General features: G+C 69.4%; 209 protein-coding genes, 1 tRNA gene and 1 riboswitch (2 of these 211 only partly in view). Of the genes, 77 read left to right on the top strand and 133 right to left on the bottom strand.

Features of this window, described 5'->3' with window-relative positions; all coding sequences use genetic code 11:
• The 5 genes from AC07O4_RS21425 to AC07O4_RS21445 all read right to left on the bottom strand — a co-directional run.
• Positions 1 to 1485: the 5' portion of a methyl-accepting chemotaxis protein gene (locus AC07O4_RS21425; RefSeq protein ID WP_495305596.1), read on the bottom strand. It extends 840 nt beyond the left edge of the window; 1485 of the gene's 2325 nt are visible here — the first part of the coding sequence; its start codon is at positions 1483 to 1485; its stop codon lies off the left edge, out of view.
• 42 nt (positions 1486 to 1527) lie between these two features.
• Positions 1528 to 2061, bottom strand: a complete 534-nt coding sequence (locus tag AC07O4_RS21430; protein WP_062479111.1) for a chemotaxis protein CheW — start codon at positions 2059 to 2061, stop codon at positions 1528 to 1530.
• Between the two features lie 19 nt (positions 2062 to 2080).
• A complete protein-coding gene (locus AC07O4_RS21435; protein ID WP_062479114.1) occupies positions 2081 to 2446 on the bottom strand; it encodes a response regulator in 366 nt (121 codons plus the stop codon).
• Positions 2446 to 2844: a response regulator gene (locus AC07O4_RS21440; protein ID WP_021012487.1), complete on the bottom strand. Its 399-nt coding sequence runs from the start codon at positions 2842 to 2844 to the stop codon at positions 2446 to 2448. The genes AC07O4_RS21435 and AC07O4_RS21440 overlap by 1 nt, the downstream gene beginning before the upstream one ends.
• 81 nt (positions 2845 to 2925) lie before the next feature.
• A complete protein-coding gene (locus AC07O4_RS21445) occupies positions 2926 to 3096 on the bottom strand; it encodes a rubredoxin (RefSeq protein WP_007838397.1) in 171 nt (56 codons plus the stop codon).
• Between the two features lie 111 nt (positions 3097 to 3207).
• On the opposite strand from AC07O4_RS21445, the gene thiD reads away from it, so the two are divergent.
• Positions 3208 to 4173, top strand: a complete 966-nt coding sequence (thiD, locus tag AC07O4_RS21450) for a bifunctional hydroxymethylpyrimidine kinase/phosphomethylpyrimidine kinase (protein ID WP_390348600.1) — start codon at positions 3208 to 3210, stop codon at positions 4171 to 4173.
• A complete protein-coding gene (gene hemL / locus AC07O4_RS21455; protein WP_495305597.1) occupies positions 4173 to 5453 on the top strand; it encodes a glutamate-1-semialdehyde 2,1-aminomutase in 1281 nt (426 codons plus the stop codon). Before thiD ends, hemL begins: the two co-directional genes overlap by 1 nt.
• A gap of 16 nt (positions 5454 to 5469) precedes the next feature.
• Here hemL and AC07O4_RS21460 read toward each other — a convergent pair whose 3' ends face one another.
• Both AC07O4_RS21460 and AC07O4_RS21465 read right to left on the bottom strand, forming a co-directional pair.
• On the bottom strand, positions 5470 to 6867 hold the full coding sequence (locus AC07O4_RS21460; protein ID WP_495305598.1) for an amidase family protein: 1398 nt from the start codon (positions 6865 to 6867) through the stop codon (positions 5470 to 5472).
• A 43-nt stretch (positions 6868 to 6910) separates the two neighbouring features.
• Entirely contained in the window at positions 6911 to 7888 is a 978-nt protein-coding gene (locus tag AC07O4_RS21465; RefSeq protein WP_495305599.1) for a Bug family tripartite tricarboxylate transporter substrate binding protein, read from the bottom strand.
• 159 nt (positions 7889 to 8047) lie between these two features.
• Between AC07O4_RS21465 and AC07O4_RS21470 the strand changes: the two genes are divergently transcribed.
• Both AC07O4_RS21470 and AC07O4_RS21475 read left to right on the top strand, forming a co-directional pair.
• Positions 8048 to 8944 (top strand): LysR substrate-binding domain-containing protein, encoded by an 897-nt coding sequence (locus AC07O4_RS21470; protein ID WP_062479122.1) that lies wholly within the window; start codon positions 8048 to 8050, stop codon positions 8942 to 8944.
• A 144-nt stretch (positions 8945 to 9088) separates the two neighbouring features.
• Entirely contained in the window at positions 9089 to 9565 is a 477-nt protein-coding gene (locus AC07O4_RS21475) for a hypothetical protein (RefSeq protein WP_062479124.1), read from the top strand.
• A gap of 72 nt (positions 9566 to 9637) precedes the next feature.
• On the opposite strand, the gene purH is transcribed toward AC07O4_RS21475, so the two are convergent.
• From purH to dusB, 3 genes are read right to left on the bottom strand one after another with little or no spacing between them, the layout of a single operon-like run.
• The gene (gene purH / locus AC07O4_RS21480) at positions 9638 to 11245 is read right to left on the bottom strand and encodes a bifunctional phosphoribosylaminoimidazolecarboxamide formyltransferase/IMP cyclohydrolase (protein ID WP_495305600.1); all 1608 of its coding nucleotides are present in this window, start codon (positions 11243 to 11245) and stop codon (positions 9638 to 9640) included.
• A gap of 16 nt (positions 11246 to 11261) precedes the next feature.
• Positions 11262 to 11498 carry a Fis family transcriptional regulator gene (locus AC07O4_RS21485; protein WP_056577757.1) on the bottom strand — a complete coding sequence of 79 codons (237 nt, stop codon included), beginning with the start codon at positions 11496 to 11498 and terminating at the stop codon, positions 11262 to 11264.
• Positions 11499 to 11522: 24 nt separating this feature from the next.
• Complete coding sequence (dusB, locus tag AC07O4_RS21490) at positions 11523 to 12581, bottom strand: tRNA dihydrouridine synthase DusB (protein ID WP_495305601.1); 1059 nt, start codon at positions 12579 to 12581, stop codon at positions 11523 to 11525.
• A gap of 183 nt (positions 12582 to 12764) precedes the next feature.
• Here dusB and AC07O4_RS21495 point away from each other — a divergent pair, with 183 nt between their 5' ends.
• A complete protein-coding gene (locus AC07O4_RS21495) occupies positions 12765 to 13235 on the top strand; it encodes a YqaA family protein (RefSeq protein WP_062479132.1) in 471 nt (156 codons plus the stop codon).
• A gap of 19 nt (positions 13236 to 13254) precedes the next feature.
• Here the strand turns inward: AC07O4_RS21495 and AC07O4_RS21500 are convergent, their stop codons facing one another.
• Positions 13255 to 13929 (bottom strand): glutathione S-transferase, encoded by a 675-nt coding sequence (locus AC07O4_RS21500; protein ID WP_070062765.1) that lies wholly within the window; start codon positions 13927 to 13929, stop codon positions 13255 to 13257.
• Between the two features lie 134 nt (positions 13930 to 14063).
• Between AC07O4_RS21500 and AC07O4_RS21505 the strand changes: the two genes are divergently transcribed.
• Complete coding sequence (locus AC07O4_RS21505; RefSeq protein ID WP_495305602.1) at positions 14064 to 15053, top strand: trypsin-like peptidase domain-containing protein; 990 nt, start codon at positions 14064 to 14066, stop codon at positions 15051 to 15053.
• A 132-nt stretch (positions 15054 to 15185) separates the two neighbouring features.
• Here AC07O4_RS21505 and ychF read toward each other — a convergent pair whose 3' ends face one another.
• Positions 15186 to 16277, bottom strand: a complete 1092-nt coding sequence (ychF, locus tag AC07O4_RS21510) for a redox-regulated ATPase YchF (RefSeq protein ID WP_095948031.1) — start codon at positions 16275 to 16277, stop codon at positions 15186 to 15188.
• A gap of 262 nt (positions 16278 to 16539) precedes the next feature.
• Here ychF and AC07O4_RS21515 point away from each other — a divergent pair, with 262 nt between their 5' ends.
• The 6 genes from AC07O4_RS21515 to rbsD all read left to right on the top strand — a co-directional run bounded on the left by AC07O4_RS21515 (position 16540) and on the right by rbsD (position 22621).
• A complete protein-coding gene (locus AC07O4_RS21515; RefSeq protein WP_062479141.1) occupies positions 16540 to 17493 on the top strand; it encodes a sugar ABC transporter substrate-binding protein in 954 nt (317 codons plus the stop codon).
• A gap of 61 nt (positions 17494 to 17554) precedes the next feature.
• Positions 17555 to 19159: a sugar ABC transporter ATP-binding protein gene (locus AC07O4_RS21520; protein ID WP_495305728.1), complete on the top strand. Its 1605-nt coding sequence runs from the start codon at positions 17555 to 17557 to the stop codon at positions 19157 to 19159.
• Positions 19160 to 19164: 5 nt separating this feature from the next.
• Positions 19165 to 20169 carry an ABC transporter permease gene (locus AC07O4_RS21525; RefSeq protein WP_495305603.1) on the top strand — a complete coding sequence of 335 codons (1005 nt, stop codon included), beginning with the start codon at positions 19165 to 19167 and terminating at the stop codon, positions 20167 to 20169.
• Positions 20170 to 20193: 24 nt separating this feature from the next.
• Positions 20194 to 21273 carry a LacI family DNA-binding transcriptional regulator gene (locus AC07O4_RS21530; RefSeq protein ID WP_159272892.1) on the top strand — a complete coding sequence of 360 codons (1080 nt, stop codon included), beginning with the start codon at positions 20194 to 20196 and terminating at the stop codon, positions 21271 to 21273.
• Positions 21270 to 22229 (top strand): ribokinase, encoded by a 960-nt coding sequence (gene rbsK, locus AC07O4_RS21535; protein WP_495305604.1) that lies wholly within the window; start codon positions 21270 to 21272, stop codon positions 22227 to 22229. The genes AC07O4_RS21530 and rbsK overlap by 4 nt, the downstream gene beginning before the upstream one ends.
• On the top strand, positions 22226 to 22621 hold the full coding sequence (gene rbsD, locus AC07O4_RS21540) for a D-ribose pyranase (RefSeq protein WP_495305605.1): 396 nt from the start codon (positions 22226 to 22228) through the stop codon (positions 22619 to 22621). The genes rbsK and rbsD overlap by 4 nt, the downstream gene beginning before the upstream one ends.
• A gap of 341 nt (positions 22622 to 22962) precedes the next feature.
• Here the strand turns inward: rbsD and AC07O4_RS21545 are convergent, their stop codons facing one another.
• A complete protein-coding gene (locus AC07O4_RS21545) occupies positions 22963 to 23847 on the bottom strand; it encodes an MOSC domain-containing protein (protein WP_495305606.1) in 885 nt (294 codons plus the stop codon).
• Between the two features lie 87 nt (positions 23848 to 23934).
• Here AC07O4_RS21545 and AC07O4_RS21550 point away from each other — a divergent pair, with 87 nt between their 5' ends.
• Genes AC07O4_RS21550 through AC07O4_RS21560 form a run of 3 tightly spaced genes read left to right on the top strand, consistent with a single transcriptional unit; the run spans position 23935 to position 27689 of the window.
• A complete protein-coding gene (locus AC07O4_RS21550; RefSeq protein ID WP_495305607.1) occupies positions 23935 to 25062 on the top strand; it encodes an FAD-dependent monooxygenase in 1128 nt (375 codons plus the stop codon).
• A 46-nt stretch (positions 25063 to 25108) separates the two neighbouring features.
• The gene (locus AC07O4_RS21555; protein WP_070062774.1) at positions 25109 to 25828 is read left to right on the top strand and encodes a DsbC family protein; all 720 of its coding nucleotides are present in this window, start codon (positions 25109 to 25111) and stop codon (positions 25826 to 25828) included.
• A 4-nt stretch (positions 25829 to 25832) separates the two neighbouring features.
• Entirely contained in the window at positions 25833 to 27689 is a 1857-nt protein-coding gene (locus AC07O4_RS21560; protein ID WP_495305608.1) for a M61 family metallopeptidase, read from the top strand.
• 7 nt (positions 27690 to 27696) lie between these two features.
• On the opposite strand, the gene AC07O4_RS21565 is transcribed toward AC07O4_RS21560, so the two are convergent.
• On the bottom strand, positions 27697 to 28305 hold the full coding sequence (locus AC07O4_RS21565) for a DUF2325 domain-containing protein (RefSeq protein ID WP_495305609.1): 609 nt from the start codon (positions 28303 to 28305) through the stop codon (positions 27697 to 27699).
• A 133-nt stretch (positions 28306 to 28438) separates the two neighbouring features.
• Here AC07O4_RS21565 and AC07O4_RS21570 point away from each other — a divergent pair, with 133 nt between their 5' ends.
• A complete protein-coding gene (locus AC07O4_RS21570) occupies positions 28439 to 29218 on the top strand; it encodes an enoyl-CoA hydratase (protein ID WP_159272885.1) in 780 nt (259 codons plus the stop codon).
• Between the two features lie 45 nt (positions 29219 to 29263).
• Here the strand turns inward: AC07O4_RS21570 and AC07O4_RS21575 are convergent, their stop codons facing one another.
• Both AC07O4_RS21575 and AC07O4_RS21580 read right to left on the bottom strand, forming a co-directional pair.
• Complete coding sequence (locus AC07O4_RS21575; protein WP_495305610.1) at positions 29264 to 30538, bottom strand: hypothetical protein; 1275 nt, start codon at positions 30536 to 30538, stop codon at positions 29264 to 29266.
• Positions 30535 to 31209, bottom strand: a complete 675-nt coding sequence (locus AC07O4_RS21580) for a sigma-70 family RNA polymerase sigma factor (RefSeq protein WP_495305611.1) — start codon at positions 31207 to 31209, stop codon at positions 30535 to 30537. The genes AC07O4_RS21575 and AC07O4_RS21580 overlap by 4 nt, the downstream gene beginning before the upstream one ends.
• 167 nt (positions 31210 to 31376) lie before the next feature.
• On the opposite strand from AC07O4_RS21580, the gene AC07O4_RS21585 reads away from it, so the two are divergent.
• Positions 31377 to 31453, top strand: a tRNA-Met gene (locus AC07O4_RS21585).
• A 71-nt stretch (positions 31454 to 31524) separates the two neighbouring features.
• Here the strand turns inward: AC07O4_RS21585 and AC07O4_RS21590 are convergent.
• The 25 genes from AC07O4_RS21590 to AC07O4_RS21710 form a co-directional block, all read right to left on the bottom strand.
• Entirely contained in the window at positions 31525 to 32256 is a 732-nt protein-coding gene (locus AC07O4_RS21590) for a hypothetical protein (RefSeq protein WP_495305612.1), read from the bottom strand.
• Between the two features lie 282 nt (positions 32257 to 32538).
• Positions 32539 to 34035 (bottom strand): TolC family protein, encoded by a 1497-nt coding sequence (locus AC07O4_RS21595; protein ID WP_495305613.1) that lies wholly within the window; start codon positions 34033 to 34035, stop codon positions 32539 to 32541.
• An 18-nt stretch (positions 34036 to 34053) separates the two neighbouring features.
• Positions 34054 to 35370 carry an HlyD family type I secretion periplasmic adaptor subunit gene (locus AC07O4_RS21600; protein WP_492697719.1) on the bottom strand — a complete coding sequence of 439 codons (1317 nt, stop codon included), beginning with the start codon at positions 35368 to 35370 and terminating at the stop codon, positions 34054 to 34056.
• Between the two features lie 29 nt (positions 35371 to 35399).
• Positions 35400 to 37637: a type I secretion system permease/ATPase gene (locus AC07O4_RS21605; RefSeq protein WP_495305614.1), complete on the bottom strand. Its 2238-nt coding sequence runs from the start codon at positions 37635 to 37637 to the stop codon at positions 35400 to 35402.
• Between the two features lie 373 nt (positions 37638 to 38010).
• Entirely contained in the window at positions 38011 to 38982 is a 972-nt protein-coding gene (locus AC07O4_RS21610) for an OmpA family protein (RefSeq protein WP_495305615.1), read from the bottom strand.
• A gap of 97 nt (positions 38983 to 39079) precedes the next feature.
• On the bottom strand, positions 39080 to 39565 hold the full coding sequence (locus AC07O4_RS21615; RefSeq protein WP_495305616.1) for a hypothetical protein: 486 nt from the start codon (positions 39563 to 39565) through the stop codon (positions 39080 to 39082).
• A 264-nt stretch (positions 39566 to 39829) separates the two neighbouring features.
• A complete protein-coding gene (gene thmT, locus AC07O4_RS21620; RefSeq protein ID WP_062475127.1) occupies positions 39830 to 40021 on the bottom strand; it encodes a 2-hydroxymuconate tautomerase in 192 nt (63 codons plus the stop codon).
• A gap of 38 nt (positions 40022 to 40059) precedes the next feature.
• Positions 40060 to 40848, bottom strand: coding sequence for a 2-oxo-3-hexenedioate decarboxylase (gene dmpH, locus AC07O4_RS21625; RefSeq protein WP_095746803.1), 789 nt, complete (start codon positions 40846 to 40848; stop codon positions 40060 to 40062).
• A complete protein-coding gene (dmpG, locus tag AC07O4_RS21630) occupies positions 40845 to 41918 on the bottom strand; it encodes a 4-hydroxy-2-oxovalerate aldolase (RefSeq protein WP_495305617.1) in 1074 nt (357 codons plus the stop codon). The genes dmpH and dmpG overlap by 4 nt, the downstream gene beginning before the upstream one ends.
• Positions 41919 to 41928: 10 nt before the next feature.
• The gene (locus AC07O4_RS21635) at positions 41929 to 42858 is read right to left on the bottom strand and encodes an acetaldehyde dehydrogenase (acetylating) (RefSeq protein ID WP_159272878.1); all 930 of its coding nucleotides are present in this window, start codon (positions 42856 to 42858) and stop codon (positions 41929 to 41931) included.
• A gap of 13 nt (positions 42859 to 42871) precedes the next feature.
• Entirely contained in the window at positions 42872 to 43654 is a 783-nt protein-coding gene (gene dmpE, locus AC07O4_RS21640) for a 2-oxopent-4-enoate hydratase (protein ID WP_495305618.1), read from the bottom strand.
• A gap of 34 nt (positions 43655 to 43688) precedes the next feature.
• Entirely contained in the window at positions 43689 to 44525 is an 837-nt protein-coding gene (locus tag AC07O4_RS21645; protein WP_495305619.1) for an alpha/beta fold hydrolase, read from the bottom strand.
• Between the two features lie 10 nt (positions 44526 to 44535).
• Positions 44536 to 45990, bottom strand: coding sequence for a 2-hydroxymuconic semialdehyde dehydrogenase (locus AC07O4_RS21650; protein ID WP_495305620.1), 1455 nt, complete (start codon positions 45988 to 45990; stop codon positions 44536 to 44538).
• Positions 45991 to 46003: 13 nt separating this feature from the next.
• Complete coding sequence (locus AC07O4_RS21655) at positions 46004 to 46936, bottom strand: catechol 2,3-dioxygenase (protein WP_495305621.1); 933 nt, start codon at positions 46934 to 46936, stop codon at positions 46004 to 46006.
• A 31-nt stretch (positions 46937 to 46967) separates the two neighbouring features.
• Complete coding sequence (locus tag AC07O4_RS21660; RefSeq protein WP_495305622.1) at positions 46968 to 47312, bottom strand: 2Fe-2S iron-sulfur cluster binding domain-containing protein; 345 nt, start codon at positions 47310 to 47312, stop codon at positions 46968 to 46970.
• A gap of 13 nt (positions 47313 to 47325) precedes the next feature.
• Positions 47326 to 48384: an NADH:ubiquinone reductase (Na(+)-transporting) subunit F gene (locus tag AC07O4_RS21665; protein ID WP_495305623.1), complete on the bottom strand. Its 1059-nt coding sequence runs from the start codon at positions 48382 to 48384 to the stop codon at positions 47326 to 47328.
• Between the two features lie 18 nt (positions 48385 to 48402).
• Positions 48403 to 48765 carry a phenol hydroxylase subunit P4 gene (locus tag AC07O4_RS21670; RefSeq protein ID WP_354344627.1) on the bottom strand — a complete coding sequence of 121 codons (363 nt, stop codon included), beginning with the start codon at positions 48763 to 48765 and terminating at the stop codon, positions 48403 to 48405.
• 95 nt (positions 48766 to 48860) lie between these two features.
• The gene (locus tag AC07O4_RS21675) at positions 48861 to 50444 is read right to left on the bottom strand and encodes an aromatic/alkene/methane monooxygenase hydroxylase/oxygenase subunit alpha (protein WP_139706669.1); all 1584 of its coding nucleotides are present in this window, start codon (positions 50442 to 50444) and stop codon (positions 48861 to 48863) included.
• 37 nt (positions 50445 to 50481) lie between these two features.
• A complete protein-coding gene (locus AC07O4_RS21680; protein WP_174250302.1) occupies positions 50482 to 50778 on the bottom strand; it encodes an MmoB/DmpM family protein in 297 nt (98 codons plus the stop codon).
• A 33-nt stretch (positions 50779 to 50811) separates the two neighbouring features.
• On the bottom strand, positions 50812 to 51816 hold the full coding sequence (locus AC07O4_RS21685; RefSeq protein ID WP_495305624.1) for an aromatic/alkene monooxygenase hydroxylase subunit beta: 1005 nt from the start codon (positions 51814 to 51816) through the stop codon (positions 50812 to 50814).
• Positions 51817 to 51861: 45 nt separating this feature from the next.
• Positions 51862 to 52131 (bottom strand): phenol hydroxylase subunit, encoded by a 270-nt coding sequence (locus AC07O4_RS21690; protein WP_495305625.1) that lies wholly within the window; start codon positions 52129 to 52131, stop codon positions 51862 to 51864.
• A 222-nt stretch (positions 52132 to 52353) separates the two neighbouring features.
• Complete coding sequence (locus AC07O4_RS21695; protein WP_062475161.1) at positions 52354 to 54027, bottom strand: sigma-54-dependent Fis family transcriptional regulator; 1674 nt, start codon at positions 54025 to 54027, stop codon at positions 52354 to 52356.
• A gap of 172 nt (positions 54028 to 54199) precedes the next feature.
• Positions 54200 to 55840: a 3-(methylthio)propionyl-CoA ligase gene (locus tag AC07O4_RS21700; RefSeq protein ID WP_070062790.1), complete on the bottom strand. Its 1641-nt coding sequence runs from the start codon at positions 55838 to 55840 to the stop codon at positions 54200 to 54202.
• 44 nt (positions 55841 to 55884) lie between these two features.
• Complete coding sequence (locus AC07O4_RS21705) at positions 55885 to 57099, bottom strand: ABC transporter substrate-binding protein (protein ID WP_495267054.1); 1215 nt, start codon at positions 57097 to 57099, stop codon at positions 55885 to 55887.
• A 68-nt stretch (positions 57100 to 57167) separates the two neighbouring features.
• A complete protein-coding gene (locus tag AC07O4_RS21710) occupies positions 57168 to 58406 on the bottom strand; it encodes an ABC transporter substrate-binding protein (RefSeq protein ID WP_495305626.1) in 1239 nt (412 codons plus the stop codon).
• A gap of 174 nt (positions 58407 to 58580) precedes the next feature.
• Here AC07O4_RS21710 and AC07O4_RS21715 point away from each other — a divergent pair, with 174 nt between their 5' ends.
• The 9 genes from AC07O4_RS21715 (at position 58581) to AC07O4_RS21755 (ending at position 67361) form a co-directional block, all read left to right on the top strand.
• Complete coding sequence (locus tag AC07O4_RS21715; RefSeq protein ID WP_495305627.1) at positions 58581 to 59834, top strand: acyl-CoA dehydrogenase family protein; 1254 nt, start codon at positions 58581 to 58583, stop codon at positions 59832 to 59834.
• Between the two features lie 21 nt (positions 59835 to 59855).
• Entirely contained in the window at positions 59856 to 60950 is a 1095-nt protein-coding gene (locus AC07O4_RS21720; RefSeq protein ID WP_095746815.1) for an acyl-CoA dehydrogenase family protein, read from the top strand.
• An 11-nt stretch (positions 60951 to 60961) separates the two neighbouring features.
• A complete protein-coding gene (locus tag AC07O4_RS21725; protein ID WP_495305628.1) occupies positions 60962 to 62161 on the top strand; it encodes a CaiB/BaiF CoA transferase family protein in 1200 nt (399 codons plus the stop codon).
• A gap of 2 nt (positions 62162 to 62163) precedes the next feature.
• The gene (locus AC07O4_RS21730) at positions 62164 to 62835 is read left to right on the top strand and encodes a nitroreductase (protein ID WP_495305729.1); all 672 of its coding nucleotides are present in this window, start codon (positions 62164 to 62166) and stop codon (positions 62833 to 62835) included.
• A 14-nt stretch (positions 62836 to 62849) separates the two neighbouring features.
• Positions 62850 to 63380: a hypothetical protein gene (locus AC07O4_RS21735; protein ID WP_495305629.1), complete on the top strand. Its 531-nt coding sequence runs from the start codon at positions 62850 to 62852 to the stop codon at positions 63378 to 63380.
• A 302-nt stretch (positions 63381 to 63682) separates the two neighbouring features.
• Complete coding sequence (locus AC07O4_RS21740; protein ID WP_495305630.1) at positions 63683 to 64132, top strand: hotdog family protein; 450 nt, start codon at positions 63683 to 63685, stop codon at positions 64130 to 64132.
• Between the two features lie 41 nt (positions 64133 to 64173).
• Complete coding sequence (locus AC07O4_RS21745) at positions 64174 to 65154, top strand: Bug family tripartite tricarboxylate transporter substrate binding protein (protein WP_495305631.1); 981 nt, start codon at positions 64174 to 64176, stop codon at positions 65152 to 65154.
• Between the two features lie 11 nt (positions 65155 to 65165).
• The gene (locus tag AC07O4_RS21750) at positions 65166 to 66146 is read left to right on the top strand and encodes a Bug family tripartite tricarboxylate transporter substrate binding protein (RefSeq protein WP_495305632.1); all 981 of its coding nucleotides are present in this window, start codon (positions 65166 to 65168) and stop codon (positions 66144 to 66146) included.
• A gap of 3 nt (positions 66147 to 66149) precedes the next feature.
• The gene (locus AC07O4_RS21755; protein ID WP_070062798.1) at positions 66150 to 67361 is read left to right on the top strand and encodes a CaiB/BaiF CoA transferase family protein; all 1212 of its coding nucleotides are present in this window, start codon (positions 66150 to 66152) and stop codon (positions 67359 to 67361) included.
• A 3-nt stretch (positions 67362 to 67364) separates the two neighbouring features.
• Here AC07O4_RS21755 and AC07O4_RS21760 read toward each other — a convergent pair whose 3' ends face one another.
• From AC07O4_RS21760 to AC07O4_RS21770, 3 genes are read right to left on the bottom strand one after another with little or no spacing between them, the layout of a single operon-like run.
• A complete protein-coding gene (locus AC07O4_RS21760) occupies positions 67365 to 68351 on the bottom strand; it encodes a Bug family tripartite tricarboxylate transporter substrate binding protein (protein ID WP_139704328.1) in 987 nt (328 codons plus the stop codon).
• A gap of 40 nt (positions 68352 to 68391) precedes the next feature.
• Positions 68392 to 70512 carry an acetate--CoA ligase family protein gene (locus AC07O4_RS21765; protein ID WP_495305633.1) on the bottom strand — a complete coding sequence of 707 codons (2121 nt, stop codon included), beginning with the start codon at positions 70510 to 70512 and terminating at the stop codon, positions 68392 to 68394.
• Between the two features lie 20 nt (positions 70513 to 70532).
• Complete coding sequence (locus AC07O4_RS21770) at positions 70533 to 71525, bottom strand: tripartite tricarboxylate transporter substrate binding protein (RefSeq protein WP_495305634.1); 993 nt, start codon at positions 71523 to 71525, stop codon at positions 70533 to 70535.
• Between the two features lie 201 nt (positions 71526 to 71726).
• On the opposite strand from AC07O4_RS21770, the gene AC07O4_RS21775 reads away from it, so the two are divergent.
• From AC07O4_RS21775 to AC07O4_RS21790, 4 genes are all read left to right on the top strand, one after another.
• Positions 71727 to 73280 carry a long-chain-fatty-acid--CoA ligase gene (locus AC07O4_RS21775; protein WP_495305635.1) on the top strand — a complete coding sequence of 518 codons (1554 nt, stop codon included), beginning with the start codon at positions 71727 to 71729 and terminating at the stop codon, positions 73278 to 73280.
• 87 nt (positions 73281 to 73367) lie between these two features.
• On the top strand, positions 73368 to 73733 hold the full coding sequence (locus AC07O4_RS21780; protein ID WP_095746821.1) for a hypothetical protein: 366 nt from the start codon (positions 73368 to 73370) through the stop codon (positions 73731 to 73733).
• Positions 73734 to 73761: 28 nt separating this feature from the next.
• On the top strand, positions 73762 to 74583 hold the full coding sequence (locus AC07O4_RS21785; RefSeq protein ID WP_495305636.1) for a helix-turn-helix transcriptional regulator: 822 nt from the start codon (positions 73762 to 73764) through the stop codon (positions 74581 to 74583).
• A 35-nt stretch (positions 74584 to 74618) separates the two neighbouring features.
• Positions 74619 to 75572: a DMT family transporter gene (locus AC07O4_RS21790; RefSeq protein ID WP_495305637.1), complete on the top strand. Its 954-nt coding sequence runs from the start codon at positions 74619 to 74621 to the stop codon at positions 75570 to 75572.
• Positions 75573 to 75594: 22 nt separating this feature from the next.
• Here the strand turns inward: AC07O4_RS21790 and AC07O4_RS21795 are convergent, their stop codons facing one another.
• Positions 75595 to 75822, bottom strand: coding sequence for a hypothetical protein (locus tag AC07O4_RS21795; protein WP_062475204.1), 228 nt, complete (start codon positions 75820 to 75822; stop codon positions 75595 to 75597).
• 380 nt (positions 75823 to 76202) lie between these two features.
• Here AC07O4_RS21795 and AC07O4_RS21800 point away from each other — a divergent pair, with 380 nt between their 5' ends.
• From AC07O4_RS21800 to AC07O4_RS21810, 3 genes are all read left to right on the top strand, one after another.
• Positions 76203 to 76523, top strand: a complete 321-nt coding sequence (locus AC07O4_RS21800) for a hypothetical protein (RefSeq protein ID WP_495305638.1) — start codon at positions 76203 to 76205, stop codon at positions 76521 to 76523.
• Positions 76524 to 76808: 285 nt separating this feature from the next.
• Positions 76809 to 77468 (top strand): hypothetical protein, encoded by a 660-nt coding sequence (locus tag AC07O4_RS21805; RefSeq protein WP_495305639.1) that lies wholly within the window; start codon positions 76809 to 76811, stop codon positions 77466 to 77468.
• Positions 77469 to 77784: 316 nt separating this feature from the next.
• Positions 77785 to 78000 carry a hypothetical protein gene (locus AC07O4_RS21810; RefSeq protein ID WP_139140538.1) on the top strand — a complete coding sequence of 72 codons (216 nt, stop codon included), beginning with the start codon at positions 77785 to 77787 and terminating at the stop codon, positions 77998 to 78000.
• A 386-nt stretch (positions 78001 to 78386) separates the two neighbouring features.
• Here the strand turns inward: AC07O4_RS21810 and AC07O4_RS21815 are convergent, their stop codons facing one another.
• Entirely contained in the window at positions 78387 to 79328 is a 942-nt protein-coding gene (locus AC07O4_RS21815; protein WP_495305640.1) for a hypothetical protein, read from the bottom strand.
• A gap of 409 nt (positions 79329 to 79737) precedes the next feature.
• Between AC07O4_RS21815 and AC07O4_RS21820 the strand changes: the two genes are divergently transcribed.
• Together AC07O4_RS21820 and AC07O4_RS21825 are read left to right on the top strand one after the other, a co-directional pair.
• Positions 79738 to 80187 (top strand): helix-turn-helix domain-containing protein, encoded by a 450-nt coding sequence (locus AC07O4_RS21820; protein WP_070062806.1) that lies wholly within the window; start codon positions 79738 to 79740, stop codon positions 80185 to 80187.
• Between the two features lie 21 nt (positions 80188 to 80208).
• On the top strand, positions 80209 to 80601 hold the full coding sequence (locus AC07O4_RS21825) for a VOC family protein (RefSeq protein ID WP_495305641.1): 393 nt from the start codon (positions 80209 to 80211) through the stop codon (positions 80599 to 80601).
• A 34-nt stretch (positions 80602 to 80635) separates the two neighbouring features.
• Here the strand turns inward: AC07O4_RS21825 and AC07O4_RS21830 are convergent, their stop codons facing one another.
• The 17 genes from AC07O4_RS21830 to badH all read right to left on the bottom strand — a co-directional run bounded on the left by AC07O4_RS21830 (position 80636) and on the right by badH (position 97670).
• Positions 80636 to 81667: a phosphotransferase gene (locus tag AC07O4_RS21830; protein ID WP_495305642.1), complete on the bottom strand. Its 1032-nt coding sequence runs from the start codon at positions 81665 to 81667 to the stop codon at positions 80636 to 80638.
• Complete coding sequence (locus AC07O4_RS21835; protein WP_495305643.1) at positions 81664 to 82473, bottom strand: enoyl-CoA hydratase-related protein; 810 nt, start codon at positions 82471 to 82473, stop codon at positions 81664 to 81666. The genes AC07O4_RS21830 and AC07O4_RS21835 overlap by 4 nt, the downstream gene beginning before the upstream one ends.
• 37 nt (positions 82474 to 82510) lie before the next feature.
• Complete coding sequence (locus AC07O4_RS21840; protein WP_495305644.1) at positions 82511 to 83740, bottom strand: ABC transporter substrate-binding protein; 1230 nt, start codon at positions 83738 to 83740, stop codon at positions 82511 to 82513.
• Positions 83741 to 83810: 70 nt separating this feature from the next.
• The gene (locus tag AC07O4_RS21845; RefSeq protein WP_495305645.1) at positions 83811 to 85094 is read right to left on the bottom strand and encodes an acyl-CoA dehydrogenase family protein; all 1284 of its coding nucleotides are present in this window, start codon (positions 85092 to 85094) and stop codon (positions 83811 to 83813) included.
• Positions 85095 to 85097: 3 nt separating this feature from the next.
• On the bottom strand, positions 85098 to 85472 hold the full coding sequence (locus AC07O4_RS21850) for a DUF6285 domain-containing protein (protein WP_495305646.1): 375 nt from the start codon (positions 85470 to 85472) through the stop codon (positions 85098 to 85100).
• On the bottom strand, positions 85472 to 86488 hold the full coding sequence (locus AC07O4_RS21855; RefSeq protein ID WP_495305647.1) for a phosphotransferase family protein: 1017 nt from the start codon (positions 86486 to 86488) through the stop codon (positions 85472 to 85474). Before AC07O4_RS21855 ends, AC07O4_RS21850 begins: the two co-directional genes overlap by 1 nt.
• The gene (locus AC07O4_RS21860) at positions 86478 to 87470 is read right to left on the bottom strand and encodes a branched-chain amino acid ABC transporter permease (protein WP_495262414.1); all 993 of its coding nucleotides are present in this window, start codon (positions 87468 to 87470) and stop codon (positions 86478 to 86480) included. Before AC07O4_RS21860 ends, AC07O4_RS21855 begins: the two co-directional genes overlap by 11 nt.
• 40 nt (positions 87471 to 87510) lie before the next feature.
• Positions 87511 to 88383 carry a branched-chain amino acid ABC transporter permease gene (locus tag AC07O4_RS21865; RefSeq protein ID WP_056577629.1) on the bottom strand — a complete coding sequence of 291 codons (873 nt, stop codon included), beginning with the start codon at positions 88381 to 88383 and terminating at the stop codon, positions 87511 to 87513.
• A gap of 13 nt (positions 88384 to 88396) precedes the next feature.
• Positions 88397 to 89116, bottom strand: coding sequence for an ABC transporter ATP-binding protein (locus tag AC07O4_RS21870; RefSeq protein WP_495305648.1), 720 nt, complete (start codon positions 89114 to 89116; stop codon positions 88397 to 88399).
• Positions 89113 to 89931 carry an ABC transporter ATP-binding protein gene (locus tag AC07O4_RS21875; RefSeq protein WP_495305649.1) on the bottom strand — a complete coding sequence of 273 codons (819 nt, stop codon included), beginning with the start codon at positions 89929 to 89931 and terminating at the stop codon, positions 89113 to 89115. The genes AC07O4_RS21870 and AC07O4_RS21875 overlap by 4 nt, the downstream gene beginning before the upstream one ends.
• 92 nt (positions 89932 to 90023) lie before the next feature.
• The gene (locus AC07O4_RS21880; RefSeq protein ID WP_354344688.1) at positions 90024 to 91202 is read right to left on the bottom strand and encodes an acetyl-CoA C-acetyltransferase; all 1179 of its coding nucleotides are present in this window, start codon (positions 91200 to 91202) and stop codon (positions 90024 to 90026) included.
• Between the two features lie 120 nt (positions 91203 to 91322).
• Positions 91323 to 92105 carry an enoyl-CoA hydratase-related protein gene (locus AC07O4_RS21885; protein ID WP_495305650.1) on the bottom strand — a complete coding sequence of 261 codons (783 nt, stop codon included), beginning with the start codon at positions 92103 to 92105 and terminating at the stop codon, positions 91323 to 91325.
• Positions 92106 to 92109: 4 nt separating this feature from the next.
• Entirely contained in the window at positions 92110 to 93129 is a 1020-nt protein-coding gene (locus AC07O4_RS21890; protein ID WP_495305651.1) for a Bug family tripartite tricarboxylate transporter substrate binding protein, read from the bottom strand.
• Positions 93130 to 93171: 42 nt separating this feature from the next.
• Positions 93172 to 94848, bottom strand: a complete 1677-nt coding sequence (aliA, locus tag AC07O4_RS21895; protein WP_495305652.1) for a cyclohexanecarboxylate-CoA ligase — start codon at positions 94846 to 94848, stop codon at positions 93172 to 93174.
• Positions 94849 to 94899: 51 nt separating this feature from the next.
• The gene (aliB, locus tag AC07O4_RS21900) at positions 94900 to 96051 is read right to left on the bottom strand and encodes a cyclohexanecarboxyl-CoA dehydrogenase (RefSeq protein ID WP_495305653.1); all 1152 of its coding nucleotides are present in this window, start codon (positions 96049 to 96051) and stop codon (positions 94900 to 94902) included.
• Positions 96052 to 96070: 19 nt separating this feature from the next.
• Positions 96071 to 96862: a 2-ketocyclohexanecarboxyl-CoA hydrolase gene (gene badI / locus AC07O4_RS21905; RefSeq protein WP_095947987.1), complete on the bottom strand. Its 792-nt coding sequence runs from the start codon at positions 96860 to 96862 to the stop codon at positions 96071 to 96073.
• 40 nt (positions 96863 to 96902) lie between these two features.
• Positions 96903 to 97670: a 2-hydroxycyclohexanecarboxyl-CoA dehydrogenase gene (badH, locus tag AC07O4_RS21910; RefSeq protein ID WP_495305654.1), complete on the bottom strand. Its 768-nt coding sequence runs from the start codon at positions 97668 to 97670 to the stop codon at positions 96903 to 96905.
• A 171-nt stretch (positions 97671 to 97841) separates the two neighbouring features.
• On the opposite strand from badH, the gene AC07O4_RS21915 reads away from it, so the two are divergent.
• On the top strand, positions 97842 to 98315 hold the full coding sequence (locus tag AC07O4_RS21915; protein ID WP_495305655.1) for a MarR family winged helix-turn-helix transcriptional regulator: 474 nt from the start codon (positions 97842 to 97844) through the stop codon (positions 98313 to 98315).
• A 21-nt stretch (positions 98316 to 98336) separates the two neighbouring features.
• On the opposite strand, the gene AC07O4_RS21920 is transcribed toward AC07O4_RS21915, so the two are convergent.
• The gene (locus tag AC07O4_RS21920; protein ID WP_062478158.1) at positions 98337 to 99494 is read right to left on the bottom strand and encodes an acyl-CoA dehydrogenase family protein; all 1158 of its coding nucleotides are present in this window, start codon (positions 99492 to 99494) and stop codon (positions 98337 to 98339) included.
• A 168-nt stretch (positions 99495 to 99662) separates the two neighbouring features.
• Here AC07O4_RS21920 and AC07O4_RS21925 point away from each other — a divergent pair, with 168 nt between their 5' ends.
• On the top strand, positions 99663 to 100454 hold the full coding sequence (locus AC07O4_RS21925) for an enoyl-CoA hydratase (RefSeq protein ID WP_495305656.1): 792 nt from the start codon (positions 99663 to 99665) through the stop codon (positions 100452 to 100454).
• Between the two features lie 21 nt (positions 100455 to 100475).
• Here the strand turns inward: AC07O4_RS21925 and AC07O4_RS21930 are convergent, their stop codons facing one another.
• The 6 genes from AC07O4_RS21930 to AC07O4_RS21955 all read right to left on the bottom strand — a co-directional run bounded on the left by AC07O4_RS21930 (position 100476) and on the right by AC07O4_RS21955 (position 107445).
• Positions 100476 to 101258, bottom strand: coding sequence for an SDR family NAD(P)-dependent oxidoreductase (locus AC07O4_RS21930; RefSeq protein WP_495305657.1), 783 nt, complete (start codon positions 101256 to 101258; stop codon positions 100476 to 100478).
• Between the two features lie 59 nt (positions 101259 to 101317).
• Positions 101318 to 103468, bottom strand: coding sequence for a fatty acid oxidation complex subunit alpha FadB (gene fadB, locus AC07O4_RS21935; protein WP_495305658.1), 2151 nt, complete (start codon positions 103466 to 103468; stop codon positions 101318 to 101320).
• Positions 103469 to 103557: 89 nt separating this feature from the next.
• Complete coding sequence (locus AC07O4_RS21940; protein WP_487850234.1) at positions 103558 to 103974, bottom strand: EthD domain-containing protein; 417 nt, start codon at positions 103972 to 103974, stop codon at positions 103558 to 103560.
• Positions 103971 to 104798, bottom strand: a complete 828-nt coding sequence (locus tag AC07O4_RS21945; protein WP_495305659.1) for an acyl-CoA thioesterase — start codon at positions 104796 to 104798, stop codon at positions 103971 to 103973. Before AC07O4_RS21945 ends, AC07O4_RS21940 begins: the two co-directional genes overlap by 4 nt.
• The gene (locus tag AC07O4_RS21950; protein WP_495305660.1) at positions 104795 to 106207 is read right to left on the bottom strand and encodes an enoyl-CoA hydratase-related protein; all 1413 of its coding nucleotides are present in this window, start codon (positions 106205 to 106207) and stop codon (positions 104795 to 104797) included. Before AC07O4_RS21950 ends, AC07O4_RS21945 begins: the two co-directional genes overlap by 4 nt.
• Before the next feature lie 29 nt (positions 106208 to 106236).
• Positions 106237 to 107445: an acetyl-CoA C-acetyltransferase gene (locus AC07O4_RS21955; RefSeq protein ID WP_495305661.1), complete on the bottom strand. Its 1209-nt coding sequence runs from the start codon at positions 107443 to 107445 to the stop codon at positions 106237 to 106239.
• A 138-nt stretch (positions 107446 to 107583) separates the two neighbouring features.
• Here AC07O4_RS21955 and AC07O4_RS21960 point away from each other — a divergent pair, with 138 nt between their 5' ends.
• Complete coding sequence (locus tag AC07O4_RS21960) at positions 107584 to 110322, top strand: winged helix-turn-helix domain-containing protein (RefSeq protein ID WP_495305662.1); 2739 nt, start codon at positions 107584 to 107586, stop codon at positions 110320 to 110322.
• A gap of 60 nt (positions 110323 to 110382) precedes the next feature.
• Here AC07O4_RS21960 and AC07O4_RS21965 read toward each other — a convergent pair whose 3' ends face one another.
• From AC07O4_RS21965 to AC07O4_RS22025, 13 genes are all read right to left on the bottom strand, one after another.
• The gene (locus tag AC07O4_RS21965) at positions 110383 to 114216 is read right to left on the bottom strand and encodes an autotransporter domain-containing protein (protein WP_495305663.1); all 3834 of its coding nucleotides are present in this window, start codon (positions 114214 to 114216) and stop codon (positions 110383 to 110385) included.
• Positions 114217 to 114418: 202 nt separating this feature from the next.
• Complete coding sequence (locus tag AC07O4_RS21970) at positions 114419 to 115312, bottom strand: SDR family oxidoreductase (RefSeq protein ID WP_062478185.1); 894 nt, start codon at positions 115310 to 115312, stop codon at positions 114419 to 114421.
• Between the two features lie 42 nt (positions 115313 to 115354).
• Complete coding sequence (locus AC07O4_RS21975; protein ID WP_495305664.1) at positions 115355 to 116146, bottom strand: enoyl-CoA hydratase/isomerase family protein; 792 nt, start codon at positions 116144 to 116146, stop codon at positions 115355 to 115357.
• Between the two features lie 5 nt (positions 116147 to 116151).
• Positions 116152 to 117303, bottom strand: a complete 1152-nt coding sequence (locus AC07O4_RS21980; protein ID WP_307638055.1) for an acyl-CoA dehydrogenase family protein — start codon at positions 117301 to 117303, stop codon at positions 116152 to 116154.
• 38 nt (positions 117304 to 117341) lie between these two features.
• The gene (locus AC07O4_RS21985; protein WP_495305665.1) at positions 117342 to 118901 is read right to left on the bottom strand and encodes a long-chain-fatty-acid--CoA ligase; all 1560 of its coding nucleotides are present in this window, start codon (positions 118899 to 118901) and stop codon (positions 117342 to 117344) included.
• Positions 118902 to 118927: 26 nt separating this feature from the next.
• Positions 118928 to 120505 (bottom strand): acyl-CoA synthetase, encoded by a 1578-nt coding sequence (locus tag AC07O4_RS21990; RefSeq protein ID WP_495305666.1) that lies wholly within the window; start codon positions 120503 to 120505, stop codon positions 118928 to 118930.
• A gap of 73 nt (positions 120506 to 120578) precedes the next feature.
• Positions 120579 to 121682, bottom strand: coding sequence for a CaiB/BaiF CoA transferase family protein (locus AC07O4_RS21995; protein WP_369645254.1), 1104 nt, complete (start codon positions 121680 to 121682; stop codon positions 120579 to 120581).
• A gap of 106 nt (positions 121683 to 121788) precedes the next feature.
• On the bottom strand, positions 121789 to 122619 hold the full coding sequence (locus AC07O4_RS22000; protein ID WP_495305667.1) for an enoyl-CoA hydratase/isomerase family protein: 831 nt from the start codon (positions 122617 to 122619) through the stop codon (positions 121789 to 121791).
• 20 nt (positions 122620 to 122639) lie between these two features.
• Positions 122640 to 123419, bottom strand: a complete 780-nt coding sequence (locus AC07O4_RS22005; RefSeq protein WP_070062833.1) for an enoyl-CoA hydratase-related protein — start codon at positions 123417 to 123419, stop codon at positions 122640 to 122642.
• Positions 123416 to 124930, bottom strand: a complete 1515-nt coding sequence (locus tag AC07O4_RS22010) for an acetyl-CoA acetyltransferase (protein WP_495305668.1) — start codon at positions 124928 to 124930, stop codon at positions 123416 to 123418. The genes AC07O4_RS22005 and AC07O4_RS22010 overlap by 4 nt, the downstream gene beginning before the upstream one ends.
• 4 nt (positions 124931 to 124934) lie before the next feature.
• Complete coding sequence (locus AC07O4_RS22015; protein WP_495305669.1) at positions 124935 to 126089, bottom strand: acyl-CoA dehydrogenase family protein; 1155 nt, start codon at positions 126087 to 126089, stop codon at positions 124935 to 124937.
• 12 nt (positions 126090 to 126101) lie between these two features.
• The gene (locus AC07O4_RS22020; RefSeq protein ID WP_495305670.1) at positions 126102 to 127304 is read right to left on the bottom strand and encodes an acyl-CoA dehydrogenase family protein; all 1203 of its coding nucleotides are present in this window, start codon (positions 127302 to 127304) and stop codon (positions 126102 to 126104) included.
• 149 nt (positions 127305 to 127453) lie between these two features.
• Positions 127454 to 128323 carry a UDP-2,3-diacylglucosamine diphosphatase gene (locus AC07O4_RS22025; RefSeq protein ID WP_101490432.1) on the bottom strand — a complete coding sequence of 290 codons (870 nt, stop codon included), beginning with the start codon at positions 128321 to 128323 and terminating at the stop codon, positions 127454 to 127456.
• Positions 128324 to 128417: 94 nt separating this feature from the next.
• Between AC07O4_RS22025 and AC07O4_RS22030 the strand changes: the two genes are divergently transcribed.
• Positions 128418 to 130169, top strand: a complete 1752-nt coding sequence (locus AC07O4_RS22030) for a lysoplasmalogenase family protein (protein ID WP_495305671.1) — start codon at positions 128418 to 128420, stop codon at positions 130167 to 130169.
• Positions 130170 to 130184: 15 nt separating this feature from the next.
• On the opposite strand, the gene AC07O4_RS22035 is transcribed toward AC07O4_RS22030, so the two are convergent.
• The 3 genes from AC07O4_RS22035 to ruvB form a co-directional block, all read right to left on the bottom strand.
• Positions 130185 to 131252, bottom strand: coding sequence for a hypothetical protein (locus AC07O4_RS22035; RefSeq protein WP_495305672.1), 1068 nt, complete (start codon positions 131250 to 131252; stop codon positions 130185 to 130187).
• A gap of 119 nt (positions 131253 to 131371) precedes the next feature.
• Positions 131372 to 132325, bottom strand: coding sequence for a CDF family Co(II)/Ni(II) efflux transporter DmeF (gene dmeF, locus AC07O4_RS22040; RefSeq protein ID WP_495305673.1), 954 nt, complete (start codon positions 132323 to 132325; stop codon positions 131372 to 131374).
• Positions 132326 to 132335: 10 nt separating this feature from the next.
• A complete protein-coding gene (ruvB, locus tag AC07O4_RS22045) occupies positions 132336 to 133400 on the bottom strand; it encodes a Holliday junction branch migration DNA helicase RuvB (protein ID WP_062482092.1) in 1065 nt (354 codons plus the stop codon).
• Between the two features lie 86 nt (positions 133401 to 133486).
• On the opposite strand from ruvB, the gene AC07O4_RS22050 reads away from it, so the two are divergent.
• The 7 genes from AC07O4_RS22050 (at position 133487) to AC07O4_RS22080 (ending at position 139980) form a co-directional block, all read left to right on the top strand.
• Complete coding sequence (locus tag AC07O4_RS22050; protein ID WP_095947964.1) at positions 133487 to 134101, top strand: CDP-alcohol phosphatidyltransferase family protein; 615 nt, start codon at positions 133487 to 133489, stop codon at positions 134099 to 134101.
• A gap of 38 nt (positions 134102 to 134139) precedes the next feature.
• Positions 134140 to 135906, top strand: coding sequence for a bifunctional alpha/beta hydrolase/class I SAM-dependent methyltransferase (locus tag AC07O4_RS22055; protein ID WP_495305674.1), 1767 nt, complete (start codon positions 134140 to 134142; stop codon positions 135904 to 135906).
• Complete coding sequence (locus tag AC07O4_RS22060; RefSeq protein WP_495305675.1) at positions 135903 to 137243, top strand: phosphatase PAP2/dual specificity phosphatase family protein; 1341 nt, start codon at positions 135903 to 135905, stop codon at positions 137241 to 137243. The genes AC07O4_RS22055 and AC07O4_RS22060 overlap by 4 nt, the downstream gene beginning before the upstream one ends.
• Complete coding sequence (locus tag AC07O4_RS22065) at positions 137236 to 137676, top strand: hypothetical protein (protein WP_447747280.1); 441 nt, start codon at positions 137236 to 137238, stop codon at positions 137674 to 137676. Before AC07O4_RS22060 ends, AC07O4_RS22065 begins: the two co-directional genes overlap by 8 nt.
• A gap of 74 nt (positions 137677 to 137750) precedes the next feature.
• Entirely contained in the window at positions 137751 to 138416 is a 666-nt protein-coding gene (locus tag AC07O4_RS22070; RefSeq protein ID WP_487850299.1) for a lysophospholipid acyltransferase family protein, read from the top strand.
• Positions 138417 to 138421: 5 nt separating this feature from the next.
• Complete coding sequence (locus AC07O4_RS22075) at positions 138422 to 139369, top strand: phosphatidate cytidylyltransferase (RefSeq protein ID WP_489062625.1); 948 nt, start codon at positions 138422 to 138424, stop codon at positions 139367 to 139369.
• On the top strand, positions 139366 to 139980 hold the full coding sequence (locus AC07O4_RS22080) for a YdeI/OmpD-associated family protein (protein WP_495305676.1): 615 nt from the start codon (positions 139366 to 139368) through the stop codon (positions 139978 to 139980). The genes AC07O4_RS22075 and AC07O4_RS22080 overlap by 4 nt, the downstream gene beginning before the upstream one ends.
• A 25-nt stretch (positions 139981 to 140005) precedes the next feature.
• On the opposite strand, the gene AC07O4_RS22085 is transcribed toward AC07O4_RS22080, so the two are convergent.
• Complete coding sequence (locus tag AC07O4_RS22085; RefSeq protein ID WP_223301435.1) at positions 140006 to 140629, bottom strand: Crp/Fnr family transcriptional regulator; 624 nt, start codon at positions 140627 to 140629, stop codon at positions 140006 to 140008.
• 272 nt (positions 140630 to 140901) lie between these two features.
• Between AC07O4_RS22085 and AC07O4_RS22090 the strand changes: the two genes are divergently transcribed.
• The 10 genes from AC07O4_RS22090 to AC07O4_RS22135 all read left to right on the top strand — a co-directional run bounded on the left by AC07O4_RS22090 (position 140902) and on the right by AC07O4_RS22135 (position 154816).
• On the top strand, positions 140902 to 141963 hold the full coding sequence (locus tag AC07O4_RS22090; RefSeq protein ID WP_495305677.1) for a porin: 1062 nt from the start codon (positions 140902 to 140904) through the stop codon (positions 141961 to 141963).
• A 23-nt stretch (positions 141964 to 141986) separates the two neighbouring features.
• The gene (locus AC07O4_RS22095; RefSeq protein WP_495305678.1) at positions 141987 to 144098 is read left to right on the top strand and encodes an acetate--CoA ligase family protein; all 2112 of its coding nucleotides are present in this window, start codon (positions 141987 to 141989) and stop codon (positions 144096 to 144098) included.
• A 29-nt stretch (positions 144099 to 144127) separates the two neighbouring features.
• Positions 144128 to 145129, top strand: coding sequence for a Bug family tripartite tricarboxylate transporter substrate binding protein (locus AC07O4_RS22100; RefSeq protein ID WP_495305679.1), 1002 nt, complete (start codon positions 144128 to 144130; stop codon positions 145127 to 145129).
• Positions 145130 to 145173: 44 nt separating this feature from the next.
• A complete protein-coding gene (locus AC07O4_RS22105; protein WP_495305680.1) occupies positions 145174 to 146565 on the top strand; it encodes a DUF1254 domain-containing protein in 1392 nt (463 codons plus the stop codon).
• 5 nt (positions 146566 to 146570) lie between these two features.
• On the top strand, positions 146571 to 147905 hold the full coding sequence (locus AC07O4_RS22110) for a DUF1254 domain-containing protein (RefSeq protein ID WP_495305681.1): 1335 nt from the start codon (positions 146571 to 146573) through the stop codon (positions 147903 to 147905).
• Complete coding sequence (locus AC07O4_RS22115) at positions 147902 to 149176, top strand: alkyl sulfatase dimerization domain-containing protein (protein WP_495305682.1); 1275 nt, start codon at positions 147902 to 147904, stop codon at positions 149174 to 149176. The genes AC07O4_RS22110 and AC07O4_RS22115 overlap by 4 nt, the downstream gene beginning before the upstream one ends.
• Before the next feature lie 25 nt (positions 149177 to 149201).
• Complete coding sequence (locus AC07O4_RS22120; protein WP_495305683.1) at positions 149202 to 150200, top strand: Bug family tripartite tricarboxylate transporter substrate binding protein; 999 nt, start codon at positions 149202 to 149204, stop codon at positions 150198 to 150200.
• Positions 150201 to 150326: 126 nt separating this feature from the next.
• On the top strand, positions 150327 to 151289 hold the full coding sequence (locus AC07O4_RS22125; RefSeq protein WP_495267007.1) for a helix-turn-helix domain-containing protein: 963 nt from the start codon (positions 150327 to 150329) through the stop codon (positions 151287 to 151289).
• A gap of 69 nt (positions 151290 to 151358) precedes the next feature.
• Positions 151359 to 153668: a primary-amine oxidase gene (gene tynA, locus AC07O4_RS22130; RefSeq protein WP_495305684.1), complete on the top strand. Its 2310-nt coding sequence runs from the start codon at positions 151359 to 151361 to the stop codon at positions 153666 to 153668.
• Positions 153665 to 154816 (top strand): serine hydrolase domain-containing protein, encoded by a 1152-nt coding sequence (locus AC07O4_RS22135; RefSeq protein WP_495305685.1) that lies wholly within the window; start codon positions 153665 to 153667, stop codon positions 154814 to 154816. Before tynA ends, AC07O4_RS22135 begins: the two co-directional genes overlap by 4 nt.
• 34 nt (positions 154817 to 154850) lie before the next feature.
• On the opposite strand, the gene AC07O4_RS22140 is transcribed toward AC07O4_RS22135, so the two are convergent.
• The 4 genes from AC07O4_RS22140 to ruvA form a co-directional block, all read right to left on the bottom strand.
• Positions 154851 to 156257 (bottom strand): aldehyde dehydrogenase family protein, encoded by a 1407-nt coding sequence (locus tag AC07O4_RS22140; protein ID WP_495305686.1) that lies wholly within the window; start codon positions 156255 to 156257, stop codon positions 154851 to 154853.
• A gap of 120 nt (positions 156258 to 156377) precedes the next feature.
• On the bottom strand, positions 156378 to 157370 hold the full coding sequence (locus AC07O4_RS22145; RefSeq protein ID WP_095947951.1) for a helix-turn-helix domain-containing protein: 993 nt from the start codon (positions 157368 to 157370) through the stop codon (positions 156378 to 156380).
• A gap of 35 nt (positions 157371 to 157405) precedes the next feature.
• Positions 157406 to 158302, bottom strand: coding sequence for a hypothetical protein (locus AC07O4_RS22150; protein WP_495305687.1), 897 nt, complete (start codon positions 158300 to 158302; stop codon positions 157406 to 157408).
• Positions 158299 to 158871 carry a Holliday junction branch migration protein RuvA gene (gene ruvA, locus AC07O4_RS22155; RefSeq protein ID WP_056577514.1) on the bottom strand — a complete coding sequence of 191 codons (573 nt, stop codon included), beginning with the start codon at positions 158869 to 158871 and terminating at the stop codon, positions 158299 to 158301. Before ruvA ends, AC07O4_RS22150 begins: the two co-directional genes overlap by 4 nt.
• A gap of 168 nt (positions 158872 to 159039) precedes the next feature.
• Between ruvA and AC07O4_RS22160 the strand changes: the two genes are divergently transcribed.
• The 3 genes from AC07O4_RS22160 to AC07O4_RS22170 are packed head-to-tail and all read left to right on the top strand — an operon-like array spanning position 159040 to position 161080.
• The gene (locus AC07O4_RS22160; RefSeq protein WP_062479248.1) at positions 159040 to 159981 is read left to right on the top strand and encodes a PhoH family protein; all 942 of its coding nucleotides are present in this window, start codon (positions 159040 to 159042) and stop codon (positions 159979 to 159981) included.
• A 1-nt stretch (position 159982) separates the two neighbouring features.
• A complete protein-coding gene (gene ybeY, locus AC07O4_RS22165) occupies positions 159983 to 160450 on the top strand; it encodes an rRNA maturation RNase YbeY (protein ID WP_062479245.1) in 468 nt (155 codons plus the stop codon).
• Between the two features lie 12 nt (positions 160451 to 160462).
• The gene (locus tag AC07O4_RS22170; protein WP_495305688.1) at positions 160463 to 161080 is read left to right on the top strand and encodes a class I SAM-dependent methyltransferase; all 618 of its coding nucleotides are present in this window, start codon (positions 160463 to 160465) and stop codon (positions 161078 to 161080) included.
• Here the strand turns inward: AC07O4_RS22170 and dtd are convergent.
• On the bottom strand, positions 161052 to 161495 hold the full coding sequence (dtd, locus tag AC07O4_RS22175; protein WP_062479238.1) for a D-aminoacyl-tRNA deacylase: 444 nt from the start codon (positions 161493 to 161495) through the stop codon (positions 161052 to 161054). The genes AC07O4_RS22170 and dtd overlap by 29 nt on opposite strands.
• Positions 161492 to 162406: a cation diffusion facilitator family transporter gene (locus AC07O4_RS22180; RefSeq protein ID WP_062479235.1), complete on the bottom strand. Its 915-nt coding sequence runs from the start codon at positions 162404 to 162406 to the stop codon at positions 161492 to 161494. The genes dtd and AC07O4_RS22180 overlap by 4 nt, the downstream gene beginning before the upstream one ends.
• A 151-nt stretch (positions 162407 to 162557) precedes the next feature.
• On the opposite strand from AC07O4_RS22180, the gene AC07O4_RS22185 reads away from it, so the two are divergent.
• Positions 162558 to 163043, top strand: a complete 486-nt coding sequence (locus AC07O4_RS22185; RefSeq protein WP_369630225.1) for a FecR family protein — start codon at positions 162558 to 162560, stop codon at positions 163041 to 163043.
• Between the two features lie 4 nt (positions 163044 to 163047).
• A complete protein-coding gene (locus tag AC07O4_RS22190; RefSeq protein ID WP_492737632.1) occupies positions 163048 to 163662 on the top strand; it encodes an OmpA family protein in 615 nt (204 codons plus the stop codon).
• A gap of 52 nt (positions 163663 to 163714) precedes the next feature.
• On the opposite strand, the gene tyrS is transcribed toward AC07O4_RS22190, so the two are convergent.
• The gene (tyrS, locus tag AC07O4_RS22195; protein WP_495305689.1) at positions 163715 to 164947 is read right to left on the bottom strand and encodes a tyrosine--tRNA ligase; all 1233 of its coding nucleotides are present in this window, start codon (positions 164945 to 164947) and stop codon (positions 163715 to 163717) included.
• A gap of 161 nt (positions 164948 to 165108) precedes the next feature.
• Between tyrS and AC07O4_RS22200 the strand changes: the two genes are divergently transcribed.
• Both AC07O4_RS22200 and AC07O4_RS22205 read left to right on the top strand, forming a co-directional pair.
• The gene (locus AC07O4_RS22200; RefSeq protein WP_062479224.1) at positions 165109 to 166455 is read left to right on the top strand and encodes a M23 family metallopeptidase; all 1347 of its coding nucleotides are present in this window, start codon (positions 165109 to 165111) and stop codon (positions 166453 to 166455) included.
• A gap of 17 nt (positions 166456 to 166472) precedes the next feature.
• Positions 166473 to 167621, top strand: a complete 1149-nt coding sequence (locus AC07O4_RS22205; RefSeq protein WP_495305690.1) for an anhydro-N-acetylmuramic acid kinase — start codon at positions 166473 to 166475, stop codon at positions 167619 to 167621.
• A 6-nt stretch (positions 167622 to 167627) separates the two neighbouring features.
• On the opposite strand, the gene mdtD is transcribed toward AC07O4_RS22205, so the two are convergent.
• From mdtD to AC07O4_RS22235, 6 genes are all read right to left on the bottom strand, one after another.
• Positions 167628 to 169061, bottom strand: a complete 1434-nt coding sequence (gene mdtD / locus AC07O4_RS22210) for a multidrug transporter subunit MdtD (RefSeq protein ID WP_495305691.1) — start codon at positions 169059 to 169061, stop codon at positions 167628 to 167630.
• 90 nt (positions 169062 to 169151) lie between these two features.
• Entirely contained in the window at positions 169152 to 169517 is a 366-nt protein-coding gene (erpA, locus tag AC07O4_RS22215) for an iron-sulfur cluster insertion protein ErpA (RefSeq protein WP_056577477.1), read from the bottom strand.
• Between the two features lie 197 nt (positions 169518 to 169714).
• Complete coding sequence (gene rpsI, locus AC07O4_RS22220; RefSeq protein ID WP_062479216.1) at positions 169715 to 170107, bottom strand: 30S ribosomal protein S9; 393 nt, start codon at positions 170105 to 170107, stop codon at positions 169715 to 169717.
• Between the two features lie 12 nt (positions 170108 to 170119).
• Positions 170120 to 170551 carry a 50S ribosomal protein L13 gene (gene rplM / locus AC07O4_RS22225; RefSeq protein WP_062479213.1) on the bottom strand — a complete coding sequence of 144 codons (432 nt, stop codon included), beginning with the start codon at positions 170549 to 170551 and terminating at the stop codon, positions 170120 to 170122.
• 205 nt (positions 170552 to 170756) lie between these two features.
• Entirely contained in the window at positions 170757 to 172034 is a 1278-nt protein-coding gene (locus tag AC07O4_RS22230; RefSeq protein WP_495305692.1) for a S1C family serine protease, read from the bottom strand.
• Positions 172031 to 172633, bottom strand: coding sequence for a hypothetical protein (locus AC07O4_RS22235; RefSeq protein ID WP_495305693.1), 603 nt, complete (start codon positions 172631 to 172633; stop codon positions 172031 to 172033). Before AC07O4_RS22235 ends, AC07O4_RS22230 begins: the two co-directional genes overlap by 4 nt.
• A 162-nt stretch (positions 172634 to 172795) precedes the next feature.
• Here AC07O4_RS22235 and AC07O4_RS22240 point away from each other — a divergent pair, with 162 nt between their 5' ends.
• Entirely contained in the window at positions 172796 to 173755 is a 960-nt protein-coding gene (locus AC07O4_RS22240) for a 23S rRNA (adenine(2030)-N(6))-methyltransferase RlmJ (RefSeq protein ID WP_495305694.1), read from the top strand.
• A gap of 10 nt (positions 173756 to 173765) precedes the next feature.
• Here AC07O4_RS22240 and AC07O4_RS22245 read toward each other — a convergent pair whose 3' ends face one another.
• Genes AC07O4_RS22245 through ahcY form a run of 4 tightly spaced genes read right to left on the bottom strand, consistent with a single transcriptional unit; the run spans position 173766 to position 177568 of the window.
• A complete protein-coding gene (locus tag AC07O4_RS22245) occupies positions 173766 to 174404 on the bottom strand; it encodes a septal ring lytic transglycosylase RlpA family protein (RefSeq protein WP_495305695.1) in 639 nt (212 codons plus the stop codon).
• A gap of 53 nt (positions 174405 to 174457) precedes the next feature.
• Complete coding sequence (metF, locus tag AC07O4_RS22250; protein WP_495305696.1) at positions 174458 to 175282, bottom strand: methylenetetrahydrofolate reductase [NAD(P)H]; 825 nt, start codon at positions 175280 to 175282, stop codon at positions 174458 to 174460.
• Between the two features lie 10 nt (positions 175283 to 175292).
• Positions 175293 to 176123 (bottom strand): TlyA family RNA methyltransferase, encoded by an 831-nt coding sequence (locus AC07O4_RS22255; RefSeq protein WP_495305697.1) that lies wholly within the window; start codon positions 176121 to 176123, stop codon positions 175293 to 175295.
• 5 nt (positions 176124 to 176128) lie between these two features.
• Positions 176129 to 177568, bottom strand: a complete 1440-nt coding sequence (gene ahcY / locus AC07O4_RS22260) for an adenosylhomocysteinase (protein WP_070062885.1) — start codon at positions 177566 to 177568, stop codon at positions 176129 to 176131.
• Between the two features lie 65 nt (positions 177569 to 177633).
• Positions 177634 to 177702: riboswitch (S-adenosyl-L-homocysteine riboswitch) on the bottom strand.
• A 251-nt stretch (positions 177703 to 177953) separates the two neighbouring features.
• Between ahcY and phaP the strand changes: the two genes are divergently transcribed.
• From phaP to AC07O4_RS22290, 6 genes are all read left to right on the top strand, one after another.
• Positions 177954 to 178451, top strand: coding sequence for a TIGR01841 family phasin (gene phaP, locus AC07O4_RS22265; RefSeq protein ID WP_062482351.1), 498 nt, complete (start codon positions 177954 to 177956; stop codon positions 178449 to 178451).
• 22 nt (positions 178452 to 178473) lie between these two features.
• Positions 178474 to 179403 (top strand): alpha/beta fold hydrolase, encoded by a 930-nt coding sequence (locus tag AC07O4_RS22270; protein WP_492737625.1) that lies wholly within the window; start codon positions 178474 to 178476, stop codon positions 179401 to 179403.
• A 44-nt stretch (positions 179404 to 179447) separates the two neighbouring features.
• Positions 179448 to 179891, top strand: a complete 444-nt coding sequence (locus AC07O4_RS22275; RefSeq protein ID WP_495305698.1) for a hypothetical protein — start codon at positions 179448 to 179450, stop codon at positions 179889 to 179891.
• A complete protein-coding gene (locus AC07O4_RS22280) occupies positions 179888 to 180961 on the top strand; it encodes an alpha/beta fold hydrolase (protein ID WP_062482906.1) in 1074 nt (357 codons plus the stop codon). Before AC07O4_RS22275 ends, AC07O4_RS22280 begins: the two co-directional genes overlap by 4 nt.
• Positions 180962 to 180986: 25 nt before the next feature.
• Positions 180987 to 181580, top strand: coding sequence for a GNAT family N-acetyltransferase (locus AC07O4_RS22285; RefSeq protein WP_139706027.1), 594 nt, complete (start codon positions 180987 to 180989; stop codon positions 181578 to 181580).
• A 66-nt stretch (positions 181581 to 181646) separates the two neighbouring features.
• Entirely contained in the window at positions 181647 to 183275 is a 1629-nt protein-coding gene (locus AC07O4_RS22290; RefSeq protein ID WP_062482912.1) for a peptide chain release factor 3, read from the top strand.
• Here the strand turns inward: AC07O4_RS22290 and AC07O4_RS22295 are convergent, their stop codons facing one another.
• The 5 genes from AC07O4_RS22295 to AC07O4_RS22315 form a co-directional block, all read right to left on the bottom strand.
• A complete protein-coding gene (locus AC07O4_RS22295; protein ID WP_495305699.1) occupies positions 183276 to 184079 on the bottom strand; it encodes an ABC transporter permease in 804 nt (267 codons plus the stop codon).
• A gap of 184 nt (positions 184080 to 184263) precedes the next feature.
• Positions 184264 to 185304: a DNA methyltransferase gene (locus AC07O4_RS22300; protein ID WP_495305700.1), complete on the bottom strand. Its 1041-nt coding sequence runs from the start codon at positions 185302 to 185304 to the stop codon at positions 184264 to 184266.
• On the bottom strand, positions 185301 to 186491 hold the full coding sequence (locus AC07O4_RS22305; RefSeq protein WP_495305701.1) for a hypothetical protein: 1191 nt from the start codon (positions 186489 to 186491) through the stop codon (positions 185301 to 185303). The genes AC07O4_RS22300 and AC07O4_RS22305 overlap by 4 nt, the downstream gene beginning before the upstream one ends.
• An 85-nt stretch (positions 186492 to 186576) precedes the next feature.
• Positions 186577 to 187419 carry an ABC transporter permease gene (locus AC07O4_RS22310; protein WP_495305702.1) on the bottom strand — a complete coding sequence of 281 codons (843 nt, stop codon included), beginning with the start codon at positions 187417 to 187419 and terminating at the stop codon, positions 186577 to 186579.
• 8 nt (positions 187420 to 187427) lie between these two features.
• Positions 187428 to 188423: an ABC transporter ATP-binding protein gene (locus AC07O4_RS22315; RefSeq protein WP_492679890.1), complete on the bottom strand. Its 996-nt coding sequence runs from the start codon at positions 188421 to 188423 to the stop codon at positions 187428 to 187430.
• Between the two features lie 95 nt (positions 188424 to 188518).
• Between AC07O4_RS22315 and AC07O4_RS22320 the strand changes: the two genes are divergently transcribed.
• The gene (locus tag AC07O4_RS22320) at positions 188519 to 189343 is read left to right on the top strand and encodes an HAD-IIB family hydrolase (RefSeq protein WP_495305703.1); all 825 of its coding nucleotides are present in this window, start codon (positions 188519 to 188521) and stop codon (positions 189341 to 189343) included.
• 137 nt (positions 189344 to 189480) lie between these two features.
• Here the strand turns inward: AC07O4_RS22320 and AC07O4_RS22325 are convergent, their stop codons facing one another.
• From AC07O4_RS22325 to uvrA, 5 genes are all read right to left on the bottom strand, one after another.
• Entirely contained in the window at positions 189481 to 190677 is a 1197-nt protein-coding gene (locus tag AC07O4_RS22325; protein WP_095947929.1) for a porin, read from the bottom strand.
• Between the two features lie 226 nt (positions 190678 to 190903).
• Positions 190904 to 191872: a Bug family tripartite tricarboxylate transporter substrate binding protein gene (locus AC07O4_RS22330; protein WP_062477370.1), complete on the bottom strand. Its 969-nt coding sequence runs from the start codon at positions 191870 to 191872 to the stop codon at positions 190904 to 190906.
• Positions 191873 to 191977: 105 nt separating this feature from the next.
• Positions 191978 to 193024 (bottom strand): histone deacetylase family protein, encoded by a 1047-nt coding sequence (locus tag AC07O4_RS22335; RefSeq protein ID WP_495305704.1) that lies wholly within the window; start codon positions 193022 to 193024, stop codon positions 191978 to 191980.
• Positions 193025 to 193058: 34 nt separating this feature from the next.
• Positions 193059 to 194108 (bottom strand): ornithine cyclodeaminase, encoded by a 1050-nt coding sequence (gene ocd, locus AC07O4_RS22340; RefSeq protein WP_492686431.1) that lies wholly within the window; start codon positions 194106 to 194108, stop codon positions 193059 to 193061.
• A 117-nt stretch (positions 194109 to 194225) separates the two neighbouring features.
• Complete coding sequence (uvrA, locus tag AC07O4_RS22345) at positions 194226 to 199976, bottom strand: excinuclease ABC subunit UvrA (protein WP_493195625.1); 5751 nt, start codon at positions 199974 to 199976, stop codon at positions 194226 to 194228.
• Between the two features lie 185 nt (positions 199977 to 200161).
• Between uvrA and AC07O4_RS22350 the strand changes: the two genes are divergently transcribed.
• On the top strand, positions 200162 to 201292 hold the full coding sequence (locus AC07O4_RS22350; RefSeq protein WP_139701371.1) for an ABC transporter substrate-binding protein: 1131 nt from the start codon (positions 200162 to 200164) through the stop codon (positions 201290 to 201292).
• A 16-nt stretch (positions 201293 to 201308) separates the two neighbouring features.
• Here AC07O4_RS22350 and AC07O4_RS22355 read toward each other — a convergent pair whose 3' ends face one another.
• The 5 genes from AC07O4_RS22355 to AC07O4_RS22375 form a co-directional block, all read right to left on the bottom strand.
• On the bottom strand, positions 201309 to 201497 hold the full coding sequence (locus AC07O4_RS22355; RefSeq protein ID WP_056577413.1) for a hypothetical protein: 189 nt from the start codon (positions 201495 to 201497) through the stop codon (positions 201309 to 201311).
• Positions 201498 to 201628: 131 nt separating this feature from the next.
• Positions 201629 to 203323, bottom strand: coding sequence for an MFS transporter (locus tag AC07O4_RS22360; RefSeq protein WP_062477354.1), 1695 nt, complete (start codon positions 203321 to 203323; stop codon positions 201629 to 201631).
• 213 nt (positions 203324 to 203536) lie between these two features.
• Positions 203537 to 204175, bottom strand: coding sequence for a 2-hydroxychromene-2-carboxylate isomerase (locus tag AC07O4_RS22365; protein ID WP_495305705.1), 639 nt, complete (start codon positions 204173 to 204175; stop codon positions 203537 to 203539).
• Positions 204172 to 204441 carry a DUF1289 domain-containing protein gene (locus AC07O4_RS22370; protein ID WP_082818188.1) on the bottom strand — a complete coding sequence of 90 codons (270 nt, stop codon included), beginning with the start codon at positions 204439 to 204441 and terminating at the stop codon, positions 204172 to 204174. The genes AC07O4_RS22365 and AC07O4_RS22370 overlap by 4 nt, the downstream gene beginning before the upstream one ends.
• Positions 204438 to 204926 (bottom strand): YbaK/EbsC family protein, encoded by a 489-nt coding sequence (locus AC07O4_RS22375; RefSeq protein WP_062477348.1) that lies wholly within the window; start codon positions 204924 to 204926, stop codon positions 204438 to 204440. The genes AC07O4_RS22370 and AC07O4_RS22375 overlap by 4 nt, the downstream gene beginning before the upstream one ends.
• Positions 204927 to 205375: 449 nt before the next feature.
• Between AC07O4_RS22375 and nirB the strand changes: the two genes are divergently transcribed.
• Genes nirB through AC07O4_RS22395 form a run of 4 tightly spaced genes read left to right on the top strand, consistent with a single transcriptional unit; the run spans position 205376 to position 210896 of the window.
• Entirely contained in the window at positions 205376 to 207895 is a 2520-nt protein-coding gene (nirB, locus tag AC07O4_RS22380; protein ID WP_495305706.1) for a nitrite reductase large subunit NirB, read from the top strand.
• A 24-nt stretch (positions 207896 to 207919) separates the two neighbouring features.
• Positions 207920 to 208261 (top strand): nitrite reductase small subunit NirD, encoded by a 342-nt coding sequence (nirD, locus tag AC07O4_RS22385; protein ID WP_062477342.1) that lies wholly within the window; start codon positions 207920 to 207922, stop codon positions 208259 to 208261.
• 50 nt (positions 208262 to 208311) lie between these two features.
• Positions 208312 to 209124, top strand: a complete 813-nt coding sequence (locus AC07O4_RS22390) for a formate/nitrite transporter family protein (protein WP_369630246.1) — start codon at positions 208312 to 208314, stop codon at positions 209122 to 209124.
• Positions 209125 to 209144: 20 nt separating this feature from the next.
• Positions 209145 to 210896, top strand: coding sequence for a bifunctional protein-serine/threonine kinase/phosphatase (locus AC07O4_RS22395; protein WP_495305707.1), 1752 nt, complete (start codon positions 209145 to 209147; stop codon positions 210894 to 210896).
• Positions 210897 to 210909: 13 nt separating this feature from the next.
• Here AC07O4_RS22395 and AC07O4_RS22400 read toward each other — a convergent pair whose 3' ends face one another.
• The 8 genes from AC07O4_RS22400 to AC07O4_RS22435 all read right to left on the bottom strand — a co-directional run bounded on the left by AC07O4_RS22400 (position 210910) and on the right by AC07O4_RS22435 (position 217877).
• A complete protein-coding gene (locus AC07O4_RS22400; RefSeq protein WP_495305708.1) occupies positions 210910 to 211830 on the bottom strand; it encodes a hydroxymethylglutaryl-CoA lyase in 921 nt (306 codons plus the stop codon).
• Positions 211831 to 211994: 164 nt separating this feature from the next.
• Complete coding sequence (locus tag AC07O4_RS22405) at positions 211995 to 212291, bottom strand: acylphosphatase (RefSeq protein WP_095947921.1); 297 nt, start codon at positions 212289 to 212291, stop codon at positions 211995 to 211997.
• 10 nt (positions 212292 to 212301) lie between these two features.
• Complete coding sequence (locus AC07O4_RS22410; RefSeq protein WP_495305709.1) at positions 212302 to 213471, bottom strand: acyl-CoA dehydrogenase family protein; 1170 nt, start codon at positions 213469 to 213471, stop codon at positions 212302 to 212304.
• On the bottom strand, positions 213468 to 214694 hold the full coding sequence (locus AC07O4_RS22415) for a CaiB/BaiF CoA transferase family protein (RefSeq protein ID WP_495305710.1): 1227 nt from the start codon (positions 214692 to 214694) through the stop codon (positions 213468 to 213470). Before AC07O4_RS22415 ends, AC07O4_RS22410 begins: the two co-directional genes overlap by 4 nt.
• The gene (locus AC07O4_RS22420) at positions 214691 to 215704 is read right to left on the bottom strand and encodes a Bug family tripartite tricarboxylate transporter substrate binding protein (RefSeq protein WP_159272782.1); all 1014 of its coding nucleotides are present in this window, start codon (positions 215702 to 215704) and stop codon (positions 214691 to 214693) included. The genes AC07O4_RS22415 and AC07O4_RS22420 overlap by 4 nt, the downstream gene beginning before the upstream one ends.
• A gap of 23 nt (positions 215705 to 215727) precedes the next feature.
• Positions 215728 to 216117, bottom strand: a complete 390-nt coding sequence (locus AC07O4_RS22425; RefSeq protein ID WP_095746917.1) for a cupin domain-containing protein — start codon at positions 216115 to 216117, stop codon at positions 215728 to 215730.
• Positions 216114 to 216863, bottom strand: a complete 750-nt coding sequence (locus AC07O4_RS22430; protein WP_495305711.1) for an IclR family transcriptional regulator — start codon at positions 216861 to 216863, stop codon at positions 216114 to 216116. Before AC07O4_RS22430 ends, AC07O4_RS22425 begins: the two co-directional genes overlap by 4 nt.
• A gap of 93 nt (positions 216864 to 216956) precedes the next feature.
• On the bottom strand, positions 216957 to 217877 hold the full coding sequence (locus tag AC07O4_RS22435) for a 2-hydroxyacid dehydrogenase (RefSeq protein ID WP_159272781.1): 921 nt from the start codon (positions 217875 to 217877) through the stop codon (positions 216957 to 216959).
• Between the two features lie 87 nt (positions 217878 to 217964).
• On the opposite strand from AC07O4_RS22435, the gene AC07O4_RS22440 reads away from it, so the two are divergent.
• Positions 217965 to 218279, top strand: a complete 315-nt coding sequence (locus tag AC07O4_RS22440) for an EthD family reductase (RefSeq protein ID WP_119552476.1) — start codon at positions 217965 to 217967, stop codon at positions 218277 to 218279.
• On the opposite strand, the gene AC07O4_RS22445 is transcribed toward AC07O4_RS22440, so the two are convergent.
• The 6 genes from AC07O4_RS22445 to AC07O4_RS22470 form a co-directional block, all read right to left on the bottom strand.
• Positions 218257 to 219261: a hypothetical protein gene (locus AC07O4_RS22445; RefSeq protein WP_495305712.1), complete on the bottom strand. Its 1005-nt coding sequence runs from the start codon at positions 219259 to 219261 to the stop codon at positions 218257 to 218259. The two genes, AC07O4_RS22440 and AC07O4_RS22445, sit on opposite strands and share 23 nt — an antisense overlap.
• Positions 219262 to 219387: 126 nt before the next feature.
• A complete protein-coding gene (locus tag AC07O4_RS22450; RefSeq protein WP_495305713.1) occupies positions 219388 to 220350 on the bottom strand; it encodes a DUF4349 domain-containing protein in 963 nt (320 codons plus the stop codon).
• Positions 220351 to 220409: 59 nt separating this feature from the next.
• Positions 220410 to 222410 carry an acetyl/propionyl/methylcrotonyl-CoA carboxylase subunit alpha gene (locus tag AC07O4_RS22455; RefSeq protein WP_492737596.1) on the bottom strand — a complete coding sequence of 667 codons (2001 nt, stop codon included), beginning with the start codon at positions 222408 to 222410 and terminating at the stop codon, positions 220410 to 220412.
• Positions 222403 to 223074, bottom strand: coding sequence for a DUF4126 domain-containing protein (locus AC07O4_RS22460; protein ID WP_095947914.1), 672 nt, complete (start codon positions 223072 to 223074; stop codon positions 222403 to 222405). The genes AC07O4_RS22455 and AC07O4_RS22460 overlap by 8 nt, the downstream gene beginning before the upstream one ends.
• A 19-nt stretch (positions 223075 to 223093) precedes the next feature.
• A complete protein-coding gene (locus tag AC07O4_RS22465; RefSeq protein WP_495305714.1) occupies positions 223094 to 223888 on the bottom strand; it encodes an enoyl-CoA hydratase/isomerase family protein in 795 nt (264 codons plus the stop codon).
• A gap of 13 nt (positions 223889 to 223901) precedes the next feature.
• Positions 223902 to 224677: the 3' end of a carboxyl transferase domain-containing protein gene (locus tag AC07O4_RS22470; protein WP_495305715.1), read on the bottom strand. Its footprint extends 847 nt past the window's final position; 776 of the gene's 1623 nt are visible here — the last part of the coding sequence; the start codon falls outside the window, past its right edge; its stop codon occupies positions 223902 to 223904.

The following is a 224677-nucleotide window of genomic DNA, read 5'->3' on the forward strand; positions in this document are numbered from 1 at the left end:
CACCAGCAAACGCAGTTCTTCCACCGTGTAGTTCACCGAGTCGGCGATGGCGCCGGTGATGTCCTCGGTCACGGTCGCTTCCTGCGTCAGGTCGCCTTCGGCCACTGTCTGCAGTTCGTTCATCAGCCGAAGAATGGCGGCCTGGTTGGCGTTGTTCACGCGGCCGGCTTCTTCAGACGCCTGCTCGGCAGCCAGACGCTCGCGTTCGGCGACGGCGGCACGTTCGCGGCCTTCGCGCACCTGCACGAAACCGATGGCGCCGGCCAGAGCCAGGGCGGCCAGCGACAGCACGAAGAGCAGCACGATGGTGCCGGCGCCCAGGCCGGTACGGGCCGAGAGCTTCTCTTGCAGTTCGCCCAGCGACTTACGCAGCGGCTCGCTGTCGGTCAGGATGGACGCCTGCGCTTCGCGCGCGGCCACCAGACCTTGCAGGTTGCCCAGAATGGCGGAAGCCTGCGTGCGCATCTGCTCGTAGGTCTTCAGAATGGCTTCGAGCTGCTGGCGCGTTTGCGGGTCTTTCGAGCCGGGGAAGCGCTGCTGCGCGTTGCCGTCGAGCAGGCCGCGGGTGGTTTCCTGGAAGGTGTTCAGGTCCTTGCCCAGCAGGAACACGGCGTCGGGGTTCACGCCTTCGACCGTGAAGAACTCGTTGGTCGACTTGCCAATGCGCTGCGTCAGCATCACGAGCTGGCCGGCGGCCGAGATCTCAGGCAGCGTGGCGTTCTGCTGCATCTTCAGCGACGCGACGGTTTCCGTCATTTCGAGCAGCGTGGACGACTGCTGGTTGATGTCGCGCAAGGCGGCGCCCACCTGCGTCAGGATCTGGCGCTGGGCCAGCACGGCCTTGGCGCTCGCGTCGGCGCGGGTGACGAGAGGATTGATCTTGTTCATCTCCTCGTCGTACTGGCTGCCGACGGCTTCCAGGCGCAAGGCGTCGTCGCCGTTGGTCAGGCCCTGCACGCGGCGCGAGAGGTCGTCGGCGCTGTCCTTCACTTCGACGAACGCCGAGGCGCTGCCGACGAGGGCCTGCGAGATCGACTTGGCCAGGCGCTGCGACTGCATCAGCGACTGGCCGGTGGCCGCCACCTGCTGCGCCAGGCGTTCCGCGCGAAGGATGGCGGAGCCGGCCACCAGCAACAGCGCCAGCACCACGATGGCCAGCATGATGGCCAGCACGCGCTGCTGCTTGGCGGGGTTGGCGCCCATGCCGCCCGCGGCGGGGGCCAGCGGCACCGCTTCGAGCGTGGCCGCGTTGGCGGCCTCGACGGACGCCGGATCGCCCAGCGCGTCGATGCCGCCGAAGCCGGTGTCGGCTGTGGCGGCGGATGCCCCCTCGCCCTTCTTGGCGAGGCGGATCGTTTTTTCGTCCGGAACCTGAACCGTGTCGACATCGTCGAGCGATATCGAACCGGAGCCGTCGACGCGGGCCTTGTCGTTCCCGTTGGTCGCGGGGAGTAATTTCTTGAACTTGTCGGCGATCGAACTCACGGTCGGTCCTTCAGGTGGTTGCCAGTGCCATGTGCCGAAGCACTACGCACCAATACTCAAAAACTGGGGTTGCTGCGAAAGCGCCTGCAGGTTGACTTCCTGCCAGCGCTCTCCTGCTGCGTCGGTGTACAGATGCCCGTGCCAGGCCGGGGCCTCTGCGCCCGGAGCGTCGGCGGCCGTGAAGGCCTCCGCACCCCGCAACCCCGCCAGTCGATCGACCAGCAAAGCGCAGTTGACTTCGAGCAGCTCGTTGAATGCCACGAGCCGCGATTGGATGCGTGCCGCCTCGGTGGCGGCGGGGGCGCCCGGCGCACCGGACGCAAACGCCGACAGCTGCACGACGCCGTACAGGCCGCCGCGCAGGTTGGCGACGCCGAGGAACCAGGGCTCCGTGTAGGGCACGGGCTGGGGCGGCGTCCAGGGAAAGATTTCGCCGGCGTGCGCCAGCGGAAAGAGGTACTTGCCCTCACCCGCCTCGACCGCCAGCCAGCTCGCGGCCACGCCCGTGGTGCGCGCGGCCTGGAGGCGGCTCGCAAGCCGGGACTGGAAGGCGCGCAGCGCGTCGCGATTCGCCATGGAGTGCGCAGGTTCCCGCTCAGGCGAGCGCGCTGATCTTGGACATCAGATCGGCCGCGTTGACCGGCTTCACGATGTAGTCGCGTGCGCCCTGGCGCATGCCCCAGACACGATCGGTTTCCTGGTTCTTGCTGGTGCACAGGATGATCGGAATGGCGGCGTACTTCGGGTCACGGGCGATGGCGCGCGTGAGCTGGAAACCGTTCTGGCCGGGCATGACCACGTCCATGAGGATCAGGTCGGGGTGGTCTTCCTCGAGGCGGCGCATCGCGTCGTCGGCGTTTTCGGCCGTCTTCACGGAGAAACCGTTCTTCTGGAGGAGGTCGGTCAGGAACACCAGTTCCGTCTTGGAGTCGTCGACGACGAGGATTTTTCGAATGGGCATTACTGCACTTCCTGTTGAACAATGCCAAACTGCTGCACGGCCTGCAGCAGCTGGTCTTTGGTGAATGGCTTGGTGAGATAGTCCTGGGACCCGACCATGCGGCCGCGGGCCTTGTCGAATACGCCATCTTTCGAAGACAGCATGACGACCGGGACATTGGAGAAATGCGCGTTGCGCTTGATGATGGCGCAGGTCTGATAGCCGTCGAGGCGAGGCATCAGGATGTCGCAGAAAATCAGGTGAGGCTTGTGGTCGTTAACCTTGGAGAGCGCGTCGAAGCCGTCTTCCGCGAGAAGAACCTCGTGCCCACCCTGCTTCAGAAAAATCTCGGCACTGCGCCGGATGGTGTTGCTGTCATCGATGACCAGCACCTTGTAACCAGATCCATTCGGGCCCATTGCAAACGCTCCTGCTCATGAGACTTGGATGCCCGCCGCGCCGAACATCGACGCAGATCGCGTAGCCCTATGCCATGCTTGTCAGATCTCAACCATTTCGAAGTCTTCCTTGCGCGCACCGCACTCAGGACAGGTCCAGTTCATCGGCACATCGGCCCAGGCCGTGCCTGCCGCGATGCCGTCTTCCGGTACACCAACCGCTTCGTCATAGATCCACCCACAAATCAGGCACATCCAAGTTTTCGTGTTCATCGGAGCTTAAAGTCCTTGTTCATTAAATGCAACGAGTGTATCTATGCGTATCTCACTGGCAGACCGTAAACGTCGCGCCTATGCCACCATCCAGGGGATTTCGCTAGGCGTATGACCATCTACTTACATCCAGACGAGAACGCCCGTAACCCGGGCAATCTTAACGACCCCTCGCAGGACGACGAGGCGCTGAGCGAACGCGACCTGAATCCCCCCTGCGTGCTGGTGTTCAATGCCAGCGATCCGAGCGGCGCGGGCGGCCTGGGCGCCGACGCACTGGCCATGGGATCGGTGGGCGCTCACATCCTGCCAGTGGTGACGGGCGCCTACGCGCGCGACACGGCCGAGATCTTCGACCACTTCGCCTTCGAGGAAGAGGCCGTGGCCGAGCAGGCGCGCGCCATCCTGGAAGACGTCGAGGTCCAGCTGATCAAGGTGGGCTTTGCCGGCACGCCCGAGGCGCTGAGCACCATCGCCGAGACCGCCGCCGACTACCCGGACGTGCCCGTGGTGGCCTACATGCCCAACCTGTCGTGGTGGGACGAGAACCTGATCGAGGCCTATCTGGACGCTTTCCGCGACCTCGTGCTGCCCCAGACCACGGTGTTGGTTGGAAACCACAGCACCCTGTGGCGCTGGCTGCTGCCCGACTGGAGCGGCGAGCGCCCGCCCGGCGCGCGCGACATCGCCAAGGCCGCCGGCGAGTTCGGCGTGCCCTACACCCTGGTCACCGGCATGGTGCTGCCCGACCAGTTCATCGACAACGTGCTGGCCTCGCCGCAGTCGGTGCTGGCCAGCGAGAAGTACGAACGGCTCGAAGCCGTCTTCGCCGGTGCGGGCGACACGCTCTCGGCCGCGCTGGCGGCCCTGCTCGCCAGCGGCACCGACCTCGTCGCGGCCACGACCGAAGCGCTCGCTTACATGGACCGCTGCCTCGACGCGGGCTTCCGCCCCGGCATGGGCCACGTGCTGCCCGACCGCCTGTTCTGGGCCGAGCCCGAGGACGACGAAGACGATGACGACGCGCCCGACACCCCTCCCGATTTCGCTTTACCCCCGCACGACACGCGACACTGATGACTGACCAGAACGACCTTCTTTTCGAGCGCGCCCGCGCCGTGATCCCCGGCGGCGTGAACTCGCCCGTGCGCGCCTTCAAGGCCGTCGGCGGCACGCCCCGTTTCATCCAGCGCGCGCAAGGCGCCTATTTCTGGGACGCCAACGACAAGCGCTACATCGACTACATCGGCTCCTGGGGTCCGATGATCCTGGGCCACGGCCACCCCGCCGTGGTCGAGGCGGTGCAGAAGGCCGTGCTCGAAGGCTTCTCGTACGGCGCGCCGACCGAGCGCGAGATCGAGCTGGCCGAAGCCATCCTGGCCCTGGTGCCCTCGATGGAAATGGTGCGCCTCGTGAGCTCCGGCACCGAAGCCGCCATGAGCGCGCTGCGCCTGGCGCGCGGCGCCACCGGCCGCAAGACCATCCTCAAGTTCGAAGGCTGCTACCACGGCCATGCCGACGCGCTGCTGGTGAAGGCCGGCTCGGGCCTGGCCACCTTCGGCAACCCGACCTCGGCCGGCGTGCCGCCCGAGGTGGTGCAGCACACGCTGGTGCTCGAGTACAACAACCTGCAGCAGCTCGAAGAAGCCTTCGCGCTGCACGGCAAGGACATCGCCTGCCTGATGATCGAGGCGATCGCCGGCAACATGAACTTCGTGCGTGCCACGCCCGAATTCGCCAAGCGCTGTCGCGAGCTGTGCACGCAGCACGGCGCGCTGCTGATCTTCGACGAGGTGATGACGGGCTTCCGTGTCGGCCTGCACGGCGCGCAAGGCGTGCTGGGCATCACGCCCGACCTCACGGTGCTCGGCAAGGTGATCGGCGGCGGCATGCCGCTGGCGGCCTTCGGCGGCCCGCGCGCCATCATGGAGCAGCTCGCGCCGCTGGGCCCGGTCTACCAGGCCGGCACGCTGTCGGGCAACCCGGTGGCCACCGCCTGCGGCCTGGCCACGCTGAAGGAAATCTCGAAGCCCGGCTTCTACGAAGCGCTGGCCAAGAAGACCCGCACGCTGGTCGACGGCCTCAAGGCCGCCGCGGCCGCCGAGGGCCAGCCCTTCAACGCCGACAGCGAAGGCGGCATGTTCGGCTTCTTCCTGATGAACGATCTGCCACAGAACTACGCGACGGTGATGACCACCGACAACGCGCAGTTCAATGCGCTGTTCCACGGCCTGCTCGATCGCGGCGTGTACATCGCGCCGGCGCTCTATGAAGCAGGTTTCGTGAGCGCCGCGCACAGCGAGGACGACATCGCGGCCACCATCGCGGCGGCGCGCGACATCTTCAGTAAGCGCTGACGCGCGCCCTCCCCGCTCAGGCGGGGTCGACCGCCGCCACCGGCCCGGCCTCGGCTTCGAGCACCTCGGCCGCGGCCAGGCAGAGGTCTTCACGGAAGCGGTCGCTCACGAGCTGCACGCCCGTGGGCAGCCCGTGACGCAGCCCCATCGGCACCGACAACCCCGGCAAGCCCAGGATCGCGGTGGACAGCAGCGGGCTCTGCGCATCCAGAATCTCCCGCATCGCGGCGCTGCCGCGCTGGTCGGCATCGACCGGGAACGGATGGCGCCACGACACGGGCATCAGCAGCAGCGGATGTCGTTGAAGGAACAGCGCCCATTCACGCATCAGGCCCGTGCGCGCAGCCAGGGCGCGCATATAGCTTGCTGTGTCGAACTGCGGCGCGTGCGCATCCATGGCGCGGTAGGCCTGGCGGATGGTGTCGTCGCCGTCACGCATCAGTGCCTCTTCCACCAGCAGCCGGCTGTCGGCCATCGTCAACGACAACCAGAGGTCGGCCGTCTCGCGCAGACGCGGCGGCTGCGCGGGCTCGACGCGGTAGCCGGCGCGCTCCAGCCGGCGTGCGGCGCGCTGCAACGCATCGGCCACCTCGGGGTCGCAGGCGTAGCCGGGCAGCTCGGTGCACAGCGCGACGCTGACCGGCCCGGTCGACGCGGCCTCCAACGGCGCAGGCGCCCACCACGGGTCGCGCACATCGCGCTGCGCCATCGCGGCGAAGGCCAGCCGCAGGTCGCGCACGCTGCGCGCCAGCGGCCCTTGCACCGATGTGAGCTGGACCACCATCGGCCGCTCGCCCGCCCCTGAAGGGTTGAAGGCCGGCACGCGCCCGAAGCTCGGGCGCAGACCGTACACGCCGCAGGCATAGGCCGGGTAGCGGATCGATCCGCCCTGGTCGTTGCCGTGCGCGATGGCGCCGATGCCGACCGCGACCGCCGCCGCCGCGCCGCCGCTTGAACCGCCCGGCGTGACGTCGGCGTTGTACGGATTCAGCGTGCGCCCGTGGGCCGCGTTGTCGGTGAACCAGCGCATCGAGAACGCGGGCGTGTTGGTGCGGCCGACCACGATCGCGCCGGCGCGCTGCAGGTTCGCCACCACCGGGCTGTCGTCCTTCGCCACGACGCTGCGGTAGGCCTGCACCCCGTTGGTGGTGGCATGCCCGCGCTGGTCGACGTTGACCTTGATCGTGACCGGCACGCCGTGCAGCGGCCCGGTCGCCTCGCCCTTCGCGAGCACGGCATCGGCCTGCGCCGCCGCGCCGAGGGCCTCATCCGCGCAGCCGTCGACCACGGCGTTCACCCGCGGGTTGACGGCCTCCAGCCGCGCCAGGCTGCTGCGCACCGCCTCGACGCACGAGACCTCGCGCGCCTTGATGCGCTGCGCCAGGTCGGCGGCTTCCAGTTGCCAGAGTTGCATGCGTTGTCTCCTTGAGAAAAATGAAATCGATCGATCGGACGCGTCAGTCGCCCTTGACGCCCGCGCGCCGCACGGCGTCGGCCCAGCGCGGCTTCTCGCGCTTCATCAGCGCGCTGAGTTCCTCGGGGCTCGAGGGCAGCGCCTCGATCGATAGCGCGGCGTTGGCGCGCACCACGGCCGGGTCGGCCAGCGAGGCGCGCAGCGCGGTGTTGAGCCGGTCGACGGTCTTGCGCGGCGTGCCCGCCGGCGCCATCAGCGCGCCCCAGGCCACCACCTCGAAACCGGGCACGCCGCTCTCGGCCACCGTCGCCACCTCGGGCAGCACGCCGGCGCGCTTCGCGCTGGTCACGGCGATCGCCTTGACCCGGCCCTGCTGGATGAACGGCAGCACCGCCGAGATGTTCTCGATGGTCACGTCGAGCTGGCCGTTGACCATGTCGCCGACCGCCTGGGTGCCGGTCTTGTAGGGCACCTGCACCATCGTCAGTCCGGTCTCGGCCTTGAGCAGCTCGCCGGTCAGGTGGCCCGCGCTGCCGATGCCGGGCGAGCCGGCCGAGAGCTTGCCGGGGTGCTCGCGCCCGTAGGCAATGAGCTCCTGCAGGTTGCGCACGGGCAGGTCCTTGCGCACGATCAGCACGTAGGCGTTGCTCGAGATCAGGCCGACCGGCACCAGGTCTTTCTCGGGCGCGTAGGGCAGCTTCGAGAAGAAGGCCGGGTTGATGCTCAGCGTGACGAGGTTGCCGTAGCCGACCGTGTAGCCGTCCGGCGCGGAGGTGGCCAGCGCCTGCGTGCCGACGATGCCGCCGGCGCTGGGGCGGTTGTCCACCGCCAGGGCCTGGCCCAGCTCGCGGCCCATCGCATCGGCCACGGGCCGCACCGCCACGTCCACGCCCGACCCGGCGGCGTAGGGCACGATGAATTTCAACGGGCGCTCGGGAAACTGGGCCGAGGCGCCCAGGGCAACAGCGGCCAGTCCGGCCAGGACAGTGCGGCGGGTCCACGCGAATGACAGTGCAGGCACGAAGGTATCTCCTGTGAGAGTCCCGCCGCTCACCATGAGACGACCGGTGCGCAAAGTCTAGAAATCGGCCGCGCGCCGGAAAAGACAATCGCTTGTCGCGATGACAACCTGCGTTTGTCTGGGGATCACCCGGTGGCGCCGGGCGGCAGAATGCGCCGCATGAAGGACCACCAGCTCAAGGCCTGGCTGCGGCTGGCCGACACCGGCAGCATCCGCGCCGCCGCGCGCAGCCTGCACCTGAGCCAGGCGGCCGTGACCAAGGCGATCCGCGAACTCGAGGCCGAGGTCGACGCCCAACTGGTGCTGCGCAGCTCGCGCGGCATCGAGTTCACCGAGTGCGGCCGCCAGCTCACCGTGCGCGCGCGGCTGGCGCATCAGCAGCTCGAGCTCGCGCGCCAGGACATCCGCATCCTGCAGGGCAGCCAGCACGGGCGCGTGGCCGTCGCCGTGACGCCGATGGTGTTCCTGGGCGTGCTGCCCGAGGTGGTGCGCGCCTTTCGCAAGGCCATGCCGCATGCGCAGCTCAAGCTCTTCGACGGCCTGATTCCCCAGGTGCTGCCGCTGCTGCGCGAAGGCACGATCGACTTCGCGGTGGCGGGCCCGGTGGCCGCGGCGCTCGACGCCGACTTCGCGTTCGAGCGGCTCGACATGATCGAGATGGCGGTGCTCTGCCGGCGCGGCCATCCGCTGAACCGCGCCACCCGCTGGGAAGAAGTGGCGGGCGCCGAATGGCTGATGCACCTGGCGCCGGGCAGCCAGCACACCTTCCTGCTCGAGCAGTACGCCGCGCAGGGCCTGCCGCTGCCGGAGCACCGCATCGAGGTGGCGTCGTTCGGCGTGAGCTGGGGCCTGCTGACCCGCAGCGACGCGCTGATGGTCGGGCCGGCCGGCATGCTCACCATGCCGCCCTATGCCGATCTGGTGGAGCGCGTGCCGCTCGCGATGCCGGTGCCGCCGCTGGAGCTGGGCATCGTCTCGCCGCGCGGCAAGCCGCTGTCGCTGGCGGCGCTGCGGCTGGCCGAGCTGTTTCGCAAGTACCTGGCGCGGCCCGCCTGAGCGATGTCATCGTTTTCGCGATGGCCGCGTGTATATTGCGCCGGCGTTCGCGGGGCCGTGCCCACGCACGCAGACCCAAGGGAAGCCGTCATCGCAGCCACCATCGAAGCCGCGAGACAGACCAAATTTCAGGATGCCCCGCCCATGACCCCCTTGCGCATGCTGCCTCTGCTGAGTGCCCTTCTTTTGCCGGGCCTCGCGCTGGCGCAGTCCTTCGAGCCGAAGAACATCTGGGTCAACCCCGGCTTCTACTCGGCCCACTTCGACAGCGGCAAGGGCCTGGAAAACGCCAACCCGGGCCTGGGCTTCGAGTACCCGCTGAACGACACCTACCGCGTCACGGCCGGCACCTTCCACAACAGCAACCGGCGGCAGTCTCACTACGTCGGCCTGTACATCCTGCCCTTCGAGTTCTACGGCGTGAAGTTCGGCGCGGTGGTGGGCGGCTTCGACGGCTACCCCGACTACCGCAACGGCAACTGGTTTCCCGCCATCATTCCCACGGCCGCCATCGAGGGCAAGAACTGGGGCCTGAACATCGCCTACGTGCCGACGATCAGGAACCGCCTCTACGGCGCGATCAGCTTCCAGCTCAAGTACCGCTTCGGCACACACGAGTAGCGGCCATGAAAAAAGCCAGGGCCGCGCGAGCGACCCTGGCCTTGTTCGGGCAGGCCCCGCGGGGCCGCAGGCTCAGTGCCGGAAGTGGCGCACGCCCGAGAACACCATCACCACGCCGCGCTCGTCGGCCGCGTCGATCACTTCCTGGTCGCGCATCGAGCCGCCCGGCTGGATGACGCAGCCCGCGCCCGCGTCCACCACCACATCGAGGCCGTCGCGGAACGGGAAGAAGGCGTCGCTCGCCACCGCCGTGTCCTTGAGCGACAGGCCCGCATGCTCGGCCTTGATGCTGGCGATGCGCGCCGAATCGAGGCGGCTCATCTGGCCGGCGCCCACGCCCATGGTCATGCCGTCGGCACAGAACACGATCGCGTTGCTCTTGACGTACTTCGCGACCTTCCAGGCGAACAGCAGGTCTTGCAGCTGCTGCGGCGTGGGCTGCTTCTTGCTGACCACCTTGAGATCGGCCAGGGCCAGCTCGTGGTTGTCGGCAGTCTGGATCAGGAGGCCCGAGCCGACGCGCTTGACGTCCATCGCGTTGCGGCCGTTGTCCCAGTCGGTGGCACCGCCCTTGGGCAATGCGATCTCGAGCACGCGCACGTTGAGCTTGGCCTTGGTGGCCTGGAACACTTCCAGCGCCTCGGGCGTGTAGCCCGGTGCCATCAGCACTTCGACGAACTGCTTGTTGACGGCCTGCGCAGTGGCCAGGTCGACCGGGCGGTTGAAGGCAATGATGCCGCCGAAGGCCGAGGTCGGATCGGTCTTGAAGGCCTTGCTGTAGGCCTCGAGTGCATCGGCGCCCACGGCCACGCCGCAGGGGTTGGCGTGCTTCACGATCACGCAGGCGGGCACGTCGAAGCTCTTCACGCATTCCCACGCCGCATCGGCGTCGGCGATGTTGTTGTAGCTGAGCTCCTTGCCCTGCAGCTGCTTGGCCGACACGAGCGAACCGGGCGCCGGGTACAGGTCGCGGTAGAACGCGGCCTGCTGGTGCGGGTTCTCGCCGTAGCGCAGGTCCTGCACCTTCACGAAGCGGCCGTTGCTCTGCGCGGGGAAGAGCGAGCGCGTGGGCGCGGGCTGGCCGATGCTGGCGTCGAAATCGATGGCCGAGAGGTAGTCGCTGATCGCGCCGTCGTAGTCGGCGATGCGGTTGAACGCGGCCACCGAGAACGCGAACTTGGTCTTGTCGCTGAGCTTGCCGTCGGCCTTGAGTTCGGCCAGCGCCACGGCGTACTGCGAGGCGTCGGTGAGCACGCCCACGTCCTTCCAGTTCTTGGCTGCGCTGCGCACCATCGCCGGGCCGCCGATGTCGATGTTCTCGATGGCGTCCTCGAGCGTGCAACCGGGCTTGGCCACGGTGGCTTCGAACGGATACAGGTTGACCACCAGCAGGTCGATGGTGTCGATGCCGTGCTCTTTGATGGCGGCGACGTGCGCGGGCAGGTCGCGGCGCGCCAGCAGGCCGCCGTGGATCTTCGGGTGCAGCGTCTTCACGCGGCCGTCGAGCATTTCGGGAAAGCCGGTGTGGTCGGCGACTTCGGTCACCGGCAGGCCGGCGTCGGCCAGCAGCTTGGCGGTGCCGCCGGTGGACAGCAGCTTGACGCCCAGGCCATGCAGGGCCTGCGCGAATTCAAGGATGCCGGTCTTGTCGGAAACGGAAAGGAGTGCGGTCTGAGCCATGGGATATGCCGTGGAGTTATTTCAAAAGTTTGTGCTCGACCAATTTCTTGCGGAGCGTGTTGCGGTTCAGGCCCAGCCATTGGGCGGCCCGGGACTGGTTGCCTTCGGCGCGCGTCATGACGACGTCGAGCAGGGGTTTCTCGACCACGCGCACGAGCATCTCGTACATGCCGTCGGGTTCGGTGCCCCGCAGATCGCGAAAGTAGCTGTCCAGACTGCTGCGAACGCAGTCCTCGATGTGTTTCTTGCTCATTGCTTCTTCTCTTTTTGTCTTCGCTCAATCGACGGCGCAGGCCGTCTCCTCTTCTCCCGCCGGCTCCTCGTCTGCCGTCGGGGCGGGCATGCGGTCCATGCGGTCCGCAAGCCCCTGGAAATAGTCGTCGACCGCGCGCAGCTGGCCTGCGCAGTCTTCGATGGCGTTCATGCGTGCGCGGAACGCCTCGCCGTCGGGCAGCGCGCGCACATACCAGCCGATGTGCTTGCGCGCCGTGCGCACGCCGCTGAACTCGCCGTACAGCGCGTAGTGCTCCACCAGGTGGTCGAGCAGCAGCCGGCGCACCTCAGCCACCAGCGGCGGCGCCAGGTGGGTGCCGGTGTCCAGGAAATGCGCGATCTCCCGGAAGATCCACGGCCGGCCCTGCGCGGCGCGGCCGATCATCACGGCGTCGGCGCCCGTGGCCGCGAGCACGTCGCGTGCCTTCTCGGGCGAGCGGATGTCGCCGTTGGCCACCACCGGCACGCGCACCACGGCCTTCACGGCGGCGATGGTGTCGTACTCGGCGTGGCCCTTGTAGCCCTGCTCGCGCGTGCGCCCGTGCACGGTGAGCATCTGCACGCCGGCCGATTCGAAGTCGCGTGCGAGCTTCACCGCGTTGCGGTGGTCTTCGCTCCAGCCGGTGCGCATCTTGAGCGTGACCGGCACGTTGAAGGGTTGCGCCGCGTCGACCACGGCCTGCACGATTTCCAGGGCCAGCGGCTCGTCGCGCATCAGCGCCGAGCCGGCCCACTTGTTGCAGACCTTCTTGGCCGGGCAGCCCATGTTGATGTCGATGATCTGCGCGCCGCGCTCGATGTTGTAGACCGCGGCCTCGGCCATCATGGCCGCGTCGGTGCCGGCGATCTGCACCGCAATGGGGCCCGGCTCGCCGTCGTGGTTGGCGCGCCGCGAGGTCTTCAGCGTGTTCCAGAGTTCCTTGCGCGAGGTGACCATCTCGCTGACCGCATAGCCCGCGCCGAGTTCGCGGCACAGCATGCGGAAGGGCCGGTCCGTCACGCCGGCCATGGGCGCGACGAACAGCCGGTTTTCCAGCGTGTGGGTGCCGATCTGCAAGGTCATGGGAAGGAGTGCTGTGCGGGTCGGCTGCTGAAAAATGAGGCACGATTGTAGCCACGTGGCATTTCAGCGACTGAAACGATTTACGCCTTTTTGCGCTTGCGACACAGGCGTAAACACCAGTATTTCGCGGGGCCTTCTCCCACGCGCTTGCGACGTGAGCGCTGCCTATACTTCGCCGACCTTATGCAAGCCTGGCTCGACGCACTCCTGGCGCTCCTCGCGCTCCCCCAGTACGGACTTTCGACGCTGTTCATCGCGGCCTTCGTATCGGCCACGCTGCTGCCGGTGGGCTCCGAACCGATCCTGTTCGGCCTGCTGAAACTCAACCCCGAGATGTTCTGGCAGGCCATCGCCGTGGCCACCGTGGGCAACACGCTGGGCGGTGCGGTCGACTGGTGGATGGGCTACGGCGCGCACAAGGTGGCCGACAAGTACTCGCACTCGAAACACCACCTGCGCGTGCTTGGCTGGCTCGAGCGGCTGGGCCCGAAGGCCTGCCTGCTGAGCTGGCTGCCAATCGTGGGCGACCCGCTGTGCGCGGTCGCCGGCTGGCTCAAGCTGCCGTTCTGGCCCTGCGTGGGCTACATGGCGATCGGCAAGTTCCTGCGCTATGTGACGATGACCTACGCGCTTCTATACGTCTTTCCGTCATGAAGCGCGCGGTCGAAAAAACTCAGCTCAGCAGTTCGTAGGGGCCACCGCGTTCCAGCGCGCGCTTGTAGGCCGGGCGCGCATGGATGCGCTCCAGGTAGGCCATGAGCTTGGGCCGCCGCGCATCGAGCCCGCCGCGCGCCTGCGAGGCTTCGACCACGAAACTCATCTGGATGTCGGCGCCCGTGAATTCATTGCCCGCGAACCACTCGCTGCGGCCGAGTTCGGCCTCCATGAAATTCAGATGGCCCGTGATGTTCGGATGAATGAAGGCCGACTTCGCCTTGGCCGCGATGGCCTTGGCGATCGGCTTGGCGAAGAAGGGCATCTTGCTCGTCTCGATCCGGTCGAACACCAGCTTGAGCAGCAGCGGCGACATCGCCGTGCCTTCGGCGAAGTGCAGCCAGTAGCGGTAGCGCAAGGCCTCGGGCGAACCCGGCGCGGGCGCGAGCCGGCCCTGGCCGTAGCGTTCGATGAGCGACTCGATGATCGCGCCCGATTCCGCCAGCGTCGCGCCGTCGTCGGTCGTCACCACCGGCGACTTGCCCAGCGGATGCACGGCCTTCAGCGAAGCGGGCGCCAACATGGTCTTGGGGTCGCGCTGGTAATGGACGATCTCGTAGGGCAGCTCGAGTTCTTCGAGCAGCCAAAGCACACGTTGCGAGCGCGAGTTGTTCAGATGGTGGACAGTGAGCATGGCAAATGAAAGCCTTCCGGCGGAGGATGCAGCGGGCGCGCAGTCTAACCACAACACGTGCGGGCTTCAGGCGCCCGCTGCGACAGCGTCATCGCCTACGGCAAACCGTAGGGCCGCTTCCTACACTGACCCGGATGGCCCTTCACTCCACGCGGCGCCGCCGCACCTCGCTGTTCATCACCGGACTCTGGCTCGGCCTTGCGGCCTGCCAGGCCTGGGCACTCACGCCCGAGGAGGTGTTCCGCAAGGTCGCGCCCGCCGTCTGGACCGTGAAAGGCGAACGCGGCAACAACCAGACCGCCATCGGCAGCGCGGTGGCCGTGACCCCGGGCGCGCTGGCCACGGCCTGCCACGTGGTCGACGGCGCCGTCGCCGTCACCGTGGTGCAGGGCCCGACCACGCTGCGCATCGCCCGCATCGTGCGCGACCCCGATCCGTCGCGCGACCTGTGCGTGCTCACGAGCGAAACGCCGCTGCAGCTTCCCGCCGTGCAGATCGTGCCCGCCGCCGAGTTGCGCGTCGGCCAGCGCGTGTTCGCCGTCGGCAGCCCGCATGGCCTCGAACGCACGCTGAGCGAGGGCCTGATCTCGGCGCTGCGTCCGCGCGCGCCCGGGCAACTGCCGATCGTGCAAACGTCGGCGCCCGTATCTTCAGGCTCCAGCGGCGGCGGGCTGTTCGACACCGAGGGCCGGCTGGTCGGCGTGACCGACAGCGTGGCGCCCGGCGGCGCGAACCTCGGCTTTGCCTACCCGGCGCAATGGGTGATGGAACTGCCGCAGCGCGTGACCACGGAGCTGGCGACATGGCGCGATCTGCTGAAGACCACCGGCGTGGTGTTCGGCCCCAACGGGGAACCCGCGCCGTCCGGCCACGCCGAGCTGTCGGACCTGCAGGCCCTGCCGCCCATCGGCGCCGACCCGACCCCGGTGCGCAACGCCTACCGCCAGTTCCTGCTGCAGGCCCGGCCCCGGATCTTCCTGATCACCGGCGATCAGAAGTTCGGCACTGCCACCAGCTCGGCCGCGCTGACCGAGCATCTGAAAGGCTGCACTGAACGCAAGGTGACGTGTGCGGCCTATGCGGTAGACGACACGGTGGTGTGGGGCAAGCAGAAGACCGAGTGATCGACGAGGCAAGCGACAGCGAAGCCCCTTCGTGAAACACCGAGGAACCGGCTTCGCCGGGCCTCAGGTGTTGCCCCCGGTAGGGGGTTGGCGTAGCGACACGAAGTGCGCGCAGCCTGGGGGCGAGCTCAATTACGAGCTGAACAAGAAGTTCATCACGTCGCCATCCTTGACAACGTATTCCTTGCCTTCCGAACGCATCTTCCCCGCGTCCTTCGCGCCCTGCTCGCCCTTGAAGGCGATGTAGTCGTCGAACGCGATGGTCTGGGCGCGGATGTAGCCCTTCTCGAAGTCGCCGTGGATCACGCCGGCAGCTTGGGGGCCGGTGTCGCCGATGTGGATGGTCCAGGCGCGCACTTCCTTCACGCCGGCGGTGAAGTAGGTCTGCAGGCCCAGCAGCTTGAAGGCGGCGCGGATCAGGCGGTTCAGGCCCGGCTCTTCCTGGCCGATTTCGGCGAGGAACATCTTCTTGTCTTCGTCGTCCATCTCGGCCAGGTCGGCTTCGATCTTGGCGCAGATGGCGACCACGGGCGCGCCCTGCTTGGCGGCGTACTCGCGCAGGCGATCGAGGTACGGGTTGTTCTCGAAGCCGTCTTCCGACACGTTGCCCACGAACATGGCGGGCTTGGCGGTGATGAGCGTGAAGCTCTTCACCAGCGGCATCTCTTCCTTCGTGAACTCGAGCGCGCGCACGGGCGTGTTCTCGTTCAGCGCAGCCTGGCAGCGTTCGAGCAGGCCGACGAGCTTCTGCGCGTCCTTGTCGCCCGAGCGAGCGACCTTGGTGTGACGGTGCAGCGCCTTCTCGACCGTGGCCAGGTCGGCCAGGCACAACTCGGTCTGGATCACTTCGATGTCGGAGATCGGGTCGACCTTGCCGGCCACGTGGATCACGTTCTCGTCGTCGAAGCAGCGCACCACGTTCACGGTGGCGTCGGTCTCGCGGATGTGCGCCAGGAACTTGTTGCCCAGGCCTTCGCCGGTGCTGGCACCGGCCACCAGGCCGGCGATGTCGACGAACTCGACGATGGCGGGCACCACGCGCTCGGGCTTGACGATCTCGCTCAGCTGGTCGAGCCGCGGATCGGGCACTTCCACCACGCCCACGTTGGGCTCGATGGTGCAGAACGGATAGTTTTCCGCTGCGATGCCGGCCTTGGTCAACGCATTGAAAAGGGTGGATTTACCGACGTTGGGCAGGCCGACGATGCCGCATTGCAAACTCATGGGAGGTCCTCTTGGGTAACCCCCGATTTTAGGCTGACCGGGTTCTCCCCCGGGTCGGGCACCTTTCCCGCCACGCCGGCACGCCTTTTCCAAGGCGCCCGACCCTGCCCGAAAGCCCTCTGGCAGAGGCTTCGAGAGCTGAAAAGCTCAGGGTTTGACCCGACTGGCAAACGTTTGCGCAAACGTTTCCCTCGATTAACATCGGAGCCCCCGGCACAGACCGGCGTTCCGCTCTGACCCCTCATTTCAGGAGACATCCACCATGAAGTTCACCCGCCGTACCCTGCAAAGCGCTGCCGCACTGACCTTGCTGGGCGCCATCGCCGGAACGCCCGCCTTCGCGCAGGACAAACCCAAGGTCGCGCTGGTCATGAAGTCGCTGGCCAACGAGTTCTTCCGCACCATGGAAGACGGTGCCAAGGCGCACCAGAAGGCCAACGCCGCGCAGTACACGCTGGTGGCCAACGGCATCAAGGACGAGACCGACACCGCCGCCCAGATCAAGATGGTCGAGCAGATGGTGGCGCAGAAGATCAACGCGCTGGTCATCGCGCCGGCCGATTCGAAGGCGCTGGTGCCGGTGATCAAGGCGGCCATCGACAAGGGCATCCTGGTCGTGAACATCGACAACCGGCTGGACGCCGACGCCCTGAAGGAAAAGGGTATCCAGGTGCCCTTCGTCGGCCCCGACAACCGCGCCGGCGCCAAGCTGGTGGGCGACGCGCTGGCCAAGGAGCTGAAGTCGGGCGACAAGGTCGGCATCATCGAAGGCGTGTCGACCACCTTCAATGCGCAGCAGCGCACGCTGGGCTACCAGGACGCCATGAAGGCCGGCGGCATGACCGTGGTCGGCGTGCAGTCGGGCCAGTGGGAAATCGACAAGGGCAACACCGTGGCCGCCGGCATGATGCGCGAGCACCCCGACCTGAAGGCCCTGCTGGCCGGCAACGACAGCATGGCGCTGGGCGCCGTGGCCGCCGTCAAGGCCGCGGGCAAGACCGGCAAGGTGCTGGTGGTGGGCTACGACAACATCGGCGCCATCAAGCCGATGCTGAAGGACGGCCGCGTGCTCGCCACCGCCGACCAGTTCGCCGCCAAGCAGGCCGTGTTCGGCATCGAGACCGCGCTGAAGGCCATCGCCGACAAGAAGAAGCAATCGGAAATGCCGGCCGAAGTGAAGACCGACGTGGTGCTGGTCACCAAGTCGTCCAAGTAAGCCGCTCCGCTCCCCCTAAAAAGAAGAAGACCTCGTTTTGACCGCCGCACCCGACGCCGCCATGAATCCGCCCTTACCCACCGCCGTGCTCGCCCTGAGCACGGTCGGCAAGGACTACGCGGCGCCGGTGCTCGACGGCGTCTCGCTCGAGCTGCGCGCCGGCGAGGTGCTCGCGCTCACGGGCGAGAACGGCGCGGGCAAGAGCACGCTGTCGAAGATCGTCTGCGGGCTGGTGCAGCCCACGCGCGGCGGCATGCTGCTGGACGGCCAGCCCTTCGCGCCGGCCTCGCGCCGCGATGCCGAGCGGCTGGGCGTGCGCATGGTCATGCAGGAACTCGGCCTCGTCACCACGCTGTCGGTGGCCGAGAACCTGCTGCTCGACCGCCTGCCGCACAAGAGCGGCTGGATCCGCCGCGCCACGCTGCACGAGCTGGCCGAGCGCCAGCTCGCCAAGATCGGCCTGGACGGCATCGACCCGGCCACGCCGGTGGCGCGGCTGGGCATCGGCCAGCAGCAGATGGTGGAGATCGCGCGCAACCTGCAGGACGACACGCGCGTGCTGGTGCTCGACGAGCCCACCGCCATGCTCACGCCGCGCGAAACCGCCCACCTGTTCGAGCAGATCGAACTGCTCAAGCTGCGCGGCGTGGCGATCGTCTACGTGTCGCACCGCCTCGAAGAGCTGCAGCGCATCGCCGACCGCGTGGCGGTGCTGCGCGACGGCAAGCTGGTCGACGTGCGCGCCATGGCCGGCGTGCGCGAATCCGAACTGGTGCAGCGCATGGTCGGGCGCGCGGTGCACGAGCACGAAGGCCGCGCGCGCCGCGTGGCGGGCCCGGTGCTGCTGAGCGCGCGCGGCATCGGCCGGGCGCAGGTGGTGCGCGACGTCGATCTCGAACTGCGCGCGGGCGAAGTCATGGGCCTGGCCGGCCTGGTCGGCTCGGGCCGCACCGAGCTTGTGCGGCTGCTGTTCGGCGCCGACCGCGCCGACCGCGGCGAGGTCGTTCTGCACGACGGCACGCCGGCCGCGCAGCCCGTGCGGCATGCGCGCAAGGGCTGGCGCTCGCCGATGCAGGCCATTCGCGCGGGCATCGGCCTCGTGACCGAAGACCGCAAGTCGCAGGGCCTGCTGCTCACGCAGCCGATCCGCGTCAACGCCACGCTGAGCGACCTCGGCGCGATCTCGCACGCCGGCTGGCTGCGCCGTGCCAAGGAGCGCCAGATCGCGCGCCGGCTGGTCGAGCTGCTGCGCATCCGCTCGCGCAGCATCGAACAACCCGTGTCCACGCTCAGCGGCGGCAACCAGCAGAAGGTGGTCTTCGCACGCTGGCTGCACCGCGAATGCAAGGTGCTGCTGCTGGACGAACCCACGCGCGGCGTGGACGTGGGCGCGCGCGCCGACCTGTACGCCGAGCTCGACCGCATGACCGACGCCGGCAAGGCGCTCCTGATGGTGTCCAGCGACCTGCGCGAGCTGATGGCCATGTGCGACCGCATCGGCGTGATGAGCGCCGGCCGGCTGGTCGCGGTGTTCGAGCGCGGCGAGTGGAGCGAACAGTCGCTGCTCGCCGCCGCCTTCAGCGACGCCACGGGCCGCGTGCCCGGCTCCCCGGCGGATTCCGCCCCTTCTTCCGCAACCTCCGCCCCGACTTCCGCCGACGCCTGACGACCATGAACGCAGCCTCTCCCTCTTCTCCTGCTTCCGCCGCCGCCGGCAAGCCGCCCTCTGCACTCAAGGGCCAGCTCGGCACCTACCTGGGCCTGACGGTCGTGCTGCTGGGCATGATTGCGCTCTTCGGCTCGATGAGCGAATACTTCCTCACGCGCGAGACCTTCATCTCCATCGCCAACGAGATCCCGGCGCTGGCCGTGATGGCGGTGGGCATGACCTTCGTGCTGATCATCGCGGGCATCGACCTGTCGGTGGGCTCGGTGCTCGCGCTGAGCGCGGCCGTCACGGCCGCCGCCATCCTGGAATGGAAGCTCTCGGTGCCGCTGGCCGCCATGCTCGGCCTGGCCACCGGCCTGATCTGCGGCACGGTGACGGGCGCGGTGTCGGTCGCCTGGCGGCTGCCGAGCTTCATCGTCTCGCTGGGCATGCTCGAAGCCGTGCGCGGCGGCGCTTACCTGGTCACCGACTCGCGCACGCAGTACGTGGGCGACGCCATCTCGGGCCTGGCCGCGCCGTGGATCGGCGGCATCTCGGCCGCCTTCGTGCTCGCGGTGGTGCTGGTGGCCGTGGGGCAGCTGGTGCTCACGCGCTCCGTGTTCGGCCGCCACGTGGTGGGAATCGGCACCAATGAAGAAGCCATGCGCCTGGCGGGCATCGACCCGCGGCCGATCCGCATCATCGTCTTCGCCGTCACCGGCCTGCTGGCCGGGCTCGCGGGCCTGATGCAGTCGGCCCGCCTCGAAGCGGCCGACCCGAACGCGGGCGTGGGCATCGAGCTGCAAGTGATCGCGGCCGTGGTCATCGGCGGCACCAGCCTCATGGGCGGGCGCGGCTCGGTGGTCAACACCTTCTTCGGCGTGCTGATCATCGCGGTGCTCGAGGCCGGCCTGGCACAAGTGGGCGCGAGCGAACCGAGCAAGCGCATCATCACGGGCGCGGTGATCGTGGTGGCCGTCATCATCGACACCCTGCGCCAGCGCCGGGCCGATCGTCGACTGGCCTGAGCCTCAAGGAACCCAGAGAAAACCATGGCCACCATCAAGGACGTCGCACTCCAGGCGGGCGTTTCCGTCACCACCGTGTCGCACGTCGTCAACGACACGCGCCACGTGAGCGCCAAGGTGCGCGAGCGCGTCGAGCTGGCGATCCGCGAGCTGGGCTACGTGCCCAACGCGATGGCGCGCAGCCTCAAGAGCAACACCACCTCGACGCTGGGCATGCTGATTCCCAACAGCTCGAACCCCTACTTCGCCGAGATCGTGCGCATCGTGGAAGACCGCTGCTTCGGCGCCGGCTACACGCTGGTGCTGTGCAACACCGACGACGAGCCCCGGCGCCAGAGCGTGTACCTGCAGGTGCTGGCGGAGCGCCGCATCGACGGGCTCATCGTGGTGTCGACCGGCGCCGACGAAGACGACTCGCTCGCCACCCAGCTGCGCGGCCTGCGCATTCCCACCGTGCTGGTCGACCGCGAGATCGCCGACCCGGCCTGCGACCTGGTGGAAACCGCCCACATGCAGGGCGGCCTGCTCGCCGTGCGGCACCTGCTGTCGCTGGGCCACAAGCGCATCGCCTGCATCGGCGGTCCGCTGGGCGTCACATCGAGCGAGCAGCGCATCGAAGGCTGGCGCATGGCGCTGGCGGAGACCGGCTCGGCGCCGAACGCCGACGCGCTGCTGTGGCGCGGCGGCTTCACCAGCCAGGGCGGCTACGAGGCGATGCACGCCATCCTGCGCACCGAGCAGAAGCCTTCGGCCGTGTTCGTATGCAACGACCTGATGGCCATCGGCGCGCTGCGCGCCGCGCATGAAAGCGGCGTGCGCGTGCCCGACGAACTGTCCATCGTGGGCTTCGACGACATCGAACTGTCGGCCTACACCAGCCCGCCGCTCACCACCGTGGCCCAGCCCAAGGAGCGCATCGGCGCGCTGGCGGTCGACATGCTGCTGGAGCGCATGGGCGGCAAGCGCCGCGACGCGCGCAAGGTCGTGCTGCAGCCCGAGCTGCGCGTGCGCGCCTCGACCGCGCGCCACGCGGGCTTTCGCGAAACCGGCGTGACGCCCGCCGCCTCCCCCACCGCCACATCTTCCAAGTCCCGCACCTCGTGAGCCTTCAGCCTCTTTCTTCCTCCACGCCACCGCGCATCGTGGTGCTCGGCAGCCTGAACATGGACATCGTGCTGCGCGTGCCGCACGCGCCGGCCGCGGGCGAAACCCTGCTGGGCCGCTCGATCGACGCCATTCCCGGTGGCAAGGGCGCCAACCAGGCCGTGAGCTGCGCGCGCCAAGGCGCGCAGGTGCAGATGATCGGCTGCGTGGGCGACGACGCGCATGGCGCGGCACTGCGCGATGCGCTCGCGCGCGACGGCATCGACACCGCCGCGCTGCGCACCGTGCCGGGCGAGCCGACCGGCACGGCGCTGATCCTCGTGGAAGACAGCGGCCAGAACCGCATCGTGATGATCCCCGGCGCCAACGCGCGCGTCGCCATCGACGAGGCTTCGCTGACGCAGCAGGTGCAGGGCGCGGCCTTCCTCGTCGCGCAGTTCGAGACCCCGATGGACCAGGTGACACGCGCCATCAACGCCGCGCACGACGCGGGCTGCGCGGTGATGCTCAACCCCTCGCCGGTGCAAGCCATCGCCGAGGCGCTCTGGCCCCGCATCGACACGCTGGTGGTCAACGAGATCGAGGCGCAGACCCTGTCGGGCCAGAACGCCGACAGCCCCGAAGAGGCAGCGCAGGCCGGTCAGGCGCTGCGCGCGCGCGGCATCGCCCGCGTGGTCGTGACGCTGGGTTCGCGCGGCGCCGTGGCAGTCGACGCCGACGGCGCGCGCCACCATCCCGCGCCGAAGGTGCAGGCGGTCGACACCACCGCCGCCGGCGACACCTTCCTGGGCGCGCTCGCCGTGGCGCTGGGCGAAGGCCAATCGTTCGACGAGGCCGTGCGCCTGGGCATCCGCGCCGCCGCGCTGTGCATCCAGCAGCCCGGCGCCCAACCCTCCATTCCGCTGCGCGACGCCGTGCTGCGCAGCCCCCTGCCCCCCGACTGGATCACGCTGTGAAACGCTCTCCCCTGCTGCACGCCGAACTCTCCCACGTGATCGCCTCGCTGGGCCACGGCGACATGCTGGTGATCGGCGACGCCGGCCTACCCATTCCCGACGGCCCGCGCCGCATCGACCTGGCCGTGGCACGCGGCGTGCCGGGGATCACCGATGTGCTGAAAGCGGTGCTGTCCGAGATGCAGGTCGAGGCCATCGTCGTGGCCGACGAAGCGCTGCAAGGCGATGCGAAGGCGCTGCCAGGCTGGTACCCGCAGACGCTGGGCATCGCACCGCAGGCGGTGTCGCACGAAGAATTCAAGCGCCGCAGCGCGAAGGCCCGCGCCATCGTGCGCACGGGCGAATGCACGCCCTACGCGAACATCATCCTGATCGCCGGCGTGAAGTTCTGAGGCTCTGAGCGACTGCCCACGGTCTGTCTGGGGTGAGATCGGGCATTGTTCAGGGCGCGCTCCCGCCGACGGGGCACCTTGCTCCGCGAATGTCCTCCGGCCTGCGGCCTCCCCCTTGATTTCGCTGCGCAAGGCACCCCATCAGCGTGAGCGTTGTTCGCAGCAGTCGTTGATCGTCCGCAAACGCAGAGCGTGCCCTCGTGCGCAGGGCATCGGGTGCTCCCCGCAGCGAAATCAAGGAGGAGGCCGCAGGCCGGGGGACATTCGCGGAGGGGAGTACCCGGTGTCCTGTGCACGCCCCCCGAGTTGACCGCACACCACTCAGGCGTGCGGCATGCCCTTCACTCGAAGCGGTAGTTCGCGCCGACGGACTGCCCCACCTTGAGCATGTGCTCCACGCCCTGCACCACGATGCAGTTCATGCCGAAGGTGATGCCGCCGTCCACGCGCGCGTCGGCGCGGTAGGTGCGCAGCATGTCGCCGACCTCGGGGCTGCTGAGGGCGGTGGCCGGGTCGATGTCGGGAATGGGGCAGCGCGTGCAGGGCTTGACCGGGCGCAGCTCGGCCTCGCCTTCGCCGGTGGTGACGTGCAGCGCGTCGACCCGGTCTTCGTCGTGCGACTCGATGCCGGCCAGCACGATGTTCGGGCGGAAGCGCTCGATGCCGACCGGGCCGTGGCCCGCCGCCGCCAGGCGCTCGTTGAGCTCGGCGATCGAGCCTTCGCTGGCCACCAACAGCGGGAAGCCGTCGGCGAACTGGTTCAGCGCCTCGACGCCGTCGGTCCACTTCAGGCTCGACAGGCGCTGGTGCTCGGGGTCGAAGCGCACCAGGCGCAGCGCCTGCGGCTTGCCGGGCTCCGAAAGAAAGTCGCTGAACCACTGGGCGGCGATGTCGCCCATGTCGTAGGCCGCCACCTCGTCCTTCCACACGCGCACGCGCACCGGCTGCTCGACGCGGTCGAAGGCCAGGTGCAGCGCCAGCATGCCGGGCGCGCGCAGCACGACCTCGGTGTGCTTCATCTGCGGCTGGATGAGCGCCATGCGCGGCAGCTGCCGCTGGGTGACGAACTCGCCCTGCGCGTCGACCACCATCCAGGCGCGGTCGAACTCCAGGCCGGTTTCGGTGAGCAGCATCTCGTCGAGCTCGACGCCGGCACACGACTTGACGGGGTACACGAACAGGCGGGCGATGGTGGCCTGGAGATCGAAAGCGGGCGGCTGCGACACGGTGAGGGTTCCTTTGAAATCGCTGGCCATTCTCCCGCATGAACGGGTATCGGCGCCCGCGCGCGAGGCAACTCCTACAATCATCCGATGGCCCTTTCTCCCGAAGTTTGTATCCGCGGCGCCGGCATCGTCGGCCGCACGCTGGCGCTGCTGCTGGCGCGCGAACGCGTGCGTGTCGCGCTGGTGGTGCCGCCGGCCCCTGCGGGCAAGGAAGACATCCGGGCGTACGCGCTCAACGCGGCGTCCCGCACCATGCTCGAATCGCTGCGCGCCTGGCCCGACACGGCCCATGCCACGCCGGTGCACGAGATGCAGGTGCACGGCGACGACGGCGGCCGCGTGCAATTCAGCGCCGCGCGCCAGAAGGTCGAGGCGCTGGCCTGGATCGTCGACGTGCCCGCGCTCGAGCAGCAACTGGCCGACGCGGTGCGCTTCCAGCCCCTGATCGACGTGGTGACCGAGCCCGTGGCCGCGCCGCTGACGGTGGTGTGCGAAGGCAAGGCCAGCGCCTCGCGCGCCGCGCTGGGCGTGAGCTACGAGGTCACGCGCTACCCGCAGCACGCCATTGCCGCGCGGCTCGAGGCCGCGCACACGCACGACGGCATCGCGCGCCAGTGGTTCAACGACCGCGGCGAGGTGTTCGCCCTGCTGCCGCTGGGCGGCGTGCACGGCAAGACGCTGGCGCTGGTGTGGTCGGTCGACCAGCTGCGCGTGCCCGAGCTGGTCGCACAAAGCGTCGAAGAATTCAGCGCCGCCGTGAGCGAAGCCAGCCACGGCGAACTGGGCTCGCTGCGGCTCACGAGCGAACGCGCCGTGTGGCCGTTGTCGCGCGCCATCGCCGACCGCTGGTCGGGCGCGATGCCGGGCCAGCCCACCCAATCGTGGGTGCTCGCGGGCGACGCCGCGCACACGGTGCATCCGCTGGCGGGCCAGGGCCTGAACCTCGGCCTGGCCGACGCGGCCGCGCTGGCCGACGTGATCCGCACCCGCGACTACTGGCGCAGCGTGGGCGACGCCCGCCTGCTGCGCCGCTACGAACGCGCCCGCCGCGCCGACGTGCTGCAGATGAGCCTGGCCACCGACGGATTGCAGCAACTTTTCTCGCACAACCTGGGTCCACTGCCTGCGTTGCGCAACTGGGGCATGCGCGGTTTCGACCGCACGCGCTTCGTGAAGCACTGGATCACCGCGCAAGCCATGGGCCTGAAGGCCTGACGCCCCTCGCCCTCCAGCCCTCCACCTTTTTCCCGAAACCTTCCCGATGACCTTCGTCCGCCACCTTCTCGTCGCCGCCTGCGCGCTGCTCACGCTCTCCACCGCCGGCGCGGGCGAGGCCGAGATCCGCAAGAACCTGCCGACGCACATCCCGCAGCTGCCGCCCATCGAGGAAGTCACCAAGACGCCCGTGCCGGGCCTGTACGAAGTGCGCGTCAACGGCAGCCAGATCCTGTACACCGACGAGCAAGGCGGCTACCTGCTGCAGGGCAGCCTGATCGACGCCAAGACCCGGCGCAACCTCACCGAGGAGCGCGTCGAGAAGCTCACCGCCGTCGCCTTCGACAAGCTGCCGCTGAAAGACGCGATCAAGATCGTGCGCGGCAACGGCAAGCGCAAGGTCGCGGTCTTCGAAGACCCGAACTGCGGCTACTGCAAGCGCTTCGAGAAGGACATGAAGAAGGTCGACAACGTGACCGTCTACATGTTCCTGTACCCCGTGCTCGGCCCCGATTCGACCGCCAAGTCGCGCGACATCTGGTGCAGCAAGGACCCGGGCAAGGCCTGGGCCGACTGGATGGAAGGCAACGTCAAGCCCGCCGCCGCCGCCACCAGCTGCAACGTGACGGCGCTGGAGCGCAACGTGGAGTTCGGCCGCAAGTACAACATCACCGGCACGCCCACGCTGATCTTCACCGACGGCAGCCGCGTCCCGGGCGCGATTCCCGCCGAACAGGTCGAGAAGCAGCTCGCCGCTGCCAACTGATCCGATGGCGACGACCTCCGCTTCCCGGCGCGCAGCCGCGGCTGCAACCGCCACGCCCGCTGTGCATTGCCGCGTCGAGTGCGCCGACCTGCATGCGCGCCTGTTCGCCGTCACGCTGACCATCGCCGCGCCCGCCGCGCAGCAGCGCGTGGCGCTGCCGGTGTGGATTCCGGGCAGCTACCTCGTGCGCGAGTTCGCCAAGAACCTGCAGGGCCTGCGCGCCACGCAGGGCCGCCGCAAGCCGGTGCTGACGCAGCTCGACAAGTGCAGCTGGCAGATCGACTGCGTGCCGGGCCAGCCGCTGGTGCTGCACTACCAGGTCTGCGCCTACGACAACTCGGTGCGCACCGCCTGGCTCGACGCCACGCGCGGCTTCTTCAACGGCACCAGCGTCTGCCTGCGTGTCGAAGGCCAGACCGAGGCGCCGCACGCGCTGGAAATCGTGCCGCCCGCGCTGCCGGCCGACGCCGCGCGCTGGTCGTGCGCCACCGCGCTCGTGCCGACGAAGGCCGACAAGCACGGCTTCGGCAGCTACCGCGCCGCCGGCTACGACGAACTGGCCGACAGCCCGGTCGAGATGGGCGCCTTCTGGAGCGCCGAGTTCGACGCCTGCGGCGTGCCGCACCGCTTCGTGATCGCGGGCGCCGCGGCCTCGTTCGACGGCGATCGCCTCATTGCCGACACCAAGGCGATCTGCGAAGCCGAGATCCGCTTCTGGCACGGCGACAAGGCGGGAAAGCGCGGCGGCCCCAAGCTGCCGATCGACCGCTACGTGTTCATGCTCAATGCGGTGGACGACGGCTACGGCGGGCTCGAGCACCGCCATTCCACCGCGCTCATCTGCAACCGCCGCGACCTGCCGCTGCGCGGCGAAAAGAAGAAGCAGCCCGAGGGCTACACCACGCTGCTGGGCCTCATCAGCCACGAGTACTTCCACACCTGGAACGTCAAGCGCATGCGCCCGGCGGAGTTCGCCGGCTACGACTACAGCCGCGAGAACTACACGCAGCTGCTGTGGTTCTTCGAGGGCTTCACGAGCTACTACGACGACCTGCTGCTGCGCCGCGCCGGCCGCATCGACGACGCGGCGTACCTGCGCCTGCTCAACAAGACCATCAACCAGGTGCTGCAGACGCCCGGCCGGCTGGTGCAGCCGGTGGCCGACGCGAGCTTCGACGCCTGGGTCAAGTACTACCGCCAGGACGAGCAGACGCCCAACAGCACCGTCAGCTACTACACCAAGGGTGCGCTGGTGGCGCTGTGCTTCGACCTCACGCTGCGCCAGGAACGCAAGGGCACGCTCGACGACGTGATGCGCCACCTCTGGACGCACAGCAACGGCGGCCCGATCAGCGAGGCCCGCATCGCAACCGCACTCGAAGCCGTGGGCGGACGCTCGTACGCCCCGGAGCTTGCGCGCTGGGTGCATTCGACCGACGAACTCCCGCTGGCCGACCTGCTGCGCGCGCACGGCGTGGCCACGCTCGACGATCCCTCGCAACCGGCGCAGGCGCTCGGCCTGCGCGTGGCCGAAACCGGCGGCAGCGTGCAGATCAAGGTGGTGCTGCGCGGCGGCGCCGCCGAAAAGGCCGGTTTCTCGGCCAACGACGAATGGATCGGCATCGAGTTGCCGGCCGTCGGTGGTCGCAAGGGCGCGGCGCAACCCGCGCAGGCCTGGCGCCTCACGAAGCTCGACGACCTGGCGCTGTACCTTGGCGATGCCACCAAATGCACCGCCCTCGTCGCGCGCGACCGCCGGCTGCTGCGCCTGCCGCTCACGCTGCCGACGGGCTCGACCACGTGGCGGCTGTTCTCGCACGACGCGGCCAAGATCACGGCCTGGCTCGCAGCCAAGCCGTAACTCCTTTTCAGGCCGGGTGATCGACGGCCGCCGCCAGCGGCGGCCGCACGAACAGCATCGGCTGCGGCTCGCCCACCAGCACGCAGGGCTTGCCGGTGCGGCGGCAGTGGTCCTGCACGCGCCAGTAGGCGCCGTGGCTCACGCAGCCGGTCTGGCAGATCACGAGGTCGGCGGCGCGCAGGCCCGCCTCGAGCGCCGCGGGGTCGTCGGCCTCGTCGCCGCCGTCGTGGTGCAGGTAGTGGCCACCGGCAATCTCCACGAGCTGGCGCGCCAGCGAAGGCGCCTCGGGCGCCGCTTCCGAACGGCCCACGCACAGCACCGACTTGGCCCGCAGGTCGGCCGGCACCTGCGGCCCCGGCGGCAAGGCATGGTGACGCCGGCCGCCCGGCGCCAGCAGCGCATTCAGGCGTTGGGGCAAGGCGCTGCCCTTGGCGGCGCGCGCCGCCAGTTCCTCGCGCACGATGGCAATCGCCGAGTCGCGCGCCACCAGCGCACCGCGCAGCCGCACGATCTGCGCCTCGAGCCGCTCGACCCGGGCGGCCTGCTCCACCAGCAGGCGCGAGCAACGCTCCTGCACCCGGGCATAGGCCCGCAGCAACACGGCATGTTCTTGCATCGGGAAGTCCATGGCGGCCATTCTAGATGAGAACAATTCTCAAATGAAACACCCGCGCGTCAGCGGGCCCGAAGCCTGGCTGGGTATAGTGGGACGCGTTTTTTTCCCCACCTCCCCCGGAGACAGCGACACCATGAGCTACGAAAACATCGACGTGCGGACCGAAGCAGGCAAGGTCGGCATCATCACCCTCAACCGCCCCAAGGCCCTCAATGCGCTGAACGACGCGCTGATGACCGAGCTGGGCCAGGCGCTCAAGGCCTTCGACGCCGACGACGCCATCGGCTGCATCATCCTCACGGGCAGCGAGCGCGCCTTCGCGGCCGGCGCCGACATCGCGGCGATGGCCAAGTACAGCTTCATCGACACCTACAAGGGCGACTACATCACGCGCAACTGGGAAACCATCCGCTCGATCCGCAAGCCGGTGATCGCGGCCGTGAGCGGCTTCGCACTGGGCGGCGGCTGCGAGCTGGCGATGATGTGCGACTTCATCATCGCGGCCGACAACGCCAAGTTCGGCCAGCCAGAGATCAAGATCGGCGTGATCCCCGGCGCCGGCGGCACGCAGCGCCTGCCGCGCGCGGTGGGCAAGAGCAAGGCCATGGACATGGCGCTCACCGCCCGCATGATGGACGCCGCCGAAGCCGAGCGCGCGGGCCTCGTGAGCCGCGTGGTGCCCTATGAGAAGCTGGCCGACGAAGCGCTGGGCGCCGCGCTGATCATCGCGGGCTTCTCGCAGATCGCCGTGATGGCGGCCAAGGAATCGGTCAACCGCGCCTTCGAGAGCGGCCTGAGCGACGGCGTGATGTTCGAACGCCGCCTGTTCCACGCGCTGTTCGCGACGCAGGACCAGAAGGAAGGCATGGACGCGTTCCTGGCCAAGCGCCAGCCGGATTTCAAGAACGCCTGATCCGCCCGATCGTCGCGGGCCCGGCGACCGCAGCGGCGGTCGCCGTCAGCGGGCTCGCGACAGCGCCGTGCGCAGCGCCTCGAGTGCCTGCGCCGACGGCGTGCCGATGGAGGCGGGGCCGCCCGGCTGCGGCGTCCACCGCACCTGGTCGCCCGCGATCTCGAGCACGGCCAGCAACGCGCCGTCGCGCCGCAGTTCGATGCGCGCCTCGACCGGCGCACCCAACTCCCCGCCCGCCACGGCGGCCGCACGCGCCACGGTGTTCACCAGTGCCGCGAGGCCTTCGGTGTCGCCGCGCGCCTGGCGCGTGGTGGTGCCGGCGCGCGTGATGTCGAGCGCGGTCCAGCGGTCCAGTGCCGTGAAGCCACCGCTCGCCACAGCTTCGGTGGCTGCGCGCGGCGCCGCCTTGGCGGTCGCCGACGGAGCCGGCGCGGCTTGCACGGGAGCGGCCCGACGCTGCATGCCGGCGCCATTCGCGCTGGCTCCGCCTTGCGCGGCGAGCGACGGCGCCGTCTCTGCGGACTCGCGCTGCATCGGCGCTGGCGCTGCAGGTGCTACGGCCGGCGCCGGCGGTGCGGCTGCGTAGGGCATCGGACTCTGGCCGACATCGGCCATGGGTGGTGCAGCCGGCATGGGCGCAGATGCGATGGCCGGTGCGACAGGCGCAGGCACGGGCGCCGGGGCTTGCACCACCGGGGCCGCGGGCGCCGCCTTTTCCATCGCCCGTGCTTCGTCCTTCTGGACCGACGCCGCCGCCGCAGGGGCTTCGCGCCGCCGCGACGCTTCACGCGTGTCCTGCGTCTCGCGCTGCTTCAGGGTTTCTTTCGCATCGCGCGCCGCTTCGCTGCGCTGCGCAGCGGGCGGTGTCATGTCCGCCGTTGCGGCCGGTTCAGCGGCTGGCGCAGGCGGCACCGGTGCCGCGGCTACTGCCGGCGCCTCGGCCGTTTGCGCAGGCGCAGGTGGTGCCGACGCCGGCGCGGGCGCCCCGGCCACTTGCGCCTCGCCATCGAGCCGCGCGTCGGGCACTGGCTCGCGATGCCACAGCACGGTGACGAAGGTCGCCACGAGCACGGTCGCGAAGGCCGCATTCCACGGCATGCGCGAGCGGGGGCTGCCGCCATCGAACAGGCGTCGCCACCACGGCGCAGCCTCCACAGCAGGGCCGGCCGCCGGCGCGGAGGCCGCGGCGAGGTTGTGCGCCATCTTCAGGATCGCCTCGCGCGTGTGGGCCGCGGGCACGGCGTCGCGGTCGGGCGCGTGGTCCAGCGCGCGGCGCAGCCGGGCGTCGTGCAGGTCGTCGTCGTCCATGCCGGTGCTCATGCGCGCTGCTCCAGCACCGACAGGTAGCGTTCCATGCAGCCGCGCAGCTTCTGCAGCCCGTAGCGCAGACGGCTGCGCACGGTCTCGAAGCCGATCTCCAGCCGGGCCGCGAGCGCGTCGACGGTCAGGCCGTCTTCATGGTGCAAGAGAAAAGCCGCGCGTTGCTCGGCTGGCAGTTCGTCGAGACAGGCCAGCAGCCGACGCCCGGCAGCGCGCCAGAACGCCAGCTCTTCGGCCGACGGGTGCGCCGGCAAGTCGGTGGCCCCGTGCACGCCGCGGTCGAGCGCGGGCACGGCGTCGCCGTCGTCGTCGGTCGCGTGGCCATCGAGCGTCACCTCGCGCCCGCTCACGCGCAGGCGGTCCATCGCGAGGTTGTGCGCGATGGTGAAGGCCCAGGTGCGCCAGGTGGCGCCCTGCGGCGAGAAGCTGTCGCGCGCCGAGATGATCCGCACCCAGGTGTCCTGGAACACCTCGTCGGCCTGCGCGGCCAGCCGCGCGCCAAGCAGGCGCTTGACGAAGCGGAACAGGCCGCCTTCGTGGCGCGCATAGAGCACGTCGAAGGCGGCGGCATCGCCGTGGGCGTAGGCCAGCATCAACTGATCGTCGGGCATGGCGTCGCGCTCGGTGGCGGTGCGGGCAGCAGCAGAAGGGGCGCGTGGCAGCGCAGACATCGCAGGATTGTCACCCGAGCTTGTACGGCGCACGGCGGCGATCGGGGTTAAGTCGCGATGCGATCCGACGCATTCGATCGCAGAAAAATCGACCTGAAAACGCCGGGAGTTGAACTGGGCCCAAAGCCTGGGCTATAATTTTGGGCTCGGTGCTGAATTGCACTGACGGCTCTTTAGCTCAGTCGGTTAGAGCGATGGAATCATAATCCACAGGTCCGCGGTTCGAGTCCGTGAAGAGCCACCAACACAGCCTCCCCGCCCCGGCGGAATGGCTCAAAAAGCCCTAAGTTTTCAACGACTTAGGGCTTTTTTCGTTCAGGCCTGCAATGGGGTCTCACCCACCGGCACCCGGTCCAGCCGGAACGCCTCGGGCTCGCAGTGCACCAGGCGCCAGCCGTGCGCGCCGTGCAGCTGCAGTTCGTCCATCACGTCCGTCAGCGTGCCGATGAGTTCGTTGCCCCAGAACCTGCGCGCGCCGCGCACGGGGTTGAGCATCTGCCGCAGCCGCGGAATCGACAGCACGCGCTCGGCGTTGAAGAAGAACTCCAGCGCGAGGTCGAAGGTGACCGGGTCGACGCGCTGCGTGCGGCCCGGGAAGCTCACGCTGCGGTCCATTGGCTGGAAGCTGTAGGCGCCCCACACGAGCGGTGTTGGCATCGCGCACGCCAGGCCGCGCGTTCGGAGCGACAGCAGGATGGTGCGGTAGAAGTCGTCGAACGCCGGTGCCGCTACGGGCGGGCGCCCCCGCAGGTGCCGCGTGGGCGCGGGCGCCTCCTGCGCCAGTGGAACGATCTTCGTCCCCATCAACGACAGCACGTCCGGCGCCTCCTCGCTCGCCGCCTCGGGCACGTCGGCCAGGAACAGCAGGTTCAGGCGGTCGCCCAGCGTCGCCAGTTCGTCGACGCAGGTGAACACCAGCGGCGCCACGCCCAGCGCGCGCAGCACGCGCCGCGCGTACTCGCGCTCGCGCAGCGCATGGCCGAGCACGCCGATGCGGCGGGCGGGGCGTGCCAGGGGCTCCGAGGGTGCGGCGAAGAAGCGGCTCATGCGGGAGTCCCTTCACAGTCCGCTGCGGCAACAACATGCCCGAGGCAATGCGTTCGGGGGCTCGGGCCGCGGTTCGCGACCCCGGTGATCAGGACCGGCATGGGTGCTCGAAATTCTCAAAAGAATGAATGAAGCCGCGTCCGCTGCGCCCGCGCTTCATGCCGCATGCGATGCGGCACAAGGCAGCGGGCCCACTGAGGCAACCCGGCGCTCACCCATCCTAGGAAGGCCCGCACGGCCCGTACATAGGACTGTTCCGAAAAGCCGCGCCTTTCGCGCCCCTCAGAGCACCTTTGCGCCGCGCAGCCAGTCCAGCAGCATGGCCGAGTCGGCGCGCATGCGCAGGTCGGCCGCCTCGGCGTCGAAGCGCGTCGTCACCTGGGCCGACTGGTTGTTGTAGTGGTCGCTCTCGGCCGTGAGCACGTCGAGCAGCGTGCGCTTGCCCAGGTGGTACCACTGCTCGTAGAAGATCTTGCGCACGCGGTCGGTTTCCTGGATCAGCTCGGTGTACTCGCCGGCACGGCTGGCCGCCGCGTCGCGCTGCTCGGCCGAGGTGCGCAGCCGGTAGGCCAGGTCGCGCGCCGAGGCCTCGGCCTTTTCCTCGCCGGCCGCCGCGCGCTCGAAGGCCGCGCGTTCCGACGCGCGCCCCGAGCCCCCCTGGAACGCGTTCCACTGCAGCGACAGGCCCGTGGACCACGGCTGCTTGTTGCCCGCCGAATCTTCCTGCGTGCTCTTGCCGACCACCCAGTTCAGCTGCGGCAGGCGCCCGGCCTTCACCGACTCCGCGTACAGGCCCGCGGCCTTCGCCTCGGCCCGCGCCTGCTGCATGGCCGGATGCTCCGCGCCCGCAATCAGGGCGTCCTGCAGCGCGACCGGGCGGATCTCCCATGCCAGGTCGGCCGGCCACTGCACCTCTTCGCCGACCAGCTTCACGAGGTTGACCTGCACCTCGCGCAGCTTGGCCACGATGGCGTCGCGGCCGGTCACGGCCTGCAGGCGGCGTGCGCGCGCCTGCGTGAGTTCGCTGGCGCGGCCGCGGTCGCTCTGCACGATCTGGCTCAGCATGTCGACCAGCTCGTCCATGCGCTTGACGTAGCCCTGGCTGGCCTCGAGCGCCGCCTGGTGGCGCCGCTGTTCGAGCAGCGCCGACACGGTGTCGTAGGCGATCTTCTGGCGCACCTGCTGCGCCGCCTGGTAGGCCGCCTTCGAGGTCTCGGTGCGGCTGTCGATGGTGGCGCTCAGGCGCCCCCAGTCGTACACCGGCGTGGTGATCGCGAGGTTGCCCGCCGCGCTGCGCGTGCCGCTGTTGTTGGCGCCGCTGCCGCCGAAGGTCGCCGTGGGCGACGACACGCCCACCTGCACCTGCGGCCAACGCTGGCCCTTGGCCTGGTCGATGTCGTACTCGGCCGCCTTCCAGTTGGCTTGCGCCTCGCGCGCCTCGGCGCTGAGCTCGAGCGCCTTGCGCACGTTCTCGTCGAGGTAGGCGCGCAGGCGCTCGCCCGCGTCGGCGCTGAGGCCCATCGCGGAGGCGGATGCCGCCACCTTGCGCATCTGGAACGGCGGCGGCGATGCCGCCACGAACGGCGCCGGCATCGGCATGGCCACCGGCGCCACGGCAACAGCCACGGCTGGCGCTGCAGCCAACCGCCGCGCCACCTTCAGCGCGGGCGCTTCGTCCTGCGACGCATGCGCCACCGACGCACCGGCGCCGAACAGCATCGACACCGACAGCAGCGCGCACGCGCCCGACTGCATGGATTTGTTCTTCTTCGTTTTCATGAGGACCTCGACTCCTGCTCAACGTTCGCGAAAGGCTTCGCGCGCCTTGAGCACCGGCTTCAGCAGGTAGCTCAAAACTGATTTCTCGCCCGTGCGGATCTCGACCGTGGCGGTCATGCCGGGAATGATGGGGAACTCCTTGTCGCCCGCGCTCAAGGAGGCTTTGTCCGTGCGCACCAGCAGCCGGTAGTACGAGGTGTCGCCGCGCGCGCCCTGGCGCGCCTTCTCGTCGTCCTTCAGCGTGTCGGGGCTCAGGTGCTCCACCGTGCCGGTGAGGCCGCCGTAGATGCCGTAGTCGTAGGCCGAGATCTTCACGGTGGCCGGCAGCGTCGGGCGGATGAAGGCCACGTCCGACGGCTTGATCTTGGCTTCCACCAGCAGCTGGTCTTCCAGCGGCACGATCTCCATGATGTCCGCGCCCTGCTGGATCACGCCGCCGATGGTGTTCACGCGGATGTTCTTCACGGTGCCCTTCACGGGCGCCTTGATGGTGGTGCGCTTCATCACGTCCTCGCGCGCGCCCATGTTCTCCTTGGCCTGCGCCAGCTCGCCCTCGAAGCGCGTGAGCTCGGCGTTGGCCTCGGCCCGGTACTTGTTCTGGCGCTCGGCGATCTGCAGGCGGAACTCGTTGGCCTGGCGCTTCATGCGCAAGACTTCCACCTCCGACATCAGGCCGCGCGCCGACAGCGGCTCCGACAGCGAGATCTCGCGCTCGGCCAGCTGCAGGCTGCGCTGCAGCGCACCCACGCTCTCGTTGAGCGTCTGGCGGCGCGCGTTGTAGGCCTGCGTCTCGTCGCGCACGATCGAGTCCACGCCCTGCACGTCCGGCGGAAACGCCAGCGGCTGCGCATAGGCCTCGGCGCGCAGGCGGGCAATGGAGCCCTTCAGCGCCTGCACCTTCGACAGCCCTTCGCGGTACGACGCACCCGCGCGCGTCGGGTCGATCTCGAGCAGGATCTGCCCGCGCTCGACCACGTCGCCTTCGTGCACGTTCATCTCTTCCAGGATGCCGCCTTCCAGGCTCTGGATGATCTGCTCGCGGCTGGCCGGAATCACGCGGCCTTCGCCCTGCGTGATCTCTTCCACCTTGGCAAAGTGCGCCCACACGCCGCCGACCACGAGGATCGTCGCGATCAGGTACAGCACCGCCAGGCTGCCCGGCGTCTTCTGCACCAGCATCGCCTCGCGCAGGTCCTTCACGAAGGGAGAGTCTTCATGGCGTGCCTGGCCGCTCGGGCCCGGGCGCTTCGCGGGCAGCTTCGCCACGGGGGCCGGCACCTTTGCCGGCAAGGCCGCGCCGGGCATGGGCCCCGCGGTGGTTTCATTCGTGTTCATGGCATCGTTTCCTTGCATCGGGTGCGCGCTCACGCGGGCACCGGTTGTTCGTTCGGTTCATTGCCGGCCGCGCCGCGCAGGCGCGCCAGCACGGCGTCTTTCGGTCCGTCGAGGAACACCTTGCCGTCGCCGTCCATCACGACGATGCGATCGACCAGGTCGAGCACCGACAGCCGGTGCGTGGCCACCACCAGGGTCTGGCCCTGCGTGACGTGCGCCATGCGGCGCAAGAATTCATGTTCGGTCTGCAGGTCCATCGAGCTGGTGGGCTCGTCCATCAGCAGGATGCGCGGGCGCAGCAGCAGGCAGCGCGCGAGCGCCACCAGCTGGCGCTGCCCGCCCGAGAGGCCGTGGCCGCCCTCGCCGATGGGCATGTCGTAGCCGCGCGGATGGCGCGCCGCAATCGCGTCGATGCCGGTGATGCGCGCCACGTGCAGAAACTCTTCCGTGGTGGCCGACGGGTGGCCGATGGTCACGTTGTCGCGCAGCGTGCCGTGGAACAGGCGCGCGTCCTGGCTCAGCAGGCCCACGGCGGCGCGCACGTCGGCCGGGTCGATCTGGCCCACGTCGACGCCGTCGAGCAGCACCTGCCCGGCACCGGGCTGGTACATCGCAGCCATCACGCGCAGCAGCGTCGACTTGCCGCAACCGATGTTGCCCAGGATGGCGATGCGTTCGCCCGCCTTGATCGCGAGGCTCACGTCCTGCAGCACCGGCGGTGCCGGCTGCATCGGCGGCGCGGGGTACGCGAAGTTGATCTTCTTGAGCGTGACGTGGCCGTTGAACACCGGCTTGGCCAGGTAGCGTCGCTCCGCCACGCGGTCGGCCGGCTTGGCCATCACCTGGTTGAGCGAGGTCAGCGCCGTCTTGGCCTGCTGGTAGCGCACCGCCAGGCCCACCACCGCCGCCAGCGGCGAAGTCGAACGCCCGGCCAGAATGACCGTGCCGAACAGCGCACCCATCGTGAACTCGCCCGCATGAATGAGGTACACGCCCCACACCACCAGCACCACGGTCTGCACCTGCTGGATCAGCGTGACGAGGTTCACCGCCATGCTCGAGAGCTTGCGCGACTTCATCGAACTGGTGGCCGCGAGCGCGCTGAAGTTTTCCCACTTCTGCTGCATCACGCCCTCGCCGCGCGCGGCCTTGAGCGACTCGATGCCTTCGATCGATTCGATGAGCAGACCCTGCTTGAGCGAACCCTCGCGCAGGTTCTCCTGCATCACCTTGGCCAGCGGCCACTGGATGGCCACGCTGATGAGGATGATGAGCGGAATGGACAGCAGCGGCACCAGCGCCAGCGGCCCGCCGATCATGAAGATGATGCCCACGAACAGCAGGCAGAACGGCAGGTCCGACAGCGTCGAGATGGTGGCCGAGGTCACGAAGTCGCGCACCGATTCGAACTCGCGCAGCTGGTTGGCCGACGAGCCCGACGACTGCGGCTTGTGCTCCATGCGCGTGGACAGCAGCTTGCGAAACAGCATCGAGCCCAGGATCAGGTCGGCCTTCTTGCCCGCCATGTCCACCAGGTGCGAGCGCACGTGGCGCGCACTGAACTCGAACACCATCGCAAACACCACGCCGATGGCCAGCGACCACAGCGTGACATACGCCTGGTTGGGCACCACGCGGTCGTACACGTTCATCGTGAAGAAGGTGCTCGCCAGCGTGAGGATGTTGATGAGCAGCGCCGCCAACGCGGCGCTCGCGTAGTAGCGCCGGTAGCGCCACAGCGTGGAAAAGAGCCAGTGCCCTTCCGACTCCTCGGCCTCGGGCCCGGCGCGGTCGTCCAGCTGCGCATGCGGCTTGGCCAGCAGCGCGTGGCCGCCGTACAGCGCGGCCATCTCCTGCACGGTGAGCGTCACCGTGCCCGTGCCGGCTTCCGGCAGGATCACGTCGTAGGTGGCCTTGTCGCCCTGGCCGTTGCGGCCGGTGATGACACAGGCGCCGCCTTCCTTGCGCAGCGCCACCACGGGGAACAGGTACGAGAGCAGGTCACCCACCTCGCGCTTGACCCAGCCCGCGCCGATGCCCGCCTGCTCCAGGATGCGCACCGCCAGCGTGGGCGACAGGCGCATCTCGCGCGGCAGGCCCGCCTGCAGCGCGGCCTCGCTCAGCGTGCGGCCGTGGTGCGCGCACAGCCAGTGCACGGCGCGCAGCAGCGTGTCGCGCTCTTCCGCCACCATCGCCATCGGCGACGCCTCGTTGCCGGGGGCTCCCGGTACACCGGGTACGGCGTCATGCGCGATCACTGCAGCCATGTGGTTCTCTTTTCTCTTCGCCCGTTGGCAGGCCTGTGGCAGTGCGGCGGGGCCGTGGATGCCGGTGGTGTGAAACATCGGGGCAACACCCGTCCCTGCCCCACGGCATCGGACTTTCATGGCATTGCACTGACAAGGAATTCGCAGGGGCCCCGCATGCGCCTCGGCAGCGGGGGAACTCGACGTGGGAGCCGCGCGGCAGGCGCCTTTCCCATGCCAAGGACTTTACAAATGGGCCCGTGAACAATCCATCGGACTCGTCCGAAACTGCGGGCCGCATGCACGCCAAAAGGGGCGTTGTCCCTGCCGCTGCGGGCAAGGGGCAACGCCCCGCGGCGCACGCAGCGCCGGAATGCCCGCCGCGCGGTGCGACTTACTTCACGCCCTGCACCACCACCTCGACGCGGCGGTTGGGGGCGTTGCACGCAATGCGGGCGTCGCGCGAGCGGTTGGCCACGCACGACACCACGGTCTCGACGCTGCCCATGCCTTCGGCCGCGATGCGGTCCGCCGGCAGACCTTCGTCGGCCAGCACGCGGCGCACCGTCTGTGCGCGCTGCTCCGACAGGCGCAGGTTCTCGGGCGCCGAGCCGATCGGATCGGCATGGCCGCGCACTGCGATGCGCGTCACGCCTTCCAGCGAATTCGCGCGGATCTGCGCAGCCACGTCGGCCAGTGCCGTGCGGCCCTTCTGCGTCATCGCGGCGAGGTCGGAGCGGCCGAACGCGAACAGCGTGTCGGTGTTGAGCGTGTAGCGGGCCTTTTCCACCGGCTGCACCGCGGCCACCGGCTCCCGGCAGCGCTCGACCGCGCTCGCGCGGCTGATCACGTGGCGCAGCTCGTGCGCGCCCGCCAGCATGCGTTCGGCATCGGCGCGGCGGTAGGGCACGGGCGAGCCCGAACCGTCCTGCTCCGACACGGCCACGAACACCGTCTTGCCGCCTTCGAGCTCGGCGCGCGTACGGGGCTGCGACTTGCCTTCGTAGGTGGGCGCATCGCCGAGGTAGGCCTCGACGGAGTGGTTGCCCGGGGCCACGCACAGGCGCGTGAAGCTGTTGGGCAGCAGCGCGGCGTGGAACTCGCCGTTCACGTACACGTGCGCCGCACCGGGGCGCTGGCCGGCGGCCGAACTGCTGACGGGTCGAAAGAAGATCACCTGGGCCTGGTCGGCCGCTGCAGCGGGCACGGCACGGTAGGCCGGCCCCTGACGGGCCGCAGCAGCGCCCTGCTTCTGCGGTTGCTGGGCCTGCGCCGCGGTCGCCGCCAGTACGCCCAGTGCCAGGAGTGCGGCGGCGCGAGCGCCGCGGTTGGAGAAAAGAAAAGTCGAAGGAAGCAACGAGGACATGAATGGCTCCGGGTGCCCCGCACGGGGGCACGCATGAAAAATGAATGAGAAAAAAGTGGGACCTCGACGCCACGGCCGGGCGACGGGCCCCGTCGGCTTAAAGGATGGTCACGTGGACCTTGTCCTCGACCAGCAGTTCGGCCGTGCCGGCCAGGTTGGTGTAGACGTGGTACGTCACGCCGCCCACCGTGGCATTGCTGCCCTGGGTCCAGCCGTCGTCGCCGTGGGTGCCGCCGAGCAGGTCGACCTCGCCATTGGCGCCGTTGACCAGCATCTGCACCTTGCCGTCGGCCACGACCATGTCGCGCGCACCGCCAGCCAGCACGTCGTGCGTGCTCAGCGCCAGCGTGTTGCCGCCCGACCCGAGGTCGAACTTCTCCACGCCCTGCACCTTCGGGCCGAGGACCGACAGGTCGATGTGCATCGCCTTGCCGTCCATCACCAGGGTGTCGACACCCAGGCCGCCGTCGATGCGTGCGAAGTCGCCGCTGTTGACGCGGATGCCGTTCGTTGCCGCTTCCACCGTGTGATCGATGTTCCTGCCGTTGCTGTTGACGACGACCTTCGTCTTCTTCGTTGCCATGTGATTCCTAGTGCTTGCTGAATGAAAAACGGGACCGCAGCGGCACGCGCACGCGCGGCGCCAGCTCATACGGTTTGTTGACCAATGACTTTAGGAAGACGGTCCCGTTCCATCCATCGGACGAGTCCGAAAGCGGGTGCGGCAGACATAGGCACAGGGCGAAACTGTGAACAAAGCCCCCAGGAGTTCGTACAAAGCACAAGGCCCTCGCGAGTCAGCGACTCGCAAGGGCCTTGAAGAAGACAGCGCCGCAGCGCGAAGCGGTCAGCGTCCGAGGTCTTTGGCGGACACGCCGCCGATGCCCCAGTTTTCCTTGGGCATGTCGTGCAGCCACACGCGCACGTTCTCCTTCGGCGCGTCGACGGCCTCGACGATGGCGCGGGTCACTTTCTCGATCAGCGCGCGCTTCTGTTCTTCGGTGCGGCCTTCGATGAGGTAGATCTGTGCAAAGGGCATCGTGTACTCCTGTTCGGTTCTTCAGTGCTTGATGCAGGTCAGACGAAGCGCAGGCCCACGCTGCCCATGCCCTGCACCTTCAGCGTGACGGCATCGCCCGCCTGCACGGCCACGGCCTCGGTGATGCCGCCCGAGAGAATCAGCGTTCCCGCCGGAATCTCCTCGCCGCGCGCGCCCAGGTGGTTGGCCAGCATCGCAATGGCCGCGGCCGGGTGGCCGAGCACCGCGGCGCCCGCGCCGAAGGCCACGGGCTGGCCGTTCTTCTCGAGCACGATGCCCACGGTGCGCAGGTCGACCTCGCTCGCGGGCACGGCGCGCCCGCCCACCACGAAGCGCGAGGCCGAGGTGTTGTCGGCCACCACGCTCTTCAGGTCGAACTTGAAGTCGCGGTAGCGGCTGTCGATCACCTCGATGCCCGGCAGCACGAAATCGGTGGCCGCGAGCACGGCGCCGATGTGGCAGCCCGGGCCGCTGAGCGCGCGCTTGGTGACGAACGCGATCTCGGGCTCGACCTTCGGATGGATGAGCTCGCTCACCTTGCATTCGCCGCCTTCGGGCAGCGCGTAGTTGTCGGCCATGAAGCCGAAGACCGGCGTGGTCACGCCCATCTGCTTCATCTTGGCGTGCGAGGTGAGCCCGGCCTTCAGCCCGATGATGCGATGGCCGCGCGCGAGCTTGCGGCGGCGGATCTCGTTCTGGATGGCGTAGGCGTCGTCCCAGTCCATCTCGGGATGCTCGTCGGTGATCTTGGGCGTGTCGCGCGCTTCCAGCTCACAGGTCTCCAGGTGCTCCGCGAGCGCGGCGATGGTGTTCTTGTCGAGCTTCATGCCGCCACTCCTTCCTGTTGTTGCTGCGCCGCCTGGCGTGCGCGGGCCAGCGTGATGGCCGTGTCTTCGATCATGTCTTCCTGCCCGCCGACCATGCCGCGCCGGCCCAGTTCCACCAGGATCTCGCGCGCGGGCACGCCGTACTTCTTCTCGGCGCGCTTGGCGAACAGCAGGAAGCTCGAGTACACGCCCGCGTAGCCCAGCGTGAGCGAGTCGCGGTCGACGCGGATCATGTGGTCCATGATCGGCACCACGCGGTCCTCGGCCACGTCCTGGATGCGGAACACATCGACACCGGTCTCGATGCCCATGCGGTCGCACACCGCCACGAACACCTCCATCGGCGTGTTGCCCGCGCCCGCGCCCAGGCCTGCGGCGGCGGCGTCGATGCGGTTGGCGCCGGCCGCGACGGCCGCGACCGAGTTGGCCACGCCCATCGCGAGGTTGTGGTGGCCGTGAAAGCCCAGCTCGGTGTCGGCCTGGAGCGCCGCACGCACCGCGCCGATGCGCGCCGTGACGTCGTCCGGCAGCATGTAGCCCGCCGAGTCGGTCACGTAGATGCAGTTGGCGCCGTAGCCTTCCATGAGCAGCGCCTGGCGCACCAGCGTCTCGGGCGAGGCCATGTGGGCCATCATGAGAAAACCGACCGTGTCCATGTCGAGCTGGCGCGCCATGGTGATGTGCTGCTCGGACACGTCGGCCTCGGTGCAGTGCGTGGCCACGCGCACGGTGTGCACGCCCAGGCCGTGCGCCATGCGCAGGTGGTCCACGGTGCCGATGCCGGGAATCAGGAGCGCCGACACCTTGGCCTGCTTCATGAGCGGGATCACGGCGCCCAGATACGCTTCGTCGGAATGCGCGGGAAAGCCGTAGTTGACCGAGCTGCCGCCCAGGCCGTCGCCGTGCGTCACTTCGATCAGCGGCACGCCCGCTTCGTCGAGCCCGCTGGCGATGTGCGTCATCTGTTCGAGCGTCATCAGGTGGCGCTTGGGGTGCATGCCGTCGCGCAGCGTCATGTCGTGCAGGGTGACGCGGCGGCCCTGCAGGTGGGTGTTGGTGGGGGTGGTCATGGGGGTGCTCCTAGGCCACGGCGGGCTCGGGTTGCGGGAGGCTGGCGAGCATCGCTTCGGCGAACATTTCGGCCGTGCGCGCCGCGGCGGCGGTCATGATGTCGAGGTTGCCGGCGTACTTGGGCAGGTAGTCGCCCAGGCCTTCGACCTCCAGGTAGATCGACACGCGGTGGCCGTCGAAGACGGGCCCGTTCACGAGCTTGTAGCCCGGCACGTACTTGCGCACCTCGGCAATCATTTCGTGCACCGAGGCCGTGATGCGCGCCTCGTCGGGCGCGCCTTCGGTGAGGCAGTGCACCGTGTCGCGCATGATCAGCGGCGGCTCGGCCGGGTTGACGATGATGATCGCCTTGCCCTTCGCAGCGCCGCCCACGCGCTCGACCGCACCGGCCGTGGTGCGCGTGAACTCGTCGATGTTCTTGCGCGTGCCCGGGCCGACCGAGCGGCTCGACACGGTGGCCACGATCTCGCCGTAGGCCACGGGCTGCACGCGCGACACCGCCGCCACCATCGGGATGGTGGCCTGCCCGCCGCAGGTGACCATGTTGACGTTGGCCGGCCGCGCACCGCCTTCCATCAGCAGGCTCTTGAGGTTGACCGGCGGCACGCAGAACGGGCCGATGGCCGCGGGCGTGAGGTCGATCATGAGCACACCGAGCGCGTTGAGCTTGGCGCTGTTCTCGGCGTGCACGTAGGCGCTGGTGGCGTCGAACGCGATCTGCACGCCGTCGGCCTGCACATGCGGCAAGAGACCGTCCACGCCCTCGGCCGTGGTCTTCAGGCCCATCTCGCGGGCGCGCTTGAGGCCGTCGGATTCGGGGTCGATGCCCACCATCCACACGGGTTCGAGCACCGGGCTGCGCTGCAGCTTGGCGAGCAGGTCGGTGCCGATGTTGCCGGGACCGATCAGCGCGCACTTGATCTTCGTCGGGGTCGTCATGGGGTTGTCTCCTTCAGTGAAAGCGCACCGAACAGCCGCCGAGGCCGCCGATCGAGACGCGGAAGTTGTCGCCGGCCTTGGCGGGGAACATGGCGGCGAGCGCGCCCGACAGAATCACCTCGCCCGCCTTGAGCCCGATGCCCAGCGCACCGAGCGTGTTGGCCAGCCACGCGACCGCGTTCACCGGCGAGCCGAGCGCGGCGGCGCCCGCGCCGGTGGCGATGATTTCGCCGTTCTTCTCCAGCACCATGCCGCAGGTCGCCAGGTCGATGCGGCGCGGATCGACCGCGTGATCGCCCAGCACGAACACGCCGCACGAAGCGTTGTCGGCCACGGTGTCGGCGATCTGGATCTTCCAGTCGCGGATGCGCGAGTCGACGATCTCGAAGCAGGGCATCACGCACTCGGTGGCGGCCAGCACGTCGGCGTTGCCGATGCCGGGACCCATGAGGTCGCGCTTGAGCAGAAAGGCGATCTCGCCTTCGGCCTTGGGCTGGATGAGCGTGCGGCTGTCGATCGACTCGCCCTCGCCGACGATCATCCCGTCGAGCAGGTAGCCGAAGTCGGGCTGGAACACGCCCAGCATGTTCATCACGGCGCGCGAGGTGACGCCGATCTTCTTGCCGACGACGCGCTCGCCGGCGTCGAGGCGGCGCGCGATCATGCGCTGCTGGATGCCGTAGGCGTCGGCGATGGTGATGCCTGCGTGCCGGCTGGTGAGAGGCTCCACGACGCTGCGCTCGCGCAGCGCGTCGTAGAGCTCGTCGCCGAGCCGCTGGATGAGGGTGGGGTCCATGGTGGGTTCTGTCCTTTGCTCTGTCTCGGGTGAATCAATCAATCGGTCGATCGGCTTCGTTCAGGAAGTCGCCGACCAGGCGGACGAAGCGCGCGCTGTGCTCGATCTGCGTCCAGTGGCCGCAGCGGCCGAACACATGCAGCTGGCTGCGGGGAATCCACTGGCTCAGCGTGAGCGAGGTGGCCAGCGGGATCACCTGGTCTTCGCGGCCGTGGATCAGCAGCGTCTCGTGCGGCAGGGCGCGAATGGCGGCCTCCGGGCTCGCCATGGCATCGACCCAGCGCTGGCGCGGCGCCGGGAACATCGCGCCGAAGGTCTCCTGGAAGCCGGGCCGCATGCTGGCCTCGTAGCGCAGCTGCGCGAGCTCGTCGGTGACGAGGGCGCGGTCGAACGCGAACACGTCCATGATCCGGCGCATGTTCGCGAACGAGGGCGTGTAGCCCCACACCGCGTCGAGCCCCGGCGTGATCGCGAACGGCACGCCCACGCTGCCCATGAGCACCAGCCGGCGCACGCGGTGCGGCGCGCGGATGGCCAGCGCCAATGCCAGCGCACCACCGAAGGAGTTGCCCACCACGTCGGCGCGTTCGATGTCGAGCGCGTCGAGCAGGTCGAGCGCCTGCTGCACCCAGGCGTCCATGGTGTAGGCCGCGCCGGGCACGCGCTCGGTGAAGCCGAAGCCGGCCATGTCGGGCGCGATCACGCGGCGCGTTTGCGCGAGCACCGGCAGCACCAGCCGCCAGTTGGCCCACGCACTCACGCCCGGGCCCGAGCCGTGGATGAAGAGCACCGGCGCGCCCTCGCCCAGGTCGTGGACGTTGGTGTGGAAGGCGCCAGTGCGCACGCTGTTCGCGATTTCGGGGTTGCTCACCGCGGGACCCTCACAGCTTGATGCAGACGTTGCGAAGTTCTGTGTAGAACTCGAGCGAATGCACGCCGCCCTCGCGGCCGATGCCCGACGACTTGGCGCCGCCGAAGGCCGTGCGCAGGTCGCGCAGGAACCAGCTGTTGACCCAGCAGATGCCGACCTGCACCTGCCTGGCCACGCGGTGCGCGCGGCCCAGGTTCTCGGTCCACACGGTGGTCGCCAGGCCGTAGTCGGTGGCGTTGGCCAACGCGATGGCTTCTTCCTCGGTGTCGAAGGGCGCGATGTGGCAGCAGGGGCCGAAGATTTCCTCGCGGATCACCGAGGCCGTCTCGGGCAGGCCGGTCCAGATGGTGGGCTGCACCCAGTGGCCCTCGGCCAGCGCGCCGGGCATCGAGGGCACGCCGCCGCCGGTGACGACGGTGGCGCCTTCCTTCACGGCCTTCGCGTAGTACGACAGCACCTTCTGCTGGTGCTCGCGCGAGATCAGCGGGCCGATGCCCACGCCGGCTTCTTCTGACGGCCCCGGCTTCAGCGCCTCGGCCCTGGCCTTGAGCGCCGCGACGAACTTGTCGAAGATCGGCCGCTGCACGTAGACACGCTCGGTGCCCAGGCACACCTGGCCGCAGTTCTCGAAGGCCGAGCGCGTGATGCCGGCCACGGCCTTGTCGAAATCGGCATCGGCGAACACGATGCCGGCGTTCTTGCCGCCCAGCTCGAAGGACACGGGCCGCACGCCCTTGGCGGCCGCGCCCATGATGGCCTCGCCGGTGCGCGTCTCGCCCGTGAAGGTGATGCCGTCCACGCCCGGGTGCGTGGTGAGGAACTCGCCGGCCGAGTCGGGCCCGAAGCCGTGCACCACGTTGTAGACGCCCGGCGGGATGCCGACCGCGTTCATCACCTCGCCCAGCAGCGTGGCGGTGGCCGGCGTTTCTTCCGAAGGCTTGACCACCACCGTGTTGCCGCAGGCCAGCGCGGGCCCGACCTTCCAGGTCATGAGCAGCAGCGGCAGATTCCACGGGCACACGACGCCGATCACGCCCAGCGGCGAGCGCACGGCGTAGTTCAGCGCCTGCCCGCCGTCGGGCGTCGTCATCTCGAAGCTCTCGGTGGGCACGTTCTTCACGATGTCGGCAAACACCTTGAAGTTGGCGGCGCCGCGCGGGATGTCGACGTGCGAGGCCAGCGCGTGCGGCTTGCCGGTGTCGGCCATCTCGGCCGCCAGGAAGTCGTCGAAGCGCCGGTTGATCTCGTCGGCCACGGCATGCAGCAGCTCGACGCGGCGCGCGACGCTCATGCGGCCCCACTCGCCGTTGAGGGCCGCACGCGCGGCGCGCACGGCCGCGTCGACCTCGCTGCGGCCGGCCTCGTGCACCTTGCCGATGACGCGGTGGTCCACCGGCGCGCGGTTGTCGAAGGTCTTCGTCGTGGCGACGAACTCGCCGCCGATGAAGTTCATGAACTGTTTCATCGCACCGTCTCCTTCAGGTCACCACGCTCAGGAAGTTCTCGTTGAGCTTGCGGTCGTGATAGAAGATCGCGCGCCCGAGTTCGTCGTCGGTCCACACCAGCGGCGGCTTGTCGGGGTAGAAGATGTAGCCGCCCGAGAACACCTCGTTGCGGTTGCCGCTCGGGTCGAAGAAGTAGATGGTTTCGCCGCGCGTGATGCCGTGGCGCGTGGGGCCGATGTCCAGCGACACGCGCTTCTTGGTGATGATGTCGGCCGCCTTGAGCACTTCGCCCCAGTTGTCGAGCAGAAACGAGGCGTGGTGGAACTTGTTCTTCTCGGGGTGGCGGATGAAGGCGATGTCGTGCGGCTTGGTCGAGCAGGTGAGAAAGGCCGCGATGTACATGCGCTCGGGACCCGCCACCACGCTCTCGGCCAGCTGGAAGCCCAGCACCTCGGTGAACAGCTTCATGGTGCCGTCCAGGTCGTCCCCGTACAGCAGGCAGTGGTCGAAGCGCGAAGGCGCCATGCCCTTGAGGTCGTCGGGATAGACCTCGGGGTTTTCATACGGCATGCCGTTGCCGACCTTCTCCTTCTCGGCGAAGAGCTCGATGGCGTGGCCGGTGGGCACGGTGAAGCGAAAACGCTTGCCGGTGCGCAGGTGCTCGCCGGCTTCGATCCACTGCATGTCGGTGGCCAGGCCGCTGGCCTTCAGGTCGGCGGCGAGTTGGTCAAGCGTGGCGGGCGAATCGACGCGAAAGCCCATGAAGTCCATGCCGGCCTCGTCGGCTTCGCGCAGCACGACGCTGTGGTGGTCGTGCTCGTCCCAGGCCTTGAGGTAGATGCGGCCCAGCGCATCGCGCCCGGTTTCGATCAGGCCCAGCACGTCGCGGTAGTGCGTGAGGGCGGCCCCGAGGTCGAGCACGCGCAGTTGCACGTGTCCGGGGCGAATGACGCCAGTGAGTGCCATGGAAGTCTCCTTTGGTGAGTGAGGGAAAAGTTCAGGTGGGGGAACGGGGAACGGCGGGCTGCGACGTGGCCAGTCGCCGCTCGATGCAGCGCGCCAGCTTCTCGACGGCGCGCAGGGCCAGGTCGCTCTGCGGGTAAGCGCGGCAGGCCAGCACGTAGCCCTGGGCCTCTTCTTCGGCGCTGACGTGGCAGCGGCTCATGCGCTCGCGGCGCACGGCGCCCGACTCGATGCGCACCTTGCACACGCCGCAGCCGCCGCCGCGGCAGCCGACCGGGATGCCCTTGCGGCCGAGCTGCTCCATGCCGCCGAGCAGGGTCTGGTCGGCGCGGCACAGGTAGTGCTCGTGGGTGTTGCCGATGGCGACGGAAAAGCGCATGACCGGCTCCACGTCACAACGCCTTGAAGAGCGGGCTGCGCGGCGCTGCAGAGGCCGCATCGGCAGCGGTGAAGAATTTCTCGGTGTAGATGTCGCGCTCGAACAGCCGCCCCTGCATCAGCGTGGCGATGCAGGCCTCGGTCATCGGTGGCGGCCCGCACAGGTAGGCCTTGTGGCCGCGGAAGTCGTTGGCGAAGTGGGCCTTCAGCGCCTCGTGCGCGAAGCCGCGCGCGCCAGGCCAGTCGCTGTCGGCCGGCAGGTCGGACAGCACGGGCACGTAGGTGAAGTTGGGGTGCCGCTCGGCGAGCTGCTCGAAGAGCGCGCGGTAGTACAGCTCCTCGGTGTTGCGCGCGCCCTGCACCAGCGTGATCGGCAAGGTGCAGCCTTCGGCCAACAGGTCGAGCACCATCGACTTCGGGCTCGACAGGCCCGAGCCGCCGGCCACGAAGATCATCGGCAGGCCGGCCGACTTGCGCACGAAGAAGCGGCCGTTGGGCGCGGTGAAGCGCAGGCGCTGGCCCACCTGCAGTTCGTCGTGCAGCCAGCCGGTGGCGCGGCCGTGGGGCACGCGGCGGATGTGCAGCTCGACCAGGTGGTCGTCGGGTGCGTTGGCGATCGAGAAGGCGCGCGCGCCCTCCACGCCCGGCACGTGCAGCATCACGTACTGGCCGGCCTGGAACGGCGCCGGCCGGTCGGTGCGCAGCCACAGGCCGCGGATGGTGGGCGTGAGCATGCGGGCCTCGACCAGCTCGGCGTCGAAGTCTTCCAGCGGCAGGAACTGCGCGTCGGGGTCTTCGTCGATCTCGGCCTCGATGACCAGGTCGGCCTGCGCCATCGCGCAGCACGCGAGGATCTTTCCGTCGTCGCGCTCGAAGTCCATGAGCGCGAAGTTGGACGCATCGCCGTGCTCGCACTCGCCTTCGAGCACCTGCACCTTGCAGGTGCCGCACACGCCGTGGCCGCAGGCGTGCGGCAGCCACACGCCGGCGCGCAGGCAGGCGTCGAGCACGGTCTGTCCGTCGCGCGCCGCCACGGCCTGGCCGAGCGGCTCGATCATGATCTGGAAGCTCATGGCAAGGCCCTCCGGTACTCAGCTGAACGAGCCGCCGATGCCCGTGAGCCCGGGCGTGCGAAAGCGCAGCGCCGACTTGTGGACCAGGCCGTTGTCGGCCAGCGACTTCGCCGCGTCGGGCGCGAAGGGCTTGCCGGAGTCGAACCATTCGACCTTCGACCAGTCGACCTTTTCGAAGTCGGGGTGGCTGCCGTACACGCCGGGCAGCACGTCGCTGATGAGCGCGCCGAAGGGCATGGCCGCGGGCAGCGGCAGGCACACGGGGGCGCAGAAGAGCAGGTGGTCTTCCCAGCCGATGTAGAGCAGGCGGTTGCCGTGGAAGCGGTCTTCGCTGTCCATGACGGTGCCGGTGTAGCCGGGGGCGAGTGCAACAACAGACATGTCGGTCTCCTTGTTTCGGGGTGAGCGCCGCCCGCGCCGTGCGTGGGGCACGGCGGGAGCGCGGGGGTCGATGAGGGGTGGTGGGGCCTGGGTGCTCAGGCCACCTTGGGCTCGGCCGCCGACAGGTCCTGCCCTGTCCAGCGTTCCCAGTTGGCCTTGTCGGGCGAGGTGTTGAACTCGCCGTTGTCGGCGCCGACGTTGATGTGGTAGTAGTCGAGCACGGCCGCCAGCGGGTTGAAGCCTTCCACCGTCGGGTCGGTGCCCTCGGGGAAGCAGTTGCCCTGGTAGATCTGGTGCACCGGCAGCCAGGCCTGCACGTACTTCTCGGGCTCGCCGTCGAACACGTCCTTGCAGCCGTCGGAGCAGAAGTGGTACTTCATGCCGTGGTAGCTGCTCTCGCGGTAGCAGATCTTGGTCGGGTCGTCGGGCTCGGTGAAGGCCATCGGGATCTGGCAGGTCTGGCACAGCATGGGCAGCGTGTTGTTGAACCAGCGCTTGCCCTGCTTCTCCTGCTCGGCCAGCCACTCGAAGCGCGGGCGGTACAGGCTGTCGAAGGTCTCGGGGTACTTCTCGGCCAGCCAGCTCATCTCGTCGGGCTTGGGTGCCCAGACGTTGAAGTTGGCGGCGTGGCCGTAGTTGTTGAAGATGGCCCAGGCCTCGTGCGAGATGCGGCTCTTTTCCTTCGACGCGACCTCGTGGTACTTGGGCATGCGGATGCCGTAGCGCGCCAGGTCTTCGAACAGCGCGCCGCCGTTCTTCTCGAAGTACATCTCCCAGGCCTCGGACCAGCTCATGACGCGCTTGGGCAGCATGTAGTCCATCATCATCGCGACCAGCGTGAGCAGGCGGTAGCCGCGCCAGAACCACTTGTCGACCCACTTCTGCACGATGGGCACGTTGTCGGGGTCCTGCTCGAGGATGAACTTCACCACCTCCAGGCCCAGTGTCATGTGGCGCGACTCGTCGCTCTGCGCCGAGAAGCCGAAGGTGACGGTGGCCATGTCGCCGTTGTAGGCGGCGCCGCTCATGAAGGGCATGAACAGCAGGTTGGTCAGCACGTACTCGAAGGAGAACGAGATGGCGGTGATGAACTCGAAGGGCCCCGCGCTCATCGCGTCCTCGAAGTAGCTCTTGGGCACCGACAGGTACCACACGCGGTCGTGCATGTGCTGCGGGTCGTGCAAGCCGTGGAAGTACTTGTTGAAATGGCTGATGGTGTGGAACTGCGTCTGCGCATGGCGCAGCTCGTCGATCGACTGCATCTGGCAGGCCACGCGCGCGCCCACGCCGCGCAGCGAGCGCCCGGCCATGGCATAGCCGCGGTGCGCCGCGTACTCCAGCGGCGAGACGCCGGTGAGGAACAGCTTGAGCGTGTTCAGGTAGCGCGGGTCGCTGATGTTGAACTGGCCGTTGTTCTGCTGGAACGCATCGATGATGGCGTAGAGCTTCTTCTCCTTCTCGCCCTGGAACTTCCAGTAGGCGTCCATCGTGAGGCGGAACGGGTCTTCCCACTGGTCCCAGTCGTGGATCTTGATGCCCTCGAACTTGTCGAACGGGAACACGTCGTCCATCGACTGGTAGGTGGTCTCCCAGCCGAGGCCGCGCGTCATCATGGCGTAGCGTTCCTTCAGGCCGAGGCGCGGGGTGGCGGGGGTCTTTGCTGCTGCTTGGGTGGTCATGGCGTGGTCCTTGGTCGTGGTCCGGTGGGGGCTGGGCTCAGGCGCCCCAGTGGAGGGTGAATTCGTCGTCGGTTTCTTCGATGCTTCCGGACAGCGAGATCAGGCTCAGGTGCAGTTCCTGCAGGTCCCAGCGGCGGCCGACCAGGGCTTCGACGCTCTCGCGGCGGATCACGAGGCGGCCGGGCGCATCGATCTTCACCATCGCGGGGTACTCGGTGACGGTGGCCCCGGGGTTGTCGGCCACGATGGCCTCGACGATGGCGCGCGCGGCCTCGCCGGTCTGCAGGGCAATGAAGACGGGCGGTCGGGACACTTCGGCGGTGGCGGTGGTCATGGGGTGGTCTCCTTGGTTCGATCGATTCGGTCGTCAGGCGGTGGCGCCCGTGCGCACCAGCCGGGCCACGCGCGCATCGAGCGCGGCGTGCAGCGTCTTGAGCACCTCGGCGCCTTGTGCGCCCAGGGCCAGCGCGGCCAGCGGCGCCAGCGCCTGCACGGCCTGGTCGCGCCAGCTGGCGTACCACTGCGCGAGCAGCTCGGCATTCGCGGGCGACTCGTCGGCGGCGGTCTTCAGCGTGGCGTCGACCCAGCGCACGTTCTCGTCGAACCACTCGTTCATGAACTCGGTCAGCATCGCCAGCGCGTTGCCGGTGGCGGCGCTGTGCGCGTTCACGTAGTGGCGGTAGACCAGCGGGTACAGCAGGCCGTCGAGCACGAGGTTCTGGGCCACGAACACCTCGAACCAGTCCTTCGTGACGAACAGGTTTTCCATCAGGCGGCGCACGCCCTGCCAGGCCGGGTGCGCGAGCCAGGCCTCCTTGCCGGCGTCCAGCGCGCGGCCCGAGTTGGCGTCGATCTGCAGGCCGACGCGCGAGAGGTACTGCGCGATGCCCAGGCGGTCCATGGCCGCGTAGATGAAGGGCTGCGTGATGGCCGTGCCGTAGCCGTAGCCGCAGCAGTAGCTGTGGTTCATGTTGGCGCCCCACTCGTAGTGGCGCAGCGGCACCAGCACCTGCTGCAGCGACTCGCGCACGCCCGCATCGGCCTGGGCCAGCAGCTGGCGCTTCTCGGCGAACTCGAACTGGCGGTCGGCGCCTTCCCCCTGGCGCGCGCGGGTCATGGTGTACACGCCGTAGTAGTAGTGGCGCGGGTCCTTGAAGCTGTACCAATCGGCCATCACGAGCGCCGTGCGGCGCTTGTCGTACAGCGCGTGCTGCGGGTCCCACAGCGGCCGGTAGTGGAAGTTGGCGGTGGGCTGCATGTCCAGCGTGGCCTCCTGGTAGCGCGAGGCCGGCTTGTCGCCGAGCCGCCGCGCCACATGCGAGAAGGTCTGGCGGATCGGCCGGATGTCCGAGGTCTTGATGTCGACTTGCACGGGGTGTCTCCTTGGTTGTCGCGGGAAAAAAATGCGGGGTGGTCGTCAGTGGTCGATGCCGGGCGCGCCGAAGCGCCACTTCATGCGCTCGAAGTCCAGCCGCGCGCCCTCTTCGGTGCTCAGGTGGCGCGCCGCGTGGCGCGCGCAGAACTCGCGGAACTGGTCGAACTGCAGCACCAGCTCCACGGCCAGCTCGGGGTCGCCGATGGCGAACTCGAACTCCACGAAGCGCGTGCCGCGCGTGCCGGTGACGCGCACGAAGCACGGCTGGCCGGTCATCTGTGCGGCGCTGCCGCTGCGGGGGTCGGGCTGCATCGAGGGCATCACTTGTTCAATCTATCAACAGGTGGACGGCACCAGCGCCGCCCGGCCTGATAAGGGCAACGGGCGTGCCAGCGTGGCTAAGTGATTGATTTGCATGGGCCCGCTGCGCCTGCGGGCCCGAAGCACCGGGAAGTCCCGGATGCTGGTTTGATCATTTGCTGCGGTGCAGCTTGATCAAATGGTGAAAACCGGAAAACGCCGGCCGGCGTCCGCTCAGGACGTCGGCAGGCCTTCCTTTTTCAGCCGGTAGGCCAGCTGCGGGCGCGTGATGCCCAGCAACCGCGCGGCCTGCGACAGGTTGCCCTTGGCGCGCTGCATCGCGGTCTGCATGAGGCGCTGCTCGAGCGAGGCGATGTCGATGTTCTGCTCGAGCACGCGCTGGCACAGCGCGTCGAGCTCGCTCGCGTCGGCGCCCGAAGCCGAGGCCCCCGTGGCGACCTTGCCGCTGGCGTCGAGCTGGTTGTCGGGCGGCGCGCCCGGCGGCTGCATCCACAGGTGGCAGGCCTCGATGTCGCCGTGGTCGGGCGCCAGCAGCACGGCGCGCTCGATCACGTTCTCCAGCTCGCGGATGTTGCCGGGCCAGGCGTGCTTGTGCACGTCGAGCGCGGCCTTGTCGGTCAGGCCGCGCAGCTTCTTGCCGTACAGCGCGCTGTACTTCTCGACGAAGCGCGCCACCAGCGCCGGGATGTCGGCGGTGCGCTCGCGCAGCGGCGGAATCTGGATCGGGAAGGTGTTGAGCCGGTAGAACAGGTCGGTGCGGAACTTGCCGGCCTGCATGGCCTGCTGCAGGTTGACGTTGGTGGCGGCCACGATGCGCACGTCGACCTTGGTCGGCTGCTCGGCGCCCAGGCGCTCGACCTCGCCGGTCTGCAGCACGCGCAGCAGCTTGACCTGCGCGGCCAGCGGCAGGTCGCCCACCTCGTCCAGGAACAGGGTGCCGCCGTGCGCGCGCTCGAAGCGCCCGGCGCGCGCATGGTGGGCGCCGGTGTAGGCGCCCTTTTCCACGCCGAACAGCTCGGCCTCGATCAGGTCGGCCGGAATCGCCGCGCAGTTGACGGCAATGAAGGGCTGCTTGCCGCGCGGCCCGTTGTCGTGCAGCCAGCGAGCGAACACTTCCTTGCCGACGCCGGTCTCGCCGAGCAGCAGCACGGTGATGGCGCTGTCGACCGCGCTGCGCATGAGCTCGAAGGCGGCGCGAAAACCCGGCGACACGCCGACCAGCTTCTGGTCGTACTCGCGACGCGGCTGCAGGCGGCGCAGGTGCTGCAGGCCGAGGTTGAAATCGATGAGCTTCTCGGCCACATGGTGCTGGCGGAAGTACTCCAGGTAGTGCTCGTCGTTCCACGCCTCGGCGGCCTGGCCGACGATGCGGCAGCGGCTGTCACCCATGCTGGTGCATTCGACTTCCTTGAACACCACGAGCCGCCCCATGAAGGCGGTGGTGTAGCCCGAGGCATAGCCGATCTGCGACCAGCACTGCGGGTCTTCCCCGTAGCCGAAGTCGGCCACGTGGGCTTCGCATTCCCAGGAGTTCTCCCAGAGGAATTCGCCGTAGAAATGCTTGGTGGCCACGTCGAGGTCGACCTGCACCTTCTGCACCGAGACGATGCCCTCGATGGAATGCAGGCGCGGCCCGAGCATGAAGGCGTCTTCGGCGCGCATGCCGGCAAGGCGCTCGCGCACGGCCACCTCGCCGTCGCGCAGGCCGGAAGCAAAACCCATGCGCACCAGCAGGCCGCGCGCGCGCTCGATGCCCAGCGAGTCGAGCAGTTCGCGGCGCAGTTCGGCGAAGGCCCGGGCATGCATGAGCAGCATGCGCTGCTCGTCCAGCCAGATATGGCCCGAGCCGGCGCTGAAGCGCAGGAGAGAAAGAAGTTCTCCCACCATGTCCCCTTTACTTGTCTGGAATCCGTTCCTCCTACATTCTCCTGCAAGGACGGACGACAAGGCTGCTCAATCAACAGGCAACGTGGTGCGAAGCCGCGCCAATGCTCGCTCTGCTGGCTCGCCTCCTCAAGCAACCCACAGAGTTATGCACAGAAAGAACGAACAACTGTCATCAAGTTGACTTGGCCGCGACGTAGCCCTTGAACTGCTCACGCAGCTTGGTCTTCAGCAGCTTGCCGGTGGCTGTATGCGGCAGGCTGTCGACGAAAGCCACGTCGTCGGGCAGCCACCACTTGGCCACGCGCTGCGAAAGAAAAGTGAGCAGTTCCTCGCCCGTGACCTCTGCGCCTGCACGCTTCACGACGATCAGCAGGGGCCGCTCCTGCCACTTCGGATGCGCGATGCCGATCACCGCCGCCTCGGCCACGGCGGGGTGCGCGCTGGCGGCGTTCTCCAGGTCGATCGACGAGATCCACTCGCCGCCCGACTTGATGACGTCCTTGGCGCGGTCGACCAGCTGCACATAACCGTCGGCATCGATGTTGGCCACGTCGCCGGTCGGAAAGAAGCCCTCGGCATCGAGCACGTCGCCACCTTCGCTGCGGAAGTAACCGCTCGCAATCCACGGACCGCGCACATGCAGGTGGCCGAAGGCCACGCCGTCGTGCGGCAGGCGCTGGCCGTTCTCGTCGACGATCTTGAGCTCCACGCCCCACACGCCGCGGCCCTGGCGCATCTTGACCGTCGTCTGCTCCTCTTTCGGGAGCGCGAGGTGCTTGGGCAGCAGGTTGCCGATCACGCCGATCGGGCTGGTCTCGGTCATGCCCCAGCCTTGCACGAAGTCGGCGCCGAAGTCGCGCTCGAAGCGCTCGATCATGGCGCGCGGCGTGGCGGCGCCGCCCACGCCGATGCGCTTGAGGCCGATGGCGCGGGTGTCGATCTCGGGGTGGGCGTCGAAGTACTGGAACAGCATCAGCCACACGGTGGGCACCGCCTGCGAGAAGCTCACCTTCTCGTCACGCATCAGTTCGTACAGGCTCTGGCCGTCCAGGTGCGGGCCGGGCATGACGAGCTTGGCGCCCACCATCGGCGCCGAGTACGGCATGCCCCAGGCATTGGCGTGGAACATGGGCACGGCCAGCAGCAGCGTCATCTGCGAGCACACACCGAAGGTGTCGGGCGCGCATTCCATCAGCGAATGCAGCACGGTGGAGCGGTGCGAATACAGCACGCCCTTGGGGTTGCCCGTGGTGCCCGAGGTGTAGCACAGCGACGACGCCGTGCGCTCGTCGAACTCGGGCCAGGTGTAGTCCTCGCTCTGCGCGCCGATGAGCTCGTCGTAGCACAGCAGGTTCGGCACGTCGATGGCCGGCATGTGGGCGCGGTCGGTCATGGCGACGAAGGCGCGCACGCTCTTGAGCTTGGGGGCGAGCTTCTCGACCAGCGGCGCGAAGCTGGTGTCGAAGAACAGCACCTTGTCTTCGGCGTGGTTGACGATGTAGTCGATCTGCTCCGGAAAGAGCCGCGGGTTCACCGTGTGCAGCACCGCGCCCGAACCCGACACGCCGTAGTACAGCGCCAGGTGCCGGTAGGTGTTCCACGCCAGCGTGCCCACGCGGTCGCCGGGCGCCACGCCCAGCGCCTTCATCGCGTTGGCCACCTGCTTGGAGCGCCGCTGCACCTCTCGGTAGTTGGTGCGGTGCACCGGGCCTTCGACGGTGCGCCCGACGATCTCGACGTGGGGGTGGAAGGTGGCCGCGTGGTCGATCAGCGACGAGATCAGCAGCGGGCGGTCCTGCATCAGTCCGAACATGGTGTGTGTCTCCTGTGGTTCTTTTGAGCGTGCGTCTGCGAAGGCTACTTCACGGCAATCGAATCGCCCATGGGCTCGAACTCCTTGCCGTTGAACTGCACCAGCTGCAGCGTGTTGAACGGAAAGTAGTCGGTGGCCGAGGTGTTCAGCGCAATGCCGGGCAGCAGCATGCCGGTGCGCATGTTCTTCAGCGTGGTGGCCTGCTTGAGCACGTTCTCGCGCGTGAGGTTGTCGCCCGAGGCCTTGAGCACGGTCTCCATGGCCTGCGCCACGCCGTAGCCGTACACGCCGGCGGCGTTGTTCACGTCTTCGTTGGGCGCGTACTTCTTCATGAAGGCCAGGAACTCCTGCGTGGCCGGGTCGTTGGCCCAGCGCGGCTGCGCGGCGTCCTTGAAGAAGGCCATGGCCATGATGCCCTTCGACTTTTCGAGGCCCGCGGGCTCCAGCGTCATCTTCACGTAGGCCGACACGTAGGTGAGGTACTGCTGCTTGGGCTTCCAGCCGATGTCCCACGCTTTGCGGATGGCCTGCGCGGCAAAGCGCGCCGTGGCGAAGTTGACGAACACGTCGGCGCCCGACGACTGCAGCTTGATGATCTGCGAATCGACCGTCGGGTCGGCCACTTCGAACGAGGCCTCGGCCACCACCATCGAGGCCTTGTCGCCCAGGCCCTTCTTCAGGCCCTTGAGCAAGTCCTTGCCGAAGTCGTCGTTCTGGTAGAGCACGGCGATCTTCGCGTTGGGCATCGTCTTCAGGATGTTCTTCGCGTACAGGCTGCCCTCACCCTCGTAGCTGGGCATGTAGGGCGTGGTCCAGGGGTAGGCCTTGGGGTCGTTGAAGCGGTCGGCGCCCACGCCCAGGAACAGGTGCGGCACCTTCTTGGCGTTCATGTAGCGCTGGATCGCGGCATTCGATGCCGAGCCCAGGTTGCCGTACACGGCGAGCACTTCGTCCTGCTCGACCAGCTTGCGCACCACCTCGGTGGTGCGCGGCGGCGTGTACTGGTCGTCATAGCTGATGAGCCTGACCTTGCGGCCGTTGATGCCGCCCTTGTCGTTCACCATCTTGAAGTAGGCCTCGTTGACCTTGCCGACGATGCCGTACGACGACACCGGGCCGCTGTAGGGCATGGCCATGCCGAGCTTGATCTCGGTGTCGGAGGCGCCGGTGTCGTACTTCTTCTGCGCGAGGGCCGCGCCGGCGGTGAACAGGAGGGCCGCGCCGCCCAGGGCGGCGGCCAGTCGAACGATGGAGGTCATGGAAGCTTCAATGAAAACGAAAAGGGGAAATGAAAAGCGGGCCGGCGGTGCGGCCCGTGCGGCATCGATCAATCGCCCAGCACCTTGCCGAAGGGCTCGTAGCGCGTGCCATTGAAGCGCACCAGCTGCATGCGCTCGATCGGATAGAAGTCCGTCGGCGAGGTCTTCACCTCGATGCCCGGGTAGAGCATGGGCGGGCTGTACTGCAGGTTGGCCGCCACCTTCATGATGTTGGCGCGCGTGAGGTCGTCGCCCGCCTTGCGCAGCACCTGCTCCAGCGTCTGCGCCGACGAGTAGCCCAGCACGTTGAGCGAATCGCTCAGGTCGCCCGAGGGGTAGTACTTGCTGAACCATGTCTTGTAGTCCTCGTACTCCTTGGCGCCCTTCCACATGTCGTCGGCCGGGTCGCGCAGGTAAGTGGCCGAGATCACGCCCACCGCGTTCTCGGGGCCCGCCGGCTTGATCACCGCCGACACCGACACCGACACGCTCGACAGGTACTGCGTGGGCTTCCAGCCGATGTCGGCCGCCTTGCGGATCGCCTGCGCTGCGAACTTGGGCGTGGTGATGCTGAAGAAGGTGTCGGCGCCCGAGGCCTTCAGGTTGACCATCTGGCTGTCGATGGTCGGGTCGGTCACCTCGTAGGTCGACTGCGCCACGATCATCGTCTTGGCCTTGTCGCCCAGCGCTTCGAGAAAGCCCTTCAGAAAGTCCTTGCCGAAGTCGTCGTTCTGCATGAGCACGGCGATCTTCGCGTTGGGCTTGGTGGAGAGGATGTGCTGCGCGTAGATCTTGCCTTCGGTCTGGTACGTGGGCTGCCAGCCCATGGTCCAGGGGAAGGCCTTCGGGTCGCCGAAGCGCGTGGCGCCCGTGGCCACGAACAGCTGCGGCACCTTCTTGGCGTTCATGTAGCGCTGGATGGCCAGGTTGTGCGCCGTGCCCAGCGGCCCGAAGAGCACCAGCACCTCGTCCTGCTCGACCAGCTTGCGCGCCTGCTCCACCGTCTTCGAGGGGTTGTAGGCGTCGTCCAGCGAGATGAACGTGACCTTGCGGCCGTTGATGCCGCCCTCGGCATTGAGCTTGGCGAAGTAGCCCGCCGCCGCCTTGCCGATGGTGCCGTAGGCCGACACCGGGCCCGAGTACGGGACGATGTGGCCGATCTTGATCTCGGTGTCGCTCGCGCCCGGGTCGTAGCGCTTCTGGGCCTGCGCCGTGAAGGCGACAGTCAAACCGAGCGTGGCGGCCAGGCCGGCGCCCAGCAGGCGGCGGCGCGTGCCGGGGCGGGCGGAAATGAGGGAACGTGTCATGGTGTTGTCTCCGTCGTTCTCGTGAAAAAGAAGCTGCGGCCGCGGGCCTCTTGTCGGCCTCGCATCGGTCTCTTGCGGACCTCGTGCGGCGTTCGGGCTGGATGGTAGGCAGCGCCTCCTGCGCGTCACATCGTCGGAACGGACGATTGAGAGCGGCTGAGGGTTGCCCCTAGCATGGACCTCGACACGGAGACACACCCACCGCCGCGCAACGCGGCGGGCACCGAAGGCAAGCACCGCATGGACCTCACGCTCAATCCCCGCTACGAAGCCTTTCGCGACGAGCTGCGCGCGTTCCTCGCCACGCACGGCCACCGCTCGGCCTTCGCGCGCACCGCCGAACGCCCCGACGCCGACGCCCTTGCGTGGCAGCGCCTGCTGCTGGACCACGGCTACGCGGGCCGCACCGTGCCGCGCGACTACGGCGGCCACGGCGCGGCGCCCGACGTCATGGAGTCGCACCTCATCACCGAGGAGTTCGCGCGCGCCGGCGTGGCGCCGCCGCTGGGCAACCAGGGCATCTCGATGCTGGTGCCCACCCTGCTCGAGCTGGGCAGCGAGGCGCAGCGGCGCGAATGGATCGGCCCCACGCTGCGCGGCGAGGTGGTCTGGTGCCAGGGCTACTCCGAGCCCGGCGCGGGCTCCGACCTCGCCTCGCTGCAAACGCGCGCCACCGAAGACGGCGGCGACTTCGTCATCAACGGCCAGAAGATCTGGACCTCGACCGCGCACGTGGCCGACATGATCTTCTGCCTCGTGCGCACCGAGCCCGGCGCCGCGAAGCATGCGGGCATCAGCTACCTGCTGTTCTCCATGAAGACGCCCGGCATCGAGGTGCGCCCGCTGAAGACCATGACGGGCCACGCCGAGTTCAACGAGGTCTTCTTCACCGACGTGCGCGTGCCGCAGCACCAGATCGTGGGCCAGCGCGGCGACGGCTGGAAGGTGGCCAACGCCACGCTCAAGCATGAGCGCGGCTCGCTGGGCAACCCCAACCTCACGACCCAGCGCTACCAGGAGCTCGCCACGCTGATGCAGGCCGAGACCGTCGACGGCTCGCGCCTCATCGACCAGCCCGTGCTGCGCGACCGCCTGATGCGGCTGCAGGGCCAGGTGCTGGCACAGAAGTGCCACGGCCTGCGGCTGCTCACGGCCGCGGCCACCGGCGAAGACCCGGGCCTGGCCGCGCTGGTCGTGAAGCTGCAGGGCTGCGAGCTGCGCCACCAGCTGGCCGCGCTCGCCATCGACGCGCTGGGCGAGCTGGGCCTCCTGATGCCCGGCAGCGCGCACCTGCGCGCGCAGGCGCTCTGGCAGGAGCGCTACATGTTCGACCTGGGTCTGATCATCGGCGGCGGCACCGCGCAGATCCAGAAAAACATCATCGCGGAACGCGGGCTCGACATGCCGCGCGAACCGCGCCTCGCCTGATCGGTTGAAAGAAAGCACCTCATGGAATTCGCCCTCTCCGCCGACCAGAAGCTGCTGCAGGACAGCCTGCGCCGCGCGCTCGAACGCGCCTGCCCGCTCGACCGTGTGCGCCGCGTCGCGGCCGACGACCTGCCGCTGGACCGCGAGGTCTGGCGCACGCTGTGCGAGGTCGGCGTGCCGGCTTTGCTCGTGCCCGAGGCCTTCGGCGGGCTCGGCCTGTCGCTGCTCGACGCCGCGCTGGCCGCCGAAGAACTGGGCCGCCATGTCGCGCCCACGCCCTTCCTCGGCACCGCCGTGCTCGCACCGCTCGCGCTGCGCGAGGCCGGCAGCGCGGCGCAACAGGATGAATGGCTGCCGCGCCTGGCGGCCGGCGAATGCATCGCCGGCGTGGCCATCGCCGAGGCCGTGGCCGGCGCGCGCGATGGCGCCGGCGTGACGGCCAATGCCAACGGTACGCTCGACGGCAGCGCGCTCTTCGTGCTCGACGCGGGCGCGGCCGATGTGTTCATCGTGGCCGACCGCGCGGGCGGCCTGCACCTCGTGCGCGCCGATGCGCAGGGCCTCACGCGCGGTGCGCTGCGCAGCATCGACGCGACGCGCCCGCTCGGTGAGTTGCACTTCGCCCAGGTGAAGGCCGAGCGGCTTCCCAACGCCAGCCCGGCCACGCTCGCGCGCCTGCGCAGCGCAGGCTGGGCCCTGCTCGCCGCCGACACGCTCGGCGCGGGCGAAGCCATGATCGGCCAGGCCGTGGCCTACGCCAAGGAGCGCCGCCAGTTCGGCCGCGTGATCGGCTCCTTCCAGGCCGTGAAGCACCTGTGCGCCGAGATGGCCGCCGCGCTGGAGCCCGGCCGCGCCCTCGTCTGGTACGCGGCCCACGCCTTCGATGCATTGCCCGAAGAAGCCGCGCTGCTCGCCGCGCACGCCAAGTCGCACCTGAGCGAAACCGGCACCTTCGTCGCCCGCACCGCCACCGAGGTGCACGGCGGCATGGGCATCACCGACCTGCTGGGCCTGCACTACTGGTTCAAGCGCATCGGCTTCAACCGCCAGTTGCTCGGCGGGCCCGAGCGCGTGCGCCACCTCGCCGCCGAGATGCAGGGCCTCGTCGCCGCATGACCTCCCATCCCATGACCACACCATCCACCGCCCCCCGCATGCTCGAAGGCCTGCGCATCGTCGACCTCACCACGGTGATCTTCGGCCCCTACTGCACGCAGATCCTCGCGGACCTCGGCGCCGAGGTGGTCAAGGTCGAGCCGCCCGAGGGCGACAGCATCCGCATCATCGGCACGCCGCCCGTCACGCCGCTGATGAGCCCCGTGCACCTGCGGCTGAACCGCGGCAAGCGCTCCGTCGTCTGGGACCTGAAGAGCGAGGACGGCCGCGCCGCGATGCGCCGCCTCATCGAGACCAGCGACATATTCATCCACAACGTGCGCAGCGACGCCATCGCGCGCGCGGGCCTCTCGTACGACGACGTGCTGGCCATCCGCCCCGACATCGTCTACGTGCACTGCACCGGCTTCGACCAGCGCGGGCCGTACGCCGCGCTGCAGGCCTACGACGACATCATCCAGGCCGCATCGGGCATCGCCTCGCTGCCGCCCAAGGTCGACGGCAACCCGCAGCCGCGCTACGTGCCGATGACCATGGCCGACAAGGTCTCGGGCCTGCACGCCGCGTACGCCGTGCTCGCCGCCGTGGTGCACCGGCTGCGCACCGGCGAGGGCCAGCAGGTGGAGGTGCCGATGTTCGAGTCGCTCGCCAGCTTCAACCTCGTGGAGCACCTGTGCGACAAGACCTTCGTGCCGCCCACCGGCCCCGCGCTGTACCCGCGCCAGATCGACCCCATGCGCCAGCCCATGCGCACGCGCGACGGCTACATCGCCATTGCGCCCTACCTGGACGACCGCTGGCTGCGCTTCTTCGAGGCCGCCGGCCACCCCGAGGTGCTCGAAGCGCCCGAACTGGCCGACAAGGCGCTGCGCCGCAAGCACATGAGCCGCATGTACGAGGCCGCCGCCGCGATCCTGCCCGAGCGCACCACGGCCGAGTGGCTCGACATATTGAAGAAGGCCAACGTGCCCGCGATGCGCGTGAACGACATCGCCGACCTGCCCGACGACCCGCAGCTGCAGGCCGCCGGCCTTTTCCGACAGCGCACGCATCCGACCGAAGGCGCGTATCTTGAAGTGCGCCCACCGGTGCGCTTCTCGGGCTATGCCTACGCCGACCTGTCGCACGCCGCGACGCCCGGCCAGCACAGCGCCGAAGTGGCGCGCGAGCTGGGCGTGACCCTCATGAACGAACGAAAGAACGCCGCATGACCATGACTGTCTACGACGCCGTCGCAAGCCGCCGCTCGGTGCGCGAATTTCTCGACCGCCCCGTGCCGGCCGACACGATCCGCCGCGTGCTGCAGGCCGCGCTGCGCGCGCCCTCGGGCGGCAACCTGCAACCGTGGCACCTGCATGTGGTGGGCGGCGAGCGCCTGGACGAACTCAAGGCCCTCATGCGCACCCGCGTGCAGGAAACGCCCGGCGGCGAAGGCAGCGAGTACGACATCTACCCGCGCGAGCTGGTGGCGCCCTACCGCGATCGCCGCTTCGCCGTGGGCGAGGCGATGTACGCACGCCTGGGCATTCCGCGCGAGGACAAGGCCGCGCGCCTGAAATGGTTTGCGCGCAACTTCCAGTTCTTCGGCGCACCGCTCGCGCTCTTTTGCACCGTCGACCGCCGCATGGGCCCGCCGCAGTGGTCCGACCTCGGAATGATGTTGCAGAACGTGATGCTGCTGCTGTGCGCCGAGGGTCTGGACAGCTGCCCGCAGGAATGCTGGGCCATCTACCCCCAGACCATCGGCCACTTCATCGACCTGCCGCCCGAACGCATGCTCTTCACCGGCATGGCCATCGGTTATGCCGACCGCGACAAGCCCCTCGACGCCCTGGAGACCGAGCGCGCACCGCTCGCCGACGTGGCCGAGTTCATCGGCATCTAGGAAGGCAATCACCCATGGACGATTGGGAAAGCGCCTGGGCGCCGATGGTGGCGCGCGTGGGCGAAGACTTTGCGAACGGCGAGATCCGCTGGGGCGCCGACGTGATCGAGGCCGGCGCCGTGCGCCGCTATGTCGAGGTGCTGGAGTTCGACTGCCCGCTGCACCACGGGCCCGACGCGGTCGCGCCATCGACCAGCCTCGCGAGCCTCACGCTGCCGCCGATGTGGGCCCCGGGCCAGCCGCCCGTGTTCACCAGCGACGCGCGCAACGCCGAACCCGAGCGCAGCCCGCTCAAGGGCACGCGCCCCGAAGGCATGCCGCCCACCACCGCCTACATGGCGACCGACTACGAGGTCGACTACCTGCAGCCCGCGCGCCTGGGCGACCGCCTGGGCCGGCGCGGCAACCGGCTCGTGCGCTGCGAGCCCAAGGCGACCAAGGTGGGAAAAGGCGCCTTCACGACATGGGAGTACGACATCGTGAACCAGCGCGAAGAGGTCGTGGCCCGCTGCCGCTTCGGCATGTACCACTACCTGCCGCACTAGGTTGCTGATGCAGCAGCCCTTGGCGCTCTGGCGCACTCACGCCGACGGGGTACCTTGCTCCGCGAATGTCCTCCGGCCTCCGGCCTCCCCCTTGATTTCGCTGCGCAAGGCACCCCATCGACGTGAGCGTTGTCAGCGGCGGTCGTTGATCCGCCGCACACCAGCGCTGCGTCCCGTGCACAGGGCACTGGGTGCTTCCCGCAGCGAAATCAAGGAGGAGGCCGCAGGCCGGGGGACATTCGCGGAGGGAAGTACCCGGTGGCCTGGGCACGCGCCCTGAACAACGAAAGCAGAGCAACAAGATGAACTGGCAAGAACAACGCCGCTGGGAAGAAGTCAACGAGGGCGACCCATTGAACCCCGTGCCCTTCCCCCTCACCGTCTACCGCCTCGTGATGGCCGCCGGCGCCAATCGCGACTTCAACGCCATCCACCACAACACCGAACACGCCCAATCGACCGGCGCCCCCGAGATGTACGCCAACGTGATGCTGCTGCAGGGCATGTGGGAGCGTGCCATTCGCGAGTACATCGGCACGGCCGGCGTGCTGCATGCCATCCGCGGCTTTCGCATGAAGTCGTTCAACACAGCGGGCGACACCGTCACCGTGCGCGGCCAGGTCGAGCGCAAGTGGATCGACGACAGCGCCGATGCCGCGCACCGCCATCGCCTCGACTTGCGCCTGTGGAGCGAGAACCGCCACGGCGTGTCGGTCGGCCCCGGCCTGGCCGTCGTGAGCCTGCCGCCCTGACATCGCACCCACACAGAAAAACCAACGGAGACAAGACAGACATGCACAGCAGCAGATTCACCCGCCGCCACGCCCTCGCGCTGACCGCCGCCCTGGCCACCGGCAGCGCCTTCGCGCAGCAGCCAACCTGGCCCGACAAACCCATCCGCATGATCGTGCCCTACGCGGCAGGCGGCGGCACCGACGTGTTCGCGCGCATCGTCGCCGAGGGCCTGGGCAAGCGGCTCGGCCAGAGCGTCATCGTCGACAACCGCCCCGGCGGCAACGGGCAGATCGGCATCACCGCCGTGCAGCGCGCACCGGCCGACGGCTACACCGTGCTGTTCTCGCTCACCTCCATCATCCAGAACCCGCTGCTGTACCCCAACGCCGGCTTCGATCCGTTCAAGGACTTCGTGCCCGTGTCGGAAGCGGGGCGCCTGCCCATCGTCTTCACCGTGAGCAACAAGCTCGGCGTCGACACCCTCGACGGCTTCGTCAAGCTCGCGCGCGCCGCGCCCGGCAAGTACTCGTACGGCTCCTACGGCAACGGATCGAGCGCCCACCTGTACGCCGAAGTGCTGCAGGACGCCGCGGGCATCCAGCTGCTGCACGTGCCCTACAAGGGCGAAGCGCCGGCCATCACCGACCTGCTCGGCGGCACCGTCGATGCCGTGTTCGTCTCGGCCAAGGGCGTGGGCCCGCACGTCGCGGCCGGCAAGGCGAAGTCGATCGCCGTGGTCGGCACCGCACGCGCCCCGCTCGCGGCCGGCGTGCCCACCTTCAAGGAACAGGGCTTCGCCGGCATGGAGTCGGTCGGCTGGTTCGGCATCTACCTGCCCGCCGGCACGCCGCAGCCCATCGCGCAGCGCCTGTCGACCGAGGTGGCGCAGGTGGTGCAAAGCCCCGAGCAGGCGGCTCGCATCGAAGGCCTGGGCGTGATCCCGGTAGGCAGCACGCCCGCGCAGCTCACCGCCACCATGCGCGCGGACCATGCGCGGTGGAAGCAGGTGATCCAGGCCAAGCACATCAAGCTCGATTGAGACCGCACGCCATGACATGTCTTTCCTCCACGCTCGGCATTGCGCTCGCTGCCTTGCTCGCCCTGCCCGCCGCCGCGCAACAGCCACCGGCCGACTACCCCTCGCAACCCGTCACGCTCGTCGTGCCCTTCCCCGCCGGCGGCATCACCGACAACATCGCGCGGCTGGTCGCGCAGGAACTCGGCACTGCCTGGGGCAAGCCCGTCGTCGTCGACAACCGCGTGGGCGCCAGCGGCACCATCGGCGCTGCCGCCGTCGCACGCGCCCCGAAGGACGGCCACACCGCCCTCTTCACCATCACCACCCACGTGCAGATGCCCGCGCTGCAGCGCAAGCTCTCGTACGACGCGGTGAAAGACTTCGCGGCCGTGTCGCAGATCGGCATCTCGACCTCGGCCCTGGTCGTGACGCCCGACGTGCCCGCCAAGACGCTGGCCGAACTCGTCGCGCTGCTCAAGGCCGAGCCCGGAAAGTACTCGTATGGCTCTACCGGCGTGGCGACCACCTCGCACATCTACGGCGAGCTGTTCAAGAAAGAGGCCGGCGTCGACATGCCGCACGTACCCTACAAGGGCGCAGCACCCATGGTGACCGACCTGCTCGGCGGCCACATCCGCGTGGCCGTGCTCGACACCGGCACCGCCCTGCCCTACCTGCAAAGCGGCAAGCTGCGCGCGCTGGCGGCGCTGGGCACGCAGCGCTCGGCCACGCTGCCGCAGGTGCAGACCTTCCAGCAGGCGGGCTATGCGGGCTTCGAGCCCTATGCGTGGATTGCGCTGTTCCTGCCGGCCGGCACGCCGCAGCCGCGCGTGGACAAGATGTCGAAGGCCGTCGCCGCCATCATCGCCAAGCCCGAGGTGCAAAAGAAGATGCGCGACATGAACATCGAGCCCGTGGGCAGCACGGCCGCCGAGTTCGCCGTGGTGCTGCGCCAGGACGCCGACACCTGGAAGCGCGTGATCGACAAGACCGGCATCCGCCTGGAGGACTGACCGATGACGCCTCCTCCACTTTTCCGCGGCGCCCTCGAAGGCGTCAAGGTGCTCGACCTGTCGTCCGTGGTGCTCGGCCCGCTGGCCAGCCAGATGCTGGCCGACATGGGCGCCGACGTCATCAAGGTCGAGGCGCCGCAGGGCGACCTGGCCCGCTCGGTCGGGCCCGCGCGCCACAAGGGCATGTCGTCGCTGTACCTGTCGTGCAACCGGAACAAGCGTAGCCTCGTGCTCGACCTGAAGCAACCCGCCGCGCGCGAGGTGCTCGACACGCTGGTGCGCGGCAGCGACGTGCTCGTGCACTCCGTGCGCACCGACGCAGCGGCGCGCATCGGGATCGACGCGGCGCGGCTGCTGGAACTCAACCCGCGGCTGGTGAGCGCGCACGTCAAGGGCTTCTCGGACGAGGGGCCGTACGCGGGCCTGCCGGCCTTCGACGACATCATCCAGGCCGCCTCGGGCCTGGCGCAGCTGCAATCGATCTATACCGGCGAGCCGCGCTACATGCCCGCGCTCGTGGCCGACAAGACCACGGCGCTGTACGCGGCGTACGCCATCGTCACCGCGCTGTTCCACCGCGAGCGCAGCGGCCAGGGGCAGGCGGTCGACGTGCCGATGTTCGAGACCATGACCGCCTTCAACATGGTGGAGCACCTGTGGGGCCACACCTTCCAGCCGCCCATCGACGACATGGTGTACGGCTCGATCCGATCCGGCGTGCGCAAGCCCTTTCGCACGGCCGACGGCTACATCGCGCTGGTGCCCTACACCGACGCGCAGTGGCTGCGCTTCTTCGAGGTGGTGGGCCGGCCCGAGCTGCGCGAGGACGAACGCTTTGCCACGCTGGCCGCGCGCGTGCGCAACCACACCGTGGTGTTCGGCGAACTCGAACGCGCCACCGGCGCGCGCACCACGGCCGAATGGGTCGCAGCTTTCCGCCAGGCCGACATCCCGGCGATGCCGATCCAGACACTGCAGCAGCTGCCCGACGATCCGCAGCTGAAAGCCAGCGGCCTGTGGCACGACGCCGAGCACCCGACCGAAGGCACGCTGCGCTTTCCCGGCGTGCCGTTCACGCTGTCGGCCACGCCGGGCGGCGTGCAGCGGCTCGCGCCGTCGCTGGGGGAGCACACGGACGAGGTGCTGGGGGAGTTCGGGTTCGAACGCGCGGCGGTCGATGCGCTGGTGACCGCCGGCGTGGTGGCGCGGGCCTGAGGTCTATTCGAGTTTCAGGTTCATGTCCTTGATGAGCCGCGACCACAGCAGGTTCTCGCGCCTTACCGCTGCCATCAACTCCCCCGGCCCTTCACCCGAAGGCTCCAGCCCCAAACCGATCATCCGTTCCTGAAGATCAGGCTGCGCCACGGCCTGGCGCACCGCACCGGCGAGCTTGTCGATGGCCGGTTGCGGCGTGCCGGTGGGCGCGAAGAAGCCCCAGAAGCCGCCGTGCTCGTAGCCCTTGAAGCCCTGCTCCGTGAAGGTGGGGATCTGCGGCGCGAGCGGCATGCGGCGCGTGCCGAACACGCCCAGCAATTTCGCGCGGCCCGACTTCGCGTGCGGCAGCGCCTCGCCCATGGTGACGAAGCCGCCCTGCACCTGGCCGCCAAGGATGTCGATCATCAGCGGCGCGCCGCCCTTGTAGGGCACGTGCGTCATCTGCAGGCCCTCGTCGCGCATGAGCTTCTCGCCGTAGAGGTGGCCCGACGAGCCCTGCCCCGCCGAGCCGAAGCTCAGCTTGCCGGGCTGCGCCTTGGCCATGGCGACGAACTCGCGCATGCTCTTCGCAGGCACGCCCTCGCCCACCGCGAACACGAGCAGGCCGTAGTTCGACAGCGACACAGGCGCGAAGTCCTTGAACACGTCGTAGCCCGGCTTGGCCATCAGCAACGGCGCGAGCACGAAGGAGTTGACGGCGAACAGCAGCGTGTGGCCGTCGGCCGGCGCCTTGGCCACGAAGGACGCGGCAATGGCGCCGTTGGCACCCGGCTTGGGGTCGATCAGCACCGGCTGGCCCAGCGGCTTGGCGATGCGCTCGCCGATGGTGCGCGCGATGCCGTCGACCAGTCCGCCGGCTGCCGACGACACGATCACCTTGATCGGCTGGGTCGGATAGGCGTCGGCCGCCTGCGCCTTCGGCAGCGCACCGAGCGCGGGGGCCAGCAGTCCGCTCGCGCCCCATTGCGCGAATCGACGTCGTTGCAGCATGAAGAGGTCTCCTGTTGGTTTTCTTGACGATGAAAGTCGTTCAGCCTGCCGCGCCCCACACGGCCAGCGCATCGAGCGCCTCGACCGTGCCACCGTCCACCCGCAGCGGGTTGACTTCGAGCGAGACCAGTTCGGGGCCGAGCGCGAGCGCCGCGTTGCCGATGGCGGCCACGGCTTCGGCGATGGCGTCGCGGTCGGCCGCGGGTGCGCCGCGCCAGCCGTCGAGCAGGCGCGCACCGCGCAGCTCGGCCAGCATGTCCTTCACCTCGGTGGGCGTCACGGGCAGCAGGCGCAGGCTGGTGTCGCGCAGCGCCTCGACCCAGATGCCGCCGAGCCCCACGGCCAGCGCCGGGCCCCACTGCGGATCGCGCACGGTGCCGACGAAGAGCTCGAGCCCGCCTTGCCGCATCGGCGCGACGAGGATGCCGTCGATCTCGGCCTCGGGCCGCGCGGCGCGCACGCGCGCATCCATCGCCTGCCAGGCGGCGCGCACCGCGTCGGCGCCCTGCAGGTTGAGGGCCACGCCGCCGACCTCGGTCTTGTGCGCGATCTGCGCCGAGGCGATCTTCAGCACGACCGGGCCGCCAATTTCTTCAGCGAAGCGCGCGGCCTCGTCGGCGCTGCGCGACAGCCGCACGGGCACCACTGGCACGCCGCGCTGCGAGAGCCAGTCGAGCGTCTCGCGCTCCGAACGCAACGGCTGCGAGGGTGGCGTGGCCGGCACAGCAGCAGCGACACCTTGCGCGTCCTGACGCCGGCGCAGCGTTTCGGACCAGCGATGCACCGCACCCGCCGCGCTCATCGCGTGGTGGATGCCGCAGGCGATGTGGCGGATGCCGGTCTCGGCGATGAGCTCGCGCGACCGCTCGCTCACCTGCATCACGTAGTGGCTGCAGACGATGGCCGGCACCGGGCTGGCGGCCAGGCCGCGCGCCACTTGCGCCAACACGGCGCGGTTCAGCGGCGTGTCGTTGGCCGGTGCGTTGGGCACGTCGGCCACGACGATGGCGGCGCCCAGCGCGGGGTCGCGCACCAGCGCTTCGAGGGCGTTGCCGAACAGTTCGGGCTGCAGCATGGCGGCGCCGGTCACGTCCAGCGGGTTCTGCGGCGTGCCGTAGCCCGGCAGCACCTCGCGCAGCGCGGCCTCGGTGGTGGGCGCGAGCGGCGTGAGCGCCAGGCCTTCTTCTTCGGCGCGCTCGGCAAAGATCTCGCACATGCCGCCCGACATCGACACCGCCGCCAGCCCGCCGGCCGCGAAGGGCCCGGTCATGCTGGCGAAGGCGGCGGTGAACACCAGGTCTTCGATGGAACGCACGCGCATCAGGCCCAGGCGCTGGCACATGGCGTCGAACACGCGGTCGTCGCCCACCAGCGAGCCGGTGTGGGCCTGCGCGGCCTGCGCCGTGATCTCGCTGCTGCCCATCTTCAGCACGACGATGGGCTTGGCCACGGCCAGCGCGCGCTCGGCCGCGGCGGCAAAGCGCTGCGGGTCGCGCACGGTCTCGGCGAACACGGCGATGGAACGCGTGTGCTCGTCGTCCACCAGGTAGTCGATGACCTCGGCGATGTCGATGTCCGACTCGTTGCCGGTCGACACCATGCGGCTCAGGCCGATGCCGTGCACCTGCGCCATGAACGACAGCTGCCCCGCGAGCGCGCCGCTTTGCGACACGATGCCCAGCGTGCCCGCCGGCAGCGGCTCGCGCAGCGAGGCGGTCCACACGGCCGAGCGGTCGACGAAGTTGACGAAGCCCAGGCAGTTCGGTCCGAGGATGCGCAGGCCGCGCGATCGCGCCTTGGCCGTGAGCTGGCGCTGGCGCTGGCGGCCTTCCTCGCCGGCTTCGGCAAAGCCCGAGCTCAGCAGCACGGCGTTGCCGATGCCCGCGCGCTGCAGGTCGGCCAGCGCGTCGTCGAGCGCGTCGGCCGGCACCATGAGCAGCGCCGTGTCGACCGGCTCGCCGATGGCCTCGGCCGAGGTGGCCGCCGCCATGCCGTGAAAGCTGCCGCCGCGCCGGTTGACCGGGTAGAGCTGGCCCGCGTAGCCCAGCGTTCGCAGGCTGGCGAGCGCCGCGTTGGACCACACCGAGCGCTCGGTCGCGCCGACGAAGGCGATGGCCTTGGGGTGGAGGAAGCAGTGAAGAGAAGAGGAAAAAGAAGTCATGGCGGGAAGGAAGGTCGGGTTCAGTCGTCGAGCTTGATGCGCAGGTCGCTCACGAAGCGCTTCTCGTCGGCGTAGGTCTTGTGCGCCCAGGCCGTGTAGGCGGGGCTGTCCATGTAGAACCTGACGTAGTCGTTGAGGTCGAGCGTGCGCAGGAACTCGGGGTCGTCCACGGCCTTGCGGAAGGCCTCCTGCAGCGCCTGCACCACCTTCGGGTCCATGCCGCGCGGGCCGGCGATGCCCCACGAGCCGTTGGCCACCACGTCGTAGCCGAGCTCCTTCACGGTCGGCACGTTCAGCCGCGTGGGCGAGCGCGCTTCGTTGAAGGTCGCCAGCAGGCGCACGCGCCCGCCCGCTACGGCGGCGCCGAAGCCGGCCTCGGAGACCGCGTCCACATGGCCGCCCATGAGCGCGTTGTACAGCTCGGCCGCGCCCTTGAAGGGAATGAAGTTGAACTTCACGCCGGCCAGCGCCGCCAGCCGCTCCATCGACACGTGCGAGGTGCCGCCGCGCCCGGTGGTGCCATACGACACCTCGCCCGGCTTGGCCTTGGCCGCCGCCAGCAGCGCGTTCAGGTCTTTCCACGGCGCCTCCTGGCGCACCGTGATGCCCAGCGTGACGGCCGTCACGTTGGCCACGTAGGTGAAGTCGGTGGCCGGGTCGTAGCTCACCTTCTGCAGGTGCGGCAGCCGGTACAGCGAGCTCAGCATGAGCGACAGCGTGTAGCCGTCGGGCGCGGCCTTGCGCGCCATGGTGGTCGGCGCCAGCGTGGCGGCCACGCCGGGCTGGTTGAGGATCACGATCTGCTGCTTCAGCTCGCGCGAAGCCGCCAGGGCCAACGCGCGCGCCTGCACGTCGGTGGCGCCACCCGCGGGGTAGGGCACCAGCAGCGTGATCGGCTGCTTGCCGAACAGGCCCTGGGCGCGCGCCAGGAAGGGCAGCGCGGTGCCCGCGGCGGCGAGCGCGGCGCCGTGGATCAGGCGGCGGCGCGCCGGGTCGGTCGGGAAGGAATGCATGGCTTGTCTCCGGTCGGTCGAACAGTCGAATCGTTCGTTCTTCGGCGATGGTCGCGCGCAGCCCTTGGCCGGTCACCGTCGCTTCGGACGACTTTGGCCGCCACAGCGCTTTCGATCCCGTCGCTTCCGACGATGCCGGCGCGGCGCGTCCCTTCCATACTCGGCGCACAACAACGAACCGACCGACGGAGACCGCAGTCCATGGACCTCACCCAGCCCCTGCACAAGGCCCTGCAGGAACGCCCCGGCGCCACCGCCCTCGTGTGCGGCGAGCGCCGCAGCACCTTCGCCCAGTTCGTCGACCGCGTGGCGCGGCTCGCGGCCGTGCTGCAGTCGCTGGGCCTGCAGAGCGGCGACCGCGTGGGCCTGCTGGCGCTGAACTCCGACCGCTATGTGGAGTACCTCTACGCCACCTGGTGGGCGGGCGGCGTGATCAACCCCGTCAACATCCGCTGGAGCGCGCGCGAGGTCGCGTACTCGCTGGACGACTGCGACACGCGCATCCTGCTGTCCGACGCGCACTTCGGCGCCGTGGCGCAGCAGCAGCGCGAACTCTCGCGTTCGCTGAAGACGCTGGTGCACTTCGGCGACGGCCCCGCGCCCGACGGCATGGCCGACGCCGAGGCGCTCATGGCGCAGGCGCAACCCGTGCCCGACGCGCGGCGCGGCGGCGCCGACCTGGCCGCCGTGATGTACACCGGCGGCACCACCGGCCTGCCCAAGGGCGTGATGCTCACGCACGGCAACCTCTACACCGGCCAGCTCTCGGCCAACATGGCCGCCACGCGCCCCGCCGAGGCCGTGGGCCTGAACATGGCGCCCATGTTCCACGTGGGCGGCACCGGCCTCACGCTGCAGCTGATGATGCGGCTGTGCACGCAGGTCATCATTCCGGCCTTCGACGAAGTGAAGGTGCTCGAGGCGATCCAGAACGAGCGCGCCAGCGAGACCTTCATGGTGCCCACCATGCTCAAGCGGCTCATCGAGCACCCGCGCTTCGGCGAATTCGACACCACGCCGCTGCAGCTGGTGCTGTACGGCGCCGCGCCCATCGACGACGCGTTGCTGCTGCAGGCCATCGACAAGCTGCCGCGCGCGGGCTTCTGCCAGCTCTACGGCATGACCGAGCTGTCGCCCGTGGTCACCGTGCTGCCCACGTGGTGCCACCAGCCCGACCAGCCGGCCGCGCGCCGCCGCTCGGCCGGGCGTCCCGTGCCCATCGCCGAAGTGCGCATCGTCGATGCCGACGGCCAGCCTGTGCCGAACGGCACCGTCGGCGAGATCGCCGCGCACGGGCCGATGGTGATGGCCGGCTACTGGAACAAGCCCGAGCAGACCGCCGAGGTGCTCCGCGATGGCTGGATGCACACCGGCGACGGCGGCGTGATGGACGCCGACGGCTTCGTCTACGTGGTCGACCGGCTCAAGGACATGATCGTGAGCGGCGGCGAGAACATCTACTCGGCCGAGGTCGAGAACGCCATCACCCAGCTGCCGCAGGTCTCGATGTGCGCCGTGGTCGGCGTGCCCGACGACCAGTGGGGCGAGCGCGTGCATGCCGTGGTCGTGCTGCGCGCCGGCGAGGCCCTGAGCGCCGAGGCGCTGGTGGCGCACTGCAAGACGCTGATCGCCGGCTACAAGTGCCCGCGCAGCGTGGAGTTCCGCGAAGAGATTCCGCTGTCGCCGGCGGGGAAGATGCTCAAGTACAAGCTGCGCGAGCCGCACTGGGAAGGGCGCGCGCGCAAGGTGGGGTGACGCGCCGGCGGGTGTGTCTGGGTGTGTACGGGTGTGTTTCACCTGCTTGGGGTATGGTGGCGGGCCGCCACCTGCACCCACTGCGACATGCACCGCCGCCTCCTCGCTCTCGCCCTGCCCTGCTTTCTGCTCCTTGGCCTGTCGCCCGCCTTTGCGAACGGCAGCCTGCAGTGCGACGGCCGGCCGTACGCGGTCGAGATCCAGTTCAGTCTCTCGACCGGCCAGCTGACCGAGCTGATCGTGGCGAACACCGCCTCCGGTGCCGACGAGACCGAGCGCTTCAGCCTGCAGCAGCGCTTTGTCGACCATCGCCGCCAGTTCATGCGCGCGCGCGGCACCGGCCTGGACCGTCCGCAGGTGGCCGTGGCGCTGCGCGTGGCCGGCGCGACGGGCACGCTCAGCTACCGCGGCGCACAGTACGAGCTGCGCTGCAACTGGACCGCACTGGGCTGACCCACCCTGTCGTGCGTTCACGCCTCGCATGCCGCAAGACCGCACCCTTCTCTATGCCGGACGCGGGTTCGAGGTGGCGCATGTGCGCCTGCACGCGCCGCAGGGGCCGGCGTGGAGCGACCTGTACACCGTGGCCTCGCCGCGCGTCGTCTTCCCCATCGGGCGCACGCGGCTCGACGTGCGCTCGGGCGAGCACACCTGGCTGACCGACGCGCTCACCGCCATCCGCTTCGGCGACGCCACCGCCTACCGGCTGCGGCCCGAGACCGCGACCGTGCGGCACAGCCTCGTGGTCAGCGGCCAGGCATCGGTGAGCCCGGCCCACGGTGAAAGCGCGGCGGGCGTCAGCGTCTGCCTGCTGACCCCGCAGACGCTGTACCGCATGCACGCGGCACGGCGCCAGCTGCCGGACACCGACAGCGCACAGGCAGCCGCGCTGGTGACCGCGCTCGTCGCCGAGCTGGGCAGCGCGCCGCACCAGGCGCCCTGGCATGGCGCCGTCGCGCGTGCGCGGCAGTTGCTGCTGTCCGAAGGCAGCGGCCCGGGCGCGCGGCCTGCTCTCTCGCTGGACGAACTGGCCGAGGCCGTGTCGCGCTCGCCCTTTCACCTGGCGCGGCGCTTTCGCCAGCAGACCGGCCTGAGCCTGCACCAGTACCGCCAGCACCTGCGGCTGGCGGCGGCGATGGAGCGGCTGGCCGACGGCGAGCGCGACCTGGCCGGCCTCGCGCACGACCTGGGCTACTGCAGCCAGAGCCACCTGGGCGCCGTGTTCCGGCGCGGCGTCGGCGTCACGCTCGGCGAGGCCCGCCGCGTGCTCGGTCCGGCCGGCGCAGCAGGCGCACGAATCTGATAGCTTTCGCGCCGGCCGGGCCACAGACTGGCCCGATGACGACCTCGCCTCGCACCCTCTGGACCGGCGCGCTCGCCGCGCTGGCCGCCGCCCTCATCGGCAGCGCCTGGCAGCTGCTGTCGCGCCACGGCGTGACCGCCACCGCGCTCGGCCCGATGGACCTCGCCCTGCTGCGCTACGGCATTCCCGCGCTGCTGCTCAGCCCGCTGTGGCTGCGCGGCAGGCTCGTGCCGCCGGGTGCGTCGCGCGGCGCGCTCGTGCTGCTCGTCGTCGGCAGCGGCCTGCCCTTCGGCCTGCTGGTGCTGGCCGGCGCGCAGTGGGCGCCCGCCAGCCACATGGGCATCTTCATGGCCGGCAGCCTGCCGCTGTTCACCGCGCTGGGCGCGTGGGTCTACCGGGGCGAGCGCGTGCACGGCCTGCGCCTGCTCGGGCTGGCCGCCATCGCCGTCGGCATGGCCGTGTTCGCGGCGGGCAGCTTCGGCGAGGGCCTGCGCCAGCAGCACTGGCGCGGCGACCTGCTCTTTCTGCTGGCGGCCTTGCTGTGGACCGTCTACTCCCTGGCCTTCGGCCGCTGCGGCGTGAGCGCGTGGCAGGGCGCGGCCTTTGTCAACGGCGCGTCGACCCTGCTGCTGTTGCCGCTGCTGTGGCTCGCCGGCCCGCCGCGCCTGTTCGCCGCGCCATGGACCGACATCGCGATGCAGGCCGCAGGCCAGGGCGTGGTCGCCGGCCTGCTGGGGCTGGTGGTCTACGGCGTGGCGATCACGCGGCTGGGCGCCGCACGCGCCGCGCTGTCGTCCGCGCTCGTGCCCGTGCTGACCACCCTCGGCGCGGCCTGGTGGATGAACGAGCCCGTCACGCGCCCCGCGCTGCTGGCGCTGTCGTTCGTGGTGCCCGGCGTCGTGCTCGCGAGCGGCGCGCTGCGGTGGCCGGTGCCGGCGCCACGCGACAGCGAGCGCAAGACCCCGGAGGAGAATGCGACGACGCCGTGAGGTGGTGTGACGCCTCGGGGCGCTAACGGCGCAGATCGGCTGCTGCGGCGTTCAGTTGCGCGATGAAGTCAGGAAGGGGAATGCGTGAGCCCAGGCTTCCGTCTTTCGCGGGGAACGCAACGCAGAGCTGGTCTCGCCCTTCCTCGCGATCTAGCAGCAGCAAGAACTGGCCGTCGAAACTCAGTTCCGCGACGAGGTGTTCGTGCGCCGTGTCACTCAGGATGGTGGTTTCCCATTTCTCGTTGTTCATGTCTGCTTTGCGGATGAAAGGTGATGATGCCGTCCACTACGGGTTGAGGCCCGACAGGGCCGGATGATAGGTCGGCAGGCCTGCGAATCCGCCCTCGAACGTCTCGCGTTGGCCATGGCTATACTGCGCCGGTCACGTCATCAACATGGCGTGATCGGGATTGGCGTCCCGATGAAATCACTGCGACGTAAAGCCGCAGCCACCCCGCAGGGTCTGCGGCTTTGTCGTTCGTGCTTCCTTTTTAGGCGGCTCGATGGGCGGGCGCGAGCCCGGCCGGTTTCACGCAAGTGGTTTCCCGGTACGCCAACCCGTCGAGCTGCCGCCCTCAATTGGCGTTGGGTGCGTCGGTTTCAGTAAATCGAAACCCTTGGAGGCCATTCATGGCTGCATCTGCATCTCCCTGCGCGTCCGCGCACGCGTCTTCGCTTTCTGCATCTTCTGAAACCGCCAGTGCCGAATCGCTTGCGCTGCAGGCGTGCGATGACGTCGACAGCCTTCATGCGGTGCAACGTGCCTACGCGTGCATCGAGAAGCTCATCGTTCCGCAGCGCGTGGGGGATACGGAAGAAGTCTTTCCGACGCGTACGGAGTTGGGGGCGTTGGTGCGGTTGGTGAATGAGGAGCTGCTGCGGCGGATCGAGGCCGCTGATGCCACGACTCAGGCACTGCGTGCGGCGCTTGGTGAAGGCGGTGTGCGATAAGCCGCTTCGCCCCCAACATGGAATCTCCAGCGAGATGGCCCAAATCTTTAAGGCGAGGCACACCTGTTCGGCTGGTCAAAATCTAGCACTCAACAATGGAAACGGGCATATCGCATTTCGAGTTGGGAAGGCAGAATCCGGCCAACATTAAGCATTCGAACCAGGGATCAGTCTCAGCCACAATATTCTTGGTGCGAGCAGTGCCTCCGATGCTGACGAATCGACACTCAAAGCAACGCGCGTTTGAAGTACTTGATCCCCTTTTGAAATAGTTCGATCCATCCCATGCCCGTTCGATATCGACTTGCGTTGTGCTGTGTTGCAGCGCTTTCCGCTGGATGCTCCTCCATCCCGGACTATCAGCAACCCGAGGGAGAAAGTGCAGCCAAGTTGCGCGTGGTCGTTCCCAATCCGGAGCAGTTTGCGCTTCGTCTTGCAACGGTCGATCTAACTGCATGCAAGCCCGCCGCCGATATCGGCTGGGTTAGCGGAGGCGCAAGGGTTGATACGGCACGATTGGGCATGCTCGACACTACGATGCCGCGAGATGGCGTCCTTGAGAGGCGAGTTGCACCAGATCGTCCGATGGCGGTCATGCCGTGGATGACCGTTGCGCTGTTCGATGCAGCAACAATCCTCTTCTCGATGAATCCGGCTACGCACGGGGCTATTCAGAAAGCCCAGGCAGGCGTCTGCGCAGTGCCGGTCTTTTCCCCAAAGCCCGGCGAAGAATATGAGTTGTCGATCAAGATGGCAGCGGGCGCTAGCTGCGCCATAACGCTCAGCTTGCTCTCGATCGATGAAGGAAAAGTCTCACGCACCCCTGTGAAGGAGACGGGCTGGGTATCGCTCCCAGCGGGAATGCTTCCAGCAGAGAAAAAACTGATGGAATGCGACAAGAATCAACCGCAAGCCACTGCATCTTCGGCATCACGAGCTGCTTAGTGAACGACTGCTCCGTGGCAATGTGTACTGCCGCTATGGGCCCGAAGCTGCCGGTCGACCTGATCGAAAGCAGACATTCAACGCCGCGTGCCTCTCGAAAGTGTTCGCCCCTGCCTAAGCACCATCACTCCGGAAGGCACACCGAACCCTTTTGAGTACGCACATATTCTTCCGAGAGTTTCCTTAACCTAAACGGTGACGGCTCCCAATATCCGCCTTCTGCTCTACGACGATCCAGTACTCGCTGGCACATCCCCGCTCCAGCTTTGTTGGTGTATCTGTATTCGTATCCGCTCGCAACTGGAAACGTGATGTAGTGATTGCAGTGAACGAAGGTCGCCAATCCAATACTGGAGTTGAGGCTGCTGCTGATGTTGGCCTGAACTCCAATGGAGTGCTCACGATCCGCTTCAAGAAGGATCGTTTGATCATTTTTGAGGGCAACGCCAATCTGCTGAAAATCGGTGCACATCTCGGTATTGCCGTAGTAAACAGCATTCAAGATGACAAAGTCTTGCGAGTTTGCAACTAGCGTGAACTTGCTGGTTTTCTTCCCCTGCGGAGCCTCATACATCCGAGGGGCCGCGCATGCTGACAGGATAAGGGCGATTAGAGCTAGGCAATAGGGCGTGGCCCGCATATGGATGGAAGCGCTCTCAGGCGCGTGTACTGTTGTTGAAGATCGCGAATCGGGTAGGAGAGGCTCTTGCTAGTCGCTCCAGTTGCAAAGGGACAAGGCTTTGCCGTCTTCACAGCCGAAAACTGCGCAACCGTGACGAGTGTCGGATTTTGGCCGAGGGGCCGGACGCGATATTCCGCCTTACATCGAAAGGCACGTCTGGTCGACAGGGGGCGCCCCTTCGGTTGCTAGGCGCCCTACCCATGAAGATTCGATGGCGCGCTCATGCAAGATCAGCGTCATTCCGTAGTTTTTTTGCCCGCTTCCCGCTCGGGCGGTTCGGGCAATACCTTGAACCCCACGTCATCGGAGTTTGCCGGGCGGTAGACGATTGCCGCCTTGTCGAGGATGCTGACACCCGACAGGAGCGAGGCATCACCCGTCTTGGGTACAAAGGCGATGTACCTCTCGTCTTCGACGAGGAGATAACCCCGTATCTGCACGCGCGGCTTGAGGTGGGGGAAGCCACCCTCCACGATGGTCATCTGGTTGTCGTCGCGGGTATACGGTTGCGCGATGTCGTTGAGCATGACCTTTACAGCGCGCTGCAAGCTGGTCGCTGCAGCCGCTTTCAGAGGATCACCGCCGCTAGAGGTCCAACTGTCTGTGCCGACCAGGGGCCTGACTTCACCCGTGGATGCGAAATAGCGCGTTTCCCAGAGATGGCGCTTGTCGGCGCCGCTCAGTTGTACTTTCAGTATGGTGAAGGGCCGCACCTGAATGTCGTCAATGTACGACAGCAAAAGGGCGCTGGATGCATTCAACTGCGTCGGGCTCGGCTCGGTGGTGAGCTTGTCGGCGAGCAGCTTTTTCCCGATGGTCGCTTCGATTTCGTTGCGCGTCTGGTCGGTGAGCTTGATGCGGAGGATTTGTTCGGTGTTGCTGACCCCAGCCGCAGAACTGTTGCTGTTTGCCGCGTGGGCAATGCCCAATCCCAACAAACCAAACATCGCGACGCCGGCATTTCCGCGCTGGTGGCCGCCGACGATCACGTCGCTCTCGGGCACCCTGTAGGCGCCCAGCGGAAGATCGGTCCAACCTGAGAGTTGATCGTTGTTCACTGTGACGGTAACCGGGCCAGCCACCGCGGGAGGCGGCTTTGCTCGGTCGAAGGTGGCGCAAGCGCCAAGCGACAGGCACAGGGCCGCGATAGCGACCTTTTGACCAAGCATTGCAAGCACAGGTGTTCCCCTCCAACGAGTTGTTGTCAATCGATGTAGCGAGCGGCGTAATCCGTCTAAGCCGCTGCAGCGAAGACTGGCTTTGATCGTTCGGTGCTAATGGAGAGCCGAGGCGCCCATAACACTGATTGATTTTCTTGAATTTTCGGACCTAGCCGAATTCTGCCGTATTGGCGAGTGACCGCTCCTGGCCGATAGCGCCACCCCGAATCCTCGCACGGACCACTCAACCCGATAAGCGCAGTTTTTTCAAACGGCGCGGCAAGCATCCATCGGCACCGGGAATTCGGGATTCAACGAAGAAATTCGCAGCTCTTTGAGGCTCCAACACCTGTTGCCCCACAAACGACGGCATCCGCCTACAGTACGCACCCTCCATTTGTGTCCCCAAATTGAGCACAATCCCCCCATGCCAAACATCGCCTCCATCCTCAAAGCCGAAATCTCCCGTGTCGCTCGCAAGGAAGTGCGAGCGGAAATCGAAACCCTCAAGAAAGCCTCCGTCGCGCACCGCGCATCGATTGCCGACTTGCGCCGTCAGGTGAGCGCGCTCGAAAAGGAATTGCGCAAGGTTGCCAAGGGCTCCGCGCGCCAGGCGCCGGCCGCTGCCGGTGCTGCGGGCGATGACGCCGATGCAGGCGGCCCCAAGCGCCGCTTCAGTGCCAACCGGCTGGCCGCGCACCGCGCCAAGCTCGGGCTGTCCGCGGCGATCTATGGGCAGCTGGTCGGCGTGTCGGGCCAGACGATCTATCACTGGGAACAAGGCAAGGCGCGTCCGCGTGCGGCGCAGCTGGAGCGACTGGCCACGGTGCGCGAACTCGGGGCGCGCGAGATTGCAGAGCGGCTGGAAGCACAGTAAGCAAGTCACCCGCCGCACACCATGAAGCTCGGCTACACCATCGTCTACGTTCCCGACGTCGCCCAGTCGCTGAAGTTCTTCGAGCAAGCCTTCGGCCTGCCCACGCGCTTCCTGCATGAATCGGGCACTTATGGCGAACTCGAAACTGGCGAGACCACGCTGGCGTTCGCCGCACACGCGCTCGGCGATTCCAATTTTCCGGGTGGGCATGTCGCCGCTTCGGAATCCGCACAACCGCTGGGCATGGAGCTGGGCCTCGTGACGCCCGATGTGCCCGCCGCGCACAGCCGCGCGCTCGCGGCCGGCGCCACGCAGCTGTCGGCACCGGTGACCAAGCCCTGGGGGCAGGTGGTCTCGTACGTGCGCTGCCCGGACGGCACGCTGGTCGAGCTGTGCTCGCCCATCGACGGCTGACGGGCGCCCTGCCCGCTCGCCGGTTCGCTGGCGGCTAGTCGATCAACGCCACCGCCCGCCGCGCAAACCCCGCGGCCTGCGCGCCCACCTGCACCGCATCTGCCGCCGCCGCGCTGCCGCTCTTCGCACGCGCGGCAATGCCCTCGAGGATCACGGCGAAGCGGAACAGCGAGAACGCCAGGTGGAAGTTCGTCACCGGCTCGGCGCAGCCGCCGGCCTGCTGGTAGTGGGCGATGTACTCGGCCTGCGTGGGAATGCCTTCGGCCGCGAGGTCGATGCCCTGCATGCCTTCGAACTCGTCGGCGCCGGTGTGCCAGGCCATGCAGTTGTAGGCCACGTCGGCCAGCGGGTGGCCCAGGGTCGACAGCTCCCAGTCGAGCACGGCGATCACGCGCGGCTCGGTGGGGTGGAACATGAGGTTGCCGAAACGGAAGTCGCCGTGCGCGATGGTGGTCTGGTCGCCCGGTGGCAGGTTGGCCGGCAGCCAGGCAATGAGACGCTCGATGTTCGCGTCTTCGCGGGTGCGCGAGGCTTCCCACTGCCGCGTCCAGCGGGCGATCTGGCGCTGGAAGAAGTTGCCAGGGCGGCCGTAGTCGGTGAGGCCGACAGCGGCAAGGTCGACCGCGTGCAGGCGCGCCAGGGTCTCGGCCATGGCGAAGTAGTAGGCGCGGCGCTCGGCGGGCGCGATGCCGGGCAGCGCGTAGTTCGACAGCACGCGGCCTTCGAGCTTCTCCATCACATAGAAGGGCGTGCCCACCACGGCGCGGTCGTCGCAGTACAGCACGGTGCGCGGCACGGGCACGTCGGTGGCGGCCAGTGCGCGCAGCACGCGGTACTCGCGGTCGACGGCGTGGGCCGAGGGCAGCAGTTCGCCGGGCGGTTGCTTGCGCAGCACCAGCGCGCGGTTGTCGAAGTCGACGAAGAAGGTGGGGTTCGACTGCCCGCCGCCGATGCGTGCCAGGCGCATCGGGCCTTCAACATCGGGCAGCGCCTGCCGCAGGTGGCGCTGCAGGCGGTCGGCGTCGAACTCGATGCCTGCCGGGGTGGCGTCTGCAGCTGCGCTCATGGCCGGCGGAACACGGGCTCGCGTTTCTCCAGGAAGGCTCTCACGCCTTCGGCGAAATCGGGCCGGTCGATCAGCTCGCGCTGGCGCTCGGCCTCGTGGCGCATCTGGCCCACGAGCGACTGGCTCGCGGCCGATTCGTACACGGCGCGGATCTCGTGCGCGGCATGCGCGGGCAGGCGCGCGAGCCGCTGCGCGACGGCCACGGCCTGGGCGCGCAGTTCGGCGTCGTCCACGCAGGCCCACACGAGGCCCCATTGCGCGGCCTGTTCGCCCGACAGGCGCTCGCCGAGCAGCGACATGCCGACGGCGCGCGCGCGGCCCACGAGCCGTTCGAGGAACCAGGTGGTGCCCAGGTCGGGCACGATGCCCAGGCGCGGCATGAAGGGCAGGTAGAAGTAGGCCGATCGCGCCACCAGCACGACGTCGGCGGCCAGCGCCACGCCCACGCCGGCGCCCGCGGCGGGGCCGTTGACGGCGTTCACCACGGGGAAGGGCATGCTGCGCAGGTCCTCGATGAGGCGGTTCGACATCGCCTCCATCGCGTCGGCCGTGCGCTGGCCCAGGCTGCCGGGCGCGCTGGCGTCCATGCTGCCCAGGTCGGCGCCCACGCAGAACGATTTGCCGACGCCGGTGAGCACCACGGCGCGCACCTCGCCTTCGTCGCGCAGTTGCGCGAGCCGTTGGCGCAAGGCCTCCTGCAGCGGCTGGGTGAGCGGGTTGAGCCGCTTGGGAATGTTGAAGCTGAGGATGGCGACGTCGCCATCGCGCTCGTACAGAAGGGGGTCCTGGTCGTCAGGCTGGCTCATGGGTGGGCTCCGAAGGGCGTGAGTGGATAGAAGGGGTTCACTTCATGTTCAGCGCGGGCCCGACCGGGTCGAGGTCCACGCCGTTGAAGCGCACGGGCTGCATCGACGCATAGGCGTGCAGGTCGGCGGCCGAATTGGCCATGGCCACGCCGGGCAGCAGCATCGAGATGCGCGGGCTCTTGAGGGTGCTGGCGGCCACGCGCACGCTCTCGCGCGTGGGGTTGGCGCCGGCCTCGCGCAACACGTGGGCCATGAGCTGCGCGACGATGTAGCCCGACACGCCGCTGCCGTTGCTCGGGTCGACGCCGCTGGCGTGGGTCTTGAGCAGCTCGAGGTACTCGAGCACCTCGGGGTCGCGGCTCCAGCGCGGGCTCATGGGTTCCTTGTAGACGGCGAGCGCGACCACGCCCTTGGCCTTGTCGGCGCCCGCGGGTTCAAAGGCCATCTTCACGGAGGCGGCGGCAAAGTTGAGATACCGGTCGGGCGTCCAGCCCACGTCGGCGACCTTGCGGATGGCCTGCGCGGCGGTGCGCGCGGTGGCGGCCATCACGAGCACGTCGGCGCCCGACGACTTGAGCTGCACCACCTGCGAGTCGACGGTGGGGTCGGTCACCTCGAAGGTGGCCTGCGCCACGATCTTGGCCTTGCCCTGCTTCGACAGGCCTTCCTGCAGGCCCTTGAGCACTTCGCGCCCGAGGTCGTCGTTCTGCATGAGCACGGCAATCTTGGCGTCGGGGCGGTTCTCGATGATGTGGCGCGCGAACACGCGGCCCTCGCCCTGGTAGCTGCCGAGAAAGGGCACGGTCCACGGGTACTTGGCGGCGTCGTCGAACTGCGAGGCGCCCGACTGCACGAACAGCTGCGGCACTTTCTTGGCGTTCATGTAGCGCTGGATGGCCATGTTGGGCGCGGTGCCCAGGTTGCCGAAGATGGCGAGCACCTGGTCTTCCTCGACGAGGCGGCGCGCCACCTCGACGGTCTTGGGCGGCGAGTACTGGTCGTCGTAGATCAACAGGCGCACCTTGCGCCCGTGGATGCCGCCCTGCTCGTTGAGCTTCTTGAAGTAGGCCTCGGCCACCTTGCCGACCACCGAGTAGCCCGACACGGGCCCCGACAGCGGCATGGGCATGCCCAGCACGATCTCGGCGTCGCTCACGCCGGCTTCGGGCTTCTTCTGGGCCAGGGCCGGCAGGCTGATGCAGAGCGTGGCAAGGCCCACAACTAGGCCGGAAGCCAAGGCGGTGCGGCGGGAAAGCAAATGAACCATGTCGCGTGTCTCCTTCTGTGTTGCTGAGTGGCCGGGTGGCCTGCGTCGTCAGTCGTCGTCGGAAAGCGGTTCAGGCCGTGGCCCGGTTCGGCCCCATGTAGCCGAAGAGGTGGCCCGCCACCTTGCGCATCTGGATCTCTTCGGAGCCCTCGGTGATGCGGTAGCGGCGGTGGTGGCGGTAGATGTGTTCGAAGGGCTTGTGGCGCGAGTAGCCGATGCCGCCGTGCACCTGCATCGCGCGGTCGGCGGCCTCGCACACGAGGCGGTTGGCCCAGTAGTTGCACATCGAGACCTTGTCGGACAGCTGCTTCTCGACCTGCGGCTTGGGCATCTGGTCCATCTGCCACGCGGTCTTGCGAATGAGCAGGCGCAGCATCTCGACCTGCGTGGCCAGCTCGACCAGCGGAAACTGGATGCCCTGGTTGCGCGCCAGCTCCTCGCCGAAGGGCTTGCGCTCGCGCGCGTACTTGACGCTCTCGCGCACGCAGTAGTCGGCGGCGCCCAGGCTCGATGCGGCCTGCCGGATGCGGTTCTCGTGCACGAAGTGCTGGGCAATGGCCAGGCCGCCGTCGAGCGGGCCGAGCACGGCGTCGTCGGGCACCCACACGTTCGTGAAGCTCACGCGCGGGTGGTCGGTGGGCATGTTGAAGGTCCAGAGGTACTCCTCGATCTTCACGCCCTCGGCCTGCGCGGGCACGAGCAATGCGCTGATGCCGCGCGCGTCGCCATCGCGCCCACTGGTGCGCGCGAACAGCACGCAGTGCGTGGCGGTGTGCATGCCGGTGGTCCACATTTTTTCGCCGTCGATGCGAAAGCCGGCGCGGCCGTGGCGTGCTTCGGGCACAGCGCGCGTTTCCATGTGCGTGGCGTCGGAGCCGTGCTGCGGCTCGGTGAGGGCGAAGGTCAGGCGCACGCGCTCGTCGAGCATGCCCTGGATGAGTTCGTCGCACTGCGCGGGCGTGCCGAAGTCGCGGATGGCGAGCACGAAGGGGTTGTTGGCGACGATCGAGTGTTCGTTCTGCAGGTCGTTGTGCAGGCCCAGGCCGCGCGCCGCAAAGTGCTCGCGGATCACGGCCATCCAGAGGTTGCTGCCGTCGCGCCCGCCGAACTCGGCCGGCAACGCAAAGCGCAGGTGGCCCGCGCGGTCGGCGCGGCGGCGCGCCTCGGCCAGCAGCGCCTCCCACTCGGGACGCGGCAGGCCGCCGTTCTCGAAGTCGGTGCGGGCCCATTCGCGGCGATGGTCGAAGAAGCGCTCGTTGTCGTCCTGCGCCTGCAGTGGCGCGATCTCTCGGTCGATGAAGGCGTCGAGTTCCGCGAGGTAATCGACGAGGTCGCGGGGCAGGTCGAAGTCCATGGCTCAGTCTTTCTTCTTCGTGCCGGCGGCATAGCCGGGCTGGTCGATGGCGAGCTTGTCGCGCGTGGTCTGGCGCAGGTGGTCGATCAGGCCGGGGGTGGCGGCGTCGATTTCGCCCGCAGCGATGCGGGTGCAGAGCAGGCGATTGGCATCGGCCAGGTCAGCGGGTGCGCCGGGGCCCAGCAGTGCGTGCAGCCGCGTCAGTTCGCTGGCCTGCGCGACGGGGCCGAGCTGCACTTCGCGCCGCACGATGTCCAGCGTGTTCGCGGCCACGCGCGCATGGAACGCGACTTGCCCTTCGGTGGCCGGCACCACCTGCTCGCGCAGGAAGGCGGCGACGGCCTCGAGCAGTTCGGCGATGTCGGGGCGGTCCTGCATCAGGCGGCCTCTTCCTCGGGGGCGAGCAGCACCAGCAGGTCCGACTCGGCCTCCGACGCGCGACGGCCGATGGCGGCCTTCTCCACATCGCGCTCGCGGCCGCTGAGCCAGGCATGCACCATGGCCTCGCAGACGATGCCCCACTTGAGCGTGCCCAGCACCTCCCACCAGCGCACGCGCCCGGCATCGACCTGCCCGCCTTCGGCCGTATAGCCCTCGAAGAGTTGCTCGCGCGTGCCGAAGCCGCCCACGGGCAGCGCGCCGTGGCCGAAGCGCCAGGAGCGCACGCACATCCAGCCGAGGTCTTCCATCGGATCGCCGAAATGCGCCAGCTCCCAGTCGAGCACGGCGCGCAGGCCCTCCTCGCCGACCATCAGGTTGCCGTTGCGGAAGTCGCCGTGCACGAGCACCGGCGCAGGCACGTCGGCCGGCGCGTTCGCGCGCAGCCAGCGGAACGCGAGTTCGAACACGGGGCGCGCGGTGCCGTGGCTGCGGTGCAGGCCGAGCTGGAAGTCGAGCTCCGCGCGCGCGGCGGCCGTGCGCAGCGGCGGCAGGTGGTGCGCGGGCAGGCGATGGATGCGTGCCATGGCCGCACCGCACTGGCGCGCCAGCACGCGGCGCGCGCCGGCCAGGCGCTCATCGCGCACGATGCGCCGGCCCAAAGTTTCGCCCTCGATGCGGTCCATGACGAAGCCTTCGCCGAGCCCGTCGGCCGGCTGCAGCACATGGCGCACGCCGGGCACGGGCACGCCACCTGCGCGTGCGGCCTCGATGAGCTGCGCTTCCGCCGCCAGGCCCGCAGTGCCCAGGGCACGCGCGCCGCTGGCATCGGCCGCGCGGCGCAGCACCAGCGGCTGGGCATGGCCCGCGCCGCCTGTCATCACATCGAAAGCCCAGGTCTGCTGGCTGGCGCCGCCCGAGAGCCGACGCACGGCCTGCACCACATGGCCGCCGGGCACGAGCCGCCCGGCCAGCCGCTGCAGTGCGTTCGCGATCAGGATCGCGTCATCGTGCACGGGCGAAGCGTGCCTGGAGCTTGCGCAGCAGCCCGACCACGCCGCCGGGCATCGCGAACATGAAGGCGATCAGCACCACGCCGTACACCGCCCAGGGCGCGGCCTTGGAGACCTTCTCGGCCAGCGAGGGCACGAACATGATGAAGATGGCGCCGAAGATCGCGCCGTACAGCGTGCCCACGCCGCCCACCACGATGCCCACCAGCAGCGAGATCGACAGGAAGAGCGTGAACGAATCGGGCGCCACGAACTGCACCGCAATGGCCGACAGCGCACCGCCCACGCCGGTGTACGCGGCCGAGACACCGAAGGTCATGGCCTTGTAGTGGCTGTTGTCCACGCCCATCGCCTCGGAGGCCATGGCGTGGTCGCGGATGGCGCGCATGGCCCGGCCGCTGCCGCTTTGCAGCAGGTTGTGGGCAATGAAGAACATCACGACCGCGACGAACAGCGAGAACAGGTAGAGCCACTGGTCTTCGTTGAGCGGCAGGCCGAAGGGCGCGGCGGGCTTCATGAGCACGATGCCCTGCACGCCGCCGGTCCAGGCCTCGAGGTGCTTGTACTTGAGCAGCTGCGGCATCGCCACGCCGAGCGCGAAGGTGGCCAGCGCCAGGTACAACCCTTCGAGCTTGAGCGCGGGCCGACCGAACAGGTAGCCGACGATCAAACACACCACGGCCGCTGCCGGCACCGTGAGCCAGTACGGCACGCCCGCGTGCTCCATGAGGATGCCGGTGGTGTAGGCCCCAATGGCGTAGAAGGCGCCGTGGCCGAGCGAGATCTGGCCGTTGTAGCCCGTGAGGATGTTCAGGCCCAGCAGCGCAATCGCATACGAGATCACCATGGTCGCCTGGAACAGCTGATAGCCGCGCGCGACGAAGGTGATGCCGATGGCCAGCACGATCAGCAGGCCGACCCACATGAGCGGAGAGCGCGAGGGCTTGGCGGCGCGTGCGCTGGCCGATGTAGCGAGCGGTGCCATGGCAGTCGGCAAGGAGGAGGCTTGAGGGGAGTTCATGCGATCAGACCCGGGTGACCAACTTGCGGCCCATGAGGCCGGAAGGCTTGACGATGAGCACGCCGACGATCAGCACCAGCGCCACCGACAGCTTGAGTTCGGTGCCCACCACGTAGGTGCCGATGAGGTTCTCGAGCACGCCGACGATGAAGCCGCCGAGCACCGCGCCCACGGGGCTGTCGATGCCGCCGATGAGCGCGCCGGCAAAGGCGTAGAGCAACACGCCGGTCATCATGTGCGGGTCGAGGAAGACCACGGGCGCGACCATCATCCCGGCCACCGCGCCGATGGCGCCGGCCAGGCCCCAGCCCAGCATGAGCATGCGCCCGACGTTGATGCCCACCAGCCGCGACGAGGCCGCGTTCTGCGCCGCGGCGCGCATCGCCAGGCCCAGCGGCGTGAAGCGGAAGAACGCGAACAGCAGCAGCACCACCAGCAGCGTGACGCCGATGGCGCCCATCTCGTGGGCCGACATCATGGCGCTGCCGAACCACGCGTCCGACGGGAACGGGCTGGGGAACTGCTTGATGGTGTAGCCGAAGAGCCAGCCCGCCAGGCTGTGGAAGATCACCAGCAGGCCGATGAACACCACCACCACCGACAGCGCCGGCTTGTCGTGCATGGGCCGGATGACGGTGAACTCCACCACGGCCGCGAGCACGAAGGACAAGGCCACCGTCGCGACGAAGGCGGCCCAGTACGGCAGGCCGGCCTGCATGAGGCTCCAGGCGATGAAGGTCGAGAACATCGCCATCTCGCCCTGCGCGAAGTTGATGTGGTGCGTGGCCTGGTAGATCATCACCAGCGCCAGCGCAACGCTGGCGTAGATGCCGCCGGTGGCCAGGCCCGCCAGCAGTTGGTGCAGGAATGCGTTCATCGGTGTGAGGCCCCTATTCGCCCAGATAGGCTTTACGGACTGCGTCGTTGCGGCGGATGTCTGCGGCCGTGCCCGAGAGCACGATGCGGCCGGTTTCCAGGAGGTAGGCCGAATCGGCCAGGTCGAGTGCGAGCTTGGCGTTCTGCTCCACCAGCAGGATCGACACGCGCTCTTCCTTGTTGATGCGCCGCATGATCGAGAAGATGTCCTTCACGATGAGCGGCGCGAGCCCGAAGGAGGGCTCGTCGAGCAGCAGCAGGCGCGGCTTGCCCATGAGCGCGCGGCCGATGGCGAGCATCTGCTGCTCGCCACCCGACAGCGTGCCGGCCTGCTGGGCGCGGCGCTCGCGCAGGCGCGGGAAGTAGTCGAACACGCGCTCCATGTCGGCGTCGATGCCGTCCCTGCTCGCGCGGGCGTAGGCGCCCAACCGCAGGTTCTCTTCGGTCGTGAGGCCCAGGAAGGTGCCGCGTCCGTCGGGCACATGGCCCACGCCGGCCTTGGCGATCTGTTCGGTGGAGCGACCGTCGATGCGCTGGCCGGCCAGCATGATGCGGCCCTCGGTGCTCACCATCATCTGGCACAGCGCGCGCAGCGTGGTGGTCTTGCCGGCGCCGTTGGCGCCCAGCAGCGCCACGACCTGGCCGGAGGGAATGTCGAGGTCGATGCCTTGCAGCACGCGCGTCGGGCCGTAGGCCGCGTGCAAGCCGCGCACTTCGAGAATGTTGGTCGTCATGCCATGGCCTCCGCTTCTGCCTCTTCGCCCAGGTAGGCGCGGATCACCTCGGGGTGCGCGCGCACCTCGGCCGGCGTGCCCTCGGCGATCTTCTTGCCGAAGTTCAGCGCCACCACCTTGTCCGACACCCCCATCACGAGGCTCATGTGGTGTTCGACCAGCAGCACCGTCACGTTGAGGCGGTCGCGGATGTCGCGGATCAGCGTGCCCAGGCTTTCGAGTTCTTCGTGGTTCAGGCCACAGGCCGGCTCGTCGAGCAGCAGCAGTTGCGGCTCGGCCGCCAGTGCGCGTGCCAGCTCGACGCGCTTCTGTGTGCCGAACGGCAGGTCGGCCACTTCGCGTTCGGCCACGGCCTCGAGGTCGAGAAAGTGGATCAGCTGGTCGGCCCGTGCCAGCGCCTGCGACTCGATGGCCGCCACGCCGGGCAGCCGGAAGGCGTTGCGCAGAAAGCCCGCGTGGTGCTTGCTGTGGCAGCCCACCAGCACGTTGTCGCGCACGGTCATCGTGCGAAACAGCGCCAGGTTCTGGAAGGTGCGCCCGATGCCCAGGCCCGCCATGCGGTGGCGCGGCAGGCGCGTGAGCGGATGGCCGTCGAACTCGATGCGGCCGGCGCTGCACTCGTACAGGCGCGAGAGACAGTTGAACAGCGTGCTCTTGCCCGCCCCGTTCGGCCCGATGAGGCCGCAGATCTGGCCCCGCCGCACGTCGAACGAGACGCCGTCGAGCGCCACGATGCCGCCGAAGCGCACCGACACCGCGTCGATGCGCAACAGGGGGGTGTTCTCTTTGTCTCCGCGATCGGTGTCATGAATCATGCGTCGATCTCTTTTTTTGAGGGAACGGAAAAGGTCAGCGCCGCCCCCGCGGGCGCTGCCAGGTGGCGGCGCAAAAAGGCCGCCCGGCTTCGTCAGAGCCGTTCGATGATGGTCACATTCGCCATGCCGCCGCCTTCGCACATGGTCTGCAGGCCGTAGCGCTTGCCGCGCTGGCCCAGGGCGTTGACCAGCGTGGTCATCAGCTTGGTGCCCGAGGCGCCCAGCGGGTGGCCCAGCGCAATGGCACCGCCGTTCACGTTGATGCGGGCCGGGTCGGCGCCCAGCGCCTTCAGCCAGGCGATGGGCACGGGCGCGAAGGCTTCGTTGACTTCGTACAGGTCGATGTCCTCGATCTTCATGCCGGCCTTTTGCAGCGCGCGCTGCGTGGCGGGCAGCGGGGCCTCGAGCATGATGACCGGGTCGTGGCCCAGCACGCTCATGTGGTGGATGCGCGCCAGCGGCTTCACGCCCAGCGTCTTCAGGCCGCGCTCGTTCACGACCATGAGGCCGCTGGCGCCGTCGCAGATCTGGCTGGCGGTGGCCGCCGTGCAGCGACCGCCTTCGGCGATGAGCTTGACGCCGGCGATGCTCTCTAGCGTGGCGTCGTAGCGGATGCCTTCGTCGGTGGTGTGCAGCTCGCCGGTCTCGGTGCCGTCGGCCATGCGCACGGCCACGGGCACGATCTCGCGCTCGAAGTGGCCGGCCTTCGTGGCGGCGATGGCGCGGTGGTGGCTTTCGAGCGCGTAGCGGTCGAGCGCGTCTTTCTCGATGCCGTAGTTGCGCGCGATCATCTCGGCGCCGGTGAACTGGCTGAACTGCACGCCGGGGTAGCGCTTCTCCATGCCCGGGCTCACGTAGAAGCCCAGGTTGTTCTTCAGCGGCAGCGTGGTGGGCAGGCCCATGGGCACGCGGCTCATGCTCTCGACGCCGGCGGCGATGACGATGTCCATCGTGCCCGACATGACGGCCTGCGCCGCGAAGTGCAGCGCCTGCTGCGACGAGCCGCACTGGCGGTCGACTGAAGTGGCGGGCACCGACTCGGGCAGGCGCGAGGCCAGCACCGCGTTGCGCGCCACGTTGGAGGCCTGCTCGCCGGCCTGGCCGACGCAGCCCATGATGACGTCTTCGATCAGCGCGGGGTCGGCGTCGGTGCGCTCCACGAGGGCGTTGAGCACCTGTGCGGCCAGGTCGGCCGGGTGCCATCCGGCGAGGCGGCCGTTGCGGCGGCCGCCGGCGGTGCGCGCGGCGGCGACGATATAGGCTTCGGGCATGTGAAATCTCCGGTGATGGGTTCGGTTCGGCAGTCCAGCGCATTGTTGGCGCCGCGCCGCCGCACAGCGTCGTCGGAACCGACGATTTTCGGGCGCCCCACCCGCCGGGCGCCCCACCCCTCACCGGTGGCCGAACACGGGCGGGCGCCGCGCCAGGAAGGCGCGCAGGCCCTCGCGCGCATCCTCGGTGGCAAAGCGCGCGTGCAGCTGGCGCCGCTCGAACAGGATGCCCTCGGACAGCGACGACTCCCACGCGCGGTTGACCGACTCCTTGATCGCCACCAGCGCCGGCAGCGAATACGCCGCGATGCGCGCGGCCAGCGCCAGGGCCTCGGGCATGAGCGCCTCGGGCGCGACCACGCGCGACACCAGGCCGCAGCGGTCGGCCTCGGCCGCGTCGAGCACGCGTGCGGCCAGGCACATTTCCATCGCCTTGGCCTTGCCAATGGCGCGCGGCAGGCGCTGGGTGCCGCCGGCGCCCGGCAGCATGGCGAGCTTGACCTCGGGCAGCGCGAAGCGCGCCGATTCGGCGGCCAGCACGATGTCGCAGGCCAGCGCCAGTTCGCAGCCGCCGCCGTAGGCCACGCCGGCCACCGCGGCGATCACGGGCTTGCGCACGCGGCGGATGGTTTCCCAGTTGCGGGTGATGAAGTCGTCGCGCACCACGTCGGCGTAGCCCCAGTCGGCCATGGCCGCGATGTCGGCGCCGGCGGCGAAAGCGGTGTCGCCGCCGGTGACGACGATGGCGCCGATGCCTGCGTCGGCATCGAAGGCCAGCAAGGCGGCGCCAAGGGCGTCCATGAGCGCGTCGTCCAGCGCGTTGAGCTGGCGCGGGCGGTTCAGCGTGATCACGCCGACGCGGCCGTCGACATGGGTGAGAACGGGAGCGTCGGGTGTCGTCATCGGCTCAATCGACCACGATCTTCTGGCGCACGATGAGCGCGGACAGCATGGCGCCTTCGTCGGCCAGCAGCTTGCGGAACTCGGGCGTGCTCATGGCCACGGGCTCGGCACCCAGGTCGCCGTAGCGCGACTTGACGGCGGGCAGCGCGAGCGCCTTGCCGAGCTCGGCGCTCATGCGGGCCAGCACCTCGGGCGGCGTGCCGTTGGGTGCCCACATGCCGAACCAGATGTCGAGGTTGGCGCCCGGAAAGCCCTGCTCGCCCACGGTAGGCACGTCGGGGAAGAAGGGCGAGCGCTTGGCGCTCACGATGCCCAGCAGCTTGGCCTTGCCGGCGCGGATGTGCTGGAAGGCGATGCCGGGGTCGCAGACGAAATCGGCCTGGCCCGAGAGCACATCTTGCAGGGCCGGCGCGGCGCCGCGGTAGGGCACGTGCGTCACCTGCGTGCCGGTGGCCTGCTTGAACAGCTCGCAAGCCAGGTGCGGCGGCGTGCCTGCGCCGGCCGAGGCGTACGAGAGCGTGCCGGGCTTGGCCCGCGCCAGCATGACCAGCTCGCGCACGTCCTTCGCGGGCAGCTGCGGCTTGGCGACGAGGTACATCTGCGTGCGCCCCACGGTAGCCACCGGCGTGAGGTCGCGCGAGGGCAGCAGGCTCGCCTTGAAGAGCGAGGGGTTGGCGGTCTCGACCGAAGTCGGCGCGATGAGGAAGGTGTGGCCGTCGGGCGCGGCGCGCACCACTTCGGAGGCCGAGATGTTGCCGCTGGCGCCGGGCTTGTTGTCGATCAGCACGGTCTGGCCGAGCGACTCCGACAGCGACTGCGCGAGGATGCGCGCCATCACGTCGGTGCTGCCGCCGGGCGCGAAGCCGACGACCACGCGGATGGGCTTGGACGGCCATGCGCCAGCGGGTGTGGTTGCAGGCGCCTGGGCCCAGGCCGCATGACCGGCGAGCGCGAGGCCGCCCAGTGCGGCCACGGCGCGGCCCAGCCGCCGGCCCACGCCGGCGGCGAATTGCTTCTTGTGCATGTGTTGTCTCCGTTGTGGTGTCGAAAGGATCGGCAGGTGCGCTCAGGCGGCCGGGGCGCCCGATTCGTCCGCGCGCAGCAGGTCGCGCAGCTTGAATTTCTGGATCTTTCCGGAGGGCGTGGAGGGCATGCTCTCGCGCACCACGAGGCGCTCCGGGATGTACTGCAGCGCCACCTTCTCGGCCTTGAGGAAGGCAACGATCGACGCCAGGTCGACCTGCCGCCCCGGCCTGGGCACCACCACCGCGCAGGCGCGCTCGCCCAGGCGCTCGTCGGGGTAGGCGACCACGGCGGCCATGGCCACGTCGGGGTGGCGGTACAGCAGCGACTCGATCTCGACCACGGGGATGTTCTCGCCGCCGCGAATGATCACGTCCTTGGTGCGCCCCGCGATGCGCACGTAGCCGCGCTCGTCGATGCGCGCAAGGTCGCCGGTGTCGAACCAGTCCGCCGCGTCGGTGCCGTTGAGCTGCGGGCGCTTCAGGTAGCCGCCGAAGTTGGAGCACGCGCGCAGCAGCAGCTTGCCGATCTCGCCCGCCGGCAGCGCGAGGCCGTCGACATCGACCACCTTGAGCTCCACGCCGGGCAGCGGGCAGCCGTCCGTGTGGATGGAACGCTCGTCGTCGTCGTCCAGCCGCGTGAGCGTGACGGCGCCGTTCTCGGTCATGCCCCAGGCCGACACGATCTTGGCGCCCAGCGCCTGGCGCGCCTGCTCGACCAGCGCGCCCGGAATCGGCGCGCCGGCGCAGAGAAAGGCGCGCAGCGTGGGCACGGCCGTGCCCGACTCGGCCACGGTCTTCGACAGGTCGGACAGGAAGGGCGTGGACGCCATGGTGAAGCTCACGCCCTCGGCGTTGATCGACGCGATGGCCTGCTTCGGCTCCCAGATGTCCTGCAGCACGACCGAGGCCTGCAGCACGATGGGCATCATGAGCCCGTACATGAAGCCGGTCTGGTGCGCCATGGGCGAGGCCATGAGCACGACGTCGCCGGTGCCCAGGCCCAGGCGCTGCGCGTAGGGCACGATGTTGGCCATGGTGGTGTTGGCCGAGTGCATCACGCCCTTGGGCTCGCCGGTGGTGCCCGAGGTGTAGATGAGCTGGGTCACGTCGTCGGGGCCGGGCCGGTGCTGCTGCAGGATCTGCGCGGCATCGGGCTCCTGCTCCCATGCGGGGCCGGCCAGCAGTGCCTCGAAGCTGTTGGCGCCGCTGCCGCCGACCACCACCACCACCACCTGCGCCAGGTCGGGCAGGCCGGCCTGCAGGCCCGTGGCCATCTGTTCGAAGTCGAAGCCCCGGAAGCGCGCCGGCACGATCAGCACCTTCGCCGCACCGTGCCGCAGCATGAACGACAGCTCGCGCTCGCGGAAGATGTGCATCAGCGGGTTCATCACCGCGCCGATGCGCGAGCAGGCCAGGTAGGTCAGCGTGAACTCCCACCAGTTGGGCAGCTGGCAGGCCACCACGTCGTTGCGGCCCACGCCCAGCCGCGCCAGCCCGACGGCGATGCGGTCGGCCATGCGGCCCAGCTCGCGGTAGGTGAAGCGCACGGTGGCGGCCTCGCCCTCCCCGTCCTTCACGCGCACCGCGGTGAGCGCCACCTTGTCGGGGCTGGCGGCGATGCAGGCGTCGAGCGCATCGTTGATGGTGCGGTCGTGCCACAGGCCCTGGGCCACCATCCGCGCGCGGCGCGGGGGCAACAGTACGGCGTCGAATTCCATGATGTCTTGTCTCCTCTTGTTGTGCGAACCGGAAAACCAGGGAACCGCCGACTACGCCGGCACCGCCGAGCGCCCCGCGCGCGTGCGGGCGACGATGGTCTTCATGATCTGGGCCGTGCCGTCGCCGATCTGGAAGCCCAGCACGTCGCGCAGGCGCTGCTCCATTGGCCCGCGGTCGTAGCCGCCGTGGCCGAACATCAGCAGGCACTGGTGGATGGCGTCGTAGGCCAGCTTGGGGCCCCACCACTTGCACATGGCAGCCTCGGCGGTGTGCGGCGCGCCCTGGTCCTTGAGCCACAGGGTCTGCAGGCACAGCAGGCGCGCGGCCTCGATCTGCGTGTCGAAGTCGGCCAGCGGATGCGACACGCCCTGGAACGCCGACAGCGGCTTGCCGAAGGCCTCGCGCTGCGCCACGTACTCCCAGGTTTCTTCCAGCGCCACGCGCGCCACGGCCAGCACCTGCAGCCCGATGAGCGCGCGCGAGAAGTCGAAGCCCTGCATGACCTGCACGAAGCCCTTGTTCTCCTCGCCCAGCCGGTGGTCGACGGGCACGCGCACGTTCTCGAAGAACAGCGAGCCGCGCCCGATGGCGCGCTGGCCGTGGCAGTCGAAGCGGTTGCGCGTGACACCGGGCAGGTCCATTGGCACCAGCAGCGCAGTCACGCCGTGGGCCGCCGACTCGATGCTGCCGGTGCGCCCGAACACCACGGCGGCGTCGGCCTGGTCGGCGGCCGAGATGGAGGTCTTCTCGCCGTTGAGCACGTAGTGATCGCCCACGCGCTCCACGCGCAAGCGCAGGTTGGCGGCGTCGGAGCCGCCGCGCGGCTCGGTCAGCGCAATGGCGAACAGCGCCTCGCCCTGCGTGAGCTTGGCCAGCCACGGTGCCACCACCTCGGGCCGGCCGTGCTCGGACAGGATCTGCCCATTGAGCGAGGCCAGCAGGTTGATGTAGCTCAGGCTCAGGTCGGCGCGGGCGATCTCTTCGTGGATCACGCCGGCGGCCAGGCAGCCCAGGCCCTGGCCGCCGTGGGCCTCGGGCAGCTCGGGCGCGATGAAGCCCATCTCGCCCATCTCGCGCATCAGCGCGCGGTCGAGCACGCGCGTGGCGTCGCGCTCCAGGAAGCCGGGCGCCACGCGCCCGGTGGCGAAGCGGCGCGCATGCTCGGCCAGCGTCGCCAGGTCGTCGTCGATGTACGGGTTCATCGCGGTGGTCCTGCTGCGGCTACTTGGCGTACTTGCGGAACTCGGGCTTGCGCCGTTCCTGCAGGGCCGCGACGCCCTCGCGCGACTCTTCGGTGTCGTAGTACAGCTTGAGCGCGTACATGCCCAGGCCCGCGATGCCGGCCTGGTGCGCCGTGTCGGCGTTGAAGCTGCGCTTGGCGATGGCCAGCGCGGTGGGGCTGCGTTCGCAGATCTCCTCGGCCCACTTCTGCACCTCGGCGTCGAGCTGCTCGTGCGGCACGACGGCGTTGGCCAGGCCCATGGCCACGGCCTCGGCGCCGCTGTAGCGGCGGTTCAGGTACCAGATCTCACGCGCCTTCTTCTCGCCGACCACGCGGGCCAGGAAGGCGGTGCCGTAGCCCGGGTCGACCGAGCCCATCTTCGGGCCCACCTGGCCGAACACGGCCTTCTCGGAGGCGATGGTCAGGTCGCAGATGGTGCACAGCACGTTGCCGCCGCCGATGGCAAAGCCCTGCACGCGCGCGATGACGGGCTTGGGCACGTTGCGGATGGCGTCGTGCAGCTCTTCCATCGGCAGGCCGATGGTGCCGCGCCCGTCGTAGTTGCCGTTGTGGGCCGACTGGTCGCCGCCGGTGCAGAAGGCCTTCTCGCCGGCGCCGGCCAGCACGATGGCGCCCACGCCGCGGTCGTAGCCCGCGCGGTTGAGCGCGCGGATGATCTCGTCGCAGGTCTGGCCGCGGAAGGCGTTCATCTTCTCGGGGCGGTTGATGGTGATCCACGCCACGCCGTTGCGCACGTCGTAGAGGATGTCTTCGAAGTCGGGGGATGCCATGGGGGTCTCCTGAAAGGTGTCGGGTGTGTGTGGGGGGGAGTCAGCCGTTCATCGTCAGGCCGCCCGAGACGCTGAGCACCTGCCCGGTCACGAAGGCCGCGTCGTCGCTGGCAAAGAAAAGAATGGCGCCCGGCAGGTCGTTCGGCTGGCCGATGCGGCCCAGCGGAATGGAGCGCGTGAAGGCCTCCATGAGCTTCTCTGGGTTGCCCGCGCCCTCCTTGTATTCGGCGAACAGCGCGGTGTCGGTGGGGCCGGGGCACACCACGTTCACGGTGATGCCGTGGCGCGCGTGCTCGCGGGCGATGGTTTTCGAGAACGCCACCAGCCCGCCCTTGCAGGCCGCGTACACCGCCTCGCCCGAGGAGCCCACGCGCGCCGCGTCGGAGGCGATGTTGACGATGCGCCCCGCCTTGCGCGCGGCCATGCCGGGCAGCACGGCGTGGTGCATGTGCAGCGCGCCGGTGAGGTTGATGGCGATGAGCTTGTCCCACTGTGCGGGCTCGGTCTTGGTGAAGGGCTTGAACACGTCCCAGCCGGCGTTGTTGACCAGCACGTCGACCGGGCCGAAGCGCGCCACCACGGCGGCCACGGCCGCGTCGACGCCGGGGCGGTCGGTGATGTCGCAGCGGAAGGCCTGCGCCTGGCCGCCGTCGGCGCGGATCTGCGCGGCCACCGCTTCGGCGGCCTCGAGGTTCATGTCGAACACCGCCACGCGGGCGCCGTCCTGGCCGAAACGGCGGCTGGTGGCGCCGCCAATGCCGCCACCGCCGCCGGTGACGATCACTGTCTTGTCCTGAAATCGCTGCATCTGGTTCTCCTGGGGTGCGAGGGCTTGCTATATCGTTGGGCCGTTGGGCGCCACTTTTGAGGCATTTACGTAAATACGTTGACGTATTATGAGATGCTGTCGTGGCGTCGCGCAAGCCTTTCCGAAAGAAAAAACATGCCAAATACTAGTGAGAACACCGACGCAGCACGCATGGCGCTGGCCAACCGGGTGTTCTTTCGCCTCTATCAATGCGCAAACATGTTGCATAAAACCGGCAGCCGCGCGGTCGAGGCCGAGGGCCTGACGACGCAGCAATGGGCCGTGCTCGGCGCCCTGTCGCGCGACGAGGCCGAGGGGGGAATGAGCGTGGGGGACCTGGCGCGCTACCTGAAGGTCAGCCGCCAGAACCTGTCGGGCCTGGTCAGCCGCATGGAGCGCGACGGGCACGTGACGACCGCGCCCGACAGCCGCGACCGGCGGTCACGGCTGGTCACGATGACCGGGTCGGGGCAACACGTGTGGAAGGTGGAGGCGCAGCCGAAGATCTACGCCTACTACGAGCAGGTGCTGGACGGGTTCTCGGTGAACGACGTCACGCACACCCTGCACTACCTGCTGAAGCTGCTCGACAACATGCAGCGGGTGGACGATATGCAGGGGGGAGCGGAAGAGCCGGCGGAGTGACGCCGGCCCCCGCGGCCTGAATCAGGCCTTGGCCAGGCGCTTGGCCATGCTCCAGCGGTGCACCTCGGACGGGCCGTCATAAATCCTGAAGGCCCGCATGTCGCGAAAGATGCGCGCAGCCACGGTCTCGTCCGACACGCCGCTCGCGCCCAGGATCTGCACCGAGCGGTCGACCACGCGCCACTCGGCCTCCGAGCACAGCACCTTGGCCACGCTCGACTCGTGGCGGCCCTTGCCGCCCTGGTCGAGCACCCACGCGCAATGCCAGATGGTCAGGCGCGAGACGTGCAGGTCCATCTCGTTGTCGGCCAGCATGAAGCCCACGCCCTCGTGCTCCACCAGCGCATGGCCGAAGGCCTGGCGGCGGCGGGCGTAGTCGGCGGCGAGCTCGTGCACGCGGCGCGCGGCGCCGAGCCAGCGCATGCAGTGCGTGAGGCGCGCGGGCGCCAGCCGCACCTGCGCGTAGCGAAAGCCTTCGCCGATGGCGCCCAGCACGTCGGTGGCCGGCACGCGCAGGCCGTCGAAGCGCACCACGCCGTGGCCGCCGGTGAAGCAGCTGTCGAGTGCGTCGATCTGCCGCTCGATCACGATTTCGGGCTGGTCCATGTCGGCCAGGAACATGGTCGACGAGCCGTCTTCCATGCGCGCCATGATGATCGCGAAGCCCGCGCCGGTGGCGCCGGTGATGAACCACTTGCGCCCGGTGATCACGTAATGGTCGCCGTCGCGCACGGCCACGGTCTGCATCATCGACGGGTCGGAGCCGGCGCCGGGCGGCGGCTCGGTCATGCAGAAGCACGAGCGCACGTGGCCGTCGATGAGCGGCTGCAGCCAGCGCGCCTTCTGCGCCGGCGTGGCGACCACTTCCATCAGGTGCACGTTGCCTTCGTCGGGCGCGTGGATGTTGAGCGCCACCGGCCCGAGCGGCGAGTAGCCCGCCTCCTCGAACACGATGGCCTTGTCGACGTGCGACAGGCCCAGCCCGCCGTGTTCCTTCGACGCATGCGGCGTGAGCAGGCCGGCGCGGCGCGCGCGCGCCACCAGCTCGTCGCGCAGCGCCTCGGCGGGGCCGTGCGAATCCTGCCGGGGGTCGGATTCGAGCGGAATCACCTCCTCGGCGATGAAGCGGCGCGTTCGTTCCTGCAGGTCGAGCTGGGCCGGGGTGAGGCTGAAGTCCATGGGGACGCTCCTTCTTTCTCTGTGAAATTCAAGGATGGACGGATTGAAGACAATGCGGCGCATGGTGCCGAGGCGGGCGCGGGTTTCGAGTCGTGAGCGGGACAAGCCCGCCGGATTCGTCCGTTCCGACGATGCCGCGGCCCGGCCTGCGCCCAACACTGACACGCCATGAACACACCTGCAACCGACAACGACGACAACGTCCTCCTGCTCACCCGTCCACAGGACGGCTGCGCCTGCCTCACGCTGAACCGCCCGCAGGCCATGAACGCCCTGTCGCTCGCCCTGCGGCGCGCCCTGGTGCGCACGCTCGACACGCTCGCGCAGGACGACAGCGTGCGCGTACTGATCCTCACCGGCGCGGGCCGCGCCTTCTGCGCCGGCCTCGATCTGCGCGAGATCGACCCCGGCGCCATCACCGGCGACGCCGGCACCGACGTGGCCACCGCGCTCGCGAACTTTCCGCGCCCGGTGATCGGCGCCGTGAACGGCGCAGCCATCACGGGCGGCCTCGAGGTGGCGCTGGCCTGCGACCTGCTGATTGCGTCGAGCGAGGCGCGCTTTGCCGACACCCACGCGCGCATCGGCGTGATCCCGGGCTGGGGGCTGTCGCAGCGGCTGTCGCGGCTCATCGGCATTGCGCGTGCCAAGGAGATGGCCTTCAGCGGCAACTTCGTCGGCGCCGAGCAGGCCGAGCGCTGGGGGCTGGTCAACCGCGTGACCACGCCCGATCAGCTGATGCCCCAGGCGCTGGCACTGGCCGCCGACATCGCGAGCGCGCTGCCCGAGATGCTGCCGGTCTACAAGCGCCTGATCGACGACGGCCATGCGCGCAGCTTTGCCGAAGGCATGGCGCTGGAGCAGGCCGTCACGCGCGACTGGGCCGCGTCGCTCACACCCGAGGTGCTGCGCGCGCGGCGCGAGGCGGTGCAGGCGCGCGGGCGGGCGCAGAAGGGCTGACGACGGCCCTTCGCCCCGGCCTCAGCGCGGCGCCATCCGGATCGCGCCGTCCAGCCGCACGCTCTCGCCGTTGAAGTAGCCGTTGGTGATCATCAGCTCGGCCAGCGTCGCGTACTCGGCCGGATTGCCCAGGCGCTTGGGGAAGGGCACCGAGGCAGCCAGCGCGGCCTTCACGTTGTCGGGCGCGCCCTGCAGCAGCGGCGTGTTGAAGATGCCCGGCAGGATGGTGTTCACGCGGATGCCCTCGCCCATGAGGTCGCGCGCGATGGGCAGCGTCATGCCGACCACGCCGGCCTTCGAGGCGGTGTAGGCGGCCTGGCCCATCTGGCCGTCTTGCGCGGCGACCGAGGCGGTGTTGACGATGGCGCCGCGCTCGCCGTCTTCCAGCACATCGAGCGTGAGCATGCCGGCCGCCGACTTGGCGATGCAGCGGAAGGTGCCCACGAGGTTGATCTGGATGATGCGGTCGAAATTGGCGAGCGGAAAGTGCTTGATCTCGCCCGAGGCCTTGTCGCGGCTCGCGGTCTTCACCGCGTTGCCGGTGCCGGCGCAGTTGACCAGCACGCGCTCCTGGCCGTGCGCGGCGCGGGCCTTGGCGAAGGCCGCGTCGACCTGCTCCTCGGAGGTCACGTCGACCTTGCAGAACACGCCGCCCAGCTCCTTGGCCAGGGCCTCGCCCTGTTCCACGTTGAGGTCGAACAGCGCGACCTTCACGCCGTGGCTGGCCAGGCGGCGCGCGGTGGCGGCCCCGAGGCCCGAGGCGCCGCCCGTGACGACGGCGGCAATGCTGGAATCGAGTTGCATCTCTTGTTGTCCTTGGATAGAGAGAGAAAGGAAGAAAGAAAACCGAAAACGCCTGCCGTTCAGACCGGGTAGTAGCGCAGCTTGCGCGCCGCCATCTCGCGCATGCGCGCCGTGGGCACATACGGCGCGCCGAGCGCCGCATGTTTGTCGCACAGCGCGACCACGCGGTCCAGCCCCAGCCAGTCGGCGTACTTGAGCGCGCCGCCCGCATAGGCCGGAAAGCCCACGCCGAGCAGCAGCGCCATGTCGAGCTCGGCCGGCGTGGCGACCACGCCGTCTTCGAGCGCGTGCGCGGCCTCGACCACCATCGGCAGCATCATGCGTTCGACGATCTCCGCGTCCGCGAAGTCGCGCCGCCCTTGCGGCTGCAGCGTGGCGACCAGCGCATGCGCCTCGGGCGCGGCCGACTTGCGTGGGCGGCCCGTGGGGTCGTTCTCGTAGCGGTAGAAGCCGGCGCCGTTCTTCTGGCCGTAGCGCTTGTTCGCCACCATGAGCTTCACGGCATTGCGTTCCAGGGCCGGCATGCGTTGCGGGTAGCCCGCGGCGATCACGTCGCCCACGTGCGCGCCCACGTCCATGCCCACCACGTCCTGCAGGTAGGCCGGGCCCATGGGCCAGCCGAAGGCTTCCATCGCGCGGTCGACCGCCTCGAAGTCGGCGCCATCGGCCACCAGCTGCACGAAGGCGTTGATGTACGGCGTGAGGATGCGGTTGACCAGGAAGCCCGGGCAGTCCTTCACCACGATGGGCGTCTTGCCCATGGCCACGGCATAGCCCACGGCGGTGGACACGGCGGCGTCGCGCGTCCTCGCGCCCTGGATCACTTCCACCAGCTGCATCACCGGCACGGGGTTGAAGAAGTGCATGCCGACAAAGTCCTCGGGCCGCGCGAGCGGCTGGGCGATGTCGTCGATGCGCAGGCTCGAGGTGTTCGAGGCGATCACGGTGCCGGGCTTGACGCTGCCTTCCAGCGCGGCCAGCACCTTGCGCTTGACCTCGAGGTTCTCGACCACGGCCTCGACCACGCAGTCCACCGCGTCGAAGCCGGCCTCGTCGAGCTGCGGCACGATCGACGCTTGAATGGCATCGGCCTTGGCCTGCGCGAGCCGGCCGTTCTTCACCTGCTTGGCGAGCTGCTTGCCGGCCTCGGCCATGCCCAGGTCGAGCTGCGGCTGCGCGATGTCCTTCATGCGCACCGGCGTGCCGCGCAGCGCGCTGGTGTAGGCGATGCCGCCGCCCATGATGCCGGCGCCGAGCACGGCCGCCTGCTTCACCGGACGGCCTTCGCGCGCGTGGCGCTTGTAGAGCTTCTTGAGCGCCTGGTCGTTGAGAAAGGCCTGCACCAGCGAGGCGGCGGCCTGCGTCTTCGCGACGCGGCCGAAGGCGGCCGACTCGAGGTCGAGCGCGCCGGCGCGGTCGCGGCCGGCGGCCTCGGCCATCATTTCGAGCGCAATGAGGGCTGCGGGCTGGTGCTTGCCGCTGCGCGCCGCCACCTGCGTGCGCGCGGCCTCGACCAGCGCACCGGCCTCTTGCTTCGACAGCGTCAGCGGCGCGCGCTTGCGTTGCTGCGCCGCCTGCCAATCGACCTCGCCGCGCACCGCACGCTGCAGCAGCGCGAGCGCGCGCTCGCGCAGGGCCTCGAGCGCGGCGACCTCGTCGGTCACGCCCGCGGCCAGCGCGGCCGGCGCCTTGGCCGGCTTGCCGCTCGCCACCCAGTCGATGGCCGTGGCCAGGCCCGCCAGGCGCGACAGCCGCACCGTGCCGCCGAAGCCGGGGAACAGGCCAAGCTTCACCTCGGGCACGCCGACCTGCGCCGTGTCGGCCATCACGCGCAGCGGCGCGAGCATCGCCAGCTCCAGCCCGCCGCCGAGCGCGAAGCCGTTGATGGCGACCACGCTGGGCACGGCCAGGTCCTCGAAGGCGTTGAACAGCTCGTTGCTGGCGCGCACGCCGCGCGCGATGTCGGCCTCGGCCTGCTGGAAGGTGGCACCGAACTCGGTGATGTCGGCGCCGACGATGAACACGTCTTTCGCGCTCGTCACGAGCACGCCGCGCACATCGGGCGAGGCCGCGATGCGTTCGGTGGCCTGGCGGAACTCGTCGACGGTGCGTGCGTCGAGCTTGTTGATGGCCTCGCCGCGCCGGTCGAAGCGCAGCTCCACCAGCCCGTCCTGCAACGGCAGGACTTCGATACTTTCGCCTTGGAACAAAGGGGGTCTCCTCGCGGCCGGCGACGCGCCAGCCTGTGGGAAAAAGTTTAGGGACGCGCCCTGCGCGCAGGCATCGTCCGAAGCGACGATTACAGGCGGCCGCGCGCCTGCAGGTAGTCGCGCACCGCCTCGGCGGCGGGGTCGCCGACCACGGCGAATTCGTCGGTGAAGAAGATCGGCGAGGCGGCCAGGTCGATGAAGCGGCGCTCGTCCGCGAGCAGCTCGGCGCTTGCGCGGCGGGCTTCTTCGCGCCGCGCGCCGGTGCGCGCCTCGAGGCTGTCCCACCACAGCTCGGCCACGCCGTCGAAAGGCGCGGGGCTGCCGCGCGGCACGGCCAGCGGCTGCACCAGCGCATCGTCGAGCGTGTGCGACTGCACGTAGCGGCGCAGGCCCAGCACCTCGGCGCGCTCGGCGACGAGCGGTGCGTGCACGTTGCGCCAGTGGTGCTGGAACTGCGCGCGGTCCAGGTGCGGCAAGCGCCGCAAGCAGAAGACGAGCTTGATCATCGGCGCACCCGGATCAGGCCTTCCTGCGCCACCGAGGCCACGAGCCGGCCGGCGCGGTCGAACAGCGCACCACGGCAGAAGCCGCGCGCATGCTCGGCCGAGGGCGAGTCGGCGTCGTACAGCAGCCAGTCGTCGCAGCGGAAGTCGCGGTGGAACCACATCGCGTGGTCCAGGCTCACGCCCTGCACGCCCGGTTGCTGAAACGCCAGGCCGTGCGGCTGCATCGCCACGCCCATGAAGCTGTAGTCGGAGGCATAGGCCAGCATCGCCTGGTGCAGCAGCGGGTCGTCGGGCAGCGCGTCGGCGGTGCGCAGCCAGAGCTGGCTGTGCGGCGGGCGCGGGCCGGCCGTGACCGGGTCGCGCGGGTCAACGTAGCGGAACTCGATCGGTCCTTCGACGCGCACGCGCGGGCCGGCGCGGGGCGTGAGGTCTTCGGGCGGCGGCGCCTCGGGCATGGCGCACTGGTGCGACACGCCCTCCTCGCGCCGATGGAACGAGGCCGACATGTGGAAGATCGGCTCGCCGTGCTGGATGGCGACCACGCGCCGCGTGGTGAAGCTCGCGCCGTCGCGGATGCGGTCGACGTCGTAGACGATGGGCGCGGCCTTGTCGCCCGCGCGCAGGAAGTAACCGTGCAGCGAATGCGCCGCATGCCCGTCGACCGTGCGGGCCGCGGCCATCAGCGCCTGCCCGAGCACCTGGCCGCCGAAGACGGCGGGCGCGCCGATGTCGGTGCTGGTGCCGCGAAACAGGTTCTTCTCGAGCTGCTCGAGCTGCAGCTGCGCGACGAGCGACTGCAACGCTTGCGCGCGGCTTGGGCTCACGCGGCCTGCTCCACGGGATAGAAGGGCGTGTTCGATTGCGCGCGCTGACGCAGTGCGACCGTGGGCTTGAAGCGCTCGCCGTGGCGCTGTGCGAGTGCATCGCAGCGTGCGACGAAGGCCGCGAGGCCGACGGTCTCGATGTACGAGAGCGTGCCACCGGTCCAGTCGGGGTAGCCCAGCGCGAGCACGGCGCCGAGGTCCGCCTCGACCGGCTGCTTCAGCACGCCTTCTTCGAGGCAGCGCACCGCTTCGAGCGCGAGCAGCGACAGCAGGCGCTCGCCGACAGCGCGCGCGTCGGGCTGCGCTGCAGCGGTTTGTTCCGCCGTTGCATCGGCAGCCAGCGGACTCTCGCCCAACCCGGCCTGCCGCGCAGCGTTCGCGATGAGCGCAGGCGACACGCCTTCACTCAACAGCGCCACACCTTCACTGCGGTACAGCTGCCGCAGCCGCTCGACATACGCAACGTTGACCGCACTCAAGTCGCCCTTGCGCCGCAGCGCCGCGCCCCGGTTCACGAACAGCGTGCGCATCAGGTTGCGCGCCACCGGGCCGGCGAGCAAGGGGCCGAAGCACTGCGCCTCGACCGCCAGGCCCGCGTCCATCGGCAGCTGCGTGCCTTCGTACACGGCCGACAGGATGGCCAGCGGCGCCGGCAGGTTGTCGTGCGTGTCGCGCCGCACCTGCGCCAGCGTGGCGCCGAAGCTCGCGCCCGCGTGCGGTGCCAGTGCGCCCGCGCCGCCCGGCACCTGGAAGCCCTTCACGTCCCACGGCTGCTGGCCGGCGTCGGGGTGGTCGAGCACCCAGCGACGGGCCACGGCCACGAGCTGGTCGGCCGGTGCGAGCGCATCGACCATGCCCAGCGCCCGCGCTTCGGCCGGCGCCACATGCCGGCCCGACAGCAGCAGCGGCAGCGCGCGCGCAATGCCGATGAGGCGCGGCAGCCGCTGCGTGCCACCGCCCACGGGCAGCAGGCCGACCGTGACTTCGGGCAGCCCGACCACCGCACGCGGCTCGTCGAGCAGCACGCGGTGGTGGCAGGCCAGCGCGAGTTCGAAGCCGCCGCCCAGCGCCACGCCGTTGATGGCCACCGCCACGGGCTTGCCGCAGCGCTCCAGTTCGCGCAACGCGCGCCCGCCGGGTGCGATCGCCTCGATGGCCACGGCCGCGCCGCCGCCCGTGGCATGAAAGCCCACGAGGTCCTTCAGGTCGGCCCCGGCCATGAAGCCGCTGGCCTTGCCCGAGGTGATGACCGCGCCGCGCACGTCGGCGCGCTGCGCGATCTGCGCCACGGCCTCGCGCAGGTCGGCCGTGAAGCCGGGCGTGAACACGTTCATCGGCCGCTCGGGCACGTCGAGGGTGAGGAGCGCGACGCCGTCGGCATCGACCTCGAATCGGATGTGGGAAGGCATAGGAAAAAAGGAAAGAGAAGACGTGCTGCTCAGACGCGCTCGATCACCAGCGCGGTCGACTGCCCCGCCGCGGCGCACAGCGTGACCAGGCCCAGGCCCGCGTCGCGCCGCTCCAGCTCGTCGAGCAGCGTGCCCGTGAGGATCGCGCCGGTCGCGCCCAGCGGGTGGCCCAGCGCGATGGCGCCGCCGTTCACGTTGATGCGCGCGGGGTCGATGTCGAAATGGCGCGCATAGCGCATCGGCACCACCGAGAAGGCCTCGTTCACCTCGAACAGGTCGATGTCGCCGATGGCCAGGCCGCAGCGCGCCAGCAGGCGCTCGGTGGCGGGCATCGGGCCGCCCAGGCTCAGCAGCGGCTCGTCGGCACACGAGGCGCTGCCGACGATGCGCGCGCGCGGCACGAGGCCGTTGCGCGTGCCGTAGTCGCGGTTGCCCAGCAGCACCGCGCAGGCGCCGTCGACGATGCCGCTCGAATTGCCGCCCGTGTGGATCGGCGCGATGTGCGACAGCTGCGGGTAGCGCTGCAGCAGGATGGCTTCGTAGCCCTGCGCGGCCACGCCGGCGAAGGCGGGCTTGAGCTTGGCCAGGTCGGCCATCGTGGTGCCGGGGCGGTTGGCCTCGTCTTTCGCGAGCACGGTGCGGCCGAGCCGGTCGCGCACGGGCACGAGCGAGCGGTCGAAGCGGCCCTCGGCCTGCGCCACGGCGGCGCGGCGCTGGCTTTCCATGGCGTAGGCATCGACCGCCTCGCGGTCCACGCCGTCGAGCATGGCCATGAGGTCGGCCGCCACGCCGTTGGGGATGTAGGGGTAGCGCTGGCCCACGGCGGGGTCGGTGTAGACCGCGCCGCCGTCGCTGCCGATGGTCACGCGCGACATCGACTCCACGCCGCCGCCGATCACCGCGTCGGCCTGGCCCGAGGCCACGAGGCCGAAGCCCATCTTCAGCGTGTCGAGCGCCGAGGTGCAAAAGCGGTTGAGCTGGAAGCCCACCACGCTGTCGCCGTAGCCCGCCGACAGCAGCGCGACGCGCGCGATGTCGGCGCCCTGCTCGCCCACCGGCATCACCACGCCCAGGCCCACGTCCTCGATCTGCGCGGGGTCGAGCGCATGGCGTTCGCGCAGCGCCTGCAGCACCTGCGTGGCCAGCTGCACCGGCGTGATGGGGTGCAGCGCACCGTCGGCGCGGCCCTTGCCGCGCGGCGTGCGCACGTGGTCGTAGATGAAAACGTCGTCGGTCATGGGCAGGGCGCTGCCCGGGTGCTCAAGGCCACCGGATGCAGGGGAATTCAGTTTGTCTGCGGCCAGTTTAGGAAGCAGAATCGGTTGCCGGAATCGTCGGAAGCGACGGAATTTCCAGGCACTCACTCCCCCTTCGCGATGCCTGCTCCAGCCCCCGTTCCCCCTTCTTCGCTCCGGATTCTCGAGACCAAGCTGAACCCGCCGGCCTTCGTGGCCACGCAGGTGCCGCGCACCGCCATCAGCGAAGAGATCGCCGCCGCCACCGTCAAGCTCGTGCTGGTGCGCGCGCCCGCCGGTTTCGGCAAGACCACCGCCATGGCGCAGATCCGCGAGCGCATGGACGCGCAGGGCATCGCCACCGCCTGGCTCACGCTCGATCGCGCCGACAACGACGTGTCGCGCTTTCTCAACTGCCTGGCCGAGGCCGTGCAGCGCATCGGCGTGGACGAGCCCGCAAGCCACGCGCCCTTCGACGCCGTGGCCGCGCTGGCCGCGCACGACTCGCCCTTCACGCTGTTCCTGGACGACTTCGAGGTGGTGCAGGAGCCCGCCGTGCTGGGCCTCGTGCGCGAGCTGGTGGAGCACCTGCCGCGGCGCGGACAGATCGTGATCGGCTCGCGCAGCCTGCCCGACCTGGGGCTGGGCCGGTTGCGCGCGCGCGGCCAGCTCATCGAGATCGACACCGACCGCCTGCGCTTCTCGCTGGAAGAAACCAGCGCCTTCATCGGCCTGCGCCAGGCGCATGCGCCGCACGCCGCCGCGCAGCCGCCGCAGGCGCTGCCGGCCGACCTGCTCTCGCAGCTGCACCGCAAGACCGAAGGCTGGGTGGCGGCCATCTGGCTGGCGTCGATGGCGCTGGAGCGGCACGGCATCGAGACCGGCTTCATCGAGCGTTTTTCGGGCTCCGACCGCGCCGTGGCCGACTACCTGGCCGAAGACGTGCTCGCGCACCAGCCGCCCGAGATCCACGACTTTCTGCTGCGCACCAGCATCCTGCGCCAGCTCGACGCCTCGGTGTGCCAGGCGCTCAACCCGCGCGGCGACAGCGCCGTCATCCTCGAGCAGCTGGCCGCCGCCAACCTGTTCCTCACGCCCGTGAGCGGCGATGCCGGCGGCGAGGTGCGCGCGTGGCGCTACCACAGCCTCTTTGCCGACTTCCTGCGCGCGCAGCTGGCGCGCGAGCGGCCCGGCGAACTCGCGCGGCTGCACCTCGCGGCCTCGGGCTGGTACGAGTCGCACGGCCGGCCCGTGCCCGCCATCGACCACGCCATCGAGGGCGGCGACCATCCGCATGCGCTCACGCTGCTCGACAGCTACGCCGAGCAGTTCCTCGAGCAGGGCCGCATGCGCATGCTGGCGCGCTGGTTCTCGGCCATCCCTGAACATCAGTTGCGCGAACACCCGTTCCTGCAGCTCATCGCGCTGTGGGCCACCTGCTTCACGCACGGCCCGTGGGACGCCATGCGGCTGCTCGAACAGTCGGGCTGCCTCGACAGCCCCATTCCCGAGGTGCGCGCCAACGCCCACACGCTCATTCCGCTGCTGCTGGCCATGGAAGACCAGCACGACGCCGCCTACGAGGCCGGCCGCGAGAGCCTCGCGCGCCTGCCCACCGGCCTCGCCTTTGCCGAGGGCGTGCTGCTCAACGCGATGGCCCACATCCTCGCCGTGCGCGGCGACCAGCGCGAGGCGCAGCGCCTGCTCGAGGCCGCGCGGCGCGAACAGGGCAACAGCACCTTCAACCGCATGTACACCGAGTCGCTGGCGGGCCTGTTCGACCTCACCGAAGGCCGGCTGCGCCAGGCCACCGCGCGGCTGCGCATGGCGGTCGACTCCACGCATGCCGTGTCGTACAACCACAGCCACGGCAACGCCTGGGCCGGTGTGCTGTACGCGGGCGCCGTGTACGAAACCAACCAGCTGGTGCAGGCCGAGCACCTGCTGAACGTGTACCTGCCGCTGGCGCGCGACGTGGGCCTGCCCGACCACATGATCCTGAGCCACGTCATGCGCTCGCGCATCGCCTTCCACGCGGGCGACATCGACGCCGCGTTCCAGGCCCTGACCGAACTCGAGTACCTGGGCCACCACCGCCAGCTGCCGCGCGTGGTCGCGGGCGCCAAGCTGGAGCGCGCCCACATGCTGCTGCTGCAGGGCAACGGCCCCGCCTCGCGCGACGAGCTGCAGCGCGCCGACGACCCCGAGCTGTGGGAGCGCGAGCGCCGCCAGCGCCTGCCCGCGCACGACCTCGACTACCTCGCGCTCGCGCGGGCGCGCTGGGACATCGCTTTCGGCGACGCGCGCGCGGCCCTCACCGTGCTCGACGCCGAGCTGCACGCCGCCGTGGCCGCCAACCGCAACCGCCGCGCGCTCAAGCTGCGCGTGCTGCGCGCACTGGCACTGCAGCGCGCAGGCGACCTCGCCACCGCCATCGAAGAGATCGGCGCCGTGCTGCAGGCCGCGAGCCAGGAAGGCTTCGTGCGGCTGATCCTTGACGAAGGCCCGGCCGTGGGCACGCTGGTGCACCGCTATGCCGCCGCCATGCAGCATGAGGCCGGTGCCGTGGCGCCCGTGCTGCGCAGCGACCCGATCCTGGCCGACTACCTGCAGCGGCTGCTGCAGGTGCTGGGCCCGCCGCCCTCGCCGATCGACGCCGAGGCGCCTTCGGGCGACGCCACCAAGGAGCCGCTCACGCGCAAGGAGATCCGCGTGCTGCAGCTGCTGGCCGAGGGCTACTCGAACAACGCCATGGGCGAGAAGCTGTTCGTGTCGGAGAGCACGGTGCGCACGCACCTGCGCAACATCCACATGAAGCTGGGTGCGAAGCGACGCACGGAGGCGGTGGCGATTGCGCGCAAGCTGGGCGTGATCCGCTAGCCCAAAAAAAAGGGCCCGCCCGCCGACACATGGCAGACGGGCCCCAACCCTCGCCTTTCGTCAGAACGACACGTTCAGATTCGCCTTCACCGACTGGTCGCGCGCCTTGCCGCCGAACTGCCCGCCATACGACACGCCGAAGGTCGCGCGCGGCGAGAACGCGAAGTCCAGGCCGAGCTGCAGCACCGCCGCGTTCTTCGCCACCGCCACACCCGCGATGTCCGAGAAGCCGGTGGCGCCCGGCAGCGCAACGCTGGTGAAGGGCGTCAGGTCGCCGTAGGCGCGGCGCCAGCCGACCATGCCCTTGAGCGTGGCGTCGACGCTGCCCAGGCGCAGCGCGGTCGATGCGCGCAGGCCCAGCGTCGACAGCCCGACGTTCACGCTGCCGCTGCGTGCCTGCAATGCCGCCCACGTGCCGCGCTCCGAGAACGCGTCGGTGTGCAGCGTGACGTGCGCCAGGTTCGCGAAGGGCTCCAGTGCCACGTCGCCGGCGGCCAGGCTGTAGCCCACTTCGCCGAAGACCTGCGTGGTCGATGCGTCGTGGTTGCTCTTGAGCGAATCCGCCAGGCCCGCCACCCGCGCCTGGCGCGTGGTGTCCACGTCGTGCCGCGCATAAGCTGCGCCGGCGCGCAGGGCCCACGGGCCGAGCGTGGTGCCGCCGTACAGGCCCAGGTGGTAGCTGGTGGCATCGCCCGAGGACGAACGCGCGTCCACGTCGAACTTGCTGCGGCTGTAGCCGCCGGTCACGCCCAGGCGCACGTTGTCGCCCACGCGGGTGTCGCCGCCCATCAGCAGGCCGTCGACCGAGCGATCGAGCCGTGCGGCGTTGCCGTCGCCGCGCGCACGGCCGGTCGAGTGCAGGGCCTGGCTCCAGAAGACGGTCTCTCCCGTGGTTGGTGCGGCCATGTGCGACTGGCCGGCGCCGTCGTTGATCTTGACCGGCGCCGTGGACGCGCCCGCCGTGCCGGCCGAGGCGCGCAGGCGCTCCATCGCGGCCTCGCGCACGAAGCGGCTGTCCTCGATGAGCGCGGTCTTCGCGGAGGCATGCACTTCGCCCGAGAGGCTGTCGAAGGCCGCGCGTGCGGCCGGCACGCTCTCCAGCTGCAGCGCGGCGGCCAGCGCCGGGCTCCATGCGGCCGCACCATCGAGGTTCGCCCCCATCGCACGCTGGTTGCCCGACTGCGCGACCGACGCGAACGACACGCTGTTGCGCATGGCTTCCGTGTAGACCTGCGTCGCGGTGTAGCCCAGCTTCGGCGAGAGGAAGAGGTAGTCCTTGGCCACGCTGAAGTCGGCGAAGGTGCCGCTCACGCCGCCTTCGGCGTTCAGCAGCGTGTAGCGCGCGCCCAGAACGTAGCCGCCGAGCACGCGCACCGTGCCGCCGTCGAGCGTGGCCTGCCCGCTGACGTCGAGCCGGTCGGCCTGCGCATCGGTGCCGCTCAGTTCGGCTTCGAAGGTCGCGCCCGGCGCGAAGCGTGCGTTGCCGGCCACGTGCAGCGTGCCGATGGAATTGCCCGGCGCCACCACACCGCCCGCGGCGATGGTGGTGCTGCCGACCGTGCCAGTGCCCTGCAGGCGCCCGCCCGACAGCACGGCCATCTCTCCGCCCAGCGTGCCGTTCACAGACAACATGCCCTGCGCCACCGAGGTCTTGCCCGTGAAGGCACTGGAGTCGCCAGTGAGCTCGAAGCGGCCCGCGCCCGCCTTGACGAGGCCGCCGCTGCCGCTGAAGCGGCCCGCGAACTGCGTCGAACGGTCGTTGCCACCGGTGGTCAGCGTGCCGGTGCCCACGGCGACGTCGCCCGCGCCGGCCAGCGAGCCGATGGTGGCGTCGAAGCCGTTCAGGTCGAGCTTCGCCTTGCCGGCCACCGTGAACGCGCTGGCGTTCGACAAGCCGGTGGCCGAGCCCGCGCGCAGCGTGCCGCCCTGCACCCAGGTCGCGCCTGCGTAGCTGTTGGCACCGCTCAGCGTGGTGACGCCTTCGCCGGTCGTGCCACCCGTGGTGCGCAGGTCGCCCGCGCCGGTGATGTTGTAGGTGAAGTCGTAGGCATCGCTTCGGTCGATGGCGAAGCTGGCGCCGGCGTCGATGGCCACGTGGCTGGTGATGGAACCGGTGGTGCCGCCCTCGCCCAGCGCGAGCTCGCCGGCCTGGATGCGCGTGTCGCCCGAGTAGGTGTTGGTGCCCGTGAGCACCAGCCGCCCGGCGCCGGCCTTCACGAGGCTGCCGCGGTAGTCTTCGTCGGTCTTGCTGCGCAGGTGGGTCAGGCGCTCCCAGTCGACGTTGGCCGCCCTCGCCCTGTCCTCGACAGCCGTCATGATTTCTTCCGCCGGAATCACCATGTACGGAGGGAGTTCGGTCCACAGGGGGTCTCCGGGCCCGGCCAGTCGGCGCAGGCTCTCGAATATCTCAGCGGTGCCCTTCGCGAGCGGGTTGGCCTTCGCTGCGGCCAGGGCGTCGGCAAAGTCACCACCCGACAACATGGCCGTGCGCAGCGCCTGAAGCAGCGCGACGGCCTCATCACCCAGGGGCTTGAAGGCGTCCGGGGCAATCGGCCCCTTCACGAGCGCACCCAGGCGCACGATCTCGGCGGCTTCTTCCTGCTTGCGCTGGATCAGCCCCGTTTCCGAGATGTCGTTGCGCCACGTATCGGCCGTCCCGCCAGGCATGTCGATGACCGTGCGCTTGAGCAGCTGGCCGGGCCCCTTCATGGCGTTCTCGAGGTTGACGAGGCCCCAGCCGATCACCGCATCGGGCGCCGCCTGGCGCGAGCCGTCGAGCTTGGTGGCCGTGGTGAGCAGCACCTGCAGCGCCTGCTCGTTGGTCATGTACGGAAAGCGCTCCATGATGACGCCCAGGGCTCCGGTGGCATGCGGCGCCGCCATCGAGGTGCCGGTGTAGGCCGCATAGGCCCCGTCGAACACCGTGCTCATGATGTTGGCACCCGGGGTGGCCACGCACCAGTACTTGGCGATGCCGCATTTGTTCAGGCTGCCGCGCTGCTGGTAGCTCTTTCCGTCTGTCTGTATGCCCGTCACCGTCAACCAGTGCCCCTCCACGTCGGGCCTGAAATACGGCAGCGCCCCGCGCGCCGCCGGATTGGCCTGCCCCTGGTTGTCGGCGGCGAACACCTGGATGACCCCTTCCTTGCCATCGGCCTGGGGCTTCGTGGCGTCGATCGCGGCATCGACCCAGGACGGCCCGCGCAGGTACTGCAGGTAGTCGGCGGTGACCGCATTCTGTGTGCTGAAATTCCGATTGCTCGGATTGCCCCAGCTGTTGTTGATGACCCGCACGCCCGCGTCGCGCATGCCCTGGTAGAGGTTGCGGAAGTTCTCGGTCGTGGCGAGGGGGTAGCTGTCCGGACTCAACCCGGCACTCGAACTCAGCGCGTCGGGCGCATTGGTATTGCCCACGACCACGTTGGCATTGAACGCCACGCCGTGCATGTTGTTCTTGACGTCCTGCCCGTCCCGGCTGGCGCCCACGGTGCCGGCCACGTGGGTGCCATGAAAACCGTTGCCCACGTTGTTGCTGTTGAGCACGGACCCATCCGCCGCGAACTGGCTGTACGCCCCGTTGGACGTCGCCGTCACCAGCGCCGTGAAGCGCGTGAGCGGCAGCTCGCGCGTGTGGCGCACGTCGAAGCCCGAGTCGATCACGCCCAGCTTCACGCCCTTGCCGGTGAAGCCCGCCGCGTAGGCGTACTCGGTCTTCATCGCCCCGAGCCCCCAGTCGGCCAGGAACTCCTTCGTGCGCCAGCTGGCCGGGTCGCCGATCATGCCGGGGTCGCCCGGATAGGCCTGTGCGCCGGCCGCGGAGGCCAGCATCGAACCCAGCACGCACACGGCGGCGCGGGCCACGGCCCTGCGCTTGAACTTCGGTGATCTCGTCATGACGGAACGAACCCTCTCTGTCTTGGTATGGAATGAAAAGACCGTTGCCCTGCCGGTGACGCCATATCGTGAAGACATCGCGCACAGGCCGGTTAACGGTCGTTAAATTCTGGAAAGAGGGGTCGTTCTTTGTGATCTCGTCGGTGCTTGTTCCGATACTTTGGAATCCTGACGCTGGAGTTTTTCCCTAGGTTGCTGCGCTTCAGGCCGCCAGCCGCTGCCGCTTGTCCTGCGCGTCGCGCCCCGCGATGTGTTCGCGCGCGCGCTGCCAGTCTTCGTCCTGCCATTGCGACATGCGCGAGAAATTCCCGCCCGTGGCCTGGAACTGCGCGCCGTCGATGGCGATGGTCTGGCCGTTGACGTACTCCGAGCCCGGGCCGAGCAGGTAGGCCGCGAGGTTGGCCAGCTCGGGCATGCGGCCGTTGCGCTCCATCGGGTTGCGCTCGGCCTTGTGCTCGCCGCCGCCGGGGTTCAGCCGCGCGCTCATGCCCTCGGTGGGGAACAGGCCCGGCGCGATGGCGTTGAAGCGGATGCCGCGCCCGGCCCACTCGACCGCGAGCGATTGCGTCATGGCGTGCAGCCCGGCCTTCGACATGGCCGAGGGCACGGTGAAGGGCGAGCCGTTCCACACCCAGGTGGTGAGGATCGACAGCACCGACGCGGCCTTGCCTTCGGCCAGCCAGCGCTTGCCGCATTCGAGCGTCATGCAGAAGCTGCCGCGAAAGACGATGCTCGAGATGGCGTCGAAGGCGCGCGGCGACAGGTCTTCGGTGCGGCTCACGAAGTTGCCCGCGGCGTTGTTGACGAGGCCGTCGAGCGCGCCGCCGTCGGCCCAGATTTCATCGAGCATCTCGGTGATCTGCGTGTCGTGGCGGATGTCGCAGGTCTTGGGCGTCACGCGCCCGCCGTGCAGGTGCATCAGCTCGGCTGCCGTTTCTTCGAGCACGGGCGCGCGGCGCCCGCAGATGTAGACGTGGGCGCCGAGCAGCAGCAGCGCCTCGCTCATCACGCGGCCCAGGCCGCTGCCGCCGCCGGTCACGAGGTAGCGGCGGCCGGCCAGCAGGCCAGGCTTGAACATCAGGTCGTCGAGGGTCATGGGAATCCTTGTGTGCGGTCCGTTGAAGTTCGGGAATGAAGCTCAGCGCCCCGTGTAGACGGGCGCGCGCTTCTCGAGGAAGGCGGTCATGCCTTCGCGGAAATCGCGGGTCTGGGTGCACAGCACCTGGTTGCGGTCTTCCATGGCGACGACCGCTTCCATGCTGCCGGCATCCACGGCGATGCCCAGCGCCTCCTTGGTCAGGCGCAGCGCCACGGGCGTCGCGTTGAGCATGTCGTCGGCCAGCGCCTGCGCCTCGGCCTGCAGCGCGGGCAGCACGTCGACGCGGCTCACGAGGCCCAGTGCGTAGGCGCGCTGCGCGTCCATGAAGCGGCCGGTGAGCATGTACTCGGCCGCGACCGAGCTGCCCACCATGCGCGGCAGGAAGTAGCTCACGCCCACGTCGCAGGCCGACAGGCCGATGCGGATGAAAGCGGCGTTCATGCGCGCGTCGGGCGTGGCCAGGCGCACGTCGGAGGCCAGCGCGAGCGCAAAACCGCCGCCGCTGGCCGCGCCCTGCACCACGCTGACGATGGGCTGCGGGCAGCGGCGCATGGCGAGCATGATGTCGCGGATGCCCTTCTGCTGTTCGAGCATGTCGGCCACGCCGAGGTCTTCCCCGCCCACCTGCTCCTTCAGGTCGAGCCCGGCGCAGAAGGCGCGGCCCGCGCCCTGCAGCACGACCACGCGCTCGGGGCTGCGCGCACTGAGGCCCTCGAAGTAGTCGCGCAGCGCGCGCACCAGCATCGGGTCGAGCGCGTTCAGACGCTCGGGGCGGTTCAGCGTGAGCCAGGCGACCTCGCCGCGCCGCTCGACCTGCAGCACCTCGTTCATCGCCGTCACAGCGCGCGCGAGATCACTTCTTTCATGATCTCGTTGGTGCCGCCGTAGATGCGCTGCACGCGCCCGTCGGCGTACATGCGCGCGACCATGTACTCGGTCATGAAGCCGTAACCGCCAAAGAGCTGCAGGCATTCGTCGACCACGCGGCCCTGCGTCTCGGAGGCCCAGAGCTTGGCCATGGAGGCGGTGGCGGTGTCGAGCTTGCCGGCCACGAGGTCTTCCACGCAGCGGTCGATGAAGGCGCGGCCGACCTTGATCTGCGTGGCGATCTCGGCCAGCTTGAACTTGGTGTTCTGGAACTCGGCGATCGGCTTGCCGAAGGCCTTGCGGTCGCGCACGTAGTCGAGCGTGGCCTGGTAGGCGCCTTCCATGGTGGCCAGCGCGTTCACGCCGATGATGGTGCGCTCGTACGGCAGGTCGCTCATGAGCTGGAAGAAGCCCTGCCCTTCCTGGCCGCCGAGCAGCGCGTCGGCCGGCACGTGCACGTCGTCGAAGAACAGCTCGGAGGTGTCCTGCGCCTTCATGCCGATCTTGTCGAGCACGCGGCCCACGCGGTAGCCCTCGCAGCCCTCGGTCTCGACGATGAGGATGGAGGTGCCCTTGGCGCCCTGCGTCGGGTCGGTCTTGGCCACGACCAGCACCACGCCCGCGAGAAAGCCGTTGGTGATGAAGGTCTTGGAGCCGCGGATGCGGTAGCTGCCGTCGGGCTGCTTCTCGGCGCGCGTGCGCACGCCCTGCAGGTCGGAGCCGGCGCCGGGCTCGGTCATGGCGATGGCGCCGACCAGCTCGCCGCGCGCCATGCGCGGCAGGTAGCGTTGCTTCTGTTCCTCGGTGCCGTGGTTCAGGAAGTAGTGCGCCACGATGGTGTGCACCGAGCTGGCCATGCCGCTGAGCGCGCGGCGCGCCTTCTCTTCGTAGAACACGGCCTCGTGGCGGAAGTCGCCGCCCGCGCCGCCGTAGGCCTCGGGAATGTCGGAACACAGCAGGCCGAGCGCGCCGGCCTTGCGCCACACCTCGTGGCCGACGTGGCCGCGCTTGCGCGCCTCTTCGTCGTGGGGCACGACTTCGGTCTCGACGAAACGCACGACGTTGTCGCGGTACAGCTCCAGTTCTTCGTCGCTCCACGAGCGGCGGAAATCGATGGGCATGGGGTGTCCTTCAGTGTCTTGAAATGGGGGAATGGGGTTCAGCCAACGCGGCGTTCTTTACCCGCCCAGAAAGGTTCGCGCAATTGGAATTTCTGCAGCTTGCCGGCGGCCGACAGCGGCAGCGCATCGCGGAACTCCACGCTGCGCGGGCACTTGTAGTTGGCGATCTGGTCGCGGCAATGCGCGATGACGTCGTCGGCCGTGAGCGGCGTGCCCTCGCGCAGCACGATCACCGCATGCACGCGCTCGCCCCACTTGTCGTCAGGCACGCCGATGACGGCGGACATGAGCACCTGCGGCATCTGGGCGATGGCGTTCTCGACCTCGGCCGAGTACACGTTCTCGCCGCCGCTCACGATCATGTCCTTCATGCGGTCGACCACGAACAGCAGGCCGTGCTCGTCCATGTAGCCGCCGTCGCCGGTGTGCATCCAGCCGCCGCGCAGCGCGGCCTCGGTCTCGGCGGGCTTGTTCCAGTAGCCCTTCATGACCATCGGGCCGCGCGCGACGATCTCGCCGACCTGGCCGGGAGGCAGCTCGTTGTCCTCGCCGTCGACGATGCGGATCTCGGCCACGGGCACCGGGGTGCCGGCCGCGCGCAGCAGGCGGTTGCGGTCGGGCCCGGGCAGGTGGAAGTGCGGCATCAGCACGGCCACGGTGGGCGACAGCTCGGTCATGCCGTAGGCCTGCGAGAAGCTGGTGGCGGGCAGCGCGGCCATGGCCTGCTCGAGCAGCGCCACGTCGATGGGCGCGGCACCGTACAGCAGCATCTGCAGGCTCGACAGGTCGAACTCGGCAAAGCGCGGGTGCTCGATCACGCGCTTGATCATGGTGGGCACGAGGAACATCTCGGTGGCGCGCGCGGCCTGGATGGCCTGCAGGATCGCCACCTCGTCGAACATCGGCACCACGTGCTGCGGCACCAGCCGCAGGATGCTCTGCAGCGAGAGCCCGCAACCGGCCACGTGGAACATGGGCACGGCGATGACCACGGCGGCGTTGCGCGTCTCGCGCGGCACCGCGGCCACCGAGCTCAGCGCGTTGATGTAGAGGCTGCCGTGCGTGAGCATCACGCCCTTGGGCCGGCCGGTGGTGCCGCCGGTGTACATGATGGCGGCCAGCTCGTCGGCGCTGTGCGGGGCGTCGTCGATGGGCTGCGCATCGGCCAGCAGCGCCTCGTAGCCGACCATGCCCTCGGGCACGGGACCGTCGCCGCAGTACACCACGGTGCGCAGCGACGTCGAGAGCTTGCGCAGCTCGCCGGCCATGGGCGCGAACAGGTCGTCCACCAGCAGGATGCGCGTGTCGCAGTCGTCCAGCGAGTAGGCGACCTCCTTCGGGTTCCAGCGGATGTTCACCGGATTGATGACGCCGCCGCCCCACCAGGTGCCGAAGAAGAACTCGACAAAGCGGTGCGAGTTGAGGCTCATCATGCCGACGCGGTCGCCGCGCGCCATGCCGAGCTGCTGCAGCACGGCGCCCAGGCGCGCCACGCGGTCGGTGAGGGTCGCGAAGTCCAGGCGGTGGTTGCCGCAGACCACGGCGGTCTCGCGGGCCTTCTCGCGGCGGCCCTTGTGCAGGGGCTGGGTGAGGAACATGGTGTCGTCTCCTTGGTGGTTTTTTGTCAGGCAACCCGGCGTGCGTGGCCGGCCCAGTGCGGCTCGCGCAGGCGGTACTTCATGACCTTGCCGGCGCCCGAGATCGGCAGCGCGTCGACGAACGCGACGCTGCGCGGGCACTTGTAGCCGGCGATCAGTTCGCGGCAATGGGCGATGAGCGCTTCGGCATCCGCTTCGGTGCCGGGCTTGCGCACCACCACCGCATGCACGGCCTCGCCCCAGCGCTCGTCGGGCACGCCGATGACGGCGGCGGCGGCCACGGCGGGGTGGCGCGCGAGCGCGCCTTCGACCTCGGCGCAGTAGATGTTCTCGCCGCCGCTCACGATCATGTCCTTGTAGCGGTCGACGATGAAGACGAAGCCGTCGTCGTCCATGCGGGCCGCGTCACCGGTGTGCATCCAGCCATCGCGCAGCGCGGCGGCCGTCTGCTCGGGCAGGTTCCAGTAGCCCTGCATCACGCACGGGCTGCGCACCGTGAGTTCGCCCACGGTGCCGCGCGGCACCTCGCGACCGTCGCCGTCGCACACGCGCAGGTCGATGCCCGAGAGCGCCTGCCCGGCCGAGGCCAGCTTGCCGAGCTTGCGGCCTTCGGGCGAGTGGTAGTGGCGCGTGAGGTAGCTCACGCCGGCCGACAGCTCGGTCATGCCGTAGCCCTGCGCGAACTCGGCCTGCGGGAAGGTGGCGAAGGCGCGCTCCAGCAGCGCCTCGGTGATCGGCGAGGCGCCGTAGCCGACGAAGCGCACGCTCGACAGGTCGGCCTGCGCGGTGCGCGGGTCATCCACCAGCATCTGCAGCATGGCGGGCACGGCCATGAGGTTGGTGGCGCGGTCGCGCTCGATGGCGGCGAGCATGCCGTCCACCGAGAAGCCCGGCAGGATGATCTGCGCGCAGCCCATGAGCACGCCGCGCAGCAGGAACGACAGCCCCGCCAGGTGAAAGAGCGGCGCCACCTGCAGCAGCCGCGCGCTGTCGTCGAAGAAGGCACCGAGCATCGACACCTGCGCATTGATCACCAGCGCCGCGTGGCTGAGCATCACGCCCTTGGGCCGGCCGGTGGTGCCGCCGGTGTAGAACACGCCGGCCAGGTCGTCGCCGCCGCGCAGCGCGTCGGGCACGGGCTCGCTCTCGCGGACCAGCGCTTCGCAGTCGGTCATGCCCGTGGGCGCCTGGCGCTCGCCCATGTAGACCCAGGTGGTGACGGCGCGCGCGGCGGCGCGCAGTTCGTCCGCCGTCGCCAGGAACTGGTCGTCGACGAACAGGATGTGCGTCGCGCAGTCGTCGAGCGAGTGCGCCATCTCGGCCACGCTCCAGCGCGTGTTGACCGGGTTGACCACGCCGCCGGCCCACCACACGGCCAGGTAGTACTCCAGCGTGCGGTCGGCGTTGAGCGCGAGCACGCCCACGCGGTCGCCGGGCTGCACGCCCAGGCGGCGCAACCCGCCCGCCAGGCGCGCGACACGCTCGCCGAGTTCGCCGTACGTGCGCGTGCGGCCCTGGAACACGGTGGCGACGGCGCGCGGGCTGCACTGCATGGCACGGTGCAGGGCCTGCGTGAGGTACAGCGGCGGTGGCGTGGTGGGCATGGACAAGGCTCCTGTCGGTGCGGTGCGGAAATGCCATGCATGCGCGAACGCGCATGCCCGGGACACAAGGACGTCAGCGTGCTTCGGCCACGGGCGCTGCCGCGCCCCAGCGCTTGAGCAGCGCGGGCCCGTCGTCGGGCGACACGGCCGGCGGCACGACCGGCGCGGTGCGGCTGAAGCGCGGCGCGGGCGCGGGCTGCACCACGCCGCCCACGGTGGCGAAGGTGCCGCGCGCCACGTTGTGCGGGTGCTGCGGCGCCTCGTCCCAGTCGAGCACGGGGGCGAAGCAGGCGTCGCTGCCTTCGAGCAGCACGCACCACTCGTCGCGCGTGCGGGTGCGGAACACGTCGGCCAGGCGCAGCTTGAGCAGCGGCCAGCGGTCGGCGTCCATCTGGGCGTCGAAGGCGGGGTCGTCGACCAGGCCGCAGCGCTCGCGCAGCAGGGCGTAGAACTGCGGCTCGATGGAACCGATGGCCACGTACTTGCCGTCGGCGCAGGCGTAGGTGTCGTAGAAGTGCGCGCCGCCGTCGAGCAGGTTCTCGCCGCGCTGGTTGCTCCACTGGCCGGCCGACTTGAAGCCGTACATCATGGCCGACAGCAGGGCGGCGCCGTCGGTCATGGCGGCGTCGACCACCTGGCCCTGGCCCGAGCCTTTCACCTCGTGCAGCGCGGCCAGCAGGCCGAAGGCCAGCAGCATGGCGCCGCCGCCGAAGTCGCCCACGTAGTTCAGCGGCGGCACGGGCGCCTCGCCCGAACGGCCGATGGCGTGCAGCGCGCCGCTGATGGCGATGTAGTTGATGTCGTGGCCGGCCGCGTGCGCCAGCGGGCCGTGCTGGCCCCAGCCGGTCATGCGGCCGTAGACCAGGCGCGGGTTGCGCGCAAGGCATTCGGCCGGGCCCAGGCCCAGGCGTTCCATCACGCCGGGGCGGAAGCCCTCGATGAGGATGTCGGCGCGCGCGATGGCGTCGAGCACCGGCGCGGCGGCGTCGGGGGCGCGCAGGTCGACCTCCCAGGTGCTGCGCCCGCGCGCCAGGATGTCGTGGGGGTCGCGCCGCGTGCCGGGGCGCGCGATGCGAAGCACCTCCGCGCCCATGTCGGCGAACAGCATCGCGCAAAAGGGGCCGGGGCCGATGCCGGCCATCTCGACGACCCGAAGTCCTTTCAGGGGTCCTGCCATGTGTGTCTCCTCTGGCGCGCACCCGGCGGCCTGTTGTGTGAAGGCATCTTGGCGCGCGGGCGCCGGCGTCGCATCGTCGGAAGCGACGAAAGCGCGGAAAGACGGTTCAGCGCCCCGTGAAGACGGGTGCGCGCTTGGCCGCGAAGGCGGCGGCGGCTTCGCGGAAATCCTCGGTTTTCAGCGCCAGCACCTGGGCGCGGTTCTCGACCTCGAGCGCGGCGTCGAGGCTCGGCGCTTCAAGGTTGGTCCACATGAGCTGCTTGGTGTGGCGCGTGGCGTAGGGGCTGTTGCGCAGCACGTCGGCGGCCAGGGCGAGCGCGCGCGGCAGCAGCGCGTCGTCGTCGACCAGCGCGGCGACCAGGCCGATGCGCTCGGCCTCGTCGGCCGGCACGGGGCGGCCCGTGAGCATGAGCTCGAAGGCGCGCGAGGCGCCCACCAGCCGCGGCAGGTGGTAGCTGATGCCGCACTCGCCGGCCGTGAGGCCGATGCGCACCGCGCCCACGTGGAACGAGGCCGAGCGCGCGGCCACGCGGATGTCGGCGCCCAGCGTGAGCGCAAAGCCCGCACCCACCGCCACGCCGTTGACGGCGGCGATCACCACCTTGTCGAGCGCGCGCAGCCGCCGCACCATGCCGGCGAACAGCTCCTGCCCCGCCATCAGGTCGGCCACCGAGGGCTCGCCGTCGAGCGGCTGGTCGTCGCGGCGCGTGAGCGGCGTGGTGAGGTCCCAGCCGGCGCAGAAGCCGCGACCCGCGCCGGTGAGCACCAGCACGCGCACGCTGTCGTCCTGCGCCAATGCGTCGAGCGCGGCGCACAGGCGCCGCACGGTGGGCTGGCTCAGCGCGTTGAGGCGCGCTGGGCGGTTCAGCGTGAGCAGTGCGATGCCTGCGCGGCTGCGGTCGATGAGGATGTCGTCGTCTGCTTCGCTGTCGGGCATGGCTGTCTCTTTCTTGGGGTTCAGCGCCCGGTCCAGCGCGGCGCGCGCTTTTCGATAAAGGCGCGCGGGCCTTCCTTGAAGTCTTCGCTCGCGGCCACGCGCTCGAAGGCGTCGCGCGTGAGGGCGCGCAGCGCGGCCTCGTCGAGCCCGCTGTTCGCCTCGCGCGCCACGCGCAGGCTCTGGCGCACCGCCACCGGGCCGTTGCGCGCGATCTCGGCGGCCAGTGCCAGCGCGGCTTCGCGCAGCGCGTCGACATCGGCCACGAGGCGGTTGACCAGGCCGAAGCCGTGCGCGCGCTCGGCATCGAGCTGCCCCGCCGTGAGGATCAGTTCGAGCGCGATGTTCGGCGGAATGGCGCGCGGCAGCCGGTACAGCCCGCCCGCCGCGGCGATCAGCCCGCGCAGCACCTCGGGCAGCCCGAAGGCGGCCTGCCGCACGGCCACGACGAGGTCGCAGGCCAGCACGAGCTCGGTGCCGCCGGCCAGCGCCTTGCCGTTGACGGCGGCGATCCACGGCTTGCTGCGCTCGCGGTACACGAAGCCCGCGAAGCCGCCGCGCTCGGTGCGCAGCGCGCTGCCGCGCCCGGCCGACACTTCCTTCAGGTCGGCGCCCGCGCAGAAGGCCTCGCGGCCGGCGCCGGTGAGCACCACGGCGCGGATGTCGTCGTCGGCCTCGGTGGCATCGACGGCGGCTTCGAGGCCCGTGGCCACATCGCCGTTGACGGCGTTGCGCGCCTCGGGGCGGTCGATGGTGACGAGGGCGACGTGGCCCGGCAGACGTTCGACAGTCACTGCACTCATGACACGCTCCAGTTCAAGAGATCGTCCGCACCGGCCGTCACCGTGCCGCCGCAGCCGACAGGGCTGCGGTCCAGGTCGGTCAGCACCTTCAGCGAGGCCGCATCCGTGGCCTCGACGCGCGCCATGAGCCGTTCGCCGGCCGGCGTGCGCGCGATCACGATGCCCTGCGAGGGCTGGCCGTCGCGGCCGTAGACCACGGTGAAGGTCTCCAGCGTGGCGGCGCCCGCGTACTGCAGCACCAGCGGCGGCACCGGCCCGCGCCGCGCATCGGCGGCGGCCTGCACGTCGTAGTCGGGCTTCGGCAGCCCTTGCGGCGGCGGGCTGGAGCCCAGGACCAGCGCGTGGTGCTTGGTGACGTACTCGCCCTGCCCGTAGAGCAGCGCGGCCTTGCCCTTCGGCGCGGCGCGCAGTGCGCGCACCAGGCCGGCGGCGGCGTGCGTCATGTAGTCGTTGAGCGGTGCGCCGAAGAAGCTCAGGCCGCCGGTGGAGGTCATGCGCGCCTCGGGTTCGAGGCCCAGCGTGCGGCGCGCCATCTTGGGCACGATGGGGAAGCAGCTGTACAGCTCCAGCATCTCGAAGGCCGAGGCGTCGCCGCCGACCTGCGCGAGCACGGTTTCCATCACCAGGTCCTGCGCGTGCGAGCGGTGGTACTGGTCGCGCTGCAGATAGTCGCGCGGCTCGCGCGCGGCGGCGCCGTCCCACACGTAGACCCAGCGGTCTTCGGGAATGCCGAGTGCGCGCGCATGGCCCACGCTGGTGAGCAGCACGGCCGCGCCCATGTTGACCAGCGGGTTGGCCACCATGTGCTTGGTGTAGGGCCAGGCGATGAGGCGGTTGGCCGCATCGACGCGCGCGATGTCTTCGGGCGTGAAGGGCTTGCGCAGCCAGGCGTAGGGGTTGGCGGCGGCCACCTCGGAGTAGCGCGCCCACAGGCGCGACGACTCGTCCTGCGCCTGGCGCGGCGTCTGGCCCCAGTGCGCGAGCGCAGCGTTCTCGTAGAAGGGGTAGATGGTGGTCGGCATGGCCGCGCCGAGCTGGATCGCCACGGGGTGGCAGATGTCGGTGCCGCGCACCAGCTTCACGCTGTCGTCGCGCGGGGTCCAGTCCAGCGCGATGCCGAGCTTGGCGGCGGCATCGACCGTGTAGCGCGCCTCGGCGCCGGTGATGGCCGCCACCTGGCTCTCGCCACGCGCGATGCGCAGCGCGGCCTCATGGATGTAGCGCACCGGCGCTTCGCCGCCGGTGACGCCGTAGACGCTGCGCGCCGGGCTGCAGCCCAGCCGCGCGTTGAGCAACGCGGGCGCGTCGGTGTAGGGCCACGAGTACTCGCAGACGACGTCGAGCGAGTCGAGGCCGGCCAGCAGCGCGGCGGCGCCGCTGTCCTGTTCGGCGGCGCGCATGGCGCGCGCCATCAGCTCGATGGGTTCGAGGCCTTCGGCGGCCTCCTTGGTGCGGTGCGTGATCTCGCCGACGCCGACGATGACCGGCGTGCGGTCGTCCAGTGCTGTCATGGGGTTAGTGCTGTGAGAGGGGTTGTTGTTGTTGCTGCAGCTGCGCCACGCGGCGCAGGTGCCACGCGGGCGGGCCGAACTGGCCTTCGATGAGGGTGGCGCGGCGCACGTAATGGCCGACGGCGAGTTCTTCGGTCATGCCCATGCCGCCGTGCAGCTGCACCGCGCCCTGCCCCACGGCGCGGCAGGCCTTGGCGACCGCGACCTTGGCGGAGGACACGGCACGTGCGCGCGAGGCCGCGTCGGCGCCCCCGGCCAGTGCCTCGCCCACGCTGGCGGTGAGCGCGTCGGCCTGTTCGAGCGCCATGTGCATGTCGGCCAGCCGGTGCTGCAGCACCTGGAAGCTGGAGATCGGCACGCCGAACTGCTTGCGCTGGCGCACGTAGTCGAGCGTGTCGCGCATCAGCCGGCGCAGGATGCCGATGGATTCGGCGCAGACCGCGAGCGTGGCCTCGTCGAGCGCCTGCTCGATCTGCGGCAGCGCTGCGCCTTCCTCGCCGAGCAGTGCGTCGGCGTTCAGGCGCACCGCCTCGAAGGTGATGTCGGCCGCGCGGCCGCCGTCGCGCGTGCGGTAGGCGCGCAGCTGCACGCCGGACGTGTCCTTGGGCACGACCAGCAACGACACGCCCTTGTCGCTGCGCGCCGTGACGATGAGATGGCTGGCCCACGGCGCGGCCTGCACCACGGCCTTGCGGCCGTCGAGCCGCAGCCGCCCGTCGGCCTCGCGCACGAGCGTCGTGCGCACGTCGTCGCGTGCGTGGCGGCTGTGCGGCTCGTCGTGCGCGAAGGCCAGCACGGCCTGCCCCGCGACGACGCGCGCGAGCAGCGCATCGGCCATCGCGCTCGGATGGCGCTGCAGCAGGCCGGCGCCGATCACCAGCGTGGACAAGTAAGGCTCGGCGGCGAGCGCGCCACCCAGCGTGGGCAGCAGCGCGAGGTGGGCGGCCAGGCCGAGGCCCAGCCCGCCCTGCGCTTCGGGCAGGGCCGCGCCCAGCAGGCCGAGGTCACTTGCCAGGCCGTGCCAGAACGGCGGCGGTGCGTCGTCGGCGGCGGCCAGCGCATGAAGTCGCTGCTCGAAACCGTGCTGGTCGTCGAGGTAGCGCGCGAGGCTGTCGCGCAGCATCGCGAGGGTGTCGTCTTGTTCGGTGAGGGTGGTCATGGCAAGCGGACCTCAGCGTGATTGCAGGAGCTGCGCCGCGATGATGTTGCGCTGCACTTCGTTGGAGCCGGCGTAGATCGACGCGGCGCGGTCGTTGAGGTAGGCCGACATCGAGAACACCGCCTCCTCGGGCACGGCCAGCGCGCCCTGCAGGCCGTCGTCCAGCGGCAGGTCGGCCGCCGCGTAGTGCGCGGCGATCTCCACGCCGAGTTCGGTCAGGCGCTGGCGCAGCTCGGAGCCCATCACCTTGCCCATCGAGGGCCGGATGCCGTGCGGCTCGCCGCGCGCCTGGGCGCGCAGCGACTGCAGCTCGGTGGCCTCGACCGCATCGATGGCGCAATCCACCTCGGCCAGGCGCAGCGCCATCTCGCGCGCCTCGTCGGCGGCGGTGTCACCCGCGGCAGCAAAGGCGCTGTCGGCCGCGGCACGCAGCCGGCGCAGGCGCGCGCGCAGCATCGGCGCCCAGGCCCCGCCGCGCTCGTGCTGCAGCAGGTACTTGGCCACCGTCCAGCCCTGGTTCTCCTCGCCGATGAGGCCGCTGGCGGGCACGCGCACGTCGTCGAAGAACACCTGGTTGAGCTCGTGGTCGCCCGAGATGCTGATGATCGGGCGGATGGTCAGGCCGGCCTGGGGAATGTCGAAGCACAGGAAGCTGATGCCCTGCTGCGCCTTGCCGCCCGAGGCGGTGCGCACAAGGCAGAACATGCGGTTGGCGTACTGCGCGTGGGTGGTCCAGATCTTGGTGCCGTTGATGACGTAGTCGTCGCCGTCACGCACCGCCTTGCACTGCAGCGAGGCCAGGTCGGAGCCCGACTGCGGCTCGGAATAGCCCTGGCACCAGTAGTCCTCGCCCGAGCGGATGCCGGGCAGCCAGGCCTGCTTCTGCGCCTCGGTGCCGAAGGCGATGATCACCGGCGCGACCATGCCGGGCCCCATGGGCGCGCGCGGCGGCGCGTCGGCCGCGGCCAGCTCGCTCGCGAAGAGGTAGTGCTGCATCGGCGTCCAGCCGGTGCCGCCGTGTTCCACCGGCCAGTGCGGCACGCTCCAGCCGCGCCGGGCCAGCACGCGGTGCCAGCGGTTGCCGTCGGCGTAGTCGGTGAAGATGCCAGAGCAGCGGCGCCCTGCGGCGCGCAGCTCAGGCGTCAGCTCGCGCGCGAGAAAGTCGCGAACCTCGTCGCGAAACGCGGTCTCCGCCGCGCTGAGGGTCCAGGCCATGGTGTTGTCTCACAGGGTTCACACCCGGCAAGTGTGCGGCGCGCGCGCCGGCGCGGCATCGTCGGATCGGACGAACGTGGGCGCCCCGCCGCGGCGGTGAGCGCTTTTTTCTTCAGTTCTTGCGTCGGGGCCCGTGCAGGGCCGAACGTTCAGGCCGCGACCGCTTCGCGCGCCGGCACCGCTTGCGTCCCGACGGGCATGTGCTGCGCCCAGTCGATGATCTCGAGCGTGCCGTCGGCATGCTCGGCCAGCGCGGTGAGGCTTTCCACCCAGTCGCCGTCGTTGCAGTACAGGATGCCGTCGATGTCGCGCATCTCGGCGTGGTGGATGTGGCCGCACACCACGCCCTGCGCGCCGCGGTTGCGGGCCTCGCGGGCCACGGCGTTCTCGAAGTCGCCCACGTAGCTCACGGCGCGCTTGACCTTGCCCTTGAGGTACTTCGAGAGCGACCAGTACGGCAGCCCCATGCGCGCGCGCAGCGAGTTGAGGTGGCGGTTGAGCTTGAGCGTGAACTCGTAGAGCGAGTCGCCCACATAGGCGAGCCACTTGGCGCACTGGATCACGCCGTCGAACAGGTCGCCGTGGATGATCCACAGCTTGCGGCCGTCGGCCGTCTCATGAATCCACTCGTCGGCCACGTCGATGCCGCCGAAGTTGTGGTTGAGGTACTTGCGGGCGAACTCGTCGTGGTTGCCCGGGATGAAGATCACGCGCGTGCCCTTGCGCGCCTTGCGCAGCAGCTTCTGGATCACGTCGTTGTGCGCCTGCGGCCAGTACCAGTGGCGCTTGAGCTGCCAGCCGTCGATGATGTCGCCGACCAGGAACAGCGTCTCGCACTCGGTGTACTTGAGGAAGTCGAGCAGCGCCCGGGCCTGGCAGCCGGGCGTGCCCAGGTGCAGGTCGGAGATCCAGAGGGTGCGATAGCGCAGCGCCGGACGCGCCGCATCGTCGTCCTCCGGCTCGGGAGGCTGGATCGCGGTGTCGCGCCAGGCGCGAAGGAAAGCGTCGTCGCGTTGCATGGTCCGGCAGGTTCGCAGCCGCGCGTGACCGCACGATGGCGACTCCGTGACATCCCGGTGACGCGTGGCACCGGGGCAACGCCACAATCGGACGATGCGCTCTGGCCAGATCATCGTTCTCGTGTCCCCCGTGTTCTTTCTGCTGATCGCGATCGAGTTCGCGGTCGGCCGCGCGCGCGCCCGGCGCGGCACCGGGCAGGACACCTACCGCCTGGCCGACGCCGTGAACAGCATCGGGCTGGGCATGCTGAGCCAGATCAGCGCGGTGCTCACGGGGCTGCTGCGCATCGGCATCTACACCGCCGTGTATTCGGCGGTGGCGCTCTTTCCGCAAGAGGCGGCGCGCGAGTTCTGGACCACCTGGTACGGCTGGCTGCTGGCGCTGGTGTTCTACGACTTCTGCTACTACTGGCTGCACCGCATGGGCCACGAGTCGGCCGTGCTGTGGGCCGCGCACGTGGTGCACCACCAGAGCCAGCACTACAACCTGTCGACCGCACTGCGCCAGACCTCGAGCGGCGCGCTGCTGGGCTGGCTCTTCTACCTGCCGATGGCCGTGGCCGGCGTGCCGCCGCTGGTGTTCGTGGTGGTGGCGCTCATCGACCTGCTCTACCAGTTCTGGGTGCACACCGAACAGGTCGGCAAGCTCGGCTGGTTCGACCGCTGGTTCTGCTCGCCCTCGAACCACCGCGTGCACCACGCGGTGAACGACACGTATCTGGACCGCAACTACGGCGGCGTGCTGATCGTGTGGGACCGCCTCTTCGGCACCTTCCGCGAGGAGGACGAGCGCTGCGTGTACGGCACGCGCGGCGAGCTGAAAAGCTGGGACCCGCTGTGGGCCAACGCCGAGGTCTACTGGGCGCTCGCCAGGGATTCATGGCATGCGCGCCGCTGGTCCGACAAGCTGCGCGTGTGGTTCAAGCCGCCCGGCTGGCGACCGGCCGACGTGGCGGCGCGCTACCCCAAGCCGGCTTTCGACATCGCGAGGGTGACGCGCTACGAGCCCGTGGTGAGCCGCGGCGTGCAGTGGTTCGCGGGCCTGCAGTTCCTCGCGCTGCTGGCCGGCGTGACGGTGTTCCTCTGGTACTCCGACGCCGTGCCGCTGCCGCAGGCCGCCGTCTGGCTGGCCGCGCTCACGGCCGGGCTGTGGGCCGTGGGCGCGGTGCTGCAGGACCGGCTGTCGGTCACCGAGGTGCTGCTGGTCGAGGCCGCTGCGCTGGCCACGGCGAGCGCGGCCTTGGGCATCGGCTGGCTGCACCTCGCCTTCAAGCCATTGGCGCTGGCCATCGCCATCGCCTTCGCGGCCCGCCGCGCGCAACGCCAGCCCGGCGGCATCGCGCGCTTCGATGCGCTGCTGCTGACCGGCCTGGTCTTCTCGCTCGCGGGCGACGTGCTGCTGATGGGACCGGCGAACCTCTTCGTGCCCGGGCTCGTGTGCTTCCTGCTCGCGCACCTGGCGTACATCGCGCTGTTCCGCATCGGCGTAGGGCTGTTCCCGCGCCCGCGCGCGCTGGCGGCCACCTTGCTGATCGGCGCGGGCATGTACGCCTTCCTGTGGCAGGGCGGCCTGCCGGTGGCGCTGCGCATTCCGGTCGGCTTCTACGTGGTGGTGATCGCCTGCATGGCGGCCCAGGCTATCGGGCGTGCGGCGGTGCTGCGTTCAAGCGACCCGGCCGCGCTGTGGGTGGCGGTGGGCGCCTGCTTCTTCATGCTGAGCGACGCGCTGCTGGCGATCAACCGGTTCGTGTCGCCGCTGCCGCTGGCGTCGCTGTGGGTGTTGTCTACCTATTACGTGGCGCAGATGTTGATCGTGCGGCATGCGAACTCTCCTCGAAATGGGTAGATCGCGCTCGCCTCATCAAAGGCGACCATCTGTTGCATTGCGGCGCAAGCGAAGTCGATATGCGTCCTTGCCAGCATCCGGATCGCAGTCGAGAACCGGTTCCACCGCAGCGACGGGCCCCGTCGCGGAGGTCTCTCGCACCTCGAGAGGCTGCTCGAACTGACGCTTGCGGCAAGCGTCCTCAACCTCTTTCTCCCGGCGACGCTTTTCCACCAGGCCCGCCACTTTTTCGTGGTCGATATCGACGACCCAGCGGCCCTCCTTCGTGCGATGCCAACTGGCAAAGGTGTTGAACCACGGCGTCCAGGCATCGCGAAGGCGCTCCCCACCGTCATAGAGCAGGGGGTCCAATTTGGTGACCGGCATCGTTTCACCATCCTTGTCCACGATGGTGAGCGTTCCTCTTCTTTCCTCTGAGGAGAACAGATAGGAAAACCAGGCTGCCGTGCTGTTGTCAGGCGACACCGAGACGATGGGGTCCAGGTCGAAATCCACGCCGCTGATCGATTGAAGCGGCAGCAACTGAATCTGGAGCGAGCGCTCATCGAGAATTCGCCCCGTGTATGGCGGCGCTCTTCCATTCGTCAGCTCGTGCGTTCTGGCGTCGTGAACAAACCAACGGCCCGCATCGAGTCGGGTGGTGGCAATTCCGTTGGCGATCCATGCGTTCGGTATCGCCCTTGCAGTGGTCGGAAGCGGAGTGACCGCGACCGAACCATCCGGTGCTTCCTTGAGGACATAGAAATTGGAAGCACTGCTCACAAGCCATGTTGGATGGGGGCCCGCCAAACGTGCTTCGATCGCGATGAACCGACCTGTCTCATCAGGCGCCTTCACCTCCTTCGGGAAAAGGCGGCCATGGCGGACGATGAGGTACGAGGGATCGGCCGGACGCAAGTAGCCGGTGAAGTCCACGTACTGGAACTGGAAATTGCCGATGCGCTCTTCAGGCGAATCCTTGCGGACGCTGCAGCCCGAAAGGCTGAAAAGAAACATGGCGCCGAGAACGACCCAGGTGCTGTTTCGTGACTTGCGCGCTTTTCCGATGCCTGTCCTGGCGCAAGAAGCATCAAGGAAGCTCATGCAGCGCCGCCGATTTGCGTTCGCTCACGGCAAACGGGTCCACGTGAATTTCTGAAGCAGGCCGGAGCCATCGTTCTCATGGATAGACAGGAGATGGCTGCAACAGCGGAACCCTTCCTCTACTCAGCGCAGCGCTGGATTTCGACCGTCGAGTGCCGGATCTCCTCGTGCATCGAGAAGCACGCCCGCACCTGGTCCGCCGTGAGCGTGGCCGAATGCGTCACCACCGTGAGCGCGCAGGCGTACGCATCGCGGCCGACGCGCCAGACGTGCAGATCGGCCACGCGGGTTTCGGAATCGGCCAGCATCGTCTCGACGCCTTCGCGGATTTCGGCGGTGACGGGGTGGTCCATCTCGCGGTCGAGCAGGACCTTGCCGGTCTCCTTCAGCAAGCCCTTGGCCCAGACGGCGACGAGCACGGCACCGACGATGCCCATGACCGGGTCGAGCCAGGACCAGCCGTAGAACCAGCCGCCCAGCAGCGCCGCGATGGCGAGCACCGAGGTGGCGGCGTCGGCCACCACGTGCAGGTAGGCGGAGCGCAGGTTGAGGTCGTGGCCGTGTGCGTGGTCATGATGGTCATGACCGTGGTCGCCGTGCCCATGGCCGTGGTGATCGTGCGAATGCCCCAAGAGCCGCGCGCAGACCAGGTTCACCACCAGGCCCAGCACCGCGATCGAGATGGCCTCGGGGTAGTGGATGGCCACGGGCGACCACAGCCGCTCCAGCGAACCCACCACCATGAGCGCGGCGACGCCGAGCAGCAGCAGCGCGCTCGCGAAGCCGCCGAGCACCTCGATCTTCCAGGTGCCGAAGGCAAAGCGCGGGTCGCGGGCGTAGCGCCGCGCGGCGGCGTAGGCGAAGGCGCTCAGGCCGATGGCCAGCGCGTGCGAACTCATGTGCCAGCCGTCGGCCAAAAGCGCCATGGAGTTGAACCACCAGCCGGCACCGATCTCGACCACCATCATCGCGGCGGTGATCCACATCACGAGGCGGGTGCTGCGTTCGGCGGCGGCATTGCCGGCGCCGAAATGGTGGTCGTGCTGCCAGGCGCTCAGGTCGTGGGTGTGCATGGTTTTCTCTTCAGGCGCCGAACAGGTCCGGGCCGTCGGCGCGGCCCGAGGGCGGCACCACGCCCAGGTGGCGGTAGGCCGCGAGCGTGGCGATGCGCCCGCGCGGCGTGCGTTGCAGGTAGCCCTGCTGGATGAGGTAGGGCTCGATCACGTCCTCGATGGTGTCGCGCTCTTCGCCGATGCTGGCGGCCACGTTGTCCAGGCCGACCGGACCGCCGTCGAAGCGGTGGATGACGGCCTCGAGCAGCTTGCGGTCCATGAGGTCGAAGCCCTGCGGGTCGACGTCGAGCATGGCCAGCGCCTTGTGCGCGATGTCTTCGGTGATGCGGCCGTTGCCCTTGACCTCGGCGTAGTCGCGCACGCGGCGCAGCAGGCGGTTGGCGATGCGGGGCGTGCCGCGCGAGCGGCGCGCGATCTCGAAGCCGCCGGCGGCGTCGGTCTCGACCTTGAGCAGGCCCGCGCTGCGGCGCACGATGAGCGCCAGTTCTTCGGGCGTGTAGAACTCCAGCCGCGCCACGATGCCGAAGCGGTCGCGCAGCGGGTTGGTCAGCATGCCGGCGCGGGTGGTGGCACCCACCAGCGTGAAGGGCTGCAGGTCGAGCTTGATGCTGCGCGCCGCGGGGCCCTCGCCGATCATGATGTCGATCTGGTAGTCCTCCAGCGCGGGGTACAGGATTTCCTCGACGACCGGGCTCAGGCGGTGAATCTCGTCGATGAAGAGCACGTCGTTGGGCTCGAGGTTGGTCAGCAGCGCCGCCAGGTCCTTGGGCTTTTCGAGCACGGGGCCCGAGGTCTGGCGCAGGTTGACGCCCAGTTCGGCCGCGATGATGTGCGACAGCGTGGTCTTGCCCAGACCCGGCGGGCCGAACAGCAGCACGTGGTCGAGCGCCTCTTTGCGCTTGCGCGCGGCGCCGATGAAGATCTCGAGCTGCTCGCGCACCTTGGCCTGGCCGACGTACTCGTCGAGCAGCTTGGGCCGCAGCGCCCGCTCGATCGCCTCCTCGTTGGGCGAGGCGGGGGCGGCGGACACCACGCGTTGCGGGGCGGGGGCGAAATCGTCGGTCTGGATGGTCATTGGGGGTGGGTCTTCGGAGGCAAGTTTAGTCCCTGGCCACACTGGCAGAATGCTTGGAGAACATAACAAGAGAGGGAAGTCAGAACGTGTCCATCTACGAACTGAAACCGCGTTTCCAGGCCTTGCTGCGACCGCTCGTGGTCCGGCTGCATGCGATGGGCGTGACGGCCAACCAGGTGACGCTGGCGGCCTGCGCGGTGTCGGTCGGGCTCGGGCTCTGGCTGTTCTTCGCCGCGCCCTCGCTGGCGGCCTTCGGCCTGATCCCCGCCTGGATGTTCCTGCGCATGGCCTTCAACGCCATCGACGGCATGCTGGCGCGCGAACACCACCAGCAAAGCCGGCTGGGCGCCTTCCTCAACGAACTCACGGACGTGGTCTCCGACGCCGCGCTCTACCTGCCTTTCGCGCTGGTGGCGCCGTTCGCGCCGTTCTGGGTCGGCACGGTCATCGTGCTGGCCGGGCTGAGCGAGTTCGCCGGCGCGCTGGGCCCCACGGTGGGCGCCTCGCGCCGCTACGACGGGCCGATGGGCAAGAGCGACCGGGCCTTCGTGTTCGGCGCGCTCGGGTTGTATGTCGCCCTCGGCGGGCCGCTGCCGGGCTGGACCGCCCTGCTGATGCCATTGCTGGCCGCGCTGGTGGCCTGGACGGTCGTCAACCGCATCCGCCGCGCCCTGGCCGAGGCCGAGGCGCCTGCCGCCTGAAACACCCCCATACAAATAAATAAAGAAGACCCTTCTTCATGACCCTTTCCACACCCCGCGTCGCCGCCGAACACCACTTCCGCACGCACGACGGCGAATCGCTGTTCTACCGCCACTGGCCGGCCACGGGCGGCGCACGGCGCGGCGCCGTGCTGCTGTTCCACCGCGGCCACGAGCACGGCGCGCGCATGGCGCACCTGGTGGACGAGCTGGACCTGCCCGACTTCGACTTCTTCGCCTGGGACGCGCGCGGCCACGGCCTGTCGCCGGGCCAGCGCGGCTACAGCCCCAGCTTCGGCACCTCGGTGCGCGACGTGCAGACCTTCGTGCAGCACATCGCCGCCGCCCACGGCGTGCCCGAGCACGACATCCACGTGGTCGCGCAGAGCGTGGGCGCGGTGCTGATCGCCACCTGGGCACACGACTACGCGCCCAAGGTGCGCGGCCTCACGCTGGCCTCGCCGGCCTTCAAGGTCAAGCTCTACGTGCCGTTCGCGCGGCCGGGGCTGGCGCTGATGCACAAGCTGCGCGGGCTGTTCTTCGTGAACAGCTACGTGAAGCCGAAGTTCCTCACGCACGACCCCGCGCGCATCGAGAGCTACAAGAACGACCCGCTGATCTCGCGCCCGATCGCCGTCAACATCCTGCTGGGCCTGTACGAGGCGGCCGACCGCGTGGTGGCCGACGCCAACGCGATCACGCTGCCGGTGCAGCTGCTCATCTCGGGCGCCGACTGGGTGGTGCACCACAAGCCGCAGCACCAGTTCTTCGAGCGGCTGGGCAGCGCCGTGAAGACGAAGACGGTGCTGCCGGGCTTCTTCCACGACACGCTGGGCGAGAAAGACCGGGCGCCCGCGGTGGCGTCGATCCGCGAATTCATCCTGCAGCGCTTCGACGAGCCGGCCGTGCCGGTCGACCTGCGCGAGGCGCACCTGAAGGGCAACACGGCCGACGAATCGCGCGCGCTGGCCGAACCGCTCTCACCTCTGTCGCCGCGCGGCGCCTACTGGGCGATCACGCGCGGCGGGCTGCGCGTGGGCGGCGCGCTGTCCAGCGGCATCGCGCTGGGCCACGCCACGGGCTTCGACTCGGGCAGCACGCTCGACTACGTCTACCGCAACCAGCCGCAGGGCAAGGGCGCAATGGGCCGCTCGGTCGACCGCACCTACCTCGACTCCATCGGCTGGCGCGGCATCCGCCAGCGCAAGATCCACGTCGAGGAGCTGCTGCGCATCGCGATGGAGCGGCTGGTCGAGATGCACCGCGAGGTGCGGCTCATGGACATCGCGGCCGGCCACGGCCGCTACGTGCTCGACGCGGTGCTGGCCAGCCCGGTGAAGGCCAGCTCGATCCTGCTGCGCGACTACAGCGACATCAACGTGCGCGACGGCACGGCCCTCATCGCCGAAAAGGGCCTGGAGGACGTCGCCCAGTTCGTGCAGGCCGACGCCTTCGACCGCATCAGCCTGGCGAGCGTGACGCCGCGGCCCACGCTGGCCGTGGTGTCGGGCCTGTACGAGCTGTTCCCCGACAACGAAATGGTGCGCCGCTCGCTCGCGGGCGTGGGCGACGCGGTGGAAGACCGGGGCTACCTGGTCTACACCGGCCAGCCCTGGCACCCGCAGCTCGAAATGATCGCCCGCGCGCTCACCAGCCACCGCCAGGGCGAAGCCTGGGTGATGCGCCGGCGCACGCAAGCCGAGATGGACCAGCTGGTCGAAGAAGCGGGCTTCCGCAAGATCGACCAGCGGGTGGACGAATGGGGCATCTTCACGGTGTCGCTGGCGGTGCGCGTCGCGCAATGACCGCCCGGCGCGCGCCCCGGCCGTGGAAACGCGCCGCCGCGTGGCTGGTGTTTCTGGGGCCGCTGTTCTACGCGACCTACGGCTTCGCCAACTGGTGGGCCACCACGCGCGCCAGCGTGCCCTCGATGGCCTTCGACTGGGAGCGGCAGGTGCCTTTCTGGGCCTGGACGATCTTTCCGTACTGGACCATCAACGTCTTCTACGCGCTGTCGCTGTTCCTGGCGCGCGACCGCCACACGCTCGACCGGCATGCGCTGCGGCTGGTGAGCGCCACGCTCATCGCCTGCACCTGCTTCATCCTCTGGCCGCTGCACTTCAGCTTCGGCCAGCCGCCGGTGGAAGGCGCCCCGGCCTTCCTCTTCAACGCGCTGCGCGGCTTCGACCAGCCCTACAACCAGGCGCCCTCGCTGCACATCGCGCTGGCCGTGATCCTGTGGGACTGGTACCGGCGCTTCATCCGGCCGCTGTGGGCGCGGCTCGTGCTGCATGTGTGGGCCTTCGCGATCTGCGCCTCGGTGCTCACGACCTGGCAGCACCACTTCATCGACATCCCGACCGGCGCGCTGCTGGGCATCTTCTGCGTGTGGCTGTGGCCGATGGCGCGCCGGGTGTCGATGCTGCGCGCATGGCGCCTGGCGCGCGATCCGCAGCGGCTGAAGCTCGCGGGCTTCTATGCCGTGGGCGCAGCGCTGTGCCTGTTCGCGGCGTTGGCAACGGGCGGCGTGGCGCTGTGGCTGGCCTGGCCTGCGGCGGCGCTCGCGCTGGTGGCGCTCAACTACCTCGGCTTCGGCGCGCGCGGCTTCCAGATGGACGGCCACGGCCGCATGGGCTGGGCGGCGCGCTGGCTGTTCGCGCCCTACCGCCTGGCCGCGGCCTTCAATGTGTGGCTCTGGACGCGCAAGCTGCCGGCCTCGGTCGAGGTGGTGCCCGGCCTGCGCCTGGGCCGTCGCCCCACGCAGGCCGAATGGCTCGCCGCCGGCCAACCCCGGCTCGTGAGCCTGTGCGCCGAGCTGCAGCTGCCGGCCGGCGTGCCGCCCGCCCGTGCGCGCTGCGTGCCGCTGCTCGACCTGGTGGTGCCGCCGCCCGTGCGCCTGCACCGCGCCGCGGCCGTCATCGAAGGCCAGCGCCGCGCGGCGGCGGCCGACGGTTCGGCCGTGTGGGTCTGCTGCGCGCTGGGCTTCTCGCGCAGCGCCGCCGCCGTGATCGCCTGGCTGGGCCGCGACCACGGCCTGGCGCAGGCCGAAGACGCCGTGCGCCGCGCCCGCCCGCAGATCGTGCTGCACGCCGCCTGGCGTACCGCACTCGAACCCCTTGGAACACCTGCCCGCCATGACTGACAACGAACGCGCCACCTGCACCACCCTGGCCGGCCTGCTGCGCGCGGCGGCCATGCTCGCCCTCTGGGGCTTCGCGCTCACCTGCATCGCCGCCCTGGTGCTGGCGCTCACGCTGCGCGGGCTCTCGAACACCGCCATCCTGGCCTTTGCCGCGGTGATGGTGCTGGGCGTGCTCGAACGCTACTTCGCCTTCCGGCTGCGGCTGGACCAGGCGCTGTTCGAAGGCCTGGCCAACGGCCAGATCGCCTCGCTGGGCGCGATGGACAACGCCCTGTCGGTGCTCGGGCTGCGCGACCCGCCGCCGCAGCCCAGCGCCCGCGCGCTCGCCGACCGCGTGCAGGGAACCCGCCAACTGATGCAGCGCCACGCCATCGTGATCGCCTGCCAGAACGCGCTCTTCCTGCTCGCCCTCATGACACAGGAACTCGCTTGAACAACGACAACGGCAACAACAAGAACGACAGCAGCAGCAACGGCGACGGCAACGACAGCGCCCGCCCCGGCGCCATCGTGCGCCGCGGCCTCGCGGTGGTGGCGGGCCAGCTCATCATCGGCGCGGCCGGCCTTTTGACCGGCGTGCGCGCCATCTGGTCGGGCACCACGCCCAAGGCCGAGCAGACGCTGTACTTCGCCAACCACACCAGCCACGGCGACTTCGTGCTGCTGTGGGCCACGCTGCCCTCCGACCTGCGCGCGCTCACGCGGCCCGTGGCCGGGCAGGACTACTGGGAGGCCTCGAAGCTGCGCAACTTCATCGGCAAGGACGTGTTCAACGCGCTCATGATCCGCCGCGACGGCTCGGGCCAGGGCGGCAACCCGGTCGACCAGATGAAGGAGGCGCTGGAAGGCGGCGACTCGCTCATCATGTTCCCCGAGGGCACGCGCAACACGGGCGACGACATCCTGCTGCCGCTGAAAAGCGGCCTCTTCCACCTGGCGCGCGCCTGCCCCACCGTGCGGCTGGTGCCGGTGTGGATCGAGAACCTCAAGCGCGTGCTGCCCAAGGGCACGCTGGTGCCGATCCCGCTGGCCTGCACGGTGCGCTTCGGCGCGCCGATCCGGCTCGAGGAAGGCGAAGACAAGGTCGCCTTTCTGGCGCGCGCGCGCACGGCCATGCTCGACCTGCGCCCGGAGTACGACCGCATCGAACCCAACGGAGGGACCGCCTCGTGATCGAAATGTCCCCCTTCGCCTGGACCACCTTCAAGCTCTTCGGCGGCGTCTTCGGCGTGCTCGTGCTGGCCTCGGCCATCGGCGCGCTGCTCAAGTGGCGCGTGGCGAACGGCCAGCCGCACTCGGTGATCGACAACCTCAACTCGCGCGTCAATGCGTGGTGGGTGATGGTGGCGGTGATCGGCCTGGCCTTCGCCTTCGGCAAGGGCGGCGTGATCGTGCTGTTCTACCTGATCTCGTTCTATGCGCTGCGCGAGTTCATCAGCCTGGCCTACACGCGGCGCGGCGACCACGGCGCGATCGCGCTGGCCTTCTTCGTGGCGCTGCCGGGCCAGTACTTCCTGATCTGGATCGACTGGTACGGGCTGTATTCGATCTACATCCCGGTCTACGCCTTCCTGCTGCTGCCCATCCTGGCGGCCGTGGGCGGCGACACGCAGCGCTTCCTGGAGCGCACCTCGAAGATCCAGTGGGGCCTGATGGTGTGCGTGTTCTGCATCAGCCACGTGCCGGCGCTGCTCACGCTGCAGATTCCGGGCTTCGAGGGCCGCAACCTGCTGCTGATCGCCTTCCTGGTCATCGTGGTGCAGGGCAGCGACGTGCTGCAGTACGTGTGGGGCAAGCTCTTCGGCAAGCGCAAGGTGGCGCCCGAACTCTCGCCCTCCAAGACCTGGGAAGGCCTGATCGGCGGCGTGGCCAGCGCCACCGCGATGGGCGCGGCGCTGTACTGGGCCACGCCCTTCAACCCGTGGCAGGCGGCGCTCATGGCCTTCATGATCTGCCTCCTGGGCTTCTTCGGCGGGCTGGTGATGTCGGCCATCAAGCGTGACCGCGGCGTGAAGGACTGGGGCTCCATGATCGAAGGCCACGGCGGCATGCTCGATCGGCTCGACTCGGTGATCTTCGCGGCGCCGATCTACTTCCACGCGCTGCGCTACTGGTGGGTGCCATGAGCCCGGCGGCGAAGAAGACCGCGGTCAAGGTGGACCGCATCGTCGACGACACGCCGCTGGAATGCGCCGACGCCGCCGCGCTGCTGCGTTGGTACAAGAAACACCATGCGAGCCACGCCGGCGTCTGGCTGCGCATCGCGAAGAAGGCCAGCGGCATCGCCTCCGTCGACCACCCCGAGGCGCTGGAGATCGCGCTGTGCTTCGGCTGGATCGACGGCCAGCGCAAGAGCCAGGACGCGCAGTTCTTCCTGCAGCGCTTCACGCCGCGCACCGCGCGCAGCATCTGGTCGAAGATCAACCGCGACAAGGCCCTGAAGCTCATCGACGACGGCCGCATGCAGCCCGGCGGCCTGGCCGAGGTGGAGCGCGCCCGCGCCGACGGCCGCTGGGAGGCGGCCTACGACGCCCCGAGCGTGGCCACCGTGCCGCCCGACCTGCAGGCCGCGCTCGACGCCAACCGCAAGGCCAAGGCCTTCTTCGCCACGCTCGACGCGCGCAACCGCTTCGCCGTGCTGTTCCGTACGCAGGGCGCGAAGAAACCCGAGACGCGCGCCCGGCGCATCGCGCAGTTCGTCGAGATGCTCGCCAAGGGCGAGAAGATCCACCCCTGAGCCTGCGCGCTGCGGTGCGCGCCGCTCACTGCGGCCCGGTGCCCGTCGCGATGACCGCGAGCTGGTCGGGGTCCACGATGCGGATGCGCTTGTAGCTCATGTCGATCACGCCTTCCGCGACCAGCCGCCCCAGCTCCTTGTTGATGGTCTGGCGCGACAACCCCAGCATCGCCGCCAGGTCGTTCTGCGACAGCCGCACCGGCAAGCTCGCGGCGGCCTCCACCTGCATGCCGTAGAAGTGGATCACGCTCATCAGCGTGGCGGCCACGCGCCCGCGCACCGAGTTCAGCATCTGGTTCTGCAGCAGCACCACGCTCAGCCGCTGGCGCTTCAGGCCCAGCCGGGCCACGCCGCGCCACAGCGCGGGCTCGGCGTCGAGCACCGCGATCACGGCGTCGCTGGGCAGGTGGACGATCACCGAGTCTTCGTGCGCGTGGTAGTCGTAGGGCAGCGGCACGTCCTCGAGCAGGCGCACCAGCGGCGCCACCTGGCCGGGCCCCAGCAGCGCGTTGACGTACTTGCGCCCCTGCGGGCTCATGCTGCTGATCTCCAGGCAGCCTGACACCACCGCCAGCAGCTCGCGCTTGTGGCGGTCGCGCGCCAGCACCTGCGTGCGGCGGCGGTAGCGCACCAGCCGCGCCGACTTCATGAGTTCGGCGCGGCGCGCGTCGGGCCATTGGGAAAACAGCTCGTTCCAGCGCAGCGCGCGGTCGAGCAGCTCGGCGCTGTCTTCGGCGTCGGGAGGGGGGGTTGCAGGTGGTCGGGTCAGCGGGTTCTCCCTGCCCTGGTGTTCACGAATCTGTCAAAGCGTTGACAGATTCGGGGGCCCTTCATTTCTATCGTAAGCCCCGGACATCGACAAGCACACAGGCGGCACCGCCTTGCACCCGCAGGCGACCGGCCACACCGGAGACAACCCAAATGAAGAAGACAGCCACCGCAGCCCTCGCGCTCGCGGCCTGCGCCCTTGCGTCCGCGCAAAGCACCGTGAGCGTCTACGGCACGCTCGACCTGTACGTGGCGCACGCCAGGTCGGGCCCCGCCTCCTCCACGCGGCTGGAGGACGGCGGCCAGACCGCCTCGCGCATCGGCTTTCGCGGCACCGAGGACCTGGGCGGTGGCCTGGGCGCGCACTTCACGCTGGAGAGCGGCTTTGCGCCCGACACCGGCAACGGCACGCTGCCCGGCCCCGCGATGTCGTTCAGCCGGCAGTCCTTCGTCGGCTTCTCGGCGCCGTGGGGGCAGATCGACGCGGGCCGCATGTACACGCCGATGTTCTACGCGCTGTTCAAGGCCGACCCCTACGGCCTGAACTCGGTGTTCTCGCCGATCAACCTGGTGGCGGCCACCGACGCGCAACCCGGCCTCACGCCCTTCGCGGCCCGCGCCAGCAACATGGTGCGCTACCGCACGCCGGCCAGCATGGAGTTCTTTGCCGACCTGGCCTACGCACCGGGCGAATCGAGCGCGCCGAGCCACCAGAGCGGCAACGTCTACGGCGGCAACATCGGCTGGGCGCGCAAGCCGTACTACATCGCCTACGCCTTCCAGCGCGCGCGCTCGGGCTCGGCGGCGGCGCCCGTGGCCTCGCCCGCCACCACGACCTACCAGGCGCTGACCGGCTCCTACGAGCTGCCCTCCATCGGCCTGCAGCTGTACGCCAGCTACGTGCGCAACGCCTCGAGCCTGCCCAACGTGCCGACCGCGAAGCTCGTGAACCTGGGCGCCACCTACAACGTGACGCCGGCCTCGAACCTGATCTTCGGCGCCACGCAGCGCAAGGTGGCCGAGAGCGAACGCTCGCAGCTGGCCTGGACGCTGGGCTACGACTACTACCTGAGCAAGCGCACCGTGGTCTATGCGCGCTGGCTGCGCCTGCTGAACCGGCACGGCGCCTCGGCCTCGCTCGCGACCATCGCCGTCACGCCCAACAGCGGCAACGACGTGCGCGTGCTGGCCACCGGCATCCGCCACAACTTCTGACTTCCAAACCCTCCGCCATGCCCATGGACTTCTTTTCTTCGCAAGCCGAATCCCTGTCGGCGCTGTTCGCGCCGCGTGCCATCGCGGTGGTCGGCGCCTCGTCCAACGCGCAGAAGATCGGCGGCATTCCCGTCGACTACCAGCGCCGCTTCGGCTTCGAGGGCGCGCTGTACCCGGTCAACCCGAACGCCGACCGCATCCAGGACCTGCCGGCCTACCCCAGCCTGCGCGCCATCGGCCAGCCGGTGGACCTGGCCATCCTCGCGGTGCCGTCGGCGCTCGTCGACGGCGCGCTCGACGACGCCATCGCGGCGGGCGTGAAGGGCGTGGTGCTGTTCTCCTCGGGCTTTGCCGAAGTGGGCGCCGAGGGCGCGGCGGCGCAGGCGCGGCTGGGCGACAAGGCGCGTGCCGCGGGCGTGCGGCTGGTCGGCCCCAACTGCCTGGGCTTCATGAACATCGCGCGCCACGTGTACGCCACCTTCTCGCCGGCGCCCGGCGTGGGCCGCGTGATGCCGGGACGCATCGGGCTGGTGAGCCAGTCGGGCGCGTTCGGCGCCTATGCCTACGCGATGGCGCGGGCGCGCGGCGTCGGCCTGTCGCTGTGGGCCACCACCGGCAACGAGGCCGACGTGCAGGTCGCCGACTGCCTGGCCTGGCTCGCGCAGGACCCCGACACCGACGTGATCATGGCCTACATGGAAGGCTGCCGCGACGGCCCCCGCCTGCGCGCCGCGCTGGCCCTGGCGCAGGCCAACGGCAAGCCGGTGGTGATGGTCAAGGTCGGGCGCACCGCGCTGGGCGCCGAGGCCGCGGCCTCGCACACCGCCGCGCTGGCGGGCGACGACGCGGTGTACGACGCCGTGTTCCGCCAGTACGGCGTGCTGCGCGCGCGCAACCTCACGGAGTTCTTCGACCTGGCCCACAGCGCGGCCGTGGCGGGCCGCCCGCGCGACCGCTCGATCGGCCTGTTCACGCTCTCGGGCGGCGTCGGCGCGCTGATGGCCGACGAGGCGTCGGCCCAGGGCCTGGACGCCCGCCCGCTGAGCGAGGCCGCGCAGGACACGCTGCGCCGCTGGGTGCCCTTCGCGGCACCGCGCAACCCGGTCGACATCACGGGCCAGGTCACCAACGACATGACGCTGATCGATCGCACGGCCCGCGTGATGCTGGACGACCAGGGCTTCGCCTCGTGGATGGGCTTTCTGGCCGCCGCGGGCGCGTCGGACGCGTTCTGGCCGGTGCTGCGCTCGTTGGTGAGCTCGCTGCGCGAGGCCTATCCCGACACGCTGCTGGCGGTGAGCACGCTGCTGTCGCCCGAACGTCGCGCCGAGCTCGAAGCGATGCGCTGCCTGGTGTTCGCCGACCCGTCGGACGGCATCCGCACGATCGCCGCGCTCGCGGGTCTGAAGCCTGCGGCTGCGGCGGCTGCAACGCCCGCATCAACCAAGGCGCCTTTGACGCTCGCGCCCGGCACGATGTCCGAGCCCGATGCGCTCGCACTGCTGGCCGATGCCGGCGTGCCCGTGGTCGCGCACCGCGTGGTGCGCAGCGCCGACGAAGCGGCGGCCGCCGCCGAGACGCTCGGCGAGGCGGTGGTGGTGAAGATCGTCAGCGCCGACATCCCGCACAAGTCGGACGTCGGCGGCGTGGCGCTCGGGCTGCGCGGCGCGGCGCAGGCGCGCGCGGCTTTCGAGCGCACGCGCGACCTCGCGCTCACCGCACGGCCCGAGGCGCGGCTCGACGGCGCGCTGGTGGCGCGCATGCTGACGGGCGGCGTCGAGTGCATCGCGGGCGTGCACCGCGACCCGGTGTTCGGGCCGGTGCTGATGTTCGGCCTGGGCGGCATCCACGTCGAGACGCTGCGCGACGTGTCGCTGCGCGCACTGCCGGTCACGCGCGACGACGCGCTGGCCATGGTGCGCGAGCTGCGCGCATTCGCGATCCTGAACGGCGCACGCGGCCGCCCGCCGGTCGACCTCGACTCGATCGCCGACGCGCTGTGCGCGCTCGCCGACTTCGCGCAGCGCGCGGGCGACTCGCTCGACAGCGCCGAGATCAACCCGCTGATCGCGCGCCCGCAGGCCGAGGGCGGCTGCGTGGCGGTCGACGCGCTGGTCGTCGGCCGCGCACGCTGAAGAACGACAACAACCACCGGAGACATCGCATGACGACGACATCGAAGAACGGACTCGGGCGCGCACTCGGCGCGAGCGCGGCACTGGTGCTCGCGGCCGGCGCGGCGGCGGCAGCCACGGAGGCGCCCTTCCCCTCCAAGCCCGTGCGCATCATCGTGCAGTACCAGGCGGGCGGCTCGACCGACATCCTCGCGCGGCTCGTGGCCGAGGGCCTGTCGAAGCGGCTGGGCCAGCCGGTGGTGGTCGAGAACCGCAGCGGCGCGGGCGGCATCATCGGCACCGACTACGTCGCCAAGAGCCCGCCCGACGGCCACACGCTGCTGCTCACGGTGCCGGGGCCCGTCACGGCGAACCTGGTGCTCTACAGCAAGCTGCCCTACGACCCGCGCACCGACCTGCGCATGGTGTCGGACATCGCCACCACGCGCACCGTGCTGGCGGTGCACCCTTCGGTGCCGGCCACCGACTTCAAGAGCCTGATCGCCGCCGCCAAGGCCGCGCCCGGCAAGTACTCGATGGGCTCGTGGGGCCCCGGCACGCAGCCGCACCAGGTGCAGGTCTACATGGACAAGGCCTACGGCCTGCAGACGATGCACGTGCCCTACAAGGGCGAGAGCCCGATGGCGATCGACCTGATCGGCGGCGTGATCCAGATGACCGTGGGCTCGGTCACCACGCTGCAGCCGTACATCAAGGCCGGCAAGCTGCGCCCGCTGGCCGTGGCCGGCCCGCGGCGCGCCCGCGCGCTGCCCGACGTGCCCACCTTCGCCGAGCAGGGCTACGCCGACGAGGTCTACGCCATGACCGGCCCGACCTCGCTGATGGCGCCGGCCAAGACGCCCGACGCCATCGTCGAGCGCCTGGGCCGCGAGGTCAGCGCGGTGGTGCGCCAGCCCGAGGTGAGCCGGCGCATCGAGGAGCTCGGCGCCGAGCCCGTGGGCAACCTGCCGCCCGAGGCCGCCGCGGCCTACAAGGCCTTTCTGCCCGTGACGCTGAAGCTCACGCAGGCCACGGGCGTGAAGCTCGACTGAACCGCCTTCCCTTCTCCCTCTTTCCGAACCCCGAGGTCCTTCCCATGAACGCTCCCGCTCCCGTGCCCGACATCGCCGCCGCCCGCAAGGCGCTCGCCCGCTCCATCGGCCTGGCCGCCTTCGTCTACGGCTATCCGCTCACCGAGACCTACCGCACCTGCGCCCTGCAGACCGCGCCGCGCGCCGAACGCCGCAGCGGCGCCTCGGCCGGCTCCGATGTGCGCGCGCCGCTGAACACGCTGCACCACGCGCCGCGCCCGTCCACCCACGAAGACCGCGACGTGGTCACGCCCGCCAACGACCTGCTCTACACCATGGCCTGGCTGCACCTGGCGCACGGGCCGATGCTGCTCACCGTGCCCGCGTCGGCGCGCCACCCGGGGCGCTACTTCGTGCTGCCGCTGTACGACGCCTACACCGAGAACTTCGAGAACCTGGGCCCGCGCAACTGCAACCCCGAGGGCGAGACCGTGGTGCTCGTGGGCCCCGGCGGCACCGTGCCGGAATCGCTCGCAGCCGCCCACCGCGTGGTGCGCTGCCCGACCGACCTGGTCTGGCTCATCGGCCGCATCCTGGTGGGCGACGAGAGCGACTGGCCGGCGGCGCGCGCGCTGCAGTCGGAGATCCAACTGAAGCCCGCGCCCGGCACCGTGCTGCAAGGCCGCCCATCCGCCATCGAACAGTGGGCCGGCCCGCACGAAGACGCCATGGCCGCCGCCTTCGAGCACGGCGAGCCGGCCGCGCAAGTGGCGCCGCGCTTCTTCACCAACGTGTGCCACGCGCTGGCCGAGGCGCCGGGCCGCGTGGAAGACCGCGCGCTCGTGGCGTGGTTCGGCCAGGGCGGGCTGCTGGCGAACGCCGCGTTCTCGTGGGACGCGCTGGAGGCACCGCTGCGCGAAGGCCTGATCGAAGGCTTCGCCGAGGGCGTGCAGCTGGTCGGCGCCGTGGGCCGCAACCGCCGGCCCAAGCCCTGGTCGATGACGCCGGCCACCGGCCGCTACGGCAACGAGTTCCTCGGCCGCGCGCGCACCGCCTACCTGGGCCTGGGCGCGCTGGCCACCAGCGAGGCGGTGTACGCCGCCGCGCACCACGACGCGACGCAGGAACCGCTGGACGGCCAGCGCCGCTACACGATGCGCTTCGAGGCCGGCGACCTGCCGCCCGCGGACGCCTTCTGGTCGGTCACGCTGTACGACACCGACCGCTTCCTCTACCCCAACGACATCCGCCGCCACGCCATCGGCGACCGCACGCCCGGGCTGAAGCGCAACGCCGACGGCAGCCTGGAGCTGGTGGTGAGCCACGCACGCCCTGCCGACGCCGCCAACTGGCTGCCCGCGCCGGCCGGGCGCTTCTACCTGATCCTGCGCATGTACTACCCGCGCGAAGGCGTGCAGGGCTGGCGCATCCCGCCGCTGCAGGCACAACAGGGCTGAGCACGATGCAGCCGCACACCGACATCCTGCAAGCCCTGGCCGAAGAGGCCGTGGTCTACGCCTACCCGCTGTACGAGATGTGCCGCATGCGCGCAGCCACCTCGCCGCAGCGCACCGACGCCGCCGGCGAGGCGCCCAAGCCGCTGCGCTGGTGCAACGTGTTCACGCACGCGCGCCAGCTGCTGGGCGCGGGCAAGAGCCGCGTCGTCACGCCGAACAACGACACGCTCTACACCAACGCCTGGCTCGACCTGGGCGAGGGCCCGCTCGTGATCGACGTGCCCGACACCGCCGGGCGCTACTACGTGCTGGGTCTGCTCGACTTCTTCACCAACCCCTTCGCCCACCTGGGCCAGCGCCTCACGGGCACGGCGGCGCGCGCCTTCGTGGTCACGCCGCCGGGATGGCGCGGCACGCTGCCCGCGGCCTTCGACGCGCCGGGCGCGCGCATCGAGGCGCCCACGCGCTGGCTGTGGATCATCGGACGCCTGCTGGTCGATGGCCCGCAGGACGTGCCCGCCGTCAACGCGCTGCAGGACGGTTTTCTCGTGCGCACGCTGGCCGACTGGGAGGCCGGCCGCCGCTCGGCGCCGCGCGCCTTCGACCCGGGCTGCGATCCGAAGGCACCGCTCACCGCCGCGCACTTCGCCGCGCAGGTGAACGCGGCGCTGCGCGACAACGCACCGCCGGCTGGTGATGCCGCGCAGCTCGCGCGCTATGCGGCGCTCGGGATCGGGCCCGGCGCAGGCGCGCTCGACGACGGCCAGCGCGCCGCGCTGCAGGCCGCGCTCGACACCGTGCTGCCCCGGCTGCGCGAGGCGCAGTCGGGCCGCACCACGGCCTCGGGCTGGGTGCAGATGCCGCTCGTGGAAGGTTCCTTCGGCGACGACCACCTGGCGCGCGCGCTGATCGCGCTCAAGTACATCGGCATGCTCGAAAGCCGCGAGGCCACCTACCCGATGGCCTGGCACGACGCCACCGGCGAAGCGCTCACCGGCCAGCGCCGCTACACGCTGCGCTTCGCGCCCGACGCGCTGCCGCCGGTCGACGCTTTCTGGTCGCTCACGATGTACGACACGCGCGACTACATGCTGGTCGACAACCCCATCGACCGCTACGCCGTCGGCGACCGCACGCCGGGACTGCGGCGCGATGCGGACGGCGGGCTCACGCTGCACATCCAGCACGCGCGCCCCGAAGGCGACGCCGCGCGCGCCAACTGGCTGCCCGCGCCCGAAGGCAGCTTCTACCTGTGCCTGCGCGCCTACGTGCCGCGCGCCGAACTGCTCGACGGCCGCTACCAGCTGCCGCCCCTCACCGTCACCAAGGATTCCGCATGAGCGCCACCGCTGAAAAACCAAAAGCCACAGAAGAAGAAAAGCCCTTCCTCATCGTCGGCACCGGCACCGAGACCGTCGCGCCGGGCCTGCACATCCTGCGCGGGCAGGGCCAATCGTTCGTGGCCGAGACCAACGTGGGCCTGGTCGTGATCGACGCCGGCCCGGGCGGCTCGGTGACGCAGGGCATGATCGACGCGCTGCGCCAGCTCAGCGACGCGCCGGTGCATGCGCTGTGCTTCAGCCACGGCCACATCGGCTACAACGCCGGCGTGCCGATGTGGCTGGCCCATGCCGCCGCGCGCGGCGATGCGCCGCCGCGCATCATTGCGCACCGCAACGTGCCGCGCCGCCTGGCGCGCTACCGCGAGACGCTGGCGCTGCAGCACCGCATGGCCGAGATCCAGTTCAACCGCCCCGCCGGCTTCTTCGACCACCGGCTGGTGACACACCCGCCCACCGAGACCTTCGACGACGTGCTGCAGATCGGCAGCGGCGAGCGCCGCATCGAGCTGCGCTGGGCGCCCTCGGAAACCGACGACGCGATCGCGCTGTGGAGCCCGGCGCAGCGCGTGCTGTACGGCGGCGCGGCGCTGATCGACTCCATTCCCAACATCGGCACGCCCTTTCGCACGATGCGCGACACGGTGCGCTGGGCCGACACGCTGGAGGCGCTGGCGGCGTTGAAGCCGCGCAAGGCCGTGCGCGAATTCGGCGCCACGCTCGAGGGCGAAGACCAGGTGCAGCACGTGCTCGTGCACACGGCCCGCGCGCTGCGCTGGGTGCGCGCCGAGGTGGTGCGGCTCATGAACGAGGGGCTCAACGAGCGCGACATCCTGGCGCGCATCCGCTTTCCCGACGAGCTGTTCGCGGTCGAGTGGATGAAGCCCACCTACGGCGACCCGGGCTACATCGTGCGCGACATCTACCGCTCGGAGAACGGCTGGTGGGACCGCAACCCGACCTCGCTGCACCCGGCCACGCCCGAGGCCATCGGCCGCGCGGTGGCCGACGCCATCACCGACAAGCGCGGCGTGATCGACCAGGCACGCGCGCTGGCGGCGGGCAGGCAGTGGCAGCTCGCGCTGCACGTGATCGACCTGCTGGCCACCGCCGAGGGCGAGGCCACCGAGATCGCCGAGGCGCGCTCGCTCAAGGCCGAATGGCTGCGCGAGCGGGCACGCGAAGTGCCCAGTTACGTCTCGCGCAACCTGTATCGCGTGGGCGCGGACATGATCGAACAGGGCACGCAGGCGCGCTTCGGCATCCGCTGAAGCCTTTCCATCGGAGACACGGACCATGACAACGACAACACCATTCCGCTTCGGCCTGCGCACGCTGCTGGCCGCCTGCTCCCTGGCCGCACTGGCAACGGCCAGCCACGCACAACAGGCCGACAGCTACCCCGACAAGCCCGTGACGCTGGTGGTGCCCACCGCGGCGGCCGGCGGCACCGACACCATCGCACGGCTGATCGGCGACGGCCTCGGCAAGATCCTGAAGCAGCCCTTCGTGGTCGACAACCGCCCGGGCGCCAACGGCATCCTCGGCAGCGAGGTGGTGGCGCGTTCCACGCCCGACGGCTACCGGCTGCTGTTCACCTACGCCGCGACGATGGTGGTGAACCCCAGCCTCTACAAGAAGCTGCCCTACGACCCGCTGAAGGACTTCATGCCCGTCGCCCAGGTCGGGCGCGGCGGCAACCTGCTGCTGGTGCGCAAGGACCTGCCGGTGAAGACGATCCAGGAGTTCGTCGCCTACGCCAAGGCGCGCCCCGACAAGCTCAGCTACTGCTCGTGGGGCAACGGCTCGGGCGGCCACCTGGCGATGGAAAGCCTGAAGAAGCAGGCCGGCCTCGTGATGACGCACGTGCCCTACAAGGGCAGCGGCCCCTGCGTGCAGGACCTCGTGGGCGGCCAGGTCGATGCGGCCTTCGCCGACATCTCCTCGACCGTGGAGATCGTGCGCGCCGGCCGCATCCGGGCGCTGGCCAACAGCGGCCCCTCGCGCATCCCGATGCTGCCCGACGTGCCCACCATGACCGAGAGCGGCTACCCCTTCACCACCTACGCCTGGTACGGCCTGATGGCGCCGGCCAAGACGCCGCCCGCCGTCGTGAAGAAGCTCAACGAAGCCGTGAACCAGGTGCTGCGCGACCCCGCGGTGGTGCGCCGCATGTACGAGCTGAACTTCAACGACCTGCCGCAGAACACGCCCGAGCAGTTCACCGCCACGATCCGCAGCGACCTGCGGGACTGGGGCGCGCTGGTGAAGGACATCGGCCTGACGCTCGAATGAACGCCTGAGCGGCCCTGACCAAGGGTAAGCAACATGGTCGGCCGGCGGCGCTTCCCACACACTGCGCCGTGACAGGCACGGTTTCTGCTCATCGGTGGGGCGATGGCAACTGCGCCAGCGCGCACCATGACCGAGCTTCTTCACTTCAGCCGACAACTCACCGCCGAAGCCCAGGCCCAAGCCTCGGGCGTGGGCACCTGGAAGCAGCACTACGAGCAGCTGTCGAACGGCCGCTTCGAGGGGCTGTCCGAAGACCTGCACCTGGATTTCGTGCAGGTGTTCCACGAACACGCCAACCAGACGGTGCTGCAACACGGCCACGGCCGCCCGGGCGCCCTGTGCCTGGCCGTGATCGACGTGACGGCCCCGGGCAGCTGGTACTGCGGCCATGACCTGGACGGGCGGCGGCTCATCGCGCTGTCGCCGCAGCGCGAGTTCGAGCTGCTGGCCGGCGCCGGCATGGACCTGATGGCCGTGTGCGTCGACACCGAGCCGCTGGCCAAGCTGGCCACCACCCTGTTCGGCCCCGACTTCGCGCTGCGCATGCCGGCGCCCGCGCCGGTGCAGCACCCCGGCTTCGACGAAACCGCCTTCACCCGCCTGCTGGGCGCCGCCCTGTCGCTGGCGCGCGACAACCTCGCGCAGCTCGAACAGCCGGCCGCGCGCCACATGCTGTCGCTGTCGCTGGCCGACGCGGTGCTGCAGTGCATGGGCTCCGAGGCCTTCGAGGCCCGGCTGCCCGCCAGTTCGGCGGCGCGCCGCCACATCGTGGCCAAGGCGCGCGAGTACATGCAAGCGCACGCCGACGAGCCCATCAGCGTGCCCGACCTGTGCGCGGCCACCGGCGTGTCGCGCCGCTCGCTGCAGTACGCCTTCGAGGACGTGCTGCACCTGAGCCCCGTCACCTACCTGCGCGTGATGCGCCTGAACCGCGTGCGCTGCGAGATGCAGGCCTGCCGCGAGGACACCATCGGAGACATCGCCGCGCGCTGGGGCTTCTGGCACCTGTCGCGCTTTGCCATCGACTACGCGCGCCTGTTCGGCGAGCTGCCGTCCGCCACGCGCGCACGGTGGTTTGCCAAATCTTGATAACGCCCGCGCCGGCGGCGCTCTTACCTTCGCGGTTGTCCACCACCACACGCGAAGAAGGATGCAGCCATGCGCAGCAGCTACCACCGAACGCCCGGCCGCGGCGCCGCACGGCGTCTCCTGGGCACCGCCCTGGCCTCTGCCCTGGCGCTCGCCCTCGGCCCCCTGAGCATTGAGCCGGCCCGGGCCCACGGCGGCGCGGCCCACATGGTGCCGCTGAAGAAGACGGTGGAAGACTTCGGAGGCACGCTGCGCTGGGACAGCTTTGCCAACGTGTTCACCGTGGCGCGCAACGGCACGCTGGTGCGCCTGAAGCCCGGCTCGAAGACGGCGCTGGTCAACGGCCAGCCGATGCAGCTCGATGTGCCCGTCGTCATGCGCAAGGGCGCGGCCTACGTGCCGCACGATTTCGTGAACCAGGTGTTCCAGTCCAGCCTGGACAAGACCTTCGTGGTCGAGCGCGTGCCCAACCCGCTGAACCCGCTCACCGAGGCCGAGATCCAGGCCACGCTCGAGGTGCTCAAGGCCTCGGGGCGCCACAAGGCCGGCCTGCGCTTCACCGAGATCAGCGTGAAGCGCCCGCCCAAGGACGAGGTCTGGAACTTCGCGCTCACCGGCCAGCCCGTGCGCGCGCCGCGCCAGGCGGCCTTCGTGGCGTTGGACGGCAAGAAGGTCATCGAGGGCACGGTCGATCTCGCGGCGCGCACCCTCACCGCATGGAAACCGATCGAAGGCGCGCACGGCATGGTGCTGCTGGACGACTTCGCCACCGTGCAGAGCGCCATCGAGGCCAGCCCCGACTACGCCAAGGCGCTCGCCACGCGCGGCATCGCCGACGTGAAGAAGGTGGTGGCCACGCCGCTCACCGTGGGCTACTTCGACGGCAAGGATTCGCTGCGTCAGGAAGACCGCCTGCTGAAGGTGGTGAGCTACCTGGACGTGGGCGACGGCAACTACTGGGCACACCCCATCGAGGGCCTGGTGGCGGTGGTCGACCTGGAGCAGAAGAAGGTCATCAAGATCGAGGACGGCGGCCTGGTGCCCGTGCCGCTCAAGCCCACGCCCTACGACGGGCGCGACCGCGCGGCCACGCCCGCGCCCAAGCCGCTGGAGATCACCGAGCCCGAGGGCAAGAACTACACGATCACCGGCCACACGATGCACTGGCGCAACTGGGACTTCCACGTGCGGCTCGACTCGCGCGTGGGCCTGGTGCTCTCTACCGTCACGTACAACGACAAGGGCACGAAGCGCAAGGTGATGTACGAAGGCTCGCTGGGCGGCATGATCGTGCCCTACGGCGACCCCGACACCGGCTGGTACTTCAAGGCGTATCTCGACTCGGGCGAGTACGGCATGGGCACGCTCACCTCGCCCATCGAGCCGAACAAGGACGCGCCGCAGAACGCCGTGCTGCTGGACGCCACGCTGGCCGACTACACCGGCGCGCCCACCAAGGTGCCGCGCGCCATCGCCGTCTTCGAGCGCTATGCCGACCCCGAGTTCAAGCACCAGGAAATGGGCAAACCCAACATCAGCACCGAGCGGCGCGAGCTGGTGGTGCGCTGGATCAGCACGGTGGGCAACTACGACTACCTGTTCGACTGGGTCTTCGCCGAGAACGGCACCATCGGCATCCACGCCGGCGCCACCGGCATCGAGGCGGTGAAGGGCGTGAAGTCGCGCACCATGCAGGACCCCACGGCCGCCGAGGACACGCGCTACGGCACGCTGCTGGACCACCACATCGTCGGCACCACGCACCAGCACATCTACAACTTCCGCCTCGACCTCGATGTGGACGGCGAGCAGAACACGCTCACCGAGGTCGACCCCGTCGTGCTGCCCAACACGCGCGGCGGCCCGCGCACCAGCACCATGCAGACGGTGCAGCGCACGGTGCGCACCGAGCAGGAGGCGGCGCAGAAGTTCGACCCTTCGACCATCCGCCTGCTGAGCAACCCGGCGCGCAACAACAAGGTCGGCAACCCGGTGTCGTACCAGCTCGTGCCGTACGCGGGCGGCACGCACCCGATTGCCAAGGGCGCCAACTTCGCGAAGGACGAGTGGATCAACCACCGCCTGAGCTTCATGGACCGCCAGCTCTGGGTGACGCGCTACGACCCGGAGGAGCTGTTCCCCGAAGGCAAGTACCCGAACCGCTCCAACAAGGACACGGGCCTGGGCCAGTTCACGGCCGACAACCAGGAGATCGTGAACACCGACAACGTGGTGTGGCTCACCACCGGCACCACGCACGTCGCGCGCGCCGAGGAGTGGCCGATCATGCCGACCGAATGGGTGCATGCGCTGCTCAAGCCCTGGAACTTCTTCGACGAGACGCCGACGCTGGGGCTGAACCGGCCTGCTGCAAAATGACCGCGCCCGACGAGGCCATCGGCCGCTACGAAGACCTGATGACGCTGGCGCCCGCACTGCAGGCGCCAACCTACCGCCAGATGGACCGGCTCTACGCGACGCGCGCGATCCGGCGCGGCACGCAAGTGCATCTGCTGCCCGAAGGCACGCCCGTCGACGCGCAGCGCTTCGGCATCGACGGCTTCATGGCGCGCAACCACACGGCCGGCCTGCTGGTGATCAAGGACGGCCATGTCGTGCTCGAGCGCTACGCCATGGGCAACGATGCAGCGACGAAGTGGCTGTCGTTCTCGGTCGCGAAATCGCTGACCTCCACGCTGGTCGGTGCGGCCGTGAAAGATGGCCACATCGCCAGCCTCGACGATCCTGTGGTGCGCTACCTGCCCGCATTGAGTGGCTCGGCCTACGACGACGTGACGGTGAAGCAGGTGCTGCAGATGAGCTCGGGCGTGGCGTGGAACGAGGACTACCTCGACGCCGACTCCGACCGGCGCCAGCTGATGCGCGTGCAGCTCACGCGCGAAAAAGGCGCCGTGCTGAAGTTCATGGCGCAGCGCCCGCGCGTGGCACCTGCGGGCACGCGCTTCAACTACAGCACCGGCGAGACCTGCCTGGTCGGCGAGATCCTGGCCAGCGCGATCCGCCGGCCGATCAGCGACTACCTCTCGCAAAAGATCTGGGCGCCCTTCGGCATGGAGGCCGATGCGTACTGGCAGCTCGATGCGGTCGATGGCCAGGAGTTCACCGGCAGCGGCGTGAACGCCACGCTGCGCGACTTCGGGCGCTTCGGCCTTTTCGTGCTCGGCGGCGGCATGGCCGGCGGCCAGAAGGTGCTGCCCGACGGCTGGGTGGCCGATGCCACGCGCGTCGATGCATCGAGCCACCTCGCGCCCGGCACGCTCGCGGGCTTCGAACCGATGGGGTACGGCTACCAGTGGTGGACCTTCCCGACCGGCGCGAAGGCACTGCCCGGACTCGACGGCGGCCTGTTCGCCGCGCTCGGCATCTTCGGCCAGCAGGTCTACATCCATCCGAAGGAGCGGCTCGTGGTCGCGATCCACAGCACGTGGCCGGCGCCGATCCATCCGCCGAGCCTGATCGAGACCGATGCGCTGCTCGGCGCACTGACCGCCGCGCTGCGCACCTGAACAGAGCGTGGCGCACGCCACGCTCTGCACTGCGTCAGGAGAAGATCACCTGCGCGTCGGTGTACTCCTTCAGCCCTTCTTCCGCGAACTCCACGCCGAGCCCCGAAGCCTTCACGCCGCCGAAGGGCGCGTTGGGCTGGATGGCGCCGTGCTTGTTGATCCACACCGAGCCGCACTCCAGGCGCGACGCGATGCGCTTGGCATGTTCGATGTCCTTGGACCACACGGAACCGCCGAGGCCGTTCTCGCTGTCGTTGGCGGCGCGGATGGCGTCCTCGACGTCGGTGTAGCGAATGATGGGCAGCGCGGGCCCGAACTGTTCTTCGTCGACCAGCGCATCGCCGTTCTTCAGGCCCGCGACGATGGTCGCGGGGAAGAACAGACCCTCGCCCGGCTCGCCGCCGGTGAGCACCTGGCCCTTCTTTTTCGCGTCGGCCACGAGCCGCGCGACCTTGTCGAACTGCATGCGGTTCTGCACCGGGCCGAGCACGTTCTTCTCGTCCATGCCGTCACCCATCGGCACCTGCTTCGCAAAGGCCGCGAGGTGCTCGCACACCTCGTCGTGGATGCTGGCGTGCACGTACAGCCGCTTCATGGCCGCGCAGGTCTGGCCGTTGTTGAGGAACGCGCCCCAGAACAGGCCTTCGGCGATGCCCTTGGGGTCGGCGTCGGGCAGCACGATGCCGGCGTCGTTGCCGCCGAGTTCGAGCGTGAGCCGCTTCATGGTGCTGGCGGCCGACTGCATCACCTTCTTGCCGGTGGCGCAGGAGCCGGTGAACACGATCTTGCGGATGACCGGGTCGCTCGCCATGTCGGCGCCGAGGTTGGAGGAGCGGTCGTCGCAGCTCACGCTGTTGACCACGCCTTCGGGCAGCACCTCGTTGAGAAGCTCGACAAAGCGCAGCGTGGCCAGCGGCGTGTAGGGCGAAGGCTTGATGACGACCGTGTTGCCCGTGCGCAGCGCCGGCAGCACGTGCCACACGGCGATCAGCACGGGGAAGTTCCACGGCGTGATCGAGCCGACCACGCCCACGGGCTTGCGAAAGATCTCGACGTGGCCCTGCGCGTTGTCCTGCAGCACGCGCGGCGGCAGCGACAGCGCCGCGGTGGCGCCGGCCCAGGCCGCGGCGCCGCCCAGCTCCCAGCGCGACCCCAGGCCGTTGAGCGGCTTGCCCTGCTCCAGCGTGAGCAGGCGCGCCAGCTCTTCGGCGTGCGCGCCGATCTTCTCGGTGACGGCGCGACAGGCGGCGGCCAGTTCGTCGTCGGACTTTCGCGACCAGCTCGTGAAGGCCTTCTGCGCGGCGGCCACGGCGGCGGCGAGGTCGTCGCGCGAACCGTTCGGCGCGGTGCCGATCACCTGGCCGTTGGCGGGGTTGCGCACTTCGAAGGAGGCCGTGCCTGGCACCGCGCGACCGCCGATCGTCATTCTTGTCTCTTGCATTGCTTTGTCCTGGTTGGGTTGACGCTGGCGCGCGCCGCCGCAGGGCGGGCGCGCCAGGTCACTGTAGGAAAAGCAGGGACCGGCGTCTTGGAGCCAGGCGTCAGCGAATGGACTCAGGCGTCAGTGCGTCAGGGGTCCAAGCGCCAGGCGCCCCGGCGGCACGCCGTAGCGCTTGCGGAACTCGCGGTAGAAGAACGACAGGTCGTTGAAGCCGCAGTCGTAGGCGACCACCGCGATGGCCGGCGCGGGGCCGCCCTGCCGGGCCGCCGCATCGAGCGCAGCGCGCGCCGCCGCCAGCCGCGTGTCGAGGATGTGGCGGCTCGGCGAGACGCCCAGTGCCTCGAAGGCCCGCTGCAGCAGCCGCGGCGACACACCCAGGTGGCGCGCCAGTTCGCCCGCGTGGAAGGCCGGGTCGTGGAACTGCAGCGCCACGTGGTCCATCGCGCGGCGCAGCACGCCCTCGCCCGCGTTGCGCGACAGCAGCGCAGGCGCCTGCCGCGCGCGCTCGACCAGCACCGAGCCGAACACGCCGAGAAAGGCCTCGACCAGGTGCGCGTCGTCGGACTGTCCGCTGTCGAGCAGGCGCGCGAGGATGGCGCGCATCGCGAAGCCCAGCGCGTCGCCGCGTCGCACGCACACGCCGCCCTGCAGCGTGGGGCCGAAGCGCGCGAGCATGTCGGCGCGCGGCAGGTGCACCGACACCTGCTGCGAGCTGGCGCCGTCGTAGACGAATTCCGAAGGCCGCGCCGAATCGATCAGCACGATGTCGCCGGCCTGCACCGCGATCTGCTGCGCGCCCTGGCACATGAGCGCGCCGCCATGGTCCTGGAACACGAGGAAGAAATGCTCGCGGTCGTCGCGCCGGATGGCCTGCGCATCGCGGTGCACGCGCTGCAGGTTCTGGCCGATGAGCGCCACGTCGACACCGCCGGCGCGCCGCACCTCGATACCACCCGACACGGTCTGCTGGCGCGGCATGGGCACGGGCGTGAAGTTGCCGCACACGGCCTGCAGGCGCGGGCCGACGAGCTCGAACGGCATCTCGGCGCGCATCCGCGGCGTGAGGGGGCCGCCGCTCAGGTGCGCGGGCGAATCGAAGAAAGAAGCGCTCACAGAGGGTGTCTCCTTGCAGGGCGCCGGGCCAGCGCTCAGTCCTCGTCCATGACCCGCGAGCGGCCGAACCAGAAGCCGAGCACCAGGCCGACCGTGCCGGCACCGATGCCGCCCCACAGGCTCAGGAAAGTGTAGACGTTGTAGCGCCCCGGATGCTGCGCGAGCGCACTCGCCAGTGCGGGTTCGTTCAGGCCGCCGAGTCCGCGCGCGGCGGCGTAGTCGAAGCCCGCGGCGCCCAGGAAATGCGGCGCCACGAGGATCGGCAGCGCCGTGAAGAACGGAAACCACGCGCCGCGCATCCGGCGCCAGCGCATGAAGATCGCCGCGACGAGCAGCACCGCGCCGACCGCGACGGTGCCCAGCGCGAAGGGCTGGCGCGCCAGCGGCAGCAGCCAGGGCCAGATCCACGGCAGCGGGTACAGCGGCCATTCGGCGCGCGGTGCGAGGCCGCCCGGTCGCGCGACGACCGACCAGCCCAGCGTGTCGAGGCCGCTGAACACCAGCGCCGACACGCAGGCCACGGCCGCGACGATCAGGCACACGCTGCGAAACGGGGACGCGCTGCCTTGCAGGAAGCCGGGCGATGGCTCCGGCGGCAACGCCGGTGACCGGGGCCAGCCCGACTGCCAGTGCCGCACGACGATCGACGTCGGCACCGGCGGCGGTGCCAGGTCACCGCGCACCAGCCAGTCGATGAACAGGATGCCGACCGCGAACGCCATGACCGCCGTGAGCCACGCGCAGACGCCCGGCATGTCGACGAAGCCGGCCGGCGTCAGCATCGGCAGCTGGCCGTAGGCCACGCCCGCGAAGCCGTAGAGCCAGATGATCGGCACCGACAAGGCCATGGCCGTGTGCATCAGCACGGCGTCGGTCTCGGCCGACTCGTGGCGCAGCGCCTGCGCGCGCGACCACGCCTCCCGCCAACTCACTTCGCCAGGGCTTTCAGTGCCATCTTGATGCCGTCGCTCACGCTCGCGTCCTTCGGCAGCGCCTTCAGCGCGAGCGCGGCCTCCTTGTCGCTGTAGCCCAGCGCCACCAGCGCCTGCAGGATGTCGGCCTGCGCGTCGGACGCGGCATGCGCCGGCAGGCCGATGTCGGCGCCCAGCTTGCCCTTGAGCTCCAGCAGCAGCCGCTCGGCGGTCTTCTTGCCGATGCCCGGGATCTTCACGAGCCGGCCCAGCTCCTGCGTGGTGATGGCCTGCGCCAGCTCGCCCACGCTCATGCCCGAGAGCAGGCCCAGCGCGGTGCGCGGGCCCACGCCGGTGATCTTGATGAGCTGGCGGAAGGCCGCCCGCTCCTCGGCGGTGCCGAAGCCGTAGAGAATCTGCGCGTCCTCGCGCACGACGAAGTGCGTGAGCAGCGACACCTTCGCGCCGACGTTGGGCAGGTTGTAGAACGTGCTCATCGGCACGTCGACCTCGTAGCCGACGCCGTTGCAGTCCACCACCACCTGCGGGGGGTTGCGCTCTGCGAGCGTGCCGGTCAGTTTGCCTATCATTGGCTCCCCCCCGTTGCTTGCTCACTTCGTGTAGCCGCTTCCCCCCTCAAGGGGGCAACACCGGCGGCCCGGCAAAGCCGGTTCCGCGGTGTTACCCGCCTTGGATTGCGTTTTTTCGAGCGTGGCTGGTCTTGCATGGGCTGCCAATTAGATGGAAATGGATACCGCGTGATTCTGCGACACACCTTTACCCCCCTGAACAATTCGCGCCTCGGCCACCTGTGCGGCCCGCTGGATGCGCACCTGCGCCGCATCGAGGACGCCCTGGGCGTGAAGATCGCGCACCGCCACGAGCAGTTCAAGGTCGACGGCCCCAAGGCCCCGGCGCAGCGCGCCATGGAGGTGCTGCAGGCGCTGTACGAGATCGCCCAGCGCGCCATCGACCCGGCCGTGGTGCAGCTCACGCTGGCCGGCGACGGCTCGATGAGCGACGAGGACGCCGCCATGCTCGTCACGCGCCGCGCCGACCTGCGCGCGCGCACGCCCACGCAGGCGCTGTACCTGGACAACATCGCCAAGCACGACATCACCTTCGGCATCGGCCCGGCCGGCACCGGCAAGACCTACCTGGCGGTGGCTTGCGCGGTCGATGCGCTGGAGCGCGCGGCGGTGCAGCGCATCGTGCTCACACGCCCGGCCGTGGAAGCGGGCGAGCGCCTGGGCTTTCTGCCGGGCGACCTGACGCAGAAGGTCGACCCCTACCTGCGCCCGCTGTACGACGCGCTGTACGACCTCATGGGCTACGAGAAGGTGCAGAAGGCCTTCGAGCGCAACGTGCTCGAGATTGCGCCGCTGGCCTTCATGCGCGGGCGCACGCTGAACAACGCTTTCGTGATCCTCGACGAGGCGCAGAACACCTCGGTGGAGCAGATGAAGATGTTCCTCACGCGCATCGGCTTCGGCGCCAAGGCGGTGGTGACGGGCGACGTGAGCCAGATCGACCTGCCCAAGCAGCAGCTCAGCGGACTGATCGACGCCGAGCGCGTGCTCAAGCGCGTGGCCGGCATCGCGACCACGCACTTCACGAGCGCCGACGTGGTGCGCCACCCGCTGGTGGCGAAGATCGTCGATGCCTACGACGGGCAGCGCAAGCGCTCGGGAGGCCACTGACATGGCGGCCTCCCTGCTTCCGGCCCTGTCGCTGTCGCTGCAGTTCGGGCGCTTCAAGGGCGTGGAACGCCATCGCGCCGCGCTGCCGCGCCACAGCGTGAACCGCTGGATTCGCCACGCGCTGGACATCGACGGAGAGATCACCGTGCGCATCGTCGATGCCGAAGAAGGCCAGCGCCTGAACCGCGAGTTCCGCGGCAAGGACTACGCCACCAACGTGCTCACCTTCGACTATGCGCAGGGCCCGGTCGTGATGGCCGACCTGGTGCTGTGCGCGCCCGTGGTGGCGCGCGAGGCCAAGGAAAACCGCAAGACCCTCGCCGCGCACTACGCGCACCTGCTGGTGCATGGCACGCTGCACGCGCAGGGCTGGGACCACGAGACCAGCGAAGCCGACGCGGACGAGATGGAAGCGTACGAAATCGAGATCCTCGCGGGCCTGGGCATTCGCAGCCCGTACGGGCGCTGAGCGGAGGCCGCGATGGCGTCGGGCACCGATCCCTGGCTGCCGCGCTGGCTGCCGCTGCTGCGCGCATGCGCCGGCGACGGGCCGGTGCTCGAACTGGGCTGTGCGGCCGGTCGCGACACCGCCACGCTGGTCGAGGCCGGCTTGCGGGTGGTGGCGGTCGAGCTGTCATCCGACGCCCTGGCGCAGGCGCGGCAACGCGTGCCCGCAGGCGCCGAGTTCCACTGTGGTGATTTCCGCGACGCATGGCCACTGGCGGAGGGCGTCACGGTCGGCGCCGTGCTCGCGAGCCTGTCGCTGCACTACTTCGCGTGGGACGAAACGCTGGCGCTGGTGCGGCGCATCCACCGCGTGCTGCGGCCCGGTGGCGTGCTGCTGTGCCGCCTCAACTCGGTCAACGACCTGCACCACGGCGCGCGCGGCCCGTCGGTCAGCGGGCGGGACGAGGATTTTTTCTACACGGTGGACGGCATTCCCAAGCGCTTCTTCGACCGCGCCGCGGTCGAGCGGCTGTTTGCCGACGGCTGGCAGCTGCAGCACCTCGAGGAGGTGCGCGTGCTGCGCTACGACGAGCCGAAGGTGGCGTGGGAAGCGGTGATCCGGCCTACGCCGTCATCTGCAGCGGGATCGTGACCGGCCCGTCGTTCAGCAGGTGCACCTGCATGTCGGCGCCGAATTCGCCCGTCGCCACCACCGGGTGCGCGCCGCGCGCCTGCGCCACGAAGTACTCGTAGAGCCGGCGGCCCTCGTCGGGCGGCGCCGCGAGCGTGAAGCTGGGGCGGTTGCCGCCGCTCACGTCGGCGGCCAGCGTGAACTGGCTCACGACCAGCAGGCCGCCGCCGATGTCCTGCACGCTGCGGTTCATCTTGCCGGCCTCGTCCGAGAAGATGCGCAGCTTGAGGATCTTGGCGAGCAGGCGGTCGGCCACGCTGTCGCCGTCGCCGCGTTCGGCGCACAGCAGCACCAGCAGGCCGGCCTCGATGGCGCCGACGGTCTGGCCCGCGATGTCGACGCGGGCGTGGGCGACGCGCTGGAGCACGGCTTTCATGAATGGTGGTCCTCGAGTCGGGTGGCGCGCGCTTCCATGGTGAGCGGCAGCAGTTGAATGGTCACGCGCAGGCCGGGCACGGCGTCCATGAGCGCCTGCTCCAGCTCGTCGCGCAGGTTGGCGGCGCGCTGCAGGGTCCAGTCGCCGGGCACGTGCATGTGCAGGTCGGCAAAGCGGCGCTGGCCGGCGCCGCGCGTCACCATGTCGTCGAAGCGCAGGCGGTCGCCCTCGGCATGGTTGGCGGCGAAGGCGTCGAGCGTGGCGCGCACGGTGGCGAGCGTCTCGGCGTCGAGCGCCTCGTCCATCAGGCCCTGCGACGAGCGCCACACGAGCTTGAAGCCCTCGCGCACGATGTTGAGCGCCACGCCGATGGCGATCAGCGGATCGAGCCAGAGCCAGCCGCTGAAATGCACGGCCACGATGCCGACCAGCACGCCGACCGAGGTCCAGACGTCGGTCATCAGGTGGCGCCCGTCGGCCTCCAGCGCGATGGAGCGGTGCGCGCGCGCCGCCCGGAACAGCACGAACGCCAGCGCCGCGTTGAAGCCCGAGCTGATCACCGACAGCGCCAGGCCCCAGCCCAGCTGCTCCAGCGGCTGCGGCGACAGCAGCCGCAGCACCGACACCCACAGGATGGCGACGGCGGCGGCCACGATCAGCAGGCCCTCGAAGCCGGACGAGAAGTACTCGGCCTTGTGGTGGCCGTAGGGATGGTCCTCGTCGGCCGGGCGCTCGGCGATGGTCACCATGGCCAGCGCGAACATGGCGCTGGCGAGGTTGACGCACGATTCCATGGCGTCCGAAATCAGGCCCATCGAGTTCGTCAGGTAGCCGGCCCATCCCTTCAGGAGGATGGTGATCAGGGCCACCGCGACAGAGACGCGAAGCAGCGTTTTAGGGGTCAACGTCATGCAGAAAGAACAAGATCAGGTAAAAAGGGCCTGTGCGGGCGGGCATTACGTCGCAGGAATCGGCTGAATTATCAGCCGCGTGACCATATGTAACGCCTTCGCCTTAATATTTGCGCTCATTGCGAAGCAATCAGTCACAGAGAGGCAAATGATGAAGAAATTTTTGACCGCCGCCCTCGGGCTCGCCATCGTCGGCGCAGCCACCCTGGCCCAGGCCCAGGCACCCGCTGCGGCGCCCGCAGCAGCAGCACCCCAGCAGGCCGGGTTCGTGAAGACGGTGCGCGGCAACGTCCAGCTGCTCGACAGCGCCGGCGCCACGCGCACGGCCGCCCCCGGCGACGCGCTGGGCGCGGTCGATCGCATCGTGACCGGCCCGGACTCATCGGCCGCCGTCGTGCTGCGCGACAACACCACGCTGATGGTCGGCCCGTCCTCGCGCATGGACCTGAAGGAATTCCACTTCGACGGCACCACCCGCGACGGCGGCATGCTCGTGTCGCTGCTGCGCGGCTCGATGCGCATGATCACCGGCCTCATCGGCAAGACCAACCCCGACGCCGTGCGCGTCGAAACCCAGACCGCCACCATCGGCATTCGGGGCACGGACTTCATCGTGCAGACCGACGGCCAACCCTGAAAAGATGCAGACACTGTTACGCCGCTCCTCCCTTCTTCTCGCGACCACGATCGCCCTGTTCCTGGCCGCCTGCTCCTCGCCGGGCACGCGCGTGGTGCTGCTGCCCCAGGCTGACGGCACGCCCTCCGCCGTGGTGGTGCGCGCCAAGGACGGCGAAGAAGTGCTTTCCAAGCCCTACCAGCGCGCCACGGCCGCGGTGGGCGCGAGCGGCGCACCGGTGGTCGACCAGGCCGACGCGGCCAAGGTCCAGGCCGAGAACAAGCCCCTGTTCGACATGCGCCCGCCGCTTCCGCAGCGCTACACGGTGTTCTTCGAAGTGGGCACCACCACGCTGACGGCGGCGTCGCAGCAGATCATGACCGAGGCGCTGGCCGCCGCGCTGGCCCGCAGCGGCGGCGACATCGTGGTGACCGGCCACACCGACACCAAGGGCGCCGGCGAGCAGAACGACCAGCTGTCGCGCCGCCGCGCGCAGGAAGTGGTGCAGCTGTTCGTGGAGCGCCAGTTTCCGGCGAACCGCATCGAGGCCGTGGGCCGCGGCGAACGCGACCTCGCCGTGCCGACCGCCGACGAGGTGGACGAGCCCCGCAACCGGCGCGTGACCATCGAGGTCCGCTGAGCCCGCGCTGCCCCCATTGAAAAAGGCCCCGAGGGGCCTTTTTTTCTTGCGATCAGCTCAGGGTCACCCGCGCAAACTTGCGCTTGCCGACCTGCACCACGTAGCTGCCCGCGGGCAGTTTCAGGCCCTTGTCGGACACCACGACCGAATCGATGCGCACGCCGCCGCCGTCGATCAGGCGGTTGCCCTCGCCCGACGAAGCCGCCAGGTTGGCCTGCTTGAGCAGCTGGCCGATGCCCAGCGGGGCGCCGCTCAGCGCCACCTCGGGAATCTCGTCGGGCACGCCGCCCTTGCTGCGGTTGATGAAGTCCTGCTCCGCCGCATCGGCCGCCGCCGCGCTGTGGAAGCGCGAGGTGATTTCCTTGGCCAGCGCGACCTTGGCGTCCTTCGGGTTGCGCCCGGCCGCGATCTCGGCCTTCAGCGCCTCGATCTGCGCCACCGACTGGAAGCTCAGCAGCGTGTACCAGCGCCACATCAGCGTGTCGGAGATCGACAGCACCTTGGCGAACATGCTGTTCGCGTCTTCGCTGATGCCGATGTAGTTGCCCTTGCTCTTGGACATCTTCTCGACGCCATCGAGCCCTTCGAGCAGCGGCATAGTAAGTATGCACTGCGGCTCCTGGCCGTATTCCTGCTGGAGATGACGGCCGACGAGCAGGTTGAACTTCTGGTCCGTGCCGCCCAGTTCGAGGTCGCTTTGCAGCGCCACCGAGTCGTAGCCCTGCATCAGCGGGTACAGGAACTCGTGCACCGAGATCGACTGGCCGGCCTTGAAGCGCTTGTTGAAGTCGTCGCGCTCCATCATGCGCGCCACCGTGTACTTGGCCGCCAGCTGGATCATGCCGCGCGCGCCCAGCGGGTCGCTCCACTCGGAGTTGTAGCGGATCTCGGTCTTCGATTCGTCCAGCACCAGCTTGGCCTGGGCGAAGTAGGTCTCGGCGTTGGCGCGGATCTGCTCGGCCGTGAGCGGCGGGCGGGTGCTGTTGCGGCCGGAGGGGTCGCCGATCAGGGAGGTGAAGTCGCCGATCAGGAAGATCACGCGGTGCCCCAGGTCCTGGAGCTGGCGCATCTTGTTGAGCACCACCGTGTGTCCGATATGAATATCCGGTGCGGTCGGGTCCAGGCCCAGCTTGATGCGCAGCGGCTTGCCGCTGGCTTCCGCCTTCTGGAGCTTCTTGACCCACTCGTCCTGCGGCAGCAGCTCGTCAGCGCCTCGGAGGGATATTTCGAGGGCTTGTCTTACACCATCGGAGAGGCTGGTGGATGTAACAGATTCGGCGTTCATGGGCTTTTTTGGCGGTTTTTCCGGTGGCCGAAGCTATACTCAGCCCGACTTTTCAAGCGCCGGATTCTAAGCGGCGCTTTTTTTCCGCACCGTCTCCTGCCGCCCTGAACGCACTGGGCCTTGCAGCACGGACCTGCAGAACCTGAGTTGGAATCCACAGTTTGATCAACGGCATTCTCGCCGCCGAGGAGCTTCTCGCTTCCCGCGTGGCCTACACATTCCGGACGTACCCCAAGCAGATCACCGCAGCGATCGCTGCGATGCTGCTCAGCGCCGGCACCCTCGCGGTCGCCTCGCTCGGTCCCGACGCGTCCGACCTCCCCATCCAGCAAGTGCTCGAAGCCACCGCGCCGGTGTCTTTCGCCGACCAGTCGGCGTCGCTCGAGAACTTCAGCTTCACGCTGTTCCGCACCGACGTCTCGCGCTCCAGCGACACGGCCGAGGCGCTGATGAAGCGCCTGGGCATTTCCGACCCCGCCGCCACCGCCTTCGTGCGCGGCAACGCCGAGGCGCGCATGGCGCTGTTCGCGCGCGTGGGCCGCACCGTGACGGCCGAAGCCACGCAGGAAAACCAGCTGCAGAAGCTCAGCGCCCGCTGGATCCCCGACGCCGACGGCGGCTTCAAGCGTTTCGTCGTCGAGCGCACGCCCACCGGCTTTGTCGCCCGCACCGAGCGCGACATGCTGACGCCGGGCACGCGCCTGGCCAGCGGCACCATCCGCAGCTCGCTGTTCGCCGCCACCGACGACTCGCGCATTCCCGACGCCGTGGCGAGCCAGCTGGCCGACATCTTCGCGGGCGACGTCGACGTGCGCTCGCTGCGCAAGGGCGACCGCTTCGCCGTGGTCTACGAGACCTTCGAAGCCGACGGCCAGGCGCTGCGCAGCGGCCGCGTGCTCTCGGCCGAGTTCGAGAACAACGGCAAGGTCCACCAGGCCGTCTGGTTCCAGCCCCCGGGCGCGGGCCAGAAGGGCAGCTACTACCGCCCGAACGGCGACAGCCTGCGCAAGGCCTACCTGGCGTCGCCGGTCGAGTTCTCGCGCGTGTCCAGCGGTTTCGCGATGCGCATGCATCCGATTTTGAACAGCTGGCGCCAGCACAACGGCATCGACTACGCGGCGCCCACGGGCACCGCGGTGCGCACGGTCGGTGATGGCACGGTCGATTTCGCCGGCACGCAAAGCGGCTACGGCAACATCGTCATCATCAACCACCGCAACAACCAGCAGACGGCCTACGCCCACCTGAGCCGCATCAACGTGAAGGCCGGCGAGAGCGTGAGCCAGGGCCAGACCATCGGTGCCGTCGGCTCGACCGGCTGGGCCACAGGCCCGCACCTGCACTTCGAATACCGCGTCGGCGGGGCCTACCAGGACCCGACCACGATCGCGCAGGAAGGCGGCGCCCCGATCACCGCCGCCCTGCGTCCGGCCTTCGAACGCATCGCCGTGGGCGCGCGCACCGAGCTGGCCGCCGCCTTCTCGGTGATCCAGGCCAGCGCCGACTGAGCCTCGCGCCCCTGGGCATGGCCGCCGCACCGCAGCCGCCGCAGCAACGCTTCATCGGCCTGATGTCGGGCACCTCGCTCGACGGGGTCGACGGCGTCATTGCCGATTTCTCCGACGACGGCCACCTCGCGGTGATCGGCCACGCCAGCGCCGACTTTCCCGCCCCGCTGCGCGCCGAGCTGCTGGCGCTCAACACCCCCGGCGACAACGAACTGCACCGCGCGGCCCTGGCCGGCAATGGCCTGGCGCGGGTGTATGCGGACGTGGTCGCGCAGCTGCTGGCCAGCACCGGCACGGCGCCGAGCGCCGTCACCGCCATCGGCGCCCACGGCCAGACCGTGCGCCACCAGCCGCTCGCATTCGACGGCACCGGCTACACGCTGCAGGTCAACAACCCCTCGCTGCTGGCCGAACTGAGCGGCATCGACGTGGTCGCCGACTTCCGCAGCCGCGACCTCGCGGCCGGCGGCCAGGGCGCCCCGCTGGTGCCGGCCTTTCACCAGGCGCTGTTCGCCCGGCCCGATGCCCCCGTCGCCGTGCTGAACCTCGGCGGCATCTCCAACCTGAGCCTGCTGCCCGCCGCGAACGCGCCTGCTGGCACTGCCTCCCTGCTGGGCTTCGATTGCGGCCCCGCCAACGCGCTGATGGACCACTGGTGCCAGCGCCACCTCGGCCAGCCCTTCGACCAAGGCGGCCAGTGGGCCGCCAGCGGGCGCGTGCTGCCCGAGCTGCTGGCCCGGCTGCAGGCCGAACCGTATTTCGCCAAGGCGCCGCCGAAGAGCACGGGGCGCGATTTATTCCATCCGGACTGGCTGGCCAGCCACCTGGGCACGGCCGCGTGGGCGCCTGCCGACGTGCAGGCCACGCTGGCCGAGCTGACCGCCAGCACCTGTGCGGCAGCCCTGAGAAGCTATCAAAAAGAGAGCGCCTTGCTGATCGTCTGTGGCGGCGGCGCACTCAACGACCACCTCATGGCCCGCCTGCGCGCCCTGCTGCCCGGCGTGCAGGTGCAGGCGTCGTCGGAACACGGCCTGCCGCCCCAGCAGGTCGAAGCCGCCGCCTTCGCGTGGCTGGCCCGGCGCACCGTCCGGCGCAAACCCAGCAACCTAGCCAGCGTGACCGGCGCGCGCGGGGCGCGGGTGCTCGGCGCGATCTACCCCGCCTGAAACCCATCAGCCCTGGCCGGAGACCTCCGGCTGCGCGGGCTGCGCCGCCCGCACTTCTGCCGGCAGATGCCAGAAGATCAGCGCCGAAGCCACCGTGATGAGCCCCATGGTCGCGAACGTGGCCTGGAACGCATCGAGCGTCTGCACCGCCGTGGCCGTGCCGAACACGCCGTTGTAGCCCGCCAGCACCGCGCCGGCCGCGGCCACGCCCAGGCTCATCGCCAGCATCTGCACCATCGACAGCAGGCTGTTGCCGCTGCTGGCCATGCTGCCGTCGAGGTCCTTCAGGGTGATGGTGTTCATCGCCGTGAACTGCAGCGAGTTGACCGCGCCGAACACCAGCAGCTGCAGCAGGTGCAGCGCCACCGGCTGCCCCGGCGCCGTGAGGCCGAAGCTGGCCATGGTGCAGCCCACCAGCACCGTGTTGGCCACCAGCACGCGGCGGTAGCCGTGGCGCGTGATCAGCGGCGTGGCAAAGCGCTTCATCGCCATGCCGGCCAGCGCGACCGGCAGCATCATCAGCCCCGCGCGCACCGGCGAATAGCCCATCGACACCTGCAGCAGCAGCGGCACCAGGAACGGCATGCAGCTGCTGCCCAGGCGCGAGAACAGGTTGCCCAGCAGGCCGATGCTCAGCGTCGGAATGCCGAACAGCGCGGGCGAGAACAGCGGCTCGGGCGTGCGCGCCGCGCGCAGCCAGTAGGCGACCACGGCGGCAAAGCCGAAGATCAGCACCGCCATCACCCCGCCCTGGCGCAGCCCGAGCCCCGACACGCCGTCGACCGCCAGCGAGATCGCCACCATGCCGAAGGCCAGCAGCGCGTAGCCCACGCCGTCGAAGCGCTTCTGGAGGGCGCCGCGCAGGTCCGGCATGTAGCGCAGCGTGGCGATGCAGCCGGCCAGCCCCACCGGCACGTTGATCAGGAAGATCCAGTGCCAGGAGGCGTACTGCACCAGCCAGCCGCCCAGCGTGGGGCCCAGCAGCGGCCCGATGAGCCCCGGGATGGCCACGAAGCTCATCGCCTGCAGGAACTCGCCGCGAGGCACCGTGCGCAGCAGCGCCAGGCGCCCCACGGGCAGCAGGAGCGCCCCGCCCAGGCCCTGCACCACCCGCGCCGCCACGAGCTGCCCCAGCCCCTGCGAGAGCGCGCACAGCACCGAGCCGGCGGCGAACAGCACGATGGCGCAGAAGAAGACGCGCCGCGTGCCGAAGCGGTCGGCGATCCAGCCCGAGGCCGGGATCAGCATCGCCATCGTGAGCGCGTAGGCCACCACCACCGACTGCATGCGCAGCGGGCTCTCGCCCAGGCTGGCGGCCATCGCGGGCAGCGCCGTGTTGATGATGGTGGCGTCCAGCGTCTGCATGAAAAAGCCCACGGCCACGAGCCACAGCAGGCTCTTGCGGGCGGGATCGACGGGGACGGCGGTGTCGGGGCTCATCGGGAAGGCGTGGACTCGGAAAAACGACAGGCAGCAAAAAGCCGCCCGGAGGCGGCTTTTTCGAGGGGGCTGGTCAGCAGCATCCAGGCATCAGGCCGAGAAGCTGGAACCGCAGCCGCAGGTGCTGGTGGCGTTCGGGTTCTTGATGACGAACTGGGCGCCCTGCAGGTCTTCCTTGTAGTCGATCTCGGCGCCGAGCAGGTACTGATAGCTCATGGCGTCGATCAGCAGCGACACACCGTTCTTGGTCATGGTGGTGTCGTCTTCGTTGGTGATCTCGTCGAAGGTGAAACCGTACTGGAAGCCCGAGCACCCGCCACCCTGCACGAACACGCGCAGCTTCAGGTCGGGATTGCCCTCTTCGGCGATCAGGTCGGCGACCTTGGCGGCCGCGCTGTCGGTGAAGACGATCGGCTCGGGCATCTGGGTCTGGATGTTTTCGGCAACAGCGCTCATGGGGTGAAACTCCTTGGGGGGCCGCTTGGGCGGCCAATGGGACGGATGCTACTGCAATGCCGCATTTTCGGCAGGCCGACTGTGGCGAGCACCCATCGCAAGTGGGGTCGGGCGCCGCATCCACCAGGGGCACCTGGGGCACGCGGCCACGAAAAAGCCGCCCGAGGGCGGCTTCTTGTCTCGCAACGAGCAGGGGATCAGCGCTTGCTGAACTGCTTGCGGCGACGGGCGGAGTGCAGACCGACCTTCTTACGCTCGACTTCACGTGCGTCACGCGTCACGAAGCCGGCTTGGCTCAGGACGGGCTTCAGCGAAGCGTCGTAGTCGATCAGGGCACGGGTGATGCCGTGGCGCGTGGCGCCGGCTTGACCCGATTCGCCGCCGCCGTTCACGTTGACCATCACGTCGAAAGCTTCGAGGTTGTTGGTCAGCGCCAGGGGCTGCTTGGCGATCATGATCGAGGTTTCACGGCCGAAGAACGCTTGGATGTCCTTGCCGTTGACCGTGATCTTGCCGGTGCCTTTTTTCAGAAACACGCGGGCGACGCTGGATTTGCGACGGCCGGTGCCATTGTTCCATTCACCAATCATTCTCAAGGCTCCTTACAGTTCCAGCACTTTGGGCTGTTGGGCGGTATGCGGGTGCTCAGCACCACCGTACACCTTGAGTTTCTTGATCATCGCGTAACCAAGCGGGCCCTTGGGCAGCATGCCCTTGACAGCCTTTTCCAGGGCGCGGCCCGGGTGCTTGTTCTGCATGTCGCGGAAGTTCGTCGCCGTGATACCGCCCGGGTAGCCCGAGTGACGGTAGTACACCTTGTCGATCGACTTGGCGCCGGTGACGCGCAGTTGCGCGGCGTTGATGATGACGATGTAGTCACCGGTATCGACGTGAGGCGTGTAAATGGCCTTGTGTTTGCCGCGCAAACGGAGAGCAACTTCGCTGGCTACTCGTCCGAGGACCTTGTCGGTCGCGTCAATCACAAACCACTCGTGCGTCACGTCAGCGGGCTTGGCGCTGAACGTTTTGGTCATGAGTTTTTCTCTTGAAAGAGGGTTTGGCGAGCCCTTTTCCACGGTCGGCGTTCCTCTGATGGGAATCTCTTAGGTGGGTTTTCACGCCTTCCGCCCAATGAAAGGGTGGCTGGCATGCCTTCGCCGCGGGGCTACAAAAACGCTGCGAAGCCCGCGATTATATGAAGAAATGGCCAAACGGCCAATTTCCGGGCTTCCGGGGGCCTCAGCGCTGGATGCGGACCAGCTCCAGGCTCTCGTTGGCCCCCGAGGAGACCCCGCGCTGGTATTCGCCCTCGAAACGGACGACCCGGCCCAGCTCGGGGCTGTACCAGGCGGCGCCCCGAAAGCGCGTGCTGGCGCCGGTCAGCGGCAAGCTGGTGGTGCTGGAGGCGAAGATCCAGCCCTCGTAGCCGATGCGCATCACGTTCAACTCCACCCCGTCCACACGCATCGTCTGCTCGCCGCCCACCGAGGCGGTGAGTTCATGCCGCAGCCGGTCGCCGGTGGTCGTCACGTAGTCGAGCTGCCAGCGCATGCCGGGCTGGATGTCGTCCTTGCGCAATGCCCAGCCGCCCGGCGGCGACGCGGTGTCGAACAGGCCGCCGGCCGGCGACGTGATGGAGACCACCTGCCCGTTGGTCTTCTCGATCCGGCTGCCGGCATTGAACGACACCTCGTCGCCGCTGACCCGGTCCACCCGGTAGATCACCGGCGCCCGGTTGCCCGTCAGCCGGTCCGTGCGCACGTACTCGAGCGCGTCGCCGGCGCGCAGCGGCTCGGTCAGCGGGATGCCCGCCCCACCGGCGTCGGCCACCCGTCGGGCGGCAGCGCCCGCAGGCTCCCGGGCCCGCGCCGCCAGTTGCGCCTGGGCGCGGGCCGGCAGTTCCGCCAGGAACTCGGCCGGCATCGCGAAATTCAGGTTGCCGCCGTCGCGGGCAGAGAAGGTGGTGATGCCCAGCAGGCGGCCGTCGCTGTCGAACAGCCCGCCGCCGCTCGACCCGGGGGCGATGGCGGCCGTGGTCTGCAGCAGCCGCGCCTCGCCGTCGCCACCGCGCAGGCCCGACAACAGGCCTTCGCTGAGCGTGTTTTCCAGCCCGCGCGGGTTGCCGATGGCGTACACGCGCTGCCCCACCCGCGCACCGCCGGCGGGCGCCAGGGTCACCGGGGTTGCCGTGAAGTTGGCGACCTTGATCTGGCACAGGTCGCGCCCCGGGTCCGGGTATTCGAGCGTGGCGCCGTAGGTGACGTTGTCGCGCTTGACCACGAAATTGCTGGCCTTGGCGAGCACGTGGCAGTTGGTGACGAGCCGGCCGGGCGCGATCACCACGGCGCTGCCGGCGCGCAGCGGGCGTTCCTGCGCGTCGAAGGTGCGCACGGCCCAGACGCTGCCCGTCAGCTTGGCGAACAGGGCATCGGGTTCCAGCGCGGCGGCGGGGCCGGCGGCCAACAGGGCGCCCGCGGCGCACAGCCACGGCGCGGCGTTCTTCCAGATCGGCTTCACGGCTTGGCGGGCAGCAGGCCGCGCAGGTCGTCCATCGAGACGCGGGCGTCGGGCGCGGCGGGCGGCGCCGCAGGTGCGGGGCGCACCGGAGCGGGCGGTGCAACCGCCACGGGAGGCGGCGGTGGCGCGACCACGGCCGGCGCGGGCGCAGGCACAGGCGCTGCTGCGGCCGTCTTCGGCGCCGGTGCGGCCGCCATCTCGGTCGTGCCGATCTTCATGCCGACGGTCGCCTCGTCGCCGGTCTGCGCGCTGCGGTCGAAGCTGCGCACCTCGCCGAAGATCAGCTGGATCCAGCTCGGATAGTTGAAGCCCGCGCCGGTGCCGGTGTCGATCGCCACGCCGACCAGGCCGCCGATCATCACGTTGCCGACCAGGCCCACGTTGACGCGCGAAATCGCCTGGCCCCGGGCCGGCGGCAGGCCGGACTGGGTGCATTCGATGTTCAGGTTCTCGCCCGAGCGCCGCACCGGCAGGGTCAGGCCGGAGCGCACCACCGCATCATTGCGGTCGTTGGAGACCCGGCAGCGGGCGCCGTCGACCACCTTGCCCTCGGGCGAGAGGGTCTCGACCTTCACGTTCTGCGTGGTGCCGTGGGTCACGGAGGCGCAGCCCGTCAAAATAGACAAAACACCCGCGCCGACGCACAGGCCCCAAAATCGCCATCCGGCTCCTCGCATTGCTGCCCCTCGTTGTGTTTTGTAAATCAATGTAGCGCCGCGCGAGTCTAGCGCTCCCCTTTCCACTTTTTCAGGCCTCATTCCATGTTCAGTTACCGCCACGCGTTCCATGCCGGCAACCACGCCGACGTGCTCAAGCACACGGTCCTGATTGCCACCCTCGACCACCTGCTTGAAAAAGACGCCGCGCTGACCGTCGTCGACACCCACGCCGGCGCCGGCCTGTACCGGCTCGACGGCGACTACGCCGGCACCAGCGGCGAAGCGGCCGACGGCGTGCTGCGCTTCTTCGCCGCGCCGGAGAAGGCCCCCGACACGCCCGCCCCGGCCGCCAAGTCGACGGGCAAGAAGCCCGCAGCCCCCGCCGAGGACAAGCCGGTCGCCGAAGCCATCGCCCGCTACCTGAGCGTGATCCACGACTTCAACCCCAAGGGCGGCGCCCGCGTCTACCCCGGCTCGCCGTTCATCGTGCAGCACCTGCTGCGCGACCACGACAAGCTCAAGCTGTTCGAGCTGCACCCGACCGATGCCCGCACGCTGGACGCCAACATCGCCCAGCTCGAGGCCGGCCGCCGCATCGCCGTGCTGCGCGACGACGGCTTCGGCAGCGCCACCAAGTTCCTGCCACCGCCCTCGCGCCGCGCGCTGGTGCTGATGGACCCGAGCTACGAGATGAAGACCGACTACGGCCGCGTGCTCGACTTCGCAGCCGAGGCGCTCAAGCGCTTCGCCACCGGCACCTACGCCGTCTGGTACCCGATCATTCCGCGCCCCGAGGCGCACGACCTGCCGCGCCGCCTGAAGACGATGGCGACCAAGGCCGGCAAGCCGTGGCTGCACGCCACGCTGACGGTCAAGTCGAGCAAGATCACGAAGGACGCCGCCTCGGGCGAAACGCAGCGCCCGGGCCTGCCGGCCAGCGGGATGTTCCTGATCAACCCGCCCTACACGCTGAAGGCGCAACTGGCCGAGGCGCTGCCCCAGCTGGCCGAGCGCCTGGCCCAGGACCGCAACGCCGCCTACTCGCTCGAGAGCGGCGGCTGAGGCCGGCCGCTCAGCGGCGCTTGCGCGGCGGCACGATCACCCGCTTGCGCGCGGGTGCCGGCGCGCGCACGCGCGACGTCGGCGCCTCGGGCAACAGTGCGGGCGGCAGATCTTCCGCCGCCACGGCCTGGCCGCCGCAGCGCATGCCCTCGCGGTCGATGACCGACAGCGCCACCTGCTTGATGCCCATGCTCGTGAGACCGATGCGGTCGGCCGCGGCGCGGCTCAGGTCGATGATGCGGCCCGGCGTGAAGGGCCCGCGGTCGTTGACGCGCACCAGCACCTCGCTGCCGTTGACCAGGCTGCGCACGCACACGCGGGTGTTGAAGGGCAGCGTCTTGTGGGCCGCCGTCATGGCGCCCATGTCGAAGCGCTCGCCGTTGGCGGTCTTGCGCTGGTGGAACTGGATGCCGTACCACGAGGCCCCGCCGCGCTCGAAGATCTCGCGCGGTTCATCGCCGGGCACGCCGTCGTCCAGCGATTCGCCGGTGCCCGACACCGCGAGGTCGTAGCGCACCGACGGCACGGCCGAGCGCGGCGCGGCGCCGGGCGGCACGGCCAGGCCGCGTCCCAGCGGCTGCAGCCGCTTGCCGGACGCCGCCGGCGCGGCGGCGGTGTCCGCGTCTTTCTCCTGCGTGGCAGGCGGCATGGTGCATCCTGCGAGCACGCAGGAGACCGCGACGGCGACCGCGCGCAGCCCTCTCAATCCAGGCGCTCCAGAATGGCCAGCGTGGCCGCCGACTGGTTCATCGTGTAGAAGTGGATCGCGGGTGCGCCACCTTCTTGCAGGCGCGCGCACAGGTCGGTCACCACGTCCAGGCCGAAGGCCTTGATCGAAGCCGTGTCGTCGCCGAAGCCCTGCAGCCGCAGGCGGATCCAGCGCGGAATCTCGGCGCCGCAGGCGTCCGAGAAACGCATGAGCTGCGTCGAGCTCGTGATGGGCATGATGCCCGGCACGATCGGCGTGTCGAGCCCCAGCTTGCGCGCGTCGTCGACGAAGCGGAAGTAGGCCTCGGGGCTGAAGAAATACTGCGTGATGGCCGAGTCGGCGCCCGCCTTCACCTTGGTCGCGAAGGCCTGCAGGTCGGCTTCGGGCGAGCGCGCCTGCGGATGCACTTCGGGGTAGCAGGCCACCTCGATGTGGAAGTCGCGGCCGGTCTCCTCGCGGATGAAGGCGACGAGGTCGCTCGCGTACTGGAACTCGCCGCCGATGCCGTAGCCGCTGGGCAGGTCGCCGCGCAGCGCGACGAGGCGCTTCACGCCCATGGCCTTCAGCTCGGCCAGCTGCTCGCGCACGGTGGCGCGCGTGGCGCCGATGCACGAGAAGTGGCTGGCGGCGTCCACGCCCTCGGCCAGGATCTCCTGCACCGCACCGAAGGTGCCCTGGTGCGTGGAGCCGCCCGCGCCGTAGGTGACGGAGCAGAACTGCGGCTTGCGCGCATACAGCTGCTGGCGCACGGCGCGCAGCTTGACCGCGCCTTCGGGCGTCTTGGTCGGGAAGAATTCGAAACTCAGCGGAAGGCGCACCTGCGTCTCCTTAGGAACCGTCGCCGGCCTTGGCAGCACGAACGGCGTGAATGAAAAACTCGCGGTTGCCGTCGCCCCCAGCGATCGGGCTGTCGAACCAGCGCAGCACCTTCAGCTCGAGCGCCGCGCAGGCGTCGTGCAGGCGCTTCTCGACCACAGCGTACATCGCCTCGTCGCGCACGATGCCGCCCTTGCCGACCTGGCCGGGCTGCAGTTCGAACTGCGGCTTGACCAGCATCAGCAACTGGCCGTCGTCGGCCAGGAACTGCACCACGGCCGGCAGCACCAGCGTGAGCGAGATGAAGGACAGGTCGCCGACGATGAGGTCGAAGCGCGGTTCAGGCGGGGCTTCGACAGCTTCGACCGCCTCGCCAGCTTCTGCGTCTTCTTCATCGTCCACCTGCAGGTCAGCCGGCGACAGCGCCCGCGCATTGACGCCTTCGATGGCGACCACGCGTTCGTCCTCGCGCATGCGCGCATGCAGCTGCCCGTGACCGACGTCGACGCCCACCACCTTGGCGGCGCCGTGCTGCAGCAGGCAGTCGGTGAAGCCGCCGGTCGACTGGCCGACGTCCAGGCAGAGCTTGCCGGTCGGGTCCACGCCGCTGGTCTTCAGCGCGCCTTCGAGCTTGAGGCCGCCACGCGACACGTAGCGCGCCTCGGCGGCGTCGGCGAGCTCGAGCTCGGCCGACTCGGGCACTTCGTCCTTGTTCTTGGCGACGTTGCGCCACGCGTCGCTCGTGCCCGCGTCACGCCAGCGCATGCCGCCGGCGATGAGCCGGACCGCTTGCGAACGCGACGCGGCCAGGCCGCGCTCTACCAACAGTTGATCGGCGCGCACGCGGATCAGTAGCGGTAGGTGTCCGGCTTGTAAGGGCCGTTCTTGTCCACGCCGATGTAGGCGGCCTGGGAGTCGGTCAGCTCGGTGAGCATGGCGCCGACCTTCTTCAGGTGCAGGCGCGCGACCTTCTCGTCCAGGTGCTTGGGCAGCACGTAGACCTTGCCGGCCTGGTAGGCGTCGGGCTTGGTGAACAGCTCGATCTGGGCGATGGTCTGGTTGGCGAACGACGACGACATCACGAAGCTCGGGTGGCCCGTGCCGCAGCCCAGGTTCACGAGGCGGCCCTTGGCCAGCAGGATGATCTTCTTGCCGTCCGGGAAGGTGATGTGGTCGACCTGGGGCTTGATCTCTTCCCATTCGTACTTCTCGATCGACGCGACGTCGATCTCGTTGTCGAAGTGGCCGATGTTGCAGACGATGGCCTGGTCCTTCATGGCAGCCATGTGCTCGTGGCGGATCACGTCGCGGTTGCCGGTGGTGGTCACGAAGATGTCGGCCTTGTCGGCGGCGTACTCCATGGTCACGACCTTGTAGCCTTCCATGGCAGCCTGCAGGGCGTTGATGGGGTCGATTTCAGTCACCCACACTTGCGCCGACAGCGCGCGCAGGGCCTGGGCCGAGCCCTTGCCCACGTCGCCGTAGCCGGCCACGCAAGCCACCTTGCCGGCGATCATCACGTCGGTCGCGCGCTTGATGCCGTCGACCAGCGATTCGCGGCAGCCGTAGAGGTTGTCGAACTTGCTCTTGGTGACCGAGTCGTTCACGTTGATGGCGCGGAACAGCAGCGTGCCCTTGGCGCTCATCTCGTTCAGGCGGTGCACGCCGGTGGTGGTCTCTTCGGTCACGCCGATGATCTCGGCCGACTTGCGGGTGTACCAGGTGTCGTCCACGGCCAGCTTGGCCTTGATGGCGGCGTACAGAATGCGTTCTTCTTCGCTGGTCGGGTTGGCGAGCACGCCCAGGTCTTTTTCAGCGCGCTGGCCCAGGTGCATGAGCAGCGTGGCGTCGCCGCCGTCGTCCAGGATCATGTTCGGGCCTTCGCCCTTCGAGCCCTTGGGACCGAAGTCGAAGATGGCGTGGGTGTAGTCCCAGTAGTCCTTCAGCGACTCGCCCTTGATGGCGAACACCGGCGTGCCGGCGGCGGCGATGGCGGCGGCGGCGTGGTCCTGCGTCGAGAAGATGTTGCACGAGGCCCAGCGCACTTCGGCGCCCAGGGCTTGCAGCGTCTCGATCAGCACGGCCGTCTGGATGGTCATGTGCAGCGAGCCCGTGATGCGCGCGCCCTTCAGGGCCTGGCCCTTCGAGAACTCTTCACGGATGGCCATCAGGCCGGGCATCTCGGTTTCGGCGATCTTGATTTCCTTGCGGCCCCAGGCGGCAAGGGACAGGTCGGCAATCGCCTGGTCGGCGGTCGAGACGGGGGTGGGCTTGAGTACAGCGCTCATGTGAACTCCAAAACTGGTTTGAAAGATGCCACTGCGTACGGGGAAGAAAGACTCACCGCGAGAACAGCGGGTGAGCGTGGTTGCGATGTGGTCCGAGCCTCACGCCTGACGGCGCTGCAACGCTCCTCGGAGCGCCGGATTGTAGTCGCGGCCGCCCGGCCCGCCAATCGACCGGGGCATCCCACATCACGGAAAGCGTGGACACCCGCCAGCCCGGGCCGGGCGGCGCGGGCCACCCCGGGAAACTCCGCAGGCAAATCCGCGCTTGGAGCGCCCTGAGCTGCGCCGGCCCGGCGTATCGTGGCGGCGGGCCCCGGCCGCCCGGCCGCTGCCTGCATCCACCCGTTCGATTGTTTTCATCACCCGACACAGGAGATTCCGCACCATGGCCACTGCCAAGAAAGCCGCCGCGAAGAAAACCACCGCCAGCAGCGCCGGCGCGAAGCAGGCGGCGCCGTCCGCCGCGGACATGCTCGATCCGATGAAGAACCTCAAGGGCATGGCCGAGCGCCTGCAGAACCTGAACCTGACCGGCGGCGCCGGCAAGCTGCTCGACAGCGGCCGCAAGGACCTGCAGGCGCTGATGCAGGCCAACGAGAAGTCCTACCAGGGCCTGCAGACCGTGGTGCAGCGACAGACCGAGATGATCAAGACGGCCATCGCCGAATGGCAGACCGCCGCCAAGGCGATGCCGGGCAAGGACCCGAAGGAAAACCTGGCCAAGCTCGACGAGCTGGGCCGCCAGTCGTTCCAGCGCGCCGTCGACGACATCAAGGAGCTGGCCACCCTGGCCGCCAAGTCGCAGGCCGACGCCTTCGACGTGGTGCGCCAGCGCATCCAGGCCAACGTGGACGAGGTCACGAAGCTGCTGCAGCGCAAGTAACAAGAAGCAAAGAAAGGCCCGCATGACCGCCGTCGCGCCCCGCACCGAAAGGCGCACCCGCGCCAACGGCATCGAACTGGCCTGGGACAGCTTCGGCGACCCCGAGGCGCCGCCGCTGTTGCTGGTCATGGGCCTCGGCGCCCAGATGGTCGCCTGGGACGACGCGTTCTGCGCCGCCCTGGCGCAGGCCGGCGGCCACCACGTGATCCGCTTCGACAACCGCGACATCGGCCACTCCACCCACCTGCCGCACGCCGGCGTGCCCGACATTCAGGCGCTGATGCTGCAGGCCATGGCCGGGCGCCCGCTGCAGGTGCCCTACACGCTGCGCGACATGGCTGACGACTGCGCCGGCCTGCTCGACGCGCTGGGCATCGCGCGCGCCCACGTCGTGGGCGCGTCGATGGGCGGCGCCATCGGGCAGGAGATGGCCATCCATCACCCGGGGCGGATGCGCTCGCTCACCAGCATCATGTCGAGCACCGGCGACCCGGCCCTGCCGCCGCCCACGCCCGAGGCGCTGGCGGTGCTGTTCGCGCCCGCGCCGACGAGCTTCGAGGCCTACCTGCCGCACCACGCCAAGCTGTGGCGCGTGCTGCGCGGCCCCGACGCCTTTCCGCTCGACGAGGCGCGCGACGCCGGGCGCGCGCAACTGGCCTTCCTGCGCGGCCTCAACCCGGGCGGCGTGGCGCGGCAGCTGGCGGCCGTGTTCGCGTCGGGCAACCGCAAGCCGGCGCTGCGCGCGGTGCAGGTGCCTACGCTGGTGATCCACGGCGATGTCGATCCGCTGGTGCCCGTAGCCTGCGGCATCGACGTGGCCGAGGCCATTCCCGGCGCGACGCTGCTGCGCATTCCGCGCATGGGCCATGCGCTGCCGATCGCAATGTGGCCGCAGATCATCGAGGCCATCGCCGCGCACACCGCACGGGCGGCGCGGCGCGACGATCACTGAAGAAAAAACAGACACGACAACGAACCCAGGCGGAGGTGTTTTTCATGAACCAGTTTCCGTCCCTCGATCCCATGGCCCTGTGGCGCGAGCTCACGGCCCAGTGGGAAAAAAGCACCAACGAATTCGCCAACGAAGCCATGGCCTCGGACCCGTTCCGCCAGGGCATGCACGGCGGCATGAACGCCTCGCTTACCGCGCAGAAGGCGGTGGGCGACCTGATGGCGCGCTACCTCACGCTGCTGAACCTGCCCACGCGCGCCGACCTGCAGGCGCTGGGCGAGCAGCTGCACCGCATCGACGACCACCTGGCGGGCATCCGCCGCGCGCTGGAAGGCGGGGCCGGACCCGCCGCGCGGACCGCCGATGCGGCCACTGCGCCGCCCCGGCCACGTCGCACCAAGCAGCCGCCCGCAGCGGCGGCCGCGCCCGCACCGGCCGCCAAGACCGCCGCCCCCAAGAAACGCCCCGCCGGAAAGCGCCGCCCATGAGCGCGCCGCCCGACACCTTCCAGCTGCCCGACATCCGAGGCGAGATCGAGCGCACGATCCAGCGCAACATCAAGGGGCTGGACTTCCTGACCTCGACCGCGCCCGCCGTCGGCCTCACGCCCAAGGACGAGATCCACCGGCGCGGCACGCTGAGCCTGTACCACTACCGCCCGATGGTCGACGAGATCTACCGCGTGCCGGTGCTCATGGTGATGGCCACCACCAACCGCGCCTACATCTTCGACCTCGCGCCGGGCCAGAGCATGGTCGAGTACCTGCTGCTCAAGGGCTACGACGTCTACGTGATGGACTGGAACGCGCCGCGCCCCGACGAGAAGCGCCTGCGCATCGAGGACTACGTGCTCGACTTCATTCCCGATTCGATCCGCCGCGTGCAGGAAGACTCGGGCGAGGACGACGTGACCATCGCCGGCTACTGCATGGGCGGCGTGCTCTCCACGCTGTATGCGGCGCTGCACCCCGGCGGGCCGATGAAGAACCTGGCGCTCTTCACCACGCCGATCGACTTCAGCCGCATGAAGCTCTTTCATGCGTGGTCCGACCGGCGCTACTTCGACGTCGACCGCCTCATCGACACCGTGGGCAACGTGCCGCCCGAGATGCTGTTCGCCTCCTTCGACATGCTGCGCCCCGCCGGGCGCGGCGCCGGGCTGGTGCAGCTGTGGGACAACATGGCCAACGACGAGTTCGTCAAGTCGTACCGCATGTTCGACCGCTGGGGCGCCGAGATGCTGCCGCTGGCCGGCGAGTACTTCCGCCAGACCGTGAAGGAACTCATGTGGGACAACAAGCTGCACAAGGGCGAGCTGGTGCTCGGCGGGCGCCCCGTGCTGCTGAAGAACATCACCGTGCCGGTGCTGCACGCGCTGGCGCAGCACGACCACATCGTGCCCTACGAGGCGGGCCAGCCGCTGATCGCCGGCATCGGCTCCACCGACAAGGAAGAGGTGGTGCTCAAGGGCGGCCACGTGAGCCTGGCGGCCGGCACCAACGCCGTGCGGCGGCTGTGGCCCAAGCTCGACGAGTGGCTGGGCGTGCGCTCCACCTGACGAACACAACCATCCCCCTACGCTCATGACCGCATCTTCTTCCCGCACCTACCCGCGCACCGTTTCCCACGCGGACGGCGACATCGCCCTGCGCCTGATGACCGGCGCCGACGCCCCCGCCGTGCTGGCCTTCGCGCAGGCGCTGCCGGCGCACGACCTGCTCTTTCTGCCGCGCGACATCACCGAGCCCAAGGTGATGGCCGCCTGGGTCCGCGCCATCGAGCGCGGCGACATCGACAGCGTGCTCGCCGTGCGCGACGGCGCCGTGCTGGGCTGCGCCGCCGTCATCCGCGACCCGCATTCGTGGTCGGGCCACGTGGCCGAACTGCGCGTGCTGGTGTCGCCCGCGCTGCGCGGCGGCGGCCTGGGCCAGCAGCTGGCGCAGGAGGGCTGCGCGCTGGCCTTCGCCCACGGGCAGGAAAAGATCGTCGCCCAGATGACCGTCGACCAGCGCGGCGCCATCGCCGTCTTCCAGGCCCTGGGCTTCCGGCCCGAGGCCCTGCTGACCCGCCACGTGAAGGACCGCGAGGGCAAGGCGCACGACCTCGTGGTGCTGAGCCAGGACGCGGCGCAGGTCGAGGCGCAGATGCGGGCGTACGGGGTGACGGAGGCGTTTTAGGCCTACAGCCCAGGGTTGGCGGGGCGGCCTCCTAAAATCGGGGGATTCCCCTGCAGATTGCCCACCTTGTCTTTTCTCGCCGAAACCCGCCGCCGTCGCACCTTCGCGATCATTTCCCACCCTGACGCCGGCAAGACCACGCTGACCGAAAAATTGCTGCTGTTCTCGGGCGCGATCCAGATCGCCGGCTCGGTGAAGGCCCGCAAGGCCTCGCGCCACGCCACCTCCGACTGGATGGAAATCGAGAAGCAGCGCGGCATCTCGGTGGCCTCGTCGGTGATGCAGATGGTGTACCGCGAGCACGTGATCAACCTGCTCGACACGCCCGGCCACAAGGACTTCTCGGAAGACACCTACCGCGTGCTCACCGCCGTCGACTCGGCGCTGATGGTGATCGACGCCGCCAACGGCGTGGAAGCGCAGACGCGCCGGCTGATCGAGGTCTGCCGCCAGCGCGACACGCCCATCATCACCTTCGTCAACAAGATGGACCGGGAAGTGCGCGAGCCGCTGGACATCCTGGACGAGGTGGAGCGCGAACTCGGCATGCCCTGCGTGCCCATGACCTGGCCCGTGGGCCAGGGCAAGAGCTTCCGCGGCATCATGAACCTGCGCACGCAGGCGATGACGGTGTTCGAGTCGGGCAGCGAGCGGCTGCCGCACGACTTCGAGACCATCCCGCTGAGCGAGCGCGACACGCTCGTCAAGCGCTTCGGCGCCGACTTCGAGCACGCCATGGAAAGCATGGAACTGGCCACCGGCGCCTCCCCCACCTGGGACCGCGAGGCCTTCCTGGCCGGCAAGCAGACGCCGGTGTTCTTCGGCTCGGGCGTGAACAACTTCGGCGTGATGGAAGTGCTCGACGCGCTGGTCGACCTGGCGCCCTCGCCGCAGTCGCGCACCAGCACCACGCTGGTCAACCGCCAGCCGGTGGTGAAAGAGATCCAGCCCGAGGACAAGGACTTCGCGGGCGTGGTCTTCAAGGTGCAGGCCAACATGGACGCCAACCACCGCGACCGCATCGCCTTCGTGCGCATGGCCTCGGGCAAGTACACGCCGGGCATGAAGCTGAAGGTGCAGCGCACCGCGAAGGAGCTGCGCCCCACCAGCGTCGTGACCTTCATGAGCCAGCGCCGCGAGGCGGTGGAAGAGGCCTATGCCGGCGACATCGTGGGCTTCACCACGCACGGCGGCGTGCAACTGGGCGACACCATCACCGACGGCGCGAACCTGCAGTTCACCGGACTGCCCTTCTTCGCGCCCGAGCTGTTCATGACCGTGATTTTGAAGAACCCGCTGCGCACCAAGCAGCTGCAGCAGGGCCTGGCCCAGCTCGGCGAGGAAGGCGCGATCCAGGTGTTCCGCCCCGAGGTCGGCGGCCCGATGCTGCTGGGCGCCGTCGGCCAGCTGCAGTTCGAAGTGGTGCAGCACCGCCTGAAGGCCGAGTACGACGCCGACGTGCGCCTCGAAGGCTGCCAGTACACGGGCGCGCGCTGGATCACGGCCGACACCCCGGCCGAGCTGCGCGAGTTCGTCCACGCCTACCCGGTGCGCATGGCCAAGGACGCGGCCGACACGCTGGCCTTCCTGTGCACCTCGCCGTACGACGTGCGGCTGGCGCAGGAACGTTTTCCGAAGATCCACTTCCATCCGCTGCGCGAGCACGCGGGCCTGGCGCTGCAGAGCGCCGGCTGATCAACTGCCCGACGAGGCGTAGTGGCGCAGCCCGAGGCGCCACGCACCGAACGCCGCCGCGAGGAACACGAAGCCCGCGAGCGGCGACACCCACCCCACCCAGGCCGGCGCGCCCAGCGGGTCGGGCTTGCCCAGGATCGCCAGCACCGGGTAGTACGCCACGCAGGCCAGCGGCACGATGAAGGTCAGCACGCGGCGGAACCACTGCGCATACAGCGCCAGCGGGTACTGCGCCGCCTGCACGCCGCCGTAGGTGAGCACGTTGGCGATCTCCAGGCTTTCGACGGTCCAGAACGACAGCGTGCCCTGCAGCACGAGGATGCCGAGGAACAGCGCGATGCCACCGGCCAGGGCGAACATGGCGATTGCCACGGCGCTGGGGGTCCATGCAATGTCGGCCTGCACGGTCGCGAAGGCCAGCACGAGCAGGCCCTGCAGCAGCCGGCCGAGGCGGCTGATGCGCACGTCGTGGCCCATGAGCTGCAGTGCGAGCGGGCGCGGACGCAGCAGCAATCGGTCGAAGGTGCCGGTGCGCAGGAACTCGGTGCCCAGCACGTCGAAGCCACGGCCCAGCGCATCGGCAAGGGCGAACATGCAGTTCACGAGGCCATAGAACAGCGCGACCTCGCCGATGCCCCAGCCCTGCACCTCGCCGAAGCGATGGAACAGCGCCCAAACGGCGACGACCTCGATGCCTGTGCCCAGGAACTGGCCGAGGGTCAGCAGCAACGCGGACGCGGGGTACCTGGCCTGGCCGCTGATGGAAGCGGCCATGAGACGGAAGAACAGGGGAAGTGCGCCCATCTTCAATGGCCCTCGCCGCTGTTCAGGGCACGTGCACAGGCCACCGGGTACTTCCCTCCGCGAATGTCCCCCGGGCTTCGCCCTCCTCCTTGATTTCGCTGCGGGAAGCACCCGCTGTCCTGCGCACACCGAGCGCGGTCGTGGTGCGGGTCGATCCACCGTTGTGCGGATTGCGTCATGCCACTCATTGCTCGTAGCAGATGTCGAGCCGGATCAATGCGCCGCGGGCATCGATGCGGTCGGCTCGGAAGTAGAAGCGGTCGCGGTAGCTGTCGAGGTGAAGGGGCGCGGTGACCGGGTCGCCCCAGCTCGTCACCGAGAAGCCCTGCCCTTGCAGCCATCGCAGCAGGGCGTCCAGGCGCTGCGGGTCGGCGTCGACGCGGATATCGGCGTCTGCGGGCGGCGGGCCCTGTGGGTCCTGCTGCCAGCGCGCGAAGCTGCCGAACAGCGTGAAGACGTGTCCTGCGGCGCGCATGGCATCGAGCAGCGCGGCCGTGGCCGGCAGGTCGATGCGCTCGCGCTGCTTGCGAAAAACCAGCGCGTGTTCGTGGCGCCGGTCGGTGCGGGCATCGGTGTCGCTGTCTTCCGCGTCGTGCGGATAGACCAGCACGCGCTCCTCCTCCATCGTGAAGAGCGAACCCAGGATGCGCGCGAAATCGAAGGCCAGCGGCAGCACGCGATCGCCGATCCGGAGGTTCTCCACCATCGCGATGCAGGCACCGCCCTCGCGCAATCCGGCGCGGACGCGGTGGAAGACGTTGCGCAGGCCATCGAGGTGCTGCGCGTAGCTCGGGCTGTCGTAAAGCTGGGAGGTTGCCTGCGCACCGGTCCAGCGGCAACCGAAGTAGGGCACGTTCGTCAGGCACAGGTCGAAGGGCGGGAGCGCGGCGTCTTCGAGCGCATCGCACGAGGCGTGCAGGAGCGTCGTGCCGTGGGCGAGGCCGTGGCGCGCCAGCCGCTCGCGGATGAGGTCGATGCGGCCTGCATCGACTTCGCAGCCCAAGGCCTGGCGCTGCTCGAGGCGTGCCGCGAGCAGCGTCGTGCCGAAGCCGGCGAACGGATCGAACACCGTGTCGCCCGGTTGCGAGAACCGGCGCACGAAGGGCAGCATCTGCTCGAGCCATCCGCAATCGCGCCCGCCCATCGGGTCGCGCGCGCGCAGGTCGTCCGGCAGCCGGTAGCGCGGCGATTCATGGTCGAGCATCAGCCAGCTGTGACTGCTCATGGGCAGGCCTTCGCGGTGCGCGTGTCGAGCAGCACGTCGTGCCCCGGCTCCCAGCCGGCGCAGAGCTGTCCGTCGGCAAAGTAGACGAGCTTGTAGACATCGCCGGTCGCGTGGCGCGCGTGCATGGCACCGTAGTCGGCGCTTTCGAAGACGACCGTCAGGCCGTTGTCGGTGCGCAGACGCAGGTTCCAGAAGTAGTAGCCCTCGGTGAGGCTTTCGAGGGTCCACCCGCGCGAGATGTCGGGAGCGTCGAGGCAGGCCGTCAGCAGCGCGTCCATCGAGACCCGCTGCGTGCGCAGATAGCGCGCGGTGGCGTTGTCGCGATAGCCGTCGTCGAGCCGCGAGAACTCCCGGAAGACGACGGTCCCGGCACCGCACTGCCGTGCCCACGCGAGGTACGCGGCCACGTCGGTCGGCTGCGCGACGCCGCCGCGCTGGAGGATGCACACGAGCCGCAGCGCCACCGCATCGGCGAGCTGGCGCGCGGTGCGTTCGAACACGGCGGGGTCGCCGATGGCCACCTCGGGCCGGAACCGCATGATGGCCTGGTTGATCGCGCCATCGTGGTGGTGGCGGGACAGCTCCAGCCAGCTCATTCCGAAGCGTTGCAGCGCGCGCCGCAGCACCTCGCCCTGCGGCCCGGCAAAGCCTGCGCCGTTGGTGTAGAGCACACGGTCCTCGACCACCGGGCCTTCGCTTTCGCCCGCGGCCAGCGTGTGCAGCAGCCGAAGCATCCAGTCGGCGTCGTCGCTCGTTTCCAGGCCCGAGAGCGACCACGACAGCGGCACGCCGCGCAAGGCGCGCAGCGCGCGGGACAGGCCGTCGAAGTAGTCCGGCGTCGGACGCAGCCGGGACGCCGAGGTTCCGCCGTCGGTCTTGCGCAGGTTTTCCGAGCAGAAGCCGCAACGTGCCGAACAAGGCTTCACGGACGCGTACGGCGTGAACGTGAGGGGCAGCGCAAGGCGCCGCGCGACGCCGCCGATCGTGTGCGTGTGCCAGCGCGCGGCCTCGTTCGAAGGCGGCGTGCGAAGGGTCACCCCGCGCACGGAGCGGCGAAGGCGTTCGAAGAGCGGGGAACTCGCGCTGCGCGGCAGATCGGCCACGGCGATCTGGTCGATCGCGCAGGTGACGGTCCGCACGGCGGGGGGCGTCGGCGCATCGGCTTCAACGGGAATGACGGGGCGCATGGCAGGGGCGGGGTTGTCGCACCCGCCACCATACGACGGCGCTGCCTCCGAGGACGGGAGTGGCTCCCTGCGCGCGTCCGTCACCCTAGCCACCTTGCACCTGCAGACTGCGCATCGTGCGCCCCATCGCCACCCGCCCGAACGCGACCAGCGCGACGATCCAGAAGCACTGCAGCCCCAGCGCGCCCAGCGCATGCGCGCCGCTCAGCTGCCCGAAGTACAGCCGCGCCGGAATATCGAACAGCCCCGCCAGCGGCTGCACCAGCAGCGCGGTCTGCCAGGCGTCGGGCAGCAGCGCCAGCGGCAGCAGGTTGCCCGAGAACACGATGACCACGGGCGTCGCCACCGCCTGGATGCCGCGCTCGTTGAGCGCCGCCGTGGTCGCCACGTTGAGCAGCATCACCATCGCGGTCGAGAGCAAGAGGCCCAGCACCACCGACAGCAGGAACGCCGCGCCAGCCATCGCGCTCGCAGGCAGTTGCCAGGCCCAGTCGCCCAGCCCCACCAGCGGCAATGCGACCGCCGCGAAGGCCGCCATCAGCGCCACGCGCGGCAGCAGGCGCGCCGCGATCCAGCCTGCGGTGCGCGCGAACCACAGCGCGTAGGCGTCCACCGGGCGCAGCCGGTCGTAGGCGACGGCGCCGGTGCGCGCGGCCTGCGCCACTTCGGGGTCACCGAGCCAGGGCATCAGCACCAGCAGGCCCTGCGCGAGCCAGGTGTAGGTGATGGCCTGGGCCAGCGACATCGACGAGGCCGCGCCCGCGATGGCGCTGCCGCTGTAGAACGCGGCGAACACCATCACCTTGATGCCGCCCCACCAGCACTGCGTGGCAAAGCCCGCGAGCGCCGCGGTGCGGTACTGCAGCATCTGCAGGAAGCGCGAGACGAACGCCGCGACATACGGCCGGGCGAGGTCGCGCGGGCCCATGGCCGGCCTCACGCCTCGGCCGCTCCGTGCATGGCGTAGAAGCGCGCGATCACGGCTTCGATCGCGAGGCCTTCGAGGCGGATGTCTTCCACGGCGTGCGCGCCGGCGATGCGCGCGATGAGCGCGGGCGCGGGGGTCTGCTTGGGGTCGAAGTCGAGCACCAGCGTCTGGCCGTCGCGCGAATGCACGGTGGCGCCGTCGACGTGCGCGGGCGGCGTGGCATCTTGCGCGAAGTCGACCACCAGCCGGCGCTCGGCCATCACCTGCGCGCGCAGCGCCTCGACCGGGCTGTCGGCCAGCACGCGGCCGTGGCCGATGACGATCACGCGCTGGGCCAGGGCCTCGATGTCGTGCATGTCGTGCGTGGTCAGCAGCACGGTGGTGCCGCGCTCGCGGTTGGCGCGGCGCACGAAGTCGCGCACGGCGAGCTTGGAGGGCGCGTCGAGGCCGATGGTCGGCTCGTCGAGGAACAGGATGTCGGGCTCGTGCAGCAGCGCCGCCGCAATCTCGGCGCGCATGCGCTGGCCCAGCGAGAGCTGGCGCACCGGCTGGTCGAGCACGCGCTCCAGGTGCAGCAGCGCGACCAGCTCGTCGCGTGTGCGGCGGTAGCGCTGCGGGTCGACGCGGTAGATGTCGCGCAGCAGGTCGAAGCCGTCGCCCACGGGCAGGTCCCACCACAGCTGCGTGCGCTGGCCGAAGACCACGCCGATGCGCGCCACGTGCCGTTCGCGGTCGGCAAAGGGGTCGCGCCCATCGACTTCCACGCGCCCGCCGTCGGGCCGCAGGATGCCCGAGAGGATCTTGATGGTGGTCGACTTGCCCGCGCCGTTCGGCCCGATGAAGCCCAGCAGCTCGCCGCGCTCCAGCGCGAACGACACGCCCGACAGCGCCTCCACCGTGCGGTGGCGGCGCTGCAGCAGGCCGCGCAACGCACCGCGCAGGCCGGGGTCGCGCTCGGACACCCGGTAGGTCTTGCGCAGGTTGTCGACGAGGATGTGAGGCATGGTGGAAGGTGCCGCGCCGGCCCGAAAGCGCGGCGGGGGCGGGATGCTACACGAAAGCGCCGGTACGATCACGGGCCTCTTCGAGAATCCTGTCCATGTCTTCGCCTCCCCTGCCCGCCTCGCCCCACCACCTGTTGCCGCTCACGCGCTGGCCCGCCGACGCGCGCGCGGCGCTGGTCGGCGTGTTCACCGACATCGACGACACGCTCACCACCGACGGCGCGATCACGCCCGACGCGCTGAAGGCGCTGGCCGACCTGAAGGCCGCCGGCCTGGCGGTGGTTGCCATCACCGGCCGGCCCGTGGGCTGGAGCCTGCCTTTCGTGAACAGCTGGCCGGTCGATGCCATCGTGGCCGAGAACGGCGCGGTGGCGCTGCGCCCAGCGACGGGCGGCGGTGTCGAGAAGCGCTACCAGCAGGACGCCGCCACGCGCGCCACCAACTTCGCGCGCATGCAAGCCGTGCTGGCGCGCATCGAGCGCGAGATTCCGGGCGCCGGCCGCGCCACCGACTCGCCGGGGCGCGAGACCGACATCGCCATCGACCACAGCGAGTTCGTGACGCTGAGCGACGACACCATCGCGCGCGTCGTCGCGCTGATGCGCGGCGAAGGCATGCACGCCACCGTGAGCAGCATCCACATCAACGGCTGGTACGGCGACAACGACAAGCTCGAAGGCGCGCGCTGGATCGTGCGCGAGCTGTGGGGCCGCACGCTCGACGACGAGATGGACCGCTGGGCCTACGTGGGCGACTCCACCAACGACCAGCTGATGTTCCGCAGCTTCGCGCACAGCATCGGCGTGGCGAACGTCGCGCGCTTCGTGCCGCAGTTGGAGCACCTGCCGCGCTACGTGACGCAGGGCGAGCGCGGCGCGGGGTTTGCGCAGGCCGCGCACGCGGTGCTGTCGGCGCGCTGAGCCGCGTCCTCCAGGACGTCGCCGCCGGCCGCGCACGAAAAAAAGGCCCGCGCAGGGCGGGCCGAATGGACCGGTTGAACGACCCTTGGAGAAACTTGCAGTGGTGAGGGTCGCGCGATGCGCGACCCTTCAGGACATCAGAACGTGTGGCGGATGCCGAACTCGTAGCCCATCGAGCTCTTGGCCTGCAGCGCGGTGCGGTTGAACGTGGTGGCGTACGACGGGCCTGCACCCACCGTGAGCCCCGCGCCGTTCTTGTTGCTGACGCGCGCGACCGTGCCGTACAGCGCGGTGCGCTTGGACAGGTTGTGCACGTAGCCCAGCGCGAGCTTGTTGGCCTTCGGGTCGGCGTTGTTCACGCCGAAGACCGGCACGCGGTTGAAGTCGTACTTGACCTGCGAATACGACGCGCGGATCACGCCCGGGCCGATCGGCACGGTCACGCCCAGCAGGTAGCCGGTGAGGTCCACGTCCTGGCCGGGCGTGAAGATGTTCAGCGCGTTGCGCTCGTCCTTCGAACGCGAGATCTCGCCGAACAGCTTGGCCACGCCGAAGTCGTAGGTCGCGCCGAGGTTGAAGGTCTTGACCTTGCCCGGGCGTGCCACGGCGGCGGCGCCGCTGCCGGTCGTGAAGCTGGTGTCGTTCTGCGCGTAGCTGGCGGCGATGTCGAACGGACCCGTCGTGTAGCCCAGGCGACCGCCGATGTGGCGGCCGGTGTTGGTGCTGGCGGCGGTGTCGGGCGACAGGCGCGTCTGCTCGGCCAGGCCGTAGGCCACGTTGCCGTAGAAGCCGCCCAGGCGCGGCAGGAAGTACTGCACCATGTTGCTGGCGCGCTTGTAGGTGCCGTTGCTGCCGTAGCCGCTGCCCGGCACGCTGGCTTCGTTGGCGTCGATGATCAGCGAGCCGCCGATGCCGGTGTCGCCGAACGGGTCGAACTGTTCTTCGTTCATCACCGTCGCGGTCTTGTCGCGGCCCAGGCGCAGTTCGCCGAAGCTGCCTGCCAGGCTCACGGTCGAACGGCGGGTGAAGTTCGACACGCCGGTGGCGCCGTCGTCATTGGTGATCGGGGCTTCGAGCCAGAAGCTGGCCGACAGGCCGCCGCCCAGGTCTTCCACGCCGCGAAAGCCGAGGCGGCTCGAGCTCAGGCCCGAGTTCGCCAGCTCGGTGCGGCTGGCCTTCACGCTGTAGGCGGGGCCGAAGGGGGTGGTCGAAACGCTCTTGTTCGCTACGTTGCGGTAGGCGGCATCGACCACGCCGAACAGGGTCACGGTCGATTGCGCCGACGCGGCGCCGCAGGCTGCGATGGCAGCCAGAACAAGCAGGGATTTTTTCATTGGTGTCACTCCAGGAGGGGGATGCCGCTGCGCCGAGACCGGGCGCGACTTTGGGACGTCCGGGCCTTGTTGCCGCGAGACTGGGTCCGAGTTTTCCTGCGCTGGAAGACAAAGGGATTACATAGGGTTAACGCCTAGATTACGGAGGGATATAGGGGGTGAGTTCAGGACAACGGTCACGGATCGGGGTAGGCGCCGCGCACGCCTCCCCTTTTCCGGCGGGCGCTTACTTCTCCTTCGCCAACCCCAGCTTGTCGATGATCACCTTCTCGCGCACCACCGTGTCCTGCGCGAACTTGGTGTACGTGGCCGAGCTCATGTAGTTGGGCAGCATGTCGTAGCGGCCGAGCGAGGCCACATAGCTGGGTTCTTCCATCGCCTGCTTGAAGGCGTCGTGCAGCTTCTTCACGACCTCGGGCGGGGTGCCCTTGGGCGCGCCGATGCCGAAGGGCGAGTTCTGCACCACGTCGTAGCCCAGCTCCTTCAGCGTGGGCGCGTCGGGGAACTTGGCCAGGCGCTTCTCGCCCCAGGTGTTGAGCACGCGCAGCTTGCCGGCCTCGACCTGCGGCGCGAAGCCGGTGCTGTCGGCTGCCGCCATGAGCTGGCCGCTGACCACGGCCAGCATCAGGTCGGCGCTGCCCTTGTAGGGCACGTGCTGCAGCTGGATGCCGGCCTTCTGCGCCACGATCTCGGTCGTGAGGTGCGGGCTGGTCAGGTTGCCGGTCGAGCCGTAGGTGAGCTTGCCGGGGTTGGCCTTGGCGTAGGCGACAAAGTCGGCCCAGGTCTTGAAGGGGCTGTCGGCCGGCACGACGATGCCGAAGGCATAGCCGGTGACGTTCAGCACGTAGCTGATGTCCTTGAGCGGGTCCCAGTTGATCTTGGTGGTGTAGCCCAGGCGGAACACACCCAGCGGAATCTGCGCGACGGTGTAGCCGTCGGGCTGCGCGGTCTGCAGCGCCTGCGCGGGCAGCGTACCGCCGGCGCCGGGCTTGTTGTCGATGATCACGGGCTGGCCCAGGATCTTGCTGGCGTTGTCGGCCAGCTGGCGCATGGTGATGTCGGTCGGGCCGCCCGCGGGAAAGGCGATCACGAGCTTGATGGGCTTCGCGGGAAAGGCCTGTGCAAGCACCGCCAGCGGCGCGGCGAGGCCGCAGGCGGCCAGCGTGGCGGCACGGAGAAGGGAACGGCGAAACATGACGGAAGGCTCCTGAAGCGTGGATCGAGCCGCGCATTGGGCCCTGCCCCGCCCGGTGCAGCAATCGGGGCTCACCCGACTGCTGTCGCCGAAGCAACTCCGCCTTCAGCCCGCGGCTTGCGCGAAGCCTTCGAGAACGTTGACCGCGTTCACACCCACCTCGGCCACCGCATAGCCGCCCTCGAACACGAACACCGTCGGCAGGCCGGCGCGCGCGAGGTCTTCGCCCATGCGCAGGTAGTCGTCGCTCTTCAGCTTGAAGCCTGAGATCGGATCGCCCTCGAAGGTGTCGACGCCCAGCGAGACCACGAGCGCGCCGGCCTTGACCTTCGCGATGCCGTCGAGCGCCGTCTTGAGCGCCGTGCGCCAGGCCGTGAAGTCGGTGCCGCGCGGCAGCGGCAGGTTGTGGTTGAAGCCCTCGCCCACGCCTGCGCCGCGCTCGTCGGCGTGGCCCAGGTAGTACGGGTAGTCGGTCAGCGGGTCGCCGTGCAGGCTGGCGAAGTGCACGTCGCTGCGTTCGTAGAAGATGGCCTGCGTGCCGTTGCCGTGGTGATAGTCGACATCGAGCACGGCCACGCGCTCGACGCCCGCATCGCGCAGCGCCTGCGCGGCGACGGCAGCGTTGTTGACGAAGCAGTAGCCGCCGAAGAAGTCGGCGCCCGCATGGTGGCCGGGCGGGCGCGTGAGCGCGAAGGCGCTGCGCTGGCCGCCGACGACGCGCCGCGCCGCCGTCCACGCACAGGCCGCGCCATGGCGCGCAGCGGCCCAGCTGCCCGCCGTCAGCGGCGTGCCGGCGTCGAACGCAAAGAGCCCCAGGCGCGCGGGAAAGCTCTTTGGCAACACATCGGTGCGCATGCCGCGCGTGGGCCAGTACGAGGGCAGCGCGTCGCGCGTGGCATTGGCGGCATCGAGCGCCACCCACTCGTCCCAGGCATGGGCGATGAAGTCGAGGTAGCGCGGCGCATGCACCTTCGCCAGCAGCGCGTCGTCGAACGCGTCGGGCGCCTGCAGCGGACCGAGGCCGCGCCGCTCGAGTTCGTGCCACACATGGTCGACGCGGGCGGGCACCTCGAAGCAGGGCACCAGCTCGCCCCGGAACATTTCGACTTGGCCTTGGTGCAGGGCGTGCTGGTCGTTGTAGATGGTGAGCATGAAGCGGCGAAGGGCGTGACGACAGGGCCTGCCATCATGCCGCACGCCGCAGCACCGCCCGGCGCCGCCCCGAGGCGGTGAGGCCGAACAGGTCCTTCGGGTCGTCGAGCTCGGGCACCAGCGCGATCTGCCGGCCCACGCCGCGCTCCAGCGCCAGCTGCTGGATGCAGCGCAGCGCCGTGTAGTCCTCCAGCGCGAAGCCGACCGAGTCGAACACCGTCACCTGCTCCGGCCGCTCGCGGCCGGGCACTTCGCCCAGCAGCACGCGCCACAGCTCGTGCACCGGGAAGTCGGGCGCCAGCTGCTGGATCTCGCCCTCGATGCGGGTCTGCGGTTCGTACTCGACGAACACGCGCGCGCCGCGCAGCACATCGGGGTGCAGCTCGGTCTTGCCGGGTGAATCGCCGCCCACGGCGTTGATGTGCATGCCGGGCTCGATCATGTCGGGCGTGAGCACGGTCGCGTGGCCCTGGTAGGCGGTGATGGTGGTCACGATGTCGGCGCCGCGCACCGCCTCGGCGGTGGAGCCGGCGCGCACGATCTCCATCGGCGTGCAGGCCGCGAGGTGGCGCACCAGCTTGTCGGTGGCGCGCGGGTCGATGTCGAACACGCGCACCTGCTCGATGCCCAGCAGCGCATGGAAGGCCAGCGCCTGGAACTCGCTCTGCGAGCCGTTGCCGATGAGCGCCAGGCTGCGCGCATCGGGCCGCGCCAGCGCCTTGGCGGCCATGGCCGAGGTGGCGGCCGTGCGCAGCGCGGTGGTGAGCGTGAGTTCGGACAGCAGCACGGGGTAGCCCGTGTCGACCTCGGCCAGCACGCCGAAGGCCATGACCGTGGGCAGGCCGACCTGCGTGTTGTGCGGGTGGCCGTTGACGTACTTGAAGGCATAGGCGCCATCGTCGGCCACGGGCATGAGCTCGATCACGCCCAGGTGCGAATGGCTGGCCACGCGCGCCTTCTTGTCGAACTCGCGCCATCGCAGGAAGTCGTCGCGCAGCGCGTCGGCCAGCGTGACGAGGAATTCCGGGACGCCGGTCTCATCCACCAGGCGAACCAGGCTGTGAACATCGATGAAGCGGGTCATGGCGCGGCTCCTTGCGTAGCCCCCGGCACGGCGCTTCATCCGTTCACACGGTCTCCACCATGGCTGATTCAGGATGCGCCTGCGCCAAGGGTTCAAGCCATTGTGCGCCTGTGCGCGTCAACGTGCCAACACGGCCTTAAGAGCTACGCCAGTGTGCGTACCCAATCGCACCACCTCCTCCGGCGGCGCCGCCGCCACGATGCGTCCGCCGGCGTTGCCGCCCTCGGGTCCGAGGTCGAGAATCCAGTCGGCTTCGGCGATCAGGTCGAGGTCGTGTTCGATCACCACCACGCTGTGGCCGCCGTTCACCAGCCGGTGCAGCACGTGGATCAGCTTCTCGACGTCGGCCATGTGCAGGCCCACGGTCGGCTCGTCGAGCACGTACAGCGTGTGCGGCGCCTTCTGGCCGCGGCGGGTGATGTCGTCGCGCACCTTGCTCAGTTCGGTCACCAGCTTGATGCGCTGCGCCTCGCCGCCCGACAGCGTGGGCGACGGCTGCCCCAGCGTGAGGTAGCCCAGGCCCACGTCCTTCAGCAGTTGCAGCGGGTGCGCGATGTTGGGCATGCTGGCGAAGAACTCCACCGCCTCGTCGACCTCCATCTTCAGCACGTCGCCGATGCTCTTGCCGCGCCAGCTCACGGCCAGCGTCTCGGGGTTGAAGCGCGCGCCGTGGCAGACCTCGCAGGGCACCTTCACGTCGGGCAGGAAGCTCATCTCGATGGTGCGCACGCCCGCGCCTTCGCAGCCCGGGCAGCGGCCTTCGCCGGTGTTGAAGCTGAAGCGCGCCGGGCCGTAGCCACGCGCCTTGGCTTCGAGCGTGTCGGCGAAGAGCTTGCGGATGGTGTCCCAGAAACCGATGTAGGTGGCGGGGCAGCTGCGCGGTGTCTTGCCGATGGGGGTCTGGTCGACCTCGAGCACGCGGTCGATGACCTCGTAGCCGTCGACGCCGCGGCAGCCGACCCAGGCCGGGCGCTTGCCCGCGGCATCGGCGTCGCGGCCGGCCTTGGTCATGCGCTGCACCACGATGCCCTGCACGCTGGCCAGGAGCACGTCGCGCGCGAGCGTCGACTTGCCCGAGCCGCTCACGCCCGTGACCACCACGAGGCGGTGCAGCGGCAGCGTGGCCGTCACGTCCTGCAGGTTGTGCAGGTCGGCGCCGTGCACGGTGAGCCAGTTGCCGCTGTCCTCGGCCTTCGGATCGGGCGAGGGAATGAGGCGGCGCGCCTGCAGCGGGTGCTTGATGGCATCGCGCAGGTAGCGGCCGGTCTGCGAATCGCCGGCCTTCTGGATGTCGGCCACCGTGCCCTCGGCCACGAGGCGGCCGCCGCGTTTGCCGGCGCTCGGGCCGATGTCGATGATGTGGTCGGCGCGGCGGATGGTGTCTTCGTCGTGCTCCACCACCACCAGCGTGTTGCCCTTCTCGCCGAGCTTGTGCAGCGCGTTCAGCAAGATCTGGTTGTCGCGCGCGTGCAGGCCGATGGTCGGCTCGTCGAGCACGTAGCACACGCCCTGCAGGTTGCTGCCCAGCTGCGCCGCCAGGCGGATGCGCTGCGCCTCGCCGCCCGAGAGCGTGGGCGCGCCACGGTCGAGCGTGAGGTAGCCCAGGCCCACCTCTTCCAGGAATTCGAGGCGGCTCTTGATCTCGGGCACGAGGTCGCGCGCGATCTCGGCTTCGCGGCCGTTGAGCACCAGCCCTTCGAACCACTGGCGCACCTCGGTCACGCTCATGCGCGCGAGCTGCGTGATGCCGATGCCGCCCGAGCCGTCGGCCGCGGTGCCGAAGCCCACGGCGCGCGCGGTGGCGTTCAGGCGCGTGCCTTCGCAGGTCGGGCAGGCCACGTCGGCGAGGTCTTCCACCTCGGGTTCGGCGAAGGTCTGTTCGCGGCCCTTGCTGTCGTCGTCGCGGATCGAATCGTCGAAGACCTTGCGCTGGTCCTTGCTGAGCTTCACGCCCGTGCCCACGCAGTCGGGACACCAGCCGTGCTTGCTGTTGTAGCTGAACAGGCGCGGATCGAGCTCGGCATAACTGGTGCTGCACACCGGGCAGGCGCGCAGCGTGGAGAACACCTGCACGCGGCCGATGCCCACGGCGGACACGCCCGCCATCATGGCGGCGCGCAGGCCGTCGAGTTCGCTCAGCACATGGACCACGCCCTTGCCGTGCTCGAGCGCCTTGGTGAGCGCCGCGCGCAGCTCGTTCTCCTGCGAAGGCAGCACGTCGAGGCTGGCCACGGGCAGCTCGATGCTGTGCTCCTTGAAGCGGTCGATGCGCGGAAAGCCCGTGGTCGGCAGGAAGTCGCCGTCCACGCGCAGGTGCGTGAAGCCGCGCGGGCGCGCCCAGTCGGCCAGCTCGGTGTACACGCCCTTGCGGTTGCTCACCAGCGGCGCGAGCAGGCCGATGTGCTGGCCCTTGAAGTTGCGCATCAGCTGCGCGGCGATGCTGTCGGGCGTCTGCGGCTGCACGGCCGCGCCGTCGTGCACGCAGTGCTGGATGCCCAGCTTCACGTACAAGAGGCGCAGGAAGTGCCACACCTCGGTGGTGGTGCCCACCGTGCTCTTGCGGCCGCCGCGCGACAGGCGCTGCTCGATGGCCACCGTGGGCGGAATGCCGTACACCGCATCCACCTCGGGCCGGCCCGCGGGCTGCACGATGCTGCGCGCATAGGCGTTGAGCGATTCGAGGTAGCGGCGCTGGCCTTCGTTGAAAAGAATGTCGAACGCCAGCGTCGACTTGCCCGAGCCGCTCACGCCCGTCACCACGCTGAACTTGCCGCGCGGAATGTCCACGCTGAGGTTCTTCAGGTTGTGCTCGCGCGCGTTGACGATCTCGATGGCGTTGCCACCGGGCGCCGTCTTCGCGTTGGCGATGTAGCGCCGCGCCGCGCGTTCGGCCACCTTGTAGGCGCCCGGTCCAACGGCGAGTTCGTAGTCGGCCAGCGCCGCGCCAGTGAGCGAGGCGCGGTTCTCGCGCAGCTGCTCGGGCGTGCCTTCGGCCACCACCTGGCCGCCGGCGTCGCCGCCCTCGGGACCAAGGTCGATGAGCCAGTCGCTGGCGCGGATCACGTCCAGGTTGTGCTCGATGACGATGAGCGAATGGCCCGCGTCGAGCAGCTTGCGCAGCGCGCGCATGAGCCGCGCGATGTCGTCGAAGTGCAGGCCGGTGGTCGGCTCGTCGAACAGGAACAGCGTGCCCTTGCGCGCCACCATCTGGCGGCTCGCGGTCGCGCTCTTGGCGGCCTCGGCCAGGAAGCCCGCCAGCTTCAGGCGCTGCGCCTCGCCGCCCGACAGCGTGGGCACGGGCTGGCCGAGCTTCACGTAGTCCAGGCCCACGTCGACGATGGGCTGCAGCACGCGCAGCACGTCGCGGTCGGTGTCGAACAGCGCCGCGGCCTCGGCCACGGTGAGCTCCAGGATGTCGGCCACGTTGTAGCCGCGGCCCTTGCGCTCGATCTTCACTTCGAGGATCTCGGGCCGGTAGCGCTTGCCGTCGCAATCGGGGCAGCGCAGGTACACGTCGGACAGGAACTGCATCTCGACGTGCTCGAAGCCCGAGCCGCCGCAGGTCGGGCAACGCCCGTCGCCGGAGTTGAAGCTGAACTTGCTCGCCGTGTAGCCGCGCTGGCGCGACAGCGCCGCGGTGGCGAAGATTTCGCGGATGGCGTCCCACGCGCCCACGTAGCTCGCGGGGTTGGAGCGCGCGGTCTTGCCGATGGGCGACTGGTCGACGAACACCACGTCGCCCAGGTGGTCGGCGCCGAGCATGCGGTCGTGCGCGCCCGGCGTCTCGGTGGCCTTGCCGAAGTGGCGCATGAGCGCGGGTGCCAGCACGTCCTGGATGAGCGTGGACTTGCCCGAGCCGCTCACGCCGGTCACGCACACGAGGCGCGCGAGCGGAAAGTCGACCGTGATGTTCTTCAGGTTGTGCTCGCGCACGCCTTCGAGAATGAGCCGGTGCGTGTTCTCGCTCACGAGCCGCTTGAAGCCCATGCCGATCTTCTTGCGCCCGCCCAGGTACTGGCCGGTGAGCGTGTCGGCGTCGCGCAGCTGGTCGGTGCCGCCGTCGAACACGATCTGCCCGCCGCGCGCGCCGGGGCCGGGGCCCATGTCGATCACGCGGTCGGCCGCGAGCATCACGGCCGGGTCGTGCTCGACCACCACCAGCGTGTTGCCCGCATCGCGCAGGCGCAGCATGGCCTCGGTGATGCGGTTCATGTCGCGCGGATGCAGGCCGATGCTGGGCTCGTCGAGCACGAACAGCGTGTTCACCAGCGAGGTGCCCAGCGCCGTCGTGAGGTTGATGCGCTGCACCTCGCCGCCGCTGAGCGTGCGGCTCTGGCGGTCGAGCGTGAGGTAGCCGATGCCCACGTCGTGCAGGTAGCGCAGGCGCGTGGTGATCTCCTCGAACAGCAGCTTCAGCGCCTGCGCCTCGCCTTCGCTGGCGGGGCTGCCGTTGCCGTGGTGTTCCACGCGGTCGAAGAACTTGCGCAGCCGCTCGATGGGCAGCAGCATCAGGTCGTGCAGGCACAGGCCGGGCAGCGCCTCGAGCTGCGCGCGGCTCCACTTCGCGCCGGTGGGCAGGAAGCGCTTTTCAGGCGGCAGCACGGCGTCGGCGTCGTCCTTGCTGCCGATGCGCCACAGCAGCGGGTCGAGCTTCAGGCGCGCGCCGCTGCACACGGGGCACGGCGTGTAGCTGCGGTACTTCGACAAGAGCACGCGGATGTGCATCTTGTAGGCCTTGCTCTCCAGGTAGCCGAAGAAGCGGCGCACGCCGTACCACTGCTTGTTCCAGTTGCCGTCCTTGTAATTGGGCGTGCCCTCGATCACCCAGTGTTTCTGCTCCTCGGTGAGCTTGTTCCACGGCGTGTCGCGCGGAATGCCGGCGGCCTCGGCGTGGCGCATGAGGTCGTCCTGCGCCTCTTTCCACGCGGGCGTCTGGATGGTCTTGATGGCGCCGGCGCGCAGCGTGAGCTTGTCGTTCGGGATCACGAGCCCCAGGTCGACGCCGATCACGCGGCCGAAGCCGCGGCAGGTGTCGCAGGCGCCCACCGCCGAGTTGAACGAGAACATCGACGGGATGGGGTCGGTGTAGCGGATGTCGCTTTCAGGGCAGTGCAGCCCGGTCGAGAACTTCCACACGTCGGTGGGTGCGTTCTCTTCCGCGCCGGTCGCGTGCACGGTGACGCGCCCGCTGCCGCGCTTGAGCGCCACTTCGATGGCCTCGACCACGCGCGCGCGCTCCGCGCTCGAGATGCGGAAGCGGTCGGCCACCACGTCGAGCACCTTGCGCGGGCCGGTGGGCGTGGCCACCTCGCGCTCGGCCTGCACGCGCGTGAAGCCGCTGGCGGACAGCCACTGCGTCACTTCGTCCGCCGTGGTGCCGGCCGGCAGCTCGACCGGGAAGGTGATGACGATGCGCGGGTCGCCCGCGGCCGCCGCCCGCTCGGCGATCTGCGCGTAGATGCTGTCGGGCGAGTCGTGGCGCACCGGCAGCGCGGTCTCGCGGTCGAACAACTGGGCCGCGCGCGCGTAGAGCAGCTTCAGGTGGTCGTTCAGCTCGGTCATCGTGCCGACCGTGGAGCGCGAGGAGCGCACCGGGTTGGTCTGGTCGATGGCAATGGCGGGCGGCACGCCCTCCACCTTGTCGACGGCGGGCTTGTCCATGCGGTCCAGGAACTGGCGCGCGTAGGCGGAAAAGGTCTCCACGTAGCGGCGCTGGCCTTCGGCGTAGAGGGTGTCGAACACGAGGCTCGACTTGCCCGAGCCGCTGGGCCCGGTGACCACGGTCATCTCGCCGGTGCGGATGTCGAGGTCGAGGTTCTGGAGGTTGTGCTGGCGCGCGCCGCGAATCCGGATGGAGCCCTGTGTCATGAGTGCCTTGGGGGGTGGGGCAAACATTCTAGGGAGTGCTTCGTGACGCTTCGGCCCACGCCGGCGCATGGGCGGCGCCCGCGCAGGGGTTTGTCTGGATGCGTCCAAAGACACTTTATGAAACAAATGCGACATTTGTTTTCACAATTGTTCAGCGAGTCTCCCGAAGGCTCCGAAAGGCTTTCATGACGAAGAAGAAAGTGGCAGGTTCACGGCACGCGCTCGGCGTGGCCGCCCTGCTGGCGCTGTACGCGATGGGCGCCTCGGCCCAGATCGTGATCGGCCAGACCGCGGGCATGACCGGCTCGGTGGCCGCGAGCGTGAACGAGACCATCGGCGGCGCGCAACTGGTGATCGACGCAGCCAATGCCCAGGGCGGCATCCACGGCGAGAAGATCGAGGTGATCCGCATGGACGACGCCTTCGACGTCAAGCGCGCGGGCGATAACGCGCGCGTGCTGATCGAGGACAAGAAGGTGCTCGCGCTCTTCATGAGCCGCGGCACGCCGCACTCGCAGGCCATCATCCCCTACCTGGACAAGAACGAGGTGGCGCTCATCGGCCCCTCGACCGGCGCGATGGTGCTGCACAAGCCGCTGCAAAAGCACGTGTTCAACGTGCGCGCCACCTACCAGCGCGAGGCCGAGAAGGCGGTGCAGCACCTGCTGACCATCGGCCTGACGCGCATCGCCGTGGTCCACGTGACCGACTCGTTCGGCGCCGACGCGCTGCAGGGCGCGATGAACGGCTTCACCAAGGGCAAGGCCCAGCCGATCGCGACCGTGCCGGCCGACCGCGAGAAGCCCGACTACAAGACCATCGTGCCCGCCATCATGAAGGCCGATGCGCAGGCGGTGGTGTGGATCGGCTCGGGCGTGGCGGTGGTCGACGGCATCAAGGCGCTGCGCGCCGCGGGCTCGGCGGCGCAGGTGGTCACGCTGTCGAACAACGCCTCGTCGGGCTTCATCAAGCAGCTGGGCGACGCCAGCCGCGGCGTGATCGTGACGCAGGTGTTCCCCAGCGAACGCTCGATGGGCCAGCCGATGGTGAAGGAGGCGCTGACGCTCGCCCGCGCCAAGGGCCAGGGCGAGCTGTCACCGGCTGCGCTCGAAGGCTTCGCCTCGGCCAAGGTGCTGGTGGAGGCATTGCGCCGCGCGGGCCCCAAGCCCACGCGCGCCAAGGTGCTGGCGGCGCTCGAAAGCCTCAAGGGCTACGACCTGGGCGGTGGGCTCGAGGTGAGCTACTCGCCGCAGGACCACAGCGGCATCGACTTCGCGGACCTCGCGATCATCAGCGAAGGCCGCTTCAAGCGCTGACGCGCGCCCCGTTGCGTTACTTCGCGGCGGAAGCCGCGGCAGCCGGTGCCGACGCGCCAGGCGCCGGCGTGGCCGCTGGTGCGGGGGCGTGCGTCGTGTCGCCGCCGTGCTTCTCGCCGGACATGTCGATCTTGTCGCCGCCCATCGAAATCACATACAGGGCAATGGCGGCGAAGATGACGAAGCCGACAACGATTTTCCACATGGGTACTGTCTCCTGAGAAGGTGAAAAGGGGGACGAAGAGGGTTCAAGAAAAAGGCCTCATGCCGCGGGGCATGAAGCCTCTTTGTTGAACGGAGGGCAGCCGCCGCGCGGCCCCCTCCAGATGCCGCCGATCAGTCGTTGGCGTAGATGTCCACGTCCTTGGTCTCGCGGATGAACAGCGTGCCGATCACCAGCGTGATGCCCGCGATGATGATCGGGTACCACAGGCCGTTGTACATGTTGCCGGTCGAGGCCACGATGGCGAAGGCGGTGGTCGGCAGCAGGCCGCCGAACCAGCCGTTGCCGATGTGGTACGGCAGGCTCATCGAGGTGTAGCGGATGCGCGTGGGGAACATCTCGACCAGCATCGCGGCGATCGGGCCATAGACCATGGTCACCAGCAGCACCAGCCAGAACAGCAGCACGATCGTCAGCACCTTGTTGATCTTGGCGGGGTCGGCCTTGGACGGGTAGCCGGCGACCTTCAGGTCTTCGGCCACGCCCTTCTTGAAGGCGGCGATGGCCTTGACGCTGGTCTCGTCGAACTTGGAGTTCGCGACCACGCCGGTGGGCGCCTCGACGGTCTTGTCGCCGATCTTCACGACGGCCGCGGAGCCGGGCGCGCCGGCCACGTTCTCGTAGCTCACCGAGTTCTGCACGAGGTAGCGCTTGGCGATGTCGCACGAGCTCTTGAAGTCGATCTCGCGGGCCACGGGGTTGCCCTGGAACGAGCAGGTCTTCGGGTCGGCCGTCACGGTGACGCCGGCCGTGGCTTGTGCGCGGGCCAGGTCGGGGTTGGCGGCTTCGGTCAGCATCTTGAAGACCGGGAAGTAGGTGACCACGGCCAGCAGGCAGCCGGCCATGATGATCGGCTTGCGGCCGATCTTGTCGGACAGCGTGCCGAACACCACGAAGAAGGGCGTACCGAGCAGCAGCGCGGCGGCGATCATCAGGTTGGCGGTGGTCGCATCGACCTTGAGCTGCTGCGTCAGGAAGAACAGCGCATAGAACTGGCCCGAGTACCAGACCACGGCCTGGCCGGCCGTGAGGCCGATCAGCGCCAGGATCACGATCTTCAGGTTCTTCCACTGGCCGAAGGATTCGGCCAGCGGCGCCTTCGAGGTCTTGCCCTCGGCCTTCATCTTCTGGAAGGCCGGCGACTCCGACAGCGTCAGGCGGATCCACACCGAGATGGCCAGGAGCAGGATGGAGACCAGGAACGGAATGCGCCAGCCCCACTCGCCGAAGGCCTGCTCACCGAGCCAGGTGCGCACGCCCAGGATCACGATCAGGCTCAGGAACAGGCCGAGCGTGGCCGTGGTCTGGATCCACGAGGTGTAGGCACCGCGCTTGCCGTGCGGCGAGTGCTCGGCCACATAGGTGGCGGCACCGCCGTACTCGCCGCCGAGCGCCAGGCCCTGCAGCATGCGCAGCGCGATCAGGATCACCGGCGCCGCGACGCCGATGGTCGCGTAGCTGGGCAGCAGGCCGACGATGAAGGTCGACAGGCCCATGATCAGGATCGTCACCAGGAAGGTGTACTTGCGACCGATCATGTCGCCCAGGCGGCCGAACACGATGGCGCCGAACGGACGCACCAGGAAGCCGGCGGCGAACGCCAGCAGCGCGAAGATGAAGGCCGCGCCCGCATCCAGGCCGCTGAAGAACTGCTTCGCGATGATCGCGGCGAGCGAACCGTACAGATAGAAGTCGTACCACTCGAACACGGTGCCGAGCGAGGAGGCGAAGATGACCTTCTTCTCCTCCGCGGACATGGGCCGGGGGGCCGGATGCGGCACTCCCCTTGAATCTAGCGTGGCTGCCATCGTCGTCTCCTGGTGTGTATGTATGCGTCCATCGGTTCCCGGCATTCGGGACCGTGGGGCATTCTTGGAGGCGCGACTGACCCGAGGCTTTCGCGAAACTGAACGGGCGCTTACGGTTTAGGGTGAAACCCGCGCTGCTCGTTTCAGCTTGTAAGAAACAAGGACCCTGCGCGGGTTTGTCCTCAGTCCTTGCTGCGAAGCAGCAAAAAAGCCTCAGCTCTTGCGCAGCAACGAGGGCCGCTGGTCGGCGCCGGTCCATTGCGGACCGTCGAACCACGCATCGCCCCGCAGGTAGGCACGCAGCATCGCCAGGCCGTCGAAGCCCCAGAACAGGCGCCCATCGACCACGTAGCACGGCACGCCGAACACGCCCTGCGCCACGGCCTCATCGGTGTTGCGCTTGAGCAGGGCCTTGTTCTCGTCGCCGTTCACGTCGCGCTTGGGTTGCAGCTGCGCGGTGAGCGCGGCCAGCCGCGTGGCGTCGCCCGCCTCTTCGCCGCCGCGCCACACATGGCGAAAGAGGGTTTCGGCCGCCAGGCGGCTGATGCTGCCGTCGTCGCCCGTGGCCACGGCCAGGCGCAGGTGCGGCAGCGGGTTGTACGGGTGCGAGGCCGGCATCTCGATGGGGATGCCGTGCGCCTGGCCCAGCCACAGCACGTGGCGGTAGGTCCAGCTGCGCTTCGAAGGAATCTCGGCCGGGCCGAGCTGGCCGTGGTGCTTGAGCAGCGCGCCCAGCAGCACCGGCTTGTAGGCCACGCTCACGCTCAGGCCTTCGAGCGCCTCGGGCAGGTGCTCGAACGCCAGGTGCGCGTAGGGCGAGATGAAATCGAGATAGAAGTCGATGTGCTTCATGCGTCGTGGTCTCCTGTGGTGGGTTCGGGCACGCGCCAGATGCCGGCCTGGGCCCGCAGCTCGATCGCGCGCCACACCTGGCGGCGGCTGTCGTCTTCCATCTTGCTCCAGCCGGCGATCTCGGGAATGGTGCGCAGACAGCCTTCGCAGAAGCCGCTCAGGCGGTCCATGCGGCACACCGACGAGCACGGCGAAGGCACCTCGCCGTCCATGCGCTGCACGGTGCCCGCGCGCTCGGCGAGCGCATGCGCTTCGTCGAAGTTCACACCACGTCGGCCACCGGCGCGCCGGTGAGCTTCTCTAAATCGGTCGGGTGCAGCTGGAACACGGCGTGCGGATGGCCCGCGGCGGCCCAGATCTCCTCGAAGCGGAACAGCTCGCGGTCGATCAGCACCACGGGCTTGGTCACATGGCCCACCGGCGACACGCCGCCGATGGTGAAGCCGGTGCGCGCCTTCACGAAGTCGGCGTCAGCGCGGCCGGTCTTGCCGACGATGGCATCGACCTTCTTCTCGTCGACGCGCTTGTCGCCCGAGGTGATGACCAGCACCGCCGCCTCGTCGCTCTTGCGCCGGAAGATGATGCTCTTGGCGATCTGCCCGACCGAGATGCCCAGCGCGTCGGCGGCCTGCTGCGCGGTGCGGCAGGCGTCGTCGAGCATGCGGGGTGCATGGGGATGGCCGGCGTCCTGCAGCACGCGGGAGACGCGCTGGACACCTTCAGGGAGGGAATGGAGTTCGGAGCCGCACATGGCAAGTTCTTCGGGGTTCGTGGGGGCGTTCGCCCTGCGTTGCAAGGCCCCGAGCATACGGAAAAGCCCCGCGCACCGGCGCCGCCGCCCCCTTGCGCCCCTGCACCCCGGCGCACCAATGCGGAGAGCGCCGGCGCACGACGCCCGTGCGCGGCGTGCCGGCCCCGGTCCGTTTTCGGTGCGCCACCGGCCGATGAGGCCCACCGCACGGGCTTTTGAGCGCGGCACGCTTATTGCTGAACACGGTGGCGACCCACCGGCCTCTGCGGCGGGTTCGCAATGCCTCCGCTAACGACGGCGGGGTTCAAGCGCACCGATGGCCGCCCGCCGCCGGTTCGTCTGCTCCAACCCATTTCGCATCCGTTCCGTCGCGGGGGCCCCAACGACGCTGTCTGTTCGACAGCGGCTGCGGGGGCGCCTTCCAGGGCCGGTTGCGTGCAGGACCCCCAATGAAGATCGCAGTCATCGGCCACGGCATGGTCGGCCACAAGTTCCTCGAGCAACTCCACACGCTCGGCATTCCCGGCGCACAGGTCACCGTGCTGTGCGAAGAGCCGCGCCCGGCCTACGACCGGGTGCACCTGTCCGAGTACTTCTCCGGCAAGACGGCCGACGACCTGTCGCTGGTCGAGCCCGGCTTCTTCGAGCGCAGCGGCTTCACGCTGCGCCTGGCCGCGCGGGCCGTGGCCGTCGAACGGCGCAACAACACCGTCACCACGACCGACGGCGAGGTGATCGCCTACGACAAGCTGGTGCTGGCCACCGGCTCCAACCCCTTCGTGCCGGCCGTGCCGGGCCGCGACCGGCCGAACTGCTTTGTCTACCGCACCATCGAGGACCTCGACGCCATGAAGGCCTGCGGCGCGAAGTCGCGCAGCGGCGTGGTGGTGGGCGGCGGCCTGCTGGGCCTGGAATGCGCCAAGGCGCTGCGCGACATGGGCCTGGAAACGCACGTCGTCGAGTTCGCGCCGCGCCTGATGGCGGTGCAGGTCGACGAGGGCGGCGGCCGTGCATTGCGCGGCAGCATCGAGGCGCTGGGCCTGCACGTGCACACCGGCCGCAACACGGTGGAGATCGTCGACGGCGCGAGCGCGCGGCACCGCATGGTGTTCGCCGACGGCACGCACCTGGAGACCGACATGATCGTGTTCTCCGCCGGCATCCGCCCGCGCGACGAACTGGCGCGCCAGAGCCTGCTGGCCGTGGGCCCGCGCGGCGGCGTGGCGATCGACAGCCACTGCCGCACCAGCGACCGCAGCATCTACGCCATCGGCGAATGCGCGTCGTGGAACGAACAGACCTTCGGCCTCGTCGCGCCGGGCTACGACATGGCGCGCGTGGCCGCCCGCCACATCGCCGGCCAGGACGACGCCGCCTTCACCGGCGCCGACCTGAGCACCAAGCTCAAGCTGATGGGCGTCGACGTGGCCAGCATCGGCGACGCGCATGGCAAGACGCCGAAGTCGCGCGCCTACCAGTACATCGACGAGCGCAAGCAGGTCTACAAGAAGATCGTGGTCAGCGAAGACGGCAAGCAGCTGCTGGGCGCGGTGCTGGTCGGCGACGCCGGCGAGTACGGCACGCTGCTGCAGCTGGCGCTCAACGGCATCGCGCTGCCCGACGAGCCCGAGTTCCTGATCCTGCCGTCGAGCGACGGCAAGGCCAAGCCGGGCCTGGGCGTCGAGGCGCTGCCCGACAGCGCGCAGATCTGCTCGTGCAACAGCGTCACCAAGGGCCAGATCTGCGAGGCCGTGGGCCAGGGCGTGTGCACGCCCGCCGAGATGAAGGCCTGCACCCAGGCCGGCGCCACCTGCGGCGGCTGCGTGCCGCTGGTCACGCAGGTCATGAAGATGGAAATGGCCAAGCGCGGCATGGCCGTGAACAACCACCTGTGCGAGCATTTCCCGTACTCGCGCCAGGAGCTGTACCACCTCATCCGCGTGGGCGAGATCCGCAGCTTCGCCGACCTGCTCGCCAAGCACGGCAAGGGCCTGGGCTGCGACATCTGCAAGCCGACCGCCGCGAGCATCTTCGCCTCGTGCTGGAACGAGTTCGTGCTCAAGAAGGACCTGGCCGGCCTGCAGGACAGCAACGACTACTTCCTGGGCAACATCCAGAAGGACGGCACCTACTCCGTCGTGCCGCGCATGCCCGGCGGCGAGGTCACGCCCGAAGGGCTCATCGCCGTGGGCCAGGTCGCCAAGAAGTACGGCCTGTACACCAAGATCACCGGCGGTGCGCGCGTGGACATGTTCGGCGCGCGCGTCGAGCAGCTGCCGGCCATCTGGGAAGAACTCATCGCCGCCGGCTTCGAGTCGGGCCATGCCTACGGCAAGTCGCTGCGCACGGTGAAGAGTTGCGTGGGCTCCACCTGGTGCCGCTACGGCGTGGACGACAGCGTGGGCCTGGCCGTGGAACTGGAGAACCGCTACAAGGGCCTGCGCGCACCGCACAAGATCAAGTTCGGCGTGTCGGGCTGCACCCGCGAATGCGCCGAGGCGCAGGGCAAGGACGTCGGCATCATCGCCACCGACAAGGGCTGGAACCTCTATGTGTGCGGCAACGGCGGCATGAAGCCGCGCCACGCCGAGCTGCTGGCGAGCGACCTGAGCAAGGCCGACCTCATCCGCATGATCGACCGCTTCCTGATGTTCTACGTGCGCACGGCCGACCGCCTGCAGCGCACCAGCACCTGGCGCGAGAACCTCGAGGGCGGCCTCGACTACCTCAAGGGCGTGCTGCTGCAGGACACGCTGGGCCTGGGCGCCGAGCTCGAGGCGCAGATGCAGCACGTGGTCGACACCTACCAGTGCGAATGGAAGACCGCGGTGAACGACCCCGCCACGCGCCAGCGCTTCCGCTCCTTCGTGAACAGCGAGAAGCCCGACGAGCACATCGTCTTCGTGCAGGAGCGCGGCCAGAACCGCCCCGCACGCCCCGAAGAACGCCGCGAGACCAGCGCCGCCTGAGCGACCGACAACGAAGGAAACACCATGACCACCGACACCCTGAACTGGACCGCCGTGTGCGCCGCCGGCGACATCCTCCCCGACACCGGCGTGTGCGCGCTGGTCGACGGCGTGCATGTCGCGATCTTCCGCGTCGGCCAGGAGCCGTCGCTCTTCGCCATCGACAACGTCGACCCGAAGGCCGGCGCCAGCGTGCTCTCGCGCGGGCTGGTCGGCAGCCTGGGCGAGCGCATCGTCGTGGCCTCGCCGCTCTACAAGAACCACTTCGACCTGCGCAGCGGCGAATGCCTGGAGGCGCCCGAGCACTCGGTGCGCGCGCATGCGGTGCGCGTCGAGGACGGCCGCGTGCTGGTCGCGCTGGCCTGACGCCGCTCCGCCCTCTTCCGATTTTTTCAGTCTCTCTCCAAGGACCCCGAATGGCCTACCTCGCCCCTGCCGAATTCGTGACCAAGATGGTCGACGCCGGTGAATCCAAGCTGCTGATGTCCACGCGCGACACGCTGATCCGCTCGTACATGGCCGGCGCCATCCTCGCGCTGGCCGCGGCCTTCGCCGTGAGCATCACCGTGAACACCGGCAATGCGCTGGTCGGCGCCATGCTGTTCCCGGTCGGTTTCATCATGCTGTACCTGCTGGGCTTCGACCTGCTCACGGGCGTGTTCACGCTGGCGCCGCTGGCCGTGCTCGACAAGCGCCCCGGCGCCACCTGGGGCGGCGTGATGCGCAACTGGAGCCTGGTGTTCGTGGGCAACTTCGCGGGCGCACTGACGGTCGCCGTGTTCATGGCGATCATCTTCACCTTCGGCTTCAGCGAGGCGCCCAACGCCATCGGCGAGAAGCTCGGCCACATCGGCGAAGGCCGCACCGTCGGCTATGCGGCGCACGGCGCGGCCGGCATGCTCACGCTGTTCATTCGCGGCGTGATGTGCAACTGGATGGTCTCGACCGGCGTGGTCGCGGCCATGATGTCGACCACCGTGTCGGGCAAGGCCATCGGCATGTGGATGCCCGTGATGGTCTTCTTCTACATGGGCTTCGAGCACTCCATCGTCAACATGTTCCTGTTCCCCGCCGGCCTGATGCTGGGCGGCAAGTTCACCTTCATGGACTACCTGATCTGGAACGAACTGCCCACCGTGATCGGCAACCTCGTCGGCGGCCTGACCTTCGTGGGCCTCACGCTGTACGCCACGCACTACAAGACGGCGGCCAAGCGCGTCGCCAGCTGAACCGCAGCCCCACGGTTCGCATGCCCGCGCCGCCGCGCAAGCAGCTGCGCGTGACGCTCGGCCAGCATTCGCTGGCGGGGCTTCACGCGCCGGTCAACCAGGACTTCCACGGCGCCATGCTGCCCGAGGGCGCGCTGCTTCTTTCCAAGGGCATCGCCGTGGCGCTGGCCGACGGCATCGGCTCCAGCCGCGTGAGCCAGGTGGCGAGCGCGGCGGCCGTGCGCGGCTTTCTCGACGACTACTACGCGACCTCCGACACCTGGTCGGTGCAGCGCGCGGCGCAGCGCGTGCTGGGCGCCACCAACGCCTGGCTGCATGCGCAGACGATGCGCAGCGACGCGCGCTTCGACAAGGACAGCGGCTACGTCTGCACCTTCAGCGCGCTGATCCTCAAGGGCCGCGACGCGCACCTGCTGCACGTGGGCGACGCGCGCATCCACCGGCTGCACGCCGGCGCGCTCGAACAGCTCACCGAGGACCACCGCGTGCGCGTGTCGTCGGTCGAGTCGTACCTCGGGCGCGCGCTGGGCGCGGGCGCCCATGTGGAGATCGACCACCGCTGCTGGCAAGCCGAGGTCGGCGAGGTCTACCTGCTGGCCACCGACGGCGCCTACACGCACCTGGACGCGGCCGCCGTGCACGAAGCGCTGGCGCTGCACGCCGACGACTTCGACGCGGCGGCGCGCTGGCTCGCGGAAACCGCGCGCACCCGGGGCAGCACCGACGACATCACGGTGCAGCTGCTGCGCATCGACGAACTGCCCGACGCCGCCGCGCCGCCCGCGCAACTGCAGCGCGAAGGCCTGGCGATGCCGCCGGCGCTGGCGCCGCGGGCCCGCTTCGAGGGCTTCAGCCTCGTGCGCGAGCTCCACATGAGCGCGCGCAGCCACGTCTACCTGGCCACCGACGACGCCACCGGCCAGCCCGCCGTGCTGAAGCTGCCGTCGGTCGACCTGCGCGACGACCCCGGCTACCTCGACCGCTTCGTGCTCGAGGAATGGGTGGCGCGGCGCATCGACAGCCCGCACGTGCTCAAGGCCAGCGCTGTCGAGCGCCCGCGCGCGCACCTGTACGTGGCCATGGAGTACGTCGACGGCCACACGCTCGCGCAATGGATGGTCGACCACCCCCGGCCCGACCTGGACAGCGTGCGCGGCATCGTCGCGCAACTGGCGCGCGGGCTGCAGGCGCTGCATGGCAAGGAGATGCTGCACCAGGACCTGCGGCCCGAGAACGTGATGATCGACCGCACCGGCACCGTGAAGATCATCGACCTGGCCGCGACCCACGTGGCCGGCCTGGCCGACGGCAGCGGCGAGGCGCGCGCGCTGGCCATCGAAGGCACGCTGCAGTACACCGCGCCCGAGTACTTCACCGGCCACGGCGGCAGCGCGCGCTCCGACCTGTTCTCGCTGGCCGCGATCGTCTACCAGATGCTGTGCGGCCAGCTGCCCTACGGCCTGCAGGTGTCACGCATCCGCACGCAAGCCGATGTGGGGCGCCTGCGCTATGTGCCCGTGCGCCACCTGCGGCCCGAGCTGCCCGCGTGGGTCGATGCCGTGCTGCAGAAGGCGCTGCACCCGCAGGCCGCGAAGCGGCAGCAAGCGGTGTCGGAGTTCGCGCACGACCTGCGCGCGCCGGGCCCGGAGTTTTTGAGTGCGCGGATGCCGCCGTTGATCGAGCGCCGCCCGGTGCTGTTCTGGCAGTGCACCACCGTGCTGCTGGCCGCGGCGGTGGTGCTGCTGCTGGGGCTGCGCGCCTTCGGGCGCTGAGAAGAAAGAAGGCTCAGCCCGCGCGCTTGGTGCGGATCGCCTTCGAGGCGCGCGAGTTCGGTTCGCGGCCCAGCGCTTCGCTGATGTACACGCCCGCGTCGATCAACTCGTCGAGGTCGATGCCGGTGGCGATGCCCATGCCGTGCAGCATGTAGACCACGTCCTCGGTCGCGACGTTGCCCGTCGCGCCCTTGGCGTAGGGGCAACCGCCCAGGCCGGCCGAGGACGACTGGAAGTTCCACACGCCCAGCTCGAGCGCCGCCAGCGTGTTGACCAGCGCCTGCCCGTAGGTGTCGTGGAAGTGGCCGGAGATGGCGTCGACATCGAAGTGCGCCAGCGTGGCCTCCATGGCCGCCTGCACCTTGTGCGGCGTGCCCACGCCGATGGTGTCGGCCACGTCCACGCGCTGCACGCCGATGCCCTTCATCAGTTGCGCGAGGTAGCCGACCTTGGCCGGCGCGATCTCGCCTTCGTAGGGGCAGCCCACGGTGCACGACATGGCGCCGCGCACGGCGATGCCCTTGGCGCGCGCCGCCTCGACCACGGGCGCGAAGCGCTCGATGCTCTCGGCGATCGAGCAGTTGATGTTCTTCTGGCTGAAGGCCTCGCTCGCGGCGCCGAACACCACGATCTCGTCGGGCCACTCGTCGCGCGGTGCGGCAATGGCGGCCTCGAAGCCCTTCATGTTGGGCGTGAGCACCGAGTAGAGAACGCCCGGCTTGCGCACGATGCCGTGCATCACTTCGGCGTTGTCGGCCATCTGCGGCACCCACTTGGGCGAGACGAAGCTGGTGACCTCGATCTCTTTCAGGCCGGCGTCCTGCAGGCGGTGCACGAGACCGATCTTGACCTCGGCGGAGACGGGTTGCTTTTCGTTCTGGAGGCCGTCGCGCGGACCGACGTCGACGAGCTTGACCTGGGTGGGGAGTTTCATGGGATGTCTCTGGTGTCGCTGTCGCGGGAGGGTGATGAAAAACCGGCTTCGATTGTCCGACACATGGCCGCGCGCTGCTTGGTACACAAGTCGCAGAAGGTAGCAATGCGCGCCTGCGGGGTTGCAAATGGTGCCAACCGGTCGGCCCCGCAGGAAAACAGCCGCTAGACGGTTTCGCGCTGCGCGAAGCCGTCGGGCAGATCGCTCGCAGCGTCGGCCTCGCTCACATCGACCGCCTCCACGCGCGCACCGGCCGGCCCCTGGCGCGCCCAGTGCACCAGCGCCTCGACCGCATCGGCCTCGCCGGCCACGAGCGCTTCGACCTTGCCGTCGCGCCGGTTGCGCACCCAGCCGCGCACGCCGAGCCGCTGCGCTGCCTGCACCATCGACCAGCGGTAGCCCACGCCCTGCACGAGGCCGTGGACGACGAGATGGCGGGTGATGGTGGCGTGAGCGTTCATGGAAAGTGGGTCAGTACGACTTCGGCAGCCCCAGTGCTTTTTCGGCGATGAAGTTCAGGATCATCTGCGGGCTCACCGGCGCGATGCGCGGGATGTAGCTCTCGCGCAGCAGGCGCTCGACATGGTATTCCTTCGCGTAACCCATGCCACCCAGTGTGAGCACGGCGTTCTGGCAGGCGTCGTGTGCCGCCTCGGCCGCGAGGTACTTGGCGGCGTTGGCCTCGATGCCGCAGGGCTCGCCCGCGTCGTACAGCGTGGCGGCCTTGAGCATCATGAGGTCGGCCGCCTCCAGGTTGGCCCAGGCGCGTGCGAGCGGATGCGCCACGCCCTGGTTCTGGCCGATGGGCCGGCCGAAGACCACGCGCTCCTGCGCGTACTGCGAAGCGATGCGCAGCGCGGCGCGGCCGATGCCGATGGCTTCCGCCGCGATCAATATGCGCTCGGGGTTCAGGCCGTGCAGGATGTATTCGAAGCCCCGGCCCTCCTCGCCGATGCGGTCTTCTTCGGGCACTTCGAGGCCGTCGATGAAGAGCATGTTGGAGTCGACCGCCGCGCGGCCCAGCTTGTGGATCTCGCGCACCTCGACCTTGCTGCGGTCCAGCGCCGTGTAGAACAGCGTGAGGCCCTGCGTGGGCTTCTTCACCTGGTCCAGCGGCGTGGTGCGCGTCAGGATCAGCATGCGGTCGGCCACCTGCGCGGTCGAGATCCAGATCTTGCGGCCGTGCAGCAGGTAGCTGCCGTTCGGGTGGCGCACCGCCTGCGTCTTGAGGCTGGTGGTGTCGAGCCCCGCGTCGGGCTCGGTCACGGCGAAGCAGGCTTTCTCGGTGCCCGCGATCAGCGGCGGCAAAAAGCGCAGGCGCTGCGCCTCGGTGCCGAACACCACCACCGGGTTGAGGCCGAAGATGTTCATGTGCACCGACGACGCGCCCGACATGCCCGCGCCCGACGCGCTGATGGCGCGCATCATCAGCGCCGCCTCGGTGATGCCGAGCCCCGCGCCGCCCTGCGCCTCGGGCATGGCGATGCCGAGCCAGCCGCTGTCGGCGACGGCGCGGTGGAATTCGTGCGGGAACACGGCGCGGTCGTCGTGGTCGCGCCAGTAGTCGATGGGGAAGTCTTCGCACAGCCGCTCGATGGCCGCGACGAGCGAGCGCTGGTCTTCGTTCAGGGAGAAATTCATTCGCTGTCTTTCAGGAGATCCGGCTGGAGCGTGACGCCGCGCGCGAGCATGCGGTCGATGGCGTCGTCCGCATAGCCCGCTTCGCGCAGCAGCTCGACGCTCTGCTCGCCGATGCGCGGCGCGGGCCGGCGGATGGCCGCGGGCGTGGCGCTGTAACGGCCGACAGGCGCGAGCGTGCGGATGCGGCCTTCGCTCGGGTGGTCGAACTCGGGGAAGAAATCGACGGCGCGCAGGTGCGGGTCGTCGAGCAGGCTCTCGGTGGTGTGCAGGCGCGCGACCGGGATGTCGGCGGCTTCGAGCAGCGCCATCCATTCGTAGCTGCCGCGCGTGGCCATCACCTCAGCGACGAATGCGTAGACCGCGCCGATGTTCGCGGCGCGCGCCGTGTGCGTGCCGAACATCGGCGAGCTGCGCAGCTCGGGCCGGCCGATCACGTCGAAGAAGGCCTGCCAGTGCTTGTCGTTGTAGATGAGCACGCCGAGGTAACCGTCGGCCGTGGCGTAGGGCTTGCGGTGCTCCGCGAGCAGGCGCGCGTAGCCGGTGGGCCCGAGCGGCGGCTCGAAGCTGTGGCCGCCGAGATGGTCGCCCATGACGAACTGCGAGAGCGCCTCGAACATCGGCACTTCGACGGCCTGGCCTTTGCCGGTGCGCTGCGCGCTGAGCACGGCCGCGAGCAGCGCGATGGCGGCCTGCAGGCCCACGGCGCGGTCGGCCAGCGTGACGGGCGCGTAGCGCGGCGCGCCGCCGCTTTGCTGCGCGAAGAGCGAGGCGACGCCGGCCGCGCCCTGGATCAGGTCGTCGTACGCGGGCTTGCCGGCGTAGGGGCCTTCTTCGCCGTAGCCGAAGGCGCCGAGGTAGACGATCTTCGGATTGACCGCGGCCACGGCCTCGTAGCCGAGCCCCAGCCTCGCCATCGCCTGCGGGCGCGTGTTGTAGATGAGCGCATCGCAGCCCGCCGCGAGCCGCAGGCAGGCCTCGCGGCCTTCGGGCTGCTTGAGGTCGAGCACGATGGAGCGCTTGTTGCGGTTCAGGTGCATCGCCATCGCGCCCATGCCGGCATGGCGCATCGGGCCGACGGCGCGCAGGTTGTCGCCCGACGGCGGCTCGACCTTGATGACGTCGGCGCCGAGGTCGCCCAGCGTCTGCGTGGCGTACGGGCCCATCACCACGGCCGTGAGGTCGAGGATGCGGATGCCTTCGAGAGGGCCGGTCGCGTCGCTCATTCGGGTTGGATGCCCGCGGCCTGGATCAGCTTCTTCCACTTCGCCAGCTCGGACACGGTGAAGGCCCCGAGTTCTTCCGGCGTGCTGCCGAACGCATCGAAGCCCAGCTTCGTCACGCGCTCGCGGAAGGCAGCGCCGTTCGCCATCTCCGACAACGCCTTGTTGAGCTTGAGCACGACATCGCGCGGCGTGCCGGCCGGCGCGAACACGCCGTTCCACGAGGTGATGTCGAAACCCTTGAGCTCGGGCGTGTCGGCCAGCGGCGGCAGTTCGGGAAAGAGCTTGGTGCGCTCCTGCGTGGTGACCGCAATGGCGCGCATCTTGCCGGCCTTGACCGTGGCGAGCCCCGCGGCCAGGTCGACCACCATCATCGACACCTGACCGCCGATCAGGTCGGCGATGGCCGGCGGCGTGCTCTTGTAGGGCACGTGCAGCATCGGGATGCCGCTCATGCGCGACAGCGTGGCGCCGCTCACGATGCCGGTGCTGTTGCCGCTGGCGTAGGTCAGCTTGCCCGGATGCGCGCGGCCCCAGGCCAGCAGCTCAGCCACGCTCTTCACCGGCAGGTCGTTGTTCACCACCAGCATGAACGGCAGGTTGCCCATGCGGCTGACGGGCGCGAAGTCTTTCACCGGGTCGTAGGGCAGCGACTTCATCAGGCTCGGGTTGGCCGAGTGCGTGGTGTTGGTCGTCATGAAGAGCGTGTAGCCGTCGGGCGGCGCCTTGGCCACCAGCTCGGCCGCGATCACGCCGCTGGCGCCGGCCCGGTTGTCGACGATCACCGAGGCCTTGAGCGCCTCGCCCAGCATCTGCGCGGTGATGCGCGCCACCGCGTCGGTGCCGCTGCCGGCCGCGAAGGGCACGACGAGCTTGATCGGTTGCTTCGGGTAGCCGCCGTCCTGCGCGAAGGCCCAGGGCACGGTGCCCACGAGGCCCGCCGCAGCGCCGATGGAAATGAAACGGCGGCGGCTTTCCACCGCGACTGTTTCTGTCGCGTTCTTCGTCTGCATGGTTGTGTCTCCGGGGTTGTCGTTCAGGGCCGGATCACGCGCTCCGGCGATTCCTCGTACGGCGGGCTGTAGATCACCAGCACGCGCACCGGCTCGTCGCTCACCACCGTAAAGGTGTGCATCGCGTCGGCCGGAAAAAAGCAGCTGTCGCCAGGGTGCAGCTCCTGCCGCTGGCCGCCCACCTCGGCGACCGCGCGGCCTTCGAGCATGTAGCAGACCTGTTCGATGCCCGGGTGCGCATGCGGCAGCGCGCCCTTGCCCTTCTGGATGTGGCCCACCAGCACCTCGAGCTGCTTCGCACCCACCGTCTCGGGACCGATCAGGCGCTTGTTCAGCGTGCCGGTGTGGTTGGCGGGGTGGTAGCCGGTGATCTCGTCCTCGCGGACGAAGTAGCGCGCAGCGGTGGCAGTCATCGGGGGCTTTCTGTCTTGGGTTCGATCGCGAGGCAGGCCGAGCGCAGCATCGCGGCGATGTCGTCGATGCGCGCTTCCATGCGGTAGCGCGGGCCGGCCACCGAGATCGCGTAGGCCTCGCCGCCGATGCGCAGCGGCCAGGCCAGGCCGATCAGGTCGGGAATGCTTTCGCCCAGGTTGCCGTACCAGCCGCGCGCGGCGCCGCGCTGCAGCTCGGCCTCGATGGCATCGGCGGTGGTGAGCGTGGCGTCGGTGAGCGGCGCGAGCGTCATGCCCTCGAGCAGCGTGCGGCGCGCCTCGGGCGCGAGCGTGGACAGCAGCGCGCGGCCCAGCGAGTTGGCGTACGCGGGTCGCGTTTCGCCCGACTCGGCCGTGTAGCGGATGCGCTGCGGCGCGCTCAGCACGTCGAGGTAGACAACGTGCTCGGCATCGCGGAACTTGCCGAACACCACCGTTTCGCAGGCGGCGTCGCGCAGTTCCTCGAGCGTGGCCTTCACCCGGTCGAGCACCGGGTCGTGCGCGGCGATGACCTGCGCCATGGCCAGCAGCCGGCCCGTGGGGTAGTAGCCCTGGCGGCGGCCGGTCTCGTACATGTAGCCCTGCTCTTCGAGCGTGCGGATCAGGCCCAGGCAGCTGGACACCGGCATGTCGAGCAGCCGCGCCATCTCGGACAGGGCCAGCGGCTGCTTCTCCCGGGCAAAGAGCTCGACGATCTCGATCACGCGAAACGCTGTTTTCACAACCATGAAGAAATTTTCTCGTATGTGAAAAACAAAAGCGTCGGGGTTTTCCCCCGCCGGCCGCGTGTCAGCCGGACCGTCGTCGTCGGCGCAGGGCCGTCAGTAGCCGCGGACGGGATCGACGATGCCGGCGATCGGCAGCCCCTGCTCCATCGCGCGGATCTTCCCGGCGATCTGGGCGATGGACTCCTCGCGCAGCGTGCGCGCCGAGCCGTGCGGCGTGACGGTGATCTTCGGGTGGCGCCAGAAGGCGTGGTCGGCCGGCAGCGGCTCGACCTGGAACACGTCGAGCGTGGCGCCCGCGAGCTGGCCGGCGTCGAGCATCGGGATCAGGTCGTCCTCCACCAGGTGGCCGCCGCGCGCGATGCTGATGAGGTAGCCCTCGGGCTTGAGCTTGCCCAGCGTGGTGCGGTTCAGGATGCCGCGCGTGGCTTCGGTCAGCGGCAGCAGGTTGACCAGCACGCGCGTGGAGGCCAGGAACTCGTCGAACTGCGCCTCGCCACTGAACACCTGCACGCCGTCGAGCGCCTTGGGCGAGCGGCTCCAGCCGAGCACCGGAAATTCGAACTGCGCCACCGCCTTGGCCACGCGCTCGCCGAGCACGCCCAGGCCCATGATGCCGACCGGAAAATCGCGCCGCAGCTTCGGCTTGCGGTAGCTCCACTTGCCCTCGCGCGCATCGGCTTCGTACACGTCGAACTCGCGGAAGTGGCGGATGAGCGTGTGGCACACGTACTCGGCCATCTGCACCGACATGCCCGCGTCGTCGAGGCGCACGATGCGCGTGTGCGCGGGCACCTTGAGCTTGAGCAGCGCATCGACGCCGGCGCCGATGTTGAACAGGCCGCGCAGGTCGGGCTGCTCGTCGAGGAACTGCTGGGGCGGCGCCCACACCACGCCGTGGTCGGCCTGCGGCGCGCCGGGCGTCCAGGCTTCGATGGTGGCTTCGGGGAGTTCGGCCTTCAGGCCATCGATCCAGGGATCGGGACGGTTGTCGGTGAGGTAGACGGAGATTCGCATGGGCGCCATCTTAGAAGGCACCGGCTTGTTGCGTCGCGCGCCATCTCCTATGCTCGACCGCATTCAGCCACCCAGGAGACACCTTCCATGATCAAAGTCAGCGTGATGTACCCCCACACCCCCGGCGCGCGGTTCGACCACGACTACTACCGCGACCAGCACATGCCGATGCTCAAGGCCCGCATGGGCGACGCCTGCCTCTCGTACACCATCGACAAGGGCCTGGGCGGCGGCGCACCGGGCGCGCCGCCCACGTATGTCGGCATGTGCCACGTGTTCGCCGAATCGGTCGAGTCCTTCCAGAAGGCCTTCGGCCCGCACGTGAAGGAGATCATGGGCGACGTGAAGAACTACACCGACATCGCGCCGGTGATGCAGATCAGTGAAGTGGTGGTGGGCTGACGGGCTCCTGCCCCAGGTCCGCCGGAACACGCGCCATCAACCCCACGCCCGGCACGTAGCCCCGGTCCGCTTCGTCGAGCTGCGTCGGGTCGACACTCCACGCATCGGCAAGCGCCGTGACGTCCTCTTCGCCGGGCACGACGCTACGGCCAGTCGGACGGACCTGGCGGTCGGCGTCGCGCCGCGACATGCCTGAGGCGACCAGCGCTGCCTCCCGTGCGAATTCATCCTCGAGCAGGTCCGAGAGCCGATCGCGCGCATCGACCGGCGACAGTCCGCTGAGCACGGCAAAGCCCAGTGCGGCTTCCTCGGCGCTCTGTGCGCCCACGTTCGCATACACCTCGCCGCTGCTGCCTGCATAGCAGAACTGCCGCCCGGGCTCGCCGCGGCGTGCGCGCGCCCAGGTGACGAAGTCGGCGACACGGTGGCTGCCGAAGAACTGCGCTTCGCCGAAGTGGTCCTTCAGGCGCGTGAAGATCACGTCGAAGGCCTGCCCGATGCCTTCGAGGCGGTCCTCCGGGTACACGGCGGGATACGGCAGGCCGTCCCCCACGAGAAGCACCCAGCCCTCGACGGGCGGTGATGCGAACACCCAGGGGGCCTGTCCGCCAGACGTCCGGCGGTAGGCCGCCGCGATGCCGGTGTGCCAGTTGGCCGGCCCTTCGGACGCCCATCCGAGGGCATCGAGCACTTGTGCGGGGTCCGAGGCGCGCACGGCAAACCAGCAGACCTTGTAGCCGAAGGGCTCCGGCAGGTCCGGGGTCGTGTCGAACTGCGGCGCAGGTGCCTCGACGGGTGGCGCGGGCGGGTTCCGTGGTGGGCGCTTCAAGGGCTTCGGCGGCGTCGGGGGCGCCGAGGCCCATGGGGCGGCGATCAACCGCGCCATGGGCTGGGCGGGTTTGACGTCGAAGGTGTAGCGCAGTGCAGGGGGCGCTGCGGGCGGTGGCGCCGGTTCAGGCGCAGCCGGCACAGAGGCAGGCACCGCCCCATCGTCCTGCGCCTTCCCCAGGCCCAGTCCCGCAAGAAACTTCCGAAATCGACCCGCCATGCGGCCCCTCCTTCTTGTCGTGCGGCCGCGCTGTGTCGGGCGCGGCCGGCGCGCAGTGTCTCACGCCACCTTGGCGCGGCGGCGACGCCACAGCACCCGCACCAGCCACCCCACGGGCAGCACCACCAGCAGCAGCCACGGCAGGGCAGCGGCCACGAAGGTGATGAGCGCGCCCACGCTTTCGGCCAGCACGTCGCCGGCGTTGCGCAGCGCGTGCGCCATCGGGCTGTAGCCGTCGCTGCCACTCACCAGCGCGCGCTTGGGCGTGAACTGGATCTGGATGTGCTGCTTGCTGGTCTGCTGCGCCAGCACCTTGCGCTGGGTGGCGATGGCGTCGAGCTCGGCCTGGGTGTCCGACAGCGTGCGCTGGATCGCCAGCAGGTCGGCCATGGTGCGCTTGGTGACGGTGTCGCGCAGCATCACGCGCAGGCTGTCGCGGAACTCGGTGCGGTTCTTGATGCGGGCCTCGACGTCGATCACCTCGGAGGTCTTGTCTTCGCTGGTGGTGGTGTGCGAGACCACGTTCGCCACGCCGGCCAGGCCGCCGAGCAGCTTGTCGACGTCGGCGGGTTCCACGCGCATCTCGAGCAGGGCATTGCCCGGCTGCTGCGGCGTCTCGCGCAGCAGCGAAGACGACAGCAGCTCGCACTTCAGCGTGCCGCACAGGTCGCGCACCTTGCCCCAGGCATCGGCCAGCTGTTCAGCCGGCACTTCGACGTTCAGGTCCTGCCGCACGGCCAGGAAGCGCTGCAGCGCGGTCTCGCCACTGCCGCCCCGCGCCTCGTCGGACTGCGACGCGGCGATCTCGGCCTGCGGTGCGCTCGCCCGCTGTGCTTTCATGGCACCGCCATAGCCCATCGGCGGCGCCGGCATGGACGCGGAGGCCGGCGCGGCCGACTCGGCACTGCGCTGGCGGTCGCAGCCGGCCAGCGACAGGGCGGCCGCCAGGGCCAGCAGGACAGCGCCTGCGCGGTGGCGCACGGCGGCGCGAGGTGTCGGCATGGAAAGGGTGCGGCGGATCATCAGGACTCCTTGAAAAGAATGACTACCACCGCTGATACGGGCGAGCGCCCGGATCGGGGTTAAGCGGCAGCCGCCATTCGCAACAATTCGTCGCCCTCCGCCACCTGCTCGCCCGGCGAGAACATCAGTTCCTCCACCGTGCCGTCCGCCGGCGCGGCGATGGTGTGCTCCATCTTCATGGCTTCCATCACGGCCAGCGGCTGGCCGCGGCTGACCTTGTCGCCGGCCTTGACCGCGAAGGACACGACCTTGCCGGGCATCGGCGCCGTGAGGCGGCCGCCTTCGGCGTGGGTGTCGCCCGCATGGGCGAGGCGGTCGATGGCGGTGAGGCGCGTGGCGCCCTTCGCGGCGAACACGTGGGCGGTTGCGCCGTCCAGGTGCACGTCGAGGGTCTGGCGCGTGCCGGCGAACTCGAGCTCGAACTCACCCGAGGGAAAGCGACCGATGGTGAGCGGGCCTTCGACACCGCCCACGGCGAGGTGCAGGCCGCCGTCGCGGCGGTAGGTCAGCAGTGCGCTGTGCTCGGCACCACGGAACTCGAAGTCGAAGCGGCGCTTGTACTCGCCATGCGCGCGCCAGCCGTCGCGGCGCTCGAAGGGGTCGGGCAGCTGCGTCGGCCACTCGGTGACCAGCGTGCGCGTGATGGCGGCGGCCGCGGCCAGCGGCAGGCCCAGCGGCTCGCGGTCGAACAACACGGCGCGCTCGCGCTCGATGAGCGCGGTGTCGAGGTTGGCCTTCGAGAACGACTCGGTCGCCAGGATGCCGCGCAAAAACTGCACGTTGGTCGACACGCCCACGATCTGCACCTGCGCCAGCGCCGCGTCGAGCCGGGCCAACGCCTCGGCGCGCGTGCTGCCGTGCACGATGAGCTTGGCGATCATCGAGTCGTAGAAGGGAGAAATCTCGCCGCCCTCGCGCACGCCGTCGTCGATGCGCACGCGGCTGCGCTGGAAGGCGGTCGCCTGCGGCTTGCGGTACACGCGCAAGGTGCCGGTGGCGGGCAGGAAGTTGTTGTCGGGGTTCTCGGCGCAGATGCGCGCCTCGATGGCGTGGCCGTGGATCTGCAGCTCCGATTGCTTGGCGGGCAGCGGTTCGCCCGAGGCCACGCGCAATTGCCACTCCACCAGGTCGAGGCCGGTGATGGCTTCGGTCACCGGGTGCTCCACCTGCAGGCGCGTGTTCATCTCCATGAAGAAGAAGTTCATCTCGCCGCCTTCGCGCTGCTCGACGATGAACTCCACCGTGCCCGCGCCCACGTAGTTCACGGCACGCGCCGCGGCCACGGCCGCATCGCCCATCTGCTTGCGCATCGCCTCGGTCATGCCGGGCGCGGGCGCTTCCTCGAGCACCTTCTGGTGACGGCGCTGCACCGAGCAGTCGCGCTCGAACAGGTAGACGTAGTTGCCCTGCGTGTCGCCGAACACCTGGATCTCGATGTGGCGCGGGCGCTGCACGTACTTCTCGATCAGCACCGCGTCGTCGCCGAAGCTGTTGATGGCTTCGCGCTTGCAGGAGGCCAGTGCCGCCTCGAAGTCCGCAGCCTTGTCGACCGCACGCATGCCCTTGCCGCCACCGCCGGCGCTGGCCTTGATGAGCACCGGGTAGCCGATGCGGTCGGCCTCGCGCTGCAGCAGCGCCGGGTCCTGGTCGCTGCCGTGGTAGCCGGGCACCAGCGGCACGCCGGCCTTTTCCATCAGCTGCTTCGACTCGGCCTTCAGGCCCATGGCCTTGATCGCCGAGGGCGGCGGGCCGATGAAGGCCAGCCCGGCGTCGGCGCAGGCCTGCGCGAACTCTTCGTTCTCGCTGAGGAAGCCGTAGCCCGGGTGCACGGCTTCAGCGCCCGTGGCCTTGGCGGCCTCGAGGATCTTTTCCCAGCGCAGGTAGCTGTCCTTCGGGGCGCTGCCGCCGAGGTACACCGACTCGTCGCAGGCGCGCACATGGTTGGCGTGCGCGTCGGCATCGGAGTACACCGCCACGGTGCGAACGGCCATGCGACGTGCGGTTGCGGCCACGCGGCAGGCGATCTCGCCACGGTTGGCGATGAGGATCTTCTTAAACATTCGGAGTGTCTCCCGGAGGATTCTTTTTCAGTTGAAAGGCGGACGTGACGCCCGGATCGGGCCGGCCACTGAAGATGCGTGCCACGCGGCTGAACAGCGCGCGCAGAAAACGCCAGCTCTTGCGGATGAGCCACACGCTGAGCACGAGCACGAAGACGAACAGCACGAGAAAGACCAGCGGATGCGCCACCGCGAGCCACAGCCCGGCCGGCACCATCGAGTCTTCGACCAGCGACGCGCCGACGTTCGAGAACGGCTCGGGCGAGGTGTTGATGGCCGCGCGCGTGGTGGCCTTGGCTGCATGCGCCGTGGCCGCGAAGCCGCCGCCCAGCAGCGCCGCGACGACGGCCATGGCGCCGTGGTCCGCGCCGAACACGCTGGCCGCGAGCGCCGCGCCGGCGGGGATGCGGATGGCGGTGTGCACCACGTCCCACAGCGAATCCAGGCCCGGGATCTTGTCGGCGAAGAACTCGACGAACACCATGAAGCCGCTGACCGCGAGCACGATCGGATGCGCAAGCATCTGCAGCCCCGCGGGCAGCGGCACCCAGCCGAAGTAGCCGACCAGGCCGGTCAGCAGCACGACGAGGTACAGACGCACGCCGCTGGCCCAGCCGATGGCGGCGGCCAGTGCGAGCAGTTGCGGCATGTCGAGTGCGTTCATGGCGGTCCTTGGTTGGCTGTCAGCCGGCGAGCCAGGACGGCTTGCGCTTCTGCAGGAAAGCCTGCACGCCCTCGCGGCCTTCGTCGCTGGCGCGGATGTCGGCGATGCCTTCGACCGTCTTGGCGATGAGCGCGCTGTCGATCTCGCGGCCCGCCACGTCGGCGATCAGCTGCTTGCAGGCGCGCACGGCGGCGGGGCTGGCGCCGGTAAGGGCCTTCAGCAGCTCGTCGACCTTGGCGTCGAGCGCGTCGTCGGCCACCACCTCATGCACGAAGCCGATGCGGTGCGCCTCGGCGGCGGTGAAGCGCTCGGCCGTGAGGAAGTAGCGCTGCGACGCGCGCGGGCCCATGGCACGCAGCACGTACGGGCTGATGGTCGCGGGTACGAGGCCGATCTTCACTTCGCTGAGGCAGTACCACGCGGTGTCCACGCTCACGGCCATGTCGCACGCGGCCACGAGCCCCATGCCGCCCGCGTACACGTCGCCCTGCACGCGCGCGATGGTGGGCTTGGGGCACTCGGCGATGGTGCGCAGCATGTCGGCCAGCTTGCCCGCGTCGGCGAGGTTCTCGCCCCGCGTGTAGTCGGCCATGCGGCGCATCCAGTTGAGGTTGGCGCCCGCGCAGAAGGCCGGGCCGTTCGCGCCGAGCACGATGGCCTTGACCTGCGGCGCGGCGCCGGCTTCAAGGAAGGCCTGCGTCAGCTCGGCGATCACGACGTCGTCGAAGGCGTTGCGCGCGTCGGGCTGGTCGAGCCAGATGCGTGCGACCGCGCCGTCGATGGCGAGGTTCAGCTTGGTGAAGGTGCTGCTCATGCGGTGCCCCTCGTCACATGCGGAAGATGCCGAACTTCGGTTCGGGGATCGGCGCGTTGCGCGACGCAGCCAGGCCCAGTGCCAGCACGCGGCGCGTGTCGGCCGGGTCGATGATGCCGTCGTCCCACAGGCGCGCGGTGGCGTAGTAGGGGTGGCCCTGGTCTTCGTACTGCTGGCGGATCGGGGCCTTGAAGGCCTCTTCCTCGTCGGCGCTCCAGCTGCCGCCCTTCAGCTCGATGCCGTCGCGCTTCACCGTAGCGAGCACGCTCGCGGCCTGCTCGCCGCCCATCACGCTGATGCGCGCGTTGGGCCACATCCAGAGGAAGCGCGGGCTGTACGCACGGCCGCACATGCCGTAGTTGCCGGCGCCGAAGCTGCCGCCGATGATGATCGTGAACTTGGGCACGTTGGCGGTGGCCACGGCCGTCACCATCTTGGCGCCGTGGCGCGCGATGCCTTCGTTCTCGTACTTGCGGCCCACCATGAAGCCGGTGATGTTCTGCAGGAACACCAGCGGGATCTTGCGCTGGCAGCACAGCTCGATGAAGTGCGCGCCCTTCTGCGCCGACTCGCTGAACAGGATGCCGTTGTTCGCGATGATGCCCACGGGCATGCCCTCGATCTCGGCAAAGCCGCAGACCAGCGTGGCGCCGAAGCGCGCCTTGAATTCGTGGAACTCGCTGCCGTCGACGATGCGCGCAATGATCTCGCGCACGTCGAAGGGCTTGCGCGTGTCAGTGGGGATCACGCCGTACAGCTCTTCGCGCGGGAAGTCGGGCGCGCGCACCG

The organism is Variovorax sp. GW821-FHT09D04, from assembly GCF_059416405.1.

Coding starts and splice junctions, on each gene's coding strand:
- AC07O4_RS22360 (WP_062477354.1), bottom strand. CDS start 203,323: ATGGCAGCCACGCTAGATTCAAGGGGAGTGCCGCATCCGGCCCCCCGG.
- AC07O4_RS21475 (WP_062479124.1), top strand. CDS start 9,089: ATGACCCCCTTGCGCATGCTGCCTCTGCTGAGTGCCCTTCTTTTGCCG.
- AC07O4_RS22100 (WP_495305679.1), top strand. CDS start 144,128: ATGACGACGACATCGAAGAACGGACTCGGGCGCGCACTCGGCGCGAGC.
- AC07O4_RS22375 (WP_062477348.1), bottom strand. CDS start 204,926: ATGTGCGGCTCCGAACTCCATTCCCTCCCTGAAGGTGTCCAGCGCGTC.
- AC07O4_RS22000 (WP_495305667.1), bottom strand. CDS start 122,619: ATGCCCGACAGCGAAGCAGACGACGACATCCTCATCGACCGCAGCCGC.
- badI (WP_095947987.1), bottom strand. CDS start 96,862: ATGGCATCCCCCGACTTCGAAGACATCCTCTACGACGTGCGCAACGGC.
- AC07O4_RS21430 (WP_062479111.1), bottom strand. CDS start 2,061: ATGGCGAATCGCGACGCGCTGCGCGCCTTCCAGTCCCGGCTTGCGAGC.
- AC07O4_RS22090 (WP_495305677.1), top strand. CDS start 140,902: ATGAAGAAGACAGCCACCGCAGCCCTCGCGCTCGCGGCCTGCGCCCTT.
- AC07O4_RS21755 (WP_070062798.1), top strand. CDS start 66,150: ATGACGCCTCCTCCACTTTTCCGCGGCGCCCTCGAAGGCGTCAAGGTG.
- AC07O4_RS22350 (WP_139701371.1), top strand. CDS start 200,162: ATGACGAAGAAGAAAGTGGCAGGTTCACGGCACGCGCTCGGCGTGGCC.
- AC07O4_RS22060 (WP_495305675.1), top strand. CDS start 135,903: ATGACCGCCCGGCGCGCGCCCCGGCCGTGGAAACGCGCCGCCGCGTGG.
- AC07O4_RS21700 (WP_070062790.1), bottom strand. CDS start 55,840: ATGTTCGGACTGATGCAGGACCGCCCGCTGCTGATCTCGTCGCTGATC.
- AC07O4_RS22025 (WP_101490432.1), bottom strand. CDS start 128,323: ATGCAACGCGACGACGCTTTCCTTCGCGCCTGGCGCGACACCGCGATC.
- AC07O4_RS22320 (WP_495305703.1), top strand. CDS start 188,519: ATGTCTTCGCCTCCCCTGCCCGCCTCGCCCCACCACCTGTTGCCGCTC.
- AC07O4_RS21605 (WP_495305614.1), bottom strand. CDS start 37,637: ATGGCTGCAGTGATCGCGCATGACGCCGTACCCGGTGTACCGGGAGCC.
- AC07O4_RS21660 (WP_495305622.1), bottom strand. CDS start 47,312: ATGCGCTTTTCCGTCGCCATCGGCAACACCCACGAGCACTACCTGTGC.
- rpsI (WP_062479216.1), bottom strand. CDS start 170,107: ATGATTGGTGAATGGAACAATGGCACCGGCCGTCGCAAATCCAGCGTC.
- AC07O4_RS22270 (WP_492737625.1), top strand. CDS start 178,474: ATGACCGCCGTCGCGCCCCGCACCGAAAGGCGCACCCGCGCCAACGGC.
- AC07O4_RS22080 (WP_495305676.1), top strand. CDS start 139,366: ATGAGCCCGGCGGCGAAGAAGACCGCGGTCAAGGTGGACCGCATCGTC.
- AC07O4_RS21760 (WP_139704328.1), bottom strand. CDS start 68,351: ATGCTGCAACGACGTCGATTCGCGCAATGGGGCGCGAGCGGACTGCTG.
- AC07O4_RS21795 (WP_062475204.1), bottom strand. CDS start 75,822: ATGAACAACGAGAAATGGGAAACCACCATCCTGAGTGACACGGCGCAC.
- AC07O4_RS21990 (WP_495305666.1), bottom strand. CDS start 120,505: ATGCCCACCACGCCACCGCCGCTGTACCTCACGCAGGCCCTGCACCGT.
- AC07O4_RS21965 (WP_495305663.1), bottom strand. CDS start 114,216: ATGACGAGATCACCGAAGTTCAAGCGCAGGGCCGTGGCCCGCGCCGCC.
- thmT (WP_062475127.1), bottom strand. CDS start 40,021: ATGCCCTTTGCACAGATCTACCTCATCGAAGGCCGCACCGAAGAACAG.
- AC07O4_RS22410 (WP_495305709.1), bottom strand. CDS start 213,471: ATGAATTTCTCCCTGAACGAAGACCAGCGCTCGCTCGTCGCGGCCATC.
- AC07O4_RS22315 (WP_492679890.1), bottom strand. CDS start 188,423: ATGCCTCACATCCTCGTCGACAACCTGCGCAAGACCTACCGGGTGTCC.
- AC07O4_RS21470 (WP_062479122.1), top strand. CDS start 8,048: ATGAAGGACCACCAGCTCAAGGCCTGGCTGCGGCTGGCCGACACCGGC.
- AC07O4_RS22430 (WP_495305711.1), bottom strand. CDS start 216,863: ATGGTTGTGAAAACAGCGTTTCGCGTGATCGAGATCGTCGAGCTCTTT.
- AC07O4_RS22085 (WP_223301435.1), bottom strand. CDS start 140,629: ATGAAGTCGGCGCGGCTGGTGCGCTACCGCCGCCGCACGCAGGTGCTG.
- dmpE (WP_495305618.1), bottom strand. CDS start 43,654: ATGGACCCCACCCTCATCCAGCGGCTCGGCGACGAGCTCTACGACGCG.
- AC07O4_RS21805 (WP_495305639.1), top strand. CDS start 76,809: ATGCCCGTTCGATATCGACTTGCGTTGTGCTGTGTTGCAGCGCTTTCC.
- AC07O4_RS21995 (WP_369645254.1), bottom strand. CDS start 121,682: ATGGCAGGACCCCTGAAAGGACTTCGGGTCGTCGAGATGGCCGGCATC.
- AC07O4_RS22275 (WP_495305698.1), top strand. CDS start 179,448: ATGAACCAGTTTCCGTCCCTCGATCCCATGGCCCTGTGGCGCGAGCTC.
- AC07O4_RS21570 (WP_159272885.1), top strand. CDS start 28,439: ATGAGCTACGAAAACATCGACGTGCGGACCGAAGCAGGCAAGGTCGGC.
- rplM (WP_062479213.1), bottom strand. CDS start 170,551: ATGACCAAAACGTTCAGCGCCAAGCCCGCTGACGTGACGCACGAGTGG.
- nirB (WP_495305706.1), top strand. CDS start 205,376: ATGAAGATCGCAGTCATCGGCCACGGCATGGTCGGCCACAAGTTCCTC.
- AC07O4_RS21930 (WP_495305657.1), bottom strand. CDS start 101,258: ATGCAACTCGATTCCAGCATTGCCGCCGTCGTCACGGGCGGCGCCTCG.
- AC07O4_RS21985 (WP_495305665.1), bottom strand. CDS start 118,901: ATGTTCCTCACCCAGCCCCTGCACAAGGGCCGCCGCGAGAAGGCCCGC.
- AC07O4_RS21725 (WP_495305628.1), top strand. CDS start 60,962: ATGACCACACCATCCACCGCCCCCCGCATGCTCGAAGGCCTGCGCATC.
- AC07O4_RS21890 (WP_495305651.1), bottom strand. CDS start 93,129: ATGCACAAGAAGCAATTCGCCGCCGGCGTGGGCCGGCGGCTGGGCCGC.
- AC07O4_RS22020 (WP_495305670.1), bottom strand. CDS start 127,304: ATGGCCTGGACCCTCAGCGCGGCGGAGACCGCGTTTCGCGACGAGGTT.
- AC07O4_RS21515 (WP_062479141.1), top strand. CDS start 16,540: ATGAAGTTCACCCGCCGTACCCTGCAAAGCGCTGCCGCACTGACCTTG.
- erpA (WP_056577477.1), bottom strand. CDS start 169,517: ATGAGCGCTGTTGCCGAAAACATCCAGACCCAGATGCCCGAGCCGATC.
- AC07O4_RS21695 (WP_062475161.1), bottom strand. CDS start 54,027: ATGGTGGGAGAACTTCTTTCTCTCCTGCGCTTCAGCGCCGGCTCGGGC.
- AC07O4_RS21880 (WP_354344688.1), bottom strand. CDS start 91,202: ATGCCCGAAGCCTATATCGTCGCCGCCGCGCGCACCGCCGGCGGCCGC.
- AC07O4_RS22400 (WP_495305708.1), bottom strand. CDS start 211,830: ATGAAACTCCCCACCCAGGTCAAGCTCGTCGACGTCGGTCCGCGCGAC.
- uvrA (WP_493195625.1), bottom strand. CDS start 199,976: ATGACACAGGGCTCCATCCGGATTCGCGGCGCGCGCCAGCACAACCTC.
- AC07O4_RS21830 (WP_495305642.1), bottom strand. CDS start 81,667: ATGAGCGCAGCTGCAGACGCCACCCCGGCAGGCATCGAGTTCGACGCC.
- ybeY (WP_062479245.1), top strand. CDS start 159,983: ATGGCGGCCTCCCTGCTTCCGGCCCTGTCGCTGTCGCTGCAGTTCGGG.
- AC07O4_RS22205 (WP_495305690.1), top strand. CDS start 166,473: ATGGCCGCCGCACCGCAGCCGCCGCAGCAACGCTTCATCGGCCTGATG.
- thiD (WP_390348600.1), top strand. CDS start 3,208: ATGACCATCTACTTACATCCAGACGAGAACGCCCGTAACCCGGGCAAT.
- AC07O4_RS21980 (WP_307638055.1), bottom strand. CDS start 117,303: ATGCCCATCGATTTCCGCCGCTCGTGGAGCGACGAAGAACTGGAGCTG.
- AC07O4_RS21730 (WP_495305729.1), top strand. CDS start 62,164: ATGACTGTCTACGACGCCGTCGCAAGCCGCCGCTCGGTGCGCGAATTT.
- AC07O4_RS21680 (WP_174250302.1), bottom strand. CDS start 50,778: ATGACCACCGCCACCGCCGAAGTGTCCCGACCGCCCGTCTTCATTGCC.
- AC07O4_RS21775 (WP_495305635.1), top strand. CDS start 71,727: ATGGACCTCACCCAGCCCCTGCACAAGGCCCTGCAGGAACGCCCCGGC.
- AC07O4_RS22390 (WP_369630246.1), top strand. CDS start 208,312: ATGGCCTACCTCGCCCCTGCCGAATTCGTGACCAAGATGGTCGACGCC.
- AC07O4_RS22440 (WP_119552476.1), top strand. CDS start 217,965: ATGATCAAAGTCAGCGTGATGTACCCCCACACCCCCGGCGCGCGGTTC.
- AC07O4_RS22240 (WP_495305694.1), top strand. CDS start 172,796: ATGTTCAGTTACCGCCACGCGTTCCATGCCGGCAACCACGCCGACGTG.
- AC07O4_RS21495 (WP_062479132.1), top strand. CDS start 12,765: ATGCAAGCCTGGCTCGACGCACTCCTGGCGCTCCTCGCGCTCCCCCAG.
- AC07O4_RS22435 (WP_159272781.1), bottom strand. CDS start 217,877: ATGCGAATCTCCGTCTACCTCACCGACAACCGTCCCGATCCCTGGATC.
- dmpG (WP_495305617.1), bottom strand. CDS start 41,918: ATGACCACCCCCACCAACACCCACCTGCAGGGCCGCCGCGTCACCCTG.
- AC07O4_RS21800 (WP_495305638.1), top strand. CDS start 76,203: ATGGCTGCATCTGCATCTCCCTGCGCGTCCGCGCACGCGTCTTCGCTT.
- AC07O4_RS22450 (WP_495305713.1), bottom strand. CDS start 220,350: ATGATCCGCCGCACCCTTTCCATGCCGACACCTCGCGCCGCCGTGCGC.
- AC07O4_RS22075 (WP_489062625.1), top strand. CDS start 138,422: ATGTCCCCCTTCGCCTGGACCACCTTCAAGCTCTTCGGCGGCGTCTTC.
- AC07O4_RS21500 (WP_070062765.1), bottom strand. CDS start 13,929: ATGCTCACTGTCCACCATCTGAACAACTCGCGCTCGCAACGTGTGCTT.
- AC07O4_RS21705 (WP_495267054.1), bottom strand. CDS start 57,099: ATGACCTCCATCGTTCGACTGGCCGCCGCCCTGGGCGGCGCGGCCCTC.
- AC07O4_RS21505 (WP_495305602.1), top strand. CDS start 14,064: ATGGCCCTTCACTCCACGCGGCGCCGCCGCACCTCGCTGTTCATCACC.
- AC07O4_RS22005 (WP_070062833.1), bottom strand. CDS start 123,419: ATGAGTGCAGTGACTGTCGAACGTCTGCCGGGCCACGTCGCCCTCGTC.
- AC07O4_RS21670 (WP_354344627.1), bottom strand. CDS start 48,765: ATGTCTGTTGTTGCACTCGCCCCCGGCTACACCGGCACCGTCATGGAC.
- AC07O4_RS22030 (WP_495305671.1), top strand. CDS start 128,418: ATGCGCTCTGGCCAGATCATCGTTCTCGTGTCCCCCGTGTTCTTTCTG.
- AC07O4_RS21780 (WP_095746821.1), top strand. CDS start 73,368: ATGCACCGCCGCCTCCTCGCTCTCGCCCTGCCCTGCTTTCTGCTCCTT.
- AC07O4_RS21485 (WP_056577757.1), bottom strand. CDS start 11,498: ATGAGCAAGAAACACATCGAGGACTGCGTTCGCAGCAGTCTGGACAGC.
- AC07O4_RS21785 (WP_495305636.1), top strand. CDS start 73,762: ATGCCGCAAGACCGCACCCTTCTCTATGCCGGACGCGGGTTCGAGGTG.
- AC07O4_RS21440 (WP_021012487.1), bottom strand. CDS start 2,844: ATGGGCCCGAATGGATCTGGTTACAAGGTGCTGGTCATCGATGACAGC.
- AC07O4_RS22120 (WP_495305683.1), top strand. CDS start 149,202: ATGACAACGACAACACCATTCCGCTTCGGCCTGCGCACGCTGCTGGCC.
- AC07O4_RS22300 (WP_495305700.1), bottom strand. CDS start 185,304: ATGAGCAGTCACAGCTGGCTGATGCTCGACCATGAATCGCCGCGCTAC.
- AC07O4_RS21635 (WP_159272878.1), bottom strand. CDS start 42,858: ATGACGACCCCGACGAAGATCAAGTGCGCGCTGATCGGTCCCGGCAAC.
- tyrS (WP_495305689.1), bottom strand. CDS start 164,947: ATGAACGCCGAATCTGTTACATCCACCAGCCTCTCCGATGGTGTAAGA.
- dusB (WP_495305601.1), bottom strand. CDS start 12,581: ATGACCTTGCAGATCGGCACCCACACGCTGGAAAACCGGCTGTTCGTC.
- purH (WP_495305600.1), bottom strand. CDS start 11,245: ATGGCTCAGACCGCACTCCTTTCCGTTTCCGACAAGACCGGCATCCTT.
- ocd (WP_492686431.1), bottom strand. CDS start 194,108: ATGACCCGCTTCATCGATGTTCACAGCCTGGTTCGCCTGGTGGATGAG.
- phaP (WP_062482351.1), top strand. CDS start 177,954: ATGGCCACTGCCAAGAAAGCCGCCGCGAAGAAAACCACCGCCAGCAGC.
- AC07O4_RS21885 (WP_495305650.1), bottom strand. CDS start 92,105: ATGACGACACCCGACGCTCCCGTTCTCACCCATGTCGACGGCCGCGTC.
- AC07O4_RS22190 (WP_492737632.1), top strand. CDS start 163,048: ATGCAGACACTGTTACGCCGCTCCTCCCTTCTTCTCGCGACCACGATC.
- AC07O4_RS21720 (WP_095746815.1), top strand. CDS start 59,856: ATGGAATTCGCCCTCTCCGCCGACCAGAAGCTGCTGCAGGACAGCCTG.
- AC07O4_RS21530 (WP_159272892.1), top strand. CDS start 20,194: ATGGCCACCATCAAGGACGTCGCACTCCAGGCGGGCGTTTCCGTCACC.
- AC07O4_RS22310 (WP_495305702.1), bottom strand. CDS start 187,419: ATGGGCCCGCGCGACCTCGCCCGGCCGTATGTCGCGGCGTTCGTCTCG.
- AC07O4_RS21870 (WP_495305648.1), bottom strand. CDS start 89,116: ATGACGACCAACATTCTCGAAGTGCGCGGCTTGCACGCGGCCTACGGC.
- AC07O4_RS21655 (WP_495305621.1), bottom strand. CDS start 46,936: ATGGCACTCACTGGCGTCATTCGCCCCGGACACGTGCAACTGCGCGTG.
- AC07O4_RS21565 (WP_495305609.1), bottom strand. CDS start 28,305: ATGCAAGAACATGCCGTGTTGCTGCGGGCCTATGCCCGGGTGCAGGAG.
- AC07O4_RS22295 (WP_495305699.1), bottom strand. CDS start 184,079: ATGGGCGCACTTCCCCTGTTCTTCCGTCTCATGGCCGCTTCCATCAGC.
- AC07O4_RS21595 (WP_495305613.1), bottom strand. CDS start 34,035: ATGAAAACGAAGAAGAACAAATCCATGCAGTCGGGCGCGTGCGCGCTG.
- AC07O4_RS22280 (WP_062482906.1), top strand. CDS start 179,888: ATGAGCGCGCCGCCCGACACCTTCCAGCTGCCCGACATCCGAGGCGAG.
- AC07O4_RS22140 (WP_495305686.1), bottom strand. CDS start 156,257: ATGCAAGAGACAAGAATGACGATCGGCGGTCGCGCGGTGCCAGGCACG.
- aliA (WP_495305652.1), bottom strand. CDS start 94,848: ATGGAATTCGACGCCGTACTGTTGCCCCCGCGCCGCGCGCGGATGGTG.
- AC07O4_RS21735 (WP_495305629.1), top strand. CDS start 62,850: ATGGACGATTGGGAAAGCGCCTGGGCGCCGATGGTGGCGCGCGTGGGC.
- AC07O4_RS22335 (WP_495305704.1), bottom strand. CDS start 193,024: ATGCTCACCATCTACAACGACCAGCACGCCCTGCACCAAGGCCAAGTC.
- AC07O4_RS22035 (WP_495305672.1), bottom strand. CDS start 131,252: ATGAGCTTCCTTGATGCTTCTTGCGCCAGGACAGGCATCGGAAAAGCG.
- aliB (WP_495305653.1), bottom strand. CDS start 96,051: ATGAACCCGTACATCGACGACGACCTGGCGACGCTGGCCGAGCATGCG.
- AC07O4_RS21610 (WP_495305615.1), bottom strand. CDS start 38,982: ATGTCCTCGTTGCTTCCTTCGACTTTTCTTTTCTCCAACCGCGGCGCT.
- AC07O4_RS21575 (WP_495305610.1), bottom strand. CDS start 30,538: ATGAGCACCGGCATGGACGACGACGACCTGCACGACGCCCGGCTGCGC.
- AC07O4_RS22245 (WP_495305695.1), bottom strand. CDS start 174,404: ATGCCGCCTGCCACGCAGGAGAAAGACGCGGACACCGCCGCCGCGCCG.
- AC07O4_RS22115 (WP_495305682.1), top strand. CDS start 147,902: ATGAGCGCCACCGCTGAAAAACCAAAAGCCACAGAAGAAGAAAAGCCC.
- AC07O4_RS22325 (WP_095947929.1), bottom strand. CDS start 190,677: ATGAAAAAATCCCTGCTTGTTCTGGCTGCCATCGCAGCCTGCGGCGCC.
- AC07O4_RS21875 (WP_495305649.1), bottom strand. CDS start 89,931: ATGATTCATGACACCGATCGCGGAGACAAAGAGAACACCCCCCTGTTG.
- AC07O4_RS21955 (WP_495305661.1), bottom strand. CDS start 107,445: ATGACCGACGACGTTTTCATCTACGACCACGTGCGCACGCCGCGCGGC.
- AC07O4_RS21715 (WP_495305627.1), top strand. CDS start 58,581: ATGGACCTCGACACGGAGACACACCCACCGCCGCGCAACGCGGCGGGC.
- AC07O4_RS21835 (WP_495305643.1), bottom strand. CDS start 82,473: ATGAGCCAGCCTGACGACCAGGACCCCCTTCTGTACGAGCGCGATGGC.
- AC07O4_RS21950 (WP_495305660.1), bottom strand. CDS start 106,207: ATGCCTTCCCACATCCGATTCGAGGTCGATGCCGACGGCGTCGCGCTC.
- AC07O4_RS21560 (WP_495305608.1), top strand. CDS start 25,833: ATGGCGACGACCTCCGCTTCCCGGCGCGCAGCCGCGGCTGCAACCGCC.
- AC07O4_RS21790 (WP_495305637.1), top strand. CDS start 74,619: ATGACGACCTCGCCTCGCACCCTCTGGACCGGCGCGCTCGCCGCGCTG.
- AC07O4_RS21765 (WP_495305633.1), bottom strand. CDS start 70,512: ATGACTTCTTTTTCCTCTTCTCTTCACTGCTTCCTCCACCCCAAGGCC.
- AC07O4_RS21580 (WP_495305611.1), bottom strand. CDS start 31,209: ATGTCTGCGCTGCCACGCGCCCCTTCTGCTGCTGCCCGCACCGCCACC.
- dmeF (WP_495305673.1), bottom strand. CDS start 132,325: ATGCACACCCACGACCTGAGCGCCTGGCAGCACGACCACCATTTCGGC.
- AC07O4_RS22095 (WP_495305678.1), top strand. CDS start 141,987: ATGGACTTCTTTTCTTCGCAAGCCGAATCCCTGTCGGCGCTGTTCGCG.
- AC07O4_RS21960 (WP_495305662.1), top strand. CDS start 107,584: ATGCCTGCTCCAGCCCCCGTTCCCCCTTCTTCGCTCCGGATTCTCGAG.
- AC07O4_RS21845 (WP_495305645.1), bottom strand. CDS start 85,094: ATGGACTTCGACCTGCCCCGCGACCTCGTCGATTACCTCGCGGAACTC.
- AC07O4_RS22180 (WP_062479235.1), bottom strand. CDS start 162,406: ATGACGTTGACCCCTAAAACGCTGCTTCGCGTCTCTGTCGCGGTGGCC.
- ruvA (WP_056577514.1), bottom strand. CDS start 158,871: ATGATAGGCAAACTGACCGGCACGCTCGCAGAGCGCAACCCCCCGCAG.
- AC07O4_RS22420 (WP_159272782.1), bottom strand. CDS start 215,704: ATGCAGACGAAGAACGCGACAGAAACAGTCGCGGTGGAAAGCCGCCGC.
- AC07O4_RS21820 (WP_070062806.1), top strand. CDS start 79,738: ATGCCAAACATCGCCTCCATCCTCAAAGCCGAAATCTCCCGTGTCGCT.
- AC07O4_RS21590 (WP_495305612.1), bottom strand. CDS start 32,256: ATGAGCCGCTTCTTCGCCGCACCCTCGGAGCCCCTGGCACGCCCCGCC.
- AC07O4_RS22425 (WP_095746917.1), bottom strand. CDS start 216,117: ATGACTGCCACCGCTGCGCGCTACTTCGTCCGCGAGGACGAGATCACC.
- AC07O4_RS21860 (WP_495262414.1), bottom strand. CDS start 87,470: ATGGCACCGCTCGCTACATCGGCCAGCGCACGCGCCGCCAAGCCCTCG.
- AC07O4_RS22355 (WP_056577413.1), bottom strand. CDS start 201,497: ATGTGGAAAATCGTTGTCGGCTTCGTCATCTTCGCCGCCATTGCCCTG.
- AC07O4_RS21445 (WP_007838397.1), bottom strand. CDS start 3,096: ATGAACACGAAAACTTGGATGTGCCTGATTTGTGGGTGGATCTATGAC.
- AC07O4_RS22395 (WP_495305707.1), top strand. CDS start 209,145: ATGCCCGCGCCGCCGCGCAAGCAGCTGCGCGTGACGCTCGGCCAGCAT.
- AC07O4_RS22460 (WP_095947914.1), bottom strand. CDS start 223,074: ATGAACGCACTCGACATGCCGCAACTGCTCGCACTGGCCGCCGCCATC.
- dmpH (WP_095746803.1), bottom strand. CDS start 40,848: ATGAAGCTCGACAAGAACACCATCGCCGCGCTCGCGGAGCACCTGGAG.
- ahcY (WP_070062885.1), bottom strand. CDS start 177,568: ATGAGCGCTGTACTCAAGCCCACCCCCGTCTCGACCGCCGACCAGGCG.
- AC07O4_RS22065 (WP_447747280.1), top strand. CDS start 137,236: ATGACTGACAACGAACGCGCCACCTGCACCACCCTGGCCGGCCTGCTG.
- AC07O4_RS22135 (WP_495305685.1), top strand. CDS start 153,665: ATGACCGCGCCCGACGAGGCCATCGGCCGCTACGAAGACCTGATGACG.
- AC07O4_RS21975 (WP_495305664.1), bottom strand. CDS start 116,146: ATGAACGAGGTGCTGCAGGTCGAGCGGCGCGGCGAGGTCGCCTGGCTC.
- AC07O4_RS21865 (WP_056577629.1), bottom strand. CDS start 88,383: ATGAACGCATTCCTGCACCAACTGCTGGCGGGCCTGGCCACCGGCGGC.
- AC07O4_RS21665 (WP_495305623.1), bottom strand. CDS start 48,384: ATGAGCTTCCAGATCATGATCGAGCCGCTCGGCCAGGCCGTGGCGGCG.
- ruvB (WP_062482092.1), bottom strand. CDS start 133,400: ATGACCATCCAGACCGACGATTTCGCCCCCGCCCCGCAACGCGTGGTG.
- AC07O4_RS22285 (WP_139706027.1), top strand. CDS start 180,987: ATGACCGCATCTTCTTCCCGCACCTACCCGCGCACCGTTTCCCACGCG.
- AC07O4_RS22010 (WP_495305668.1), bottom strand. CDS start 124,930: ATGACAGCACTGGACGACCGCACGCCGGTCATCGTCGGCGTCGGCGAG.
- ychF (WP_095948031.1), bottom strand. CDS start 16,277: ATGAGTTTGCAATGCGGCATCGTCGGCCTGCCCAACGTCGGTAAATCC.
- tynA (WP_495305684.1), top strand. CDS start 151,359: ATGCGCAGCAGCTACCACCGAACGCCCGGCCGCGGCGCCGCACGGCGT.
- AC07O4_RS22110 (WP_495305681.1), top strand. CDS start 146,571: ATGCAGCCGCACACCGACATCCTGCAAGCCCTGGCCGAAGAGGCCGTG.
- AC07O4_RS21915 (WP_495305655.1), top strand. CDS start 97,842: ATGGCGCTGGCCAACCGGGTGTTCTTTCGCCTCTATCAATGCGCAAAC.
- AC07O4_RS22105 (WP_495305680.1), top strand. CDS start 145,174: ATGAACGCTCCCGCTCCCGTGCCCGACATCGCCGCCGCCCGCAAGGCG.
- AC07O4_RS22415 (WP_495305710.1), bottom strand. CDS start 214,694: ATGAGCGACGCGACCGGCCCTCTCGAAGGCATCCGCATCCTCGACCTC.
- AC07O4_RS21600 (WP_492697719.1), bottom strand. CDS start 35,370: ATGAACACGAATGAAACCACCGCGGGGCCCATGCCCGGCGCGGCCTTG.
- AC07O4_RS22455 (WP_492737596.1), bottom strand. CDS start 222,410: ATGTTTAAGAAGATCCTCATCGCCAACCGTGGCGAGATCGCCTGCCGC.
- AC07O4_RS22465 (WP_495305714.1), bottom strand. CDS start 223,888: ATGAGCAGCACCTTCACCAAGCTGAACCTCGCCATCGACGGCGCGGTC.
- AC07O4_RS21825 (WP_495305641.1), top strand. CDS start 80,209: ATGAAGCTCGGCTACACCATCGTCTACGTTCCCGACGTCGCCCAGTCG.
- AC07O4_RS21690 (WP_495305625.1), bottom strand. CDS start 52,131: ATGCAGCCCGACCCCCGCAGCGGCAGCGCCGCACAGATGACCGGCCAG.
- AC07O4_RS22305 (WP_495305701.1), bottom strand. CDS start 186,491: ATGCGCCCCGTCATTCCCGTTGAAGCCGATGCGCCGACGCCCCCCGCC.
- AC07O4_RS21615 (WP_495305616.1), bottom strand. CDS start 39,565: ATGGCAACGAAGAAGACGAAGGTCGTCGTCAACAGCAACGGCAGGAAC.
- AC07O4_RS22405 (WP_095947921.1), bottom strand. CDS start 212,291: ATGAACGCTCACGCCACCATCACCCGCCATCTCGTCGTCCACGGCCTC.
- AC07O4_RS21710 (WP_495305626.1), bottom strand. CDS start 58,406: ATGACACGTTCCCTCATTTCCGCCCGCCCCGGCACGCGCCGCCGCCTG.
- AC07O4_RS21650 (WP_495305620.1), bottom strand. CDS start 45,990: ATGAAACAGTTCATGAACTTCATCGGCGGCGAGTTCGTCGCCACGACG.
- AC07O4_RS21745 (WP_495305631.1), top strand. CDS start 64,174: ATGCACAGCAGCAGATTCACCCGCCGCCACGCCCTCGCGCTGACCGCC.
- AC07O4_RS21970 (WP_062478185.1), bottom strand. CDS start 115,312: ATGACCCTCGACGACCTGATGTTCAAGCCTGGCCTGCTGGCCGGCCGC.
- AC07O4_RS21435 (WP_062479114.1), bottom strand. CDS start 2,446: ATGCCCATTCGAAAAATCCTCGTCGTCGACGACTCCAAGACGGAACTG.
- AC07O4_RS21555 (WP_070062774.1), top strand. CDS start 25,109: ATGACCTTCGTCCGCCACCTTCTCGTCGCCGCCTGCGCGCTGCTCACG.
- AC07O4_RS21675 (WP_139706669.1), bottom strand. CDS start 50,444: ATGACCACCCAAGCAGCAGCAAAGACCCCCGCCACCCCGCGCCTCGGC.
- AC07O4_RS22185 (WP_369630225.1), top strand. CDS start 162,558: ATGAAGAAATTTTTGACCGCCGCCCTCGGGCTCGCCATCGTCGGCGCA.
- AC07O4_RS21940 (WP_487850234.1), bottom strand. CDS start 103,974: ATGATCAAGCTCGTCTTCTGCTTGCGGCGCTTGCCGCACCTGGACCGC.
- AC07O4_RS21460 (WP_495305598.1), bottom strand. CDS start 6,867: ATGCAACTCTGGCAACTGGAAGCCGCCGACCTGGCGCAGCGCATCAAG.
- dtd (WP_062479238.1), bottom strand. CDS start 161,495: ATGAAAGCCGTGCTCCAGCGCGTCGCCCACGCCCGCGTCGACATCGCG.
- AC07O4_RS22125 (WP_495267007.1), top strand. CDS start 150,327: ATGACCGAGCTTCTTCACTTCAGCCGACAACTCACCGCCGAAGCCCAG.
- AC07O4_RS21550 (WP_495305607.1), top strand. CDS start 23,935: ATGGCCCTTTCTCCCGAAGTTTGTATCCGCGGCGCCGGCATCGTCGGC.
- AC07O4_RS21925 (WP_495305656.1), top strand. CDS start 99,663: ATGAACACACCTGCAACCGACAACGACGACAACGTCCTCCTGCTCACC.
- hemL (WP_495305597.1), top strand. CDS start 4,173: ATGACTGACCAGAACGACCTTCTTTTCGAGCGCGCCCGCGCCGTGATC.
- AC07O4_RS22365 (WP_495305705.1), bottom strand. CDS start 204,175: ATGAAGCACATCGACTTCTATCTCGATTTCATCTCGCCCTACGCGCAC.
- mdtD (WP_495305691.1), bottom strand. CDS start 169,061: ATGAGCCCCGACACCGCCGTCCCCGTCGATCCCGCCCGCAAGAGCCTG.
- AC07O4_RS22330 (WP_062477370.1), bottom strand. CDS start 191,872: ATGTTTCGCCGTTCCCTTCTCCGTGCCGCCACGCTGGCCGCCTGCGGC.
- AC07O4_RS21525 (WP_495305603.1), top strand. CDS start 19,165: ATGAACGCAGCCTCTCCCTCTTCTCCTGCTTCCGCCGCCGCCGGCAAG.
- AC07O4_RS21740 (WP_495305630.1), top strand. CDS start 63,683: ATGAACTGGCAAGAACAACGCCGCTGGGAAGAAGTCAACGAGGGCGAC.
- AC07O4_RS21920 (WP_062478158.1), bottom strand. CDS start 99,494: ATGGACTTCAGCCTCACCCCGGCCCAGCTCGACCTGCAGGAACGAACG.
- AC07O4_RS21770 (WP_495305634.1), bottom strand. CDS start 71,525: ATGCATTCCTTCCCGACCGACCCGGCGCGCCGCCGCCTGATCCACGGC.
- AC07O4_RS21750 (WP_495305632.1), top strand. CDS start 65,166: ATGACATGTCTTTCCTCCACGCTCGGCATTGCGCTCGCTGCCTTGCTC.
- AC07O4_RS22055 (WP_495305674.1), top strand. CDS start 134,140: ATGACCCTTTCCACACCCCGCGTCGCCGCCGAACACCACTTCCGCACG.
- AC07O4_RS21850 (WP_495305646.1), bottom strand. CDS start 85,472: ATGCAGGACCGCCCCGACATCGCCGAACTGCTCGAGGCCGTCGCCGCC.
- AC07O4_RS22015 (WP_495305669.1), bottom strand. CDS start 126,089: ATGACCACCCTCACCGAACAAGACGACACCCTCGCGATGCTGCGCGAC.
- badH (WP_495305654.1), bottom strand. CDS start 97,670: ATGCAGCGATTTCAGGACAAGACAGTGATCGTCACCGGCGGCGGTGGC.
- AC07O4_RS21840 (WP_495305644.1), bottom strand. CDS start 83,740: ATGGTTCATTTGCTTTCCCGCCGCACCGCCTTGGCTTCCGGCCTAGTT.
- AC07O4_RS21520 (WP_495305728.1), top strand. CDS start 17,555: ATGAATCCGCCCTTACCCACCGCCGTGCTCGCCCTGAGCACGGTCGGC.
- AC07O4_RS22170 (WP_495305688.1), top strand. CDS start 160,463: ATGGCGTCGGGCACCGATCCCTGGCTGCCGCGCTGGCTGCCGCTGCTG.
- nirD (WP_062477342.1), top strand. CDS start 207,920: ATGACCACCGACACCCTGAACTGGACCGCCGTGTGCGCCGCCGGCGAC.